Source organism: Mycobacterium sp. 852002-51613_SCH5001154 (assembly GCF_001667425.1).
Lineage (GTDB): Bacteria > Actinomycetota > Actinomycetes > Mycobacteriales > Mycobacteriaceae > Mycobacterium.
In genome coordinates this window covers 1-196,503 of sequence record NZ_LZII01000052.1, presented here as the reverse complement: position 1 = coordinate 196,503, position 196,503 = coordinate 1, and the positions used below count along the sequence as shown (strand labels likewise).

192 protein-coding genes, 6 pseudogenes and 1 riboswitch are annotated in these 196,503 nt (G+C 68.3%); of the genes and pseudogenes, 119 read left to right on the top strand and 79 right to left on the bottom strand.

Annotation, left to right across the window (positions count from 1 at the left end; genetic code table 11):
- From A5750_RS14075 to rplO, 13 genes are all read left to right on the top strand, one after another.
- Nucleotides 1-695, top strand: a 695-nt coding sequence (locus A5750_RS14075; RefSeq protein WP_156664336.1) for an HNH endonuclease signature motif containing protein, incomplete at its 5' end; no start/stop codon positions are given.
- Nucleotides 696-834: 139 nt separating this feature from the next.
- Entirely contained in the window at nucleotides 835-1,125 is a 291-nt protein-coding gene (locus A5750_RS14070; protein WP_066945900.1) for a hypothetical protein, read from the top strand.
- Between the two features lie 129 nt (nucleotides 1,126-1,254).
- Nucleotides 1,255-1,734, top strand: a complete 480-nt coding sequence (locus A5750_RS14065) for a DinB family protein (protein ID WP_231989196.1) — start codon at nucleotides 1,255-1,257, stop codon at nucleotides 1,732-1,734.
- Between the two features lie 200 nt (nucleotides 1,735-1,934).
- On the top strand, nucleotides 1,935-2,303 hold the full coding sequence (rplN, locus tag A5750_RS14060) for a 50S ribosomal protein L14 (protein WP_003403649.1): 369 nt from the start codon (nucleotides 1,935-1,937) through the stop codon (nucleotides 2,301-2,303).
- Nucleotides 2,303-2,620 (top strand): 50S ribosomal protein L24, encoded by a 318-nt coding sequence (rplX, locus tag A5750_RS14055; RefSeq protein WP_066945894.1) that lies wholly within the window; start codon nucleotides 2,303-2,305, stop codon nucleotides 2,618-2,620. The genes rplN and rplX overlap by 1 nt, the downstream gene beginning before the upstream one ends.
- Complete coding sequence (rplE, locus tag A5750_RS14050; RefSeq protein ID WP_066945885.1) at nucleotides 2,620-3,183, top strand: 50S ribosomal protein L5; 564 nt, start codon at nucleotides 2,620-2,622, stop codon at nucleotides 3,181-3,183. Before rplX ends, rplE begins: the two co-directional genes overlap by 1 nt.
- A gap of 4 nt (nucleotides 3,184-3,187) precedes the next feature.
- Nucleotides 3,188-3,373: a type Z 30S ribosomal protein S14 gene (locus A5750_RS14045; RefSeq protein ID WP_007167851.1), complete on the top strand. Its 186-nt coding sequence runs from the start codon at nucleotides 3,188-3,190 to the stop codon at nucleotides 3,371-3,373.
- Nucleotides 3,374-3,511: 138 nt separating this feature from the next.
- On the top strand, nucleotides 3,512-3,910 hold the full coding sequence (gene rpsH / locus A5750_RS14040; RefSeq protein WP_066945882.1) for a 30S ribosomal protein S8: 399 nt from the start codon (nucleotides 3,512-3,514) through the stop codon (nucleotides 3,908-3,910).
- 10 nt (nucleotides 3,911-3,920) lie between these two features.
- Nucleotides 3,921-4,460 (top strand): 50S ribosomal protein L6, encoded by a 540-nt coding sequence (rplF, locus tag A5750_RS14035; protein WP_067263506.1) that lies wholly within the window; start codon nucleotides 3,921-3,923, stop codon nucleotides 4,458-4,460.
- Between the two features lie 41 nt (nucleotides 4,461-4,501).
- Complete coding sequence (gene rplR / locus A5750_RS14030; RefSeq protein WP_082948339.1) at nucleotides 4,502-4,870, top strand: 50S ribosomal protein L18; 369 nt, start codon at nucleotides 4,502-4,504, stop codon at nucleotides 4,868-4,870.
- Nucleotides 4,871-4,908: 38 nt separating this feature from the next.
- Nucleotides 4,909-5,583 (top strand): 30S ribosomal protein S5, encoded by a 675-nt coding sequence (gene rpsE / locus A5750_RS14025; RefSeq protein WP_066945871.1) that lies wholly within the window; start codon nucleotides 4,909-4,911, stop codon nucleotides 5,581-5,583.
- Complete coding sequence (gene rpmD / locus A5750_RS14020) at nucleotides 5,580-5,795, top strand: 50S ribosomal protein L30 (protein WP_046185988.1); 216 nt, start codon at nucleotides 5,580-5,582, stop codon at nucleotides 5,793-5,795. Before rpsE ends, rpmD begins: the two co-directional genes overlap by 4 nt.
- Complete coding sequence (gene rplO / locus A5750_RS14015) at nucleotides 5,792-6,232, top strand: 50S ribosomal protein L15 (protein WP_067263503.1); 441 nt, start codon at nucleotides 5,792-5,794, stop codon at nucleotides 6,230-6,232. The genes rpmD and rplO overlap by 4 nt, the downstream gene beginning before the upstream one ends.
- On the opposite strand, the gene A5750_RS14010 is transcribed toward rplO, so the two are convergent.
- Entirely contained in the window at nucleotides 6,233-7,159 is a 927-nt protein-coding gene (locus tag A5750_RS14010; RefSeq protein WP_067263500.1) for an LLM class flavin-dependent oxidoreductase, read from the bottom strand.
- 39 nt (nucleotides 7,160-7,198) lie between these two features.
- Between A5750_RS14010 and sppA the strand changes: the two genes are divergently transcribed.
- Nucleotides 7,199-8,971 (top strand): signal peptide peptidase SppA, encoded by a 1,773-nt coding sequence (gene sppA, locus A5750_RS14005; protein ID WP_067263497.1) that lies wholly within the window; start codon nucleotides 7,199-7,201, stop codon nucleotides 8,969-8,971.
- A 4-nt stretch (nucleotides 8,972-8,975) separates the two neighbouring features.
- On the opposite strand, the gene A5750_RS14000 is transcribed toward sppA, so the two are convergent.
- The 5 genes from A5750_RS14000 to A5750_RS13980 all read right to left on the bottom strand — a co-directional run bounded on the left by A5750_RS14000 (nucleotide 8,976) and on the right by A5750_RS13980 (nucleotide 13,609).
- Entirely contained in the window at nucleotides 8,976-9,890 is a 915-nt protein-coding gene (locus tag A5750_RS14000; RefSeq protein WP_066945846.1) for a class I SAM-dependent methyltransferase, read from the bottom strand.
- A 22-nt stretch (nucleotides 9,891-9,912) separates the two neighbouring features.
- On the bottom strand, nucleotides 9,913-10,821 hold the full coding sequence (locus tag A5750_RS13995; protein WP_066945843.1) for a class I SAM-dependent methyltransferase: 909 nt from the start codon (nucleotides 10,819-10,821) through the stop codon (nucleotides 9,913-9,915).
- A gap of 16 nt (nucleotides 10,822-10,837) precedes the next feature.
- Nucleotides 10,838-11,788 carry a class I SAM-dependent methyltransferase gene (locus A5750_RS13990; protein ID WP_066945841.1) on the bottom strand — a complete coding sequence of 317 codons (951 nt, stop codon included), beginning with the start codon at nucleotides 11,786-11,788 and terminating at the stop codon, nucleotides 10,838-10,840.
- Between the two features lie 125 nt (nucleotides 11,789-11,913).
- Nucleotides 11,914-12,948, bottom strand: a complete 1,035-nt coding sequence (locus tag A5750_RS13985) for a dihydrodipicolinate reductase (RefSeq protein ID WP_066945838.1) — start codon at nucleotides 12,946-12,948, stop codon at nucleotides 11,914-11,916.
- A gap of 22 nt (nucleotides 12,949-12,970) precedes the next feature.
- Nucleotides 12,971-13,609, bottom strand: coding sequence for a class I SAM-dependent methyltransferase (locus tag A5750_RS13980; protein ID WP_369828582.1), 639 nt, complete (start codon nucleotides 13,607-13,609; stop codon nucleotides 12,971-12,973).
- Between the two features lie 74 nt (nucleotides 13,610-13,683).
- Between A5750_RS13980 and A5750_RS13975 the strand changes: the two genes are divergently transcribed.
- The 3 genes from A5750_RS13975 to A5750_RS13965 all read left to right on the top strand — a co-directional run bounded on the left by A5750_RS13975 (nucleotide 13,684) and on the right by A5750_RS13965 (nucleotide 16,457).
- Complete coding sequence (locus tag A5750_RS13975; protein WP_066945835.1) at nucleotides 13,684-14,532, top strand: AraC family transcriptional regulator; 849 nt, start codon at nucleotides 13,684-13,686, stop codon at nucleotides 14,530-14,532.
- A 123-nt stretch (nucleotides 14,533-14,655) separates the two neighbouring features.
- The gene (locus tag A5750_RS13970) at nucleotides 14,656-15,234 is read left to right on the top strand and encodes a TetR/AcrR family transcriptional regulator (RefSeq protein ID WP_231989195.1); all 579 of its coding nucleotides are present in this window, start codon (nucleotides 14,656-14,658) and stop codon (nucleotides 15,232-15,234) included.
- A complete protein-coding gene (locus A5750_RS13965) occupies nucleotides 15,231-16,457 on the top strand; it encodes a cytochrome P450 (protein ID WP_066945832.1) in 1,227 nt (408 codons plus the stop codon). The genes A5750_RS13970 and A5750_RS13965 overlap by 4 nt, the downstream gene beginning before the upstream one ends.
- On the opposite strand, the gene A5750_RS13960 is transcribed toward A5750_RS13965, so the two are convergent.
- From A5750_RS13960 to A5750_RS13950, 3 genes are read right to left on the bottom strand one after another with little or no spacing between them, the layout of a single operon-like run.
- Nucleotides 16,458-17,375, bottom strand: coding sequence for an MBL fold metallo-hydrolase (locus tag A5750_RS13960; protein ID WP_066945829.1), 918 nt, complete (start codon nucleotides 17,373-17,375; stop codon nucleotides 16,458-16,460).
- The gene (locus A5750_RS13955; protein WP_156622590.1) at nucleotides 17,375-18,037 is read right to left on the bottom strand and encodes an L-fuculose-phosphate aldolase; all 663 of its coding nucleotides are present in this window, start codon (nucleotides 18,035-18,037) and stop codon (nucleotides 17,375-17,377) included. Before A5750_RS13955 ends, A5750_RS13960 begins: the two co-directional genes overlap by 1 nt.
- On the bottom strand, nucleotides 18,034-19,014 hold the full coding sequence (locus A5750_RS13950) for an NAD(P)-dependent oxidoreductase (RefSeq protein WP_066945826.1): 981 nt from the start codon (nucleotides 19,012-19,014) through the stop codon (nucleotides 18,034-18,036). The genes A5750_RS13955 and A5750_RS13950 overlap by 4 nt, the downstream gene beginning before the upstream one ends.
- A 30-nt stretch (nucleotides 19,015-19,044) precedes the next feature.
- Between A5750_RS13950 and A5750_RS13945 the strand changes: the two genes are divergently transcribed.
- Both A5750_RS13945 and A5750_RS13940 read left to right on the top strand, forming a co-directional pair.
- Entirely contained in the window at nucleotides 19,045-20,406 is a 1,362-nt protein-coding gene (locus tag A5750_RS13945; RefSeq protein ID WP_066945988.1) for an FGGY-family carbohydrate kinase, read from the top strand.
- A gap of 9 nt (nucleotides 20,407-20,415) precedes the next feature.
- A complete protein-coding gene (locus A5750_RS13940; protein WP_066945823.1) occupies nucleotides 20,416-21,081 on the top strand; it encodes a GNAT family N-acetyltransferase in 666 nt (221 codons plus the stop codon).
- Between the two features lie 42 nt (nucleotides 21,082-21,123).
- Here A5750_RS13940 and A5750_RS13935 read toward each other — a convergent pair whose 3' ends face one another.
- Nucleotides 21,124-22,029, bottom strand: coding sequence for a class I SAM-dependent methyltransferase (locus tag A5750_RS13935; RefSeq protein WP_067263486.1), 906 nt, complete (start codon nucleotides 22,027-22,029; stop codon nucleotides 21,124-21,126).
- A 233-nt stretch (nucleotides 22,030-22,262) separates the two neighbouring features.
- Here A5750_RS13935 and secY point away from each other — a divergent pair, with 233 nt between their 5' ends.
- Genes secY through A5750_RS13895 form a run of 8 tightly spaced genes read left to right on the top strand, consistent with a single transcriptional unit; the run spans nucleotide 22,263 to nucleotide 28,728 of the window.
- Complete coding sequence (secY, locus tag A5750_RS13930; protein ID WP_066945817.1) at nucleotides 22,263-23,588, top strand: preprotein translocase subunit SecY; 1,326 nt, start codon at nucleotides 22,263-22,265, stop codon at nucleotides 23,586-23,588.
- Nucleotides 23,585-24,130 (top strand): adenylate kinase, encoded by a 546-nt coding sequence (locus A5750_RS13925; protein ID WP_066945814.1) that lies wholly within the window; start codon nucleotides 23,585-23,587, stop codon nucleotides 24,128-24,130. Before secY ends, A5750_RS13925 begins: the two co-directional genes overlap by 4 nt.
- Before the next feature lie 2 nt (nucleotides 24,131-24,132).
- Nucleotides 24,133-24,936 carry a type I methionyl aminopeptidase gene (gene map, locus A5750_RS13920; protein ID WP_067263481.1) on the top strand — a complete coding sequence of 268 codons (804 nt, stop codon included), beginning with the start codon at nucleotides 24,133-24,135 and terminating at the stop codon, nucleotides 24,934-24,936.
- 44 nt (nucleotides 24,937-24,980) lie between these two features.
- The gene (locus tag A5750_RS13915; protein WP_082948336.1) at nucleotides 24,981-25,526 is read left to right on the top strand and encodes a sigma-70 family RNA polymerase sigma factor; all 546 of its coding nucleotides are present in this window, start codon (nucleotides 24,981-24,983) and stop codon (nucleotides 25,524-25,526) included.
- 40 nt (nucleotides 25,527-25,566) lie between these two features.
- Nucleotides 25,567-26,295: an anti-sigma factor gene (locus A5750_RS13910; protein ID WP_156659135.1), complete on the top strand. Its 729-nt coding sequence runs from the start codon at nucleotides 25,567-25,569 to the stop codon at nucleotides 26,293-26,295.
- A gap of 15 nt (nucleotides 26,296-26,310) precedes the next feature.
- Entirely contained in the window at nucleotides 26,311-27,522 is a 1,212-nt protein-coding gene (locus A5750_RS13905) for an FAD-dependent monooxygenase (RefSeq protein WP_067263478.1), read from the top strand.
- A 17-nt stretch (nucleotides 27,523-27,539) separates the two neighbouring features.
- A complete protein-coding gene (locus A5750_RS13900) occupies nucleotides 27,540-28,115 on the top strand; it encodes a DUF4389 domain-containing protein (RefSeq protein WP_066945984.1) in 576 nt (191 codons plus the stop codon).
- A complete protein-coding gene (locus A5750_RS13895; RefSeq protein ID WP_066945799.1) occupies nucleotides 28,102-28,728 on the top strand; it encodes a class I SAM-dependent methyltransferase in 627 nt (208 codons plus the stop codon). Before A5750_RS13900 ends, A5750_RS13895 begins: the two co-directional genes overlap by 14 nt.
- Here A5750_RS13895 and A5750_RS13890 read toward each other — a convergent pair.
- The gene (locus A5750_RS13890) at nucleotides 28,715-31,114 is read right to left on the bottom strand and encodes an ABC transporter permease (RefSeq protein ID WP_231989194.1); all 2,400 of its coding nucleotides are present in this window, start codon (nucleotides 31,112-31,114) and stop codon (nucleotides 28,715-28,717) included. The genes A5750_RS13895 and A5750_RS13890 overlap by 14 nt on opposite strands.
- An 89-nt stretch (nucleotides 31,115-31,203) precedes the next feature.
- Complete coding sequence (locus A5750_RS13885) at nucleotides 31,204-31,899, bottom strand: ABC transporter ATP-binding protein (protein ID WP_066945793.1); 696 nt, start codon at nucleotides 31,897-31,899, stop codon at nucleotides 31,204-31,206.
- A gap of 78 nt (nucleotides 31,900-31,977) precedes the next feature.
- On the opposite strand from A5750_RS13885, the gene A5750_RS13880 reads away from it, so the two are divergent.
- From A5750_RS13880 to A5750_RS13860, 5 genes are read left to right on the top strand one after another with little or no spacing between them, the layout of a single operon-like run.
- Nucleotides 31,978-33,720 carry a thiamine pyrophosphate-binding protein gene (locus A5750_RS13880; protein WP_066945978.1) on the top strand — a complete coding sequence of 581 codons (1,743 nt, stop codon included), beginning with the start codon at nucleotides 31,978-31,980 and terminating at the stop codon, nucleotides 33,718-33,720.
- Entirely contained in the window at nucleotides 33,701-34,348 is a 648-nt protein-coding gene (locus tag A5750_RS13875; RefSeq protein ID WP_066945789.1) for a hypothetical protein, read from the top strand. Before A5750_RS13880 ends, A5750_RS13875 begins: the two co-directional genes overlap by 20 nt.
- A gap of 4 nt (nucleotides 34,349-34,352) precedes the next feature.
- Nucleotides 34,353-35,372 (top strand): 3-oxoacyl-ACP synthase III family protein, encoded by a 1,020-nt coding sequence (locus tag A5750_RS13870; RefSeq protein WP_066945786.1) that lies wholly within the window; start codon nucleotides 34,353-34,355, stop codon nucleotides 35,370-35,372.
- Entirely contained in the window at nucleotides 35,372-36,439 is a 1,068-nt protein-coding gene (locus A5750_RS13865) for a histidinol-phosphate transaminase (RefSeq protein ID WP_067263527.1), read from the top strand. Before A5750_RS13870 ends, A5750_RS13865 begins: the two co-directional genes overlap by 1 nt.
- A 6-nt stretch (nucleotides 36,440-36,445) precedes the next feature.
- On the top strand, nucleotides 36,446-36,958 hold the full coding sequence (locus A5750_RS13860) for a MarR family transcriptional regulator (protein WP_066945783.1): 513 nt from the start codon (nucleotides 36,446-36,448) through the stop codon (nucleotides 36,956-36,958).
- Nucleotides 36,959-37,056: 98 nt separating this feature from the next.
- Here A5750_RS13860 and mmsB read toward each other — a convergent pair whose 3' ends face one another.
- The 4 genes from mmsB to A5750_RS13840 form a co-directional block, all read right to left on the bottom strand.
- The gene (gene mmsB / locus A5750_RS13855) at nucleotides 37,057-37,941 is read right to left on the bottom strand and encodes a 3-hydroxyisobutyrate dehydrogenase (RefSeq protein WP_066945778.1); all 885 of its coding nucleotides are present in this window, start codon (nucleotides 37,939-37,941) and stop codon (nucleotides 37,057-37,059) included.
- 11 nt (nucleotides 37,942-37,952) lie between these two features.
- A complete protein-coding gene (locus A5750_RS13850; RefSeq protein WP_066945775.1) occupies nucleotides 37,953-39,113 on the bottom strand; it encodes an isobutyryl-CoA dehydrogenase in 1,161 nt (386 codons plus the stop codon).
- Between the two features lie 6 nt (nucleotides 39,114-39,119).
- Nucleotides 39,120-40,640 carry a CoA-acylating methylmalonate-semialdehyde dehydrogenase gene (locus A5750_RS13845; protein ID WP_067263474.1) on the bottom strand — a complete coding sequence of 507 codons (1,521 nt, stop codon included), beginning with the start codon at nucleotides 40,638-40,640 and terminating at the stop codon, nucleotides 39,120-39,122.
- An 84-nt stretch (nucleotides 40,641-40,724) separates the two neighbouring features.
- Nucleotides 40,725-41,603 carry an SDR family oxidoreductase gene (locus A5750_RS13840; protein ID WP_067263524.1) on the bottom strand — a complete coding sequence of 293 codons (879 nt, stop codon included), beginning with the start codon at nucleotides 41,601-41,603 and terminating at the stop codon, nucleotides 40,725-40,727.
- Between the two features lie 84 nt (nucleotides 41,604-41,687).
- Between A5750_RS13840 and A5750_RS13835 the strand changes: the two genes are divergently transcribed.
- Genes A5750_RS13835 through A5750_RS26350 form a run of 7 tightly spaced genes read left to right on the top strand, consistent with a single transcriptional unit; the run spans nucleotide 41,688 to nucleotide 46,729 of the window.
- Nucleotides 41,688-42,260, top strand: coding sequence for a TetR/AcrR family transcriptional regulator (locus tag A5750_RS13835; protein ID WP_067263522.1), 573 nt, complete (start codon nucleotides 41,688-41,690; stop codon nucleotides 42,258-42,260).
- A gap of 20 nt (nucleotides 42,261-42,280) precedes the next feature.
- Nucleotides 42,281-43,696 (top strand): NAD(P)-binding protein, encoded by a 1,416-nt coding sequence (locus A5750_RS13830; RefSeq protein WP_067263472.1) that lies wholly within the window; start codon nucleotides 42,281-42,283, stop codon nucleotides 43,694-43,696.
- A 45-nt stretch (nucleotides 43,697-43,741) separates the two neighbouring features.
- Nucleotides 43,742-44,290, top strand: a complete 549-nt coding sequence (locus A5750_RS13825; protein WP_066945763.1) for an RNA polymerase sigma factor — start codon at nucleotides 43,742-43,744, stop codon at nucleotides 44,288-44,290.
- Nucleotides 44,287-44,988: a Rieske (2Fe-2S) protein gene (locus A5750_RS13820; protein ID WP_067263469.1), complete on the top strand. Its 702-nt coding sequence runs from the start codon at nucleotides 44,287-44,289 to the stop codon at nucleotides 44,986-44,988. Before A5750_RS13825 ends, A5750_RS13820 begins: the two co-directional genes overlap by 4 nt.
- 30 nt (nucleotides 44,989-45,018) lie before the next feature.
- Nucleotides 45,019-45,405, top strand: a complete 387-nt coding sequence (locus tag A5750_RS13815) for a cupredoxin family copper-binding protein (RefSeq protein ID WP_067263466.1) — start codon at nucleotides 45,019-45,021, stop codon at nucleotides 45,403-45,405.
- Complete coding sequence (locus tag A5750_RS13810; protein WP_067263464.1) at nucleotides 45,402-46,322, top strand: metallophosphoesterase; 921 nt, start codon at nucleotides 45,402-45,404, stop codon at nucleotides 46,320-46,322. The genes A5750_RS13815 and A5750_RS13810 overlap by 4 nt, the downstream gene beginning before the upstream one ends.
- Nucleotides 46,319-46,729: a hypothetical protein gene (locus A5750_RS26350; RefSeq protein ID WP_156664334.1), complete on the top strand. Its 411-nt coding sequence runs from the start codon at nucleotides 46,319-46,321 to the stop codon at nucleotides 46,727-46,729. Before A5750_RS13810 ends, A5750_RS26350 begins: the two co-directional genes overlap by 4 nt.
- On the opposite strand, the gene A5750_RS13805 is transcribed toward A5750_RS26350, so the two are convergent.
- The 9 genes and pseudogenes from A5750_RS13805 to A5750_RS13770 all read right to left on the bottom strand — a co-directional run bounded on the left by A5750_RS13805 (nucleotide 46,614) and on the right by A5750_RS13770 (nucleotide 56,054).
- The gene (locus tag A5750_RS13805) at nucleotides 46,614-47,750 is read right to left on the bottom strand and encodes an acyltransferase (RefSeq protein WP_067263448.1); all 1,137 of its coding nucleotides are present in this window, start codon (nucleotides 47,748-47,750) and stop codon (nucleotides 46,614-46,616) included. The genes A5750_RS26350 and A5750_RS13805 overlap by 116 nt on opposite strands.
- Before the next feature lie 368 nt (nucleotides 47,751-48,118).
- Nucleotides 48,119-49,285, bottom strand: a pseudogene (locus A5750_RS13800) (acyltransferase family protein); the annotation flags it as partial.
- A gap of 198 nt (nucleotides 49,286-49,483) precedes the next feature.
- Nucleotides 49,484-50,092, bottom strand: coding sequence for a dTDP-4-dehydrorhamnose 3,5-epimerase (rfbC, locus tag A5750_RS13795; protein ID WP_067263443.1), 609 nt, complete (start codon nucleotides 50,090-50,092; stop codon nucleotides 49,484-49,486).
- The gene (rfbB, locus tag A5750_RS13790) at nucleotides 50,093-51,088 is read right to left on the bottom strand and encodes a dTDP-glucose 4,6-dehydratase (RefSeq protein ID WP_067263441.1); all 996 of its coding nucleotides are present in this window, start codon (nucleotides 51,086-51,088) and stop codon (nucleotides 50,093-50,095) included.
- A 26-nt stretch (nucleotides 51,089-51,114) separates the two neighbouring features.
- Entirely contained in the window at nucleotides 51,115-51,981 is an 867-nt protein-coding gene (locus A5750_RS13785; RefSeq protein WP_067263439.1) for an LLM class F420-dependent oxidoreductase, read from the bottom strand.
- Between the two features lie 25 nt (nucleotides 51,982-52,006).
- The gene (locus tag A5750_RS13780; protein WP_067263437.1) at nucleotides 52,007-52,849 is read right to left on the bottom strand and encodes an LLM class F420-dependent oxidoreductase; all 843 of its coding nucleotides are present in this window, start codon (nucleotides 52,847-52,849) and stop codon (nucleotides 52,007-52,009) included.
- A gap of 29 nt (nucleotides 52,850-52,878) precedes the next feature.
- Nucleotides 52,879-53,220: pseudogene (locus A5750_RS26610) on the bottom strand (sensor histidine kinase); the annotation flags it as partial.
- An 840-nt stretch (nucleotides 53,221-54,060) separates the two neighbouring features.
- Nucleotides 54,061-54,186: pseudogene (locus A5750_RS26605) on the bottom strand (hypothetical protein); the annotation flags it as partial.
- Between the two features lie 182 nt (nucleotides 54,187-54,368).
- Complete coding sequence (locus A5750_RS13770) at nucleotides 54,369-56,054, bottom strand: FAD-dependent oxidoreductase (protein ID WP_066945728.1); 1,686 nt, start codon at nucleotides 56,052-56,054, stop codon at nucleotides 54,369-54,371.
- A gap of 274 nt (nucleotides 56,055-56,328) precedes the next feature.
- On the opposite strand from A5750_RS13770, the gene infA reads away from it, so the two are divergent.
- The 8 genes from infA (at nucleotide 56,329) to truA (ending at nucleotide 60,939) form a co-directional block, all read left to right on the top strand.
- On the top strand, nucleotides 56,329-56,550 hold the full coding sequence (infA, locus tag A5750_RS13765; protein WP_046182346.1) for a translation initiation factor IF-1: 222 nt from the start codon (nucleotides 56,329-56,331) through the stop codon (nucleotides 56,548-56,550).
- A 40-nt stretch (nucleotides 56,551-56,590) separates the two neighbouring features.
- On the top strand, nucleotides 56,591-56,704 hold the full coding sequence (gene rpmJ / locus A5750_RS25340; protein ID WP_003879483.1) for a 50S ribosomal protein L36: 114 nt from the start codon (nucleotides 56,591-56,593) through the stop codon (nucleotides 56,702-56,704).
- A 167-nt stretch (nucleotides 56,705-56,871) separates the two neighbouring features.
- Nucleotides 56,872-57,246 carry a 30S ribosomal protein S13 gene (gene rpsM, locus A5750_RS13760; protein ID WP_007167900.1) on the top strand — a complete coding sequence of 125 codons (375 nt, stop codon included), beginning with the start codon at nucleotides 56,872-56,874 and terminating at the stop codon, nucleotides 57,244-57,246.
- 6 nt (nucleotides 57,247-57,252) lie between these two features.
- Nucleotides 57,253-57,669, top strand: coding sequence for a 30S ribosomal protein S11 (gene rpsK, locus A5750_RS13755; RefSeq protein ID WP_066945725.1), 417 nt, complete (start codon nucleotides 57,253-57,255; stop codon nucleotides 57,667-57,669).
- Between the two features lie 8 nt (nucleotides 57,670-57,677).
- Nucleotides 57,678-58,283, top strand: a complete 606-nt coding sequence (gene rpsD, locus A5750_RS13750) for a 30S ribosomal protein S4 (RefSeq protein WP_066945719.1) — start codon at nucleotides 57,678-57,680, stop codon at nucleotides 58,281-58,283.
- A 75-nt stretch (nucleotides 58,284-58,358) separates the two neighbouring features.
- Nucleotides 58,359-59,402, top strand: a complete 1,044-nt coding sequence (locus A5750_RS13745; protein ID WP_066945716.1) for a DNA-directed RNA polymerase subunit alpha — start codon at nucleotides 58,359-58,361, stop codon at nucleotides 59,400-59,402.
- A gap of 60 nt (nucleotides 59,403-59,462) precedes the next feature.
- The gene (gene rplQ, locus A5750_RS13740; protein WP_066945713.1) at nucleotides 59,463-60,101 is read left to right on the top strand and encodes a 50S ribosomal protein L17; all 639 of its coding nucleotides are present in this window, start codon (nucleotides 59,463-59,465) and stop codon (nucleotides 60,099-60,101) included.
- Nucleotides 60,088-60,939: a tRNA pseudouridine(38-40) synthase TruA gene (gene truA / locus A5750_RS13735; protein WP_231989197.1), complete on the top strand. Its 852-nt coding sequence runs from the start codon at nucleotides 60,088-60,090 to the stop codon at nucleotides 60,937-60,939. Before rplQ ends, truA begins: the two co-directional genes overlap by 14 nt.
- Here the strand turns inward: truA and A5750_RS13730 are convergent.
- Together A5750_RS13730 and A5750_RS13725 are read right to left on the bottom strand one after the other, a co-directional pair.
- Entirely contained in the window at nucleotides 60,936-61,556 is a 621-nt protein-coding gene (locus tag A5750_RS13730; protein ID WP_066945968.1) for a cutinase family protein, read from the bottom strand. The genes truA and A5750_RS13730 overlap by 4 nt on opposite strands.
- A 57-nt stretch (nucleotides 61,557-61,613) precedes the next feature.
- A complete protein-coding gene (locus A5750_RS13725; protein WP_066945710.1) occupies nucleotides 61,614-62,468 on the bottom strand; it encodes a cutinase family protein in 855 nt (284 codons plus the stop codon).
- Nucleotides 62,469-62,588: 120 nt separating this feature from the next.
- Here A5750_RS13725 and eccB point away from each other — a divergent pair, with 120 nt between their 5' ends.
- Nucleotides 62,589-63,962, top strand: coding sequence for a type VII secretion protein EccB (gene eccB, locus A5750_RS13720; protein ID WP_067263431.1), 1,374 nt, complete (start codon nucleotides 62,589-62,591; stop codon nucleotides 63,960-63,962).
- On the opposite strand, the gene mycP is transcribed toward eccB, so the two are convergent.
- Both mycP and eccD read right to left on the bottom strand, forming a co-directional pair.
- Complete coding sequence (gene mycP, locus A5750_RS13715) at nucleotides 63,927-65,219, bottom strand: type VII secretion-associated serine protease mycosin (protein ID WP_067263427.1); 1,293 nt, start codon at nucleotides 65,217-65,219, stop codon at nucleotides 63,927-63,929. The genes eccB and mycP overlap by 36 nt on opposite strands.
- A complete protein-coding gene (gene eccD / locus A5750_RS13710; protein WP_067263424.1) occupies nucleotides 65,216-66,610 on the bottom strand; it encodes a type VII secretion integral membrane protein EccD in 1,395 nt (464 codons plus the stop codon). Before eccD ends, mycP begins: the two co-directional genes overlap by 4 nt.
- Nucleotides 66,611-66,735: 125 nt before the next feature.
- Between eccD and eccCa the strand changes: the two genes are divergently transcribed.
- The 11 genes from eccCa to A5750_RS13655 all read left to right on the top strand — a co-directional run bounded on the left by eccCa (nucleotide 66,736) and on the right by A5750_RS13655 (nucleotide 80,298).
- Nucleotides 66,736-70,422 (top strand): type VII secretion protein EccCa, encoded by a 3,687-nt coding sequence (eccCa, locus tag A5750_RS13705; RefSeq protein ID WP_067263421.1) that lies wholly within the window; start codon nucleotides 66,736-66,738, stop codon nucleotides 70,420-70,422.
- Nucleotides 70,419-71,651 (top strand): type VII secretion-associated protein, encoded by a 1,233-nt coding sequence (locus A5750_RS13700; protein WP_066945958.1) that lies wholly within the window; start codon nucleotides 70,419-70,421, stop codon nucleotides 71,649-71,651. Before eccCa ends, A5750_RS13700 begins: the two co-directional genes overlap by 4 nt.
- 49 nt (nucleotides 71,652-71,700) lie before the next feature.
- The gene (locus A5750_RS13695) at nucleotides 71,701-72,018 is read left to right on the top strand and encodes a WXG100 family type VII secretion target (protein WP_066945961.1); all 318 of its coding nucleotides are present in this window, start codon (nucleotides 71,701-71,703) and stop codon (nucleotides 72,016-72,018) included.
- Nucleotides 72,019-72,033: 15 nt separating this feature from the next.
- The gene (locus A5750_RS13690; RefSeq protein WP_066945698.1) at nucleotides 72,034-72,330 is read left to right on the top strand and encodes a WXG100 family type VII secretion target; all 297 of its coding nucleotides are present in this window, start codon (nucleotides 72,034-72,036) and stop codon (nucleotides 72,328-72,330) included.
- A 219-nt stretch (nucleotides 72,331-72,549) separates the two neighbouring features.
- On the top strand, nucleotides 72,550-72,993 hold the full coding sequence (gene rplM, locus A5750_RS13685; protein WP_066945695.1) for a 50S ribosomal protein L13: 444 nt from the start codon (nucleotides 72,550-72,552) through the stop codon (nucleotides 72,991-72,993).
- Between the two features lie 17 nt (nucleotides 72,994-73,010).
- Complete coding sequence (rpsI, locus tag A5750_RS13680) at nucleotides 73,011-73,478, top strand: 30S ribosomal protein S9 (protein ID WP_369817388.1); 468 nt, start codon at nucleotides 73,011-73,013, stop codon at nucleotides 73,476-73,478.
- Between the two features lie 149 nt (nucleotides 73,479-73,627).
- The gene (glmM, locus tag A5750_RS13675; RefSeq protein WP_067263418.1) at nucleotides 73,628-74,965 is read left to right on the top strand and encodes a phosphoglucosamine mutase; all 1,338 of its coding nucleotides are present in this window, start codon (nucleotides 73,628-73,630) and stop codon (nucleotides 74,963-74,965) included.
- A gap of 206 nt (nucleotides 74,966-75,171) precedes the next feature.
- Nucleotides 75,172-77,511: a hypothetical protein gene (locus A5750_RS13670; protein WP_067263415.1), complete on the top strand. Its 2,340-nt coding sequence runs from the start codon at nucleotides 75,172-75,174 to the stop codon at nucleotides 77,509-77,511.
- 2 nt (nucleotides 77,512-77,513) lie between these two features.
- Nucleotides 77,514-78,341: a hypothetical protein gene (locus A5750_RS13665; RefSeq protein WP_369829487.1), complete on the top strand. Its 828-nt coding sequence runs from the start codon at nucleotides 77,514-77,516 to the stop codon at nucleotides 78,339-78,341.
- A 251-nt stretch (nucleotides 78,342-78,592) separates the two neighbouring features.
- A complete protein-coding gene (locus A5750_RS13660) occupies nucleotides 78,593-78,922 on the top strand; it encodes a type VII secretion target (protein WP_067263412.1) in 330 nt (109 codons plus the stop codon).
- Nucleotides 78,923-78,924: 2 nt separating this feature from the next.
- On the top strand, nucleotides 78,925-80,298 hold the full coding sequence (locus A5750_RS13655) for a hypothetical protein (protein WP_067263410.1): 1,374 nt from the start codon (nucleotides 78,925-78,927) through the stop codon (nucleotides 80,296-80,298).
- Between the two features lie 4 nt (nucleotides 80,299-80,302).
- Here the strand turns inward: A5750_RS13655 and A5750_RS13650 are convergent, their stop codons facing one another.
- The 3 genes from A5750_RS13650 to A5750_RS13640 form a co-directional block, all read right to left on the bottom strand.
- Nucleotides 80,303-81,346 (bottom strand): LLM class F420-dependent oxidoreductase, encoded by a 1,044-nt coding sequence (locus A5750_RS13650; RefSeq protein WP_066945950.1) that lies wholly within the window; start codon nucleotides 81,344-81,346, stop codon nucleotides 80,303-80,305.
- A gap of 78 nt (nucleotides 81,347-81,424) precedes the next feature.
- Nucleotides 81,425-82,264 carry an alpha/beta hydrolase gene (locus tag A5750_RS13645; protein WP_067263408.1) on the bottom strand — a complete coding sequence of 280 codons (840 nt, stop codon included), beginning with the start codon at nucleotides 82,262-82,264 and terminating at the stop codon, nucleotides 81,425-81,427.
- A gap of 23 nt (nucleotides 82,265-82,287) precedes the next feature.
- Complete coding sequence (locus tag A5750_RS13640; RefSeq protein WP_066945672.1) at nucleotides 82,288-82,503, bottom strand: Rv1535 family protein; 216 nt, start codon at nucleotides 82,501-82,503, stop codon at nucleotides 82,288-82,290.
- A gap of 634 nt (nucleotides 82,504-83,137) precedes the next feature.
- Here A5750_RS13640 and glmS point away from each other — a divergent pair.
- From glmS to A5750_RS13545, 19 genes are all read left to right on the top strand, one after another.
- Nucleotides 83,138-85,003 (top strand): glutamine--fructose-6-phosphate transaminase (isomerizing), encoded by a 1,866-nt coding sequence (gene glmS, locus A5750_RS13635; protein ID WP_067263405.1) that lies wholly within the window; start codon nucleotides 83,138-83,140, stop codon nucleotides 85,001-85,003.
- Nucleotides 85,004-85,093: 90 nt separating this feature from the next.
- Nucleotides 85,094-85,996 carry a DUF4436 domain-containing protein gene (locus tag A5750_RS13630; protein WP_066945666.1) on the top strand — a complete coding sequence of 301 codons (903 nt, stop codon included), beginning with the start codon at nucleotides 85,094-85,096 and terminating at the stop codon, nucleotides 85,994-85,996.
- A gap of 127 nt (nucleotides 85,997-86,123) precedes the next feature.
- On the top strand, nucleotides 86,124-86,972 hold the full coding sequence (locus tag A5750_RS13625) for a DUF4436 domain-containing protein (RefSeq protein WP_066945662.1): 849 nt from the start codon (nucleotides 86,124-86,126) through the stop codon (nucleotides 86,970-86,972).
- A gap of 38 nt (nucleotides 86,973-87,010) precedes the next feature.
- A complete protein-coding gene (locus A5750_RS13620; protein WP_066945659.1) occupies nucleotides 87,011-87,859 on the top strand; it encodes a DUF4436 domain-containing protein in 849 nt (282 codons plus the stop codon).
- 74 nt (nucleotides 87,860-87,933) lie between these two features.
- On the top strand, nucleotides 87,934-88,611 hold the full coding sequence (locus A5750_RS13615) for a rhomboid-like protein (protein ID WP_066945655.1): 678 nt from the start codon (nucleotides 87,934-87,936) through the stop codon (nucleotides 88,609-88,611).
- Between the two features lie 33 nt (nucleotides 88,612-88,644).
- The gene (locus tag A5750_RS13610) at nucleotides 88,645-90,066 is read left to right on the top strand and encodes a bifunctional ADP-dependent NAD(P)H-hydrate dehydratase/NAD(P)H-hydrate epimerase (protein WP_066945946.1); all 1,422 of its coding nucleotides are present in this window, start codon (nucleotides 88,645-88,647) and stop codon (nucleotides 90,064-90,066) included.
- A gap of 13 nt (nucleotides 90,067-90,079) precedes the next feature.
- Nucleotides 90,080-91,462 (top strand): glutamate decarboxylase, encoded by a 1,383-nt coding sequence (locus A5750_RS13605; protein WP_067263398.1) that lies wholly within the window; start codon nucleotides 90,080-90,082, stop codon nucleotides 91,460-91,462.
- A gap of 172 nt (nucleotides 91,463-91,634) precedes the next feature.
- Nucleotides 91,635-92,801 carry an alanine racemase gene (alr, locus tag A5750_RS13600; RefSeq protein ID WP_156659123.1) on the top strand — a complete coding sequence of 389 codons (1,167 nt, stop codon included), beginning with the start codon at nucleotides 91,635-91,637 and terminating at the stop codon, nucleotides 92,799-92,801.
- Between the two features lie 49 nt (nucleotides 92,802-92,850).
- Nucleotides 92,851-93,903 (top strand): alpha/beta fold hydrolase, encoded by a 1,053-nt coding sequence (locus A5750_RS13595; protein WP_197505421.1) that lies wholly within the window; start codon nucleotides 92,851-92,853, stop codon nucleotides 93,901-93,903.
- Nucleotides 93,896-94,354, top strand: coding sequence for a tRNA (adenosine(37)-N6)-threonylcarbamoyltransferase complex ATPase subunit type 1 TsaE (gene tsaE / locus A5750_RS13590; RefSeq protein ID WP_066945640.1), 459 nt, complete (start codon nucleotides 93,896-93,898; stop codon nucleotides 94,352-94,354). The genes A5750_RS13595 and tsaE overlap by 8 nt, the downstream gene beginning before the upstream one ends.
- Nucleotides 94,351-94,974, top strand: a complete 624-nt coding sequence (tsaB, locus tag A5750_RS13585) for a tRNA (adenosine(37)-N6)-threonylcarbamoyltransferase complex dimerization subunit type 1 TsaB (protein WP_066945943.1) — start codon at nucleotides 94,351-94,353, stop codon at nucleotides 94,972-94,974. The genes tsaE and tsaB overlap by 4 nt, the downstream gene beginning before the upstream one ends.
- On the top strand, nucleotides 94,971-95,438 hold the full coding sequence (gene rimI / locus A5750_RS13580; RefSeq protein WP_066945637.1) for a ribosomal protein S18-alanine N-acetyltransferase: 468 nt from the start codon (nucleotides 94,971-94,973) through the stop codon (nucleotides 95,436-95,438). Before tsaB ends, rimI begins: the two co-directional genes overlap by 4 nt.
- Entirely contained in the window at nucleotides 95,435-96,460 is a 1,026-nt protein-coding gene (gene tsaD / locus A5750_RS13575; protein ID WP_067263394.1) for a tRNA (adenosine(37)-N6)-threonylcarbamoyltransferase complex transferase subunit TsaD, read from the top strand. The genes rimI and tsaD overlap by 4 nt, the downstream gene beginning before the upstream one ends.
- A gap of 199 nt (nucleotides 96,461-96,659) precedes the next feature.
- Nucleotides 96,660-96,962 carry a co-chaperone GroES gene (groES, locus tag A5750_RS13570; RefSeq protein WP_007167930.1) on the top strand — a complete coding sequence of 101 codons (303 nt, stop codon included), beginning with the start codon at nucleotides 96,660-96,662 and terminating at the stop codon, nucleotides 96,960-96,962.
- A gap of 78 nt (nucleotides 96,963-97,040) precedes the next feature.
- On the top strand, nucleotides 97,041-98,663 hold the full coding sequence (groL, locus tag A5750_RS13565) for a chaperonin GroEL (protein ID WP_066945630.1): 1,623 nt from the start codon (nucleotides 97,041-97,043) through the stop codon (nucleotides 98,661-98,663).
- A 207-nt stretch (nucleotides 98,664-98,870) separates the two neighbouring features.
- Nucleotides 98,871-99,185: a hypothetical protein gene (locus A5750_RS13560; RefSeq protein ID WP_066945626.1), complete on the top strand. Its 315-nt coding sequence runs from the start codon at nucleotides 98,871-98,873 to the stop codon at nucleotides 99,183-99,185.
- Between the two features lie 75 nt (nucleotides 99,186-99,260).
- A complete protein-coding gene (locus A5750_RS13555) occupies nucleotides 99,261-100,001 on the top strand; it encodes a hypothetical protein (protein ID WP_231989192.1) in 741 nt (246 codons plus the stop codon).
- Nucleotides 100,002-100,148: 147 nt separating this feature from the next.
- Nucleotides 100,149-100,847 (top strand): nitroreductase, encoded by a 699-nt coding sequence (locus tag A5750_RS13550; protein WP_066945622.1) that lies wholly within the window; start codon nucleotides 100,149-100,151, stop codon nucleotides 100,845-100,847.
- Between the two features lie 36 nt (nucleotides 100,848-100,883).
- Nucleotides 100,884-101,363: a MarR family winged helix-turn-helix transcriptional regulator gene (locus A5750_RS13545; RefSeq protein WP_066945618.1), complete on the top strand. Its 480-nt coding sequence runs from the start codon at nucleotides 100,884-100,886 to the stop codon at nucleotides 101,361-101,363.
- Between the two features lie 96 nt (nucleotides 101,364-101,459).
- On the opposite strand, the gene A5750_RS13540 is transcribed toward A5750_RS13545, so the two are convergent.
- From A5750_RS13540 to A5750_RS13520, 5 genes are all read right to left on the bottom strand, one after another.
- Nucleotides 101,460-101,861 (bottom strand): hydrogenase, encoded by a 402-nt coding sequence (locus A5750_RS13540; protein ID WP_066945614.1) that lies wholly within the window; start codon nucleotides 101,859-101,861, stop codon nucleotides 101,460-101,462.
- Between the two features lie 64 nt (nucleotides 101,862-101,925).
- A complete protein-coding gene (locus A5750_RS13535) occupies nucleotides 101,926-102,660 on the bottom strand; it encodes a superoxide dismutase family protein (protein ID WP_066945937.1) in 735 nt (244 codons plus the stop codon).
- Between the two features lie 37 nt (nucleotides 102,661-102,697).
- The gene (locus tag A5750_RS13530) at nucleotides 102,698-103,177 is read right to left on the bottom strand and encodes a hemerythrin domain-containing protein (RefSeq protein WP_066945610.1); all 480 of its coding nucleotides are present in this window, start codon (nucleotides 103,175-103,177) and stop codon (nucleotides 102,698-102,700) included.
- Complete coding sequence (locus tag A5750_RS13525) at nucleotides 103,174-104,058, bottom strand: Rieske 2Fe-2S domain-containing protein (protein ID WP_066945607.1); 885 nt, start codon at nucleotides 104,056-104,058, stop codon at nucleotides 103,174-103,176. Before A5750_RS13525 ends, A5750_RS13530 begins: the two co-directional genes overlap by 4 nt.
- Before the next feature lie 175 nt (nucleotides 104,059-104,233).
- Nucleotides 104,234-104,542, bottom strand: a complete 309-nt coding sequence (locus A5750_RS13520; RefSeq protein ID WP_066945603.1) for a WhiB family transcriptional regulator — start codon at nucleotides 104,540-104,542, stop codon at nucleotides 104,234-104,236.
- A gap of 352 nt (nucleotides 104,543-104,894) precedes the next feature.
- Between A5750_RS13520 and A5750_RS13515 the strand changes: the two genes are divergently transcribed.
- The 3 genes from A5750_RS13515 (at nucleotide 104,895) to A5750_RS13505 (ending at nucleotide 107,130) form a co-directional block, all read left to right on the top strand.
- Complete coding sequence (locus tag A5750_RS13515; protein ID WP_066945599.1) at nucleotides 104,895-105,713, top strand: hypothetical protein; 819 nt, start codon at nucleotides 104,895-104,897, stop codon at nucleotides 105,711-105,713.
- A 90-nt stretch (nucleotides 105,714-105,803) separates the two neighbouring features.
- Nucleotides 105,804-106,379 (top strand): sigma-70 family RNA polymerase sigma factor, encoded by a 576-nt coding sequence (locus A5750_RS13510; protein WP_066945594.1) that lies wholly within the window; start codon nucleotides 105,804-105,806, stop codon nucleotides 106,377-106,379.
- Complete coding sequence (locus tag A5750_RS13505) at nucleotides 106,366-107,130, top strand: anti-sigma-D factor RsdA (protein ID WP_231989191.1); 765 nt, start codon at nucleotides 106,366-106,368, stop codon at nucleotides 107,128-107,130. The genes A5750_RS13510 and A5750_RS13505 overlap by 14 nt, the downstream gene beginning before the upstream one ends.
- 4 nt (nucleotides 107,131-107,134) lie before the next feature.
- Here A5750_RS13505 and A5750_RS13500 read toward each other — a convergent pair whose 3' ends face one another.
- Nucleotides 107,135-107,542: a DUF5319 domain-containing protein gene (locus tag A5750_RS13500; protein WP_046186907.1), complete on the bottom strand. Its 408-nt coding sequence runs from the start codon at nucleotides 107,540-107,542 to the stop codon at nucleotides 107,135-107,137.
- A gap of 204 nt (nucleotides 107,543-107,746) precedes the next feature.
- Between A5750_RS13500 and guaB the strand changes: the two genes are divergently transcribed.
- Genes guaB through A5750_RS13485 form a run of 3 tightly spaced genes read left to right on the top strand, consistent with a single transcriptional unit; the run spans nucleotide 107,747 to nucleotide 112,270 of the window.
- A complete protein-coding gene (guaB, locus tag A5750_RS13495) occupies nucleotides 107,747-109,345 on the top strand; it encodes an IMP dehydrogenase (protein ID WP_066945561.1) in 1,599 nt (532 codons plus the stop codon).
- A gap of 7 nt (nucleotides 109,346-109,352) precedes the next feature.
- Entirely contained in the window at nucleotides 109,353-110,480 is a 1,128-nt protein-coding gene (locus A5750_RS13490) for a GuaB3 family IMP dehydrogenase-related protein (protein WP_066945558.1), read from the top strand.
- 53 nt (nucleotides 110,481-110,533) lie between these two features.
- Nucleotides 110,534-112,270 carry a GMC oxidoreductase gene (locus tag A5750_RS13485; RefSeq protein ID WP_066945555.1) on the top strand — a complete coding sequence of 579 codons (1,737 nt, stop codon included), beginning with the start codon at nucleotides 110,534-110,536 and terminating at the stop codon, nucleotides 112,268-112,270.
- Between the two features lie 54 nt (nucleotides 112,271-112,324).
- Here the strand turns inward: A5750_RS13485 and A5750_RS13480 are convergent, their stop codons facing one another.
- Nucleotides 112,325-113,218, bottom strand: a complete 894-nt coding sequence (locus tag A5750_RS13480; protein WP_066945552.1) for a TauD/TfdA family dioxygenase — start codon at nucleotides 113,216-113,218, stop codon at nucleotides 112,325-112,327.
- Nucleotides 113,219-113,280: 62 nt separating this feature from the next.
- Between A5750_RS13480 and A5750_RS13475 the strand changes: the two genes are divergently transcribed.
- Nucleotides 113,281-113,847 (top strand): TetR/AcrR family transcriptional regulator, encoded by a 567-nt coding sequence (locus A5750_RS13475; protein ID WP_066945549.1) that lies wholly within the window; start codon nucleotides 113,281-113,283, stop codon nucleotides 113,845-113,847.
- A 3-nt stretch (nucleotides 113,848-113,850) separates the two neighbouring features.
- On the opposite strand, the gene A5750_RS13470 is transcribed toward A5750_RS13475, so the two are convergent.
- The 5 genes from A5750_RS13470 to A5750_RS13450 all read right to left on the bottom strand — a co-directional run bounded on the left by A5750_RS13470 (nucleotide 113,851) and on the right by A5750_RS13450 (nucleotide 120,278).
- On the bottom strand, nucleotides 113,851-116,217 hold the full coding sequence (locus A5750_RS13470) for a glycoside hydrolase family 65 protein (RefSeq protein WP_066945546.1): 2,367 nt from the start codon (nucleotides 116,215-116,217) through the stop codon (nucleotides 113,851-113,853).
- Nucleotides 116,214-116,954 carry a beta-phosphoglucomutase family hydrolase gene (locus tag A5750_RS13465; protein ID WP_066945543.1) on the bottom strand — a complete coding sequence of 247 codons (741 nt, stop codon included), beginning with the start codon at nucleotides 116,952-116,954 and terminating at the stop codon, nucleotides 116,214-116,216. Before A5750_RS13465 ends, A5750_RS13470 begins: the two co-directional genes overlap by 4 nt.
- A 191-nt stretch (nucleotides 116,955-117,145) precedes the next feature.
- A complete protein-coding gene (locus tag A5750_RS13460; RefSeq protein WP_067263391.1) occupies nucleotides 117,146-117,949 on the bottom strand; it encodes a class I SAM-dependent methyltransferase in 804 nt (267 codons plus the stop codon).
- A complete protein-coding gene (locus A5750_RS13455) occupies nucleotides 117,946-118,764 on the bottom strand; it encodes a methyltransferase domain-containing protein (protein WP_066945537.1) in 819 nt (272 codons plus the stop codon). The genes A5750_RS13460 and A5750_RS13455 overlap by 4 nt, the downstream gene beginning before the upstream one ends.
- Nucleotides 118,761-120,278 carry an MFS transporter gene (locus tag A5750_RS13450; protein ID WP_067263510.1) on the bottom strand — a complete coding sequence of 506 codons (1,518 nt, stop codon included), beginning with the start codon at nucleotides 120,276-120,278 and terminating at the stop codon, nucleotides 118,761-118,763. The genes A5750_RS13455 and A5750_RS13450 overlap by 4 nt, the downstream gene beginning before the upstream one ends.
- A 79-nt stretch (nucleotides 120,279-120,357) precedes the next feature.
- Here A5750_RS13450 and A5750_RS13445 point away from each other — a divergent pair, with 79 nt between their 5' ends.
- Nucleotides 120,358-120,999, top strand: coding sequence for a helix-turn-helix domain-containing protein (locus A5750_RS13445; RefSeq protein WP_066945535.1), 642 nt, complete (start codon nucleotides 120,358-120,360; stop codon nucleotides 120,997-120,999).
- Nucleotides 121,000-121,002: 3 nt separating this feature from the next.
- Here the strand turns inward: A5750_RS13445 and A5750_RS13440 are convergent, their stop codons facing one another.
- Nucleotides 121,003-121,656 (bottom strand): TetR/AcrR family transcriptional regulator, encoded by a 654-nt coding sequence (locus A5750_RS13440; RefSeq protein ID WP_067263388.1) that lies wholly within the window; start codon nucleotides 121,654-121,656, stop codon nucleotides 121,003-121,005.
- A gap of 62 nt (nucleotides 121,657-121,718) precedes the next feature.
- Between A5750_RS13440 and A5750_RS13435 the strand changes: the two genes are divergently transcribed.
- From A5750_RS13435 to cmaA1, 5 genes are all read left to right on the top strand, one after another.
- Nucleotides 121,719-122,924: an acyl-CoA dehydrogenase family protein gene (locus tag A5750_RS13435; RefSeq protein WP_067263385.1), complete on the top strand. Its 1,206-nt coding sequence runs from the start codon at nucleotides 121,719-121,721 to the stop codon at nucleotides 122,922-122,924.
- A gap of 25 nt (nucleotides 122,925-122,949) precedes the next feature.
- On the top strand, nucleotides 122,950-124,509 hold the full coding sequence (guaA, locus tag A5750_RS13430) for a glutamine-hydrolyzing GMP synthase (RefSeq protein WP_066945525.1): 1,560 nt from the start codon (nucleotides 122,950-122,952) through the stop codon (nucleotides 124,507-124,509).
- Nucleotides 124,510-124,679: 170 nt separating this feature from the next.
- Nucleotides 124,680-125,369, top strand: a complete 690-nt coding sequence (locus A5750_RS13425; protein ID WP_067263384.1) for a hypothetical protein — start codon at nucleotides 124,680-124,682, stop codon at nucleotides 125,367-125,369.
- A gap of 38 nt (nucleotides 125,370-125,407) precedes the next feature.
- Nucleotides 125,408-126,949, top strand: coding sequence for a DNA polymerase Y family protein (locus A5750_RS13420; protein ID WP_066945930.1), 1,542 nt, complete (start codon nucleotides 125,408-125,410; stop codon nucleotides 126,947-126,949).
- Between the two features lie 107 nt (nucleotides 126,950-127,056).
- Nucleotides 127,057-127,944: a cyclopropane mycolic acid synthase CmaA1 gene (gene cmaA1, locus A5750_RS13415; RefSeq protein ID WP_066945519.1), complete on the top strand. Its 888-nt coding sequence runs from the start codon at nucleotides 127,057-127,059 to the stop codon at nucleotides 127,942-127,944.
- 91 nt (nucleotides 127,945-128,035) lie between these two features.
- Here the strand turns inward: cmaA1 and A5750_RS13410 are convergent, their stop codons facing one another.
- From A5750_RS13410 to A5750_RS13390, 5 genes are read right to left on the bottom strand one after another with little or no spacing between them, the layout of a single operon-like run.
- Nucleotides 128,036-128,494 carry a hypothetical protein gene (locus A5750_RS13410; protein ID WP_066945516.1) on the bottom strand — a complete coding sequence of 153 codons (459 nt, stop codon included), beginning with the start codon at nucleotides 128,492-128,494 and terminating at the stop codon, nucleotides 128,036-128,038.
- Nucleotides 128,491-129,522 carry a nucleoside hydrolase gene (locus A5750_RS13405; RefSeq protein ID WP_082948041.1) on the bottom strand — a complete coding sequence of 344 codons (1,032 nt, stop codon included), beginning with the start codon at nucleotides 129,520-129,522 and terminating at the stop codon, nucleotides 128,491-128,493. Before A5750_RS13405 ends, A5750_RS13410 begins: the two co-directional genes overlap by 4 nt.
- Nucleotides 129,523-129,542: 20 nt before the next feature.
- Complete coding sequence (locus tag A5750_RS13400) at nucleotides 129,543-130,286, bottom strand: 2OG-Fe dioxygenase family protein (protein ID WP_066945513.1); 744 nt, start codon at nucleotides 130,284-130,286, stop codon at nucleotides 129,543-129,545.
- Nucleotides 130,287-130,329: 43 nt separating this feature from the next.
- Nucleotides 130,330-132,327: an SDR family oxidoreductase gene (locus A5750_RS13395; protein ID WP_066945510.1), complete on the bottom strand. Its 1,998-nt coding sequence runs from the start codon at nucleotides 132,325-132,327 to the stop codon at nucleotides 130,330-130,332.
- 49 nt (nucleotides 132,328-132,376) lie between these two features.
- On the bottom strand, nucleotides 132,377-133,090 hold the full coding sequence (locus A5750_RS13390) for a histidine phosphatase family protein (RefSeq protein ID WP_066945506.1): 714 nt from the start codon (nucleotides 133,088-133,090) through the stop codon (nucleotides 132,377-132,379).
- An 83-nt stretch (nucleotides 133,091-133,173) separates the two neighbouring features.
- On the opposite strand from A5750_RS13390, the gene A5750_RS13385 reads away from it, so the two are divergent.
- Nucleotides 133,174-134,046: a MaoC family dehydratase gene (locus tag A5750_RS13385; RefSeq protein WP_066945923.1), complete on the top strand. Its 873-nt coding sequence runs from the start codon at nucleotides 133,174-133,176 to the stop codon at nucleotides 134,044-134,046.
- Here the strand turns inward: A5750_RS13385 and otsB are convergent.
- Together otsB and A5750_RS13375 are read right to left on the bottom strand one after the other, a co-directional pair.
- Nucleotides 134,043-135,170 carry a trehalose-phosphatase gene (gene otsB / locus A5750_RS13380; protein ID WP_066945503.1) on the bottom strand — a complete coding sequence of 376 codons (1,128 nt, stop codon included), beginning with the start codon at nucleotides 135,168-135,170 and terminating at the stop codon, nucleotides 134,043-134,045. The two genes, A5750_RS13385 and otsB, sit on opposite strands and share 4 nt — an antisense overlap.
- A 41-nt stretch (nucleotides 135,171-135,211) precedes the next feature.
- A complete protein-coding gene (locus A5750_RS13375; RefSeq protein ID WP_066945500.1) occupies nucleotides 135,212-136,504 on the bottom strand; it encodes a wax ester/triacylglycerol synthase domain-containing protein in 1,293 nt (430 codons plus the stop codon).
- Nucleotides 136,505-136,679: 175 nt separating this feature from the next.
- Here A5750_RS13375 and A5750_RS13370 point away from each other — a divergent pair, with 175 nt between their 5' ends.
- A complete protein-coding gene (locus tag A5750_RS13370) occupies nucleotides 136,680-139,958 on the top strand; it encodes an error-prone DNA polymerase (RefSeq protein ID WP_066945497.1) in 3,279 nt (1,092 codons plus the stop codon).
- 18 nt (nucleotides 139,959-139,976) lie between these two features.
- Here the strand turns inward: A5750_RS13370 and A5750_RS25865 are convergent, their stop codons facing one another.
- On the bottom strand, nucleotides 139,977-140,390 hold the full coding sequence (locus A5750_RS25865; RefSeq protein WP_156659121.1) for a hypothetical protein: 414 nt from the start codon (nucleotides 140,388-140,390) through the stop codon (nucleotides 139,977-139,979).
- A gap of 9 nt (nucleotides 140,391-140,399) precedes the next feature.
- On the bottom strand, nucleotides 140,400-140,870 hold the full coding sequence (locus A5750_RS13360) for a hypothetical protein (protein ID WP_066945490.1): 471 nt from the start codon (nucleotides 140,868-140,870) through the stop codon (nucleotides 140,400-140,402).
- Between the two features lie 224 nt (nucleotides 140,871-141,094).
- Here A5750_RS13360 and A5750_RS13355 point away from each other — a divergent pair, with 224 nt between their 5' ends.
- A complete protein-coding gene (locus A5750_RS13355; RefSeq protein WP_066945487.1) occupies nucleotides 141,095-141,739 on the top strand; it encodes a nitroreductase family protein in 645 nt (214 codons plus the stop codon).
- On the opposite strand, the gene A5750_RS13350 is transcribed toward A5750_RS13355, so the two are convergent.
- Nucleotides 141,740-142,066, bottom strand: coding sequence for a YciI family protein (locus tag A5750_RS13350; protein WP_066945484.1), 327 nt, complete (start codon nucleotides 142,064-142,066; stop codon nucleotides 141,740-141,742).
- A 37-nt stretch (nucleotides 142,067-142,103) separates the two neighbouring features.
- The gene (locus A5750_RS13345; RefSeq protein WP_066945481.1) at nucleotides 142,104-142,568 is read right to left on the bottom strand and encodes a tRNA (cytidine(34)-2'-O)-methyltransferase; all 465 of its coding nucleotides are present in this window, start codon (nucleotides 142,566-142,568) and stop codon (nucleotides 142,104-142,106) included.
- Between the two features lie 17 nt (nucleotides 142,569-142,585).
- Here A5750_RS13345 and A5750_RS13340 point away from each other — a divergent pair, with 17 nt between their 5' ends.
- The 6 genes from A5750_RS13340 to A5750_RS13315 all read left to right on the top strand — a co-directional run bounded on the left by A5750_RS13340 (nucleotide 142,586) and on the right by A5750_RS13315 (nucleotide 148,066).
- Nucleotides 142,586-143,191: a bifunctional 2-polyprenyl-6-hydroxyphenol methylase/3-demethylubiquinol 3-O-methyltransferase UbiG gene (locus A5750_RS13340; protein ID WP_066945478.1), complete on the top strand. Its 606-nt coding sequence runs from the start codon at nucleotides 142,586-142,588 to the stop codon at nucleotides 143,189-143,191.
- Between the two features lie 241 nt (nucleotides 143,192-143,432).
- Entirely contained in the window at nucleotides 143,433-146,165 is a 2,733-nt protein-coding gene (locus A5750_RS13335; RefSeq protein WP_066945920.1) for an ATP-binding protein, read from the top strand.
- The gene (locus A5750_RS13330) at nucleotides 146,162-146,560 is read left to right on the top strand and encodes a serine protease inhibitor (RefSeq protein WP_066945476.1); all 399 of its coding nucleotides are present in this window, start codon (nucleotides 146,162-146,164) and stop codon (nucleotides 146,558-146,560) included. Before A5750_RS13335 ends, A5750_RS13330 begins: the two co-directional genes overlap by 4 nt.
- A gap of 6 nt (nucleotides 146,561-146,566) precedes the next feature.
- Nucleotides 146,567-146,941 (top strand): DUF742 domain-containing protein, encoded by a 375-nt coding sequence (locus tag A5750_RS13325; protein ID WP_066945473.1) that lies wholly within the window; start codon nucleotides 146,567-146,569, stop codon nucleotides 146,939-146,941.
- Nucleotides 146,922-147,518, top strand: coding sequence for an ATP/GTP-binding protein (locus A5750_RS13320; RefSeq protein ID WP_156659117.1), 597 nt, complete (start codon nucleotides 146,922-146,924; stop codon nucleotides 147,516-147,518). Before A5750_RS13325 ends, A5750_RS13320 begins: the two co-directional genes overlap by 20 nt.
- The gene (locus A5750_RS13315; RefSeq protein ID WP_066945467.1) at nucleotides 147,515-148,066 is read left to right on the top strand and encodes a pentapeptide repeat-containing protein; all 552 of its coding nucleotides are present in this window, start codon (nucleotides 147,515-147,517) and stop codon (nucleotides 148,064-148,066) included. The genes A5750_RS13320 and A5750_RS13315 overlap by 4 nt, the downstream gene beginning before the upstream one ends.
- A gap of 5 nt (nucleotides 148,067-148,071) precedes the next feature.
- Here A5750_RS13315 and A5750_RS13310 read toward each other — a convergent pair whose 3' ends face one another.
- The 3 genes from A5750_RS13310 to A5750_RS13300 all read right to left on the bottom strand — a co-directional run bounded on the left by A5750_RS13310 (nucleotide 148,072) and on the right by A5750_RS13300 (nucleotide 154,555).
- Complete coding sequence (locus tag A5750_RS13310; RefSeq protein ID WP_066945464.1) at nucleotides 148,072-150,627, bottom strand: ATP-binding cassette domain-containing protein; 2,556 nt, start codon at nucleotides 150,625-150,627, stop codon at nucleotides 148,072-148,074.
- A gap of 1 nt (nucleotide 150,628) precedes the next feature.
- Entirely contained in the window at nucleotides 150,629-153,277 is a 2,649-nt protein-coding gene (locus tag A5750_RS13305; protein ID WP_067263382.1) for an FHA domain-containing protein, read from the bottom strand.
- Nucleotides 153,278-153,346: 69 nt separating this feature from the next.
- Nucleotides 153,347-154,555, bottom strand: a complete 1,209-nt coding sequence (locus A5750_RS13300) for an NADH:flavin oxidoreductase (RefSeq protein ID WP_067263380.1) — start codon at nucleotides 154,553-154,555, stop codon at nucleotides 153,347-153,349.
- Between the two features lie 83 nt (nucleotides 154,556-154,638).
- Between A5750_RS13300 and A5750_RS13295 the strand changes: the two genes are divergently transcribed.
- Entirely contained in the window at nucleotides 154,639-155,484 is an 846-nt protein-coding gene (locus A5750_RS13295) for a bifunctional methylenetetrahydrofolate dehydrogenase/methenyltetrahydrofolate cyclohydrolase (RefSeq protein WP_066945453.1), read from the top strand.
- On the top strand, nucleotides 155,481-155,762 hold the full coding sequence (locus tag A5750_RS13290) for a DUF3017 domain-containing protein (protein WP_066945449.1): 282 nt from the start codon (nucleotides 155,481-155,483) through the stop codon (nucleotides 155,760-155,762). The genes A5750_RS13295 and A5750_RS13290 overlap by 4 nt, the downstream gene beginning before the upstream one ends.
- Here the strand turns inward: A5750_RS13290 and A5750_RS13285 are convergent.
- Complete coding sequence (locus tag A5750_RS13285; protein ID WP_066945446.1) at nucleotides 155,759-156,241, bottom strand: DUF732 domain-containing protein; 483 nt, start codon at nucleotides 156,239-156,241, stop codon at nucleotides 155,759-155,761. The genes A5750_RS13290 and A5750_RS13285 overlap by 4 nt on opposite strands.
- A 294-nt stretch (nucleotides 156,242-156,535) precedes the next feature.
- On the opposite strand from A5750_RS13285, the gene A5750_RS13280 reads away from it, so the two are divergent.
- A complete protein-coding gene (locus tag A5750_RS13280) occupies nucleotides 156,536-157,966 on the top strand; it encodes an FAD-binding oxidoreductase (RefSeq protein WP_066945917.1) in 1,431 nt (476 codons plus the stop codon).
- A 4-nt stretch (nucleotides 157,967-157,970) separates the two neighbouring features.
- Here A5750_RS13280 and A5750_RS13275 read toward each other — a convergent pair whose 3' ends face one another.
- Together A5750_RS13275 and A5750_RS13270 are read right to left on the bottom strand one after the other, a co-directional pair.
- The gene (locus tag A5750_RS13275; protein ID WP_066945443.1) at nucleotides 157,971-159,290 is read right to left on the bottom strand and encodes a PPE domain-containing protein; all 1,320 of its coding nucleotides are present in this window, start codon (nucleotides 159,288-159,290) and stop codon (nucleotides 157,971-157,973) included.
- Between the two features lie 282 nt (nucleotides 159,291-159,572).
- Nucleotides 159,573-161,282: pseudogene (locus A5750_RS13270) on the bottom strand (NAD-binding protein); the annotation flags it as partial.
- A 669-nt stretch (nucleotides 161,283-161,951) separates the two neighbouring features.
- Here A5750_RS13270 and A5750_RS13265 point away from each other — a divergent pair.
- Together A5750_RS13265 and A5750_RS13260 are read left to right on the top strand one after the other, a co-directional pair.
- Nucleotides 161,952-163,880 (top strand): annotated as a pseudogene (locus A5750_RS13265) (APC family permease); the annotation flags it as partial.
- A gap of 88 nt (nucleotides 163,881-163,968) precedes the next feature.
- Nucleotides 163,969-165,972 carry an APC family permease gene (locus A5750_RS13260; protein WP_082959101.1) on the top strand — a complete coding sequence of 668 codons (2,004 nt, stop codon included), beginning with the start codon at nucleotides 163,969-163,971 and terminating at the stop codon, nucleotides 165,970-165,972.
- A 110-nt stretch (nucleotides 165,973-166,082) separates the two neighbouring features.
- On the opposite strand, the gene A5750_RS13255 is transcribed toward A5750_RS13260, so the two are convergent.
- The 3 genes from A5750_RS13255 to A5750_RS13245 are packed head-to-tail and all read right to left on the bottom strand — an operon-like array spanning nucleotide 166,083 to nucleotide 169,341.
- The gene (locus A5750_RS13255; protein WP_066945914.1) at nucleotides 166,083-166,817 is read right to left on the bottom strand and encodes a class I SAM-dependent methyltransferase; all 735 of its coding nucleotides are present in this window, start codon (nucleotides 166,815-166,817) and stop codon (nucleotides 166,083-166,085) included.
- The gene (locus A5750_RS13250) at nucleotides 166,814-167,950 is read right to left on the bottom strand and encodes a homoserine O-acetyltransferase (RefSeq protein WP_066945441.1); all 1,137 of its coding nucleotides are present in this window, start codon (nucleotides 167,948-167,950) and stop codon (nucleotides 166,814-166,816) included. Before A5750_RS13250 ends, A5750_RS13255 begins: the two co-directional genes overlap by 4 nt.
- Nucleotides 167,951-167,961: 11 nt before the next feature.
- Nucleotides 167,962-169,341, bottom strand: coding sequence for a bifunctional o-acetylhomoserine/o-acetylserine sulfhydrylase (locus A5750_RS13245; RefSeq protein WP_066945437.1), 1,380 nt, complete (start codon nucleotides 169,339-169,341; stop codon nucleotides 167,962-167,964).
- Between the two features lie 148 nt (nucleotides 169,342-169,489).
- Nucleotides 169,490-169,606, bottom strand: a riboswitch (SAM riboswitch).
- Between the two features lie 147 nt (nucleotides 169,607-169,753).
- Here A5750_RS13245 and A5750_RS13240 point away from each other — a divergent pair.
- Together A5750_RS13240 and A5750_RS13235 are read left to right on the top strand one after the other, a co-directional pair.
- Nucleotides 169,754-171,991 carry an NADP-dependent isocitrate dehydrogenase gene (locus tag A5750_RS13240; protein ID WP_067263379.1) on the top strand — a complete coding sequence of 746 codons (2,238 nt, stop codon included), beginning with the start codon at nucleotides 169,754-169,756 and terminating at the stop codon, nucleotides 171,989-171,991.
- A gap of 35 nt (nucleotides 171,992-172,026) precedes the next feature.
- Nucleotides 172,027-173,256 carry an NADP-dependent isocitrate dehydrogenase gene (locus A5750_RS13235; RefSeq protein ID WP_066945430.1) on the top strand — a complete coding sequence of 410 codons (1,230 nt, stop codon included), beginning with the start codon at nucleotides 172,027-172,029 and terminating at the stop codon, nucleotides 173,254-173,256.
- Here A5750_RS13235 and A5750_RS13230 read toward each other — a convergent pair.
- On the bottom strand, nucleotides 173,249-174,046 hold the full coding sequence (locus A5750_RS13230) for an alpha/beta fold hydrolase (protein WP_066945912.1): 798 nt from the start codon (nucleotides 174,044-174,046) through the stop codon (nucleotides 173,249-173,251). The genes A5750_RS13235 and A5750_RS13230 overlap by 8 nt on opposite strands.
- Nucleotides 174,047-174,298: 252 nt before the next feature.
- Between A5750_RS13230 and trpS the strand changes: the two genes are divergently transcribed.
- Together trpS and yhjD are read left to right on the top strand one after the other, a co-directional pair.
- Entirely contained in the window at nucleotides 174,299-175,318 is a 1,020-nt protein-coding gene (gene trpS, locus A5750_RS13225; RefSeq protein ID WP_066945427.1) for a tryptophan--tRNA ligase, read from the top strand.
- 7 nt (nucleotides 175,319-175,325) lie between these two features.
- On the top strand, nucleotides 175,326-176,354 hold the full coding sequence (gene yhjD / locus A5750_RS13220; RefSeq protein ID WP_066945424.1) for an inner membrane protein YhjD: 1,029 nt from the start codon (nucleotides 175,326-175,328) through the stop codon (nucleotides 176,352-176,354).
- On the opposite strand, the gene A5750_RS13215 is transcribed toward yhjD, so the two are convergent.
- From A5750_RS13215 to A5750_RS13195, 5 genes are all read right to left on the bottom strand, one after another.
- Nucleotides 176,351-176,725, bottom strand: a complete 375-nt coding sequence (locus A5750_RS13215; protein ID WP_066945421.1) for a nuclear transport factor 2 family protein — start codon at nucleotides 176,723-176,725, stop codon at nucleotides 176,351-176,353. The genes yhjD and A5750_RS13215 overlap by 4 nt on opposite strands.
- Nucleotides 176,722-177,090: a DoxX family protein gene (locus tag A5750_RS13210; protein ID WP_066945909.1), complete on the bottom strand. Its 369-nt coding sequence runs from the start codon at nucleotides 177,088-177,090 to the stop codon at nucleotides 176,722-176,724. The genes A5750_RS13215 and A5750_RS13210 overlap by 4 nt, the downstream gene beginning before the upstream one ends.
- A 66-nt stretch (nucleotides 177,091-177,156) precedes the next feature.
- Entirely contained in the window at nucleotides 177,157-178,278 is a 1,122-nt protein-coding gene (nagA, locus tag A5750_RS13205) for an N-acetylglucosamine-6-phosphate deacetylase (protein WP_066945418.1), read from the bottom strand.
- On the bottom strand, nucleotides 178,272-179,618 hold the full coding sequence (locus A5750_RS13200; RefSeq protein WP_066945415.1) for a sugar porter family MFS transporter: 1,347 nt from the start codon (nucleotides 179,616-179,618) through the stop codon (nucleotides 178,272-178,274). The genes nagA and A5750_RS13200 overlap by 7 nt, the downstream gene beginning before the upstream one ends.
- Nucleotides 179,615-180,856, bottom strand: coding sequence for a D-alanyl-D-alanine carboxypeptidase family protein (locus tag A5750_RS13195; RefSeq protein ID WP_066945412.1), 1,242 nt, complete (start codon nucleotides 180,854-180,856; stop codon nucleotides 179,615-179,617). Before A5750_RS13195 ends, A5750_RS13200 begins: the two co-directional genes overlap by 4 nt.
- 228 nt (nucleotides 180,857-181,084) lie before the next feature.
- Between A5750_RS13195 and A5750_RS13190 the strand changes: the two genes are divergently transcribed.
- On the top strand, nucleotides 181,085-181,309 hold the full coding sequence (locus tag A5750_RS13190) for a hypothetical protein (protein ID WP_066945907.1): 225 nt from the start codon (nucleotides 181,085-181,087) through the stop codon (nucleotides 181,307-181,309).
- On the opposite strand, the gene A5750_RS13185 is transcribed toward A5750_RS13190, so the two are convergent.
- The gene (locus A5750_RS13185) at nucleotides 181,306-182,670 is read right to left on the bottom strand and encodes an aspartate aminotransferase family protein (protein WP_082959103.1); all 1,365 of its coding nucleotides are present in this window, start codon (nucleotides 182,668-182,670) and stop codon (nucleotides 181,306-181,308) included. The genes A5750_RS13190 and A5750_RS13185 overlap by 4 nt on opposite strands.
- A gap of 59 nt (nucleotides 182,671-182,729) precedes the next feature.
- Here A5750_RS13185 and A5750_RS13180 point away from each other — a divergent pair, with 59 nt between their 5' ends.
- Complete coding sequence (locus A5750_RS13180) at nucleotides 182,730-183,632, top strand: sigma-70 family RNA polymerase sigma factor (protein WP_067263375.1); 903 nt, start codon at nucleotides 182,730-182,732, stop codon at nucleotides 183,630-183,632.
- On the opposite strand, the pseudogene A5750_RS13175 reads toward A5750_RS13180, so the two are convergent.
- Nucleotides 183,604-184,237: pseudogene (locus tag A5750_RS13175) on the bottom strand (carboxymuconolactone decarboxylase family protein); the annotation flags it as partial. The gene A5750_RS13180 and the pseudogene A5750_RS13175 sit on opposite strands and share 29 nt — an antisense overlap.
- Before the next feature lie 101 nt (nucleotides 184,238-184,338).
- Between A5750_RS13175 and A5750_RS13170 the strand changes: the two are divergent.
- Together A5750_RS13170 and A5750_RS13165 are read left to right on the top strand one after the other, a co-directional pair.
- Nucleotides 184,339-184,617: a hypothetical protein gene (locus A5750_RS13170; RefSeq protein WP_066945401.1), complete on the top strand. Its 279-nt coding sequence runs from the start codon at nucleotides 184,339-184,341 to the stop codon at nucleotides 184,615-184,617.
- A 264-nt stretch (nucleotides 184,618-184,881) separates the two neighbouring features.
- Nucleotides 184,882-185,952 (top strand): diguanylate cyclase, encoded by a 1,071-nt coding sequence (locus tag A5750_RS13165; protein ID WP_066945399.1) that lies wholly within the window; start codon nucleotides 184,882-184,884, stop codon nucleotides 185,950-185,952.
- A 13-nt stretch (nucleotides 185,953-185,965) separates the two neighbouring features.
- Here A5750_RS13165 and A5750_RS13160 read toward each other — a convergent pair whose 3' ends face one another.
- The 4 genes from A5750_RS13160 to sdhC are packed head-to-tail and all read right to left on the bottom strand — an operon-like array spanning nucleotide 185,966 to nucleotide 189,335.
- Nucleotides 185,966-186,772: a succinate dehydrogenase iron-sulfur subunit gene (locus tag A5750_RS13160; RefSeq protein ID WP_067263373.1), complete on the bottom strand. Its 807-nt coding sequence runs from the start codon at nucleotides 186,770-186,772 to the stop codon at nucleotides 185,966-185,968.
- Nucleotides 186,772-188,526, bottom strand: coding sequence for a succinate dehydrogenase flavoprotein subunit (gene sdhA / locus A5750_RS13155; protein ID WP_067263371.1), 1,755 nt, complete (start codon nucleotides 188,524-188,526; stop codon nucleotides 186,772-186,774). Before sdhA ends, A5750_RS13160 begins: the two co-directional genes overlap by 1 nt.
- Nucleotides 188,527-188,529: 3 nt before the next feature.
- A complete protein-coding gene (locus tag A5750_RS13150; protein ID WP_066945393.1) occupies nucleotides 188,530-189,000 on the bottom strand; it encodes a succinate dehydrogenase hydrophobic membrane anchor subunit in 471 nt (156 codons plus the stop codon).
- The gene (gene sdhC / locus A5750_RS13145; RefSeq protein ID WP_067263368.1) at nucleotides 188,997-189,335 is read right to left on the bottom strand and encodes a succinate dehydrogenase, cytochrome b556 subunit; all 339 of its coding nucleotides are present in this window, start codon (nucleotides 189,333-189,335) and stop codon (nucleotides 188,997-188,999) included. The genes A5750_RS13150 and sdhC overlap by 4 nt, the downstream gene beginning before the upstream one ends.
- A gap of 239 nt (nucleotides 189,336-189,574) precedes the next feature.
- Here sdhC and A5750_RS13140 point away from each other — a divergent pair, with 239 nt between their 5' ends.
- From A5750_RS13140 to A5750_RS13125, 4 genes are read left to right on the top strand one after another with little or no spacing between them, the layout of a single operon-like run.
- Nucleotides 189,575-189,976, top strand: coding sequence for a cytidine deaminase (locus tag A5750_RS13140; RefSeq protein ID WP_066945386.1), 402 nt, complete (start codon nucleotides 189,575-189,577; stop codon nucleotides 189,974-189,976).
- Entirely contained in the window at nucleotides 189,973-191,094 is a 1,122-nt protein-coding gene (locus tag A5750_RS13135) for an alpha/beta fold hydrolase (RefSeq protein WP_067263365.1), read from the top strand. The genes A5750_RS13140 and A5750_RS13135 overlap by 4 nt, the downstream gene beginning before the upstream one ends.
- Before the next feature lie 16 nt (nucleotides 191,095-191,110).
- Nucleotides 191,111-192,397 (top strand): thymidine phosphorylase, encoded by a 1,287-nt coding sequence (locus A5750_RS13130; RefSeq protein WP_067263362.1) that lies wholly within the window; start codon nucleotides 191,111-191,113, stop codon nucleotides 192,395-192,397.
- On the top strand, nucleotides 192,394-193,485 hold the full coding sequence (locus tag A5750_RS13125) for an adenosine deaminase (protein ID WP_066945376.1): 1,092 nt from the start codon (nucleotides 192,394-192,396) through the stop codon (nucleotides 193,483-193,485). Before A5750_RS13130 ends, A5750_RS13125 begins: the two co-directional genes overlap by 4 nt.
- A 42-nt stretch (nucleotides 193,486-193,527) precedes the next feature.
- Here the strand turns inward: A5750_RS13125 and A5750_RS13120 are convergent, their stop codons facing one another.
- Both A5750_RS13120 and A5750_RS13115 read right to left on the bottom strand, forming a co-directional pair.
- The gene (locus A5750_RS13120; RefSeq protein ID WP_066945373.1) at nucleotides 193,528-193,812 is read right to left on the bottom strand and encodes a GlsB/YeaQ/YmgE family stress response membrane protein; all 285 of its coding nucleotides are present in this window, start codon (nucleotides 193,810-193,812) and stop codon (nucleotides 193,528-193,530) included.
- 93 nt (nucleotides 193,813-193,905) lie between these two features.
- Nucleotides 193,906-194,577, bottom strand: a complete 672-nt coding sequence (locus A5750_RS13115) for a GntR family transcriptional regulator (protein WP_066945370.1) — start codon at nucleotides 194,575-194,577, stop codon at nucleotides 193,906-193,908.
- 152 nt (nucleotides 194,578-194,729) lie between these two features.
- On the opposite strand from A5750_RS13115, the gene A5750_RS13110 reads away from it, so the two are divergent.
- On the top strand, nucleotides 194,730-195,758 hold the full coding sequence (locus A5750_RS13110; protein ID WP_066945367.1) for a cupin domain-containing protein: 1,029 nt from the start codon (nucleotides 194,730-194,732) through the stop codon (nucleotides 195,756-195,758).
- A gap of 48 nt (nucleotides 195,759-195,806) precedes the next feature.
- A partial coding sequence (locus tag A5750_RS13105; RefSeq protein WP_067263508.1) for a VWA domain-containing protein occupies nucleotides 195,807-196,503 on the top strand: 697 nt, incomplete at its 3' end.

The window sequence follows — 196,503 nt, the reverse complement described above, 5'->3', positions numbered from 1 at the left end:
CACCGGCGGGGCCGGTGGTGATTCACGTCATCGCCGAGCAAGCCACCATCGACGGCACTCGTGAGGCGCCGGGCTGCCAGCTGGGCGCCGAAGGACTGATCCCGCCCGAGCTGATCGCCGAGTTGGCCGCCGCGGCCAAGCTGGTGCCGCTGGTCCACCCCGGCGACGCACCTCCCGAGAAGGGCTACGTGCCCTCCCAAGCGTTGGCCGATTTCGTGCGGTGCCGGGATTTGACCTGCCGCTGGCCGGGCTGTGATTGCCCGGCGGTGGCCTGCGACATCGACCACACCATCCCCTACAGCGCCGGCGGGCCCACGCACGCCTCCAACCTCAAATGTTATTGCCGCACCCATCATTTGGTGAAAACCTTCTGGGGGTGGCAGGAAAAGCAGCTGCCCGACGCGACGCTGATCCTGACCTCCCCGGCCGGGCGCACCTACGTCACCACCCCGGGCAGCGCGCTGCTGTTCCCCAGCCTGTGCCGATCGGTCGGCGGTGCGCCTGCAGCCGAGGTCGACCCACCGTTCGACGACTACTGCGCCCAGCGCACCGCGATGATGCCCAAACGCCGCCGCACCCGCGCCCAAGACCGCGCCTCCCGGGTAGCCACCGAACGCCGCAACAACCACCAAGCCCGCCGAGCACAACGCGCCGGACCCGCACCGCCGCCCGACGACGAACCACCGCCGTTTTGACGGCCGGTCAAGGGGTTATACGACCGCGAACGGGCGCCACTCGCCTGGCACGCGAATCGAGACCTCAAAGGCAGCCAATGCCACTTACCCAAGCGGTAGCGTCAGTACTTGCCGGCTGGGCTGGTGACGGGAGGCAAGCATGAAGCGCGGCATCGTCGGAGGATTCGCGAGCCTGCTCCTGGCCGCGGAGCTGATCGCCTCGGCGCCGCCGGCCAGCGCGGGCTGCCAGTACGGAGGAAACGTCCTCAGTAAGTGCGACGGGCCGGTCCAGCCCGACGGCACCTGGCAACGTTGCGTGGCCGTTCCCCGCTTGATTCCCAACGGCGCCAGTTCCTACCTGGTGCCCGACGGGCACTGCGAGTCGATGGGGCCCGACCAGCACCCGTCGGATCCCGCCTTCGCCGACCCGCCGATGCACATCGACGGCTGAGTCCGGGGATGCGCTGCAGCCCGGCGGGTGGTCGCGAACCGGCCGCCACCGAGCTAGGGGGAGGATTTGGAGATGCCCGCGTCCCTGCCCCCACTGGCGGCCGAAGATCACGCCTGCGCTGATTGTGGAATGAGTTACGCGGACACTCGGACCGACGACGCGGTCGGTGTGATCGCCGGTCTGCCGGACGCGGTTCGGGAGGCGATCTCCGTGATCCCGCCCGGGGCGCGGCGGTCACGGCCCAGCCCCGAAGTGTGGTCGGTCGCCGAATACCTCTGTCATCTGCGCGACGTCTACGTCTCCTTCACCATCCGGCTGCACCGCGTCCGCACCGAGCACGAGCCCGCGTGCGAGCCCATGTTCAACGATCTGCGGGCCCGCCGCTTCCGGTACAACGATTGCGACATCGAGGCCACGCTCGTCGAGCTCGCCGCCGCCGTGGCGGGCTTCCGCGACGAGGTCGCGCGCGTCAAAGACCACGACTGGGACCGCACCGCGACCCGGTTGCCGGGCGAACAGCGCACCGCCCGCTGGTTCGTGCGCCAGGCGATGCACGAAGGCGTGCACCACCTCGCAGATATCCGGAGAATCGGGGGAACGGCTCCTTGAGCCCGCCCCAAAGCCGCCTCGGCCGCGAATTTGGCTCTGAGCTGGTCGTCACCTAGACTCTAGGGGTTGCCTTGGGCAGACCTCGGCCGGTGCGAATCGGCCCCGCGTGCCCTTCGGTGACAAAGACCGCGCATGTCAGGTTATTCGGTGGGCTGTGGCTTGCCTCCTGCCGTGCACACGCAACCAGGTCAGGAGATCGAGTGATTCAGCAGGAATCGCGGCTGAAGGTCGCCGACAACACCGGCGCCAAGGAGATCTTGTGCATCCGGGTGCTCGGCGGTTCGTCGCGACGCTACGCCGGCATCGGGGACGTCATCGTCGCCACCGTCAAGGACGCCATTCCCGGCGGCAATGTCAAGCGCGGGGATGTGGTCAAGGCCGTCGTGGTGCGCACCGTCAAGGAGCGCCGCCGCCCGGACGGCAGCTACATCAAGTTCGACGAGAACGCCGCGGTGATCATCAAGCCCGACAACGACCCGCGCGGCACGCGCATCTTCGGCCCTGTCGGCCGCGAGCTGCGTGAGAAGCGGTTCATGAAGATCATTTCGCTGGCCCCGGAGGTGTTGTAGTGAAAATCAAGAAGGACGACACCGTCCTGGTCATCGCCGGCAAGGACAAGGGCGCCAAAGGCAAGGTGCTCAAGGTTTACCCGGAGCGCAACCGGGTCCTGGTCCAGGGAGTCAACTCGATCAAGAAGCACACCGCGGTTTCGAGCAACCAGCGCGGAGCCCAGTCGGGTGGAATCGTCACCCAGGAGGCGCCGATCGATGCCTCCAACGTGATGGTGGTCGACTCCGACGGTAAGCCCACCCGCGTCGGCTACCGGGTCGACGAGGAGACCGGCAAGCGGGTTCGTATCTCCAAGCGCAACGGCAAGGACATCTGATGACCACCGCAGAGAAAGTTCAACCCCGCCTGAAAGAGCGCTACCGCAGCGAGATTCGCGATTCGCTTCAGCAGCAGTTCGGTTACGGGAACGTCATGCAGATCCCGACCGTGACGAAAGTTGTTGTCAACATGGGCGTTGGCGATGCGGCGCGGGACGCGAAGCTGATCAACGGCGCGGTCAACGACCTTGCGCTGATCACCGGGCAAAAGCCCGAGATTCGCAGGGCGCGCAAGTCCATCGCGCAGTTCAAGCTGCGCGAGGGCATGCCGATCGGCGCCCGCGTCACCCTGCGCGGAGACCGCATGTGGGAGTTCCTGGACCGCCTCACCTCGATCGCGTTGCCCCGTATCCGTGACTTCCGCGGGCTTTCGCCCAAGCAGTTCGACGGTGTGGGCAACTACACGTTCGGGCTGGCCGAGCAGTCGGTGTTCCACGAGATCGACGTGGACAAGATCGACCGGGTTCGCGGCATGGACATCAACGTCGTCACCTCGGCGACGACCGACGACGAAGGACGAGCGCTGTTGCGGGCCCTCGGCTTTCCCTTCAAGGAGAACTGAGTAGATGGCGAAGAAGGCACTGGTCAACAAGGCCGCACGCAAGCCGAAGTTCGCGGTGCGCGGCTACACGCGCTGCAACAGGTGCGGCCGCCCGCGCGCGGTCTTCCGCAAATTCGGCCTGTGCAGGATCTGCCTGCGCGAGATGGCGCACGCGGGCGAGCTGCCCGGCGTGCAAAAGAGCAGCTGGTAAGAGCCAGGACCCCTAGACCAACCCAGAACAGGCACGCGACAGGCCCTGACCGGGAACCACCGCGAGGAAGGTGACAGACACTGTCATGACTGCGACAACGACGATGCAGAGCGCAGCGATGAAGAGGAGTGGCGCTCGATGACGATGACGGATCCGATCGCAGACTTCTTGACACGTCTGCGCAACGCCAATTCGGCGTATCACGACGAGGTGGCGTTGCCGCACTCCAAGATCAAGGCCAACATCGCCCAGATCCTCAAGAGCGAGGGTTACATCAGCGATTACCGGACCGAAGACGCTCGGGTGGGCAAGTCGCTGATCGTCCAGCTCAAGTACGGACCGAGCCGGGAGCGCAGCATCGCCGGACTGCGGCGAGTGTCCAAGCCCGGTCTGCGGGTGTACGCGAAATCCACCAACCTGCCGCGCGTGCTCGGCGGCCTGGGTGTGGCGATCATCTCGACCTCCTCGGGCCTGCTGACCGATCGTCAGGCAGCCAGACAGGGCGTGGGCGGCGAAGTCCTCGCGTACGTGTGGTGAGGGAGTAGACATGTCGCGCATTGGTAAGCAGCCGGTTCCGGTTCCCACCGGAGTCGACGTAACGATCGAGGGCCAGAACGTCTCGGTGAAGGGGCCCAAGGGCAGCCTGAATCTGACCGTCGCCGAACCGATTACGGTGGCCCGCAACGACGACGGCGCCATCGTGGTCACCCGCCCCAACGACGAGCGGCGCAACCGCTCGCTGCACGGGCTGTCGCGCACCCTGGTGTCCAACCTGGTCACCGGCGTGACCGAGGGATACACCACCAAGATGGAGATCTTCGGGGTCGGTTACCGCGTGCAGCTCAAGGGCGCCAACCTCGAGTTCGCGCTGGGCTACAGCCATCCCGTGGTCATCGAGGCGCCCGAGGGCATCACGTTCGCGGTCCAGTCCCCGACGAAGTTCTCGATTACCGGCATCGACAAGCAAAAGGTCGGTCAGATCTCGGCGAACATCCGCCGCCTGCGCCGTCCCGACCCGTACAAGGGCAAGGGCGTGCGCTACGAGGGCGAGCAGATCCGCCGCAAGGTCGGAAAGACAGGTAAGTAGTCATGGCGCAAAAACAAGCTGACACCGCCGCGCGAAAGCCGGTGGGGCAGAGCGTATCCGCAACTCGTCGGGTCTCGCGGCTGCGTAGGCACGCCCGGCTTCGCAAGAAGATCGCCGGCACCCCGGAGCGCCCGCGGCTCGTCATCAACCGGTCCGCGCGGCACATTCACGTGCAGCTGGTCAATGACGAGAACGGCACCACGGTGGCCGCCGCGTCGTCCATCGAGGACGATGTGCGGGGCCTGCAGGGCGACAAGAAGGCCCGCAGCGTGCGGGTGGGCCAATTGATCGCCGAGCGCGCCAAGGCCGCCGGCATCGACACCGTGGTGTTCGACCGCGGCGGGTACACCTACGCCGGACGGATTGCGGCGCTGGCCGATGCCGCCCGCGAGAACGGATTGAGTTTCTAGATGATCGAGACCTCGAACAAGACTGGAAGGACCGCATAATGGCGGAACAGTCGGCCGGCGGGCAGGGCGCCCCGGACAGCCGTGACTCGCGCGGTGACCGCGACAGCCGCGGCCGGCGCGATGGCGGCGGCCGCGGTGGACGCGACCGCGACGGCGACAAGAGCAACTACCTGGAGCGGGTCGTCGCCATCAACCGTGTCTCCAAGGTGGTCAAGGGTGGTAGGCGCTTCAGCTTCACCGCATTGGTCATCGTGGGCGACGGCAACGGCATGGTCGGCGTCGGCTACGGCAAGGCCAAGGAAGTTCCGGCCGCCATCGCCAAGGGCGTCGAGGAGGCACGCAAGGGCTTCTTCCGTGTACCGCTGATCGGTGGCACCATCACGCACCCGGTGCAGGGTGAAGCCGCAGCCGGCGTGGTGCTGCTGCGTCCGGCCAGCCCGGGTACCGGTGTGATCGCCGGCGGTGCGGCGCGTGCGGTGCTGGAATGCGCTGGGGTGCGCGACATCCTGGCCAAGTCGTTGGGCAGCGACAACGCGATCAACGTGGTGCATGCCACCGTCACCGCGCTCAAGCTGCTGCAGCGTCCCGAGGAGGTGGCGGCCCGCCGCGGGCTGCCCATCGAGGACGTCGCCCCGGCCGGAATGCTCAAGGCGCGACGGGAAAGCGAAGCGCTGGCCGCCAGTGCCGCGCGTGAGGGAACGGCACCGCAATGAGCCAACTGAAGATCACCCAGGTGCGCAGCACCATCGGGGCCCGCTGGAAGCAGCGGGAGAGCCTGCGCACCCTGGGCCTGCGACGGATTCGCCATTCGGTGATCCGTGAGGACAACCCGCAGACCCGCGGCCTGATCGCGGTGGTCAACCACCTCGTCGAGGTGGAGCCGGCCGAGGCGCAAGCCGCAGGGACCGGAGGGAAGAAGAAATGACGATCAAGCTGCACGACCTGAAGCCCGCGCCCGGGTCGAAGACCGCCCGCACCCGCGTCGGTCGCGGTGAGGGCTCGAAGGGCAAGACCGCGGGCCGCGGCACCAAGGGCACCAAGGCCCGCAAGAACGTGCCGGCCACCTTCGAGGGCGGCCAGATGCCGATTCACATGCGGCTGCCCAAGCTCAAGGGCTTCCGCAACCGATTCCGCACCGAATACGAGGTCGTCAACGTCGGCGACCTCAATCGGCTGTTCCCCCAGGGCGGTTCCATCGGTGTCGACGAGCTGGTGGCCAAGGGCGCGGTCCGCAAAAACGCGTTGGTCAAGGTCCTCGGCGACGGCAAGCTGACCGTCAAGCTCGAGGTCTCCGCGCACAAGTTCAGCGGCAGCGCCCGCGAGAAGATCACCGCCGCGGGCGGCTCGGCGACCGAGCTGTAGTCAGCCCAGCAGCGGAATGACTTCCGCGGCAAGGCGTTCCATCTGCTCCCGGTTCTCTGGAACATCGACGCCGACGGGATTGAGCAGCAGGTATTCGGCCCCGGCGTCGATCACCTCGCGCAGCCCGCGGGCCACGTCGTCGGGCGTGCCCGACACCGGAACGTCTTCGACGCCGGGCATCTTGCCGTAAATCCGCCGCAGCCCGGCCAGCACGCGCTCGCGAGCGCGCGCCGCATCGTCGTCGACCATCAGGTAGACGCGCTTGCCGATCGTGAAATGCACTGGGTCCTTTCGCTGTTCGTCGAGTTCGCGACGCACCACCGTCACGGCCCCGGCGAAGGCCTGGGTGGTCGACGAACCGGCGCCCAGGAAGGAGTCGCCGTGCCGCACCGCCCTGGCCAGGGCCTTCGGGGCCAGGCCGCCGAACCAGATGGGCGGGTGCGGCCGCTGTACCGGCTTGGGCGCGATCGGCACGTCGTCGACGTCGCGGAACCGGCCATGGAAGGTAACCCGGGGTTCGTCGGACCAGGCGGCCTTCATCAGCTTGAGGCCCTCGGTGAAATACGAGATGTACGTATCCTTTTCGACGCCGAGCGCGGCGAACCTGCGGAAGCCGCCGCCCGTCCCGACGCCGACGTCCAGCCGGCCGTGGCTGAGCCGGTCGACCGCGGTGACGGAGGAGGCCAGCTGCAGCGGATCGTGCAATGACGTCACCAGCACGGCGACCCCCAGGCGCAGCCGCTCGGTGCAGGCCGCGCAGTAGGCCAGCAGCTCCAGCGGTGCCAGCAGCGGTGCGTCCCCGATGATCTGCTCGAGTACCCAACCCCCCTCGAACCCGAGCTCCTCGGCCCGAAGCAGGTAAGCGCGCAGCCCTTCGGCGTCGAACCGGTCGTAGTCGAGTTGGGGGATGGCGATCGAGAACCTCACCCCACCACCGTACGGCGGCGGTGTCGGTACGCTGCAAACATGTTCGCCTTCCTGCCCTCGATGCCCGGGGTCGACGACGTCCGCGCGTTGGCCGTACGAGTAGATACCGCCCGCCACCACGGCGTACCCAATGGCTGTGTCCTCGAGCTCGACCTGCGATCGGCGCCGCCGGAGGCCACGGGTTTCGACCCGCTCGCGATCTTCACCGGTGGCAGGCCGATGGCGCTGCGCGACGCCGTCGCCGCCATCCACCGCGCGGCCGAGGATCCGCGGGTCGCCGGGCTGATCGCCCGCGTGCAACTTACGGCCTCACCACCGGCGGCGGTGCAGGAGCTGCGCGAGGCGATCGCCGCGTTCACCGCCGCCAAGCCGTCGCTGGCCTGGGCGGAAACCTATCCGGGCACGCTGTCCTACTACCTGGCTTCGGCGTTCGGCGAGGTCTGGATGCAGCCGTCGGGAAGCGTCGGGCTGATCGGCTTCGCGAGCAACGCCACCTTCCTGCGCGACGCGTTCGACAAGGCGGGGATCGAACCCCAATTCGTCGCGCGCGGCCAATACAAGTCGGCGGCAAACCGTTTCACCGAACACGGCTTCACCACGGCCCACCGCGAGGCCGTCACCCGGATGCTGGAAAGCCTGCAGCAGCAGGCGTGGCAGGCGATCGCCGAATCGCGCAAGCTCGACCCCGGCGCGCTCGACGCGCTGGCCGATCGCGCGCCGCTGTTGCGTGACGACGCCGTGGCCGCCGGGCTGCTCGACCGGATCGGATTTCGCGACGAAGCCTACGCCCGCATAGCGGAACTGGTTGGGGTTGAGGATGTTTCGGATGACGCCGCCCCGCCGCGGCTGTACTTGACGCGCTATGCCGGTGCGGCCCGCTCCCGGCTGGCCCCACCCAAGCCACCGGTTCCCGGCCGCCGGCCCAAGCCGACCCTGGCCGTCATCACGGTCGACGGCATGATCGTCGACGGACGCGGTGGGCCGCAGTTCCTGCCGCTGGGCACGGCCACCGCCGGCGGCGACACCATCGGGGCGGCGCTACGGGAGGCCGGCGCCGACGACTCGGTGTCCGCGATCGTGCTGCGGGTGAACAGCCCCGGCGGCACGATCACCGCGTCGGAGAGCATCTGGCGCGAAGTGACCCGCGCCCGCAAGCGGGGCAAGCCGGTGGTCGCCTCGATGGGCGCGGTCGCCGCCTCCGGCGGTTACTACGTCTCGATGGGGGCCGACGCGATCATCGCCAGCCCGGCGACGGTCACCGGTTCGATCGGTGTGATCACCGGCAAGCTGGTGATCCGCGATCTGTTGGAACGGTTGGGCGTCGGGTCGGATACCGTGCGCACCAACGCCAATGCCGACGCCTGGTCGATCGACGCACCGTTCACGCCGGAGCAGCAGGCGCATCGCGAAGCCGAGGCGGACCTGTTCTACGCCGACTTCGTGCAGCGGGTCGCCGAAGCTCGCAACCTGACCGCCGAGGCGGTCGATCGTGTTGCGCAGGGACGGATTTGGACCGGCGCCGACGCGCTGGACCGCGGCCTGGTCGACGAACTCGGCGGGTTCCGCACCGCCGTGCGCCGGGCCAAAGTCCTGGCCGGCCTCGACGAGGACAGCGACGTCCGCATCGTCAGTTATCCGGGCTCGTCGCTGCTGGACATGGTGCGGCCGCGCGCCTCGTCGCAACCCGCCGCCGCATCGCTGCCGGACGCGCTGGCCGCCCTGCTGGGCCGCACGGTCACCGGCGTCCTCGACAACGTCGAGCAGACGCTGAGCGGCGCCAGCGTGCTGTGGCCGGGCCCGTCGCGGTTCTAGAAAGCTAGCCGGTGAGATTGCCGCTGATGAAGATGATCTCGCCGAGCGGGTCGTCGTTTTGCGGGGGCGGCGCTTCGATGCCCTGGCGGCGGAACAGTTCCGTGCGGGTGGTGCCCTCGACGTCCCACCGCTTGGACCGCAGATAGTCCAGGACGTGGTTGCGTTCGCCGGCGTAGACCAGCGACGCCATGTCGATGTCCACGCCGTGGTCGCGGAAGGAACCGGACATCTCCCGCACCCTGTCGGCATCGAAATCGATGATGCCGGGCACGAATTCGGTGGCGATCGTGCTCCCGGGCGCGCTGAGCGCGGTGATGTTGTCGAACAGCCGGTCCTGGGCTTCCGGCGGCAGGTAGATCAGCAAACCCTCGGCCAGCCAGGCGGTCGGCGCAGTCGGATCGAAGCCGGACGCCTTCAGGGCGGCCGGCCAGTCGGCGCGCAGGTCGATCGGCACGGCGCGCCGCGTCGCGGTCGGTTCGGCGCCGATACCGGCCAACGTGCCCGTCTTGAATTCGATGACGCGGGGCTGGTCGATCTCGTAGACCACCGTGCCGGCCGGCCACGGCAGCCGGTAGGCGCGCGCGTCCAAACCCGATGCGAGGATGACCACCTGCCGGATTCCGCCGCCGGTCGCGTTGACGAAGTAGTCGTCGAAATACTTGGTGCGCACGGCCATTCCGTCGACCATCGCCTGCATGCGCACCTGCGACGCATTCTCGATCGCGTCGAGGTCGAGCTCGCCGTCCATCATCTTGGTGAAGAAGTCGACCGCGACCGCGCGCACCAGCGGCTCGGCGAACGGGTCGTGGATCAGGCCGCGGGGATCCTTCGTCGCCATGGCGCGCCCGGCGGCCACCATGGTCGCGGTCGCGCCCACACTGGACGCCAGATCCCACTCGTCGTCGTGAGCGCGTGACATGGGGGAGACCTTAGCCAACCCGCTACGCCAGCGTCGCGGCGACGTAGCTCAACTCGCCGAACGTAGCCGACATCTCGTCCTCGGGAAATTCAAAGCCGTTCTGCGCGTACAACTCCCGGGCCGGGTGGGTCTCCACCCGCCAGCCGTGGGTTTTCAGGTAGTCGACGACGACGTTGCGTTCGCCGCGGTAGAACAGATCGGCCGCGTTGAGGTTGAAGCCGAAGCGCTGCCACCGTTCGCTGATGCGCTGCAATCGCTCGTCGGAGAAGACGTTGGGGTCGGGCACGTGTTCGGTGGCCACCCGGCTGCCCGGCGCGCTGAGCGCGGTGATGTTGTCGAACAACCGGTCCTGCGCCTCCGGCGGCAGGTACGGCAGCAGCCCTTCCGCGCTCCACGCGGTGGGCTGCGTCACGTCGAATCCGCCGTCGCGCAACGCCGCCGGCCAGTCGTCGCGCAGGTCGACGGCGATCGCGCGGCGCTCGGCTGTCGGGGCGGCGCCGAGCCCGGCCAGCGTGTCGGTCTTGAACGCGATGACCTGCGGCTGGTCGATCTCGTAGACGACGGTGCCCGCCGGCCACGGCAAGCGGTAAGCGCGGGTGTCCAGGCCGGACGCCAGGATCACCGCCTGCCGCACACCAGCTTTGGTGGCACCGGTGAAGAAGTCGTCGAAAAACCGGGTGCGAACCGTGATCTGCTCCGCCCGGGCCTTGCGATTGAACAGCGGATCGTCCTCGAAATCGACCTGTCCTTCGACGATGCGGATGAAGGGCTCCAGGCCGACGGCGCGGACCAGCGGTTCGGCCAGCGGATCGTCGAGTAACGCGTCGGGTCCCTGCGACGCCACCGCGCGGGAGGCGGCGACCATGGTGGCCGTCGCCCCCACGCTGGACCCGGGTCCCCAGCTGTCGCCTTCCGTACGTCCCGATTCCATAGTCATGCAAAGACTCCTATTTCTTGTCCAGCGTGCCGCTTACGTAAAGCATCTCGCCCATGCGGATGTCGTCGTCCTCGAGCGGTGGAAGCCCGTTGGCCGAGAACAGCTCCCGGATGCTGGCGCCGTTCAGCGACCAACCGCGCTCGCCGAGGTAGGGGGCGGCCTCGTTGCGGTCCCCGAAGTAGACGAGCCCCGCCATGTCCAGGTCGAAACCGTGCGCCCGCCAGCGTTCGGAGATGTGCTGCATGCGCTCCTTGAGTTTCTCCTCGTCCCCGGGCTCGGGGTTGGGCGCGCTTTCGACCGCCACTCGGCTGCCCCGGGCGCTGAGTTCGGTGATGGTGTCCAGCAGGCGGTCCTGCGCCTCCGGCGGCAGGTAGCCCAGCAGGCCCTCGGCGCTCCAGGCGGTCGGCTGGGCCGGGTCGAATCCGGCGGCGCGCAAGGCGGCTGGCCAGTCGTCGCGCAGGTCGACGGCCACCACGCGCCGGTCGGCGGTGGGCGCGGCGCCCAGCTCGGCCAGCGTGCGCGACTTGAAGTCGATCACCTGCGGCTGGTCTACCTCGTAGACGACGGTCCCGGCGGGCCACGCCAGCCGGTAGGCGCGGGCATCCAGCCCCGAGGCCAGGATCACCGCCTGCTTGATGCCCGCACGCGTCGCATCCAGAAAGAACTCGTCGAAGAACTTCGTGCGCACGGCCATGTTGTCGGCCATCCGGGACATCGCGCCGGTGGATCCGGTCGCGCCGTCGTGCGCGTCGTTCAGCTCGTCCGGGTTCACCTCGCCGGTCGCCAGCCGGGTGAGGAGGTCGACGCCCACGGCCCGCACCAACGGCTCGGCGAACGGGTCGTTGATCAGCGGACGGTCGGCGCGGGTGGCGACGGCGCGCGCGGCCGCGACCATCGTCGCGGTCACCCCGACGCTGGACGCCAGGTCCCAGGTGTCGCCCTCATACCTGGTGGATGTCATGTTCGCCTCTGTTCAGAAGTAGTTAGGCTAATATTTAGCCGATATAACAAGCTCCAACCACTGTACGCTTCCCCCGATTCGCGGCAACCCGGCGGCGGCGCCGCGAACGTCGCGTTCGACCAGCGCTAGAGCAGGGCGCCCCGGGATCCGGTGACGGGCAGATCGATCGGCGTGATGACCCCCGGCTGCGCGTCGCACAGGAACGGTATGGCGTTGACCGCCGCGACGGCCGTGCTGTCCATCAACACGGTCATCACGTCCTCGCCGGGTTTGCCGAACCGGATCGTCGCGTCCACGCGTGGCTCGCCTTCGATCACCACGCTGAATCCCTTGGGGTCCGTCCATTGTGGGTCCAGCGCGTCGTCGCTCATGGTCCAGCAGATGGCCAGCTCGACCACCGGGCGGCCCCCGCGATAGCCGCGATAGGTGCGGCGCTGGCCCCCGGCGGTCCCCGCGGCGTAGTTCACCCAGCCCAGATCCAGGTCCCGGGTCAGCACCGCGGGCTCGACGAATGCCTCCTTGGAGTCGAGCTCGGTGCCCAGCATGGCGGCGATCATGTCCAGCGTCTCGAAGTAGCCGAGCCCGTATCGTTGCGTCGCCGGGTCGAGGTGCGTCACCCGCTCACGGGGTGGCTTGCCGAATCCGAGCACCTTCCACACGTCCTGTATGGGATAGGTTGTGCAGTCCAACGTTTCGACGAGCTTGACGCTGTGCACCCGTCGGCACGCGCCGGTGAGGAACCCGGCGACGACGTTGATGAAGCCCGGCTCGAATCCCGTCCCCAGGAAGGTCGCGTTGCCCCGTCGGGCTGCTTCCTCGAGGGCCGGGAGTTCGGCCGGGTGGTGGGTGCCGGTCAGGAAGTCTCCGGTCGTGACCACGTTGATGCCGCGGCGCAGCATCCTTTCCACCAGTTCGTAGTCGATGGCCCGCGGCATGTAGTTCACGCAGTCCGGCGCCAGGTCGAGCAGCGCGTCGACGTCGTCCGTCGCGGTGACGCCGGTCGGGGGCCGGTCCGCGAGCTCCCCGGCGTCGCGCCCCACCTTCTCCGCCCCCAGGGCGTGCACGCCCACCACGTCGAAGTCGTCGCGGTCGAGCAGGATGCCGAGGGCTCGCTTTCCGATGTTGCCGGTGGACCACTGAACCACGCGGTAGGGCGCCATGGCATCAACCGTAACTGGCGGTCTAGGCGGGGCGGGTGGCGCGATAGTAGTTCAATCGCCCGAGAACGCGGTGCCGCTCCGAGGCGACCTCGGTGCACTCGAAACCGGCGCCGCGCAGCAGTCGCGGGATCGCGTCGCCGAGGTTGCCGGCCGCGTGGTGGTTGCGCCTGATGAGCCGCGCCAGCAGGCCGTGGTCATCGGTCATGTCGCCGCCGATGTCGACCAGGTGCAGCCGGCCGCCCGGGCGAAGGACGCGGAAAACCTCCGCCGCCGCAGCGGTTTTGGCGTCGTCGCCGATATGGTGCAGCATCAAAGACGACAGCACCCGGTCGAATTCGCCGTCGGCGTAGGGCAGCCGTTCTGCGTAGCCCTGCTCGAAGCGGATCCCCTCCGCCTTTCGCCTCGCCCGGTCAAGCGCCCGCGGGTCGGGATCGCATCCGACCACCTCCAGCTGGGGATGGGAGCGTTTCGCCCGAATGGTGAGATTGCCCGTGCCGCAGCCGATTTCCAGGATGCGGAGGCAGTTGTCGAGTTCGGCCTGCGCGAGGAGCGCGTCGTGGACCCTTTTCATGCCGAGCAGGCGTGACATCAGGTCGTAGGTGGGGAGCAACGCGTCGTGGCCGGCGGCCGGCAGGTAGTCATGTGGATGATGTTTTGTCACGCAATCCATGGTGAACCGATGCATCGGCGAAGAATTGGGTGATTCTCGGAGAAACTTGAACTATTTTTGGTGATATGGCGCAACCGGCTCGGATGGTTCGGCAGCGCGCGGGGGTGCCGGTCTACGCATACCGGACCGATCCCGACAACCCCCCGGTCACGGTGGTGCGGTCCGGCCCGGAGGATTTTGTCGACCGCGGTCGCCACATCCACGACTTCCCGGCGCTGTGGTACCTGCCCGCGGCCGGGCTTGTCTACGTGGCAGCCGCTGGGCGGGTGCTCGATCCCGCGCAGTTGGCCGATCGCGACGCCGGTGTCGCTGTCTTCTTCGACCCCGCGACCCTGGGCGAGGACGGGCGATCGCCCTGGCCGGCGTGGCGGGCGCACCCGCTGCTGTTCCCGTTCCTGCACGGGCACGCCGGTGGGATTTTGCGGCTGGAGGTGCCCGCGGCGCGACGGCCGGTCTGGGACGCGGCGATCGGGTCGATCGAAGCCGAGCTGCTCGCACGGCAGGACGGCTATCGGCAGGCCGCCTTGGCACATCTGACGCTGTTGCTGATCGACCTCGCGCGGCTGGCGGGCGCGGTGGTGGCCGAGCTGCGCCGCGCGGGCGAGCCGCTGCTGGCCGAGGTGTTCGAGGTGATCGACCGCCGGCACGCCGAGCCGTTGTCGCTGCGCGACGTCGCGGGCGAACTTGGCGTGACGCCCGGGCACCTGACCACCGTGGTGCGGCGCCGCACCGGGCGCACCGTCGGGGAGTGGATCACCGAACGCCGGATGGCCGAGGCCCGCGGGCTGCTGGCCGATACGGATCTGCCGGTCGCCGAGGTCGCCAGGCGGGTGGGGATCGCCGATCCCGGCTATTTCAGCCGGCTGTTCGGCCGGACCCACGGGCTCTCGCCCCGCGGGTGGCGACGGCGCTGACGAGGCGTCCCGGTCCTGTCGAGCGGTCACTGGCGGGCCCGAATCCCTTCGCCACCGTTGACGAGCGCGTCGAACGTTGTTCTAATCAGAACATTGTTCGAAACGGCCCGGATGGGAGAACGCGTGCAGACTGCATCAGGTGCGCCGGTGTTGCGGCACGGAGCGCTCGACCGGGCGCACTTGACCAAGCACCTGTTGCAATTGGCCAAGCGTGTCGGCGTCAACCGGGTCACGATGCGCGAGCTGGCCGCTGAGGCGGGCACGGCCGCCTCGTCGGTGTACTACCACGTCCGTGACAAGCGCGAATTGCTCGATCTGCTCATCGAATCCGTGCTCGCCCAGATCGAGGTGCCGCAGGAGGGCGACTGGGAGTCACGGTTGATCGCGCTCTACACGAATGCGTGGAAGGAGCTGGTCGAGGTGCCCGGGATCACCGTCCTGCTGCTGGAACATCCGCACACGGCGGCGGCCACCGAGATGGACCGCGCCTCTCGCGGAATCCTGCACGAATCCGGTTTGAGCGCGGAACATTTCGATGCGGCACACGCCACGCTCTACGTCCACCTGCTGGGGGCAGTGCAGCTCGAGCAAATCCGTCACGCCGGTGCCGGGGCACACGGTCCAAGTGACGAAGCGTTTGCGTACGGGTTGCGGTTGATATTGGGCGGTCTGCGAAGCGAAATCGGGGGTGGTGCATCATGAGCGACACGACGATCGACCTCGCCGAGCCGGCGATCTGGTCATCGCGCTTTCCCGACGATCTGTTCGCCGAACTGCGCGCCCGTACGCCGGTGTTTCATCAGCGGCTCACCGAGGAGGTGAGGTCGGCCGTCGGCCGCGAATTCTGGGTGTGTACCAAGCACGCCGACGTGGCACGGGTGCATCGCGACTACGAGACGTTCACCGCGACACGCGGACCGCTGATCCAGGACGTAGCACTGTTCGACGCTTACCCGGCGATCGTGAGTCTGGACCCGCCGGATCACACCGTCCGCCGCCGGCTCATCACGCGTGCCTTCACTCCGCGCGCGGTCGCCAAGTTGGAAGATGGAATTCGCAGTCGGGCCAAAGAGATGGCCGGGGCACTGCGGGAGTCCGGAGGTGGCGAGTTCGTCCACCTGGCCGCCGGATTGCCCATATCGGTGATCGGCGACATCGTGGGGATCCCCGAATCCGACCGCCCGCATGTTTTCGGTTTGATCGATCGAGTTCTGAAGACCGCTGGTGCACAGATGTCCCTCCCCGAAGGGGACGATCTGTTGCCCTTCGTGGAGCTGTTCGAATACGCAAGCTCGCTGACGGCGCACAAACGCGAACATCCCGTGGACGACATCTGGAGTGCGCTGTGCACCACGGAAGTCACGGAAGAATCCGGAAAGCGCTTCCTGCTGCCCTCCAACGAGTTGGAGATCTTTTTCTTCATCCTCGGGCTGGCGGGTGCCGATACGACACGAAACGCGTTGTGCGACGGGATTCGTGCTTTCGTCGACAACCCCGACCAGATGGCGATCTATCGTTGTGACCCCGGTGTGCGCGCCACGGCGGTCGAGGAGGTGATCCGCTACTCCACGCCCATCATGTTCTGGGTACGCGGAGCGACCAAGGACGTCCACCTCGGCGACGTTCTGATCCCGGCGGGTGCGCGCGTGGTGACGATGTTGCGATCGGCCAATCGCGACGAGGACGTCTTCGAGGATCCGTACAGGTTTGACATTCGCCGTAATCCCAATCCGCACCAGTCGTTTGGCGGTGGCGGCGCCCATCACTGCCTGGGGGCCATGCTGGCCCGAGCGGAAGTCCGGGCCGCCCTGGACGAGATCTTGTTGAACACCGACCTGATCGAGGTCGGCGAGCCGACCATGGTGCTTCCCGACCTGACGAACAACATGACGGTGTACGAATCGCTGCGGGTCCGCTTTAGCTAGTCAGAGGGATTCGATGTCCAGCCAGCGGTCGACGTCGAATCGGTCCTCGGCGGCGAGGATCGTCGCACCACCGCGTCCGGGGTAGTGCGCGGGAATCACGGCGGCCTTCGCCTGGACTGCCTCGGTGAAGATCCGGCGGCGGGTCACCGCGGCGGCGGGGCCGTCCACGTCGAAGGCGCAGGTGTCGGCGGGGCGACGCAACTGCAGCGGGCTGTGGGTGAGATCGCCGACGAAGACGACCGGCTGACCCGCATCCAGCCACAGCACCGAGGAGCCCGGCGTGTGCCCGGGGGCGGGCCGCAGCCGCAGCGACGGGCTGACCTGGTAATCGTCCGACCATTGGACGAGCTGTCCCGCCGCCGCGATCGGTGCGACGCTGTCCGCGAACACGAGCTGGTCGCCGCGCTGCTGAGCCGCTTCCTCCTCGCTGCGCGGCGATCGCCTCGCCGCGGGCCCATCGGGTGCGAAGTGCTGGTAGTCGGCAGCCGGCACCACGTATCGGGCGTTGGGAAACGTCGGCACCCAGGAATCGTTGTCCAGCATGGTGTTCCACCCGACATGGTCGGAGTGGACGTGGGTGTTGACTACCACGTCCACGGCGGCGCGGTCGACGCCCGCGTACCGCAGGGCGGCCAGGAATCCGGTGTTGAGGTGGTCCAGGGGTTGCATGTGCGGGCGTTGGCGGTCGTTACCGACACCGGTGTCCACGACGACGGTCAACCCGTCGACCTCGATGACCCAGCTTTGGATCGCGATGTGCCACTGATCGGTGGATGGGTCGAAGAAGTCCGGCACCAGCAGGTCGGCGTTGTCTTGCCAGCCGGACGGCGGTGTTTGCGCGAAAAGGCGTGTCGTCAGGTCGAATTGGAGTTCGAGGACCCGCGCCACGCGCGCGTGGCCGAACCGGACCGGGCGCATCAGGCGTTCGCGCGCAGGTAGCCGTATACGCCGGCGAAGTTGCGGTTGACGTCCTCGGGGATGGGCACCGGGCCGCCGAGCGCCCTTGCACCCCAAACGATTTGGGCGGTGCGCTCCACCAGGGCGGTGATGTGCAGCACCTTGTCCGGTCGTGGCCCCACGGCCACCAGGCCGTGGTTGGCGATCAACGCGGCGCCCCGGCCGTCGAGCGCCTTGACGGCGTTGGCGCCGACGTCGGGGGTGCCGGAGGCGGCGTACTCGGTGCAGCGGACGTCCCCGCCGCAGTACACCGCGAACTCGTCGATGCACGCCGGAATCGATTGGTGCGCAATGGCGAACATGGTCGCCCACACCGGGTGGCTGTGAATGACGCTGCCGATATCGTCGAACGCGCGGTAGCAGGCCAGGTGCAGCTGCATCTCCGAGGACGGCGAGCGGCCGTCCGCGGCGTGCAGCACGGCACCGTCCGGGTCTATGAGCACGAGGTCGTCGAGCTGCATGTCGCGGTAGTCAACCGACGACGGGGTGATGACGATGTTGCCGTCGGAGCGCCGCGCGGAGATGTTGCCCGCGGTTCCCTCGACCAGGCCCCGGCGCAGCATGTCCTTGGCCGCGTCGAGCACCGCCGTTTCGGGGTGGGCCACCGATTTCACGGACGTCATGGGCCGAGCACCTCCGGGTTGACGATGTGGGCGGGCATCCCGCCGGCCAGCAGCGCTTCCAGGTCGTCGGCCACCATCTGCGCCTGCCGAGCCTCAGTGTTCCACGTGGCGCCGCCGATGTGAGGCGTCAGCACGACATTGGGCATGCCGACCAGCGGGTGGTCGGTGGGCAGCCATTCGCCGACGAAGTGGTCCAGGCCGGCGGCGGACACCTTGCCGTCGCGCAGCGCGTCGACGAGCGCATCGGTGTCGTGCAGCTGGGCGCGGGCGGTGTTGAGGAAGACCACGCCGTCACGCATGGCGGCGAACTGCGGCGCCCCGATCATGCCGACCGTGTCGTCGGTGACGGGCGCGTGCAGGGAGACGACGTCGGCCTCGCCCAGCAGCTCGTCCAGGCCGTGCCGGGCGTCGTCGTTGTAGGGGTCGTGGGCGATGACCCGCAGGCCCAGCCCGGACAGCCGCCATGCGGTGGCGCGGCCGACGGCGCCGAGGCCCACCAGACCGGCGGTGCGCCCGGCGACCTCCCAGGCGCGGAACCGCTGATAGGGGATGCTGCCATCGCGAAAGATGTTGCCGCTGCGGACATCCGCGTCGGCGGGCAGGAGCTGGCGGGTGACGGCCAGCAGCAGCGCCACCGTCATCTCGGCGACCGCGTCGGCGTTGCGGCCCGGGGTGTTCAGCACCGGGACCCCGGCCGCGGTGGCCCCCGCGATGTCGACGTTGTTGGGGTCGCCGCGGGTCGAGGCGATCACCCGCAGGCCCAAGTCGAACACCGGCCCGCCGACCGAGTCGCTTTCCACCACAACGACATCGGCGGCCTCGGCGGTGATGCGTTCGGCCAGTTGTTCGGCACTGTAGATCCGCAGCGGGGTCTGCTCGATCCACGGGTCGTACACCACGTCGGCCAGCTGCTTCAGCTTGGCGAAGCCCGGTCCCCGCAGCGGGGCCGTCACCAACGCGCGCGGTCTTGACGTCACGAACCCCAATGCTGGCGTACGGTGACGCCCGTGTCACGTGAAGTCGTCACAATCGGCATCGACGTCGGCAGCACCGCGGTCAAAGCGGTCGCCGCGGACGCCGACGGCCGGGTGACCGCGCGGGCCCGGATCCCGCACCAGTTGCGGGTGCCGGCGCCCGGCCGGCTCGAGCACGACGCCGGCGAGGCGTGGCGGCGGGGGCCGGTGGCGGCGCTGAACCAGCTGAACCCCGGGCCGAACGTCCGCGCGGTGGCCGTATCGGCGATGGTGCCGTCGCTGACGGCCGTCGATGCCGCGGGCGTGCCGACGACGCCGGGACTGTTGTATGGCGACGAACGGGGCCGAACACCGGAGCAACCCGTGCAGCCGCTGCCGGCGTTGGGCGAGGCCGCCGAGTTCCTGCGCTGGACGGCGGCGCAGGCGCCGGGCGCGGCGGGGTACTGGCCGGCGCCGGCGGTGGCCAACCACGCCCTTGCGGGCGAAGCGGTGATCGACTTCGCCACCGCCGCGACCGCGTACCCGCTGTTCGACGGGACGGGCTGGAACCCCGAGGCGTGCGCCGAGCGCGGCGCGCGGCCCGAACAGATGCCGCGGGTGGAGAGCATGGGGGCCGCCGTCGGGCAGGTGCACGGCAGCGGCGCGGCGCTGGGAATCGGCGCCATCGACGCTTTGTGCGAGCAGATCGTGGCCGGCGCCGACCGCGACGGCGACGTGCTGGTGCTGTGCGGCACCACCTTGATCGTGTGGACCACCATCCCCGAGGCCCGGCAGGTGCCGGGCCTGTGGACCATCCCCCATACCGCCGCGGGCAAGAGCCAGATCGGCGGGGCGAGCAATGCCGGCGGGCTGTTCCTCGGCTGGGTGGACCGCGTGGTCGCATCCGGCGACCCGGCCGCCGCGCAGCCCGGGCGGGTGCCGGTGTGGTCGCCCTACCTTCGCGGGGAGCGCACTCCGTTCCATGACCCGGATCGCCGTGCCGTGCTCGAAGCGCTGGACCTCACTCACGACGCGGCAGCGCTGCGCCGGGCCGCCTACGAGGCGTCGGGCTTCGTGGTCCGTCAGCTCATCGAGCTGAGCGGGGCGCCGGTGGCAAGGATCGTCGCCACGGGCGGCGGCACTCGGGTCGGACCGTGGATGCAGGCCATCGCCGATGCCACCGGGCGGCCGGTGGAGGTGTCGGCGGTGCCCGAGGGGGCGGCGCTGGGCGCGGCGTTCCTCGGGCGCATGGCGGCCGGCCTGGAAACCTCGATCGCCGACGCTGCCCGCTGGGTCTCCACCGAGCGCGTCGTCGAACCCGACCCCGCCTGGGCCGCCGCGGTCGAGGACCGCTACCAACGGTTCCTGGAGCTGGGAACCCGGAGATGTAGCGCGCTCCCTCCGGCGGCGTTCTAGGCTGGTGCAATGACCGACCAGGATCGCAAAGCCGCCCGTCGCGAGATCGCCGATGCCCTGCTGAAAGCTCTTGAACGCCGGCATGAAATCGCCGACGTCGTGGTGGAGTCCGAGAACAAGGCGGCCGCGGTCGAGGCGATCGTCCGCCTGCTCGATACCTCCCACGTGGCCGCCGAAGCGGTGATGGGGATGTCGTTCGATCAGCTCACCATCGACTCGCGCCGCAAGATCCTGGCCGAACTCGAGGACCTGAACAAGCAGCTCAGCTTCACCCTCGGCGAGCGCCCGGCCAGCTCGGGGGAGACCCTGGAGCTGCGACCGTTCTCGGCGGAGAATGACCGCGACATCTTCGCTGCCCGCACCGAGGACATGGGCGCCGCCGGCGACGGGTCCGGCGGGCCGGCCGGCAACCTCGACGACGAAATCAGCGCGGCGCTGGGGCGCCTCGACGACGAGGAGGCGGCGTGGTTCGTGGCCGTCGATTCCGGCGAGAAGGTCGGGATGGTGTTCGGCGAGCTGCTCGGGGGCGAGGTCAACGTGCGCATCTGGATCCACCCGGAGCACCGCAAGAAGGGTTACGGCACCGCGGCCCTGCGCAAGTCGCGCACCGAGATGGCCTGGTGCTTCCCCGCCGTGCCGATGGTGGTGCGCGCGCCGTCCGCCAGGCCCGCCTGAGCTACGGCAAAGCCGTTGGCGGCGTGAGGCTTTCGCGGGTGGCTAGCTCAACGTCGCGGTGACGGCGACGATGTTGCGCAGCTGCGACGTCTCGTCGTCCGGGAAGACGAGGCCGTAGTCGGCGAAGTACTCGCGCCGCTCCCGGGTGCTCACCCGCCAACCGCGGCCGGTCAGGTAGTCCACGACGTTGCTGCGCTCCCCGTCGAAGAACAGCCCCGACAGGTCGATGTCGCAGCCCAGGTTTGCCCACCGCTCGTTGAACTGCTGCGCACGTTCGGTCATCGTCCGGCCGGAGTCGCCGTGGAATTCGGTGGCCAGCTTGCTTCCGGGCGCGCTGAGCTCGGTGATGTTGTCGAAGAGCCGGTCCTGGGCTTCGGGCGGCAGGTACATGAGCAGACCCTCGGCGCTCCACGACGTCGGTTGCGCCGGGTCGAAACCGCTGCGCCGCAACGCTTCCGGCCAGTCGTCGCGCAGATCGACGCTGACGGCGCGCCGCTCGGCGGTCGGGGAGGCGCCCAGCTCGGCCATGGCGGCGGTCTTGAACTCGACGACCTTGGGCTGATCCACCTCGTAGACCACGCTCCCGGGCGGCCAGCTCAGCCGGTACGCACGGGCGTCGAGGCCGGCGGCCAGGATCACCGACTGGCGGATCCCGTCGCGGGCGGCGCCCCGAAAGAAGTCGTCGAAGAAGCGCGTGCGCACCGCGATCGAATCCGTTTCCAGCTGCAGGTCCCGTTCGCCGTCCTCCGCGTCCGTGGACGCCACTTCGCCGTCGACCAGTTGGCGGAAGAATTCCAGGCCGACAGCTCGCACCAGGGGCGCCGCGAACGGATCGTGGATGATCGGCTCGGCGCCCTCGCTGGCCAGCGCGCGGGCCGCGGCGACCATCGTGGCCGTGGCACCGACGCTGGAGGCCAAGTCCCAACTGTCTTGGTCAGTGCGTGTCATGCTCTCCCCATTTAATTAGCAAATGCAACGAACCAAGAGCACTCTACGCCCCACGGCTTGCGGCTTCCTGTGGTTTTTATGGGTCCTCGGTGACGGCCCTGGACGGGCTTGCCCAGACCAGCTGTTAGTCTCGTACACGGTTTGACGCGCTGCAGAATAAGTCGGCCGTACGTCCTGGCCTGCGGGTGTTGGGCGCGTAATGCAGGAAACCCCCCGGCTGCGCAGGAGGAAGAGTGCTTTCGGCTTTCATCTCATCGCTGCGGACAGTCGACCTGAGACGGAAGATCCTCTTCACGCTGGGAATCGTCGTTCTCTATCGGCTGGGCGCTGCTTTGCCGTCCCCTGGCGTCAATTTCCCGAACGTCCAGCAGTGCATCAAGGAGGCCAGCGGCGGCGCGGCCGGACAGATCTATTCGCTGATCAACCTGTTTTCCGGCGGTGCGTTGCTGAAGCTGACGGTGTTCGCCGTCGGGGTGATGCCCTACATCACCGCGAGCATCATCGTGCAGCTGCTCACGGTGGTCATCCCGCGGTTCGAGGAACTGCGCAAGGAAGGCCAGTCCGGCCAGGCCAAGATGACGCAGTACACCCGCTATCTGGCCATCGCGCTGGCGATCCTGCAGGCGACCAGCATCGTGGCACTGGCGGCCAACGGCGGGTTGCTACAGGGCTGCTCGCTGGACATCATCGCCGACCAGAGCATCTTCACGCTGGTCGTCATCGTGATGGTGATGACCTCCGGCGCGGCGCTGGTGATGTGGATGGGCGAGCTGATCACCGAGCGGGGCATCGGTAACGGCATGTCGTTGCTGATCTTCGTCGGCATCGCGGCCCGCATCCCCTCCGAGGGCAAGACCATCCTGGACAGCCGCGGCGGGATGATCTTCGCCGCCGTCTGCGTCGCCGCCCTGGCCATCATCGTCGGCGTGGTGTTCGTCGAGCAGGGGCAGCGCCGCATCCCGGTGCAGTACGCCAAGCGCATGGTGGGCCGGCGCATGTACGGCGGAACGTCGACGTACCTGCCGCTCAAGGTCAACCAGGCCGGCGTCATTCCGGTCATCTTCGCATCGTCGCTCATCTACATCCCGCACCTGATCACGCAGCTGATCCGCAGCGGCAGCGGTGGAGTGGGCAACAGCTGGTGGGACAAGTTCGTCGGCAGTTACCTGTCCGACCCCAGCGATCCCATTTACATCAGCATCTACTTCGGGCTGATCATCTTCTTCACGTATTTCTACGTGTCCATCACGTTCAACCCCGACGAACGTGCCGACGAGATGAAGAAGTTCGGCGGGTTCATCCCGGGCATCCGGCCGGGCAAGCCCACCGCCGACTACCTGCGTTATGTGCTGAGCAGGATTACCCTGCCGGGCTCGATCTACCTCGGCGCCATCTCGGTGCTGCCCAACTTGTTCCTGCAAATCGGCAATGGCGGAGCGGTCCAGAATTTGCCGTTCGGCGGTACCGCGGTTTTGATCATGATTGGTGTCGGCTTGGATACGGTCAAGCAGATCGAGAGCCAGCTGATGCAGCGCAACTACGAGGGGTTCCTGAAGTGAGAGTCGTTTTGCTGGGCCCGCCGGGGGCGGGCAAGGGAACGCAGGCCCAGAAGCTCTCCGAAAAGCTCGGGATCCCGCACATCTCCACCGGCGAGCTGTTTCGTAGCAACATCGAGAACGGCACCAAACTCGGCCTGGAGGCCAAGCGCTATCTGGACGCCGGCGACCTGGTTCCCTCGGAGTTGACCAATCAGCTCGTGGACGACCGCCTCAGCGATGCCGACGCGGCCGCGGGCTTCGTCCTGGACGGGTATCCGCGGTCGACGGAGCAGGCCAAGGCGCTGCACGAAATGCTCGAGCGCCGAGGCACCGACATCGACTCGGTGCTGGAGTTCCGCGTTTCGGAGGACGAGCTGCTGCAACGGCTCAAAGCCCGCGGCCGCGCCGACGACACCGACGACATCATCCTGAACCGGATGAAGGTGTACCGCGACGAGACCGCGCCGCTGCTCGAGTACTACCGCGACGAACTCAAGACGGTCGACGCCATCGGCACCCTGGACGAAGTGTTCGCCCGCGCCCTGCAAGCGCTGGGCAAGTAACGATGAGCGCGCTGGCGCGACTGCGGAGACACAAAGTCGTGCCGCAGCGCACCGCCGGTGAGCTCGACGCGATGGCGGCGGCGGGGGCGGTGGTCGCGGCCGCGCTGCAGGCGGTGCGGGGGGCCGCGGTGCCCGGGGTGTCGACGCTGGGCCTCGACCAGATCGCCGAGTCGGTGATCCGGGAGGCGGGCGCGATACCGTCGTTCCTCGGCTATCACGGTTACCCCGCGTCGATCTGCGCGTCGGTCAACGAGCGGGTGGTGCATGGGATTCCGTCGGCCGCCGAGATCTTGGCCCCCGGCGACCTGGTGTCCATCGACTGCGGCGCGATCCTGGACGGCTGGCACGGTGACGCCGCGATCACGTTCGGCGTCGGCACCCTCGACGCGGCCGACCAGGCGCTGTGCGACGCCACCAGGGAATCGCTGGAGGCCGGGATCGCGGCGATGATCCCCGGCAACAGGCTGACCGACGTCTCACACGCCATCGAAACGGGCACGCGCGCGGCGGCCGACCGGCACGGGCGCGCGTTCGGGATCGTGGAGGGCTACGGCGGCCACGGCATCGGGCGGCAGATGCACATGGACCCCTTCCTGCCCAACGAGGGCTCACCCGGGCGCGGCCCGCTGCTGGCCCCCGGGTCGGTGCTGGCGATCGAACCGATGCTGACGCTCGGGACGGGCAAGACCGTGGTGCTCGACGACGCGTGGACCGTCACCACCTCCGACGGGTCCCGTGCGGCACACTGGGAGCACACCGTCGCCGTCACCGACGCGGGGCCGCGCATCCTGACCTGCCTTAGTTGAACTAATCACCGCCTCGCCTCGTTTCAGTAGTCGGAGGTGATGGAGTGGCCCGTGTTGCAGGCAATTGGAGGGCGTCCGGGACCGCCGAAGCCGCCCTGATGAAGGCGCTGTACGACGAGCACGCAGCGGTTTTGTGGCGTTACGCGCTCCGGCTCACGGGGGATGCGAGCCAGTCCGAGGACGTCGTGCAGGAGACGTTGCTGCGGGCCTGGCAGCATCCGGAGGTCGTCGGGGACACCGAGCGCTCGGCGCGGGCGTGGCTGTTCACCGTCGCGCGCAACATGATCATCGACGACCGGCGCAGCGCAAGATTCCGCAACGTCGTCGGGTCGACGGACGAGGCGGGGGCGCCCGAACGGTCGACGCCGGACGAGGTGAACGCGGCGCTGGACAAGCTGCTGATCGCCGACGCGATGGCGCAGCTGTCCGCCGAGCACCGGGCCGTGATCGACCGGTCGTACTACCGCGGATGGACCACCGCGCAGATTGCTGCCGACCTCGGGATCGCCGAAGGAACGGTGAAGTCGCGATTACACTACGCCGTGCGGGCGTTGCGACTCACTCTGCAGGAACTTGGAGTTACCCGCTGAGGGGCTCCGAAGCTTGAAGGGTGCTGAGGAAATGGATGAGATGAAGACGCCGCTGCGGGGCATCGGCCCGCCGGACGATCCCTACGTGATGTGGGATGCCGCATACGTGTTGGGTTCGTTGTCGGCCGCGGAGCGACGCGAATTCGAGGCGCACCTGGCGTACTGCCCGGCGTGCCGGGGGGCCGTCGCCGACCTGAGCGGCGTGCCGGCGCTGCTCTCGCAGCTCGGCCCGGACGAGGTGGCGGCGATCAACGACTCCGGTCCGGCCGCCGGATTGTCGGCGACACCGGAGATGTCGCCGGAGCTGTTGACGTCGTTGCTGGCCAAGGTGCACTGGCGCCGGCGCCGCACGCGGATAGTGACCTGGGTGGCCTCGTCGGCCGCGGCGGTGGTGCTGGCGATCGGCGTGTTCGTCGGGGTGCAGGGGTATTCCTCGTCCCCGTCGCAACAGGTGACCGCGTCCTCGGCGCCGATGGCGCAGGTGGGCACCACCCTGCTGGCGTCGACGGTCGAGCTGTCCAGCCAGCACTGGGGAACCGCCATCAACCTGCGGTGCGTGTGCCTGGCCCCGCTCAACGCGCACCACGACACGCTGGCGATGGTCGTGGTGGGTCGCGACGGCAGCCAGACCCGGCTGGCGACCTGGGTGGCCGTACCCGGCCACACCGCGACGCCCGCGGGCAGCATCTCGACGCCGGTCGACCAGATCGCGGCCGTACAGGTGGTGGCCGCCGATAGCGGCCAGGTTCTGTTGCAGCGTTCGCTCTAGGGGTCGGGGGCTGCGGTGTCTGGCCACGAGCGTCCACTGCGGGCGCTGGTGGTGGGCGCCGGTGTCGGCGGGATCGCGGTTGCCCGCGGATTGTCGCGGGACGGGCACGACGTGACCGTCTTCGAGCGTCGGCCGGATGTGCGGGCGGCCGGCGGTGCGGTGACGATCTGGTCCAACGGCGAGACGGTGCTTCGGCAGCTGGGCGTCGACATGGACCGGGCCGGTCAGCTGCTGTCGACCGTGCGGGCCGTGACGGCCACGGGCCATCCGCTTGCCACGCTCGACGTGTCCGCGATGGCGGATCGGCTCGGCGCGCCCGTCCGGATGGTTCCGCGCCGGGTCCTGCTGGAACGGTTGCTGGACGGCTTTCCGGCCGACCGCATTCGATGCGGGGCCCGTGCGATCGCATTGGCCGCTACGGGCGACGCCGTGCGGGTCGAGTTCGACGACGGCAGCTCCGCCCAGGGAGACCTCTTGATCGGCGCCGACGGCCTGCACTCGATGGTCCGGGACAGCGTCGGCGGGCGGCAGGCCAAACCCACCGGCTGGTGCAGTTGGCAGGGGCTCATCGCCCTGGCGGAGCTCTCGGACAAGGACACCGCACTGATGGTCATCGGCGACAACGGAAACCTCGGCCTGTGGCCGGCCGGGGGTTCCGAGGTGCAGTGGTGGTTCGACCTCCCGTGGTCCTACGACTTCGTGCGGCCGCAACGTCCGATCGAAACGATCCGGTCCCACTTCGCCGGATGGTCGGAAGCCGTCGACCGGGTGCTGGCGGCCCTGACCGACGATGATCTGGCGCACTCGCCGTATCCGCATTTCCGGCATCCGATACCCCCGGCGGGCCGGGGCCCGGTGACGTTGCTCGGCGACGCCGCCCACACGATGCCGCCCACCCTGGCGCAGGGGACCAACCAGGCGCTGCTCGACACCATGGTGCTGTGCAAGGCGCTGTCGGGTCTTCAGGGCAGCGCCTCCAAAGGCGACGTGCCGAGCGCACTGCGCTGGTATGAGAAGACCCGCCGGCACAAGGTGATGGCCGTGTCCAGGGCGGCGTCACTGCCGGTCTCGCACGGTGAGTTCGTGCTGCGGCCGGCCGCTTTGATCCCCGACCGGCTGCAGGCCCGCGCACTGACGATGTTTCTGCGCTGGACGAGTCACCCGCGGATGTCCGCGGAGATCAGCCGAGAACTGGGGGCCGCGACGACCAGCCGATCCAGCCCATGAGCGACGAATTCATCAGGGTGCGAGGTGAACTCGATGCGCCCTCACGCTGGCTCTGGCTGGTGAAGTGGTGCGTGCTGGCGTTCCCGCACTACCCGATCTTGATCGGGCTCTACCTACTATATCCGCTGTCGACCGTCGTGGCCGGCGTCGCCATCCTGTTCACCGGGCGGTATCCGCGGCCCATCTTCGACTTCAACGTCGGCGTGCTGCGCTGGTCGTGGCGCGTGATGAATTTCCGGTTCCCGATGAACAGCACGGACAGGTACCCGCCTTTCACGCTCGCGTCGCGGCCCGACTATCCCGGTGATCTGCAGGTCGACTACCCGGAGCGGCTGAGGAACTGGGCCGTGCTGGTGAAGTGGCTGTTGGCCATCCCTCAGGTGCTGCTCTGCTGGTCGATGGAGCCGCTCCTACAGGTGTTGTGCGTGATCGCCGCGGTGTCGTTGTTGTGCACGGGGACCACCCCCGCGGGCATGTTCGATCTTCTGCTGGGCATCGTCCGATGGCGATATCGGGTGGCCGTGTACGTGTCCCTTATGCGTGACGAATACCCGCCGTTCCGAATGGATTTGGGTATCAGTGACGCGCCGTAATCCCTACTTCCCGTACGTGTACAGATTCGGCCAGCCGGTCTTCGACCGGCTCTTTTATCACCGCTATCGCCGCGAGGCGCTCAGCCACGCGACGGGCCGGCTGCTGATGCTGGGCTTGGGTCCGGGCACTGACTTGAGGTTCCTGCCCGCCGCGGTGACGTCGGTCGCGGCCGTGGAGCCGGAGGCGCCGTTCCGGCGGATGGCTTCGCGGCTTGCCCGTCGCCACGGCGTCGCCGTCGACATCGTCGAGGGAACCGGCGAATCGATTCCCTTCCCGGACAACGCCTTCGACTCGGTACACATCGGGCTGGTGCTCTGCTCGGTCGACGACGTGGCCGCCACGCTCGGCGAGATCCGGCGCGTGCTCGCACCCGGGGGCAGGCTGGTGGTCCTCGAGCATGTGCGCGGGGACGGCGCGACCGGGCGGCTCCAGGACCTGGTCGCCAAACCGTGGTCGTGGTTGGCCGCCGGTTGTGAGCCGAACCGACGAACCCTGGAATCCATCGCCGCCGCCGGGTTCGACACGACGGCGCTGCGCACCATCCCGCGCACCCCGGTGCCGTTCCCGTGCAAACCCCATTTGCAGGGGTTCGCCATCCTCACTCCACGCTGACGGCCTCGATGATGTTCAGCCGCGCGGCCCGCCGGGCGGGTGGCAGCGAGCCGAGCAGGCAGATCGCCAGCGCGCCTGCGGTGAAGGCCAGGGACATCGGCCTCAGGCCGAAGCCGACCTGAAAATTCATGATCTCCCCGCTGATGAGGCTGAACAGCCACTGGTCGGTCAGGCCGAACAGCAGCCCCAAAACGCCGCCGACTAAACCGATCCCGGCCGCCTCGGCCAGCACCATCCGCAGGGTGAACCGGCGGCTGGACCCCATGGCCCGCAGCACGCCGATCTCGCGGCGGCGTTCCAGCACCGACAACGTCAGGGTGTTGAGCAGCGCGACGGCGGCCACGGCCACGACGATGACCCACACGGCGTTGGCGATGAACATGCTCTGATGCAGCGGGGCTTCCAGCCCCGCCAGTGCGGCGCGGCCGTCGTACACATGGTTGGGTTCGGGCACCACCCGGCGCACCTCGGTCAACAGGCGTTGCCGGTCTACCCCCGGGGCCGCGGTGATCTGCAGGGTCGTCGCCGCCGGGCGATCGAACCACGCCCGCATGTGCCCGAGATCGATTCCTACCGTTCCGATCACGGTCGAGAAGAAGGGCACCAGGGCGAGCACCGGTGTCTGCCGCGGGCCGTGTGGCGTCTGCAGCTGCAGCCGGTCGCCGGCGCGGACGTGCAGAGTGGCGCCCAGATTCTGCGTGAGGACCACGCCGCGGCCGGCCAGAACGTCGGCGCGCACGCGTTCGTCGACCGCGCGGAACAGCGAATCGTGGCTCCCGTCGGAGAAGCCGTCGAGCAGGACGCGGGTGCCGCCGACGACGGCGAACCCGAGCGCGCCCTCGGTCACCCGCGCCACCCCGGGCACCGCGGCCACCTTTTCCGAAAGGCCTTGCGGCAGCGCGTCGGTGGGATAGCTGTCGGGAGGGTTCGCACTCACCCACACGTCGACGGCGGCGGCGGGAGCGAACATGGCGCGGGCCGAGCGGATCATGTCGGCGTTGGTGCCGGTGATCACCACGGTGGTGACGACCCCGATGAGCACGGTCATCACGGTGGCCCACACCCGCCGCGGCGCGCGTTCGATGGTGGCCGCCGCGAGCGCCCCGAACGGCCCGAAGACGCGGGCCACCGCGGCTGTGACCTTGACGATCGGTGCGGTGAGCGCGAAGCCGAGTGCGATCTCGGCGCTCAGCAGAGCGGCCATCGCGGCGAACGCGAAGGTGCCGTGTTGGCCGAGGACCACCCAGATGGACACCGCGAACACCGCGAGGGCGCCAACCCCGACAACGACCCGCAGCCATCGGGGCACGACGTCCGCCGCCGACGCACCGACCGGCGCCAGCGCCTCGATCGGCGCGACCTTGTACACCTGGCGTGCGGCCATCACCGACGCGACCACGCAGGTGAGCGCCGTGGCCGCGAGGGCCAGCGGGATGGCATAGCCGGGCAGCCAGTACTGGACTCGGGCCTCGAGCCCCTGGGTCATCGCGGGAGGCAGGCGGCCAATTGCCATGCGGCCGGCCAGGATTCCGATGCCCGCTCCGATGGCACCGCCGAGGAGCCCGAGGACAGCCGCCTCCCCGATCATGTCGCCGACGATGGTGACGCGTCGGCCACCGATCGCGCGCAGCATGGAGATGACGGGCCGGCGCTGGGTGATCGCCATGGTCATCGTGGTGTAGATCAGAAACGCGCCGACCACCAACGCGACCGCCGCGCCCAGCAGGGCCATGTAGTTCATCAGCTTGACGCCGTCGCCGGCCCGGGCCGCCCGCAGGCTCGGGGCGGCGACGATGGCGCGGCCGTGCACCGCGGCGGTGACCGCGGCGCGGACGGTGTCCGCGTCGGCGCCCGGTCTGGTGGTGATCAGGATCGAGTCGAGCTGTCCGGGGCGGTCGGTGACGTTCTGCGCCAACGCCAGTGGGGCCAGGACGTAGTGCCCGCCGTTGAGGTCCGCGAACTGCTTGTCCGCGAGCACCTCGCTCACCGTGACCGAACCCGAGCCCAGTTGCAGCGACTGTCCTTTCGCATATCCCATCCGCGGCCCCACCTGGACGCCGTTGGGTGTCGAGGACAGCACCTGCACCGGTCGTGCGACCGCGTCCTTCAGTGCGCCGCCCAGTGCGGCGGCGCTCGCGTCGGTGCCGAGCAGCAACACCGGCCCCGTCGCGGTGGATGCGGAGGTCCGGATCATCGGCGCCGCGGTGGCGACGCCCGGTACCGCGGCGACGTCGGCCAGTATCGTTTCGGGGAACCCGGCGTCGGTGATGCCCGATACCTCGAGCGCGGCCACGCCGGCGATCCCGTCGGCCAGCCGGTTGACCGATCCGGTGATCGAGCCGAAGATGCCGAATATCGCGACCAGATACGTTGCGGAAACGGCCATTACGGCGATCGACGCTAGCGTGCGACGGCGATGCACTGCGAGCTCACGCAGGCTGAACACGCGCAGTCGGCTGGCCGCCGCCGTGATTTTCACGCAGGGACCGCCGGCATGTCCGAACCGACCCGACCGTCCTGCAGGGTGATCACCCGATCGGTCGCCGCGGCGGCCTCAGCGTTGTGGGTCACCATCACCACCAGCCGGCGGTGGCCGTCTTCGTGTGCCACCTCGGCAAGCAGCTGCAGGATCGCGGCGCCGGTCGCGGAGTCGAGGTTGCCGGTGGGCTCGTCGGCGAGGATGAGCGGCGGGTCCATCATCAACGCGCGCGCCACCGCGACGCGCTGCATCTGGCCGCCGGACAGTTCCGCCGGCCGGTGCTCGGTCCGGTTGCCGAGCCCGACGCGGTCCAGCAATCGAATCGCATCAGGTTTGGCCCTGCCCAGCCGGACACCGTCGAGCAGTTTGGGTACCGCGACGTTCTCCCACGCCGACAAGGTCGGCAACAGGTTGAAGAACTGGAAGATGAAACCCACCCGGTGATGGCGGAACTCCGATTGCTGCTCGTCGCCCAGGCGGCCGATCTCCTCGCCGTCGAACGTGATCGAGCCGGAATCGGGAGAGTCGAGCGCGCCGAGCAGGTGAAGCAGCGTGCTCTTACCCGCACCGGAGGGTCCGACCACCGACACGAACTGACCGCCCCCGAGGCGCAGGCTGATCCCGTCGAGCGCCCGGACCGTTTGACCGCCGACCCGATACTCGCGCACCACGTCGCGCAGTTCGATGGTCATCTAGACACCACGAATGCCGGCGGCACGTGGTTCACCGGCGGGGTGAACCGATCAAGTGCCGGGCTCGTGTCTGAAGACATGTTCGGCAAGCACCGGGTGGTCGATCACATCGTCGGGCAACTCGCGTCGCTCGGGATGGACCACGTCTTCGGTGTCGACGGCGCCAACATCGAGGATCTGTACGACGCCGCGCACTTCCGGCCGGAGGTCACCGCCGTCCTGGCCAAGCACGAGTTCTCGGCGGCCACCATGGCCGACGGATACAGCCGCAGCGGCGCCGGACTGGGCGTGGTGGCGGCGACGTCCGGTGGGGGAGCGCTGAACCTCGTCGCCGGCCTGGGCGAGTCGTTCGCGAGCCGGGTTCCGGTGCTGGCCCTGGTTGGCCAGCCCGCGACCACGATGGACGGCCGGGGCAGCTTCCAGGACACCAGCGGCCGCAATGGATCGCTGGATGCCCGGGCACTGTTCTCGGCGGTGTCGGTGTTTTGCGAGCGGCTGGTTTCGCCGGCGGACATCGTCTCGGCATTGCCCAGGGCGATCTGCGCTGCGCGTGCCGGTGGCCCGGCGGTGTTGTTGCTGCCCAAGGATATTCAGCAGGCATTCATCGCCGTCGACGGCGGCCCCGAGCATTTCGGTTTCAGCGCGTCGATCGGCAGCCCGCATCTCATCGCCCGGGAACTGCGCCAGACGACCGGTCAGGTCACGATCATCGCCGGCGAGCAGGTGGCCCGCGACGACGCCCGGGCCGAGCTCGAGGACTTGCGTGCGCTGCTGCGCGCGCGGGTGGCCACCGTCCCCGACGCCAAAGACGTCGCCGGCACACCGGGTTTCGGATCGTCGTCGGCGCTCGGCGTGACCGGCGTCATGGGCCACCCGAGCGTGGCCGAAACGCTTGCCGCGAGCGCCCTGTGCCTCATCGTTGGCACCCGGCTCACGGTGACCGCGCGCGGCGGCCTGGACGACGCGCTGGCGGCGGTGCGAACCGTATCGATCGGGTCGGCGCGGCCTTATTTGCACTGCACGCACGTGCACACCGACGACCTGCGTGGCTCGTTGCGCCTGCTGACCCAGGCGCTGCGCGGTCACGGACGTCCGAACGGCGTGCGGGTGCCCGACCAGGTGCGGCGCACCGAACTGACGCCCAAGGACTGCGACGGGCCGGGGGTGCGGTACCGCGAGGCCATGGCGGTGCTGGACCGTGCCCTGCCCGACGGGGCCGACATCGTCGTCGACGCCGGCAACACCGGCGCGGCCGCGATCCACTACCTGCCGGCGCGGCGCGGCGGCAGGTTCGTCGCCGCGCTCGGGATGGGCGGCATGGGCTACAGCTTCGGGGCCGGGATCGGGATGGCGTTCGGACGGGCGAACGGCGGCCGGCCGGGCGGTCGCACCGTGGTGATCGCCGGGGACGGCGCCTTTTTCATGCACGGGCTGGAGGTGCACACCGCAGTGCAGTACCGGCTTCCCGTGACCTTCGTGTTGTTCAACAACAACGCCCACGCGATGTGCGTGACCCGTGAGCAGCTGTTCTACGGGGACCGCTACAGCTACAACCGCTTCCGGCCCAGCGCGCTGGGAACCGGTCTGGCGGCGATGTTTCCCGGGCTGACATCGGTCGATGTCAGCGACCCCGCCCAACTTGCCGCGGCGCTTCGGGTGGCGCTGGAAATCGAGGGCCCGGCGGTGGTCAGCGTCGAATGCAACGCCGACGAAATCCCGCCGTTCGCTCCATTTCTCACCGCGCTCTCAGGCAGTGCGGCTGTCACAGAACAGGTTCCGACCGCGAAGGAGAACCAGGCCGATGTCGCTGCCAGCGCTTGAGGATATCCCCACTCCCATCGACGGGGTGGTCCGAATCGAAACCAGCCCGCGGGAGAAGGCAACCCCGATCATCATGGACATGATGCGGTCGGTCTACCCGCACGATGAGGTCTTCGGGGAGTACTGCACGGTCAACGATTACGTTGCGTGCCCGCCCGATGAGTTGTACGAGTACCTGGCCGACACCCGCAGCCTCGAGGAGTGGACGTACAGCCTGCGCGGTTTCACGCCGACCGACGAACCCGGCCTGTGGCTGGCCTACGATCGGCTCGGCTCGGAGACCGAGATCTATACCCGGACCATCGCCAACGCGGCGGCGCGGACCGTCGACTACCACTGCGCGTGGGATCAGGGCAAACACCTGTGGATGGTCTATCTGATGCGCGTCGTCGACGCACAGGTGGTCCTGGACAAGCCGGGATCGGTTGTGCTGTGGACGAACTGCCACCACCCGTTCTATGACAACAACCCGTACCCGGAGGCGGCGCCGACGCAGCGGCCGGTGTGGGTGGGCGACTTCTGGGACATGTTCGGCGCCGGCCACGCGCTGGAGCTGCAGAACCTCAAGGCGATCGCCGAATACCGGCACCGCAACGGCCTGCCGGTGACGCCGAAATGGATGAGGTAGCAACATGAGCCAACCGAACGTCAGCCTGATCGACGTCTCCACCTATCTGCCCGGCGAACCGATCGGCGCCGACTACTACGCGCAATTCGCCGAGTCCGACGACCTGCGCGAGCACGTGATGTTCCGCGCCCCGAAGTTTCGCCACCACGTCGGGCCTGACGAGAGTTCGATCGACATGATCGAGTGCGCCGCGCAGGGCCTGATCGAGCGGCACGGCCACGACGTGGTCGAGGGCGCCGACGTGCTCATCACCCACACCCAGGTGCCCGACATGGCCTTCTACGGGCAAGGCGGCGGCATCGCGCACCGCCTGGGCATGCGACCGTCCTGGGTGCTCGACCTCAACAATGGCGGCTGCGCGGCGTTCGTGTTGGCGCTCAACGTGGCTCGCAAACTGCTGTCCTCCGGCAACGGGCACACCGCGCTGATCGCCATCGCCCAAAACGCGGCCGGACAGTTCTTCGATCAGCCGACCATCCGCCGCAAGGCGCAGTCCGCGGTGCCCGGGGACGGTGCGGCCGTGGGTCTGGTCACGCTCAGCGACCAATCACCCATCCTCGACGTCGAGTGCCGCACCTACGGTGAATACGCCGGCGAGATGACGCTGTCCTACGACCCGCCCCGCAAGTGGTGGCAGGCCGGGGCCGGCGAGGGCAGCATCGGCTTCACCGAGAGCAAGATCACCAAGGTGCTGGCCCGCGGCAACCGGCAGGTCCCCGAGGTGGCGCTGGCGGTGTGCGACCGAATAGGCCTGCGCGCCAAGGACATCGATCTGCTCGTCACCAACCAGCCGAACCGGGTTTTCCTGCGCAACTGGCGCGAGGCGCTCGAGTTGCCGCCCGAACGCCATCGAGACACCTTTGACGAGTGTGGCAACCTGTTCGGCGCCGGGATTCCGATCAACCTGGATCGCGCGATCTCCGATGGGCAGGCCGAGGCCGGGGATGTCGTCATGATGGCCGCCTTCGCGCACGCCGGCGACTTCGCCGGTGCGGCTGCGGTGCGCTGGGGTGGGCGAGGGTGATGCAGCCCGCCCCGAGCCCGTTGGCCGGCGACGGCTTCGATGCGTTGCCCGACGCGGTGGATCCGTTTGCGTTGTCGCTCAACGAGAATCCCTTCCCGCCGCTGTCGGCGGTCCGGTCGGCGTTGATGCGGTCCGTCCACGCCGTGAACCGCTACCCCGAGTTTCTGCCCGAGCGGCTGCGCGGTGTGATCGCCGACCACATCGGGGTGCCGGCCGACCGGGTGGTGCCGGGCGCCGGCGCGACGGGTGTCGTGCTGCTGGCCCTGCAGGCGCTGACCGCTCCGGGCGACACGGTGGCGATGGCGACGCCCACCTTCGACGGTTACCCGATCCTCACGCGGATGGCGCGGCTTAAGACACGGACAGTTCCCCTGGATGCGCATGGTCACCACGACCTCGACGGGTTGGCCCGCGCCGCCGCCGATGCCCGGGTGGTCGTCCTGTGCCGGCCGCACAACCCCACCGGAACGCTGGAATCCGCTGCCGCCGTTTCGGCGTTCCTGCGCCGCGTGCCGCGTGACACAGTCGTCCTGCTCGACGAGGCGTACATCGAGTTCACCGCGCCCGAGCACCGCATCGCCGTGTCGGCATTGGTCTCTCGCTTCCCCAATGTGGTGGTGGTGCGGACCTTCTCCAAGGCGTACGGGCTGGCGGGGCTGCGGATCGGTTATGGGGTGGCCTCGAAGGAGCTGGCCTCAAAACTGTGGTCCCATCAGCTGCCGTTCGGCGCCCCGATCACCAGTCTGGTCGCGGTAGCCGCGTCGTACGCAGCGGAAGACCAACTGCTGCAGCGGGTCCGGTTGATCAACGCCGAACGCTGTTATCTGCGGATGCGCCTCAGCGCGCTGGGGATCTACACGACGGACGCGCACGCAAACTTCATGTACCTGCCCGCCAAAAAGGATGGGCGGGGTGCGCGGTGGCATGAGGTCTTTGCCGATGACGGGCTACGGGTGCGGTGCTACCCGGACGGCGGCGCGCGGATCACCGTGGGCAATCGTGCCTCGACACTGGCGGTGCTCTCGGCGCTGGGGAAAGCCCACGCCCGCGCGCCAAGTGCGGTATGAAGGGGCGTGGCTGCCTCACGACCGCCGAAGCGTGATCCGATCGCCGCGGCGCGCGACAACTGGGAGCGCTCCGGTTGGAGCGACGTGGCCCAGGGCATGGTCGCGGTGACGTCGGTGATGCGGGCGCACCAGATCCTGCTGGCCCGCGTCGAGACGGCATTGCGTCCCTACGACCTGAGTTTCTCCCGGTATGAGTTGCTGCGCCTGCTGGCGTTCAGCCGGACCGGCGCGCTGCCGATCACCAAGGCGTCCGACCGGTTGCAGGTCCACGTCACCAGCGTGACGCACGCGATTCGCCGGCTGGAAGCCGACGGGCTGGTGCAACGGGTACCGCACCCCACCGATGGGCGCACCACTCTGGTGCAGATCACCGACCTGGGCCGCTCGACGGTCGAGGACGCCACGGTAACGCTCAACGAGCAAGTGTTCGCCGATATCGGCATGTCCGAAACCGAAGCGCGGGCGCTGGTTTCATCGATCGAGACGCTGCGCCGCGACGCGGGCGACTTCGCGGATTGAACGAGAAGAAGGCCATCCTTCGCCGAACGTGCACTGAGTGCGATTTTTCCCGCGCTATTTCGCAGTGAGTACACGCTCGGCGCGCCGCTGTGCCCGATCTAGCTGTCGCGCAGCAATTCGATCACTGCGCTGAAGTCCTTGTCGGCGTGGTCGGCCGCGAATTTGGCGTAGATCTCGGCGGCGTGCCTGCCCAGCGGCGCCGCGGACCCGGTCGAGGTCACCGCGTCCATGGCGAGGCCGAGGTCCTTGTTCATCAGTGCGGTCGCGAAACCCGGCTTGAAGTCGTTGTTGGCCGGCGATGTCGGCACCGGTCCCGGCACCGGGCAGTTGGTGTGCACGGCCCAGCAGTTGCCGGTCGCGCCGGTGATGACGTCGAAGAGGGACTGCGCCGAAAGCCCGAGCTTCTCGGCCAGCACGAACGCCTCACCGACGGCGATCTGCTGCACCGCCAGCACCATGTTGTTGCACACCTTGGCCGCCTGGCCGGCCCCGGCCGCGCCGCAGTGAATCACCTTGCCCGCCATGGGTTCCAGCACGGGCCGGGCGCGCTCCAGGGCGGCCTCGTCACCGCCGACCATGAACGCCAGCGTCCCGGCGACGGCGCCCTTCACCCCGCCGGAGACGGGCGCATCCAGCTGCGCAACCCCCTGCGACTCCGCGAGCGCGTGCACCTCGCGGGCGTCGTTGACCGAGATCGTGGAGCTGTCGATGAACAGTGCGCCCGACCGGGCGGCCGGCAGCACATCGGCGTAGCAACGCTTGACCAGGTCGCCGTTGGGCAACATGGTGATCACGACGTCGGCCCCCGTCACCGCGTCGGCCGCGCTGTCGAACGTCGTGACCCCGTTGCCTGCCGCCGCGGCGATGGCGGCGGGCACGGGGTCGAACCCGCGCACCGCATGCTTGGCGGCAACAAGGTTCGCCGACATCGGCCCGCCCATATTGCCCAGACCCAGGAAAGCCACCGTCAGGTGCTCGGTCATCGCCGACCTTTCTACGCGCTCGCCCGCACGCGCGCGGCCTCGGCCCTGCCGATGACCACCCGCATGATTTCGTTGGTCCCTTCCAGGATTCGATGCACCCGCAGATCGCGGACGATCTTTTCCAGACCATACTCACGCAGATACCCGTAGCCGCCGTGCAGCTGCAGGGCCTTGTCGGCCACCTCGAAGCAGGCGTCGGTGACGTAGCGCTTGGCCATCGCGCACAGCTCGACCTTGTCGGGGTCGTCGTTGTCCAACGCATCCGCGGCCCGCCACAACATCATTCGCGACGTTTCCAGCCCGATGGCCATGTCGGCCAGGGTGAACCGGATGGTGGGCTCGTCGAGCAGTGCCTTGCCGAACGCCTGCCGGTCGCGGACGTAGGCGCCCGCCTTGTCGAAGGCGGACTGGGCGCCGCCCAGCGAGCACGCCGCGATGTTGAGCCGACCGCCGTTGAGGCCGTTCATCGCGATGCCGAATCCGGCGCCTTCGCCCTCTGGGCCGCCCAGCATGGCCTCGGCGGGTACCCGCACGCCCTCCAGGATCACCTGTGCGGTGGGCTGGGCATGCCAGCCCATCTTCTCTTCCAGCGCCCCGAAACTGAGCCCGGGAGCGCCCTTTTCGACGATGAAGGCCGAGATTCCGCGCGGACCCTCACCGCCGGTCCGAGCCATCACCACGTAGACGTCCGAGGCCCCGGCGCCGGAGATGAACTGCTTGACGCCGTCGAGCACGTAGTCGCCACCCTGGCGGATGGCTCGGGTGCTCAGGGCGCTGGCGTCCGAGCCCGCGCCCGGCTCGGTGAGGCAGTAGCTGGCGATGACGTCCATCGCGGCCAGCCGAGGCACCCATTCCTTGCGCTGTTCGGGGGTGCCGAACTTGTCGATCATCCACGCGCACATGTTGTGGATGGACAGGAACGCCGCGATGGTCGGGCACGCGATGGCCAACTGCTCGAAGATCCGGACCCCGTCGAGCCGGCGCAGGCCGCTGCCGCCGACGTCCTCGCGGCAGTAGATCGCGGCCATGCCGAGCTCGGCGGACTCCCGCAACACGTCCGTCGGAAAGTGTTTGGCGGCATCCCATTCCAGGGTGTGCGGGGCCAGGCGTTTGGCGGCGAACGCGGCCGCCGTCTCGGTGATGACCCGCTCGTCGTCGTTCAGGGTGAACATAGGGCCCTAATCCATTGTGGGGATGACGAATTCGGCGCCATCCTTGATGCCGGACGGCCACCGCGACGTCACCGTCTTCGTCTTCGTGTAGAAGATGATGGACGAAGGGCCATGCTGGTTGAGGTCGCCGAAACCGGAGCGCTTCCAACCGCCAAAGGTGTGGTAGGCAACCGGAACCGGGATCGGCACGTTCACGCCGACCATGCCCACCTGCACCCGGGAGACGAAGTCACGGGCCGCGTCGCCGTCGCGGGTGAAGACCGCCACACCGTTGCCGTACTCGTGCTCCGAAGGCAACCGCAGCGCCTCTTCGTAGTCGTGGGCGCGCACGATGCACAGCACCGGCCCGAAGATCTCGTCGGTGTAGATCGACATGTCGGCAGTGACGTGGTCGAACAGCGTTGGGCCGATGAAGAATCCGCCCTCGAGGCTGGCGTCGTCGAATGTCAGGTCGTCGCTGGCGCGCTCCCGGCCGTCGATCACCAATTCGGCGCCCGCCTCGACGCCCTGGCCGATGTAGTCGCGCACCCGCGCCAGCGCGGCTTCGGTGACCAGCGGGCCGTAGTCGGCCTTCGGGTCCAGGCTGTGCCCGACGCGCAGGTTGTTGATCCGGTCGACGAGCCTGGCGCGCAACCGCTCCGCGGTCCGCTCGCCGACGGGCACCGCGACGCTGATTGCCATGCACCGTTCGCCCGCGCTGCCGTACCCGGCCCCGATCAGCGCGTCGACGGCCTGGTCCAGGTCGGCATCGGGCATCACGATCATGTGGTTCTTGGCGCCGCCGAAGCACTGCGACCGCTTGCCGGTGGCCGCGGCCGTGGCGTAGATGTACTGGGCGATGTCGGAGCTGCCGACGAAACCCACCGCCTGTATGTCGGGGTGGTGCAGGATGGCGTCGACGGCCTCCTTGTCGCCGTGCACGACCTGGAACACACCGGGCGGCAGGCCCGCTTCCAGGAAGAGTTCGGCCAGTCGCACCGGAACCGACGGGTCGCGCTCGCTGGGCTTGAGCACGAAGGCGTTGCCGCATGCGAGGGCCGGCCCGGCCTTCCACAGCGGGATCATGGCCGGGAAGTTGAACGGGGTGATGCCGGCGACCACCCCCAGCGGCTGGCGCAGCGAGTAGACGTCGATGCCCGGACCGGCGCCTTCGCTGTACTCGCCCTTGAGCAGGTGGGGGATGCCGATGGCGAACTCGATGACCTCGATGCCGCGCTGGACGTCGCCGCGCGCGTCGGCCAGCGTCTTGCCGTGCTCGAGGGACAGCAGCTCGGCGAGCTCGTCCATGTGGTCGTTGACCAGTTCGACGAATCGCATCAGCACGCGCGCGCGCCGCTGCGGATTCCACGCCGCCCAACCCTTCTGCGCCTCGACGGCCGAGGCCACCGCGGCGTCGATTTCGGCCTTGCTGGCCATCGGCACCTGCGCCTGCACCTCGCCGGTGCTCGGGTTGAAGACGTCGGCGGTGCGGGTGGACTGGCCGGCGGTGCGCTGCCCATCGATGAAGTGGGGGATTTGTGTGGTCATGGTGTCCTCGAGTTGTACGCGCGTGAGAGGCGGATACTTGGATATCCTAGTAACCGCGGACGGGCGCCGCAAGGACACCGGTTTTCACGCCGGATAGCCGCCGGCCGCCAGGTCTTCGAGCAGGCTCGGATGGGTGGGTCGCCAACCGAATCGCCGGCGGGTCAACTCGCTCGAAGCCGGTTGGTCCGCCTCGAAGACGGCACCGAGGAAGCCGAAATGGTCGGCCGGGACCGGCGCCGGGGGCACGTTGAGTTCGCGCCCGATGGTCTCGGCGAGCGCGCGCATCGGATCCCCCTCATCGGCAACCGCGTGCGCCACCGTGCCTGCGGTGGCCTCCTCGAGAACCAAACGGAACAGCCGCGCGGCGTCGAGGACGTGCACGGCCGGCCAGCGCTGGCTGCCGTCGCCGACATAGCCCGACACCCCGGTGCGTCGAGCGGTCTCGATGAGCAGGGATGCGAACCCGCACGGGCCGGCCGCCCGGTGCACGGACCGGGGGAGGCGGACCACCGCCGACCGGACCCCCTTGTCGGCCAGGTCCAGGGCGGCCCGGGCGTTTCGGCCGCGTCCGCCGATGGGTCCGTCGGTCGGCATCGGGTCCTCCTCGGTGGACGCACGGCCGGGCACCACCGGTGTCCCCGAGGCCATGACGAACGGCTTGCCGGTTCCCTCGAGGGCGGCGCCGAACGCCTCGACCGCACCGGACTCCTGGGTGACCGCCTTGGCGAAGTCGTCGAAGTGCAGGAAGGCGAGGTGAATAACGGCATCGGACTCCGCGGCGCCCCGGCGCAGGCTGTCTGTGTCGTCGAGGTCGCCGCGCAGCACGTCGGCTCCCATCGACTGGGCGGCCTGTGCCGACGCGTCGGAGCGCGCCAGCGCGAGGACTTGGTGGCCTGCGCCGGTCAGCTCGGGCACGACGGCCGAGCCGATGCCGCCGGTGGCACCCGTGACGAAAACCCGCATGAGCAACTCCTCCGAGTGATGGGACTGATGTCGCATCACGCTAGCAGAGTGATGGGACAAAAGTCTCATCGCTACGATGACGGCATGCCCCGATGGGAACCGGATGCGCGAGCACGGCTGGTCGTCGCCGCGCTGCAGCTGTTTTCCGAGCAGGGCTACGACCGGACCACCGTCGCCGAGATCGCCGATCAGGCCGGCCTGACCAGGAGCACCTTTTTCCGGTATTTCCCTGATAAGCGGGAGGTCCTGGCGGCCGGTCAGGAGACGCTGGCGCAACTCCTGACGGACGGCATCGCCTCGGCGCCCGCGGGGGCGAGCCCACTCGCCGCGGTGGCCGCCGGGCTGGAGCGGGCTGCCGGGCCGATGACGCCGTTCAATCGCGAACTCGGTCCCCGGGTGCAAGCGGTCATCGCCACCAGCACCGAGTTGCAGGAGCGCGACGCGCTCAAACAGGTCGGCCTGGCCGCGGCGATGGCGGACGCGCTGCACGCGCGGGGGGTTCCGGCCCGGGCCGCGGCCCTGGCCGCCGAGCTGGGGGTGCTCGCGTTCAAGGAGGCCTACGCCGAATGGGTTGCCGCAGAGAATGAGCTAGACCTTGCCGAACTGGCTCGCAAAGCGTTGGATGACCTCCGCGCCGCGGCGGTCGACCTCGGCTGAGCAGGCTAGCCTTCAGGCGTATGCGCACCATCGAGGCCGATTACCTGGTGGTCGGCGCGGGCGCCATGGGCATGGCGTTCGTCGACACGCTGGTGTCCGAGACGGACGCCCGCGTGGTGTTGGTGGACCGCAACCACCAGCCGGGCGGGCACTGGAACATGGCCTACCCATTCGTGCGGCTGCACCAGCCCTCGGCGTTCTACGGCGTCAATTCGCTGCGCCTCGGCAGCGACTCCATCGACGAATTCGGTTGGAATCAAGGGCTTTACGAGTTGGCCACCGCGGGGGAGGTGTGCGCCTACTACGACCATGTGATGCGCCGGCAGCTGTTGGCGAGTGGCCGGGTCTCCTACTTCCCGATGAGCGAATACCGCGGTGATGGCCGCTTCACCACGCTCGCCGGCGCCGACCACACCGTCACCGTCGCGCGCCGCATCGTCGACGCCACCTACATGCACGTCACGGTGCCCGCCATGCGGCCGGCGCCCTACGCCGTCGCGCCCGGTAGCACCTGCGTGCCGCCCAACGACCTGCCGAAATTGGGTGCGCACGAGCGTTACGTGATCGTCGGCGCGGGCAAGACCGGCATCGACACCTGCCTGTGGCTGCTCGGGCAGGGCATCGCGCCGGACCGGCTGACCTGGATCATGCCCCGTGACTCCTGGCTGCTGGATCGCGCGACGATGCAGCCGGGACCGCTGTTCGCCGAGAAGATCAAAGCCGGCTTCATCGCGCAGCTGCGCGCGATCAACGATGCCGCGTCGGTTGATGATTTGTTCTCCCGCCTCGAGGAGGCCGGCAGCGTGTTGCGGATCGATCCGGCGATCCGGCCGACGATGTATCGCTGCGCGACCGTCACCCGGGCCGAACTCGAACAGCTGCGACGCATCGGCGATGTGGTGCGCAAGGGGCACCTGCTGCGCGTCGACGCGGACCGAATGATCCTCGAGGACGGCGCGGTGGCGCGCGAAGGCGACGCCCTGTTTATCGACTGCACCGCCGACGGTGCCGAAAAGCGCCCGGCAACACCCATTTTCGACGCCGGCCGGATCACGCTGCAAAGCGTGCGCGGATGCCAGCAGATTTTCAGCGCCGCGCTGATCGCCCACGTCGAAGCCGCGTATGCCGACGACCGGCTGAAGAACGGGCTGTGCGTGCCGTTGCCCCACCCGGACACCGATGTGGACTGGTTGCGGTTGGCGCTGGCCGATTACAGCAATCAGCTGCGCTGGCTCGACGATCCGGACCTGACCGCCTGGCTGTCCGCGGCGCGCCTGGACCTGTTCGGTCATCTGGTCGGTCATCTGCTGCCGCCGGCTTCGGCGAAGCCCCGCGTACGCGACCGGCTGCTGAGCATCGCCAAGTCGGTGTTCTCGGCCACCGCCACCAAACTCGACGAGCTGCTCAGTGAACAAACCTCGCTTGCGGCACCGTGATAACCGGTGTAACCCGGCTCGATATTCATCGGGTGGAGGAGGCACGTGGCGGCACAAAGCGAACCCGTCAAACGGCCGCTGCGGGCGGTGCCCGACAGCGGCTTTGACGATGGCTATCCGGACTGGGAAGCGGTGTACCAGGACAACGCGTCCTGGGTCTACCGCACGCTGTTCGCCCGGGTCGGCAACCGGGCCGACGCCGAGGACCTCACCGCCGAGGTCTTCCTCGCCGCGCTGCGGCCGCTGCGGCTGACCGCGAGCGTCGGCGAGGTGCGCGCGTACCTGCGGGTGACCGCGCGAACGGTGCTCGCCGCGCATTGGCGGGAGACCCTGGGCCGGGAGATAACCTCGATCGACGACATCGAACAACCACCGGAAAGCGAGGAAGCGATCAGCACCGCGCCGCAGCGTGTCGCCCGGGTTTTGGACAACCTGCCGGACCGCTACCGGCACATCCTGGAATTACGCTTCCTGCAAGGGCATTCGATCAAGGATTCCGCCGCGGAACTCGGTGTCAGCGTCGCCAACGCCAAGGTGCTCCAGCATCGCGCGCTGCGGTTGGCGGCGCAGGTCAACGATGGGGGCTCACCATGAACGCGCGAGGGCTGCGCCGCTACGTCGACGACCTGTTGCGGGGCCGGCGGCCCAGGCCGTTCGCCCCCGACGAGTTCGAGGCGGCGCAACTGCGCACGGCGATCGAACTGCGCGCGGCCGGGCGCCGGGGCGAGGCCCCGCGGCAGGAATTCCTCGACGAGCTGCATGGTCGCCTCGCCGAGCAGATGTCCGACGCGGGACCCCAACCGGCGCAGAAGCACAGCAGCACCCGCCGCCAGGTCATCGTCGGCACGTCGGCAGCGGCGGCCGCCGCGGTCACCGCGGTGTCCATCGACCGAGCCGTTGTTGTCGGCCACCCCGGCGGGGTTCCCGCCGCCGACAACGCGCCGCTCACGCCCAACGCCGGGACATGGCAGCGGGTGGCGGCCAGTTCGCAGGTACCCGACGGGATCATGCATCCGTTCGACCTGGGTTCGGTGAGCGGATTCGTCCGCCGAGTCGACGGTAAGCCGCAGGCCGTCTCCGGGGTATGCACTCACCAGGGGTGCCGGCTGTGGTTCGACGCGCCCGACGACACGCTGCGCTGCCCCTGCCACTCGACGTCGTTCTCGCCCGCCGGACAGGTGCTCACCCACCAACTGCCGATCGCCCCGAAGCCGTTGCCGGCGTTGCTGGTTCGTGAGATCGACGGCGTCATCGAGGTGTTCGCGCCGGCGCGTCCCGACCAGCCCGCCTGATTGGTGTAACCCGCCGCCCTATTCCTGGGCATGATGCTTCGAAAACATTCGGCGGTCGCCCTGGCCGCCGCAGTCCTCCTGGCGGGGTGCTCGGCCTCGCGGCCCGCCACCGGCTCCAGCACCAGCATGCCCATGGGCTCAGTGACGGCGCCCGCGGCTCCGGTGAGCGGCAATCAGGTCAACATCGACGGCTTCGCGTTCGCGCCGGCCACGCTGACGGTCCCTGTGGGCACCACCGTCACGTGGACCAACCGCGACGAAGAACCGCATACGGTGGCCGCATCCGACGGTTCTTTCCACTCACCCGGGATGGGGACAGGGGCCACTTTCACCCACACCTTCTCCGACGCCGGAACTTTCGACTACGTCTGCTCCATTCACCCGATGATGCGCGGGAGCGTGGTGGTGACGCGATGAACCCGAACATGAGTCGCCGCCAGCTGATGCGACACACGGCGTGGTTCGGGGCGGCGGTGGGCTTCGCCGTGGTTGGCGGCGAAGTGATTTCGCATGTTGCGGGTACCGCGGCGGCAGAGCACGCGCACGCCCGGCCCACCCTGCGTTTCGCCCAGATCAGCGACAGCCACATCGGATTCACCGGGGCGCCCAACCCGAACGTCGCCGGCACGTTCGGCCACGCGATCGGTCAGGTCAACAATCTCGGCTACACACCGGATTTCGTCGTGCACACCGGCGACCTGACGCACCTGTCCAGCCCCGAGCAGTTCGACCAGGTGAAGCAGATGATGACCGCCCTGAAGACGCCGCACGTGTTCACCGTGCCCGGGGAGCACGACTCGGTCGACGACGCGGGCCAGAAGTATCGAAGCGCCTTCGGTGCGGGATCCGTCGGCGACGGCTGGTACAGCTTCGACACCGCAGGCGTGCACGTGATCGCACTGGTCAACACGCTGAACCTGCACAAGCTGGGACATTTGGGGGCGGACCAATTGGAGTTCGTCGAGAAGGACGTCGCGCGGCTGTCGAGCGATACCCCCATCATCGTGTTCAGCCACATCCCGTTGTTCGCGATGTACCCCAACTGGGGCTGGGGCACCGACGACGCGGCCCAGGCGCTGAGCTACCTGCGCCGGTTTTCGTCCGTCACCTGCCTCAATGGGCATGTGCACCAATTGTTTTCCAAGACGGAAGGCAACGTGACGTTCTACAGCGGGACGACGACCGCGTACCCGCTGCCGCGTCCCGGTGACGGGCCGGCGCCCAAGCCGGTCACTCTGCCGTCCGGCAAGCTCCGCGATGCCCTCGGCATCCGCGAGGTCTCTTACACCCGGGGCGAGGCCGCCCTGGCGTTGAAAGAGCAGGCGTTGCAATGACTCTTCTGCTTCGCATCGGGCTGGCCGCGTCACTCGCGGTCAGCGCCCTCAGCCACGCCTACCTCTACGTGCACGGCTACCGACACATCCCGGATATCGGCGCCGCCTTCCTGATTCAGGCCAGTGCGTCGTTCGCCATAGCCCTGCTGATCCTCCTGGGCGGTCCCGGCTGGCTGCGTTGGGCTGGCGCGGCCGTGGCGGGCGGCTCGCTGATCGCGTTCGGCCTATCGAGAACGATTGGGATTATGGGCTTTTCGGAGCAGGGCTGGCAGCCCGCGCCCCATGCCGCGATCAGTGTGACCGCGGAGGTGTTGACGGTGCTGCTGTGGGCGGGGGATCTGGCGACTGCGCGGGGTCGGGGAGTTCGGCAACTTCAGCAAGGTCGCGGACAGACCACTTCCGCTTGAGACGAGACCTCAAGTTTTGCGCGGGCTTCTCGACCAAATACCAGCTCAACGCCGCCAGAGGCAGGGTGGCCAGCGCCGAAACGAGAAAAAACCCAATCGGATGCAGCCAGATAAGCCCACAGACCGCCAGCAACTGCTGCATTGGGTACGCGTATATGTAGACGCCGTAGGAGAGATCCGTGCGTAATCTCAGCCGTTGGTTGTGGATCAACGCACCCGACACGATCACGGCATACGCCAGCGGAAGGGCAGCCACCACACGGTAATCGGGCAATAGACCGGCCGCCACGACGATCACCACGCTCACCGCGACCAGTGACCACCGGGCGGGAATCACGTCTCGCCATTGATAGAGGACCGCGCCGGCGGCGAACATGATCGCCGATCGCACGGCCAACTGGGGGATGGTCCATACCCCGGGAAATGTCAGCGGCGGCAACAACAACGCCCCAAGCACCGCCAGGACCAAAATTGCAGGGGACACCCAACGGCGATTGGCGAGTCCGATGACACCGATGACAGCCACGACCAGGTAGCACATCAATTCCCAGACCAGGGACCACAGGGAAGCATTCCATTTCCCCGCATCCGGAATCCCGCTCGGGGTGGCGCCGACACCCTGATGAAGGTAGGCCACCGCAGCGTTCTTCCAGACGTACTCGACCGGGTCGCTGGACAGGAGCAGCTTGACGGCCGAGCCACCTTGAATCGCCACGCTTATCGGGGCGATGACGAACGCGGTCACGATCAAGCAGACGTAGAACCCGGGAAGGATGCGCAGGGCTCGAGCGACGAGATAGTCGCGGACTCGTGGGTCGTTGAGCCAGCTGGCGGTGATGAGAAATCCGGAGATCGCAAAGAACCCGTCAACACCTACCGAGAAGAACAGCTGGAGTATCGCCGCGGGCGGCATGCGACCCGTGATCGGCCAGGAGTGAAACAGCATCACCTCTGCCGCCAGCGCCAGCCGGAATGCGTTCAGCGCGTTGTTCCGCGGATCGAATACCAGTCCGAGCTTCATCCGCCTCTGCCTGTCGTCTTATACCCAGCGCCGTCGGCGCCATCGTATCGGCCGTGACTAGGCGGTGCCCCGGAATTCCGGAGGAAGAGCGGTACCTCGAACTTCCGTCGGTAGCACGAGCACCGTTTGCGTTGTCTGCTCTCGGGTCTGGCAACTGGGCGGCTGGAAGAGCCCGCCAGTCGGCGTGATTCATCGATCGAGTGCGTGCCCGAGTCTTATCCGAGTCCGCCAGTCGCCGTGCGATTCGGATGCAATCGTACGACGACGTTGTTGGGGATCGTCGGGATCTCCAACTGCTCAGGGCAGGGGCCGGAGCCATTGGTGGCTGGTGCATCCGCGAGTTGGGGGCTAAGCACCTCGTGCGTCAACTCGCGCGGCGTTAAAGCATCAGCCCGGGCGGCCGGCCGGTCTGTGACGACGACTGGGTCGCCACTGCTGCTACCTTCGGCGACGTCGGAGGCGGCCAACTCCTTTCGCTTAATTCGATGTTTCAACGCTTGTGCCGGCTTCTCCACCAGGAACCAGCTCAGCGCGGCCAGCGGCAACGTCGCCGCCGTCGACAGGGCGGCGAAGGCCAACGGAGTAAGCCAGATAAGCCCGTTCATGGCCAGCAGCTGCTGCATCGGGCTCGCGTAGATGTACACGCCATAGGACAGATCCGTACGCAATCGAAGGCGCCGGCTGTGGATCAGCGCCCCCGAAACGATGACCGCGTAGGCAAGCGGGATCGCGGCGACCATCCGGTAGTTAGGGAGGACGCTTGACGCTGCAACGATAACCACGCTCACGGCGACGAGTGACCACCGGGCGGGGATCACATCTCGCCACTGGTACAGGAATGCCCCAGCCGAGAACATGATCGCCGCCCTTGCGGCCAAATAGATTAGCGCGATGGCCGCGCCGCCTTGCTGGTGATCGGCCGTGCCGTCGGGGACCGTAATCGTCGGCAAGGATATGGTCCCGAGTAGAGCCGCTGCAAATATCGCCGGGGAAATCCAACGGCGGTTGGCGAGTCCGACCACGCCGATCGCGGCCACTACGACGTAGCACATCACTTCCCAGATGAGGGACCACAGCGACCCATTCCAGGCGCCCGCGGCCGGAATGCCGCGCGGCGTGCCGCCAATATCGAACTTGACCAGCGCCACCGCGCTGTTTTTCAAGACGAACTCCAACGACGCACCGGAGGTTATGAGCTTCGTACCGGAGCCACCTTGCGTTGCCACGCCGATCGGGGCGATGACGAAGGCTGTCACCAGCAGGCACACGTAAAACCCGGGAAGGATGCGAAGGGCCCGCGCGCCGAGAAACTCACGGAGTCGCGGGTTGCTGAGCCAACTCGCGGTGATGAGGAATCCCGAAATCGCAAAGAACCCGTCGACGCCTACGTTGAGAAGCAACTGGTATGCCGGCTTTAGCGACGGGACGCGGCCCGTCATTCCCCAGGAGTGGCACACGATCACTTCGGCCGCCAGCAGCAGCCGCCATGCGTTCAGCGCATTGCTCCGCGGATCGAATGCGCGCCCTAGTTTCATCAACCCCCATCCGCCGGCCATACCTCGTTACCAGGGCCATCGTAATCGTCACCGGCGGCGAATTGAGGGAATTCGCGTTTGCAGATCGTTCAACTACTCGCCACGAAGGTGATGTCGACCCAAAAGGCTCGATGGCCTAAGGGCAACACGCCCCCATTGCGGCTTGACCGCATTACGAAGCCCAAGTTCCCGTGCCGATTATTTGCTGCGCATCCCGTCGATGAACGTGCGCGTCTCGTTCCAGCTGGGCAAAAGGCCAGCGCCGCGGATTTCTTCCAAGCTGGGGGCCGCGGCATCGCGGTCGGACAGGTTCGGGGCCGCGCCATTCACCAGCGGCCAGTCGACCCCGATCGCGGGGTCGGTCGCGCAGATGGTGCGCTCGCGCTGCGGGTTGTATTCGGCGGAGCACAGATACATCACCGTCGAATCGTCCTCTAAGGCGAGGAAGCCGTGTCCGAGGCCTTCGGAAAGGTAGATCGTCCTGCGGTCCTGGTCGTCGAGCAACACCGAGTCCCACTGCCCGAACGTCGGCGAACCCTCGCGGATGTCCACCACGACGTCGAAAACCGAGCCGCGCACGCAGGTCACATATTTGGCCTGGCTTGGCGGCAGCTGGGCGAAGTGCAGGCCGCGCAATACGCCGGCCGACGAAACCGAACAGTTGGCTTGCCGAACATCCAAGCGGTGACCGGCGAACTCGGTGAACTCCCGGTCGGTGAGCCACTCGAAGAACAGTCCACGGGCATCACCGCGAATGGTGGGGGTGATCTCCCAGGCGCCGGGGATGTCGAGTTCGCGAACCTTCATCTACTGACCACGCTCTTCGTAACGGGCTTCCGCGGCGTCCTTCAAAGGGCGCCACCATGATTCGTTGGCACGATACCAGTCGATGGTGGCGCTCAATCCCTCTTCGAAATCGGTATGCTTTGGGGCCCAACATAGTTCGTCGTACAACATCGACGGGTCGATGGCGTAGCGCAGGTCGTGACCGACGCGGTCGGTCACGTGGTCGAAGTCATCGGGTTCGTGCCCCATCATCTTCAGCAGCGTGCGCAGCACACTCAGGTTGTCGCGCTCGCCCTCGGAGCTGATCAGGTACGTGCGGCCGATTTCGCCCTTTTCCAGGATCCGTCGCACGGCGCTGTTGTGGTCGTCGACGTGGATCCAGTCGCGGACGTTGGCGCCGCTGCCGTACAGCTTGCACCGCCGGCCGGTGAGCACGTTGGTGATCTGGCGCGGGATGAACTTCTCGACGTGCTGATAGGGCCCGTAATTGTTGGAGCAGTTCGAGATCGTCGCGCGCACTCCGTAGGAGCGCACCCAGGCCCGGACCAGCATGTCGGCGCCGGCCTTGGTGGCCGAGTACGGACTCGACGGGTTGTACGGCGTCGACTCGGTGAATCGGTTGGCGTCGTCGAGCTCGAGGTCGCCGTAGACCTCGTCTGTCGAAATGTGGTGCAGCCGCACGCCGTGGCGCCGCACCGCTTCCAGGATGGTGAACGTCCCGACGACGTTGGTGTGCAGGAAGGGCCCCGGGTCGTCCAGCGCGTTGTCCACGTGGCTCTCCGCGGCGAAGTGCACCACCGCGTCGGACTCGGCGACCAGCCGCGAGACCAGCTCGGCGTCGCAGATGTCGCCCACCACCAGCCGGATGGCGTCCTCGACGTCGGCCAGCGACTCCCGCCGGCCGGCGTAGGTCAAGGCGTCGAGCACCGTCACGGAATCCTCCGGATGCTCCCGGACCGTGCTATGCACGAAATTCGCGCCGATGAAGCCAGCGCCGCCGGTGACCAGTAACCGCATGCCCAAACCCTAACCGAGCGAGTCGGTCAGCTTGCGACAGTCAGCCCCAGCGGCCCGGCCAATTCGCTCAGCACGCGAATCACCTCGTCGTCGTCGGCCGCGTCGAGCACTTGGACCGCCACGTGGTCGGCGCCGGCGTCGATGTGTTCGTTGAGGCGTTGCGCGATGGCCTCGGGAGTGCCGTACGCCACCACCGCGTCGATGAGCTTGTCGCTGCCCGGCTTGCGGACGTCGGCCTCGCTGAAGCCTGTGCGCAGCCAGTTGTTCACATAGTTACTCAGGTCGAGGTAGAAGTCCGCATACCTGCGGCCGACCGCGCGGGCTTCGTCCGCGTCGGTGGTGAGCACCACCTTGTGTTCGGGCGCGAGGAACACGGAGTTCCCGATCAGTTCGCGCGCCTTGGCCGTGTGTTCCGGGGTGGTCAGGTAGGGGTGCGCACCGGCGCTGCGCTGCGCGGCCAGCCGCAATACGCGCGGCCCGAGCGCCGCGAGCACCCGGCGACTGGTGGGCACCATCGCCGCGTCGAGCTCGTCGAGATAGGACACCAGCGCGTCGTACGGCTTGACGTACTCCTGGGTGTGCTCGGGATGTCCCACCCCAACGGCGAGCAAAAACCTTCCGGGGTGGGCGTTTTCGATGCGCGTGAAGGACTTGGCGACGGCCGGGGCCGGCGCATTCCAGATGTTGACGATCCCAGTGGCCAGTTGCAGCGACGTCGTCCGCTCCAGGGCCGGTTCCACCCACGACAGCTCGGCATCCGGTGAACCGCCGATCCAGGCGGCGCCGTAACCCAGCGACTCGATCCGCGCCGCCAGTTCGGGGGTGATGGAGCGGGTGGGCAGCCACACGCCGAACCGGCCCAGGTCGGGTTTGAGTGCTACTGGCTCGGTCATCTACGTCCCCCTCGTGCGTCGTCTGCTAGCTCAGGCCGAGCGGCCCGGCCAATTCGGCCAGAGCCGGAACCAGGTTTTCATCCTTCGTCAGGACCTGCACGGGCACGTGGTCGGCGCCCGCATCGAGGTGCTCTTTCAGCCGGGCCGCGATCGCGTCGGGCGTGCCGTAGGCCACGACCGCGTCGACCAGGCGGTCGCTGCCCGGCTTGGTGACCTCCTCGTCGGTGAAACCGAGCCGCTTCCAGCTGTTGCGGTAGTTGGCGAGCTGGAAATAGATGTCGAGTGCCCTGCGGCCTACCGCACGGGCCTTCTCAGGGTCGGTGGTCAGGACCGCCTTGTGTTCGGGCGCCAGGAACGCCGACGGGCCGATCAACTGGCGCGCCTGAGCGGTGTGCTCGGGCGTGGTGAGGTACGGGTGCGCCCCGGCGGCGTGCTCGGCCGACAGCTTGAGGACGCGCGGGCCCAGGGCGGCCACCACCCGGCGGTTGGCGGGCACCCCGTAGTCGTCCAGCTGCTGCAGGTACTCGGCGAGCGCGTCGTAGGGCTTGCGGTACTCGGTGTGCGCCTCGGGATGGCCGACCCCGATGCCCAGCAGGAAGCGGCCGGGGTAGGCCTTGTCGATGCGGTGGAACGACTCCGCCACCGGCTTGGCCGCCGCCGTCCAGATGTTGACGATGCCGGTGGCCACCTGCAGGGTGGTCGTCGCTTCGAGGATGGGCTCCACCCAGGCCAGCTCGGCCGGCGGCGAACCGCCCACCCACACGGCCCCGTAGCCCAGGGATTCGATGTCTTTGGCTTGTTGTGGCGTCACGCCGCGTCCGAACGATCCGAACCGGCCGAGGTTGGGCTTGCTCGCTGCATCGGTCATGGTTGTTCCCAACCGGGGGCGTGGTGCGGCTATTCCGGAAGGTCTACCTCCGCGGGCGGCGGCGTCTCGAGCGGCAGCAGCACGATGAACCGGGTATCGCCGGGCGTCGATTCCACGCGCAGATCCCCGCGATGCTTCTTGACGACGATGTTGAAGGCCAGATCCAGTCCGAGGCCGGTGCCCTCGCCGAACGGTTTGGTGGTGAAGAACGGCTCGAAGATGTGCTCGCGCACGTCCTCGGGCACCCCGGGCCCGGTATCGCAGATCTCGACGCGGGCCATGTTCTCGCCCTCCCGGCAGGTGCGGATGGTCAGCGTGCCGCCGGTGTCGCGCATCGCGGCGATCGCGTTGTCGATGATGTTGGTCCACACCTGATTGAGATCGCCTGGGTAACAAGGGATTTCGGGAAGCGATTGGTCGAAGTCCTTGGCCACGGTGATCACGGGGTGCTTGCCGGCCTCCTTGCTCGCGTCCTTGGTCAACCGGTCGGCGAACATCACCAGCGTGCTGCGCAGCAACTCGTGCACATTGGCCACCTGGAACGGGGCCCGATCAAGCTGCGAGTACTGCTTGGCGTCGGCGACCAACGCCGAAATCCGTTTGCTCGCTTCCAAAACCTGGTTCATCAGCAGCTCGCTCTCGATGGTGTAGTTGATCCACCGGATCGCCTCCTCCAACGAGGTCGACGCGAGTTCCTCACTGACCGTGGAAATCCGCTCCAGCCAGTCGGTGTCGATGCCGCCTTCGACGAAGGTCGGCGCGATGTCCCACCCGCCCTCGACGCCGTGGTCTTCCAGCCAGTCGCCGACGGCGTCCTCGCGGTCGGCGGTTTCCATGGCGCTCAGGTGCTCCGACGCCGACTTGGCGACCTGCTCGGCCACCTCCTGCTGCAGGTGGACCAGCGCGCTGAGCGCCTCGGGACTGACCGTGCCGTCGGCGAGCATCGCCAGCTTGCCCCGCATGCCGGCGACCCGGCCGCGCAGGTCGGCCGCCGCACGGGCGATGGCCGCCGCGGGGTTGTTCAGCTGATGCGTCAGCCCGGCCGACAGCCGGCCCAGCGCCAGCAGCTTCTCGCGGTTGTCGATGATCCGGCGGGTCCGGTCGGTGCCGACGGCGATGCCGTCGAGCAGGTGGACCGCCATCGGGAACTGGTCCTTCATGAACCGGGCGAACACCGGCGCGTCCATCACGAAGAACCGCGACGGCTTGGTGACGTGCACCGAGGCGTCGTAGCTCTTCTGCTTGCCGCCGGTGAACGCCCGCCACGCCCCGCAATACACACCGCGCTGCGAGGTGCGGTTGGTTTCGATCTCCTGGCCGCCGGAGAGCTTGGACATCATCAGCTCGCCCTCTATGAGGACGTAGAAGCAGGTCGCCGGCTCGCCTTCGACGCAGATCGGGCCCGGTTCGTAGTTCTCGATGTGCCCGTTGGCACACAACACCGCCAGCTGCTCGTCGGTGAGCGCCTCGAACAGGAACAGGCTGCGCAGCTCGTCGGGCTCGCACGGCGTCTTGGCGGTCACGATTCCGCCAGGTAGCGGTGCACCAGCATCACGGCCATCGATCCCTCGCCGACGGCGGCCGCGACGCGCTTGGCGGACTCGGCCCGCACGTCGCCGGTGGCGAATACGCCCGGCACGCTCGTCTCGAGGTGGTGGGGCGGGCGGTCCAACGTCCAGCCACAGACGTTGCGCAGGTCCGGCCCGGTGAGGACGAAGCCGTGGTTGTCGCGGGCGAGCACCCCGTCCAACCACTCGGTGCGCGGCGCGGCGCCGATGAAGATGAACATCCGGGCGCAGGTGACGTCCTCGGTCTCCCCGGTCTGGTTGTCGACCAGCGTCAGCCGCTCCAGGTGGTCGTCCCCGACAGCGCGGCGCACCTCGGTGCAGGTGCGCACGGTGATGTTGGGTCGCTGCCGGATCTGCTGGATGAGGTAGTAGGACATCGAGGCGTCCAGCGACGGCGCCCGAACAACGATGGTCACCGACTTAGCCTCGCGGGACAGGTACATCGCGGCCTGGCCGGCGGAGTTGGCCCCGCCGACGACGTAGACCTCCTCGCCCGCGCATTCCGACGCGATGGAGACGGCGGCCCCGTAGTAGACGCCGCGCCCGGTCAGCTCGCCGCAGCCCTCCGCCGGGAGCTGGCGGTAGGCGACTCCGGTGGCCAGGATGACGGCGTGCGCGTCGACCGAACCGCCGTCGGCGAACCGCACGGTGCGCTTGGGACCGTTGACCTCGAGCGCCGTGGCGGTGCGGGCGGTGATGAGTTCGGCCCCGAACTTCTCGGCCTGCCTGCGGGCCCGGTCGGCCAACTGGCCGCCGGACACCCCGTCAGGGAAGCCCAGGTAGTTCTCGATGCGTGAGCTCTGGCCCGCCTGACCGCCCGTCGCGGTGCGTTCGATGAGCACCGTGCGCAGCCCCTCGGAGGCGCCGTACACGGCGGCGGCCAGACCCGCCGGCCCGCCGCCGATGACGATCAGGTCGTAGAACTCCTGCGACGGCGTGGTGGTCAGGCCGAGGGTGTCGGCCAGCTGCGCGTCGGTGGGCTCGATCAGGGTGTCGCCGCGTTCGGTGACGACGACGGGCAGCCGCAGGCCGTCCTCACCGGCGGCCTTCAGCAACCGCTCGCCGTCGGGGTCGTCGGCCATGAACCACGAGTAGTGCAGCCCGTTGCGGGCCAGAAAGTCGCGCACCTGCCAGGACCGCTCCGACCAGCGGTGCCCGATCACCTTGGTGTGCGGGATGGGGTGTTCGGGTGCCGCGCGCCAGGCGTCCAGCAGCGCGTCGACGACGGGGTAGAACTTCTCCTGTGGCGGGTCCCACGGCTTGAGCAGGTAGTGGTCCAGGTCGACGACGTTGATCGCGTCGATGGCGGCGTGGGTGTCCGCGTAGGCGGTCAGCAGCACGCGTCGCGCCGCCGGGTACAGGTCCATCGCCTGCTCGAGGAATTCGATGCCGCTCATCTGTGGCATCCGGTAGTCGGCGATCAGCACCGCGACCGTCTCGCCCCGCAGCTTGAGCTCCTTGAGCGTGTCCAGGGCGTCGGGACCCGACTCGGCGCGCACGATCCGGTGCCGGTCCCCGTATTGGCGACGCAGGTCGCGGGCGACCGCGCGGGAAACCGAGGGATCGTCGTCGACGGTCAACAGGACCGGCTTGCGAGGCTGAACTGAAAGGGTTGCGGGGCTCGCGGGACTCGTCATCGGGATTAAGTATGCCCTCGTCAGGGCGTTGGCGGCAGGTCAAGGAGGCGGTTTATCGGCCGGTCGGATTTCGCTGCCAGCGATTTTGGGTCAGGGCGCTGACCAGGTATCGTGGGACAACGGTGCGTCATCCGCGCCGGCTTTTTGCGTGCCCTGTCTTAGGAATTTCCTGGAATTTCCTGCCCTTGGCTCACGTTTCTAGTCGGGCGAATGCTGCGCCGGTATAGGCGCACACAAGGATACGAAACCAAAGACGAGGATTTGACGAGAAGTTATGGCCAAGAAGGAAGGCGCCATAGAGGTCGAGGGCCGCGTGGTCGAGCCCCTGCCCAATGCGATGTTCCGCATTGAGCTGGAGAACGGTCACAAAGTACTCGCCCACATCAGCGGCAAGATGCGGCAGCACTACATCCGCATCCTGCCCGAGGACCGGGTGGTGGTGGAGCTGTCTCCGTACGACTTGTCCCGGGGCCGCATCGTGTACCGGTACAAGTAAGCCCGAATCTGACAACGAGAAAGAACAGGATCGATCAGCCGTGAAGGTGAACCCGAGCGTCAAGCCAATCTGTGACAAGTGCAGGGTGATCCGTCGGCATGGGCGGGTCATGGTGATCTGCTCCGATCCGCGCCACAAGCAGCGCCAGGGCTAACCGCTAAGCGCTTGCTACACAACTGAATGCAGACCTCCCAGCACCACTGAACGGCTGGCATATCTAGATATGGGCCAGTTCACCCACGCCCGGACGGAGGCCGGGCCCCGCGAAGCGGGAACGGGCTGGGAAAAGACCTCCGCCGAGAAAAAGAGGAAACGCCACCTATGGCTCGACTAGTAGGCGTCGATCTGCCGCGCGACAAGCGGATGGAGATCGCGCTGACCTACATCTTCGGCGTCGGCCGCACCCGGTCGAACGAGATCCTGGCAGCTACGGGAATCGATAAGGACCTGCGCACCAGGGACCTGACCGACGACCAGCTGACCCACTTGCGTGACTACATCGAAGCGAACCTCAAGGTCGAGGGTGACCTGCGCCGCGAGGTGCAGGCCGACATTCGCCGCAAGATCGAGATCGGCTGCTACCAGGGCCTGCGACACCGCCGCGGCCTGCCGGTGCGCGGCCAGCGGACCAAGACCAATGCGCGCACCCGCAAGGGCCCCAAGCGCACCATCGCAGGCAAGAAGAAGGCCAGGTAATCGCCCATGCCACCAGCCAAGAAGGCATCCTCTGCGCCCAAGAAGGGGCAGAAGACCCGCAAGCGGGAAAAGAAGAACATCCCGCACGGTGCCGCGCACATCAAGAGCACGTTCAACAACACGATCGTGAGCATCACCGACCCGCAGGGCAACGTCATCGCCTGGGCATCGTCGGGTCACGTCGGCTTCAAGGGTTCGCGGAAGTCGACCCCGTTCGCCGCGCAGCTCGCCGCCGAGAACGCCGCACGCAAGGCGCAGGAGCACGGCGTGCGCAAGGTCGATGTGTTCGTGAAGGGCCCGGGCTCGGGCCGCGAGACGGCGATCCGGTCGCTGCAGGCGGCGGGCCTGGAGGTCGGCGCGATCTCCGACGTCACCCCGCAGCCGCACAACGGCTGCCGTCCGCCGAAGCGCAGAAGGGTCTAGGAGAAATCATGGCACGTTACACCGGACCCATCACCCGCAAATCGCGCCGGCTGCGCACCGACCTCGTCGGCGGCGACCAGGCGTTCGAGAAGCGCCCCTACCCGCCCGGCCAGCACGGCCGCGCGCGGATCAAGGAGAGCGAGTACCTGCAGCAGCTGCAGGAGAAGCAGAAGGCCCGCTTCACCTACGGCGTCATGGAGAAGCAGTTCCGCCGCTACTACGAAGAGGCCACCCGCCAGTCTGGCAAGACGGGTGAGGAGCTGCTCAAGATCCTGGAAAGCCGGCTGGACAACGTCGTGTACCGCGCCGGGCTGGCCCGCACGCGCCGGATGGCCCGCCAGCTGGTCAGCCACGGCCACTTCAGCGTCAACGGCGTGCACGTCAACGTCCCCAGCTACCGGGTGTCGCAGTACGACATCATCGACGTGCGGGACGGCTCGCTGAACACGGTGCCGTTCCAGATCGCGCGGGAGACGGCGGGCGACCGCCCGATTCCGAGCTGGCTTCAGGTGGTGGGGGAGCGTCAGCGCATCCTCATCCACCAGCTGCCCGAGCGGGCGCAGATCGACGTGCCGCTCGCCGAGCAGCTGATCGTCGAGTTCTACTCGAAGTAACGGACTTTCGAGCCGCCCGGCTCGGAAACCTAACGGCATCAAATAGCGGGTGCCGAGAAGGAGAAGAAGAAACAAATGCTGATTTCTCAGCGACCCACATTGTCGGAGGAAGTCCTCACCGACAGCCGCTCGCAGTTCGTCATCGAGCCCCTGGAGCCCGGATTCGGTTACACCCTGGGCAATTCGCTGCGCCGGACGCTGCTGTCGTCGATTCCCGGCGCGGCCGTCACCAGCATTCGCATCGATGGTGTGCTGCACGAATTCACCACCGTCGCCGGGGTGAAGGAAGACGTCACCGCGATCATCCTGAACCTCAAGGGACTGGTGGTGTCCTCCGAGGAGGACGAGCCGGTCACCATGTACCTACGCAAGCAGGGTCCGGGCGCGGTCACCGCGGGTGACATCGTCCCGCCGGCCGGTGTCACGGTGCACAACCCCGACATGCACATCGCGACGCTGAACGACAAGGGCAAGCTCGAGGTCGAGCTCGTCGTCGAGCGTGGCCGCGGTTACGTCCCGGCGGTGCAGAACCGGGCCTCCGGCGCCGAAATCGGCCGCATCCCGGTCGATTCCATCTACTCGCCGGTGCTCAAGGTGACCTACAAGGTCGACGCCACCCGTGTCGAGCAGCGCACCGACTTCGACAAGCTGATCCTCGACGTCGAGACCAAGAACTCGATCACCCCGCGCGACGCGCTGGCGTCGGCCGGTAAGACGCTGGTCGAATTGTTCGGCCTGGCACGCGAACTAAACGTCGAGGCCGAGGGCATCGAGATCGGGCCGTCGCCGGCCGAGGCCGACCACATCGCCTCGTTCGCGCTGCCGATCGACGACCTGGACCTGACGGTGCGGTCGTACAACTGCCTCAAGCGCGAGGGCGTGCACACCGTCGGCGAGCTGGTGAGTCGCACCGAGTCCGACCTGCTCGACATCCGCAACTTCGGTCAGAAGTCGATCGACGAGGTGAAGGTCAAGCTGCACCAGCTGGGCCTGTCGCTCAAGGACAGCCCGCCGAGCTTCGACCCGTCGCAGGTCGCCGGCTACGACGTGGCCACGGGCACCTGGTCCACCGAGGGCGCCTACGACGACCAGGACTACGCGGAAACCGAACAGCTGTAATAGAAGTCCGTCCCGGCCCTACCTGATACGGGGGTCGGCCCCCGATGAGGAGATAGTGCAATGCCCAAGCCCACCAAGGGCCCCCGCCTCGGCGGATCGTCTTCGCACCAGAAGGCCCTGCTGGCCAACCTGGCGACGTCGTTGTTCGAGCACAACCAGATCAAGACGACCGAGCCGAAGGCGCGCGCGCTGCGTCCGTACGCGGAGAAGCTGATCACGCACGCGAAAAAGGGCACGCTGCACAACCGTCGCGAGGTGCTCAAGAAGATCCGCGACAAGGACGTCGTGCACAAGCTGTTCGACGAGATCGGGCCGTTCTTCGCCGACCGCAACGGCGGCTACACCCGCATCATCAAGGTGGAGCCGCGCAAGGGCGACAACGCCCCGATGGCGGTGATCCAGCTGGTGCTGGAGAAGACGGTGACGTCGGAGGCCGACCGGGCACGCCGGGTGAAGGCGACCAAGAAGTCGGACGCGCCCGTGGCGGCAGCGGCGGCGCCTCAGGCGGCGGTCGAGCCTGAGGAGGCCGTCGGCCCGACGGCCGAAGAGGTGACCGAGCCGGCCGAGACCACCGAGTCCTCGGAGTCCGGCGAGACCACCGAAGCCCAGGCCAAGGCCGAGGAGAAGGCCGACAAGGCCGTTGCCGCGAGGGCCGAGGCCGAGAAGGCCGCCGAGGCCGACGAGGCTGACGAGAGTTAACGACGCCGTCCGTCTGCGGCTCGACATCGCCTACGACGGAACGGAATTCGCTGGCTGGGCACCGCAGTCCGGCCAGCGCACCGTCGCCGGAGTGCTCGACGAGGCGCTGACGACGGTCTTCCGTGCGCCCATGCGGCTGCGGGCGGCCGGGCGCACCGACACCGGGGTGCACGCCACCGGTCAGGTTGCGCACGTCGACGTGCCGCCGGCCGCGCTGCCGCACGCCTACCCGCGCTCGTCGCGCGTCGGGGAAACGGAATTCGAGCCCCTGGTGCGCCGGCTCGGGCGGTTCCTGCCCACCGATGTCCGGGTGCTCGACATCGCCCGCGCCCCAGCGGGTTTCGATGCCCGGTTCTCGGCGCTGCGACGCCATTACGTCTACCGGCTGTCGACGGCGCCCTACGGGGTGGAGCCGCAGCAGGCACGCTACATCACCGCGTGGCCGCGCCCCCTGGATGTGGACGCGATGACAGCCGCGTCGCGAGATCTGTTGGGGCTGCGCGACTTTGCCGGGTTCTGCCGTCATCGGCCCAACGCCACCACCATCCGCGATCTGCAGCGCCTGGACTGGTCGCGCGACGGTGACCTGATCACCGCGCACGTCAGCGCCGATGCGTTCTGCTGGCAGATGGTGCGCTCGTTGGTGGGGGCGTTGCTGGCCGTGGGCGAGCATCGCCGCCCGGTGTCGTGGTGTCGTGAATTGCTCACCGCTACAACTCGTTCCAGTGACTACGCGGCCGCGCCGGCGCACGGGCTGACGCTGGTCAGCGTCGACTATCCGCCCGATGACCAGCTGGAGGCGCGCAACCTGGTCACCCGGGACCTGCGCACCCGTTAAACCTTGGCCGCGACGAAACTGGCCGCCTGGTTGGTCAATCCGGGCACATAGCTCAGGTGGGACGCCCACCGGCTTCCGCCCGAGCAGATCGGGTCGCCGGGATTGCACAGGTCGATGGTCTTGCCGGCGAATTCCGGGGTCAGGGCGTTCATCAGCCCGCCCGCCCGGCTCGACGGATTCCCGAACAGGGCGACGGCGGCGACGTGATCGGCGGCCGCGGCCGGCAGCGGCTGGCGAAAGCCCAGGCCGGGCATCGGTGCGGCCGTGACGATGTCGACGACGGCGGCGCCCTGCGAGTAGCCACCGAGCACCAACTTGGTGTTGGGGCAGTTGCCCGCCATCTGCTGGATATGGTTGCTGGCGTCGTTGGCGCCGTCCGCGGCGGCCAGGAAGTCCTTGTTTGCCGGGTAGTTCACCCCATATGAGCCAACGCTTTTGCCGGTCTGCTGGCGCAGCGAGTTCACGAACGCCCCGCCGACCTTGCCGACGCCCGGTGGTTCGTCGGTTCCGCGGGCGAACACCACCTCAACGCCGGGGCACGAGGCGAAGGCCTGCGGAAGCAGTTGGGGAGCAACCACTATCGCGGCGCCGGCGAGCAGCCCGGCGCCCAGCGTCAATGGAATGAGCCGCACCCCACGATGTTAGGGGCGCGTTGATCTCGCGCCGGTAACGATTCAGACGAGAGGTGCTTGCGGAGTCACCGTGGTCGGCGCGGCCGGCGACGGCGTTGGACCGGTTCCGCCGTGGATCGAGGGCGGCGACCCGGGCGGGGTCTGCTGCCCGTAGACCGGCGACGGCGTGGCACCGGGCTGGTTCGGAACCGGGCCCAGCGGCGGCCCGAACGCGGGGTTCGACTGACCGGCGGCGGCCAACTTTTGGGCGACGAACGCCGCGGCCTGGGTGGTGTAGACGGGGACGTAGCCCTCGGTGTGCCCGCTCCACTCGTTACCGGGGCCGGCGTGGCAGATCGGGTCGTTGGGGTTGCAGTAGTCCTGCGCCTTGGAACCCAGCAGCGTGCTCTGCGTGGGCAGCGTGCCGCCGGCGCGGTCGGCCACGTCACCGAAGGTGACGACGGCGGCGATGTTGTCCGCGTATTGCGCCGGGAGCTTGTTGCCCCAGCTGATGCCGCCGATCGGGACGCCGGCGACGATGTCCATCACCGACGCGCCCTGCGAGTAGCCGCCCAGCACGATCTTGGTGTTGGGGCAGGTTTCCACGCTCTTCTTGACGCGGTCGATGGTGTCGTTAGCGCCGTCCCCGCCGTGTAGCTGCAGCTTGCTGGCCGCGTAGTTCACCCCGTAGGGCAGGATGTTCAGGCCGGTCTGCTGGCGCAGCGAGTCGACCAGGGCGTCACCGACGCGGCCCAGCCCGGCCGGCTCGTTGGTGCCGCGCGCGAAGATGACCTCGACGTCCGGACAGTCGAAAGCGGAGGCTGTCGGCGCCGCGGCGGGGGACAAGAGCAGGCCGGCGGAGGTAACCACTGCAGAAACCCCCGGACCCACCCAGCGACCTAACCGGTGGGAAAACACGCCGTAACTTTACCTACCCTAAGCACGGTTCGAAAGTTCGCTGACCTGTGGATCAATTAAGCGCCCCCGCTGACGGGCGATTTAGCGTATGCGCAACGACTACGCAGGTTGGGGGAATCAGTGCAGCGTGAGCCCACCACGTGGCTGCACGTCAGCGGCTACCGATTCCTGCTGCGTCGCGTCGAGTGCGCGTTGCTGGGCGGGAACATCCACACCCTCAGCGCCGGCTCGCGTACGCAGACGGCGGCGCTGACGATCGGGTGCGTGCTGGCGGCGGTCGCCGTCGCGGGGGCTGCGCTCCTTGCTTTGCTGCGGCCACGGGCGGCGCTCGACAGCGCCCAACTGGTGATGGGGCAAGAATCCGGGGCGCTGTACGTACGGGTGGGCGATACCTGGCACCCCGTCATGAACCTGGCGTCGGCGCGGTTGATCGCGGCAGTGGCGGCGAATCCCCGGCCGGTGCCCGAAGCGGACTTGGCCCGGGCCAAACGCGGCCCGCTGCTGGGTATCCCGGGTGCGCCGCATTCCATCGGTGATCCGTTGTCGGCGGACGAAGCGGCCTGGACGATCTGCGACGCCGACGCCGACGGCGCCGGCACGACGACGGTTGTTGTGGGCCGCACCGACGACGCGGCGGCCGGGCGACTGGGTTCCGGGCAGGCCGCACTGGTCGCGCCAGCCTCGGGTTCGCCGGCCTACCTGCTCTACGACGGGAAGCGGGCCGTGGTGGACGTCGCCGACGTCGGGGTCGTGCGCGCGCTTCGGCTGGAAGGCCGCAAACCGCGACGCGTCTCCGCGGCGTTGCTGAACGCCATCCCCGAGGCCCCATCGATCAGGACACCCCTTATCCGAGGCGCCGGCGACAAGGCGTCCGCGCTACCCGGTTTCGCGGTGGGCAGCGTGGTGCGCATCACACGGTCTGGGGGTGACGAGTATTACGCGGTGGTCGCTGCCGGGGTTCAGCGGATCGGACAGGTGGCCGCCGACCTCCTGCGCTCCAGCAATTCCGAGGGCACCGCTAACGCCGTCACGGTGGCGCCCGATGCGATTCGCGCCGCTCCGATCGTCGATGTGCTGCCGGTCGCCGGCTTCCCCGACCGGGCCCCCACCCTGTCGGACGGCAGCGCTTTGTGCGTCTCGTGGCAACCGGCGCCACCCGGCCGATCGGGCGTCACGTTTCTGACCGGCGCTCGGCTGCCGATACCGGCCGGTCAGGCACCCGTGACGTTGTCCCAGGCCGACGGCCCCGGCCCCGCACTGGACGCGGTGTACATGCCGCCCGGCCGAAACGCCTATGTGCGAGTCGGTACGCGGTACCTGGTCACCGACAGCGGGGTGCGGTTCGCGATCCACGACGACGACGCCGCACATGATCTCGGGCTACCGGCGGCTAACCCGGCGCCGTGGCCCGTACTGGGGGCCCTTCCGGCCGGGCCGGAACTGAGCAGAGAGAAGGCGTCAATCGGCCGTGACGTTGTCGCGGGGGTGCCGTAGTCGCCCCCTGGCCACACCGGCGGCCAGCGCAACCCCCAGCGCGGCGAGGCACAGCGCGACGCCGCGCAACGCGGTGTTCCGCGCGTGTGCGTTCTGCGGCGCGGGTGGCGGCGGCGCGGCGATCGTCGCGGGGGCAGGCCTCGATACGGTCCCGGGTGGACCGGCATCGGTGCTGATTGCCGCCAGCGCGTCGATCGCGCCGTTGCCCACGAGCGGGTCCCAACCGGAGGGCGGGTGATGGGCTGTGGACTCGATGCGCTGCATCACTTGCCGCGCGGTCAACACCGGGAACCGCGCCCGGATCAGCGCGGCCAGCCCACTGACCACTGGCGCGGCATAACTGGTGCCGGACACCGGTTCCGAGCCGAGCGGCGTCACCGCCTCGCCGGGCGCCGCTACGTCCACCCAGGGGCCTGCGACGGTGAAGTCCGACGGCGCCCCTTCAGGATCCACCGAACCGACGGTCAGCACGAAGTCGTCGTACCACGCCGGGCTGACCGCAACCGTGGCCGTCTCCCAGGTGGCATCTGAGCGCTGGGGAGGGCAATGCGCAGCTCCGCCGGCGTTGCCGGCCGCGGCCACGATGACGGCGTTTTTGACATCGACGGCGTAGGCCAGCGCGGCGCCCAGTGCGCGATCGTCGAGCGCCGACGCGACCGGAACGCAGGCCACCGAGGAGATGTTGATCACCGAGGCGCCGAGATCGGCGGCAGTGCGGACGGCCTTCGCCATGGTGTCGACGTCACCGACGCCCCCACGGGACCGGTCATCGGCGGGGGAGAACTTAGCGCTGGACTGGCGGATGCTGATCACGGTGGCTCCGGGGGCAACGCCAGCCGAACCCGAATCCGCTGTGGCAGCGATGATTCCGGCGACCAGAGTGCCGTGCGCATCACAATCCTGGGTCCCGTCGCCCCCGGACACATAATCCCCGCCCGGCACCACATCGGATAGCAGGGGATGCCGCGAGACACCGGTGTCGATGACCGCGACCCGTTGGCCGGTGCCGCGGGTGAGCTGCCAGACCCGCGACAGATCGAGGAGGTCAGCGAGCCGGTCAGGCGCCGATCCCGTCGTCAACTTCGCGCAAACCTCGCGTTGCACCGTCGGCCGCGTGGGTGCGGGCCGTGCGGGCTTCGGTAACCACCTGTCGTCGACCTGAGGCGGCGGAACCGCTTGGGCCACTGGCAGCCCCAGCACCGTCAGCCACGCCAGCGCAGACACCGGCAGGAGGCGGACGACGCGCGACGTCCTCACTTGAGGTTCAATTCCCGGACTGCGCCATAGAGTCCGCATATCCAGCACGCCAACGGGACCAACGCGACCAGTGCCAGCCACTCCAACGCATCGAAGCTGCGGCGAACGATCGGCGAAAACGACATCGTCGGAGCGGCAAAACCGAGGTAAAGCGCCGCGGCGCTCAGCGTCGCCGCAGCGGCGGCGACCCACGGCCCGTGGCCAGTTGTGCCCATGGCGGCCACACCGAAAGTCGTCCCCACCACCGCCATTCCCGCGATGGCGAACGTTTGCATCCTTATGCCGGCACCGGACCGCGCACGTAAGAGCAGCAAAGCGCCGGTGAGAGTGCCGAATGCCATGCAGGACAGGCGCGATGCGCCGGCCAGCACGGTCACGACCGCACCGACGGCCGCCGATGCCGAGAATCCGGCAAGCAGGCTCGACAACCGCGCATCGGCGCGGCGCGCCTGCACCGTCAGGCGAGCCACGCTTGCTTGGCCCTCGTCCATGTCCGATGGCGGCAACAGCTGGGGCGATAACCCCGCCAACACGATCGAAACCCGCGCCGAGGCCCCAAGCAGGCCGAGTGACACCAGCGCCGAGCCCGCGCCGAGGGCGCGCGGCGGGGCCGCGGTGATCAGCCCCACCAGTGCGGCCACGGCGACCACCGTCGTGACGCACGATACGGCGGTCAATGCGACCACTCCGCAACCCGATGCCCGCATCGCCAAAACGCAAGTCATGGTCGCCGCTGTCGCGGCCAGCAAGACATTGCAGACGCCAGGGCGGCCGGGTACCGCCAGAAAACCGGCGAGCGCCGCAAACGCGGTGGCCATCGCGTTCAGCGCCAGCCCGGCGACCGCATTCCGATAGGCCCGGTGCACAACCACAGCGGACAGCAGCGCAACCAGGCCCGTGCCCGCCGCCACGCCCACCGTCATGTTGATCGCGTGGTCGGGGTTGCCGCTGAGCGCATTTCGGATGAGCGCCAGCACGCCGATGGCGATCGAGCAGCTCGCCGCGACCGTACCGGTGCGCCGGGCCGCCGGTCGATTCCGGGCATCGGTCCCAGGTTCTGCAGCCGACGCCAGCGCCTCCGTCACGGCCTCCGCGATGTCGTGGTGACGAGTTACGGGTGGCGGGGCGGGCTGCTGGCTCAGTAGCAGAACTGCGCCATCTGCAATGTCGTTCTGCGCCAGCGTCTTCGACGGGTCCAGAGCAGAGTATCCAGGGAGTGAAAGGTGGTAGCGCTTGGCGGTCAGATCGTCGTCGCCGTCACGGACCCTCAGGAGGTCGACGATCGACGGGGTCAGTATGGCGATGGGAATCTCGGCCGGTAGGGACACGTCGGTGGCGGTGGCGCCGGAATGGATTGACACCCGGCGCAGCCCCGGATCGGTCGCAGGCAATGGTGCCCCCTTCAGTCGGATTGCCCCCAAAATAGCCAGGTTTCGGCCGCCGGGTATCTGACTGTCCACAGGTGACTTGTCGTGGCCCTCGGTGCTGCCTACGGTCGCGCGAGGGAGGGGACGAGATGACCCGAGTTTTCGTGCCCGTGGCGCGTTGCCAGCCACCGGCAGTAGCCACCGCTGACCTCCCTGTCGATCCGCCGCCCGCCCCGCCGTCTTCGCCGACACCGGGCCTGCTGCGCATGTTGCCGGCCCTCCTGGCCGTCGCCGGAATGAGTGCGATGGCGGCGGCATTCGGGTCGGGGCTGGGCGGCAACCGTACCCCCATGTTCCTGGGCTTCCCGATCATGATGATGGCCTCGTCGCTGGTGACAGCGATGGCTGTGCGCGGGCGCCGCCAGGGCGGCGGCATCGAAGGCGAACGCCTCCGCTACCTCGGATACCTCAGTCAGCTACGCGCAACCGTCACCGAAACCGCTGAAGCACAGCGTTCCTCGCTGGCATGGAGTCACCCCGACCCCGACACGCTGTGGACATTGATCGGCGGCCCCCGAATGTGGGAGCGCCGAGCGACCGACCCCGACTTCTGCCTAGTCCGAGTCGGCACCGGCACCCAGCCGCTGGCCACCCGGCTGGTAGCCCCGCCGACCAGCGAACCTGCCGACCCGGTCACCACCACCGCCCTGCAACGCTTCCTGCGCGCTCATTCCACGATCGTCGGACCGGTCGCGATCGGCTTGCGGGGAATCCCACGTGTGACGATCGACGGCGACGAGACCGCGGCGCGGGGAACGCTGCGGGCGATGATTTGCCAGCTTGCCGTCTTGCACCCTCCCGATCAGTTGCTGATCGTCGCCGCGATCAGCGACCGGAACCGTAGGCACTGGGAGTGGCTGAAATGGTTGCCGCACAACCAACACCCGAGCGCGGCCGATGGGTTGGGCGCCGTGCGGATGGTGTATCGGAATGCGCGGGATGCGCGAAGCGCGCTCACCGGTGTGCGGTCGACGCACGCGGTGGTGATCACCGACCTGGGTGACAGCGTCGCCGAAATCGCGGGTGCGACCGTCGTCGAAGTCGGTAGCGGCCGCGACGGCGCACCGGTGACGATAAGCCCGTTAGGTGAAGATCAGACGCTGACAGAGCCGGACGGGTTGGCCCCCTTGGAGGCGCTGGTGTGTGCCCGCCGGTTGGCGATGTACCGGGCCGGCAAGGCCTTTCGCGGCAACAACGCCGCGACTTGGCCGAGCCTGATCGGCATCGACGAGGTGTCCTGCTTCAATCCGGTCGCATTGTGGCACAACCAAGACCACCGCGATCGGCTCCGCGTCCCGATCGGAAGCCGGGCTGATGGCGCGCGGCTGGAGCTGGATATCAAAGAGGCCGCGGAAAACGGCATGGGTCCACACGGGCTCTGCATCGGCGCCACGGGGTCGGGCAAGTCTGAGCTACTGCGCACGATCGCACTGGGGATGATCGCGCGAAACCCGCCCGATGTGCTCAATCTGCTGCTTGTCGACTTCAAAGGCGGAGCAACGTTTCTCGATTACGCCCGGGCACCGCACGTGGCGGCGGTCATCACCAACCTTGCCGACGATGCGCCGCTGGTGGCCCGGATGCGTGACGCCTTGGCCGGTGAAATGAACCGTCGGCAAAGGCTTTTGCGCGCGTCGGGCGTGGCCAGCGCCGCGGCGTACGAACGTGCGCGCGGGGACGGCACCGCATCGACGACTCTGCCTACCTTGTTCATCATTGTCGACGAGTTTTCCGAGTTGCTGAGCCAGCATCCGGATTTCGCCGACCTTTTCGTGGCGATCGGACGGCTCGGCCGGTCCTTGGGCATGCATCTGTTGCTGGCTAGCCAACGACTCGACGAGGGTCGGCTGCGCGGGCTGGATGCCCACCTGTCCTATCGGCTCTGCCTGAAAACCCTGTCGGCCGGTGAATCACGCGCGGTGCTGGGAACACTCGATGCCCATCAACTGCCGAATATTCCTGGGGCGGGTTACCTGCGGACGAGCGACGGAGAGCTGACCCGATTCCACGCCGCATACGTTTCGGGACCGCTGCCGGCCGGTCCGCCGGCCGCGACGCCCGTGTCTGAGCCTTCCGTGCGCGCGTTCGGGACTCAGAGGGTCGGCGAGATCATCCACGCCATCGAGACCGGTGGGGCGTCAGAGCGAACGGCCGTGCACGCGGTCCTGGACCGGTTGTCCGGCCACGGGCCGCCCGCGCACCAAGTCTGGCTGCCACCGCTAGGCCCGGCGCCCGCGCTGCACACCGTGCTTCGCGATGCTCCTCGCGGGTCGGCAGCCCTGACGGTTCCGCTCGGCATCGTCGACCGGCCCTTCGAGCAGTCCCGAACACCGCTGATGGTCGATTTGCGAGGAGCCGCAGGCAATGTGGCGGTCGTCGGCGCGCCGCAGTCGGGCAAGTCGACGGCACTGCGCACGCTGATCACAGCGTTGGCAGCCACACACGACCCGCGGCAGGTGCAGTTCTACTGCCTGGACTTCGGCGGCGGGGCGCTGACGTCGACACGGACAATCCAGCATGTCGGTGCGGTCGCCGGAAGGGCCGAACAGCGACTCGTGGCGCGGATCGTTGCCGAATGTGAGTCGGTTATCCGTTCACGGGAGGCCATCTTCAGTGTCCACGGGATTGGGTCGATGGCGGAATACCGACAGCTGCAGGCGCAGCGCAAGGCGCCCGACACCGATCCTTTCGGGGACATCTTCCTTCTCGTCGACGGTTGGGCGACTCTACGTGAGCAATTCGCCATACTGGAGTCATCGGTCACCGCCATTGCGACACAGGGTCTTTCGTTCGGCGTGCACGTGGTGGTGTCGGCGTCGCGGTGGGCTGAGGTCAGGCCCGCATTGCGGGACCAAATCGGCACCCGCATCGAGCTGCGATTAGGTGATCCCGCCGATTCCGAGGTGGACCGAAAAGCGGCGCAACACGTGCCCCAGGGCAAACCGGGCCGCGGTCTTTCCAGCGACGGGTCGCACATGATGATGGCCTTACCCCTGGCCGAGATCGGTCCCACCGAATTTCGTGCGCCACCAATACCCGTGCTGCCCAAGGTAGTAGAGCGTGACACCGTCGTGACCCGAGTGGGCGACCGCATCGTCCTGGGCATCGACGAGCATCGGCTGCAGCCGGTGACATGCGAATTCGACCGGCACGCCCATCTTCTCGTGCTCGGCGACAAGGGGTGCGGCAAGACCGCGACATTACGCACACTGTGCCGTGAGTTAGTCCGGACGAAGACCCACGCGCAGGCGAACCTCGTGATCGTCGATTTCCGGCGCTCGCTGCTCGGCGTCGTCGAGACCGAGCATCTCGGGGCGTACGCCATCTCGCCGGGCTCCCTGGCCGGGATGCTGCCAGACCTGCTCGACCTGTTGCGGCGTCGAATGCCCCCGGTCGACGCCACCCCGACCCAGCCGCGAGCCGGGTCGGGGTGGTCTGGGCCCGATATCTACCTTGTCGTCGACGATTACGATCTGGTCGCCGGCCCAGCAGGCAATCCGCTTGCGCCGATTACCGAATATCTGCCGTATGCGACGGATCTGGGGCTGCACCTGCTCATAACGCGGCGCAGCGGTGGGGCGGAGCGCGCGTTATTCGAGCCCTTGCTCGCGGCCGTACGTGATTTCGGTTGCACGACACTGATGATGAGCGGATCTCCCGGCGAGCACGTGCCGTTCGGGTCCGGTCGCCCAGCGCTATTGCCGCCCGGACGCGGTGTTCTGCACACCGGCGCGGGCGACGAACAGCTCGTCCAGGTGGCTTGGAGTGCGCCTTGAACGCACATCGCATCGTCATCGAAGCAGGGCCAGGCACGGTCCGCCGATTATGTTGCGGGGCAAGCGCGGTCGCCGAGCACGAGAGGTCCGAGATCGTCGGGGCGGCGCTCGGTGCCATAGACGATCGGGTCACGGTGGTGGGCGAGCACCCGGTCGCCGTTGCTTCGCTGTGGCGTGACGCGCTGCGATCGGCGGCTTGTGCGCGCGGCAACGACGTCGTCGTGGTCTATCCATCTTGGTGGTCGTCGTCGCGTGTCGGGATGGTGAGCGCGGCAGCGGCGACCGTGTTCGATCGCGTGCTGGCGCGACCCCGGTCGTGGTTGCTGGCGCGGGCCGCCGGTGCCGATGCGGAATCGACGGTGGTCGTGGAGATCACCGAGCGGATGGTGGTGATCGGTGGCGCCGAAGTCGTGGCCATACCGCGTCGGCCGCAACCGCGTCCTGTCGCCGACGAGGTGGCGGCCACCGTCGCCGGCACGCCCGCGGTCACTGTCCTCATCGACACGCCTGGGGCCGTGGCCGGGGCGGCGACCCTTGCGGCGTCGATCGCTGGTGCCGCGCGCGGCAACGGGCAGACGGTGGTGTGCATCGACGACGCCCGGCTGGCCCGGCTGGCCCGATCGGTCGCGTCCCATCACGACGAGCCGACTGAGTCGCGCGGACCCGGCGATCGTGTCCGATCTCGCGCACGGACACTGAGCGGCCTCGGTGCGGCCGCCATGGTGCTGGCCGCTGCGGCCCCGGCGGTCGTCACCGTGGACCGGCACGCCCCGGTGATTCCGCCGCAGGCGGAAGCCGTGCCGACAAAATTCCTGGTGGAAGGCCGGGTCGCAGTTACGGTGCCCGCGGATTGGCCCACCCAGCGGGTGGTCGCCGGGCCGGGATCGGCGCGGGTGCAGGTCACCTCCCCGTCCGATCCCGAAGTGGCGTTGCACCTCACGCAGTCGCCGGTCGTCGGCGAGACGCTGAGTGGCACGGCCGAGCGGTTGAAACGCGCGATCGACGCCGAGCCCGCAGGTGTGTTTGTCGATTTCAATCCCTCCGGGACCAGCGCCGGCAGGACGGCGGTGACGTACCGCGAGGTCCGCGCCGGCCATCACGTGCGGTGGACGGTGCTGCTGGACGGCCCGGTCCGGATCAGCCTCGGATGCCAGAGCCCGCCCGGGATGGAAGACGCCGTCCGGGTGGCCTGTGAGCAGGCCGTGCGGTCCGCCCACGCCATCGGATGAATCGCGAATCGAGTGGAACCAAATGCGCGTCGTCAGGGTCGAACTCAATATGGCTGCAGCGAACACACTAAACGCCGATTTCGACCTGATGCGGTCCGTTGCGGGCATGACGGACGCCCGCAACGAGGAAATCCGGGCCATGCTGCAAGCGTTCATCGGCCGCGTGAGCGGAGTGCCGCCATCGGTCTGGGGCGGGGCCGCGGCTGGGCGGTTCAAAGACGTGGTGGATCGCTGGAACGCCGAGTCGTTGCGGCTCTATCACGTCCTGCACGCGATCGCCGAGACCATTCGGCACAACGCGGCCAGTCTGCAGGCGGCCGGCCACGACCACGCAAGCCACATCACCGCCGCCGGCGGACAACTCTGACCGAAAGGACCATCCGTGGAATCGGCGCTCTCCTACGACTTCGGCGAAATCGAGTATTCGGTTCGCCAGGAGATCCACACCACATCGGCCCGCTTCAACGCGGCGCTGGATGAACTGAGGTCGCAGATCGCCCCGTTGCAGCAGCTCTGGACCCGTGAGGCTGCGGCCGCCTACCAGGTTGAGCAGCAGAAGTGGCACCAGGCCGCGACCGCCCTCAACGAGATATTGGTAGATCTCGGAAACGCGGTGCGCGATGGCGCGGACCAGGTGGCGGACGCCGATCGGCGGGCGGGCCACGTCTGGGGAGGGTAGCCGCGCCCATAGTCGTCTGTGTGGTCCCGGTGGGGGAGAGCCGTCGGGACCACACAGTCGTTTTGACCTGCGGGGACACCCGTCGGTAAGCTGCTCGGTTGGCGTGCGGTACGCCGGGGCCTCGGGTCAATGTCGGTCGCCGAGATATCCCCACCGCAAACGCCTGACCGGCACCCGGCTCGACCCGGGATCCACCTCGAGAAAGAAAAGGTAAGCGCTGTGCCCACCTACGCGCCAAAGGCGGGTGACACCACGCGGTCGTGGTACGTCATCGACGCCACGGACGTGGTGCTTGGCCGCCTTGCCGTCGCGGCAGCCACCCTGTTGCGCGGCAAGCACAAGCCGACGTTCGCCCCCAATGTCGATGGCGGTGACTTCGTCATCGTCATCAACGCCGACAAGGTCGCCCTGTCCGGCGACAAACTGCAGAACAAGCTGGCTTACCGCCACTCGGGGTATCCCGGCGGCCTGCACTCGCGCACCACTGGCGAGCTGATGGAAAAGCACCCCGACCGCGTCGTCGAGAAGGCGATCGTCGGCATGCTGCCCAAGAACAAGCTCAGCCGTCAGATCCAGCGCAAACTCCACGTCTACGCCGGCCCGGAGCACCCGCACGCCGCTCAGAAGCCGGTTCCGTACGAGATCAAGCAGGTGGCCCAGTGACCGAAACGACCGAGGCCCTGGAAACCACGGCCACCCCGGAAACCCCGGACGTTCCGGCCGAGGCGCCCGCCCCCGCGGCCGCCGAGTCCTTCGTCTTCGACCGGCCCATCCAGACCGTCGGCCGCCGCAAGGAGGCCGTGGTGCGGGTGCGCATGGTCCCCGGCACCGGCAAGTTCGACCTCAACGGCCGCAGCCTGGAGGACTACTTCCCCAACAAGGTGCACCAGCAGCTCATCAAGGCCCCGCTGGTCACGGTCGACCGGGCGGAGAGCTTCGACATCTTCGCCCTGCTGCACGGCGGCGGACCCTCGGGCCAGGCCGGTGCGCTGCGTCTGGGCATCGCCCGGGCGCTGATCGTGGCGCAGCCGGAGGACCGGCCCGCGCTGAAGAAGGCCGGGTTCCTCACCCGTGACCCGCGCGCAACCGAGCGCAAGAAGTACGGCCTGAAGAAGGCCCGCAAGGCGCCTCAGTACAGCAAGCGCTGATCAACCATCACTTTCTGGCCGCAACGGGGCCTCAAACGGGGAAGGCACGCGCTTTCTTCGGCGTGTCTGCGCGCAAACGCGCCCCGTTTCGGTCAGAAAAGAACGGGCACGTTAGGTGCTAAACCGTCGATTGTGAGAGGTTTGTCCGCATGGGCCGACTATTCGGCACCGATGGTGTCCGCGGGGTCGCCAATCGGGAGTTGACCGCCGAGCTGGCGCTGGCGCTGGGCGCCGCCGCCGCTCGGCACCTGGCGAGCTCGGGCGGACCGGGCCGGCGCGTCGCCGTGATCGGGCGCGACCCCCGGGCCAGCGGCGAGATGCTGGAGGCCGCGGTGATCGCCGGGCTGACCAGCCAGGGTGTCGACGCGCTGCGGGTAGGGGTGCTGCCCACCCCGGCGGTGGCCTACCTGACCGGCGCGTATGACGCCGACTTCGGGGTGATGATCTCGGCGTCGCACAACCCGATGCCCGACAACGGCATCAAGATCTTCGGCCCCGGCGGCCGCAAGCTCGACGACGACACCGAGGACCGGATCGAGGCGCTCGTGACGGCGGAACCCGGGCTGCGCCCGGTCGGCGCCGGCATCGGCCGCGTCATCGACGCCGAGGACGCCGCCGACCGCTACCTGCGCCACCTGAGCAAGGCCAGCACGCTGCGGCTCGACGGCCTGACCGTGGTGGTCGACTGCGCGCACGGCGCGGCCTCGTCGGTGGCGCCGCGGGCGTACCGCGCCGCCGGCGCCCGGGTGATCGCGATCAACGCCGACCCCAACGGGCTGAACATCAACGACAACTGCGGCTCCACCCACCTGGACTCGCTGCGCTCGGCGGTCATCGCGCACCGGGCCGACCTCGGCCTGGCCCACGACGGGGACGCCGACCGCTGCCTGGCCATCGACGCCAACGGCGACCTCGTCGACGGCGACGCGATCATGGTCGTGCTCGCGCTGGCGATGCGGGACGCCGGCGAGCTGGCCTCGGACACGCTGGTGGCCACCGTGATGAGCAACCTCGGGCTGCACCTTGCCATGCGCTCCGCCGGGATCACCGTGCGCACCACCGGCGTCGGTGACCGCTACGTCCTCGAGGAACTGCGGGCCGGCGAGTACAGCCTCGGCGGCGAGCAGTCCGGCCACATCGTGATGCCCGCGCTGGGCTCCACCGGGGACGGCATCGTCACCGGGCTGCGCCTGATGAACCGGATGGTGCAGACCGGCTCGTCACTGACCACGCTCGCCGCGCCGATGAAGACGCTGCCGCAGGTGCTGATCAACGTGCGCGTCGCCGACAAGGACGTCGCCGCCGCGGCGCCCGCGGTGCGCCCCGCGGTCGGCGACGCCGAGGCCGAACTCGGCGACACCGGCCGAATCCTGTTGCGGCCGTCGGGGACCGAGCCCCTGATCCGGGTCATGGTGGAAGCCCCCGAGGCGGACGTCGCGCAGCGCGTCGCGAATCGGGTGGCCGAGGCGGTCAGCTCCGCGCGCTGACTTGCGGCCGGACTCCGGGTGCATTACCACGCCACCGGCGATCTCGACTGAATTGATCCCCAGGCCTGGGGCAGTAATCTTGTCGCCAGCGCGGAAGGGGTGGGGATGCTCGTCGGTAGCGGTGCGCGGCGAATCGGGGTTCGCTTCGCTGGTCGGCGTGCGCAGAAAGCGGTCGGCCGGCGATCGCGGCGCGGCGTGGAGGTGCGGTGCAGCTGAAGTATCTCACCAAAGGGGAGCTGGTGGCCGGGGCCGGCGGTGATCCGTGGGAGATCAACCGGACCCTGCAGGCGGGCCAGCCGGGGCAGATCTCCAACCTGGCCAACGCCTTTCATGGCGGCGGGCGCTCTACTGCCGAGGCCGACCATGCCTTCGAGCAAGCCCGCAAGCGATTCGAGGCGGCCTGGAATCGCCAGAACGGGGATCACCCGATCAACGCCTCCGCCGAAGTCCAGCGCACGACCCAGGCGCTGGGAGCCCAGTCCGAACAGTTGCCCAAGATCGGCGCCGACCTGGAAAACATCGCCGCCGCGCTGGCCGAGGCGCAGAAAAGCGGCGCCGCAGAGATCGCCACCTTGGAAGGCCAGTTGGAGCACCTCGATCAACTGATCGACCTGGCGATGAAAGATCTCCAGGACCACCCGGACGCGGCGAGCCAGCAGGAGCTGCACACGATCATCAAGATGCTCAAAGCCTCCGCGGTGAGCGACACCAAAGACGCGCTCGACCAGCTGCAGGCAACACGGCACAACTACTCCGACTCGCTACACCAGGCGCAGACCAACCTGGCGAACGACGGGTACGACCCCGGCCACGTCCTCGGTGTCGACGGTCACGAGGCCGAGACGCCCGAGCAAGCCGAACAAGACGTCAAGGGAGCGCTCGGGGGTGATAAAGGGGCCGCCGCCCGCGTGAACGGGGTGCTGAACTCGATCACGCCCGACCAGCGTGCCGGGAAGGTGCCGTTGACCGCCGAGCAGGCGTCGGTGTTGAGCCAGCTGCAAGCTCAAGAGCACGGGATGTCGATCGATGCGCTCAACACCGCCGAGCAACGGCTCGGCGACGAAAAGGGCATGATCGGCAACTCCTGGCAGTTGATGAGCAACCCCAACCTCACGTTCCCCAAGACGCCACTCCAGGTCGGTGCGAAACAGGGGACGGACACGGTCAAAGGCGGGGCCGCGCAGCTGCCGGAAAGTGTTCAGCAGGCGCTGAATTCGTCTGGCCTGGAATACATGCGCCAAACTAACGACATCGCCATCATCGTCAAGGACGGCGACAAGTCCTTCCAGACGAACACCGATCTGGATCGGGCGATGGTCCGCAAGGCCGGGGCCATGATGGACACCCCGCTCTGGCAGCACGACCCGGCCAGCCAGGGCCAAAACGTCGAGCGCGATCCCGCCATGGACCCCACGGTGTCCAACGTGTTATCCGCGATGTCGCCCGATCACCAGGTCGTCCACGACACCATGACCGGCAGCGATCACGACAAGTTCCTGCAGAACCTGACCCATCACGCCTGGAAGGACAACGGCCAGGCGGTCGGTTCGCTGTTCTCCTGGACCGGCGACGCCGCGCAGGGGCCGGAAGCCAAAATCGCCGGTGAAACCGCCCGCGCGTACGCGGATTACGTCGGCCACCATGCGTCCACGGACTTGCTGCATCTCCCGGGCAACCACACCTTGGGGCAAGTGAACCCCAACCTCGTCCAAGCGATGGGCCACGGCCTCGACCCGTACGTCAACAACATCGCCGGAACATCCAATGGACTGCCGGAATTCGGTAAACCGCTCGACAGCACCGGTGACGTCCATTCCGGCGCACTGCCTCTCGCCAAGGGCATCTTCTCGGTGATGGACAGCGACCCCACCGCGGCGCGGGACTTCAACAAGAACGCGTACACCCAGGCGTTGCTGCACGACTCTTCGTTCGCGCTGAATCCGCATCATGACGGTTACAGCGACCAGCTCTACGACGCCGCCACGTTGCGGGGGCTGGTCGATGTCGGGACTCACAATGCCTACGAAGCGAACGAACAAAACGGTTACCACCAACAACTCTCGGAATACGACTCGAAGAAGCTGGCCTACGAAGACAGCGTCCAGGCCGCCAGCACGGTCGGCGGTTGGGTCCCGGGGGTGGGCAAAGTCGCCGGACCCACGATCGGAATGGTCGGGCATAACCTCGAAAACGACATGTTGGGGCCGGCGCCCACAGCGCCGGGCCAAACGCCGATCCAACCCATGGACATCGGGAACGCCGACGAACACATGCTCGATGCGCTGCTCGGGGCAAACCAGCACATCTCGGGATTGCCGCCCGAATATCTTGTCTACGACCATGATCACCCCAATGGGCGAATCGCGACGCTCGACGAGATGCAGGCCAAACATCCCGATCTCACCGCCGGTCAATACAACAATGTGCTCGGCCCCGTCTTGTCTCAGACACTTGAGCTGCCGCCGAATGAGAAGATGTCGCCGGATCAATACATGATCGATCGCTACAACAACGTCATCGGGGTACCGCAACCCCCTGGGAAGTAATGATGAGCATCCGGCGCGGACTGCGCACTTTCACGGCACTGTCGACGGTAACCCTCTCGTTGGTCACCGGCTGCGCCTCGGGCAATCATCCCGGCCCGGCCGCGTCGCCCACGTCCACGACGCCCGCCGGCTGGCCACCGACGCTGACCGACTTCAGCGTGGTGTGGAGCGCGGAGCAGGGTATCGACCTCACCACCGCGCCCGCCGCGGTGGTCCGCGCCTACACCGAGTCCTACCTGCTGGCCTCCGTGACGGGTGACGAGAAATTCCTGTACCCGGGATTCAAGCAGGCGGTAGACCCCAACAAGTCGATCGACAACCCGACCGGCAGCCGGTTCCGGTGGCCGAAGACCGACCGCAGGCCGGAAAATCCCTGGGTGGGAACCGAACAGGCCCATATCCTTTCCATCGGGACATCTGGCCGTGACGTGACGGTGGTGGTCTGTGAATATCTGTTCGGCACCGCGCAGGCACAGGGGCACGGATACACCCCGAACATTGCCCAGCCACCCCCCGATTCGGGCATCGACCCGATGCGAATCACGATGACGGCGCCCGCCACCGGCCCGCAAATGCCCGCCCAACAGGGACCGGCTCGCGCCCCGTCGGCCGATGTGTTCGGCGGTTGGAGGATCACCGGCCATCAGGGTGGTTACTTCGCCGAATCCGGGCTCGCATCCGAATGGCCTGGTATCGCTCAGGACACTGATGCCTGTCGTTCCAAAGCGCCCCCACACCCCGAACTCATCCGCGGCGGTGAATATCCCCGCATCGACTTTCCCACCCTGCCGCCGTCTCCCGGCTGGCCGGCTCCCAGCCCGAACTCGTGAGGAGGGCAGTCAATCCTGCTCAGCCTCAACCAATTTCGATATCGCGCTGGTATCGTCCGGCCGGCGCGCGGGTGATAGGCGCCAAAGCCGACCCAGTCACCGAATCCTGCTGCGCCCGTTGAAAATCAAGCCCCTCATCGCTTCACGGTGGAAGCTACCGAGGCCGCGTCGCCCACCGCATCTGGGAGGTGGTCAGCGCGTGCGTTGATTGCGGCCGGAACCACCGGGCGTTCCCGGGCGTCGGAGTAGGCATGAGATTCGACAGGGGAGTACGACCCGCCACCGTGGCGCGTACCGAGATCGACGTCCCGGCGACGCACCGCATCGCCGACCAGTTCAGCACCGCCGCCGACATCATCGACCGCGCCCTCAGCGATCAGCTGGGCCGATTGGCTTTCGGCGGGCCCAGCGCGGGGCGGGCGCACACCGCGCGCGGCGAGGCGCTGCGGGTCGAGCTGGAGCGCCTGGCCACCGAGGTAGCGCAGTGGTCGCGCGCGTCGGTCGAGATCGCCGCTGCCCTGCGGGCCAGCGCCGACCGCTACGCCGACGCCGAACGGTATGCCGCGGCGCGGATCGCCTGATCATGGCCGACCGGCTGGACGTCGCGGAACGCCTCGCCGAGGGTTTGCCCGCCGTCGAGCACACCCAGAGTTATGTGCAGGCCTGCCACGTCGTGGGCTACCACCATCCCGACCTGACGGCGCACCTCGCCCAGGTCCGCGACTGGTACGACACCGAAGACGGCCTGGACCTGCGCGCCCTCGACCGCGACTGCGCCGAACTGCGGGCGGCGGGCGAGGCGGTCATGGAAGCCCTGCGGATACAGCGCGCCCAGGCGGCCGAGCTGGCCGCGGCGTGGACCGGGCCGGGCGGGGACGCCGCGGCGCGGTTCCTGGAGCGCCACTGCGATACGGCCAGCGCCCTGGCCACGGAACTGCGTGCGGCGGCCCAACGGTGTGAATCCCTGCGTGACAACCTGTGGTACCTGGTCGACACGAAGGTTGCGACCACCATCGCCGTCGACGACCGCACGCAGGTGCAGCGGCCGGCGTGGTTGGCGGCCTCCGCCGCGGTCACGGCCGGGGTGGGCGATCGCCAAGCCGCCGAAGAGGTTGTGCGCGGGCAGGTAATGCCCTACGTGGACAATGAGATTCGCGACGACTGGCTGACCACGATGCGCTCGACGCGCGACGGTGTGGCGACCTCCTACGACATGGTCACCGACAGAATGGCCACCGCGCGGGCGGCGCGCTTCGAAGCCCCCGGTGATCTCGGGCCCGGCTATCAACCGTTGCGGCCGTCCGTGTCCAGCGCACCGCCCGTCGCGGTCACGCCGGCGGCCGTGGCGGTCCCGAGCCCGCCGGCGGATCCGGCTCCGAGCCCGCCGGCGGATCCGGCACCGACCGCGGCGACGCTCGCGCCGGCTCCGGTCCCGGCCGCGCCGCAGCCGGACTGGGGCACCGCGCTGGGGGACGGCGCCGGCATGCCGGCGGGCGATCTGGGCGGTGGGCTCGGCGGCGGTGGTGCCGGTCTCCTCGGGTTGGCCAGCAGGATCGTCGACGCGGTCGGCGGTCTGCTCGGCTCGGCCGGCGACGAGGCGGGCGCCGCCGATCCCTTCGGCGACGGAACCACGTTCGACGAGGACCCCTTCGAGGCCGACGAAACGGACGGCACCGACGACAAGGACGACGAGCCCGCGAAAACGGAAGATGTCGAGGAGGCCGAGGAAGCCAAGCCCGACGCGGCGGTTCAACCGGTCGACGCGCCGATGCCGGTCGATGCGTCGGCACCCGCGGATCCGCCACCACCGGCTGCCCCGCCGGTCGACGCACCCGCGCCGGTCGACGCACCCGCACCGGTGGCCGCTCCAGCGACGGGCGAGCCGGCGCCTCCGGCCACCGAGGGCAAGACGCCCTGCGAGATCGCCGCGGACCAGCTGCCGCAGGCGGGGCAGTGACGGCTCAGGCCGGGCGCAGCCGCAGCACGTCCTCGACGAAGCGCAAGGATTCGGCGCGATCGGTGGCCAGCGGGCTGAGCAACAGCGTCGTCACCCCGGCCTCGGCGAAGGCGGCCAGGCGTTCGGCGACGTATCCGCGAGGGCCGACCAGCGACATGCCGCGCACCAATTCGTCGGGCACCGTATCGATGGCCTCTCGCTTACGGCCGGACAGGTACAGCTCCTGGATGCGGTCGGCGACCTCGCCGAACCCGTAACGCGTCGCCAGGGCGTGATAGAAATTGCGGCCCTTGGCGCCCATACCGCCGAGGTACAGGCCGAGCTGCGGCTTGACCCACGCCAGCCGCTCGTCGACGTCGTCGCCGATGGCCACCGACGCGTGCACCATGACGTCCAGCGGCCCCAGCGCCGGATCCCGCTTGGCCGCACCGGCCGCCAGCGCATCGCCCCACACCGATGCGGCCTTGTCCGGGAGATAGAAGACGGGCTGCCAGCCTTCGGCGATCTCGGCGGTGAGCTCGACATTCTTCGGGCCCAGCGCGGCGATCGTGATGGGAATGCGTTCGCGCACAGGATGATTGATTAGCTGAAGGGCCTTGCCCAGCCCCGTTCCGCGGTCGGGCGGCAACGGAATCTGGTAGTGCTTGCCGTTGTGCTGCAGCCGTTCCCGGCGCCACACCTTCCGGCAGATCTCCACGATCTCGCGGGTGCGGCCCAGCGGCGCGTCGAACTCGACGCCGTGGAAGCCCTCGATCACCTGCGGCCCGGACGTGCCGATTCCCAGCCGGAAGCGCCCGTCGGACACGAAGTCCAGCCCCGCGGCCGTCATCGCCAGCAGCGAGGGCGTGCGGATGTAGATGGGCAGCACCCCCGAGGCCAACTCGACGGTGTTCGTCTTGGCCGCCAGGTACCCGAGCTGGCTCACCGCGTCGAAGGCGTACGCCTCGGCCACCACGGCGATGTCGATGCCGGCCTTCTCGAGTTCGACGACGCGGTCCACGGCCTGGTGAAAGCCGCCCGAATAATCCAGAGCGATCCCGATGCGCATCCACGACAGATACCACGGCGGCACCCGCGCGCCGCGCGGGCTCGGGAACTTCAGCCGCCGAGGTGCCCGGTTACCGCATCACTTCAACAGCGCGACGATCTTCTCTTCCAGGGCGACCGGCGGGGCCTCGGGATCCAGCGGATCCGTCTTGGGCAGGTGGGCGTCGGGATCGGCGAAGTCGCGGTAGGTCTTGTCGCCGCCCAGCGTGTAGAGCAGGTAGCCGGTGAGCAGTGCGCGGACCGTGCGCTGCGTGCGCCGGTGCGGGCAGGCCAGGCCGAACACCTTGGTCAACCGCCGGCCCTCCGCGAGTCCGCCCGGTTGGGCCTTGCTGACGATGCGCAGCGTGGCAGCGTCCCATGCGCGCGACAGCGACAGGGCGTTGGACGTCAGCGACTGCGGATCCCCCGGAGCGGTCAAGATCAGCCCGGGGAGCTTCAGCGTCGTCGCCGGGGCCTCGGCCGGGGGGCTGGTGACGGCGGGAAACAGCGCCGCCGCCGCGGCCAGTTTGTTCGGCATGCCGGCCGCCGCGAACACCGCGGCCGAACCGCCGAAACCGTGCCCGGCCACGCCGAGCTTCGCCGGATGCACGCTGATCTTGCCCGGCCCGAGCCGCACACCGGACACGATGTCGAGCGCGGTGCCGAGGTCGAAGGCGAAGTTCAGGACGGACGGGGCCAGCCCGCGCTCGGTGTCGGGAGCGCCGGCCACGATGCCCCACGAAGCGAGATGCTCGAGCAGACCCGAATAGTTGCCGGCCTTGGTGAGCCAGTCGTGACCGAAAGCGATCCCGGGCAGATTCAGCCCTTCCTCCGGCGTGTACACCACCCCCGGCAAACCGGCAAACGCCAGGTCACCGCGCAAAACGCGATGCGGGCCACGGCGGCTGAGGGCTGCGACGAGCTTGCGGGTGCGGGCCACTCGTCGACGTTAGCGCATCGCGCTCAGGCCCTGACCTCGATCACGCCCACCCGCCAGAGCACCGCATACACCTGGCGTAGGGGGATGCTCAGCAACCGGGCGGCCGCGTCCACCATTGGGTCGCCACCACCGATCGGCTCGCGCCGGCGCCGCTTGGCTGCCGGTCTCGGTGCCGGCGCCAGCGTCAAGCTGGCCGCAGGCGAAGTAGTCACCACATCGTCGAACAGAACCGCGGTCATGATTCTCCCCTTGAAGAAGGCTACAAAAATTTCGGATTAACACTTATGAACGTTTATCTATCCGGCGGTTTACTTGCCTGTTCACAATCGAATTAACGGCAGGGTTTGAAACTTGCTTACCGGGTAGCTGGACTATCGGCTTTGATGTCAGTCATAAACAATTATTCTTGAAAAGATTTGGTCGCGCTGCGCGCATGAGCACCGGCAAATCCTGCGATTTACCAGGTAGCGAGGATCAAGCGGGCGTCAACAAGCTGTCCTTTCTGCTGGCTTCGGCGGTTGCCAGTCATGGCCGATAAGCAGAATTCTAGGTAGCTGGCTTGCTGGATCGATGGCGCAGACGAAAACGCCACAAATACATCAGGTGAAAACGTTTCTACCGTTTATGAAGACGGCATGAAGTGGACCGTCAGCGTCCTTGCGATGGAAATCCGGGCGGATTGGTCCACGGCGTCCACCCGCCCCCGTCCCAGTAATGGTGCTCGGGTCCCGCCGTACCACCCACCGGATAGCGCTCCGATCGGAGCTCAGCGGCGGTAAGGCGCGGTCAATGTGGGCCTTTCGCGCAGGTGGGCGCCCTAACGCTCGCGTCGGCATGCCGTGGCGGGCCGACGGCTGCACTACCCTGGTGTGAATGTGCGGAATCGTCGGCTATGTCGGGCAGCAGCCCGCCTGCAAGGTCGTGATGGATGCGCTGCGCCGGATGGAGTACCGGGGCTACGACTCGTCGGGCATCGCACTGGTCAATGGCGCCGGGACGCTCACCGTGTGCCGCCGCGCCGGGCGGCTGGCGAACCTGGAGGAAGCGGTCGCACAAATGCCGCCGGAGTCGCTGGGCGGCACGACCGGCCTCGGCCACACTCGCTGGGCCACCCACGGGCGGCCCACCGACCGCAACGCCCACCCGCACCGCGATGCCGCCGGCAAGATCGCCGTCGTCCACAACGGCATCATCGAGAACTACCCGAGCCTGCGCCACGAGCTGGAGGCCCTGGGCGTGGAATTCGCCAGCGACACCGACACCGAGGTGGCGGTGCACCTGGTGGCGCGGGCCTACCTGCACGGCGAGACCGCGGGTGACTTCGCCGCCTCGGTGCTATCGGTGCTGCGGCGGCTGGAGGGCCACTTCACCCTGGTGTTCACCAACGCCGACGAGCCCGGCACCATCGTGGCCGCCCGCCGGTCCACGCCGCTGGTGATCGGGATCGGCGACGGCGAGATGTTCGTCGGCTCCGACGTGGCCGCGTTCATCCCGCACACCCGCGACGCCATCGAACTCGGCCAGGACCAGGCCGTGGTGATCACCGCGGACGGCTACCGGATCACCGACTTCGACGGCAACCCCGACGTCGAGTACCGCGAGTTTCACATCGACTGGGACCTGGCCGCCGCGGAAAAGGGCGGCTACGAGTACTTCATGCTCAAGGAGATCGCCGAGCAGCCCGCCGCCGTGGCCGACACCTTGCTCGGGCATTTCGTCGACGGCCGGATCGTGCTCGACGAGCAGCGGCTCTCCGACCAGGAACTGCGCGAGATCGACAAGGTGTTCATCGTCGCCTGCGGCACCGCGTACCACTCCGGGCTGCTGGCCAAGTACGCCATCGAGCACTGGACGCGGTTGCCCGTCGAGGTGGAGCTGGCGAGCGAATTCCGCTACCGTGACCCGGTTCTGGACCGCAGCACGCTCGTCATCGCCATTTCGCAATCGGGGGAGACCGCCGACACCCTGGAAGCCGTCCGGCACGCCAAGGAGCAGAAGGCCAAGGTGCTGGCGATCTGCAACACCAACGGCTCGCAGATTCCCCGCGAATGCGACGCGGTGCTCTACACCCGCGCCGGTCCCGAGATCGGCGTCGCGTCGACCAAGACGTTCCTGGCGCAGATCGCCGCCAACTATCTGGTCGGGCTGGCGCTGGCGCAGGCGCGCGGCACCAAGTACCCCGACGAGGTCGAGCGGGAGTACCAGGAGCTGGAAGCCATGCCGGACCTGGTCGCGCGGGTGCTCGCGATGATCGAGCCGGTGGCCGCCCTGGCGTACCGGTTCGCGCAGTCCTCGACCGTGTTGTTCCTCGGGCGCCACGTCGGCTACCCGGTGGCGCTGGAAGGCGCGCTGAAGCTCAAGGAACTGGCCTACATGCACGCCGAGGGATTCGCCGCCGGCGAGCTCAAGCACGGGCCCATCGCGCTGATCGAGGACGACCTGCCCGTCATCGTCGTCATGCCCTCGCCCAAGGGGCAGGCCACGTTGCATTCCAAGCTGCTGTCCAACATCCGCGAGATCCAGGCCCGCGGCGCGGTCACCATCGTGATCGCCGAAGAAGGCGACGACACGGTGCGGCCCTATGCTGACCACCTGATCGAAATCCCATCGGTATCAACCCTTTTGCAGCCGCTGCTGTCGACCATCCCGCTTCAGGTGTTCGCCGCGTCGGTTGCCCAGGCCCGCGGTTACGACGTCGACAAGCCGCGAAACCTGGCCAAGTCCGTCACCGTCGAATAGTCAGTCGCTTCGGCTGTATCGCCGCCAGACCCGCCGCGGTTCCGTTAGATTGCCCTGGGGAAACAAGCCTTCCATAGCGGTAGGAGAAGCATGCGGTCGGCGGCCAGAAGATTCGCCGCGGTGGGCATCGTCGTGCTCATCGTCGGGACCTACGTCGCGTTGGTCGGGCTCTACCAGAACACGGTGGAAGCGGTTTCGGCCGGCACACTGAGCGACAACGCGGAGACGGCCGCCCAGACCATGGCGACTTTGACCGCGGAGGAGATGCAGTCGAACTTCAGCGCGGTGGTTGTCAACGTGGCTGTGGCACCCGGACCCGCGATGTTGGATCCGGTCACCCACCGTCTAAATGAAGACCTCATGGTGCGCGTCAGGTCGTCGGCCCAGCCCAGCCGACGCGACTACACGAAAGGCATGCTTCCCGGCGTCTTTCCGCTCCCGCTGACCATTGCGGGCCACGTCGAGCGTTGGCCGTTCGACAACTACACCTCGGGACCGATCGAGGTGCAGTTGTTCCATGGTGGCGATACGACGAAACCGCCGGAACTCATTCCGGTGCGGCTCATCGACCACTTGCCCGGATTCAAGGTTTCCGCCACCAAGTTCGCCGGCCACGAGGGGTACCGACTGAGCGTGCGCCGCGCGCCGAGTACCGCGGTGTTCGGGATCGTGATTTGCGGCGTGCTCATCGCCATCGCCGCCCTGGGCCTGATCGTGGCCATTCAGACGATGCGTGACCGGCGAAAGTTCCAGCCGCCGATGACGACGTGGTATGCGGCGATGCTCTTCGCGGTGGTACCCCTGCGCAATGCGCTTCCCGGCTCGCCCCCATTCGGGGCGTGGATCGATGTGACCATCGTGCTGTGGGTGATCGTCGCGCTCGTGGTAGCGATGCTGCTCTACATCGCCTGCTGGTGGCGGCATCTCAGGCCTGAGGTCCCTGAGGTCGCCGCCGCCCCGCCGCCGGAGCCGGTCCCGGCGCCGACGGGCTGACCTTCGGTACTTGAATCGACTTCCTTCCGTTTCAAGACGTTTCCGCCAGCCGTTCAACTACATTGCCCCGTGGGCAAGCGATTCATCCGTTAGATGGCCTCGGGGGCCAGTTCGGGCAGGGGGCGTCGTGAGATACGGAATCATCGCTTTGATCGTGGGCGTCGTTGGGGCGTACGTCGCGTCGGTCGCGCTATACGCCAACAGCGGAGGTCACCACCACCCGAACATCCCGGCCGGCGGTGACCGGAGCACGGCCACGTTGGTCATCGAAGACATTCAGTCGAACTACAGCGTGCTGATGGCCAACCTATCCATCTCGCCGGGATCGGCGCTGCTGGACCCGCAGACGCAGCACCTCAACGAGGACCTCAGCCTTCGAGTGCGATCCGTGGCAACACCGACCCGTCGCACGTGGACCAAGGGCATGCTGCCCGGTGTCTTCCCCGTCCCGCTCACCATCGCGGGTGAGATCGAGAATTGGCCCTTCGACCACTACGGTTCCGGGCCGGTCGAGATCGAGCTCATGCACGGCCCCGGGAACGTGCCCGAACGTGTGCCGGTGACCATCGTGAACCACCTCTCCGGTTGGCGGGTGACCACCGAGGGGTCCGGCCCCTATCAGGTGAGCGTGCACCGTTCGCTCAGCGCGGCGGGGTTCGGCATCGTCATCTGCGGTGTGCTCGTCGCCATCGCCGCCCTGGGCCTCTTCGTCGCCGTTCAGACGGTGCGTGACCGGCGGAAGTTCCAGCCGCCGATGACGACGTGGTATGCGGCGATGCTCTTTGCGGTGGTGCCGTTGCGGAACGCGCTTCCGGGTTCGCCGCCATTCGGCGGGTGGATCGACATCACGCTCGTGTTGTGGGTGCTCGTCGTCCTGGTGGTGTCCATGCTGCTCTACATCATGTGCTGGTGGCGGCATCTACGGCCCGAGGTTGTTGGTGCGCCGCCGAATCCGGCGCCGTCGCCATCGAGTTGAACTTAGCCGCTCATGGGCAGGTCAGTGGGGGAGTAGTCATGAGGTTCGCCGTGGTAGGTCTCATCGTGTCGATCGTTGCGGCATACGTCGCGTCGGTGGCGCTGTACGCCCAAAGCCGTACGGTGCATCACCGGGCGGAGGTTCCCGCTGGAGGCGATACCAGTACGGCGACCTTTTCGGTCGAAGACATTCAGTCGAATTACAGCGTCCTTGTTATCAACTTGGCGATTTCACCCGGATCGGCGCTGCTGGATCCGCAGACCCAGCACCTCAACGAAGACCTCAGCCTCTGGGTCAGATCCGCGGCGACACCCACCCGCCGGACCTGGACCAAGGGCATGCTCCCCGGCGTGTTCCCCGTCCCGGTGACCATCGCGGGTGAAATCGAACGATGGCCCTTCGATCACTACGATTCGGGGCCGATCGAGGTGGAACTTCTGCACGGCGGCGAAGGTGGCGTTCCCGAGCGCTTGCCCGCCACGTTCGTGAACCACCTACCCGGCTGGCAGGTCACCGCCAGTAACGGCGGCGGGCTCGGTCCGTACCGAGTGACTCTGCAGCGGTCCCTGAGCGCAGCGGCGTTCGGCATCGTCATCTGCGGTGTGCTCATCGCCATTGCCGCGCTCGGTCTATTCGTTGCGGTCCAGACGCTGCGTGACCGGCGAAAGTTTCAGCCGCCGATGACAACCTGGTACGCGGCAATGCTTTTCGCGGTGGTGCCGTTGCGCAACGCACTTCCGGGTTCGCCGCCATTTGGCGGTTGGATCGACATCACCATCGTTCTCTGGGTGCTGGTCGTGTTGGTGATCTCGATGCTGCTCTACATCGCCTGCTGGTGGCGGCATTTGCGACCAGATGCCCCTCAGCCCGGCGCGCCCGCCGCTTAGGTGAAGCAGCGTGACGGTCCGCGTGCGAAGGTAATGACGTGACGAAAGCACCGGTGCGGTCCCGACTGCGCAGCATGGGGCTCGCGGTCTGGCACTACGTCAGCCACGCGCCGCTGACGTACGGGTGGCTGCTCGTGCTGCTGGTCACGACGCTCGCCCAGCACTGGCTGCCCCGGCGGCAACTGCACTCGATGCTGATGCACCATTCCACCAACATCCACGGGTTGGCGCGGGACCCGCTCGATGTCCTGTTTTCCAGCCTGCTGTGGATCGACGGCGACAACCTGGCGCCGTATCTGATCCTGTTCTCGTTGTTCCTGGCCCCGGCCGAACACTGGCTGGGCCAATTGCGCTGGCTCACAGTGGGATTGAGCGCCCACATCCTGTCCACATATTTCAGTGAGGGGCTGCTCTACCTCGCGATCGAGCAACACGACGCGTCGGAACGGCTGGTGCACGCCCGCGACATCGGCGTGAGCTACTTCCTGGTCGGGGTGATGGCCGTGCTCGCTTATCACATCGCTCGCCCGTGGCGCTGGGGTTACCTGGGCGTCCTGTTCATCATCTTCGGCTTCCCGTTGATCGCGATGGACCGGATTGAGCTGAACTTCACCGCGATCGGGCACTTCACCTCGATCCTCGTCGGGCTCTGCTTCTACCCGATGACGCGGCACATGGACCCGCGGCAGCTGAGCCCGGCACGCCTGCGGGCCATGGGGCGACGCCGCCGCTCGCCCGAGGCATCGGCCTGAGCCAAGCGGCCGCTGACCCGTAATGTGGCACTCGTGCGGCACTACTACTCCGTAGACGCGATCCGCCAGGCCGAGGCGCCGCTGCTGGCCAGCCTGCCCGACGGAGCCTTGATGCGGCGCGCGGCCTTCGGGCTGGCCGCCGAGATCCTCGCCGAATTGCGGGCCCGCACCGGCGGGGTGGCCGGGCGCCGGGTGTGCGCGGTCGTCGGCTCGGGCGACAACGGCGGTGACGCCCTGTGGGCCGCCACCTTCGTGCGCCGGCGCGGCGCGGCCGCCGACGCGGTGCTGCTCAACCCGGAACGCACCCACCGCAAGGGGCTGGCGGCGTTCACGAAGGCCGGTGGGCGCATCGTCGAAAGTGTCTCACCGACAACCGATCTCGTCATCGATGGGGTGGTGGGCATCTCCGGATCCGGGCCGCTGCGCCCGGCCGCGGCCGAGGTTTTCGCCGCGGTGGATGAGGCGGGCATCCCGGTGGTCGCCGTCGACATCCCCAGCGGCATCGATGTGGCGACCGGGGCGATCACCGGTCCGGCGGTGCACGCGGCGCTGACGGTCACCTTCGGCGGGCTCAAACCTGTGCACGCGCTCGCCGATTGCGGCCGGGTGAAGCTGATCGACATCGGGCTCGATTTACCGCATACCGACTTGCTGGGTTTCGAGGCCGCCGACGTGGCCGCGCGCTGGCCGGTGCCCGGGCCGCACGACGACAAGTACACCCAGGGCGTGACCGGGGTGATGGCCGGCTCGTCGACGTATCCGGGCGCGGCCGTGCTGTGCACCGGCGCCGCCGTCGCGGCGACGTCCGGCATGGTCCGCTACGCCGGCAGCGCGCACCGGGAGGTGCTCGCGCAGTGGCCCGAGGTGATCGCGTCGCCCACCCCCGCATCGGCCGGCAAGGTCCAATCCTGGGTCGTGGGGCCAGGATTGGGCACCGACGACACGGGGGCCGCCGCGTTGTGGTTCGCGCTGGAAACCGACTTGCCGGTGATCGTGGACGCCGACGGGCTGACCATCCTGGCCGCCCACCCCGAGCTGGTCGCCAACCGCGGCGCGCCGACGGTGCTGACCCCGCACGCCGGTGAATTCGCCCGCCTGGCGGGTAGCCCCCCGGGGGACGACCGGGTCGGGGCGTGCCAAAAGCTGGCCGACACCTTCGGGGCCACCGTGCTGCTCAAGGGGAACGTCACCGTCGTCGCCGATCCGGGCGGTCCGGTGTACCTCAACCCCGCCGGGCAATCCTGGGCGGCCACCGCCGGTTCCGGGGACGTGCTGTCCGGCATGATCGGCGCGCTGCTCGCCGCGGGCCTGCCGGCGGCCGAGGCGGCCGCGGCGGCCGCTTACATCCACGCGCGGGCGGCGGCGTTGTCGGCCGCCGACCCGGGCCCCGGTGACGCGCCGACGTCATCGTCCCGCATGGTTCCGCACATCAGGGCGGCGCTGGCCACCCTCTAGGAAGGATCTCCCCGTGCCCCAACACCCGTCCCTGCCCGCCCACGCCATCGCCCCCGCCTACACCGGCCGCCTGTTCACCGCCCCGGTGCCCGCGCTGCGGCTGCCCGACGAATCGATGGACCCCGAGGCCGCCTACCGCTTCATCCACGACGAGCTGATGCTCGACGGCAGTTCGCGGCTGAACCTGGCCACGTTCGTCACCACGTGGATGGACCCGGAGGCGGGCCGGCTGATGGCCGAGACGTTCGACAAGAACATGATCGACAAGGACGAGTACCCGGCGACCGCGGCCATCGAGCAGCGCTGTGTGTCGATGGTGGCCGACCTGTTCCACGCCGAAGGCCTGAACGACGCCGACCCCTACAGCGCGTGCGGGGTGTCCACGATCGGCTCCAGCGAGGCGGTCATGCTCGGCGGGCTGGCCATGAAGTGGCGGTGGCGGCAGAAGGTCGGCAAGGATTGGAAGGGCCGCACCCCCAACATGGTGATGGGCTCCAACGTCCAGGTGGTGTGGGAGAAGTTCTGCCGCTACTTCGACGTCGAACCCCGCTACCTGCCCATGGAGGAGGGGCGCTACGTCATCACCCCGGAGCAGGTCGTCGACGCCGTCGACGAGGACACCATCGGCGTGGTGGCGATCCTGGGCACCACCTACACCGGTGAGCTGGAACCCGTCGCCGAGATCTGCGGCGCGCTGGACAAGCTGGCGGAGGGAGGCGGGGTGGACGTACCCGTGCACGTCGACGCCGCCAGCGGCGGGTTCGTGGTGCCCTTCCTGCACCCCGAACTGAAGTGGGACTTCCGGCTGCCCCGGGTGGTGTCGATCAACGTCAGCGGCCACAAGTACGGGCTCACGTACCCGGGTGTGGGCTTCGTGGTGTGGCGCAGCAAGGAATACCTGCCCGAGGAGCTGGTGTTCCGGGTGAACTACCTCGGCGGCGACATGCCGACCTTCACGCTGAACTTCTCCCGCCCCGGAAACCAAGTGGTCGGCCAGTACTACAACTTCCTGCGGCTGGGCCGCGACGGCTACACCAAGGTGATGCAGACGCTGTCGGGGACGGCGCGGTGGCTGGGCGAGCAGCTGCGCGTCAGCGACCATTGCGAGCTCATCTCGGACGGCTCGGCGATCCCGGTGGTCGCCTTCCGGCTCGCCGGGGACCGCGGCTACACCGAGTTCGACGTCTCGCACGAGCTGCGCACCTACGGCTGGCAGGTGCCCGCGTACACCATGCCCGACAACGCCACCAACGTCTCGGTGCTGCGCATCGTGGTGCGAGAAGGGCTCTCGGCCGACCTCGCCCGCGCGCTGCACGACGACGCCGTCTCGGCGCTGTCCTCGCTGGACAAGATCAAGCCCGGCGGCCACTACGACGCCCAGCACTTCGCGCACTAGGCCGGTTTCGCGGCCTTACCGCCGGGTAAGCGCAGTCGCATGACGACCGATGCAGGCGCGGGCGGCAAAAGGTGTGTCGGCCACCACAGCGTCTGAGGTGACGGCCTGGGCGGATGTGAGTTTCGTGGCTCAACGGTCGGCTTGCCCGACCGGTTCTGGGACAATGGCGGCCGTGGCTGTTACGCCGATATCGCTGACGCCCGGCCTCCTCGCGGAGGCCGTGGTGGACCTGCGCGCCATTGAGCACAACGTGCGGTTGCTGTGCGAGCACGCCGGCCGCGCACAGGTGATGGCCGTCGTCAAGGCCGACGGCTACGGCCACGGGGCCACCCCGTCCGCGCGGGCGGCGCTGGCCGGCGGTGCGAGCGAGCTGGGCGTCGCCACCGTCGCCGAAGCGCTGGCCCTGCGCGCCGATGGGATCACCGCGCCGGTGCTGGCCTGGTTGCACCCGCCCGGCATCGACTTCGGGCCCGCGCTGCTGGCCGACGTGGAGATCGCCATCTCTTCGGAACGTCAGCTGGACGAGCTGCTGGACGCGGCGCGCCGGACGGGCCGGACCGCGACCGTCACGCTCAAGGTCGACACCGGCCTGAACCGCAACGGCGTCCACCCCGCCCGATACCCCTCGATGCTGGCCGCGCTGCGCCGGGCCGTCGCCGAGGAGGCCGTCCGGCTGCGCGGCCTGATGTCGCATATGGTGTTCGCCGATCAACCGGGCAACCCCATCAACGACGTTCAGGCCCAACGCTTTAGCGACATGCTGACCCAGGCGAGCGATCAGGGGGTGCGGTTCGAGGTCGCGCACCTGGCGAACTCGTCGGCCACCATGTCGCGTCCCGATCTGGCCTTCGACCTGGTGCGGCCCGGCGTGGCGGTGTACGGCCTGAGCCCCGTGCCCGAGCTCGGGGACATGGGGCTGGTGCCGGCGATGACGGTGAAATGCCCTGTGGCGCTAGTAAAATCGATTCGTGCGGGCGAGAGCGTGTCGTATGGGCACACCTGGACCGCGGAGCGCGACACGAATTTGGCCCTGCTGCCGATCGGCTACGCCGACGGCGTCTTCCGGTCGCTGGGAGGACGATTGGACGTGCTGATCAACGGCAAGCGGCGCCCCGGGGTCGGGCGGATCTGCATGGACCAGTTCGTCGTCGACCTGGGCCCCGGCCCGATCGACGTGGCCGAGGGCGACGAGGCGATCCTGTTCGGCCCGGGCAGCAGCGGGGAACCCACCGCGCAGGACTGGGCCGACCTGCTCGACACCATCCACTACGAAGTGGTGACCAGCCCCCGCGGGCGCATCACCAGAACCTATCGCGAGGCGCGAACCATTGAGCCCTGAGAGAGCCCGCAGGCGCCAGAGAGGGGCTTGGCTTGCGGGAGGGGCGGGGGTGACCGCCCTGGCCACCATCGTCGGAGCGTCGGCCCGCCGCTCGATGATCCAGCGCACCCGCGGCATCGAAGATCCTTACGCCGACGAGGATTTCGACAGGATCGACGACGATCGCCGCTCCGTGGTAACCACCCCCGACGGCGTGTCGTTGGCGATCCGGGAAGCCGGTCCGGCGGACGCCCCGCTGACCATGGTGTTCGTTCACGGGTTCTGTCTGCGTATGGGTGCCTTTCATTTTCAGCGGACGCGGCTGCCCGAGCAGGTGGGCCCGAGCGTCCGGATGGTCTTCTACGACCAGCGCGGGCACGGGCAGTCCGGCGAGGCCGCGCCCGAAACGTACACGCTGACTCAGCTCGGTCAGGACCTGGAGAGTGTGCTTCAGGTGGTCGCGCCGCGCGGGATGGTGGTGCTGGTCGGCCACTCCATGGGCGGCATGACGGTGTTGTCGCATGCTCGCCAGTTCCCCGGCCAGTATGGGCGCCGAATCGTCGGCGCCGCGTTGATTTCCTCTGCGGCGGAAGGCGTCGCCAGGTCGCCGCTGGGCGAAATCCTGAAAAACCCTGCGCTGGAAGCGTTCCGGTTCACCGCGCGGTCGGCGCCGAAGTTGATGCACCGCGGCCGCAACGTGTCGCGCTCGCTGATCGGCCCCGTCCTGCGGGCGGCCTCCTTCAGTGACTTGCAGGTCAGCCGGAGCCTGGACGCCTTCTCGCAGCGAATGATGAACGGCACCCCGATCCCGACCATGGTGGAGTTCCTTGATGCCTTGGAGCACCACGACGAGACCGCCGGGCTGTGGACCCTGCTGCGCATCCCCACCCTGATCGCCTGCGGCGACCACGACCTGCTGACCCCCGACGAGTACTCCCGCAAGATGGCGGCGTCGCTGCCGCAGTCCGAGCTGGTCATCGTTCGGGGCGCCAGCCACCTTGCGCTGCTGGACAAGCCGGAGGCGATCAACGACGGGCTGGTCCGGCTGGTCAAACGGGCCACTCCGGGTCGCGCCGCGCTGGCAACCCGGTGGATGCGGGAACGGCTGCGGCACCGTGGATGAGGGGACTGCCACGCTGCAACGCGTCGAGGACACCATCGCACTGGGCTCGCGGCTCGGTGAGGGGCTGCGGGCCGGCGACGTGGTGGTGCTCACCGGTCCGCTCGGCGCGGGAAAGACCGTGCTGGCCAAGGGTATTGCCGCGGCGATGGACGTCGATGGCCCGGTCACGTCACCGTCGTACGTGCTGGCGCGCGTGCACCCCTCGCGGCGGGCAGGCGCACCGGCGATGATCCACGTCGACATGTATCGGCTTTTGGACCAGAACGGCGCCGACCTGCTGGGCGAGCTCGACTCGCTGGACCTCGACACGGATCTCGATGGCGCGGTGGTGGTCGTGGAGTGGGGCGAGGGCCTCGTCGAACGCCTCGCCGAGCGGCACCTCGACATTCGTCTGGAACGCCTCAGCGGATCCGACGTGCGGATCGCGTCGTGGCAGTGGGTGCGTTCATGAGTGTCCTGCTTGCCCTCGACACCTCCACCCCGGCGGTCACCGCCGGGATCGTGCGCCGCGACGATCTGATCGTGCTGGCCGAACGGGTCACCGTCGACGCCCGTGCGCACGCCGAACGGCTCACCCCGAACGTGCTGGACGCCCTCGCCGACGCCGGGCTGACGATGGGCGACCTCGATGCCGTCGTGGTGGGTTGTGGACCCGGCCCGTTCACCGGCCTGCGGGCCGGAATGGCCACCGCGGCCGCCTATGGGCATGCGCTGGGCATCCCGGTGCACGGGGTGTGCAGCCTGGACGCCATCGGTGTGCGCACCACCGGTGAGACGTTGGTGGTCACCGACGCGCGCCGGCGCGAAATCTATTGGGCCCGTTACCGTGACGGGTTTCGGATGGACGGGCCGGGCGTCAATGCCCCCGCCGACGTCGACCCGGGTGCAGCACAGGCCGTGGCCGGCTCGAAGGAGCATGCCGCGTTGTTCGACCTGCCCCACCGCGGGCCGACCTATCCCACAGCGGCCGGGCTTGTCGCCGCGGTGCCCGATTGGTCGCAGCGCCCGTTGCCCTTGGTGGCGCTGTATCTGCGCCGCCCCGACGCCAAACCGATGGCGGCGCGCGGATGACCGCCCTGGGCGAGCCCGTGACGCTCGGCGACTTGGTCCCCGCCGACGCGGCGCGCTGCGCCGAGCTCGAACGCCAACTGTTCGACGGCGACGACCCCTGGCCCGCCGCGGCGTTCAACCGGGAATTGGCCAGCCCGCACAACCATTACGTCGGCGCTCGGGCGGGCGGCACGCTCGTCGGCTATGCCGGTATCTCGCGGCTGGGCCGCACCCCGCCGTTCGAGTACGAGGTCCACACCATCGGCGTGGACACCGCCTATCAGGGCAAGGGGATCGGCCGCCGGTTGCTCGACGAGCTGCTGGTCTTCGCCGACGGCGGCGCCGTCTTCTTGGAGGTGCGCACCGACAACGAGGCGGCCATCGCGCTGTACCGCAGCGTGGGATTCGAGCAGATCGGCCTGCGCCGGCGCTACTACCGCGCAAGCGGCGCCGACGCCTACACCATGCGGCGGTCAGCACGATGACGATCATCCTGGCCATCGAAACCTCCTGCGACGAAACGGGAGTCGGCATCGCGCGGCTCGACGCCGACGGCAACGTGACGCTGTTGGCGGACGAGGTGGCGTCCAGCGTCGACGAACACGTCCGCTTCGGCGGCGTGGTCCCCGAGATCGCGTCGCGGGCGCACCTGGAGGCGCTCGGCCCCACGATGCGCCGCGCGCTGACGACGGCGGGGCTGCAGAAGCCCGACATCGTCGCGGCCACGATCGGGCCGGGTCTGGCCGGCGCCCTGCTGGTGGGAGTGGCTGCGGCCAAAGCATATTCGGCCGCGTGGGGGGTGCCGTTCTACGCCGTCAACCACCTGGGCGGGCACTTGGCCGCCGACGTCTACGAACACGGACCGCTCCCCGAGTGCGTGGCGCTGCTGGTGTCGGGCGGCCACACCCACCTGTTGCATGTGCGCACCCTTGGCGAACCGATCGTCGAGCTGGGCAGCACCGTCGACGACGCCGCCGGCGAGGCCTACGACAAGGTGGCGCGGCTGCTGGGGCTGGGCTACCCCGGCGGCAAGGTGCTCGACGACCTGGCCCGCACCGGTGAGAGCGACGCCATCGCCTTCCCGCGCGGCATGACCGGCCCCGCCGATGACCCGTACGCCTTCAGCTTCTCCGGCCTGAAGACGGCCGTGGCGCGCTATCTGGAGAGCCACCCGGACGCGGTAAACGCCGATGTCGCCGCTGGCTTTCAGGAGGCCGTCGCCGACGTGCTGACCATGAAGGCGGTGCGCGCGGCGACCGGACTCGGCGTCTCGACCTTGCTGATCGCCGGGGGAGTGGCCGCCAATTCGCGGCTGCGGGAGCTCGCGGAGCAGCGGTGCGCGGCGGCCGGGCTGACGCTGCGGGTCCCCAAGCCCCGGCTTTGCACCGACAACGGGGCGATGATCGCTTCCTTCGCCGCGCACCTGGTGGCCGCCGGGGCGCCGCAGTCTCCGCTGGACGCGCCCACCGACCCCGGGCTCCCGGTGGTAAAAGCCCAGGTGAGGTGATCGCCCGTAGCGAACATCGCGGACGCACCGGGGCGCCCTTGAGTGCTAGCACTCTCGTGTATAGAGTGCTAGGTGGCAATCGGCCAAACCCTGTGCCGGCACCCGCGACGACGGCGCTCGGGCTCGGACGACTGCCGAATCCCTTGATAATTCCGGGGCACCCGCCCCGGACCCGATCTAACTAGTGGAGGCTCCAATCGTGGCGAAGGTGAACATCAAGCCACTCGAGGACAAGATTCTCGTGCAGGCCAACGAGGCCGAGACCACGACCGCGTCCGGTCTGGTCATTCCTGACACCGCCAAGGAGAAGCCGCAGGAAGGCACCGTCGTCGCCGTCGGTCCCGGCCGCTGGGACGAGGACGGCGAGAAGCGAATCCCGCTCGACGTCTCGGAGGGTGACACCGTCATCTACAGCAAGTACGGCGGCACCGAGATCAAGTACAACGGCGAGGAGTACCTGATCCTGTCGGCGCGTGACGTGCTGGCCGTCGTATCGAAGTAAGCACCGTGTCCCGCCCCGGCGATCCCCGCGCATGGCCGCGGGTGATTTCCGGGGCGGCATGCGTTAGTGAGGAGCCTGATGAGCAAGGTTATTGAGTACGACGAGACCGCGCGCCGCGCGATCGAGGCCGGTGTCAACGCGCTGGCCGACGCGGTCCGGGTGACGCTGGGGCCGCGCGGCCGGCATGTGGTGCTGGCCAAGGCATTTGGTGGGCCCGCGGTCACCAACGACGGCGTGACCGTCGCGCGCGAGATCGACCTGGAAGACCCGTTCGAGAATTTGGGTGCGCAACTGGTGAAGTCGGTGGCCACCAAGACCAACGACGTGGCGGGTGACGGCACCACGACCGCGACCGTGCTGGCGCAGGCGCTGGTCAAGGGTGGCCTGCGCCTGGTTGCGGCCGGCGCCAACCCCATTGAACTCGGCGTGGGAATCTCCAAGGCGGCCGACGCGGCGTCCGAGGCGCTGCTGGCGGCGGCCACCCCGGTGTCCGGCAAGGAAGCTATCGCTCAGGTGGCGACGGTGTCGTCGCGCGACCAACAGCTCGGCGAGCTGGTCGGCGAGGCGATGACCAAGGTCGGCACCGACGGCGTGGTCAGCGTCGAAGAATCCTCCACGCTGAGCACCGAGCTGGAGTTCACCGAGGGCGTCGGTTTCGACAAGGGTTTCCTGTCGGCGTATTTCGTCACCGATTTCGATTCGCAGGAAGCCGTGCTGGACGACCCGGTCATCCTGCTGCACCAGGAGAAGATCAGCTCGCTGCCCGACCTGCTGCCCATGCTGGAGAAGGTCGCCGAGTCGGGGAAGCCGCTGCTGATCATCGCCGAGGACGTCGAGGGCGAGGCCCTGGCGACGCTGGTGGTCAACTCGATTCGCAAGACTCTCAGAGCGGTTGCGGTGAAGGCGCCGTTCTTCGGCGACCGGCGCAAGGCGTTCCTTGAGGACCTGGCGGTGGTTACCGGCGGCCAGGTGATCAACCCCGACGCGGGCCTGCTGCTGCGGGAGGTCGGCACCGATGTGCTGGGCTCGGCCCGCCGCGTGGTGGTCAGCAAGGACGACACCATCATCGTCGACGGGGGCGGCTCGAAGGATGCGGTTGCCGACCGGATCAAGCAGCTGCGCGCCGAGATTGAGAAGAGCGATTCCGACTGGGACCGCGAGAAGCTGCAGGAGCGGCTGGCCAAGCTGGCCGGGGGCGTGGCGGTGCTCAAGGTCGGTGCCGCCACCGAGACCGCGCTCAAGGAACGCAAGGAAAGCGTCGAGGACGCTGTCGCGGCCGCCAAGGCCGCCGTTGAGGAGGGCATCGTCGCGGGCGGCGGGTCGGCGCTCATCGGGGCGCGCAGCGCGCTGAAAGAGTTGCGCGGGTCGCTGTCCGGCGACCAGGCGACGGGCGTCGACGTGTTCGCCGAGGCGCTTGCGGCACCGCTGTACTGGATCGCCACCAACGCCGGCTTGGACGGTGCGGTCGCGGTCAACAAGGTCGGCGAGTTGCCGGCCGGGCACGGCCTGAACGCCGCGACGCTGGAGTACGGCGACCTGATTGCCGACGGCGTCATCGACCCGGTCAAGGTCACGCGGTCCGCGGTGCTCAACGCGGCGTCGGTGGCACGGATGGTGCTGACCACGGAGACCGCCATCGTGGACAAGCCGGCCGAGGAAGACGCCCACGCCGGCCACGGCCATCACGGCCACGCGCACTAAGTAGTTGCGACGAGAACACCCCCGGTCCACATGGGCCGGGGGTGTTCTCGTCGAGCGGAGTTGCGTCCGGTTTCGTCGGTTGCAGCACTTCTCGATGGGCTGTTGATTCCTTTAGATTCGGTTTGTTGGGATCGGTAGCGACGTGAGGCTCGTGCACTGGTTGCCACGAACGCACCGGAGAGGACGACCATCATGCCGCCTGCCCACATGACGAAGAGGCTTGTCGCGGCCGCACTGCTGGCGGGTGGCACCGCGCTAAGCGGGTGGGCCGTGGGCATCGCTCACGCGGACACGATGGAACCGCACCGCTGGTGCCCGGGCAACCCGAAGCAGATGCCCTACGTCGTGAACCAGTACATCGACTGGGACTGGAACGTCTGCCACACCTGGTATCCGACCCAATACGGGATGGGCAACGTCACCATGCAGGGCCGGCCGACCTCGATCTGGGACGGCGACAACCCGCCGATCGAGGCGATCACCATCAGGCATTGCCCGCCGATCAGCTTCATGTGCCCCTAGCCTGCCGATCGGCTGGGAGTCCGGGGTCGGCGCCGATTGCTAAGCTGGCCGCACCATGACGTGGGGGGCACGAGCGTGAGTTATCCGCAGCAGTGGCCACCGCAACTACCGCAGCACCCCCAGCAATGGCCCCCGCCGTACCCGCCGCCCGGGTCTTATCCGCCGCCGGCGCCCGCGTTGCGCAAGACCAATATCGGGCTGATCATCGTGCTTGCCCTGGCGGCGATCGTCGTCCTCATCCCGGTGGCGCTGGTCGGGTTCTATCTCGTCCAGGGCATGGCCCGCGAGGGCCTGGACGGGCGCGGTGGCGCCAAGAAGGCCACCTCCCTCTCGGAATTCGACGTGGTGTGCGATCGCGGGTCGATCATTAACGCCGCCTGGTACCAGAAGCCGGACAAGATCGTTGCGTTCGCCCCGTACGACGAGCCCGACCCGATGCGCGAAGTGGCATCGACGCACTGGAGCCAGGTCACGCTCGATTCCCGCGCCGACTACCGGGCGAACCCCGACGACTTCCGGTCGACGAATGTCGTTGCCTGCCTTACCCGCAAACCCGGAACCGAGGTGAAGTCACGCACCTGCGACTTCCACACTGACGCGGGCGAACACGTCGCCGTCGACTACTACGCGGTGCAGTACAACATCGAACTGCGCGAGGCGAGGACCGGCAAGCACATCGACCAACTCGGAGCGGTGGACGGTCCCGCGACCAGCTGCCCGTTCTTCTCCTGGGTCAAGAAGCGCGATCCGAAGATGTACGCGGGACCCGACCCTGCGGCGGTCGATGCCAAGCTCGCGGAATTCGCGCACAGGTAACTGATGAGCGGGCCGGGGCGTGAGGAAAGCCGGTTCCCGCCCGTCGGGCTGCCGCCATGCGCAGCTTGAAACTTCGCCGACCCAGAAATAGTATCAATTGATACAGTGTTATTTGAAACAGATATACTGACCCTTAGGTAGGCGATCATGGACGTATACGAGGCGGTCACAACCCGGCGTGCAGTGCGCGGATTCACCGACCAGGCGGTGCCGAGAGAGGTGTTGGAGCGGGTGCTCTCCGCCGCGGCGTGGTCGCCGTCCGGATCGAACATCCAGCCGTGGAACACCTACGTCGTGACTGGCGCGCTGCTCGACGAGCTCAAGACGCGCGCCGTCGAGCGCGTGGCCCACGGTGACCCCTGGGACGCGCGGGAGTACGAGATGTACCCGCCGGGATTGAAGTCGCCGTACGGCGACCGACGATCCGCCTTCGGCAAGGAGCGTTACAGCGCACTCGGTATTGCGCGCGAGGACTGGGAGGCGCGTCAGCGGGCGGCCATCGCGAACTGGAATTGTTTTGGTGCGCCCGTCGCGCTGTTCTGCTACATCGACCGCGACCTCGGCGTGGCACAGTGGGCCGACGTTGGGATGTATCTACAGACCGTCATGCTGCTACTCCGAGCCGAAGGGCTAGACAGCTGCCCTCAGATGGCGTGGTCGCAGGTTCGCCAAACGGTTGCGGACGTCTTGTCACCACCTGACGGACTAATCCTCTTCTGCGGCATGTCAATTGGGTACGAGGACCCCACGGTGAAGTACGCTCGCACAGGTCGGGCACCGCTCGAGGAGACGGTCACGTTCGTCGACGACGAGTCGGCCCGGCTGGAACATGCCATCCGGTCTTAGTCCGGTGTTCAAGCCGGATGAAAAGGTGCCAGTTCGATGACCCGCGACGCGTCCAGCGATGCCACCGCCCGGCGTGCGACCGACCGCCCTGGAGATCCCTCGCCTTTCGCTCTCGGTTTGTTGCTGCGCAAGGCGCATTGGCGCGCCGCCGCGGTGATGTCGGAAGCGCTTCGGCCGTTGGGCATCGAATTGCGGCATTTCGCCGTGCTGCTTGTCCTCGTCAACCGCGGGCCCACGGAGCAGCGGGCCTTAGTCGAGGCGACCGGTTCGGACAAGGCGGGAATCATGCGTGTCGTGGACGATTTGGAGCGCAACGGGCTCGCCGTCCGTAAACCTGTTCCGGGGGACCGGCGCGTGCGGGCGGTGGAGATCACTCCCAAGGGACTAAAGGTTTTCGACGCGGCTCACGTCGCCGCGGAGCCACTGGCGGACCGCCTTGTCGCGGCGATGAAGCCCGGGGAGGCCGAATACTTGACGGATCTGCTCACGCGATTCACCGCTTCTGCCGACGGGTGAGCACATGAATCGCGATGGCGCCCAAGAATTTCGCGAAGGTGTGGGACCTCGTCGACATGGATGCGCTGATGAAGCAGATCGGTTGAGGCGTTCACGTTAGAGCCCGACGATGACGATGATCACGCCCGCTATGACCGCAACGGCCAGCGACAGCAACAGGAAGCTGACTACCCACTCCTTGGCCGCCGAGGCCTCATGGTCGGCCGCCGCGATCGGCGCGAGCCTGCGGCCGGCGCCCCACGCCGCCGCGAGCAGAGTCGCGAGCCAGTTCGCGTAGGCGGCGTACACGATCAGCGCGACGGCCGTAACCCCCCAGGCGTGAGTCAGGTGGAGGTAAGGCCAGAGCAGACCGATCAGCACGAGGAACATCCCGTTGAGGACGGCCTCGAGATGGCTCGACAGCGCCATGCGCGGGTTCTTCAGCGCTGCGACGGCGAATCCGGTGAGCAGGCCGATCAGGAAAAGCACCAGCCCGAGCGTGAAAAGCACCTTCTGCATGTCAGCACACTAGGGCGCGGGGCGACGCGCGTCTGCCGTCATCGTGATCCGCGCCGACGGCGCGTCAGCGGGTTCCGGGCGGAAGGCTCGGCGGAGTCGTCGTCACAGTCGTAATCGGCGTGGAAGTGTACGTCGGGCTGCTGGTGACGGTGACGGTGCTCGTGCTGGTCGACGGCGGTGGCACCTCGGTCGTCGTCGTGATCGTCGTGACGCTGGTCGTCGTCGAGGTGGATGACGTCGTCGTCGCGGACGCCGCGGCGAGCACACCGCAGGCTACCCGCTTGCCCGACTCACCGGTGGAACCCCCGCTCAGGTTGTCCGCGTTCTGATGGACGATCAGCGCGGTCCCAGAGCTGCTTCTCAGGTCCGAGGCGGTGAGCAAGCTGGTGGTGGTGACGAGCTTCGCCGAGCCGTCGTTGCGCACCTGCAACGCGGTCAGGTCGCCGCTGGCCGGAAAACCGGTGTGATTCGGTGCCTGATAGACGCTTCCGGCCGAATCGAAGTCCCCCTCGCATTTGCCCACAGCGTGGATCATCAGCGCGTGGAAACCCGGGCTCAGGACTTGGTTGGGTCCAGCCTCCACGGTCACGGTCGCGTACCCGTTCGCGAAATCAATGGTGGCGGTGCCGACCTGGTTTCCGTCGGCGCTCTTCAACTGCGTGGTCATCCGCTCCGTGCCGGGGGGCGCGCTGGAGGACGTTGAGGTGGCGGATTGGCCACCCTGCTGGTTTGCGCATGCTGCCAACGGTGCGATGGTGGCGGCAAGCGCCACGGCCGCGAACGATACGCCCTTATTCATGGGCGGGTCGTACCCCGATTGGTCGCGGTCCAAACGACTAAAGCGAACTCAATAGGGCGGCGCGGCCTCGGACGCGAAGCCTGTTGATGGTGGATCGGCGCAGACGGGTGATCCGCACGAGCATTCGATCTCCGAGTGCATCGAGCATCTCGGCGCTCAAATCTATTGGCGCCGGGCATAAGTCGCGCTCCTCTTCGCTGGCGTGTGCATCCAGGACCGTGACGAACGAGCGCCACTCGCCCTCGTATTGCGGCGCAGTCGGGGAGGTCCGAAGTAGCACCGCCAGCTGATCCCAGACTTGCCGGTGCTCCGCGTGGGCGATCGCTACGAGCGTGCTTGCCTCCGAGACCGCCGGATAGAACAGGTCGTCCTCGATCCGCATATGAATGTCGAGTTCGATCAACAATTCATCGAGGGCGTCTTGCCGCTCGCCGGTATCCGCGGGTAGCGCGGTGATTTTCTCGCAAAGCCTGCGTAAGACCCTGTGGTGTTCAAAGAGCACATCGTAGGCGTTCATTTCGCGTCTCCGCGCACCTCGACGTATCCATGGCGGACGCGTGCCGGGTAGTGCGGCAGCGCGGCCGTCGCCGGTCCGCGCAGCACGTCCCCCGATTCGCAGGCGAACCGGGAGCCATGCCACGGACAAACGATGCGACCGCGATCGATCCAGCCGTCGTCCATCGGCGCACCGAGGTGGGGGCAGCGCGCGCCGACGGCCAAGACCCGGTCGTCGGTGCGGTAGAGAACCACGCCGACGCCGTCCACCTCGACCCGCCGCGGTTGCCCGTCCAAGGCCGTTACCGGCAACACCGGCGTCCAGTGGGCGCCACGGAGCCGAGCGCCCGAGCGGTCCACCCCTGCTCCCGATCCGTATACCAGAGCGCCGCCCAGATAGCCGCTACTCAGGGTGATGGCGTAGCCAAGCGCACTGCAGGCCATCCCGCGCCGCTGCCGACCGTTGCGGCGGTCCCGCCACGACAACACGTACAGGCTCGTCGCGACCCCGTTCAGCAAGCCATGGACAACGCCGACCCGTCGCGATTCCTCATGTGTGTGTTGCCAGTCCGTTAGACCGGTAGCGGCCGCGCCGACGCTCCCGGCGAGTCCGACACCCAACGCGAACCTCGACGCGTCGCGCCATTGCGCGCCGCTTCCCGAGAGCATGGACGCCGCATCCATCGCGACCGTCGTCGTGACCGCTCCCGTCGGCACCGACGTCAACGCGGGATGCAGCGGATGGCCGAGCCAGGTGCCGTGCAGCGCATTGCTGACCCGGTCCCGATATCGGCCCATGGCCGCGAAGAGGAATGTCAGGCCGTGCTCGAGGCGGTAGCTCGGCCGGTCCAGCCATTCCTGCCTTCCCAGGGTGGTCACTACTGCAAGTGGTCGTTGCTTCACGGCACCTCCTGTGCGCGTGAGCGAACCGACGCGGGCTCCTCTGCACGACGGAACGCCCGAAACTGGATTCAGCCGGCCGCGGCCGAGCCCATGACGGATACACGGACCGAGACGGCGAATCGTTCAACCGCGTCGTGCGAAAAAAGTGCCGCCCTTGCGGACGATCGATGAACCGCTAGGCCGAGCGGCGGATGCCGCGGTTACGGCCGATGTCGCCCTTCAGCAACATGTCGCGCTCCGATTCGGACAAGCCGCCCCAAACCCCATAGGGCTCACCGACTTCGAGCGCGTGGGAACGGCACTCCTGAATTACCGGGCACTGCCGGCACATTTCCTTGGCGCGTTGCTCGCGCTGCATGCGGGCGCGGCCGCGCTCACCGTCGGGGTGAAAGAACATCGACGAGTCAACGCCGCGGCACAAGCCCTGCAATTGCCAGTTCCAGATGTCGGCGTTGGGTCCGGGTAGCTGCTCCGGCTGTGGCATTGGTGTCTCCCTCTCTGCACGGCACGCCCAGTAAGGTCAGGTTCGACGAAGCGATGGTGCACTGAATTGAAGCGGCGTCACCGATGACTACCCGTGATGCGTACGTTAGGGCGGGCGGTGAATTTGCGTCAATAGCCACTTAGCCCGACAAAGTATGTAATGGTTATAAAAGAATTAACGTCGCGTTCATCTGCCGCCCAATGGCGAAACACGCACCGTGCTACCAGGCACTTGACCGAATCGAGATTTCCCAGCTCAGGGGCCGGGGGAGGGGCGACCGGGATTAGTACAGGATCTATTGTGATTAACAGTTCGGTAACGCGAACAGCACAAACTGTTTACTACCATCGCCGTGATTGAAACTCGTCACACTTCTGTGATTGGCGCGGAGTTGGCTGCCGCCGCTTTCGGCGACCGGGCCGGTAGCTGGCCGCTGCCGACGGCGGTCACGCCGGAGGACTTGTGGCTGCGCGCCGTCGCAGCGGGCGGGCAGGGCCGCTACGGCAGCGCCTACCGCGATCTGGCCGCGCTGCGGCGCGACGCCCCCGCCGGTCGGTGGGCGTCCCTGGCTCACAGCACGCAGGGATCCTTTCTGCGCCAACTCGGTTGGCACACGCTGGCGCGGGGGTGGGACGGGCGCGCCCTCGCGCTGGCCGGTGTGGACCGCGAGTCGCGTGCCGACGCCTTGATCGGGCTGGCGGCCGACGCGCTGGGTGTCGGCCGCTTCGCAGCGGCGGCGACGTTGTTGGCCCGCGCGGACTCCGAGCTGGGTGCGGGGCCGGTGCCCGAGCGGCAGCCGGTGCGCCGAGGGTGGGTGGCCGCCGAATTGGCGATGGCCCGTGGCGACGGCGAAACCGCCGTCCGCCATGCGAACGAAGCGGTGGAGCTGGCGGGCGCCATGGCCGTCCCGTCGGCGCGGCACGCGGTCAAGAGCGAGGTGGTGCTGGCGGCCGCCCTGTGCAGCGCCGGGGCCGTCGAGCGCGCGCGGGCGGTGGCGGAGGCGGCGCTGGACGCCACCGGCCGGCTCGGACTGGTCCCGCTTCGGTGGGCGTTGGCGTGCTTGCTGATTGATCTCGGCAGCGTCACCGTTTCGACACAAAAGCTACGCGAAATTCGCGATGTCTCCGCAGGCCAAGTGCGGCGCGCCGGTGCGACGTGGCGTTCCGCTTGAAATGGCCTCCGGGCCGTTATTGTCAATTCGTTAGTTAGCCCGGTTAGCCCGCGATGTGTCCGGTTCGTAACGTTGGAGATACCGCCGTCGATGACAATTCAAGGGGATCGTCTCGACGCTGTCGTGGCCAAGGCCGTGGCGGGGGACAGTAACGCACTACGGGAGGTGCTGGAGACGATCCGTCCGATTGTCGTGCGATATTGCCGCGCGCGAGTCGGGACAGTCGAGCGGGGTGGGCTGTCAGCGGATGACGTGGCACAGGAGGTGTGCTTGGCGACTATCACGGCGCTGCCGCGCTACCGGGACCGAGGGCGTCCCTTTCTCGCCTTCCTGTACGGCATCGCGGCGCACAAGGTCGCGGACGCCCATCGGGCCGCCGGCCGTGATCTCTCCTATCCGACCGAGGTCATCCCCGAGCGTTGGTCGTCCGACGCGGGCCCCGAACAGCGGGCCATCGAAGCCGACTCGGTCAGCCGGATGAGCGAACTGCTCGAAATCCTGCCCGCCAAGCAGCGCGAGATCCTGATCCTGCGTGTCGTCGTCGGCTTGTCCGCCGAGGAGACCGCATCCGCCGTCGGCAGCACCACGGGAGCGGTCCGGGTGGCCCAGCACCGTGCGCTGTCCCGGCTGAAGTCCGAAATGATCGCGGCAGGTGACTGTGCCTGAATCCCTGGACGAATTCGCCCAAAGCGACCTGCTTCTCGACGCGCTCGCCGAGCGGCGGCCGGTGCACGTCGGTGACCCCGACATGGACGCGATGGCCACGCTGCTGGAGGACTGGCGCGACAACCTGCGGTGGCCACCGGCGAGTGCGCTGGTCTCGGCCGAGGAAGCCGTCGCCGCCCTGCGCACCGGCCTGGCCGACCGTCGCAGCGGCCGGCGCGGGCTGGCGACGATCGGATCGGTCGCCGCGGCGCTGTTGGTGATGAGCGGCTTCGGCGCGATGGTGGTCGAGGCGCGTCCCGGGACCCCGCTGCACGGGCTGCACGCGATGTTCTTCGACCAGCCGCGCGTCAACGAGAAGAATCAGGTCATGCTGTCGGCCAGAGCCGACCTGGCCAAGGTGCAGGAATCGATCGACCGGGGTCAATGGGACCAGGCCCAGAACCAGCTCACCGAGGTGAGCAGCCTGGTCCAGTCGATCGACGACCCGGCCAGCAAACAGGAGCTGACGAACCAGCTGAAGCTGTTGAATCTCAGGGTTCAATCGCGCAACCCGAATGCGACGCTGCCGCCCCCGGCGAACACGCCGTCGGCATGGTCGACTCCGACCACCGCCGCGCCGACCGCGGCCACCACGCCCTCGGAAGCTTCGCCAAGTCCGTCGGCAACGCCATCGCCGAGTCAATCGTGGAGCAAGCACCGGCACCACGGGCAGACTTCGACGCCGCCGACGGTGGCCCCGAACAACCCCTAGCGGTCTAGCGCCGGTATCCGTCGGCGTCCGAGGTGGCCTCGTTGAGTGAGGCGTCGGCATATCCCCGGCAGTAATCCCACGTGACGTAGGCGTCCGGCTCGGGGTCGTAGGCAGGCTCGTGCGGGCGGACGGTGCCGTCGATCAGCAGCTGCAACAGGTTCGCGCGCAGCATGTCCCAGTCGTGGTAGTGATCCTGCTGACATTCGTCGCAGCACACCACCAGCCCGCGAATGCCCTTGTGCGCCAACAGTGCCTCGTAAACCGCCAGGTCGGCAAGGTCCGCCTCGACCGCCATCCGCTCTTGGGCGTCCAGGGGTTGCCCCGGCTCTACGGCTTCCAGCGCAGCCGACGGATCGCAGGGGTCGTCGGCGAAGGGGTCGGGCGGCAAACCCGGTGGGAGGTGATCGCGCACGCACACTAGCCTACGCAGCCGGGCCGGGATAACGCCAGCAGCCAGGCCGCCCGTCGTTTCCGGGCCGGGATAACGCCAGCAGCCAGGCCGCCCGTCGTTTCCGGGCCCTTTGCCGTTCGCGGCGCGCCCCGACAAGCGGGTCGGGGCGACGGGCGAGCCGATAGGATGGGAGTCTCGCGCCGCATCGTATGGAGGGCCCCACCGATGACCCGTGGCATGTCCCACCTGGAAGACAGCTCCGACCTCGTCGGCAGCCCCTACGTGCGTGACCCCCATATTGGAGGACTGATCGACGACCCCGTGCCGACCGGGGGTGACAACCCGCACAAGATCGCGATGCTCGGCCTCACGTTCGACGACGTCCTGCTGCTGCCCGCCGCTTCCGATGTGGTTCCCGCCACGGCGGACACGTCCAGCCAGCTCACCAAGAAGATCAGGCTCAAAGTGCCGCTCGTCAGTTCGGCGATGGACACGGTCACCGAGTCGCGGATGGCCATCGCCATGGCCCGGGCCGGCGGCATGGGTGTGCTGCACCGCAACCTGCCCGTCGCCGAGCAGGCCGGCCAGGTCGAGATGGTCAAGCGCTCGGAGGCCGGCATGGTCACCGACCCGGTCACCTGCCGCCCGGACAACACCCTGGCGCAGGTGGACGCGTTGTGCGCCCGGTTCCGGATCTCGGGCCTGCCGGTGGTCGACGACGTCGGCGCGCTGGTCGGCATCATCACCAACCGCGACATGCGGTTCGAGGTGGACCAGACCCGCAAGGTCGCCGAGGTGATGACCAAGGCCCCGCTGATCACCGCCCAGGAGGGCGTCAGCGCCGATGCGGCGCTGGGCCTGTTGCGCCGCAACAAGATCGAGAAGCTGCCCGTCGTCGACGGCCACGGCCGGCTCACCGGGCTGATCACCGTCAAGGACTTCGTCAAGACCGAACAGCACCCGCTGGCCACCAAGGACAGCGACGGCCGGCTGCTGGTGGGCGCCGCCGTGGGCGTCGGCGGCGACGCGTGGGTGCGCGCGATGATGCTGGTCGACGCCGGGGCCGACGTTCTGATCGTCGACACCGCGCACGCGCACAACCGGCTGGTGCTCGACATGGTCGGCAAGCTGAAGGCCGAGGTGGGCGACAAGGTCGAGGTGATCGGCGGGAACGTCGCCACCCGGTCCGCGGCCCTGGCGCTGGTCGACGCCGGAGCCGACGCGGTCAAGGTCGGCGTTGGACCGGGCTCGATCTGCACCACCCGGGTGGTGGCCGGGGTCGGCGCGCCACAAATCACGGCGATCCTGGAGGCCGTCGCGGTCTGCGGACCGGTGGGCGTGCCGGTGATCGCGGACGGCGGACTGCAGTATTCCGGCGACATCGCCAAGGCCCTGGCCGCGGGCGCCTCGACGGCCATGCTGGGCTCGCTGCTGGCCGGCACCGCCGAGGCCCCCGGCGAGCTGATCTTCGTCAACGGGAAGCAGTTCAAGAGCTACCGCGGCATGGGGTCGCTGGGCGCCATGCAGGGCCGGGGAGGCGCGAAGTCGTACTCCAAGGACCGCTACTTCGCCGACGACGCGTTGAGCGAGGACAAGCTGGTCCCCGAGGGAATCGAGGGCCGAGTGCCGTTCCGCGGACCGCTGTCGTCGGTGATCCACCAGCTGACCGGCGGTCTGCGCGCCGCGATGGGCTACACCGGATCGCCCACCATCGAGGCGCTGCAGCAGGCGCAGTTCGTCCGGATCACTTCGGCCGGGCTGCGCGAAAGCCATCCGCACGACGTCGCCATGACCGTCGAAGCGCCCAACTACTTTGCGCGCTGAGGCCGGGATGGTCGAAATCGGGATGGGCCGCAACGCCCGTCGCACCTATGAACTGAGCGAAGTCAGCATCGTGCCGTCGCGGCGCACCCGGTCGTCGCAGGACGTGTCGACCACCTGGCAGCTGGACGCCTACCGCTTCGAGATCCCGGTGGTGGCCCATCCGACCGACGCACTGGTGTCGCCCGAGTTCGCGATCGAGCTCGGCCGCCTCGGCGGGCTGGGGGTGCTCAACGGCGAAGGCCTGATCGGCAGGCACGCCGACGTGCAGGGCAAGATCGCCGAGCTCGTCGAGGCCGCCACCAAGGAGCCCGAACCGTCGGCGTCGATCCGGTTGCTGCAGGAATTGCACGCCGCCCCGCTGAACCCCGACCTGCTGGGAGCCGCGGTGGCGCGCATCCGGGAGGCCGGGGTCACCACGGCCGTGCGGGTCAGCCCACAGAACGCCCAGGCCCTGACCCCGGTGCTGCTGCAGGCCGGCATCGACCTGCTGGTCATCCAGGGCACCATCGTGTCCGCCGAGCGGGTGGCCAGCGACGGGGAACCGCTGAACCTCAAGACCTTCATCGCCGAACTCGACGTCCCGGTGGTGGCCGGCGGGGTGCTCGACCACCGCACCGCGCTGCACCTGATGCGCACCGGCGCCGCCGGCGTGATCGTCGGCTACGGCTCTACCCGGGGCGTGACGACCAGCGACGAGGTGTTGGGCATCAGCGTGCCGATGGCCACCGCCATCGCCGACGCCGCCGCCGCGCGGCGCGAATACCTCGACGAGACCGGCGGCCGTTACGTGCACGTGCTGGCCGACGGCGACATCCACACCTCCGGCGAGCTGGCCAAGGCGATCGCCTGTGGCGCCGACGCGGTGGTGCTCGGCACCCCGCTCGCCGAATCCGCCGAAGCGCTCGGCGAGGGCTGGTTCTGGCCGGCCGCGGCCGCGCACCCCTCGTTGCCCCGCGGGGCATTGCTGCAGATCGCGCTGGGCGAGCGCCCGCCGCTGGAGCGGGTGCTCAACGGGCCTTCCGACGACCCGTTCGGGTCCCTGAATCTGGTCGGCGGCCTGCGCCGGTCGATGGCCAAGGCCGGCTATTGCGATCTCAAGGAGTTCCAGAAGGTCGGGCTGACCGTCGGGAGCTGACGGCACCCCGGGGCCACTGGCTCGTTACCCGTGAGTAAGGCCATACTGGTGCGATGAGGCCGGATTACGACGTTCTGATTATCGGTTCGGGTTTCGGAGGCAGCGTCAGCGCGCTGCGGCTGACCGAAAAGGGCTATCGCGTCGGCGTATTGGAGGCCGGGCGGCGCTTCGCCGACGAGGACTTCGCCGAGACCTCCTGGGACCTGCGCAAGTTCTTGTGGGCGCCCGGGCTGGGTTGCTATGGCATTCAGCGGATCCACCCGCTGAAGAACGTGCTGATCCTGGCCGGCGCCGGGGTGGGCGGGGGCTCGCTGAACTACGCCAACACGCTCTACGTGCCGCCGGAGCCGTTCTTCAAAGACCGGCAGTGGTCGCACATCACCGACTGGCGCGACGAGTTGATGCCGCATTACGAGCAGGCGAAACGGATGCTCGGGGTGGTGACGAACCCGACCTTCACCGACGCCGACCGCGTCCTCAAGGAAGTCGCCGACGAGATGGGCTGCGGCGATACCTTCGTGCCCACCCCGGTCGGTGTGTTCTTCGGCCCCGACGGCGCCAAGACCCCCGGCAAGACCGTGCCGGACCCGTATTTCGGCGGCGCGGGACCCGAGCGCACCGGCTGCCTGGAATGCGGCTGCTGCATGACGGGCTGTCGCTACGGCGCCAAAAACACGCTGCTGAAGAACTACCTCGGCCTCGCCGAATCGGCTGGGGCGCAAGTCATTCCGATGACGACGGTCAAGGGCTTCCAGCAGCGCTCCGACGGGGTTTGGGAGGTCCGCACGGTGCGCACGGGCAGCCTGCTGCGCAGGGACCGGCGCACCTACACCGCGACGCACCTGATCCTGGCCGCGGGCACCTGGGGAACCCAGCATCTGCTGTTCAAGATGCGCGACAAGGGGAAGCTGCCGCGCCTCTCCGAGCGGCTCGGCGTGCTGACCCGCACCAACTCCGAGTCCATCGTCGGGGCCGGGAAGCTCGAGGTCGACCCCAAACTGGATCTGACCCATGGGGTGGCCATCACGTCGTCGATCCACCCCACCGCCGACACCCACGTCGAACCCTGCCGCTACGGCAAGGGGTCCAACGCGATGGGGCTCCTGCAGACACTGATGACCGACGGCACCGGTCCGGAGGGCACCGACGTGCCGCGCTGGAAGCAGCTGCTGGACCAGGCCCGCGAGGATCCGCGTCGCATGATGCGGATGCTCAACGTCCGCCAGTGGAGCGAGCGCACACTGATCGCCCTGGTCATGCAGCACCTGGACAACTCGATCACCACCTACACGAAACGCGGGAAGTTGGGCATCCGCTGGTACACCAGCAAGCAGGGGCACGGAGATCCCAACCCGGCCTGGAACCCCGTCGGGAACAAGGTCACCCGGCGCATCGCCGAAAAGGTCGACGGCGTGGCCGGCGGCACCTGGGGTGAGTTGTTCAACATCCCGCTGACCGCCCACTTCCTCGGCGGCGCGGCGATCGGCGACAGCGCCGAACACGGCGTGATCGACCCGTATCACCGGGTTTACGGCTATCCCACGATGTTCGTGGTGGACGGCGCCGCGATCTCGGCGAACCTGGGCGTCAACCCGTCGCTGTCCATCACCGCACAGGCCGAACGGGCCGCCTCGCTGTGGCCGAACAAGGGCGAGAACGATCAGCGCCCGGCGCAGGGCGAGGCTTACCGCCGGCTGGACCCGATCGCCCCGGGGCATCCGGTGGTGCCGGCCACCGCGCCGGGTGCGCTGCGCTGGTTGCCGATCACCCCGGTGCCCTCGGCCGGCTAGCTCGCGATCGCCTCGCTGGTTGGTCGGTCGGCGACCCGCAGCGCTCGGCTGCGCCTAGCTCGCGATCGCCTCGAGCGGGGCGCCGCTGACCACCCGGCTGCGTTGCCGGTGCACGTTGAAGGGCACGTCGCCCATCAGGGTGACGCGGTGCATCAGCCGAGGCTGGTCGTCGTAGTCGTCGATGGCGCGGTGCTGGGTGGCCCGATTGTCCCAGATTGCCACGTCACCCGGCGCCCAGTTCCAACGAATGGTGTTCTCGGGGACGGTGATTCGCCGTTGCAGCAAATCGAAGAGCACCGTCGATTCGTAATTGTCCAGGCCAACGAACCCGCGCACGAAATCCCCCAGTAGCAGCGTGCGTTCACCGGTCTCCGGGTGCACCCGCACGACGGGATGCTCGGTGCGGAAATCCGGCTTCTCGAAGGCCTGCCGGAACGCGCGCTGCGCGTCGGTCATTGCTTCAGGGGTGATGTAGTCGTACCGGTTGGTGTGCACCGCCCACAGATCGTCGACGAGCCAGGCGAGCGGTTCCGGCAGGTACTCGTACGCGGCGGCGGTGTTGGCCCACAGCGTCGAGCCGCCATACCGGGGCAGGGTGACCGCCCGCAGGATCGACGCGGCCGGGTAGTTCGCCACGAACGTGACGTCGGTGTGCCAGCGGGTCGCCTTGCCGTATTCGGAGTTGATCGGCGTGATGACCGGCGCGTTCTTGGCTGCGAGCACCTCGGCGGCCGGATGGCCGACGGGCGTGCCCAGCTGTGCGGCGAACGCGAGTTGCTCCTGGTCATCGAGGTGGTGCTGGTGGCGAAAGAAGATCACCTTGTGGGCCAGCAGCGCCTGGCGGATCTTCTCGATCGCGTCCGGGTCGAGGTCGCCCCCGAGGCGCACCCCGTCGACCCGCGCGCCGATGCGGCTACCCAGCTTGGTGACGGTTATCTGACCGATCATTTTCATCAATCCTCGTGTGAAAAGGGGTGTAGTCAACTGACTACATCGAGTACTGTAGTCACATGACTACACGTTCCGCAAGTGGCCGCGCGAACATGCCCACCGGGCGGGCCGAGGTCGCCGCGGCGATCCTGGAGGCCGCCACCGACCTGTTCGCCGAACGGGGTCCGGCCGCGACGTCGATCCGCGACATCGCCGCGCGATCCAACGTCAACCACGGGCTGGTGTTTCGCCACTTCGGCACCAAGGAGAATCTGGTCGGCGCCGTGCTCGATCACCTGGGCGCCAACTTGAGCGCCCTGCTCACTGAGGAGGCGCCGGCCGACGTCCTGGACCGGGCACTCGACCGGCAGATGCGGGTCATGGCCCGCACTGTGCTCGACGGGTATCCGGCGGGGCAGCTGCAGAAGCGCTTTCCCAACATCGCGACGCTACTCGGCTGGGTGCGGCCCCTTCACGACAACGAGGTCGAAGCGCGCCTGGCCGTCGCCAATGCCCTTGCGCTGCAATTCGGTTGGCGGCTGTTTGCGCCGATCCTGCGCTCGGCGACCGGGATCGACGAGCTGGCGGACGACGAGATACGGCAGGCGGTGGGCGCAGAGGTGGGGCGGATCCTCAAATCCGGCTGACGCTCACTTGTTCCGCGCCAGCGCCCGCCGGTGCAGTGGCTCGCGGCCTGGAGGCTGCTGCGGTGGCGGCATCAGCGGCTTGCGGGCGTGCACCGCAACGGTTTTCGGCGCATCGGTGCTCAGGGTGATCTCCTCGCCCGCATGCCGGATGGTGAGTTGGCCGCCGGGCCCGTCGCGCACCGTGTAGGTGACGTCTGAATGGTTCACGTCGACGGTGAGCCGGAAATCGCGCCACCGCAGTCTGAACCTTAGTCGCGAAATACCGTCGGGCAGAGCGGGATTCAGCGACAGAATGCCCTCGTCGTCGCGCAAGCCGCCGAAGCCGCCAACCAGCGCCGTCCAGGCGCCGGCAAGCGACGCCATGTGCAAGCCGTCGCGGGTGTTGTGGTGCAGGTCGCGCAGGTCGATCAGCCCGGCCTCGTAGGCGTAGTCGTGCGCCAATTCCAGGTGCCCGACCTCGGCGCACAGCACCGCCTGGGTGCAGGCGGACAGCGACGAGTCGCGCACCATGCGTCGCTCGTAGTAATCGACGTTGCGCGCCTTTTCTTCCGGCGTGAAGAAGTGGCTCCGCCACTGCATCGCCAGCACCAGGTCGGCCTGCTTGATCACCTGCGCCGGATAGAGCCGCACGTACGGGTCGTGCAGCAGCAACGGATAGGCGTGGTTCTCCTGGAAGTCCCACTCCGCCAGGGTGGTGAACCCCTCGCACTGCTGGTGCACCCCCAGGCCGGCGTCGTAGGGAATGTTCGCGGCATCGGCGGCGTCGCGCCAGGAAGCCGTCTCCTCGGTGGTGACGCCCATCGCCTCCGCCGCCTCGGGGTGGCGGAGGCAGGCCTCCGCAGCGGTGCGCAGGTTGTGCGCGGCCATCAGGTTGGTGAAGACGTTGTCGCGCACGATCGCGGTGTATTCGTCGGGGCCGGTGACGCCATCGAGGTGCCAGACGCCGTGCCGGTCGTGGTGGCCGAGGGAGAGCCAGAGCCGGGCGGTCTCGACGAGCACGCCGAGGCCGCAATTCTTCTCCAGTTCCTCGTCGCCGGTGACGATGCGGTACCGCTCGAAGGCCATGGCGATGTCGGCGTTGATGTGCCAGGCCGCCGTGCCGGCCGGCCAGTAGGCCGAGCACTCCTGCCCGCGAATGGTCCGCCAGGGGAAAGCGGCGCCCTGCAGGCCCAGCTCGGATGCCCGCTCCTTGGCGAGGTCCAGGGTCGACGCCCGCCACCGCAGGGCGTCGGCCACCGCGCGCGGTGCGGTGTAGGTGAGCACCGGCAGCACGTAACTTTCGGTGTCCCAGAAGGCGTGGCCGTCGTAGCCGGTTCCGGTGAGCCCCTTGGCCGGAATCGCGCGGCGCTCGGCGCGCACGCTGGCCTGCAGCAGATGGAAAAGCCCGAACCGCACCGCTTGCTGGGATTCCGGGTCGCCCTCGACCTCGACGTCCGCGCTGTCCCAAAAGTCGTCCAGGTAGGCCCGCTGCGAATCCAGCAGCCCCTGCCACCCGGTGTAGCGGGCGCTGTGGATGGCGGCGGCGGCCTGGTCGCGCAGGGCCGGGCGCGAGCGCATGCTCGACCAGCCATACGCCAGGTACTTGACGATGCGCAGCTTCTGCCCGGCGCGCAGCCCACAGATCACGGTGGTCCGCGCCAGATCGTCGCGCGCGTCGGTGCTGAACTCGACGCGGCCGGGAACGTCGATCTCATGGTCCATCGCGGCCGACATCATCAGGGCGCTGCTGCGGGTGCGGTGCATGAGAAGCGCCCCGGTCTCGGTGTTTTCGTGATCGACGGCCACCAGGGGGTTCTCCAGAATGGCCGACACCCGCGGGTCACCCGAGGTCTGGGGTTGGTCCTCGTTGGTGACCAGTTCGGACTGCACCGTCACGCGAACGAAATCGCCGACCGCTTCCACGACGTATTCGACGGCGGCGACGCCGCGCTGGGCCAGCGACACCAGCCGGGTGGACACCAGCTTGATCTCCTTGCCCGCGGGGGAGCGCCAATGCGCGCCCCGGGTCATCGTCCCGGCGCGCATATCGAGAACCCGCTCGTGCGAAAGCAATTCGCCATAGCGGACGTCGAACGGCTCGTCCTCGACCAGCAGTCGGATGATCTTGCCGTTGGTGACGTCGACGATGGTCTGGCCGGCCTCCGGATAGCCGTAGCCGGCCTCGGCGTAGGGCAGCGGCCGGATTTCGTAGAAGGAGTTCAGGTAGGTGCCGGGCAGCCCGTAGGGTTCACCCTCGTCGAGGTTGCCGCGCAGCCCGATGTGCCCGTTGGACAGGGTGAACAGGGATTCGGACTGGGCCAGCAGGTTCAGGTCGAGCTTCGTTTCGCAGACGTGCCATGGATCAACGGGAAATGCTTCGTCGTCGATCATGACTGCAGCAGCTCGGCGAGGTCGGTGACCACCACATCGGCGCCGTTGCGTCGTAGATCGTCGGCCTGGCCCACTCGGTCGACTCCCACCACGTAGCCGAAGTTACCGGCATGGCCGGCCTGCACACCCGAAATCGCGTCCTCGAACACGGCCGCGGCCCCGGCCTCGACGCCGAGCAACTCCGCCCCACGCAGATAGGAGTCTGGCGCCGGCTTACCGGCGATGTGCTCGTCGCGCAGCGTGACGCCGTCCACCCGCTTCTGGATGAACTGGTCCAGGCCGGTGATCTCGAGGACGTCACGGGTGTTGGCGCTCGAAGACACCACGGCAATTCCCAGGCCGGCCGCCGAGACCGCCTCCAGATATCGCCGCGAGCCCTCGAAGACCTCGACGCCGTCCTCGCGCAGCACCCGTTGGAACATGTCGTTCTTGCGGTTGCCAAGGCCGTACACCGTCTCGGCGTCTCCCGCGTCGTCGGGGCTGCCGTCGGGCAGCTCGATACCGCGGCTCTCCAAGAAGGACCGGACCCCGTCCTCACGCTTCTTGCCGTCCACGTATTTCCGGTAGTCGTCGGCCGCATCGAACGGCACGAATTCTTCGCCGGTGCGTTCGGCCCGTTCGGACAGGTAGTCGTCGAACATGGCCTTCCAGGCCTTGGTGTGCACGCTCGCGGTATCGGTGAGCACACCGTCGAGGTCGAACAGACAGGCATGCACCTTTTCGGGCAGACCGAGCACGGGTGGACCTCGCTTCCTGGCCTTGGGAGGACTAGCTAAGCGATACCCACTCCACCATGCGGAGCAATCCGAGCGCTACCTCGGCCCACCAGGCGCTGGTGCTCGTTACCTACGCCGACGGCTTTCCCGGATGACCCGGACCATTTCCTTTGGGCGCTCGAGGGCCGAGAAGCGGCCCGCGCCCAGGGCCTTCACCTTCTACACACTGCTTGGATGGTCCGAAGCCGTCCGTCGGCCAGCGCGCGGGTCAGATTGCCGACCTTCAGCTCGAAGTCGTCGACGAAGGCGTGCAAACCCAGCGGGGTCGGGGGCTGGGCTAGCAGCGCGTTCATGAACTCGGTCGCCTGCCCGGTCAGGTCGTTCCAGTGCTCGACGGCGAACCCGGCGGACTCGACGACGGCGCGTAACTCGTCGGGGGTGACCAGGTGGCTGCGGTCGGGTTCATCGGCCCACGGCAGCGGATACTCCAGCTTGCCGTGGTTTCCAATCGTGATGTCCCACAGAATAATCCGGCCCCCGGTTGCCAGTACCCGGTGCGCTTCGGAGTAGAGGCTCGCCTTGTCGGCGACGTTCATCTGAACGTGCTGGCTGATGACGACGTCAAAACTGCCGTCGGCAAAGAGAAGGTCGGTGACGTCCGCCTGCCGGACGGATATCCGGTCGTCGAGACCGACCAGGCGATTGAGCCAACGGCTCGTTTCGCAGTACTCGTCGGTGAGATCCACGGCCGCCACCGTGCAACCGCACCGATCGGCTACGTAGCGGGCGGTGCCGCCGATCCCGCTGCCCGCGTCGAGCACCCGACTTTGGCTGGTGATGCTCGCGAGATCCACCAGTTGAGTGGTGGCGAAGCGGCCCATCGTGTGAAAGTCCTCCAGCATGCCCAGGTCGGCGGGTTCGAGCCGGTCGAGGTCTTTGCCGGCGGACATCAGCGCGCGCTCGATGTTGGGTCGGGACAGGCCGGTCGAGTACTGGCTCTGGACTGTCTCGTTCATCTGTGGACCTCCGTCCAGGCCGTGATGAGCGGGGGCATCATGACCAGCGCGCCGGCCGCGAGCACCTCCCGGCGAAATAGCGGCACAAAGTCCTCGACGTCGGCGAGCTCGTCGATGGCGAAGCCGCCCTGCTCCGCGATCGGGGAGACCAACCGCCAGACTTCGGCGGCGTAGGCCAGGATGTCGGCGTCGGCGGCGGTTCCGATGGGCGTCCCCTGGGTCAGGCGCGGGGCGCCCAAGCCGGCCTCGGCGAAGACGGTGTGCAGCGTGGTGCCGAACCGCGCGGACAGGCCCATCGCCTCGAAGGCGCGGACGATGCCCGCCGTGACCTGTCCGAACAGCGGCAGGTCCGGGATGCTGCGCGTCGCGGTGATGTCGTTCTCGGAGAAGGCGACAACGCCGCCGGGGCGCACGAAGGAGCCCAGCCGCCGCAGTGTGCCGGCCGGGTCGGGCAGGTGCATCAGGATCAGCCGGCCGATGACCGCGTCCACCGGTTCGTCCAGCACGATCGCATCGACGGCGGTCTGCGTGAATTGCACTGTGCGCAGACCCTGTTCGGCGGCGCGGTTGCGTGCGAGCTCGACCATCGCGGGTGCGGCGTCCACGCCGAGGACACTTCCCGTCGGACCCACCAGCCGAGCCGCGACAAACGACACGTCGCCGGGCCCGCAACCGATGTCGAGCACCCGCATGCCGGGGCGCAGTCCTGCGAGCCGCAGCGCATGCTCGGTGTGGTCGTTGTACAGCCGGCCCTGCAGGATGAGCCGCCGCACCTCCACGTCGGCGTGGCCGAGGACATATGTGCTCGCGTTCATGGGATTGTCCTTTCGGTTTGACGTGCCGGCAATAACCAGCCCACGACGATCGCGGCGCCGAGCGCGATGCCCGCGCAGACCAGCGAGCTCACCTGCAGGCCGTCCAGGAACGCGCGGTCGACCGCGGCGCGGACGCCACCGGCCCGCTGCGCCGGCAACTGCTCGATCACCCTGTGCGCGAGTGCCATTGAGTGGCGCATGGCGTCCGCGGGCAGCCCGGTCAGCGCCTCCGTCCCGAGATGTCCCGAGTACACCGACGCGAAGATGCTGCCGGCGATGGCGACGCCGAGCGTGCCCCCGAGTTCGCGCGTGGTGTCGTTCACGGCCGAGCCCACCCCGGCCTTGTCGGCGGACAACGACCCCATGATCGCCTCGGTGGCCGGCGAAACGGTCAGGCCGAGGCCGCTGCCGAGCAGCAGCATCTGCATGGCGATCTGGGTGTACGGCGTGGCGGCGTCGGCGGTGGACGCCCACGCCAGCCCGGTCGCGAAGACGGTGAGGCCGGTGGCGACGACGGCGGTGGTGCCCGCCCGTTCCACCAGCCGGGGTCCCGCGATGCTGGCCAGCGCGATGGAGGCGGCGACCGGTAGCAGCCGCACCCCGCTCTGAAATGCGGTGTAGTCCTTGATGAATTGGAAGTACTGGGTGATGACGAAGATGAAGCCGAACAACGTGAGGAAGCCGGCGGTCACGGCCAGGCTACCGCCGGAGAACCGGCGGTCGACGAACACCGACACGTCCAGCATGGGGTGGTCGCTGCGCCACTCCCACAGCGCGAACCCGGCCAGAACCGCTGCGGCCGAGGCGAACCCGATCGCGGTCCGGCCGTTGGTCCATCCCCAGGTGGGCGCCTCGATGACCGTATAGACCAACGCGGTGATCCCGGCCGCCGACAAGAGCAGGCCACCGACGTCGACGCGCGGTGCGGCCGGGTCGCGCGAGGTCGGCACGAACAGGATGCCGCCGGCGATGGCCAGCGCCGCGATCGGGATGTTGACCATGAAGATCGAGCCCCACCAGAAGTGTTCGAGCAGCCAGCCGCCGCTGATCGGCCCCACGGCCACCCCGACGCCGACCATCGCCGCCCACAGGCCGATCGCCTTGGCCCGAGCCGCCGCATCCGTGAAGATGTTGGTGATCAGGCCCAGGGTGGTCGGGAAGATCACCGCCGCTCCCATCCCCATGGCGGCGCGCGCCGCTATCAACTGGGTAGCCGAATCGGTATGCGCCGCAACGGCGGAGGTTACGGCGAACAGCGCCAGCCCGGAGTTCAGCCAACCCCGTCGGCCGAAGCGGTCACTGAGGCTGCCCGCGGAGAGCAGCAGTCCGGACATCACCAGGGTGTAGGCGTCGACGATCCATTGCAGCTGGGCGGTGTCGGCGCCAAGTTCGCGAGACAGGGTCGGCAGCGCGACGTTGACGATGGTGGCGTCGACGCTGATGACGAAGACCCCGAGGCAGATGACGGCCAGCGCCGGGATGGGGCGGTTCCGTAGGAGGGGTTCGGTTCGCATGAACAAGACGCTAAAGCTAATAGACAAAGAAATCAAGTAACTGATAGAAAATCACGTCTACCGCTGGTAGTCTGGCCTGGTGGCGACCCGCAGGACCTACAACCAGAACTGCCCGATAGCCCTCGGGCTCGACGTGTTGGGCGAGCGCTGGACGCTGCTGATCCTGCGCGAGCTGGTCGGCGGCCCCCGACGCTACGGGGACCTGCGCGCCGAGTTGCCCGGCATCGCAACGAATCTGCTGGCCGAGCGGCTCAAAGAATTGCAGGACGCGGGAGTCGTCGACCGCGCCGACCTGCCGGCCCCGATCGGCCGGACCGTCTACACCCTCAGTGACATGGGCTGGCAGCGGGCGTTGCCCGTCTTGAGAAGCGTCGCGTTGTTCGGCCTGGACCGGTTGGACCCGGTTGGCGGCGGCGCGGTGTCACCGCTCAACGGGTTTTTGGCCGGCATCCTGCTCGGCTTCGACTCGGGCAAGGCGGCGGGGTTGGAGGCGACGTGCCGGGCCGAGATCGACGGCCGGCGATTCGACTTCGCGGTGACCCAAGGCCGCCTAGCCGGTGGTCACGGTGAACCTTCGGTGACGATCACCGCCGGTGCGGCGGATCTGGTGACCGCCCGCCTGGGCGCGAGCGAGGCCAAGCGCGCGGCGGCGCTGCGGCGAATCACCGTGACGGGCGACCCGGCATCCGTCGACGCGGTGCGGGCGGCCTTCTCGCTGTAGGCCTCAACCCGGGCGGTCGAGCAGGGCGTCGGTCAGCGCCTGGGCGATGAACTTGCCGTAGCGGGTTGCCGACCAGCCGCGTTCGAGGACGAGGAGCTCGTACAGCTCGGGTGCGTGGTACGTCCACAGAACATCGCGCGCCTCTCTCGGGCTGACCCGCAGCTGTCCGGTCCGGGTGAGATCGGAGGCGAACATCGTCATGCCGGTCAGGGTCTCGCCCCTGATCTGCTTCCACACCTCCGCGGCGTCCGGGGACGAGGCGGCGCCGTCGCGCGCGAGCAGCTGGACCGGTGCGCTGCGCGGCATGCTGGAGGCCAGGTGCTTGGCGTAGAGCCTCAGCTTGTCGGCGGCCTCGGCCGCGTTGGCCACGTTCTGGATGACGTCTCGCTCGACCATCGGAATCGGTTGGTCGTCGCCGGCCACGGACACATCGAAAAGCGCCTTCAGTAGGCCGGCCTTGGTCGTGAACGCCTTGTACACCGTTTCGACCGATACGCCGGCGTCCCGCGCGATCTCGGCGATGGTCGTCACCGCATAGCCCTGGGCGAGAAACCGCCGCCGGGCGGCCACGAGCACCGCATGGCGGTTGTGCTGGGCCTGTTGGCGGCGACGGGTCGAGTCGTAGCGGCGCGGAGATTGATCCTTGACAGCTGCCATGATTTGAATACATGCTCCTATATCTATTACAGTCAACTGTATCAAAAGAAAGGGAGCGTGGCATGACATCCGCAACACGCCCCGCCGCCGCCCTGTCGGCCGGCGACCATCCGGCGGCCGTAGCACAGGCTTTGGCACCCGAGATCAGTCGGCGCGCCGACGACGCCGAGGCGCTCGGCACCTTGCCGCTCGATCTGGTCGAACGGCTGCGCGAGGCCGGCATCTTCCGTGCCCTTCAACCGCGCTCGCTCGGCGGATTCGAACTGCCCCCGATCGACTTCATTCGCATGATCGAGGAACTGGCGCGTGCCGACGGTTCGACGGGCTGGGTCGCGGCCATCGGTGCCGGCGCGCCCGCGTTCACCGCATGGCTCGAACCCGCCGTCGCCACAGCGCTTTTCGGCTCGGAATCCGACTTCTTGGCGGCCACGGTCTTCGCCCCCACCGGGCGTGCCGTCCCGGATGGCCGCGGGCGGTTCGGCGTCGACGGCCGGTGGCCCTTTGCCAGCGGTTGTCGCCACGCCGAATGGATGCTGGCCGGGATGTTCGTCTTCGAGGGTGCGGACGGTCGGGCCCCGCGCATGATCGCCGACCAGGGCCCGGACTGGCGGCTCGGTTTCTTTCCGCGCGCCGACGCCGAGATCGTCGACAACTGGGACGTCCTGGGGCTGCGCGCCACCGGCAGCAACGACGTGGTCGCGCGGGATCTGCACATTGCCGAAGAGCACACCATCAGTCCGTTCTTCGCCTCGGCGCGCCAGGACGGGCCGTTGTGGAGACTGCCCTTCTTCACGCTGGTGGGAGTGGGCCTGGTCGGCGTTCCGCTCGGGATCGCGCGACGCGCACTCGACGAATTCACCGACCTCGCGACGACCAAGACGCGGGCCGGCACCTTCGAGCCGCTCGCTGGGGACCCCGCCGCCCAAGTCGAGTTCGCCCGTGCCGAAGCCGGTTTAAGGTCGGCGCGGGCGTTCGTTCTCGACGAGGCGGGTGGCTTGTGGGAAACCGCCCTTGCCGGTGACCCGCCGTCGCTGCAGCAGCGCGCCGGCTTCCAGCTGGCCGCCCAACAGGCGATGCGTGCGGCTCGTCAAGTGGTCGACGCGACGTTCGGCCTGACCGGAGCGGGCGCGGTGCACGCGAGCCATCCGCTGCAACGCTGCTTCCGGGATCTACACACCGCCGGTCAGCACGTGTACTTCAGCCCGTCCGCCCTGAAGCGGTACGCCGGGACCCGCTTCGGCATTACCCAGCCGACTCATCTGATGTGAGGGCGCGGCCACTAAGCTGGCTGCCGTGGAAGCACCCTCGCCGCGGCCCGTGTTGGTCGTCGATTTCGGCGCACAGTATGCGCAGTTGATCGCCCGGCGCGTCCGGGAGGCGCGGGTCTTCTCCGAGGTCATCCCGCACACCGCCTCGATCGACGAGATCAAGGCCCGCCAGCCCGCGGCGCTGGTGCTCTCCGGGGGGCCGTCCAGCGTTTACGAGCCGGGCGCCCCGCAACTCGATCCCGCGGTGTTCGACCTCGGCGTGCCCGTGTTCGGCATCTGCTACGGATTCCAGGCCATGGCGCAGGCCCTGGGCGGGACGGTCGCCCACACCGGCACCAGCGAGTACGGCCGTACCGAGCTGAAAGTGGTTGGCGGCGAACTTCATTCGGGATTGCCGAACTCCCAGCCTGTCTGGATGAGCCACGGTGATGCGGTCACCGCCGCACCGGACGGATTCGACGTGGTCGCCAGCAGCGCGGGCGCGGCGGTGGCGGCCTTCGAGAACCGGGCGCGCCGCCTGGCCGGTGTGCAATATCACCCCGAGGTCATGCACACCCCGCACGGCCAGCAGGTGCTCAGTCGCTTCCTGCACGACTTCGCCGGGCTCGGCGCCGAGTGGACGCCGGCCAACATCGCCAGCGCGCTGGTGGAGCAGGTGCGCGAACAGATCGGTGACGGCCACGCGATATGCGGACTCTCCGGCGGCGTGGACTCGGCGGTGGCCGCCGCACTGGTGCAACGCGCCATCGGTGACCGGCTGACGTGCGTCTTCGTTGACCACGGGCTGTTGCGCGCCGGCGAACGCGCGCAGGTGCAGCGCGATTTCGTCGCCGCCACCGGCGCCAACCTGGTCACCGTCGACGCGGCCGACACCTTCCTGCAGGCGCTGTCGGGAGTGACCAGCCCCGAGGGCAAGCGCAAGATCATCGGTCGCCAGTTCATTCGCGCCTTCGAGGGCGCGGTGCGGGATATCTTGAGCGACACCGGGTCTGAGGTTGATTTCCTGGTGCAGGGCACGCTGTATCCGGACGTGGTGGAATCCGGCGGGGGGAGCGGGACCGCCAACATCAAGAGCCACCACAACGTCGGCGGATTGCCCGACGACCTGAAGTTCAAGCTCGTCGAGCCGCTGCGGCTGCTGTTCAAGGACGAGGTGCGCGCGGTCGGGCGTGAGCTTGGCCTGCCGGAGGAAATCGTTGCGCGCCAACCCTTCCCGGGGCCCGGTCTGGGCATCCGGATCGTCGGCGAGGTCACCGCGAAGCGGTTGGAGACGCTGCGCCGCGCCGACTCCATCGCGCGCGAGGAACTCACCGCCGCCGGCCTGGACAACCTGATCTGGCAGTGCCCGGTGGTGCTGCTGGCCGACGTCCGCTCGGTCGGCGTGCAGGGCGACAACCGCACCTACGGGCACCCGATCGTGCTGCGGCCGGTGTCCAGCGAGGACGCCATGACCGCCGACTGGACCCGGGTGCCCTACGAGGTGCTCGAGCGCATCTCGACCCGCATCACCAACGAGGTGGCCGAGGTCAACCGCGTGGTGCTGGACATCACCAGCAAACCCCCCGGCACGATCGAGTGGGAGTGACCGGTGGGCGGGTAAGCGCCGCCACATCACACCCATCCGCCCCACCGGTATCGATCGCATAAAGCCGCCCCTCCCGTTTCTTGACGGTTGTCGGAAGGCGGGTGTTTACTCTCAATCAGTCGAACATACTTTCGAAAATAGTCGTGCGGGAGTGGTGGTAGGAGGCGGTCATGACTGCGGCTTTCGCCCCCGATCGCCCTCAGGAAAACCGGGCTGAGCAGCTCGAATCGTTGCGCCGGCGGATGGCCGTGATCACCGGGAAGGCGCCGGGGACCGCACCCGGCCACGCCTCTTGTGCCGACGACCTGCTGCCGGAATCGGAATCCCGGCTGGCGTTGCCGCCGTGGCTGGCGGAGTCGCTGCCGGCGCCCCTGCCGCGCGGGACGGTGGCGGTGCTCTCGGGCGCCCGGTCGCTGCTGCTTGCCATGGTGGCCGCGGTGACGGCGGCGGGCGGCAACGTGGCAATCGTCGGCCAGCCGGACATCGGGCTGCTGGCCGCCGCGGAGATGGGGGCGGATCTGAGCCGGGTTGCGGTGATACCGGATCCCGGAACCGATCCGGTGGAGGTGGCCGCGGTGCTCGTCGACGGTATGGATCTGGTGGTCCTCGGCCTGGGCGGGCGCCGGGTGCCGCAGACCCGGGCACGGGCGGTGGTGGCGCGGGCCCGCAGCAAGGGGTGCACGGTGTTGGTCACCGACGGCGACTGGCAGGGCGCGCCCACGCGGCTGGAGGCCCGGGTCTGCGGCTACGAGCTCACTTCGGGAAGTCGCCCTGGATTCGGGCGGATCAGCCGGGTGCGGCTGCAGGTCAGCGGGGTGTGTGCGGGACGACGGGTGACCGCCCGAGCGCGAGCCGGGTGAGTTTTAAAGTGGCTTCCCGGGTGCTGGCCATCTGGTGCATGGACTGGCCCGCGGTCGCGGCGGCCGCGGCCGTGGGTCTGCCCGCGACCGCCCCGGTGGCGGTCACACTGGCCAACCGGGTGATCGCCTGCTCGGCGGCCGCCCGTGCGGCGGGAGTGCGCCGGGGGCTGCGGCGCCGGGAGGCGGCGGCCCGGTGCCCGCAGCTGCACGTTGGCGCCGCCGACGCGGACCGCGACGCCCGCTTCTTCGAGGGGGTCGTTGCGGCGGTGGACGACCTGGTGCCGCGCGCCGAGGTGCTGCGGCCCGGGCTCTTGGTGTTGCCGGTACGCGGGGCGGCCCGCTATTTCGGCTCCGAGGCTGATGCCGCCGAGCGGCTGATCGACGCGGTGGCTGTGAGTTCAGCGGCCGGCGCCGAGTGCCAGGTCGGGATCGCCGACCAGTTGTCCACCGCGGTCTTCGCCGCGCGGGCGGGCCGGATTGTCCCGCCGGGCGGCGACGCGAAGTTTCTGTCGGTGCTCTCGATCCGCCAGCTCGCCACCGAGCCCAGCCTGTGCGGCCCGGGGCGGGAAGAGTTGACGGACCTGTTGTGGCGGATGGGAATTCGCACCGTCGGGCAGTTCGCCGCGCTGTCGGCCACCGACGTGGCGTCCCGGTTCGGCGCCGACGGGGTGACCGCGCACCGGTTGGCCCGCGGCGAACCCGAACGGGGGCCGTCCGGCCGGGAGCCGCCGGAGGAGCTGGAGGCCGTGCTGGACTGCGACCCGCCGATCGACCGGGTCGACGCCGCAGCCTTCGCCGGGCGCTCGCTGGCCGCCGCGCTGCACCGGACGCTGATGGCCGCCGGGGTGGGCTGCACCCGGCTGGCCATTCACGCCGTCACCGCCAACGGCGAAGAACTGCAACGGGTGTGGCGGTGCGCCGAGCCGTTGACCGAGGACGCCACCGCCGACCGGGTGCGTTGGCAACTGGACGGCTGGTTGAGCAGCCGGACCGCGCGCAACCCCCGCCCGACGGCCGCGGTGACGCTGTTGCGGCTGCAGGCCGTCGAGGTGGTGTCGGCGGGGGCGCTGCAGTTGCCGCTGTGGGGCGGGCTGGGCGAGGAGGACCGGCTGCGGGCCCGCCGGGCCCTGGTGCGGGTGCAGGGCCTGCTCGGCCCGGAGGCGGTGCGGGTGCCGGTGCTGTCCGGCGGGCGCGGGCCGGCCGAACGCATCACGTTGACCCCGCTGGGTGACGAACCGGTTCCGCGGGCGGACCCGGGTCTGCCGTGGCCCGGCCGGCTGCCCGAGCCGGCACCGGCGGTACTGCTCGACGATCCGGTGGAAATGCTTGACGCCCAAGGGAACCCGGTACGGGTGACGAGTCGGGGGCTGTTCTCCGCCGACCCGGCGCGGCTGACCGTGCACGGCCGGGACGAGCGGCTGGACTGGTGGGCCGGGCCGTGGCCGGTCGACGAGCGGTGGTGGGATCCCGACGTCGGAAAGGGCCGAACCGCCCGCGCGCAGGTCCTGCTGGAGGGCGAGCGGGCGTTTCTGCTGTGCTATCGCCAGCGGCGCTGGTACCTCGAGGGCAGCTACGAGTAATGATGCTTATCCCTAGTCACTGCATCGTCCTCGCCGGTATCGATGCCGAAGCAAACGGGAGACTTCACTGTTTCCGGGATGCTCAAATCGGCGACTAGGCTGTCACAATGCCTACGACGTCGGAGCCCCCCGAGGGTACTGATTTAACGCCGCACTTCGACGATGTGCAGGCCCACTACGATTTGTCGGACGAATTCTTCAGGCTTTTCCTCGACCCGACCCAGACGTACAGCTGCGCCTACTTCGAGCGCGACGACATGACGCTGGAAGAGGCGCAGATCGCCAAGATCGACCTCGCCCTCGGCAAACTTGGGTTGCAACCGGGCATGACGTTGCTCGACGTCGGCTGCGGTTGGGGCGCCACCATGATGCGCGCCCTCGAAAAGTACGACGTCAACGTCGTCGGCCTCACCCTGAGCCGCAACCAGGCCAATCACGTCGAGCAGCTGATCGCCCAATCCGATAGCCCACGTTCCGCGAGGATTCTGCTGCGAGGCTGGGAGCAGTTCGACGAGCCCGTCGACCGGATTGTCAGCATCGGCGCCTTTGAACACTTCGGGCACGACCGCTACGACGCGTTCTTCACCCTGGCGCATGACCTGCTGCCCGCAGACGGGATCATGCTGCTGCACACCATCACCGGGCTGCATCCGACGGAGATGGTCGAACGCGGCATGCCCATGTCGTTCGCATTCGCCCGATTCGTCAAATTTATTGTCACCGAGATCTTCCCGGGCGGGCGGCTTCCCTCGATACCGATGGTGCAAGAACGCGCCACCGCGAATGGCTTCACGGTAAGTCGCGTCCAGTCGCTGCAACCGCACTACGCGAAGACGCTCGACATCTGGTCTGCCGCACTGCAAGCCCACAAGGACCAGGCCATCGCGCTGCAATCCGAGGAAGTCTACGAGCGGTACATGAAATACCTGACCGGCTGCGCCGAGATGTTCCGTATCGGATACATCGACGTCAATCAGTTCACGTTGCAGAAATGACGTTCATGCACGGCGGGCGCCCAGGCGGACCGGCCGCCGGTGCCATGACCGTGGCCGTCACCCACACCCACCGGTGCGAACGACTCGCGCCCTAGGACGGCTCGGCGCGGACCGCCTGCGCCTGCGCCATCAGCGGGCCACCGCCGGGCAGCGCACCCACGACCGTGCGGGCCAACCGATCGCGCCCGCGAACGCCGTCCGTCCTGGCCTTGCCCGCCCGCAGGTGGCGCCAGCCCAGGCCCGCCCACGACGCCGCGACGGCGGCGTCGGTCACCCCGCCGCGCGCCCGGCGCCGATCGACCACCGCCAGGCCGAGAGCGGTGATCGAGTGCACCGTGTCGACCCAGACGCCGGCGGCCAGCACCTCCGGGCCGGGGTTGATGCCCGACAGCAGCGCCTGGGCGAGGTGACGCGCGCCCAGGATCCGGGTGACGACGAGCGCCTTGCCGTCGACCTGCACCCCGTGGATGTGGTTCAGCACCTCCGACGGGGCGGCCAGCAGCACGGTGCCCCATCCCGCGCGCAGAACCTCGATGAAACGAATCTTCATGGCGTACAGGGTAACCGGCGCGCAAACGGTCCAACCCGCTCGATGAAACGGTCGAAGAAGGCCGCCGCGTCCACGTCGATCCCGATCAGCGCATTCGGTTCCCGCCGCCCCGACCAGTCGGTCACCGTCATGGCGCGGGTCAGGGTCCCCGTCAGCTCGATGTCGACCGTCGCGGGCCGGGTGGTGACCAGCCCGGGGTCCAGCGCCACGGCGGCGGCCAGCGGATCGTGCAGATGTGCCTGGTATCCGTGGCCGATGTCGTGGTAGGCCTCCAGGTAGAACCGCATCGCGTCCTCGATCACCCGGATCAACGGGTTGGACGCCGTCGACCGGGTGCCGGGCTCGTCGTCCGCGCTCATCGGCGTGGCCGTCGACCCCGCGGCATCCGCCAACCTGGCGAGGTGATCGGGCGTCATCGCCACCTTGCGGGTCAGGTCCAGGCCGCATAGGACCGGAAGACGCTCTTGGCCAACGGTTTCGGGGTCCCAGGCCGCCAGTACCTCGGCCGCGGCCTCGGGGTCCACGCTGATGTTCCATTCGGCCACCGCGGTGGTATTGCCTCGGTGATCGTAGGAACCGCCCATGATGACCAGGCGGCGCAGCAGCGTCGGCAATGCCGGTTCGGCGCGCAGCGCCAGCGCCAGATTGGTCAGCGGGCCGGTCGCCACGCCGATGAGCTCACCGGGAAAGGCGCGCGCGGCGCGCACCCAGGCGGTCGCCGAGTCGTGGTCGGTGAGGCGACGATCCGTGGACGGCAGGTCGGCATAACCCAATCCCCTGGGGCCGTGGACCTTTGACGGCAGGCGCATCGGCCCGGTCAGGGTCTCCTTGGAGCCCTTGGAGACCGGCACGCCGGTGACGCCGCACAGCTCGAGCAGGCCCAGGTTGTTCTGGCAAACCTGCTGCACCCCAACGTTTCCCCCGGTGGAGGCGATGCCGACCACATCAGCGTCCGGGCTGGCGAACAGATACATCAACGCAAGCGCGTCGTCGACGCCGGTGTCGACGTCGACGAAAACTGGGGCCACCGCCGCAACGATACCGACGCTTACCGCCAGCCCGAGGCGAAGGTGATCACCAGGACGTCGCGCTGCGCCGGGCCCGAGCCGTCGATGGGCCGGATCGGGGAGACGCCGTGCAGGGTGCGGCGGTCGTCGCCCAGCATCAGCGTGCCGGGTTCGGCCAGCGTCGTCGCCAGCAGCTGCCTGCCGTCCAGGTCGCACACCGTGCTTTCGCCGCCGATGGCGTTGCGCCGTCCGACCAGCAGCGAGGTGACCAGCGTGACGCCGTCGCGGTGCATGCCCTCTGGCGTCGGATGCGCGCCCTCGTCCGTCGACGACCGGGTGCGGAACGGATGCACCTTGACGTTCCAGTCCGCCACATCGTCGAGCGCCGAGGCGACCCGGGCCAGCAGTCCTATCACCTTGTGCAACAAAGGGTCCCGGGCGAACGCGTCGGTCAGCGGCTCGAAGTCGCGGCCCCTGCCGATGTAGAGCGGGTTGGAGTCCTCCGGCTGCACGAACGCGCGCCTAGGCATCGGGCGCAGCCGGCCATCGCGAAACGAGTACTGCCCGTAGCGGCGCAGCCGCTGCACGCCAAGCTCCGCCGCGTAGGGGTCGGGGGCCAGATGCGGCCAGTGCCGGGCGAACCGGGTCCATTCTTCGCGGCCCGCGCCCAGGCTTCGGGTCATGTCGAACGAGGACACCACCGCGGCGCCCGTCGTGGCGACCTGGCGGGCCGCGGCGGCCACCGGATCGGCGTCGGCCCGCTTCCCCGAAAGAGTCCGCGTCATCGCGCCGGAATACCGCAATCGGACGCGCCCGAAACGCGCTGACCTACCAGTGCACCCCGGGCACCAGGCGCACCAAGCGCTTGACCGGTCGCGGTGTCCGGATGCCGCGGGTGACGCCCCGCGCCGGGCGCCTCGGTTTGCGCGGTGGAGCCGCCGCCGGTTCAGTGGCCAAGCCGCGGGCGGCGGCCGAGTCGGGATAACCCAGATAGAGCTGGTGCAGGATGCGCCGCGACGTCCGCGGCGCGAAGTAATTGCCGACTTCGGCCAGCGTGCCCAGCGGGGTGTCGATGCGCGTCGGCTTCTCCACCAGGCCGCGCACCACCATGGCGGCCGCGCGTTCCGGGCTGATCGCGGGCACCGGGTTGAGCCGGTGCGACGGCGCGATCATCGGCGTACGAACCAGTGGCATATGGATATTGGTGAAGGTGATGTGGTCGGACAGCGTCTCCGAGCCGACCACGTCGGCGAACGCGTCCAGCGCCGCCTTGGTGGGCAGGTACGAGCTGTACTTGGGGTTGCGTGCCTGCACGCCGGCGCTGGAGACGTTGACCACGTGACCGAAGCGGCGCTCGCGCCAGTGCGGCAGCAGCGCCAGCACCATCCGCACCGCGCCGAAGTAGTTGACCGCCATCACCCGTTCGTAGTCGTGCAGCCGGTCGGTCGAGTTCACCACCGAGCGGCGGATCGACCGGCCGGCGTTGTTGACCAGGTAGTCGACGTGGTCGAACCGTCCCAGGATGTCCTTGATGGTGTGCTCGACCGAGGTGGAGTCGGTGACGTCGCAGCTGAAAGCGTGGGCGTCACCGCCGCTGGCGCGGATCTCGGCGACCAGCTCGTCCAGCGCTTCGGCGTTGCGGGCCAGGGCGAACACCGTCGCCCCGCGCTCCGCGACCGCGATCGCCGCCGCCCGGCCGATGCCGCTGGACGCGCCGGTGATGATGACGTGCCGGCCGCGCAGCGGTCCCTTCGGATCGTCGCGGCGCGCCCGGTCCGGGTCGAGGTGCTCGGCCCAGTACCGCCACAGCTGGGGCGCGTAGCTGGAGAATTCGGGCACGTCGATGCCGGTGCCGCGCAACGCTTTCCGGGTCTGGTCGCTGACGAAGGTGGGTTTGAGGTCGACGAGGTCGAAAACCTCGGCCGGGATCCCCAGCTGGGTGGCCGCCATGTTGCGCAGCACCCGGGCCCGCCCGCGCACCTTGAGCACCGGGGCGGCGACCGAGCCGGGCAGCGACCCGCGCGCCGGCGGGAGCCCGGCCGCCTTGGCGACGCCGCGGTAGATGCCGCGCAGCCCAACGGTTTTCGGGGCGGTCAGGTGGAAGGTGCGGCCGTCGGAACCCTCGGAGTGCATCAGCGCGACGAGCGAGTCGACGACGTAGTCGACCGGCACGATGTTGGTGCGCCCGGTGTCGGGCAGCAGGATGGGCGTCAACGACGGCAACAGCGCCAGCTTGGCCAGGACGCCGAAGAAGTAGTACGGCCCGTCGACCTTGTCCATCTCGCCGGTGCGCGAGTCGCCCACCACCACCGCCGGGCGGTAGATCCGATAGCGCAGTCCGGGTGCCGACCGCACCAGCAGCTCGGCCTCGAACTTGGTCTGGTGATACGGGGTCGAGAGTTGCTGGCCGACGTCGAAGTCGTCCTCGGTGTACTCGCCGCGGAAGTCGCCGGCCACGGCGATCGAGGACACGTGGTGCAGCGTCGCCCCCAGCCGCTGCGCCAGCTCGATGACAGCGCGGGTGCCTTCGACGTTGGTGGCCCGCTGCTCGGCTTCGCCCGCGGTGATGTCGTAGATGGCCGCGCAGTGCACCACGTGATCGATGCGGCCCAGCTCGGCGAGGGTCTCGTCGGTCAGCTCCAGCTCCGGTAGCACCCCGACCAGTGGTTTCGCCCGCTCACCCCACTCGGCGGCGAGCCGTTCGAAGCGGCCCAGCGACTGCCGCCGGACCAGCACCCACACCTGCGCATCGGGCCGCGTCTCCAGCAGACGGTCGACGACGCGGCGACCAATAAACCCGGTACCGCCGGTAACGACATAACGCATGGAGCCATCGTGGCGGCTGGCGACCGCCCACGTCAACCCACTGATCCAGTCAGCTGTGGAAGTCCCGGATGCCGTCCCACTCCACCAGGGTCCAGCCGGTCATCGGGTTCCCCGTGATAACCACGCGCCCGGTGTTGGGCAGCGGGTGGCTGGTCAGCAGGGTGTCCTTGGCGTTCTTCGTGTTCATCAGCGTCCAGTACTCGATGGCGAATTTGTGCGAGAACACCACCGGATTGTGTTGGCCGCTGTTGTAGACCTTCTGCATGGCGGCGGTGAAACCCTCGTTGAACTGCTTACCGCTGACCGACCCCGGGATGCTGTCTTGCATGTCACCCCTGAGCCAGTCCGCCGGCGCCAACAGGTACGTCGCGTTCTCTTGCGCGATCGGCTTGCCCTCGAACCAACCGGCGTTGATCTCCTGGATGCCTTGCAGCACCTCGACTTGCTTGCCCAGCTCGGAGGCCAGCGGCGCTGCGGTCTGCTGGGTTCTGACCATGGTGGAGGCGTAGATGCCGTCGTAGTCCTTGCGGCCCGCTTGGTGCGCGATCTGTTGGGCCTGCCCCTGCCCCTCGGGCGTCAGGCCGGGGCCCGGCACCGAGGTGTCGATGATCCCGCTGGCGTTGGATTCCGACTGGGCGTGCCGGATGAACGTCACCGTGATGCTGCGCGCCTGGGGCGATCCGCCGCAGGCACCGACGATGAGGACTGCGGTCAGCGCCGCGACCGCCTTCGAGACATTCCGGACCAAGCTGCGCTTCGGCATGTCGATAGCCTGCCCTGCCGACGGCATCGGTGGGAAGGGTTTGCGATGGTTAGGTGGAGAAAATAGAGGCGAAGGAGACTCAGATGGCGATTGACCCGAGTGCCGTCGGCGCGGTGACCGAACCGATGCTGTTCGAATGGACCGACCGGGACACCCTGCTGTACGCGCTCGGCGTCGGCGCCGGCCTCGACGACCTGTCGTTCACCACCGAGAACAGCCACGGCATCGACCAGCAGGTGCTGCCCACCTATGCGGTGATCTGCTGCCCGGCGTTCGGGGCGGCCGGCAAGGTCGGAACGTTCAACTGGGCCATGCTGTTACACGGCTCGCAGGAAATCCGGCTGCACGCGCCGCTGCCACCCACGGGGAAGCTGTCGGTGGTCACCGAGGTCGCCGACATCCAGGACAAGGGCGAGGGCAAGAACGCGATCCTGGTGTTGCGCGGCCGGGGCACGGACCCCGACTCGGAGAAGCTGATCGCCGAGACGCTCACCACCCTGGTGATCCGGGGCGAGGGCGGGTTCGGTGGCATGCCGGGTCAGCGGCCGGTGGCCCCGGAGATCCCCGACCGCGAGCCCGACGCCCGGGTCGCGCTGCCCACCCGGGAGGACCAGGCGCTGATCTACCGGCTCTCGGGTGACCGCAACCCGCTGCACAGCGACCCGTGGTTCGCTCGCGAGATGGCCGGCTTCCCCAAGCCGATCCTGCACGGGCTGTGCAGTTACGGGGTGACGGGTCGCGCGCTGCTCGCCGAGCTGGGTGGCGGGGTCGCAGCCAACATCACCTCGATTGCGGCGCGATTCACCTCGCCGGTGTTTCCCGGCGAGACGCTGACCACGCTGATCTGGCGCACCGAGCCGGGCAAGGCGGTGTTCCGCACCGAGGCGTCCGGCGCCGAGGGCGTCGGGACGCGGGTGGTGCTCGACGACGGTGCGGTGGAGTACGTGCAGGCCTAACGGGACAGCTCGCGCGCCAGCCGGGCGGTGAACTCGCTGGCGCGCGCGGGGCTGTCCAGCGCGAACTCTGCCGCGGTGGCGCGGTCGCCGTCGTCGTCGTGCCGCACCAGGATGGGCACGCCGCCGTCGTGGATCGCGTCGAACGCGTCCTCGTCGGTGATGTCGTCGCCTAGATAGACGGGCGTGAGCGGACCCGACTCCGCCCCGGTCAGGTGGTCGAGCACCCAGCGCAGCGTTTTCCCCTTATCCCAGTCCAGGTCCGGCCGCAGCTCGATGACCTCGCGGCCGGTGGTCACCCGCAGCTCGTCGCGCCGGCCCGCCGCGCGCACCGCGGCCGCCACCTCGCCGACGCGGTCGCGCCCGGCGTTGCGGTAGTGCACCGCGACCCCAAATCGCTTGTGCTCCACCATCACACCCGGGATGGAGCCCAGTCGCTCGCGCAATTCGCCGGCCGCACGCTCCAGCACCGGTATGGCCGCGGCGGCGGCGTCGTTCTGGTGGTGCGTGCCGTCGGGTGCGGTCAGCTCGAATCCGTGGCTGCCGGCATACCAAATGCCTTGCACGCCAACCCGTCTCGACACATCGGCCAGATCGCGGCCGGACAGCACCGCGACCGGGCACTGTTCGGCCAGCTGCCGCAGCGCCTCGGTGGCGCCGTCGACCGGGATGGCCGCATCCGGATCGTTGACGATCTCGGACAGCGTGCCGTCGAAGTCGAAGAACACCGCCGGCCGCCGCGCGGCCAGGTCGTCGAGGGCCGTCAGCGCGTCGGGCAGCTGTGACATCCGGCGGTCCCCGGTGCGCACGGTCACCTCGCGGAGGTCGGCGACGACCGCGTCGGCGCCGGCGTCCCGCAGCGCGCCGCCCTGCCCTCGGTCGACACCGATGACCAGCGCGAATCCGCCGGCGCGCGCCGCCTCGACGCCCGCTTCGTCGGCGGTGACGACCACGCACCGGCCGGGAAGCACCCGCAGCCGGCGGGCCGCTTCCACCGGGTCGTCGGTAAAGATCGCGGTGCCGACCCCGATCCCGCGCAGTTGCCCGTCCAGGGTGGGGTCGAGCGCGTCGAACAGCACCGCGTCATGGCGGCGCGGGTCGATGACGACCGACCCCGACTCTGGCATGACCCAACCTTCTCACGGTGGTCAGCCCGGCCGGGAGCGGGTCAGTGCCGCGCGTGCCCCGGCGCGGGTGGGCGCGCGCCCGGCGCGCGACCGGGAAACGCGCGCGGCGACCGCTTGCGGCGGCGATCGCCGAACAGCAGCACCGAGTCCTGGCTGAGCGCCACGAGCCGCGCCATGCCCAGTTCGATGCCGGCGGCCAACTGCTTGACGTCAAACGTGGCACCGGGCTCGGCGGTGATGCCGAATACGAGTTCGTCGCCGTAGCTCAGCACCGCGACCCCGGTGCTCAACTGGACGTCGGTCGGGGGAATGGGGAGCAAGCGCTCCATGGTCTGGCCCATGAGGCGCAGCCGATGGCGGGGCCCGGGCGCATGGGTCACCAGCGTGACGATGGCGCGCTGCGGCAGCCGCGTCACCAACTGGATGACGCTGTCCCGCAGCACCGTTGGCAAGGAATTGAGCACCCACCCGACGATGCCCCCGGATGGCGGAGGGCCCGTTTCCTTGTCGTTCCACCTGGTCTGCACGGTCCGCAAGCGCTGCACCGGGTCGTCGCCTTCGACCGGCAGATACGGCGAACGGATCGGCGTCGGCACCAGGGCACGCAGCGAGTCCGCCCGCGGCTCCTCGCCGCGCCCGAGCAGCACCATCCGGAAGCCGTCGCTGGTGGCGGCCAGCGCGACGTCGTTGACGGCCACAGCGAACTTGCGGCAGACGCGGTCGACGTCGGCGATCGGGACCCGCACTGTGGCATAACGCCGCCCAGTGGCGACCCGGTCGTGCGCCTGCAGCACGGGCCATACCGCGCCGAGGGCGGCGCCGGTTGCAGTCCAGGACGCCCGCCACAGCACATCGGACCAGCCCTGTCGCCGCACCGGCTGCCGCGGGACCTGTTGGGATGCGGGGTCATTGGCAAAGGTAGCGACATCGGCGTCGTCGCACAGCCTGGTGAGCAGCTGGGCGGGCGAGTCGCCGTCCAGGAGGCGGTGATGCGTTTTCATCAGGATCGCCCACCGGTTGCCCTTGAGGCCCTCGATCACCCAGCATTCCCATGGCGGACGATCCGAGCCCAGGGGGCGCTCGAGGGCGTGCGCGATGGCCCGGGACAGCTCGGCGTCGTCGCCCGGTCGGGGAATCGCCATTCGGCGCACGTGGCGGGCGAGGTCGAATTCCGGGCAGTCGACCCGAATGCGTTCCGCCAGAATACTTTTGAGGCGCTGAAAGTCGGGTGCGCCGCCGTCGACGATGGCCACCGCGCCGGTTGCGAGGCCGGCGTGCTGATCGGGGTCTTGAGCCGTCAGGAACGCCGCATCCAGTGCCCTCACCTGCGCCATGCTCGCCCCCGCGGTCGACTTTTTGCCCTGGTACCAGTGTCTGCCCGGGTTGGTGCCGGGGCTAGGCCCTCGGCGTTAAGACCTTGTTTAGGAGTTGAAGATCGGTTTAACAACGGTTGTCCTGGGTCGGAGGCAATTCGAACAAACATTCGATAGACTGCGGTTGTGGGCTGGTATGGGTTGGTTTAACGGCCCGCCGAGCTGGGCGGAAATGGAGCGGGTGCTCGACGGCAAGCCGCGCCATGCCGGCGTGCCGGTGGTACCCGGGGAGGACGCCCCCCTGTCGCCTAAGCGCGGAACCTACCGACCGCCGGACGACACCCGGGGGGCCCGCTCGTCCGTTCCCTATGCCGAGCTGCACGCGCATTCGGCGTTCAGCTTCCTCGACGGGGCCAGCACGCCGGAGGAGCTGGTCGAGGAGGCCGCCCGGCTGGGGTTGCGTGCGCTGGCGCTGACCGACCACGACGGCCTGTACGGGGCGGTGCGATTCGCCGAAGCGGCCGCCGAACTCGAGCTGCGTACCGTGTTCGGCGCCGAGCTGTCCCTGGGGCCGGGGGCCCGCACCGAGACGCCGGACCCGCCCGGCCCTCACCTGCTGGTGCTGGCCCGCGGCCCGGAGGGCTACCGGCGGCTGTCGCGGCAGCTGGCCGCGGCGCACCTGGCCGGCGGGGAGAAAGGCAAGCCGCGCTACGACTTGGACGCGCTGACCGAGGCCGCCGGCGGGCACTGGCACATCCTGACCGGCTGCCGGAAAGGCCATGTGCGCCAAGCCCTGTCACAAGGTCCGGACGCGGCGGGGCGGGCGCTGGCCGACCTGGTGGACCGGTTCGGTGCGGACCGGGTCAGCATCGAGTTGACCCACCACGGCCACCCGCTCGACGACGAACGCAACGCGGCGCTGGCCGCGCTGGCACCACGCTTCGGCGTCGGCGTCGTCGCCACCACCGGGGCGCATTTCGCGGGGCCGTCGCGGCGGCGGCTGGCCATGGCGATGGGCGCGATCCGGGCGCGGCAGTCCCTGGACGCCGCCGCCGGGTGGCTGGCCCCGCTGGGCGGCTCGCACCTGCGATCCGGCGAGGAGATGGCCCGGCTGTTCGGGCAGCGGCCCGAAGCGGTGACCGCCGCCGCCGAGCTCGGCGAACAGTGCGCGTTCGGGCTGGCGTTGATCGCGCCGCAGCTGCCGCCGTTCGACGTGCCCGCCGGGCACACCGAGGACAGCTGGCTGCGGCAGCTGACCATGGCCGGGGCGCGGGACCGCTACGGACCGGCCGATGCCGCGCCGCGCGCCTACTCCCAGATCGAGCACGAACTGAAAGTTATTGCGCAGCTGACATTTCCGGGTTACTTCCTGGTGGTGCACGACATCGCCCGGTTCTGCCGGGAGAACAACATCCTGTGTCAGGGCAGGGGATCGGCGGCCAATTCCGCGGTCTGTTATGCCTTGGGCGTCACCGCGGTGGATCCGGTGGCCAACGAGCTGTTGTTCGAGCGGTTTCTGTCGCCCGCCCGGGACGGGCCGCCCGACATCGACATGGACATCGAGTCGGACGAGCGCGAAAAGGTCATCCAGTACGTCTACGACAAATACGGCCGCGACTACGCCGCCCAGGTCGCCAACGTCATCACCTACCGGGGCCGGATCGCCGTGCGCGACATGGCCCGCGCCCTCGGCTTCTCGCAGGGGCAGCAGGACGCGTGGAGCAAGCAGATCAGCCACTGGAACGGCCTGGCGGACTCGCCCGACATAGAAGGCATCCCCGAGCAGGTGGTCGATCTGGCGAACCAGATCCGGAACCTGCCGCGGCACATGGGCATTCATTCCGGCGGCATGGTGATCTGCGACCGCCCGATCGCCGACGTGTGCCCGGTGGAGTGGGCGCGCATGGAGAACCGCAGCGTTCTGCAGTGGGACAAAGACGACTGTGCGGCAATCGGTTTGGTGAAGTTCGACCTGCTCGGGCTGGGCATGCTCTCGGCGCTGCACTACGCCATCGACCTGGTGGCAGAGCACAAGGGGATCGAGGTGGACCTGGCCAAACTCGACCTCTCCGAGCCGGCGGTTTACGAGATGCTGGCCCGCGCCGATTCCGTCGGTGTGTTTCAGGTGGAGTCCCGGGCGCAGATGGCCACCCTGCCCCGGCTGCGGCCGCGGATCTTCTACGACCTGGTGGTGGAGGTGGCGCTGATCCGCCCAGGACCCATCCAAGGCGGGTCGGTGCACCCCTACATCCGGCGGCGCAACGGCCTCGACCCGGTCACCTACGACCACCCGTCCATGGAGGCGGCGCTGCGAAAGACGCTGGGGGTGCCGCTGTTTCAGGAGCAGCTGATGCAACTGGCGGTCGACTGCGCCGGCTTTTCCGCCGCCGAGGCCGACCAGCTGCGCCGCGCGATGGGTTCCAAGCGTTCGACCGAACGCATGCGACGGCTGCGCGGCCGGTTCTACGACGGCATGCGCGCGCTGCACGGCGCCCCCGACGATGTCATCGACCGGACCTACGAAAAGCTGGAGGCCTTCGCCAATTTCGGCTTCCCGGAAAGCCACGCGCTGTCCTTCGCGTCGCTGGTGTTCTACTCGTCGTGGTTCAAGCTGCATCACCCGGCGGCGTTCTGCGCGGCGCTGTTGCGCGCCCAGCCGATGGGCTTCTATTCGCCGCAGTCGCTGGTGGCCGACGCCCGCCGGCACGGCGTGACGGTGCACGGGCCCGACGTCAACGCCAGCCTGGCGCACGCCACGCTCGAGAACGAAGGGGCGGAGGTCCGCCTCGGCCTGGGCGCCGTCCGCCACATCGGTGACGACCTCGCCGAGCGGCTGGTGCAGGAGCGAAAGGCCAACGGCCCCTTCGTATCCCTGCTGGACCTGACCACCCGGCTGCAGCTCTCGGTGCCGCAGACCGAGGCGCTGGCGACGGCCGGGGCGCTGGGCTGCTTTTCCATGTCACGGCGGGAGGCGCTGTGGGCGGCCGGGGCGGCCGCCACGCAACGGCCGGACCGCTTACCGGGTGTGGGCTCGTCGTCGCACGTCCCGGCGTTGCCCGGGATGAGTGAGCTGGAACTGGCCGCCGCGGACGTGTGGGCCACCGGCGTCTCCCCGGACAGCTATCCGACGCAGTTCCTGCGGGCGGACCTGGACGCGCTGGGCGTGGTTCCCGCCGCGCAGCTGCTCAGCGTGCCCGACGGCGACCGGGTGCTGATCGCCGGCGCGGTGACCCACCGGCAGCGGCCCGGGACGGCCCAGGGGGTGACGTTCCTCAACCTCGAGGACGAGACGGGCATGGTCAACGTGCTCTGTACGCCGGCGGTGTGGGCGCGGCACCGCAAGCTGGCCAACGCCGCGCCGGCGATGCTGGTGCGCGGTCAGGTCCAAAACGCCAGCGGGGCAGTCACCGTCGTCGCCGAGCGGCTGGGCAGCATCACCCTGGCCGTCGGCTCGAAGTCCCGCGACTTCCGGTGAGGCTCTTGCGTTCGCGCCTCAGAACGAATAGATCCCGTGAACGCTCACGAACATGCCGTGGCCGGTGCGGTCGTTGGTGAACCGGGTGCCATGATCCGTTGGCAGCACCGTCCAGCCCTGCAGGTGATACGTCTCGCCGTAATGCAGCACGATATCGCGATCAGGGTCGCCGACCATACCCACGCCCAGGTATTGCAACTTGCCCGTGTCATCGACCTGTGCCGCGTTGTTGCCGAATCCTACTGGCAATTCCAGGGTTTGGCTCACGCATAGAACGTCGTGCGTTCCGATGGAACACCGCGTCCTTCCGGTCTGGGTATGCACATACAGATAGTCTTCGGCACTGGCACGCACCCCGGATGTCATACCGAGTCCTACCGTCACCACTGCGGCCCAAATTGCCGCACGACCAAGAATTTTCATCTGCTTCATCCTTCCCAGCTAGTTGGCGGGCTGTGCCGGTACGGGCATGGGTTCGCCGGTCTGCTTGACCAGCCGCCCGTGGATCCATTTGTCCACGCCGCCCCACTGTTGGTCCCAGTTGTATTGCAGCGTCCAGTCATTGGTACGGCTGTAGAAATAGGTTCCGGCGAACACATTGCCCTGCAGACTGCCGTCCGGATTCACACTGCCCCAGAGGTATTCATCGTGATACTGTTCGCAAAAGCCCCACGGTGAGTAGCTCATCTTGCCGTGGAACTCGTTGAAGACGACGCTGGTGACCTCCAGGGCCGCGGTGCCCTTGGAGCCGTCGTAGCACTGCGCATCTCCGAGCCACTTCCCGGGCAGGCCCTTGTCGCCGGTGGGCATCGCGTGGCTCGGCGTCCTGGACGCCCATCCCACGGCCACCACGATGAACACGGCGAGCGCGAGGACACCGATGCGCTCAACGGCAGTAACGTTGCGGCCCAATCGGTTCCGTGGCGAACTCCCGGAATGCGCGGGAACGCGAGCATCCACGGATTGGTGGCCTGCCGGCATCGCCAATCGCCCCCTCATGTCTGTCATGCAGAAACTGCTGTTCGGGACGACTATCGCCGCATATCCGCGGCCCGACGTAGGGCCGTTGGTCACAGACGCTTCGGCCATCGGTCCCGAAACGACACCCCTGATTGCGGCATCGGTAGTCTCCAAGCATGACCCTCAACTTGTCCGTCGACGAAGTCCTCACCACCACCCGCTCGGTCCGCAAACGTCTCGACTTCGACAAGCCGGTCGGCCGCGAGGTGCTGGTGGAATGCCTCGACCTGGCGTTGCAGGCGCCCACAGGGTCCAATTCACAGGGCTGGCAATGGGTGTTCGTCGAGGACGCGGAGAAGAAGAAGGCGATCGGCGACGTCTATCTGTCCAACGCCCGCGGCTACCTCAGCGCGCCGGCGCCGCAATACGGCGAGGGGGACACCCGCGGCGAGCGGATGGACAAGGTCCGCGATTCCGCGACCTACCTCGCCGAGCACATGCACGAGGCGCCGGTGTTGTTGATCCCCTGTATCGAAGGCCGCGAGGACAAGACGCCACTGGGCGGCGTGTCGTTCTGGGCCTCGCTGTTCCCGGCGGTCTGGAGCTTCTGCCTGGCGCTGCGCTCCCGCGGGCTGGGCTCGTGCTGGACGACGCTGCACCTACTGCGCGACGGCGAGCAGCAGGTGGCCGACGTGCTGGGCATTCCCTACGACAAATACAGCCAGGGCGGGCTGTTCCCGATCGCCTACACCAAGGGCACCGACTTCCGCCCCGCCAAGCGGTTGCCCGCCGAGCAGGTCACCCATTGGGACGCTTGGTAATCAGGTCTGAAGCGGCCACACCTCGACCACCCCGTGCGCGACCGCGCAGGGCGTCTGACTCACCCGCTCGATCGCCGCGTCGAGATCGTCGGCCTCCAACACCGCGAACCCCGCGATCGGCATCGCCGATCGGAGGAAGGGGCCCTGCTCGATCCGCACCCCCGTGCCGTCCGGGTTGCGCACCTGCACGGGGTCTCCGGCTCGGGCGACGAGCGCGCCGGACGCGCTGAGTTCGTCGTCGCGGGCGTGTGCGGCCTGTCTGCGGTCGTCGCTCAACTGGTGGTATCCGGCCTCGTCGCCGTAACCGATCGTGATGAAGGTTGCCATGTCACTGCTGACTCGCGCCGCGCCCGGAACTCATCGCTCAGAGCGCCCCGTGATAGCCGTGCTGCCGCCAGGCCTCATACACGGCGACGGCCGCCGCGTTGGACAGGTTCAGCGAGCGGCGGCCGGCCAGCATCGGGATCCGCACCTGCTCGGTGATGTGCGCGTCGGCCAGCGTCGCCGCGTCCAGCCCGGTGGGTTCGGGCCCGAACATCAACACGTCGCCCGCCCGGTAGCGGACATCGGCGAACGAGGTGGGCGCGTGCGAGGTGAACGCGATCACCCGGGCCGGCGCGAGCGCCTCCCAGGCGGCCTCGAGTGAGGCATGGACGGTCACCGACGCGAGGTCGTGATAGTCCAGCCCGGCCCGCCGCACCTTCGGTTCGGACAGGTCGAAGCCCATCGGCTCGACGAGATGCAATTCGCAGCCCGTCGCCGCCGCCGTCCGGATCGCGTTGCCCGTGTTGGGGGCGATGCGCGGGGAGTAGAACATCAGCTTGAACACAACGCGATAATGGTCGCATGGTCGAGCAGAGCATCTGGATGCAGAAAGTCACTGCCGATCCCGGACATTCGCAGTGGTACATCGAGCGGTTCCGCGCGATGGCCCGCGCCGGTGATGACCTTGCCGGCGAGGCCCGCTTCGTGGACGCGATGGCGCCCCGGGGCGCCCGGATCCTCGACGCGGGTTGCGGCCCCGGCCGGCTGGGCGGGTACCTGGCCGCCGCCGGTCACGACGTCGTTGGCGTCGACGTCGACCCGGCGCTCATCGAAGCGGCCGAGCAGGATCATCCCGGCCCGCGCTGGCTCGTCGGCGACCTCGCCGAACTGGACCTGCCCGCCCGCGGCATCGCCGAGCCGTTCGACGTGATCGTGTCCGCCGGGAACGTCATGACTTTCCTCGCCCCCAGCACGCGGGGGCGGGTGCTGGGCCGGCTGCGCGCCCACCTCAAGGGCGACGGCCGGGCGGCGATCGGCTTCGGCGCCGGCCGCGATTACGCGTTCGCCGCTTTCCTCGACGACGCGGCGGCGGCCGGCTTCGCGCCGGATCTGCTGCTCTCCACCTGGGACCTGCGACCGTTCGCCGATGGCTCGGATTTCCTCGTCGCGGTCCTCCGGCCGGTGTAGGAACCGTTTGCCAGAATCGTCCGCCCGTGCGCGGGTCCACCTTGGAGGGACCTGTCTGCTCAGTAACGATTCTGGTGACCTGGGCCGCGGGCTGTCATACTCGTCGGATTGCCACGTTGACGCGCTCGCGCCCATCTGGCGTGGTACGGGTGGATAAAGCAGGAAGTCTCATGAGCCTCTCGATTTCTCGAGCGCTGACCATCAGCGCGGCGGCCGGTCGCACGGCCGTGGCGACGTGACCATGTTCGCCCGCCCGGCCAACCCGGCCGAGGCGGCCGCCTCCGAATCCCCACAGCCGCACGCCACCGACCCGGCGCCGGACAAACGCCCGCCGACCTGGTCGCTGAGCAACTGGCCGGTTCGGTGGAAAGTGCTGGCGATTGTGCTGGTCCCGCTGGTGTTGGCGACGGTGTTCGGGGTGCTGCGCATCGAGGGCGCGATGGCGAACGCGGGCGGTCTGCGGCTCGCGGCCGCCCGCGCCGACGTGGTCCCGGTGGTCACCAAATACATGTCCGCCCTGGACGTCGCCCTGATGGCGGGCAGCACCGGGCGCGACGTGGAGGGGGCCAAGAAGAACTTCGAGGCGCGCAAGTACGAGTTGGACACGCGGCTGCACGACACCGACGTGAGCGCCGAAGTGCGCTCGGGCGTGAACAACCTGCTGGACGGCGGTCAGATGCTGGTGAACAAGGCGTCCGACAACGGCCTCGGTTTGCGGGAGCGGGTGACCCTGTATGCCCCGATCCTGCTGACCGCGGAGGACGTCATCAATGCGTCGGTGCGCGTCGACGACGAGAAGATTCGCGCGCAGACGGAGGGGCTGAGCCGGGCGGTCGGGGCGCGCGGGCAGATGACGATGCAGAAGATCCTCGTCACCCGCGGCGCCGAGCTGCCCGAGCCGCAACTGCGGACCTCGATGATCACCCTGGCCGGGACCGAGCCGTCGACCCTGTTCGGGATGAGCGAAGTGCTCGGCGCCGGATCGCCGGAAGCCAAGACACTGCAGCAGCAGCTGGTGGCCCGGATGGCGATCATGTCCGATCCGGCCAGCGTGCTCGTCGACAACCCCGACCTGCTGCGCTCGATACAGACCACCGACGACATCGCCGAACAGGTCATCAAGGACGCCACCGCGTCGGTGACCAAGTCGGTGCACGCGCAGGCCGCGGACAAGCGCAACGCCGCGATCCTGGACACCATCCTGGTGCTGGGCGCCATCGTCATCGCGCTGGTCGTCGTGTTGCTGGTGGCGCGCGCGCTGGTGCGGCCGCTGCGCATCCTGCGTGACGGCGCCCTCAAGGTGGCCCACACCGACCTCGAGGAGGAGATCGCCCGGGTCAAGGCGGGCGGCGCCGAGCCGACGCCGCAACCGCTGCCGGTGTACACCACCGAGGAGATCGGCCAGGTCGCCCACGCGGTGGACGAACTGCACACCCAGGCCCTGCTGCTGGCCGGCGACGAGGCGCGGTTGCGACTGCTGGTCAACGACATGTTCGAGACCATGTCGCGCCGCAGCCGGTCGCTGGTCGACCAACAGCTGTCGCTCATCGATCGGCTGGAGCGCAACGAGGAGGACCCCGAACGCCTGGACAGCCTGTTCCGGCTGGATCACCTCGCCGCCCGGCTGCGCCGCAACAGCGCCAACCTGCTGGTGCTCGCCGGCGCGCAGCTGGCCCGCGACCAGCGTGACCCGGTGCCGCTGTCGACGGTGCTCAACGCAGCGGTGTCCGAGGTCGAGGATTACCGCCGCGTCGAAATCGCCGGACTGCCCGACAACAGCACGCTGATCGGCGCGGCCGCCGGCGGCGCCATTCACCTGTTCGCCGAGCTGATCGACAACGCCCTGCGTTACTCACCGCCGTCGACTCCCGTGCGGGTCTCGGCGGGCCGCGGCGGGGACGGGGGAGTCGTGGTGCGGATCGCCGACTCCGGCCTGGGCATGAACGACACCGATCGCCGCATGGCGAACATGCGGCTGCAGGCCGGGGGCGAGGTCAGCCCCGACAACGCGCGCCACATGGGGCTTTTCGTGGTCGGCCGGATCGCGGCGGGGCACGGCATCCGGGTGGGGCTGCGCGGCCCGGCGGCGAACGAGACGGGCTCCGGCACCACCGCGGAGATCTACCTGCCGCCGACCATCCTCGAGGGCGCGGCCCGGCCCGTCCGAGCCACGCGGATCCGGGCCGTTTCGTCCCCCAGCGCACAACTCGCCGCGCCGGCCGAGGAACGCAGGCCCGAGCCGGCGCTCCCGCACGCCGAGGCTCCCGTACCGCCGGTCACGCTGCTGCCGCGGCGCAACCCCGGTTCCAGCGGCATCACCGAGGTGCCCGCCGAAGAGCGGCAGCCCCAGCGGCACCGGCGCGAACTCCCCACCCCGTGGTGGGAGAGCGGCACCCCGGCGGAGCCGGACCCCAAACCCGCGCCGGCGCGGACGGCGTCGGACACGTCGGCGTTCTTCGCCGCGCGGTCGCGGGAGGCCGACAAGCCTGCGGCCCCCGCCCCGAGCGCGCCCGGCCCGTCGATTCCGGCCGTCCCCAAGAGCGACAGCGCCCCGGCCGACGACGACGTGATCTACCGGCGGATGCTGTCGGAGATGCTCGGCGACCCGCACGACCTGGTCAACAGCCCCGACCTGGACTGGCAGTCGGTGTGGGACCGCGGTTGGACGCTGGCGGCGGCGGCGGAGGAGAAGCCCGTCGAATCACGCACCGCCGAGCACGGCCTTCCGGTGCGCACGCCCGGCGCCCGGCTGGTGCCGGGGACGGCCAACGGGACGGGCCTGCCCGAGGAGGACCAGCCGGCCGAGGAAGACCAGGGAACCAACGGTGGCAGCCACTCCGCCCGCGAGCCGCAGCACGCCGCGGCGGCGCGCGATCCCGAGGCGGTTCGCGCCTCCTTCAGTAATCACTTCGGCGGCGTGCGCACCGGCCGGTCGCACGCCCGCGACACGACTCAAGGGCCCGATCAGGAATGAATTCACCTGACAATTCACTGGACTGGCTGGTGACGCGGTTCGCCCGCGAGGTTCCCGGCGTGGCGCACGCCTTGCTGGTCTCCGTCGACGGACTGCCCCTCGCCGCCAGCGAGCATCTCCCACGTGAGCGCGCCGACCAGTTGGCCGCGGTGGCCTCCGGTCTGGCCAGCCTCGCGACCGGCGCCGCGCAGCTGTTCGAGGGCGGCCAGGTGCTGCAGTCGGTGGTCGAGATGCAACACGGCTACCTGCTGTTGATGCGCGTCGGTGACGGCTCGCATCTGGCCACGCTCGCCGCCACGTCGTGTGACATCGGTCAAATCGGCTACGAGATGGCCATCCTGGTCGAGCGGGTCGGGGGCGTGGTGCAGTCCACCCGCCGGTCTGGCGTCTCGTGAGCCGCGATGGACGAACGCGAACCCCGGCCGGGCGCAGGTAGAGGGAATCTGGTCCGCCCGTACACCCTGACCTCCGGACGGACCGGCACCGACGTCGACCTTCCGGTGGAAGCGCCGATACAGACGTTGCAGGCCGGCCTGGCTTACCGGTGGCCAGCCGACGACGCGAAAGGCAAGATCATCCAACTCTGCGTGGGCAGTCCGTCGGTCGCGGAGATCTCCGCCCGGCTGGATTTGCCGCTCGGTGTCACGCGCGTCCTGGTCGGCGATCTGGTTTTGTCCGGCTACCTTCGGGTGCATAGGACGTTGTCCGAGCGTTCGACCTCCGATGAGCGCCACGAACTGATAGGAAGGACGCTGCGTGGCCTTAAGGCACTCTGAGGCGCACTCCGAGATGTACTCCGACTCCGCCCACGCTTCCACGAAGATCGTCATCGCGGGCGGGTTCGGTGCCGGCAAGACGACGTTCGTCGGGGCGGTGTCGGAGATCATGCCGTTGCGCACCGAGGCGATGCTCACCGACGCCTCGACGGCCGTCGACGCGCTGGAGGCCACCCCGGATAAGCGGACCACCACCGTCGCGATGGACTTCGGCCGGATCACGCTGGACGAGGACCTCGTGCTCTACCTGTTCGGCACGCCGGGGCAGCGCCGGTTCTGGTTCATGTGGGACGACCTGGTTCGGGGCGCCATCGGGGCGATCGTGCTGGTGGACTGCCGGCGCCTGGAGGACAGCTTCGCCGCGGTCGACTTCTTCGAGCACCGCAACCTGCCGTTCCTGGTCGCGGTCAACGAGTTCGATGGCGCGCCGCGCTATCCCGTTGCGGAGGTGCGCGAGGCGCTCACCTTGCCCGCGCACATCCCGATGATCTCGGTCGACGCCCGGGATCGCCGGTCGGCGACCGATGCGCTGATCGCGGTCAGCGAATACGCTCTGGCCAGCCTGACTGCCAGTTGAGCACCCGGTGGGTTGATCGTCACTTCGACGGCCACGACTTCACCGACGAGGACCTCAGCCGGTGGCAGACCGAACGGGTCGTGTTCGACGAGTGCAACTTCAGCGGCGCCAACCTGGCCGAGTCGCAGCACCGCGGGTCGGCGTTCCGCAATTGCACGTTCAAGCGAACTTCGTTGTGGCACAGCGATTTCGCGCAGTGCAGTATGCTGGGCTCGGTCTTCGTGCAGTGCCGGATGCGGCCGATCGCCTTCGACGAGGTCGACTTCACGCTCGCGGTGCTCGGTGGTAACGACCTGCGCGGCGTCGACCTGAGCGGCTGCCGGCTGCGCGAGGCCAGCCTGGTGGAAGCGGACCTGCGCAAGGCGGTGTTGCGCGGCGCCGACCTGTCCGGCGCGCGGACGACGGGCGCCCGGCTGGACGACGCCGACCTGCGCGGCGCGACCGTGGATCCCTCGTTGTGGAGAACCGCGTCGCTGGCGGGCGCCCGCGTCGACGTCGGCCAGGCGGTGGCCTTCGCGGCGGCTCAGGGGCTGCGCCTCGACGGCTGATCGGCTCAGTGCTTGAGCCGGATGCGCCACCGCACCAGAACGGCGTAGCCGACCGATAACGCCGCCAGCATGCCCATGTCGAACAGCCAGGCGCCCGGCGTGTGCTGGAAGTGGCTGTCCCGCGGGCTTTGCGGGCCGGGCGACACGGTCCACAGGTCGACCGTCGACGCCTGCGCGGCGTACCCCCACCGCGAGGGCACAGCCCAGGACAACTGGTCGAGGAAGATCCGGTTGGTGACCGGCACCATCCCGCCGGACAGCACCATCTGCCCCATGAGCGACACCACCAGCAGCGGCATGATCTGCTCGTTGGAGCGCGCCAGCGCCGACAGCAGCAGGCCCAGCATCGCGGCGGCCACACACGTCGCCGCGACGGCGACGAACAGCTCGAGGGTGGCGTTGCCGAGCAGCACGGCCGGCCGCTTCGGGGTGCCCTTGCCGGCCACCACGATGGCGGTCGCGATGGCCGCCTGGATGACGGCGAACACGCAGAACACCGCGATCTTCGCCAGCAGGTAGGCCGTCGTCGACAGCCCGACCGCCTGCTCCCGCCGGAAGATCGGGCGCTCGCCGATGAGGTCGCGGATCGTTAGCGCTGTGCCCATGAACGCCGCCGCCATGGTGAGCAGCGTCAGGATGGTGCCGGCCTCGCCGGCCGAATCACTCGTCGGGTCGGCGTAGCCGAAACCGGTGTGGCCGGGAACGGTCAGCGACAGCGCACCCATCACGAACGGCAGCAGCGCCAGGAACACGAAATAGGCGCGGTCGGAGACGACCAGGCGAACCTGGCGGCGGGCAACGGTGGAGAACTGGCGCCGCATGCTGGTGCTAGGCACGACGCCCAGATCGGCCGGTGCCTCCGCCTCAACCGGCGGCGGGGGTTTGTTCTGCGCCAGGAAGCGGCGGTTGGCCTCGTCCGGGTCGGCGCCCACCTTGGCGAAGATCTGCGCCCAGTTGGTGGTCCCCATGACCGTCCCGATCTGGTCGGGCGCCCCCAAGAAGGCGGTCTTGCCGCCGGGCGCCATCAGCAGCACCTGGTCGCAGACGTCGAGGTAGGTCAGCGAGTGGGTGACGACCAACACCACCCGGCCGGCGTCGGCCAACTGGCGCAGCATCGTCATGACCTGCAGGTCCAGCGCCGGGTCCAGGCCGGAGGTCGGCTCGTCGAGGATCAGCAGCGACGGCCCGGTGAGCAGTTCGAGGGCCACCGAGGCACGCTTTCGCTGCCCGCCGGAGAGCTTGTCGACCCGGGTGTCGCCGTGCTGGGTGAGCCCCAGTTCGTCGAGCACCTGCGCGACGACCTCTTCCCGGTCGGCCTTGGTGGTGTCGGGCGGCAGCCGCAGCTCGGCGGCGTAGCCCAGGGCCTGGTTGACCGTGAGCTGGCGGTGCACCACGTCGTCCTGGGGGACCATCCCGATCCTGGTCCGCAACGACGCGTACTCGGTGTGGATGTTGTGGCCCTCGAACGTGACCAGCCCGGAGGTCGGGGTGGCGTACCCGGCGATCAGCCGCGACAGCGTGGTCTTGCCCGCGCCGGACCCGCCGATGAGCGCGGTCAGCGTGCCCGGCCGGGCCGTCAGGGAGATCTTTTCGAGCAGGTTCTTGCCGCTGACGCTGAAGTCGACGCCCCGCACCTCCAGGCCGCCGGTGCGCGCGGCCGCCTCCTGGCGGCGGACCAGGATGCCGCCGGAGAACACCAGGTCGACGTTGCCGATGGTCACCACGTCGCCCTCGGACAGCACCGCCGACGCGGCCTTGACCCCGTTGACGAAGGTGCCGTTGCTGCTGTTGGCGTCGCGGATCTCGGGGCCCGCCGGCGTCGGGGTCAAAAACGCGTGATGGCGGGACGCCAGCACGTCGTGGATGACGATGTCGTTGTCAAGGGCGCGGCCGATCCAGGCCGCGCGTCCGGGCCGGTCGGTCGCCCGCTCGGAACCGGGACCCAGGTTCTTCACCCGCGTGGTCGGGAACTCCGCGACCTGGCCGCTCACGCCGATCTGGGTCGGCTGATTGAGCTCCGGCAGCCCGCCCGTCTGCGATACCGAGCGGGTTGCGGCGTCCGGCCGGACGATCGGTACGGCGGTGGTGCGGTGCGGACCCTCCCACGGGCGCGGCGGCTGCGCCGGTGGTTGCCGCGGCGGCGCCGGCGGACGCTGACCGGCAGGCTGCGCACGCGCGGGCTGGGCGTCGCTGGGCGGCGAGATGACCGGGATCGACTCCGTGGTCGGCGGGAGCATGCCCACGGCCCCGGTGTGGTGGCCGATTTCGAAAGTGATCCGGGGGCCGTCGGGCTTGCCGATGTTGACGGTCTGGCCGTCCTCGATGTCGACCAGCGGCGCCCGCTGGCCGTTCACGTACACCCCGTTCAGCGAATTGTTGTCCAGCGCAATCCACTTGCCGCGATCGAAGCGCAGCAGCAGGTGCGAGCGGGCGACCAGTGGGTGCGCCACCCGCAGGTCCGCGCGCAGGTCGCTTCCGACGACGACGTCGCGGCCAGCCGAGAAGCTGCCCTTCGATCGGTCGGATCGAACAGTCAGGACGGGCGCCGCGCCTTGAGTCATCTCAGCGTTTCAGCCGGATGTGCCATCGGACGAAGCCGGTGTAGGCGATGGACAGGAACGCGAGCATCGCCATGTCGAACACGAAGATGTGTTTCGAGTGCTGCCAGATCGGGTCGTTGGTCGGGATCTGTTTGACCTTCACCAGCGACGGAAAGTCGATCGACGACGCGCCCGCGGCGTAGCCCCAGCGGGCCGGTGTCAGCCACGCGAGCTCCTCGAGGCCGAAGCGCTGATAGACCGGGATCATGCCGCTGGAGAACACCAGCTGCGACATGATCGACACCACCAGCAGCGGCATGATCTGTTCGTTGGACTGCGCCACGGCCGACAGCAGCAGGCCGAGCATCGCCGACGCCACACAGGTGCCGGCGACGGTGACGAACAGCGAGAAGGTGGAGTTGCCGAAGAACGGCGGGTGGGCCGTCGGCGCACCCTTGCCCAGCCGCACGATCATCGTCGCGACGGCCGCCTGCATCGTCGCGAAGATGCAGAACACCGCGATCTTTGCCAGCAGGTAGGCGGTCGTGGACAGCCCGACGGCCTGCTCCCGCCGGAAGATGGCGCGCTCGCCGATCAGGTCGCGGATGGTCAGCGCGGTGCCCATGAAGACGGCGCCGATGTTCAGCAGCACCATGATGTACTGCGGCTGCGTGGGGGCGACGCCCAGCGGATCGGCCGGGCCGAGGCCGGGGTGGGGGCCTTTCACCGTCAGCGACAGCGCGCCGATGAGGAACGGCAGGATCGCCAGGAAGATCGTGTAACCGCGGTCGGACACGACGAGGCGCACCTGGCGGCGGGCGATCGTGGACAGCTGCCGCCATAGGTCCGACTTCGGGGGTTCGCCCAGGTCGGCCGGGCTCTGCGGGGACGGCGCCTGGGACTGCTGCTGATTGCGCTCCTTGAACCGGCGGTTGGCCTCGTCGGGGTCGGCGCCCACCTTGGCGAAGATGTCGGCCCAGTTGCGGGTGCCCATGGCCGCCTCGACCTGGTCGGGTGGCCCGCAGAACGCGGTCTTGCCGCCCGGCGCGACCAGCAGGATCTGATCGCAGACGTCCAGGTAGGACACCGAGTGGGTCACCACCAACACCGTGCGGCCGGCGTCGGCGAGCTGGCGCAGCATCAGCATGACCTGACGGTCCAGCGCGGGGTCCAGGCCGGAGGTCGGCTCGTCGAGCAGCAGCAGGGAGGGCTGGGTGAGCAGCTCGAGGGCCACCGAGGCGCGCTTGCGCTGGCCGCCCGACAGCTTGTCGACCCGGGTTTCGGCGTGCTTGGTCATGTCGAGTTCTTCGAGCACCTGGGCGACGATCTGAGCCCGCTCGGCTTTGCTGGTGTCGGGGGGCAGCCGCAACTCGGCGGCGTAGTTCAGGGCCTGGTTGACGGTCAGCTGGCGGTGCACGACGTCGTCCTGCGGGACCATCCCGATCCTGCTGCGCATCGACGCGTACTCGGCGTGGATGTCATGACCCTCGAAGGTCACGGTGCCCGAAGTGGGGCTGGTGTAGCCCACGATCAGCCGCGACAGCGTGGTCTTGCCGGCACCCGAACCACCGATGATGGCCGTCAGCGTGCCGGGCCGGGCGGTCAGCGAGATGTGGTCGAGCAGCTGCTTTCCGTGGTCGACGGTGTAGCACACGGAGTTCACTTCCAGGCCGCCGCTGCGCGTCGCCGCCTCGGTGCGGCGGAGCAGCTCACCGCGGGTGAAGACCAGGTCGACGTTTCCGATGGTGACCACGTCGCCCTCGGTCAGCACCGCGGACCCCACCCGCACACCGTTGACGAAGGTCCCGTTGACGCTGTGGGCGTCGCGGATCTCGGTGCCCAGCGGCGTCTGGGTCAGAAACGCGTGGTGGCGGGACGCGAGGACGTCCTGGATGACGACGTCGTTGTCGGTGGCACGGCCGATGGTCAGCGCGCCGGAAGGCTTCTGGATGGCTCCGGATCGCGAGGGCCTGAGCGCCTGGAACATCTTCGTCGCCAGGTTCGCCACCTCGGGCGGCTTGGCGTTGGTGGGTGACATCCGGGTTTCTGGCGCCGGCATCTGCGGGTGCGGCTGGAAGGTGGAAGGTGGCGCTGGTACGACGGGCGGAGGAGCCGGCGCGCGGCCGCCGCCCGGATACATCGGTTGCCCCGGCGGGGCGGGGCGCTGCCCGGCCGCGCCCGGGTGCGGGCGCCGCGGCGGCGACGCCCAGTTGGGCGGGCGGCCCGCCGGTCCGGGTGGGGGACCGGGTGGCGCGGCGACGGGCGGGCCACCCGGCGCGGCGGACCAGGCCGTCCCGCCGGGGTGAGCGGCGGCCGGAATGCCCATCGATTCGGTTTGCGGTGGGCGCCCGGCCATTCCCTGGTGCCGCCCAACCTCGAACAGCAGCTGAGGCCCGTCCGGGTTTCCGATGTTGAGGCACTGACCGTCGTGGATCTCGACCACCGGCACCCGCCGACCGTTCACGAAAGTGCCGTTGAGCGAACCGTTGTCGATCGCCAGCCACCGGCCCTGGTCGAAGCGCAGCAACAGATGCGCGCGCGAGATCAACGGGTGCGTGATGCGCATGTCGGCGCGCAGATCGCGCCCCACCACCACGTCGTGACCGGCGGCAAAGGTGCGTTCTGACCCGTCAAAACGAACCGTCAAGACGGGCGGGGCTGCTGAGCTCATCGCACCAACTGTAACTCGTGGACCCGAGGCCAACCTGAGGCCCAAATGTGCGTTGGCGGCCCGCGATCGTCAGCGGGCTAGCAGATCGGGCGCGCCTGTGACCACGCACTGGGTGCGGGTGTAGATGGTGGCCATGCACTTGTTGCAGTGCGTGCAGGCCGAACGCACGCTGTGCGCGGCGCCGTCTGCCGCGATCCGATTGATCAGGTCCGGCTCGGCCAGCAGCGCCCGGCCCATCGCGACGAATTGGAATCCCTCGGCCATCGCCAGGTCCATCGTCTCCCGATTGGTGATGCCGCCGAGCAGGATCAGCGGCATGGTCAGCTCGGCGCGGAACAGCTTCGCGTGCCGCAACAAATAGGCCTCGCGGTAGGGGTATTCGCGAAGGAACTTCTTGCCCGTCATGCGCATGCCCCAGCTCAGCGGCGGCTTGAACGCCCCGGCGAATTCCTTGAGCGGCGCGTCACCGTGGAACAGGTACATCGGGTTGACCAGCGAGCTGCCCGCGGTGAGTTCGATCGCGTCCAGCCCGCCGTCGTCCTGCAGCCACTTGGCGGTGGTCAGCGATTCCTCGATGGAGATGCCGCCGCGGACGCCGTCGGTCATGTTGAGCTTGGCGGTGACCGCGATCGGCGTGCCCTCCTTTTCCACCGCCCGGCGCACGGCCATGACCATGCCGCGGGCCACCTTCGCCCGGTTTTCCAGCGATCCGCCGAACTCGTCGTCGCGGCGGTTGATCAGCGGGGACAGGAACGAGCTGGCGAAGTAGTTGTGGCCCAAGTGGATTTCGACCGCGTCGAAGCCGGCTTCGATGGCCAGCCGGACCGCGTTGGCGTGCCCCTCGATGACATCGTTGATGTCGTCGCGGGTCGCCTTCTTGGCGAACCGCATCCCGATCGGATTGAAGAACCGCACCGGCGCCAGCGCCCTGGCCTTGTTGGATTTGGCGTTGGCGACCGGACCGGCGTGGCCGATCTGCGCGCTGACCGCCGCGCCCTCGGCGTGGATCGCGTCGGTGAGCCGCCGGAATCCAGGCACCGCCTCCGGGCACATCCAGATGCCGTTGCCCTCGGTGCGGCCGCCGGGGGAGACGGCGCAGTAGGCGACGGTCGTCATGCCGACGCCGCCCGCCGCGGGCAGGCGGTGGTATTCGATCAGGTCGTCGGTCACCAAGGTGTCGGGCGTGCGGGCCTCGAAGGTCGCCGATTTGATGGTGCGGTTGCGCAGCGTGATCGGGCCGAGCTTGGCCGGGCTGAACACGTCCGGAGGGGTTGACATATCGGGAGCTTAATGGTGGTCGCAAGCGCGGCGAAGCCGGGCGTGGCGGGTCGCCATCCCCGCTGTCTGCCAGACTGTCAGGCGTGGGCGCAATCACACTGGACGGCAAGGCCACCCGCGACGAGATCTTCGTCGACCTCAAACAACGGGTGGCCGCGCTGACCGCGTCGGGTCGCACCCCCGGCCTGGGCACCATCCTGGTCGGTGACGATCCCGGCTCGCAGGCCTACGTGCGCGGCAAGCACGCGGATTGCGCCAAGGTCGGCATCACGTCGATCCGCCGCGACCTGCCCGCCGACATCAGCACCGCGACGCTGGAAGACACCATCGACGAGCTGAACGCCAACCCCGACTGCACCGGCTACATCGTGCAGTTGCCGCTGCCCAAGCAGCTGGACGAGAACGCGGCGCTGGAGCGTGTCGACCCGAACAAGGACGCGGACGGACTGCACCCGACGAACCTGGGCCGGCTGGTGCTCAGCGTTCCGGCACCGCTGCCGTGTACCGCGCGGGGGATCGTGCACCTGCTGCGGCGCTACGACGTCGAGATCGCGGGGGCGCATGTGGTCATCATCGGCCGCGGGGTGACGGTCGGCCGCCCGTTGGGGCTGCTGCTCACCCGCCGTTCCGAGAACGCCACGGTGACGTTGTGCCACACCGGAACTCGCGATCTGGCCGCGCACACCCGGCAGGCGGACATCGTCGTGGCCGCCGTCGGGGTGCCGCACATGCTGACCGCCGACATGGTGCGTCCGGGCGCCGCGGTCGTCGACGTGGGCGTCAGCCGGACCGACAACGGGTTGGTCGGCGACGTGCACCCCGACGTGTGGGAGGTCGCCGGCCACGTGTCGCCGAATCCCGGCGGAGTCGGTCCCTTGACCCGGGCGTTCCTGCTGAGCAACGTCGTCGAGCTGGCCGAGCGGCAATGAACGCGAGGTCCGTCGTCAGGGCCCAGTGGCCGATCCTGCTGGTCGGCTTGACCTTCGCCACGGCGCTCGCGCTGGTGGGGGCCAGCTTCTGGCGTCGCGGTTCGCTGCTGATCGGTATCGGGGTCGGTCTGGCGGCGGCGTTGCGATTGGTGCTGTCCGATGATCGGTCCGGTCTTTTGGCGGTGCGCAGCAAGGGAATTGACTTCATCACCACCGCGACGGTCGCGGGAGCGATGGTCTACATCGCGTGGACCATCGATCCGCTCGGCACCCGTTAGATACCCGGGATCTGCCCCGCCATTCCGGGGATCTGCCCCGCCATCCCGGGCATGCCGGGGATCTGCCCGGCCATGCCGGGCATCTGCGGCACCGCGCCGGACAGATTGCCGCTGGCCAGGTTTGCCATCTGTTCGGGACAGTAAGTCTGTATCGCGATGGTGGTGAACATGCGCGCCATCATGGGGGACATGCCCCGGCCGGACACGCTGGACGCGGCCGCGGCGAAGTTGCCGCCCGGCTGGGCGAGCATCGGGCAGATGGACTGACCGACCGACATCGCGTTCCCGGGTTCGCCGAAGTCGATGCCGGCGTGGTTGAGCGCGTCGATGAAATTGTCGTCGGGGTTGTCCGCGCCGGCTGGAGCCGCGAACGCCGACGCCGCGGTGAGCAGGCCGGCGGCCACCGCCAGCAGGCGAACGGTCAGGGGCTGGTTCCGAAACACCCAGATCCAGTGTTGCGTTCGTGAACGTGCCTTCATGCAGCCTCCCCCTCATTCGTGGAGTGCGCCGGAAGCACTCGAATCACGTTACGAACTCTGAGCTATCACTGTCACGTTTGCGACACGGTGGGATAAAGCTTCGCACAATAAGCGTTTTGCGCGGTCACCGCGGCCGCAGCGTCGATTATTAGGGCGCCGTGTGGCGTCAAGACCCGCGGCGGATCGAGGCCACACTGTGATCTGACACGGCCGTAAGCTCCGGGCTTTTCGGTGAGAAATGTTTAAGAATCTCCGCACATGACGACGAATCGCAGCCGTCCGCTGGACCCCTGGTTGCAGAGGGACATCTCGCGCCAGGCCTTTCTCCGCGGCGCCGTCGGAATGCTGGCAACCGGTGCGGTTCTGGGCACCGCGCGGGCCGCGGCGGATCCCGTCGCCGGATGGGGCGGTCTGGCCTCCTCCATCGGCGGCACTGTTGTCCTGCCGACCAATGCCGCTCAATTCTCCACCAGCAAAAAGGTTTTCAACTCGTTCTATGACAACTCCAGTCCCGCTGCGGTCGTGACGGTTTCGTCGCAGGCCGACGTGCAGAAGGCGGTCGCATTCGCGGCGGCGAACAACCTCAAGGTCGCGCCGCGCGGCGGTGGGCATTCGTACGTCGGTGCCTCGAGCGCCAACGGCACGTTGGTCCTGGACCTGCGTGGGCTTCCGGGCGGCGCCAACTTCGACGGCAACAACGTCACCGTCACCCCGGCGACCACCCTGTACGCGATCCACCAGGCTTTGACCGGCGCCGGTCGCGCGATACCCAGCGGTACGTGCCCGACCGTCGGCGTCGCCGGTCTCGCGCTCGGCGGTGGGATCGGGCCCGACACCCGGCGCGCGGGCCTGACCTGTGACGCGCTGCAGTCGGCGACGGTCGTGCTGCCCAGCGGCGACGTGGTGACCGCCTCCGCCAACGACAACCCCGATCTGTTCTGGGCGCTTCGCGGCGGTGGCGGCGGCAATTTCGGGGTGACGACGTCGATGACGTTCTCCACCCTCGCGACGGCCGACAGCGACGTCGTGCGGCTCGACTTCCCGCCCGCGTCGGCCACCCAGGTGCTCGTCGGCTGGCAGTCCTGGCTCAACGCCGCCGACCGAAACACCTGGGGCATCGTCGATCTCATGGTCGGCTCCGCCCCGAATTGCCATGTGCTCGCAACGTGCCCGGCCGGCACGGGGTCGGGAGTGGTCGATGCGATCAAGTCCGCGGTCGGGGTGGCGCCCACCTCTGTTTCGAACAAGACGATGAACCGCACGGATCTGGTGATGTTCCTGGCCGGCGGCAGCGCCGACCCTCCGGCGCGCTCCTTCGTGGCCGGATCCGACGTCGTCGGGCGGGTGGATTCCGCTGCGGCCCATGCCATTGCCACCGCGATAGGGCAATGGCCGGCAGGCGCCGGACAGGCGTCGGTCCTCGTCGATCCGCTCGGTGGCGCCGTCGCGGACGTGGCCGCGGGTGACACCGCCTTTCCGTGGCGCAATCAGGCCGCCGTCCTGCAGTGGTACGTCGAACCCTCCAGTAGCCAGGTCAGCGCCGCGAACAGCTGGCTGAGCTCAGCGCACCAAGCGGTGCAACAGATTTCGGTCGGCGGATATGTGAACTACCTGGAGGCCAATGGCGCGCCGGCGCGCTACTTCGGCTCGAACCTGTCGCGGCTGACGACCGTGCGGCAGAAGTACGACCCGAATCGAGTCATGTTCTCCGGGCTGAACTTCTGAGTTCTCAGCGGCCGAGCAGACGATTCCGTTGTTCGACGTATTCCTCGTCGGATATCAGTCCCTCGTCGCGCAACCGGGCGAACTCGCGTATCTCGGCGGCGATCCCCGTCACCACGGTGCGCGGCTCGCTCTCCGCGGGCACGTCCTCATCCGCATCGGAAGGCCGTTCGCTGATCGCCTGCCTGCCAACGGGTTTCGCGATCCGCTGATTATGGTCACGCCGGCCGACGGCGTCGCGAATGGCGCGTCCGGCCGTGCCGGCCAGGGCCATCTCGCCGAACGTGCTCTCGAAACCGGGTACCACCGCCGTGGCGGCGGCACCGGCGGGCGCGGCGGGCAACGCGAGCGCGATCGGGCGTACCGCCGGCGTGCCTGCCGCCCAGGTCGGCGGCACCGAGAGCCGCCCGATCGAGTCCGCCTCGCCCAGCCCCGCCGACGTCGTCGTTGACAACACGTTCGGGGTTGTCGCCGGAACGGCCGGCGTCACCCCCCGCACTATCGAGACGGGCGCGCCATTCGCATCCCAATCACTGACGATGTCATCGGTGTGCAAACCGGTTTCAGCACCGACCAGGTCGATGGGCATGGATACCGCCCCCAGCGGGGCCAATGGGGCGTCGACTCCGTACGCAATGGCGTCGGCGCCGACGTTGATCAGGTCCAACGGCGAGTTCACGCCGAGCGCGGACGCCGCCCCAGTCGCCGAGCTCACCGACCCCGCGGCGCTCGAGACCACGCTCTGGGTGGACCCGGCGGGCAGCTGGGCGGCTTGGCTGAGCGCATTGGCCTGTGCCCCCGAATCGGTGTTCTGCTGCGGTGGCGTGAACGGCGTCATCTGCGTGGCCGCGGCCGAGGATCCCGCGTAGCCGTACATCGCGACGGCGTCTTGCGCCCACATCTCGCCGTACTGAGCCTCGGTCGCGGCGATCGCAGGCGTGTTCTGCCCCAACAGATTCGTGGCGACCAACATCGCAAGCTGGCTCCGGTTGGCCGCGACCTCCGGCGGCGGCACGGTTGCCGCGAACGCTGCCTCATAGGCCGCGGCGGCCGAAATGGCCTGCGTAGCGGTCTGCTCCGCCTGCGCGGCGGTCGCGTTCAACCACGACACGTAGGAGTTGGCGGCGGCGGCCATCATGGCCGATGAGGGACCCAGCCATGGTCCGGCGATGAGAGCGGAGACCACCGATTCGTACGAGCCGGCGGCGGTATACAGCTCTGCTGCAACCGATTCCCATGCCTGGGCGGCGGCAAGCATTGGTCCCGAACCCGGACCGGCATACATCAGGCCCGAGTTGACTTCCGGCGGAAGCGTCGCGAAATCCATTGCACCGCCGGCCTATTTGAACGAGTCCGGGTTGACCGGGTAAGCGGCAATCCCCCCAGCGATGGACGACAAAGGTCTCCCCCTCAATGAATTTTTGGCACGGCGCGGCTCAGCCTGCGCCGCGACGTTTCGGATCAGTGGGTTTTGCGGTCAATGGCTCGCTACGCCGCGCCCCTCTCTGACCGGCTGGAGGCGTCGAACGTTGTCTTCATTCGACACATCGGCGTCCATTTCAGTTTCGGCGCAACGACAATCACCTTCGGTGCTTGATCCGTCGGCGGCCGGCCGCCGCAGGGGCTGCCCCTTGCGCAGGGTGGCGATGAGTTCTCGGTATGGACCGACCAGGTAAACGGTGTCACCGGCGCTGAGCCGGGAGTCGCGACGCGGGTGCAGCCGAACCGGGGCGTCCTCCCGAGTGATTGCGATAACACGCGTTTGGGTGGAAACTTCGAACATCTGCAGCCCGTCGAGTTCGCTGCCGGCCTGCACGTACATTCCGCCTATCAGGAACGATCGGTTGCCGACCGAAAACGTGCCCAGCACCTCCAGGCCCATCGCTGCGCCGATGAACCACGGTGCGGCCAGTTCGACTGTCGACCGGACGTTTTCGAAGCCGAACCGCTGGGCGACCGCGGATCCCAGGTCATGGTCGTACACCCGCAGGACCAGCGGGACCTTGCTCCATCGATTGCCCAGTGGGGCCGGCGCGGAGCCCAACATTTCGCGAACCACGATCCCGGTCTCGATGTTGACCATGTCGTCTCGGGTCAGCACCGCGACCGCGCGGGCACTGTCGACCCGGGCCGCTTCCAGGGTCGGGCGTAATGTCGCGTCCCCGAAGATGACCGGCACGTCGAGCTCGGCCGTCGTCGACAGGAAGGGATTGCCCTGGTCGCGCTCGATCACCGCCACGTCGTAACCGGCCTCGGTCAGGTCGGTGACGACCCGGACCCCGAGCGCGCTCAACCCGACCACGATGATGTGGTTGCGCAGGTGGCGTGCCCGTGGGCGTGCGGACAACGTGAGAAAGCGTCGCGATAGCAGCACGTCGGCGATAAACGCGACAAGCAGGGCGGTGGTGGTCACGCCGGCCAGCATCAGCACGGCGGCGTAGAGCCGCAGCCAGGTGGGCTGTTTGGCGAAGCTGAAGTCGCCGTAGCCCGTCGTCGTGATCGTCTCGTTGGTGAAGTAGAACGCGTCGGTCCAGGACATCCCCGGGTGGGTGTAGGAGTAATGCAGCAGCGTCGTCGAGCCGACGACCAGAAACATGAGCGCGACGATCACGGGATAGAACGCGGGGTTGACCTCGTCGGGCAGGGCGCGCGCGGCGTACAAGATTCGGCGCAAGCGTGACTGGCGTGCGCGCCTTCGCGCCTGACGTGGAACCTTGATTCCGCAGGCGGCGACCTCCTCGGTGGTGCCGATCATCGCCGTCCAGTCGCCGGCGCCCACCCGCAGATCCCGTCCCGGGCATACGACGACCTCACCGGCGTTGGCGGCGTCTTCGTTGTGGACCATCGCCACCGGGGCCAGGTCGCCGTAGATCTCCCGCAGCGACGCATCGAACGGAGCCTCGGCGCCGAAGGCGACGAAGTCGATCCCTGCCACCTCGAACGGGTGCGTGGTGCGCGCCAGGCAAGCCTCGACCACCGCGGCGCCGGCGAGGTCGGCAACGCCGAGGATCGCGCTCGGGCCCTCGTCCGCGGCGACGGCCTCGCGCAGTACGTCATTGGCCACCCGGGCCACCACGCGGATGTTCGGGTTGGCCTTCCGCGCCAGCAGCGCAATCTCCAAATTCGTCGCGTCGTCATCTCCGGCGCACACCACAGCCGACGCCGTGGCGACTCCCGCCCTGGCGAGTTCGGTCTTGACGCGGGCGCCGGCGAGTTCCGAATCGAGGAGCCGCGCGACGCTCGCGCCAGCCCTCTTCAACTCGTCGACGATGGTCGACGCCAGCGCGTCATCACCGCTGACGATGATGCACTGGGTCATGACGTTCCACTCCTCCGCGAATCACGGCTACCCCTCATTCGACATTGATCACGAGCAGTGGCGCGAAACCCATGTGGCACAAGCACTTACTTTGCTGAGGCGGGTATCGCGCGCTACTCCAAGGAAATGAAGATCGAATTCGATGCTAACAGACAGATTCAGGATGCGGCGGGCGCGAACGCGTCTGTCCTCCAATCAAGCGCACCGCGCCGCTGGCGATTCGCGCTCTGAATAGCCTGGAGCGCAGTAAAAGTCAATTTTTACAAGTGCGGATTGTGTCAAATGATATAAAGGAAGCGTCGCGATGGCGTCCAGAAGGGCTGCTGTACAACACCTTTAACCTGCCTGTGCGTTTACTGTCCATATCGGACGACGCGTGCGAAATCTGTTTTGAGACGAAGTGCGTTACCTCACAACACCCTTGGCGCGGCACACCAATCAACGCGAAGTATGAGCGTTTATTACCAATGGCGCCGTCTTTGTTACATCCAAGTCACGCGCTGAGAGTGTGCTGGCAATTCTTCTGACAATTTCCTGTGTTTATCGTTGCTGGCCGATAGAGGTAGGGCGACAAAAACAATTGCGGCAGATACGCTTTCGGCGAGCATCATGGCTCGGGGAAGACGTTTCAAACAGGTGGGGGAAGGAATATGCGCGGTGCCAACATCTTTGGCTGACGGGCGGCCCGGCGAGCACAGGGCATGGTCATCGCTGTCCGACGTGTGCAAGCGGGGCCTTCTCGGCAGGCCCCTGATCAACTCGCAGCTCGAACACGAAAAGTTGTCGAACCCGGTCGCGCTCGGGGTGCTGTCGCCCGACGCAATCTCCTCGACCGCTTACGGCTCCGAGCAGATCATGATCGAACTGCTGCCTGCGGCCGGGATGGCGGCGTTCGCCCTGCTGCTTCCCATCACCGGCGTCATTCTCCTGATCCTGGTGCTGGTGGCGGCGTCGTATCGCCAAGTTGTCATGGTCTATACGCGGTCCGGCGGATCGTACGTGGTCGCGCGGGAGAATTTTGGCCCTCGGGTGGCGCAGGTCGCCGCGGCGGCACTGCTGATCGACTACGTGGTCACGGTCGCCGTGCAATGCGCCGCGGGGACCGTCGCGGTGGCTTCGGCGTTACCGGTGCTGGGCCCCTACAGCCTTGAGATCACCGTCGGCATGGTGTTGTTGATGTGCTTTGCGAACCTGCGCGGTCTGCGCGAAGCGGGAGCCCGTTTCGCGTTGCCTACCTACGCGTTCGTGGCCATGGTGTCGCTGACCATCGTTGTCGGAGTCATTCGCGAGCTGAGCGGAAGCCTGCCGACATACGATCCCCAGCACATCACCGGAGCGGTGCCGGTCCACCAGGGCAGCGGATTGGTGATGGGCGCGACCGTTCTGATTGTGTTGCGCGCGTTCGCCAACGGTGGCTCATCACTGACCGGAGTCGAAGCCATATCGAACACGGTCACCACTTTCCGCAAGCCGGAGGGCATCAACGCCCGGCGAGTCATGACGATCATGGCCTGCATCCTCGCGTTCCTGCTGGCAGGCGTGGCGTGGCTGACGCACGTGACCCACGCCGTCCCTTACACGGACGGCTACCCGTCCATGTTGTCCGAGATCGCCCGGGCCGTCTTCGGTCACGGCGCAATCGGCAGTGTCCTCTACATCTTGGTGCAGGCGTCGACCGCGGCGATCCTCTACACCGGCGGCAACACCAGCTTCAACGGCTTTCCCGCGCTGGCGAGTTTCGTTGCCGGGGACCGGTTTTTGCCGCGTCCGCTGATGAAACGCGGCCATCGCCTGGTCTTCTCCAACGGCATCATCGCCCTGACCGCCCTGTCGATCGCGTTGCTCCTCATCACCGGGGGCTCGGTTGATGCGCTGGTGCCCTTCTACGCGATCGGTGTGTTCACCGGATTCTCCATGGCCGGCTATGGGATGACGAAGCACTACCTGAGCAAGCGCGGCCCAGGCTGGCGGCGCAAGGCGGTGGTCAATTTCTCCGCGGGGATCCTGTCGACCGTCGTAGTGGGGATTTTCGCGGTCGCCAAATTCAGCGAGGGCGCCTGGCTCATCGTCGTTGTCTTCCCGCTGCTGGTGCTCGCGCTGATGCGACTGAACCGGCAGTACCGCGCGGAGGCGTCCGTGCTGGAGATGTCACGCACGGAAAAGCCGGTCCTGGCCCGCTACACCCGGCACCGGGTCTTCGTCTTCGTGGATTCCATCGACCTCGCGGAGGTGGAAGCGCTGCGATATGGCAACGGTCTGCACGCCGACGAGCTGACCGTGGTGCATTTCGTGATCGACGCCGATCATGCCGCCCGGCTGCAGAAGCGTTGGGAGATATTCGAACACGACACCTCCCTTCGTTTGGTGGACTGTGCCGATCGGCACCTGGGGCGCGCCGCCCACGAGTTGGTGCTGCAGGTGCTCAAGGACCATCCGGACACCAAGGCGACCGTGTTGCTGCCGCGCCGAACCTATTCGCCGCTCGTCGGCCGGCTGTTGCACGACCGCACGGCGGACAAGATCGCCCGCGCCGTCAGCCGCATTCCCGGTGCGGTCGCGCAGATCGTGCCGTATGACATCGAGTCCCGCATCGCCGAGGTCACCCGCGCGGGATGACGTCATCCGGCCACGAGTCGGGCCGGCACTGGATCTAAATCGTTTGGAAAGCCTTCGAGGAAGGGATGCTGTGACGCAACCGAGTGGCGGGATACCGCTCTCCTTTACCGATAAGTGCAAGCGGCTTTTCCTCGGCCAGCCGTTGACCACCGACCAGCTGGACGGCGAGAGATTGTCGAATCCCGTTGCACTCGGCGCACTGTCACCCGACGCGATCTCCTCGACCGCGTACGGCACCGAGCAGATCATGATCGAACTGCTGCCGGCCGCCGGGATGGCGGCTTTCGCGTTGGTGCTTCCGATTACCGGAGTCATTCTGGTGGTCCTCGCGTTGGTGGCCGCGTCGTACCGGCAGGTGGTCATGGTCTACACGCGGGCCGGCGGGTCCTACACGGTCGCACGGGAGAACTTCGGACCGCGGGTGGCGCAGGTCGCGGCGGCCGCGCTGCTCATCGATTACGTGGTCACCGTGGCGGTGCAGCCCGCGGCCGCGACGGTGGCGGTGGTGTCGGCGATCCCGCAGCTACGGCCCTACCACCTGGAGATTACGCTCGCGGCGGTGGTCCTGATCTGCCTGGCCAACCTGCGCGGGCTACGACGATCGGGGCGCACGTTCGCGATGACGACCTATGCCTTCGTCGGCATGATCACGGTGACGATCCTGACCGGCTTTGTTCGTGAAATATTCTGGGGATTACCGAGATACGATCCGCAGCACATCGTGGGCGCAGTGCCGGTTCATCAGGGTGGCGGCCTGGTCATGGGGGCGAGTCTCCTGATCGTGTTGCGCGCCTTCGCCAACGGCGGTACCTCACTGACCGGCGTCGAGGCGGTGTCGAACACCGTCAACGTCTTTCAGAAACCCCAGGGCGTCAACGCCCGTCGGGTGCTGACGTGGATGGCCTGCATCCTCGGCTTCCTGCTCGCGGGCGTGGCGTGGCTGACGCACGTCACCCACGCCGCACCCTATCGCGATGAATACCCGTCGATGTTGTCCGAGATCGCCCGGGCGGTCTTCGGCCACGGCGTGATCGGGAATGTGCTCTACTTCCTGGTGCAGGCGTCGACCGCGGCGATCCTGTTCACGGGTTGCAACACCAGCTTCAACGGCTTTCCCGCGCTGGCGAGTTTCGTTGCCGAGGACCGCTTCTTGCCTCGCCCCTTGACCAAACGCGGCCATCGCCTGGTGTTCTCGAACGGCATCTTCGTGCTGACCGCGCTGGCGATGGTGTTGCTCATCGTCACCGAAGCCAAGGTGAGTGCGTTGGTGCCGTTCTTCGCGATCGGCGTATTCACCGCATTCGCGATGGCCGGCTACGGCATGGCCAAGCACCATCTGACCCGGCGCGGGCAGGGGCGGCGATTCAAGTTGGTGGTGAATCTGTCGGCGGGAATCATGTCGACGCTCGTGGTGGGAATCTTCGTGGTGGCCAAATTCACCGAGGGCGCGTGGCTCATCGTCGTCATCTTCCCGTTGCTGGTGCTGGCCTTGATGCGGCTGAACCGGAAATACCGCGACGAGGCGTCCGTGCTGGAGATGTCGCGCACGGAAGACCTTGACCTCGGGCGGCACCCGCGGCTGCAGGTGCTGGTGTTCGTGGACACGATCGACCTGGCCGAGATCGAGGCGGTGCGTCTCGGCTATGGGCTGCATGCCGACGAGCTCACCGCGGTGCACTTCGTGATCGACGTCGACCATGCCGTGCGGCTGCGCGAGCGTTGGGATCGCTTTGAGCACCACACCCCGCTGTGGCTGATCAACTGTCCGGATCGCCATCTGAGCCGCGCCGCACACGAATTGGTGGTGCGCGTCCTCAAGGACCATCCGGACACCAGGGTGACGGTGCTGTTGCCGCGGCGCACCTATTCGCCGCTCTTGGGCCGGCTACTGCACGACCGCACGGCGGACAAAATGGCGCGTGTTGTCAGCCGCGTCCGCGGTGCGACGGCAATCATCGTGCCCTACGACATCGAGTCACGGATCGCGCGGGTCGCACCCGCCGGCGTTGACGCTCGCGCCCCCGAAGTGGTTGGTCCCGTGCCGGCGCCGATACTCAGCCTGGTCGACGACTGATCCGAAATCATTTGCGCGAGTGTGCATCTATGGCGATTTCTGAGGGTGGACTTCACCACCCCGAGAAGCTGCTACGGGATGAGGATGATGACGATGGGCCTTAGTTCGGCCTACTCGGACAGCCTCGCCCTGATGCAGACGGTGACGTAGGGCAGCGCCAGCCCGGTCGAATTCGCCAGCGCCGGATGGGTGGCGAGCAACTCGCGCACCTGCTCCAGTGTCCTGGTGCGGACCTCGGTCGGCGAGGTGATGCAGTAGCTGCGCGATGCGACCAGGTCGATCAAGGCTTGCGGCGTAAGGTAATTCGTCCACTCGACCTGGTGACGCTCCGGCTCGGTGAACGACTCGGACAGCGTGACGTCGAAGCGGCCCCGGTCGCCGTCGGAACCGATGATGTCGCCCAACTCCCGCACCCAGCCCAGCCGCTCGTCGCGGGTGTTCCACACCAGGCCCAGCCGACCGCCCGGGCGCAGCACGCGGGCGATCTCGGGAATGGCGCGCTCGGGGTCCACCCAATGCCACGCCTGCGCGACCAGCACGACGTCGACGCTGTTGTCCGGCAACGGGATTCCCTCCGCGGTGCCCAACAGCGCCCGGGTCTCCGGCAGGGAGGTGCGCAGCACTTCCAGCATGTCGGGAATCGGGTCGACGGCCACCACGTCCAGCCCGCGCTCCACCAGCCGGGTGGTCAGCTTGCCGGTACCCGCACCCAGGTCGAGCACCTGGCGCGCGCCGCGTGGCAACAGCCAGTCGATGGCCTCCGGGGGATAGGACGGGCGGCCCCGCTCGTAGGCCGCGGCCGCCGAACCGAACGACAGGGAGCGGTCGTGGCGAGAGCGGGTCACCGCCGGCACGCGCCTTCGCCGTCCTCCGCGTCGGCCAAATCCAACGTCTTGCGGATCAGCTCGCCGACCGCATCGGATTCCACCAGGAAACCGTCGTGCCCGCAGATGGATTCGACAACATGCAGGCCGCTGCAACCCGGCAGCAGCTCGGCGAGCTCCTCCTGCAATCGCAGCGGGTAGAGCCGGTCGGAGGTAATGCCGCCGACCACGGCCGGCACCGGGCAACCGCTCAGGGCCTTGCGCACACCGCCGCGGCCGCGACCGACGTCGTGGCTATTGAGCGCCTCGGTCAGCGTCACGTAGCTGCCCGCGTCAAAGCGGGCCAGCAGCTTGTCGCCCTGATGCTCCAGGTAGCTCTGCACGGCATACCGGCTGTCTTCGACGCTCTGCTTGTCGTTGCTGAACCGGGTGTCGAGCTCAGCTTCCCCGCGGTAGGTCAGGTGGGCGAAGCGGCGGGCGATGGTCAGGCCGGTGTCCGGTGTGCGGCCGGTGCCGTGGTAGTCGCCGCCCTGCCAATTCGGGTCGGCCTTGATGGCCGCGATCTGCGTGGTCTGTGTGCCGATCTGGTCCGCGGTCGCCCGCGCACCGACCGCCAGCAGCAGGCCGGCCCGGACGCGGCTGGGGTGACCGACCATCCACTCCAAAGCCCTTGCGCCGCCCATGGATCCGCCGACCACGGCGGCCACCTCGTCGATCCCGAGTGCTGCCAGCGAGGCGATGTCGGCCTCCACCTGGTCGCGCACCGAGATCATCGGAAACCGTGAGCCCCAAGGCTTTCCGTCGCGGGCTAGCGAGCTCGGTCCGGTCGAACCGCGGCAACCGCCCAGCACGTTGGTGGCCACGGCGCACCAGCGGTCCGTGTCTATCGGCGCGCCAGGGCCGGCCACGCCGTCCCACCAACCGCCGGTGGGATGCCCGGGTCCGGCGGGGCCGGTGATGTGCGAGTCGCCGGTCAGCGCGTGCAGCACGACCACCACGTTGTCGCGGTTGGGCGACAGCTCACCCCAGCGCTGAACGGCGATGCAGACATCCTCGATCACCGCGCCGCTCTCGGTGGTCAGCGAGCCGATGTGCACCAGGCCGATCTCGCCTTCGGCGGGCAGCGTCTGGGTGGGGACGTCGGAGATCGTCATCGCCGGGGCCCTTAGAACGCCGCCACGGCTTGCGGGTCGGCGCCCGAGGTTTGCGCGTCCGCACCGTACTTGCGCGCCGCGGCGAACCCGAGCTCCAGGTCGGCCAGGATGTCGTCGATGCCCTCGATGCCGACGGCCAGCCGCACCAGTCCCGGGCTGACCCCGGTGCTCAGCTGCTCGGCCGGGCTCAGCTGCGCGTGGGTGGTGGACGCCGGGTGGATCACCAGCGAGCGCACATCGCCGATGTTGGCGACGTGGCTGTGCAGCTTCAGGGCGTTCACGAACGCCTTGCCGGCCTCGACCCCGCCGGCCAGCTCGAACGCCAGCACCGCACCGGTTCCCTTGGGCGCCAGCTTCTTTGCGCGCTCGTGCCACGGCGAGGCGGGCAGGCCGGCGTAGTTGACCGACAACACGCCGTCGTGGCCGGCCAGGTACTCGGCCACGCGCTGCGCGTTGGCGACGTGGCGCTCCATGCGCAAGCTCAGCGTTTCGATGCCCTGGGCCACCAGGAACGCGTTGAACGGCGAAGCGGCGGAGCCAAGGTCACGCAGCAGTTGCACGCGCGCCTTAAGCGCATACGCCGGCGGGCCGAGCTCGGCGAACACCACGCCGTGGTAGCTCGGATCGGGCGTGGTGAATCCGGGGAAGCGGCCCTGCGTCCAGTCGAAGGTGCCGCCGTCGACGATGACACCGGCGATCGCCGAGCCGTGCCCGCCGAGGTACTTGGTGGCCGAGTGCACCACGATGTCGGCGCCGTGCGAAAACGGCTGGATCAGGTAGGGCGTGGCGATGGTGTTGTCGACGATCAGCGGTATCCCGTTTGCGTGGGCGACGCCGGCCACCCCGGGGATGTCCAGCACGTCGATCTGCGGATTCGAGATGGTCTCGCCGAAGAACGCCTTGGTGTTCGGTCGCACGGCGGCCTGCCAGGAGTCCAGGTCGTCGGGGTCGTCGACGAAGCTGACCTCGATGCCGAGCTTGGCCAGCGAATAGTGGAACAGGTTGTACGTGCCGCCGTAGAGCCGCGGGCTGGAGACGATGTGATCCCCGGCACACGCGAGGTTCAGTATGGCGAAGGTCTCAGCGGCCTGCCCCGAGCTCAGGAAGAGCGCGGCCACACCGCCCTCGAGCGCGGCGATGCGTTGCTCGACGACGTCGGTGGTCGGGTTGCCGATCCGGGTGTAGATGTTGCCCGGAACCTCCAGCCCGAACAGCGCGGCGGCGTGGGTGGTGTCATCGAACGTGTAGGACGTGGTCTGGTAGATCGGCAGGGCGCGGGCGTTGGTCGCCGGGTCCGGTTGCTGACCGGCGTGCACCTGCTTGGTCTCGAACGACCAGCGGGCGGTCGGGTCGGTGTCGTCGTTGCTGGTGCTGCTGTTGTCGGGGCTCACGTGGGTTTGCTTTCTGCTTCGAGATTGGCGAATCGGGTATCGGGGTTGCGGGTTAGCAGCGCGACACGATTCGACACACCGGCCGATCCGAAGGAGTTGGATATGTGCACATCACGTCTTCCCCTCTAGTCAGGGGTCCGTTATGGCGGACCCGCGCTTGCCGCGCAGCCTGTGGCTACTAGACCTGGTCATCACCCGGGGCACCCCACCGCGGTTGGAGGGTTGCCGGCCAGCAAGCCGGGGCTTGATGCTGGCACTCATGACCAATACGAAGATTAGCTTACTGTGCCGACTTCGTGCCAATGGCGGGTCGACACCTGGCCAAACGCCCTTGATAACGTGGCGGGAAGAACGCTGAGCCCCCCAGAGATCTGACCGATATTCGAAGATTTGCCACGCCGGGAGAGGGACCGTGAGCGCCGAACAGCCGACCGTCATCTACACACTGACCGACGAGGCGCCGTTGCTGGCGACCTACGCGTTCCTCCCGATCGTGCGCGCCTTCGCCGAGCCGGCGGGCATCCAGATCAAGACCAGCGACATCTCCGTCGCCGCCCGGATCCTTGCCGAGTTCGGAGAAGACCTGACCGAAGAGCAGCGGGTTCCGGACAACCTGGGCGAGCTGGGCAAGCTGACCAAGCTCGCCGACACCAACATCATCAAGCTGCCGAACATCAGCGCCTCGGTGCCCCAGCTGATCGCCGCCGTCAAGGAGCTGCAGGGCAAAGGCTTCAAGATTCCGGACTTCCCGCAGAGTCCGAAGACCGACGAGGAGAGGGAAATCCGCGCCCGCTACGGCAAATGCCTGGGCAGCGCGGTCAACCCGGTTCTGCGAGAAGGCAACTCGGACCGGCGCGCGCCAAAGGCTGTCAAGGAGTACGCGCGCAAGCACCCGCACAGCATGGGGGAGTGGTCGCCTGCCTCGCGCACCCACGTCGCGACCATGCGCAAGGGCGACTTCTACCACGGCGAGAAGTCGATGACGCTGGACCGCGCGCGCAACGTGAAGATGGTGCTTCAGACCAAGGCCGGCAAGACCCTCGAGCTCAAGCCGAAGGTCGAGCTGCGCGAGGGCGACGTCATCGACAGCATGTTCATGAGCAAGAAGGCCCTGGTCGAGTTCTACGAAGAGCAGATGGAGGACGCCTACGAGACCGGCGTGATGTTCTCGCTGCACGTCAAGGCGACCATGATGAAGGTGTCGCATCCCATCGTCTTCGGCCACGCCGTCAAGGTCTTCTATAAGGACGCCTTCGCCAAGCACCAGGAGCTGTTCGACGAGCTCGGCGTCGACGTCAACAACGGACTGGTCGACCTCTACAACAAGATCGAGTCGCTGCCCGCCTCGCTGCACGAGGAGATCATCCGCGACCTGCACGCCTGCCACGAACACCGCCCCGAGCTGGCCATGGTCGATTCGGCCAAGGGCATCACCAACTTTCATTCGCCCAGCGACGTGATCGTGGACGCGTCGATGCCGGCGATGATCCGCGCGGGCGGCAAGATGTGGGGCGCCGACGGTCGGCAGAAGGACACCAAGGCCGTCAACCCCGAGTCGACCTTTTCGCGGATCTACCAGGAGATCATCAACTTCTGCAAAACCCACGGGCAGTTCGACCCGACGACGATGGGCACCGTGCCCAACGTCGGCCTGATGGCGCAGCAGGCCGAGGAGTATGGCTCGCACGACAAGACGTTCGAAATCCCCGAGGACGGTGTCGCCGACATCGTCGACCTCGACACCGGGGAAGTCCTGCTCACCCAGAACGTGGAAGAGGGCGACATCTGGCGGATGCCCATCGTCACCGACGAGGCGATCCGCGACTGGGTCAAGCTGGCCGTCACCCGGGCGCGGAACTCGGGCATGACGGTGGTGTTCTGGCTGGACACCGAACGGCCGCACGAGGTCGAGCTGCGCAAGAAGGTCAAGGCCTACCTGAAGGAACACGACACCGAGGGCCTGGACATCAACATCATGCCGCAGGTGTGGGCCATGCGGTACACGCTGGAGCGCGCGATGCGCGGCCAGGACACCATCGCCGCGACCGGAAACATCCTGCGCGACTACCTCACCGACCTGTTCCCGATCCTCGAGCTGGGCACCAGCGCCAAGATGCTGTCTATCGTGCCACTGATGTCCGGCGGCGGGATGTACGAAACCGGGGCGGGCGGTTCGGCGCCCAAGCACGTGCACCAGCTCCTCGAGGAGAACCATCTGCGCTGGGATTCCCTCGGTGAATTCCTCGCGCTCGGAGCGTGTTTCGAAGACATCGGGATCAAGACCGACAACGAGCGCGCCAAGATACTGGGCAAGACGCTGGACGCGGCGATCGGCAAGCTGCTGGAGAACAACAAGAGTCCGTCGCGCAAGGCCGGCGAACTCGACAACCGTGGCAGCCAGTTCTATTTGGCGCTGTACTGGGCCGCCGAACTCGCGCAATCCGACGACGAAGAGCTGCGCGAGCATTTCGCCGCGCTGGCCAAGTCGTTGGGCGACAACGAGGACACCATCGTGGCCGAGCTCGCCGAGGCGCAGGGCGAGTCGGTCGACATCGGTGGCTATTACTACCCGGACAGCGAGAAGACGACTGCGGTGATGCGGCCGAGCAAGACGTTCAATGAGGCGCTAGCCGCTTCGCAAGGCTCGTAAGGTCAAGGGGCCGCCAAGAGAAAGTCGGGCTCGATATGTCAGGCGAACACAAGATCAAAGTCAAGGGGCCCATAGTCGAGCTCGACGGTGACGAGATGACCCGCGTCATCTGGAAGTTCATCAAGGACATGCTGATCCTGCCGCATCTCGACATCCACCTGGACTACTACGACCTCGGCATCGAAAACCGCGACCGCACCAACGACCAGGTGACGATCGACGCCGCGTACGCCATCAAGAAGCACGGGGTGGGCGTCAAGTGCGCCACCATCACACCCGACGAGGCCCGCGTCTCCGAATTCAACCTGAAGAAGATGTGGCTGTCGCCTAACGGCACGATCCGGAACATCCTGGGCGGCACCATCTTCCGCGAGCCGATCGTGATCTCCAACGTGCCGCGCCTGGTGCCGGGCTGGACCAAGCCGATCGTCATCGGCCGGCACGCCTTCGGTGACCAGTACCGGGCGACGAATTTCAAGGTCGACAAGCCGGGCACCGTCTCGATCACGTTCACACCGTCGGACGGCAGCAAGCCGATGGTGCACGAAGTGGTGTCCATCCCCGACGACGGCGGTGTCGTGATGGGGATGTACAACTTCAAGGAATCCGTCCGGGATTTCGCGCGCGCCTCGCTGGCCTACGGCCTGAACGCCAAGTGGCCGGTGTACCTGTCCACCAAGAACACCATCCTCAAGGCCTACGACGGCATGTTCAAGGACGAGTTCCAGCGCATCTACGACGAGGAGTTCAAGGACAAGTTCGAGGCCGAGGGGCTGACCTACGAGCACCGGCTGATCGACGACATGGTGGCCGCCTGCCTCAAGTGGGAGGGCGGCTACGTGTGGGCCTGCAAGAACTACGACGGCGACGTCCAGTCCGACCTGGTCGCGCAGGGCTACGGATCGTTGGGTCTGATGACGTCGGTGCTGATGACCGCCGACGGCAAGACGGTCGAGGCCGAGGCCGCGCACGGCACCGTCACCCGGCACTTCCGGCAGTATCAGGCCGGCAAGCCGACGTCGACGAACCCGATCGCCTCGATCTTCGCCTGGACGCGTGGGCTGCAGCACCGCGGCAAGCTCGACGACACCCCGGAGGTGATCGAGTTCGCCCAGACGCTGGAAAACGTGGTGGTCGAGACGGTGGAGAGCGGCAAGATGACCAAGGACCTGGCCATCCTCATCGGCCCCGACCAGGAATGGCAGCAGAGCGAGGAGTTCCTCAACTCGATCGCCGAGAACCTGGAAAAGACGCTGACTAACTAGCCGACGGGTTGGCGCCCCGGCTGGCGGTGGTGCACTCGTCGAGGAATTCGGTGATCAGTTCGGCCACGCGCTCGGGCGCCTCGAACATCGGGATGTGCCCCACGCCGTCGAGCTCGGTGACCTGGTGGTCGTCGGGCAAATGGGTGGTGAAATGCCGGCTGAACCTGGGTGCGGGCACAATCCGGTCCTTCTCGCAGATCACCAGGTGCGCCGGGACGGCGTTTTCGGCCAGCTCCTGCAGGCCGTGCAGCAGCAGCGACTTGACCAGCAGCTGGAAGTACGCCGGGCAGTGGGCGACGTCGTCGATGCAGCCGAGCAGTTGAGAGTCGCTGACCCCCTCGGGCGTTGCGCTGATCGCGTAGGTGGCCAGCCGGTGGCTGAACGGCAGTCGCATCACCTTCGGGCCGAACAGCCAGGCCAGCACCAGCAGCGGAATGCCCAGGATGAACTTGGCGATCACCTCGAACTTGGCCGGGCTCCAGCGCGTCCACCCGCCGGCCGGGGCGATGCCCATCACGCTGCGCGCCCGCCCGCGCCGCTCGAGTTCGAACGCGACCCAGCCGCCCAGCGAGTTGCCGACGATGTGGGCGGTATCCCAGCCCAGCTCGTCCATCTGGTGCTCCACGTGGTCGGCCAGCACCGCCGAGGACAGGAACCAGGTCCCCGCGGGCGGCCCGCCGTTGTGGCCGGCCATCGTCGGGGCGAAGACCTCGTACCGCCCGGTGTCGGCCAACCGCCGGGCGACGTCCTCCCAGACCGCCTGGGACAGCAGGAACGGGTGCAGCAACAGAACCGGCTCTCCCGAACCGAGGTGGATCGGTGGCCGCGTCCCCGTGTTGCTGTTCGTCCTCTTGCTCCCCATACCGCCGACATTAAAGGCGGTACCGCCGGTACCGCAAGCGAGCGGAGCTCCGCGAGGTCGGGGCACCGCCCGGCTCGCGAGCGTGAAGCTGTCCGCACACTCGGCGGCGAGTGTGAAGCTAGCCGCACACTCGGCGGTGGCGGGTCCCCGGAAAGGCCCGCGTGAAAAGATCGGTGCATCATGAGCACCGCTACCGGATCCCGCCGGATTTTCTCCGGCGTGCAGCCCACCTCCGATTCGCTTCACCTGGGGAACGCCTTGGGTGCCATCACCCAGTGGGTCACGCTGCAGGACGATCACGAGCCGTTCTTTTGCGTGGTCGACCTGCACGCCATCACCATCCCCCAGGATCCCGACGCGCTGCGCCGCCGGACCTTGGCCACGGCCGCCCAATACCTGGCGCTCGGCATCGACCCCGCCCGCAGCACGATCTTCGTGCAGAGCCACGTGCCCGCGCACTCCCAGCTGGCTTGGGTGCTGGGCTGCTTCACCGGCTTCGGGCAGGCCTCGCGGATGACGCAGTTCAAAGACAAGTCGGCCCGCCAGGGCGGCGACTCCACCACCGTGGGCCTGTTCACCTATCCGGTGTTGCAGGCCGCCGACGTCCTGGCCTACGACGCCGAGCTGGTGCCCGTGGGCGAGGACCAGCGCCAGCACCTCGAGCTGGCGCGCGACGTGGCGCAGCGGCTCAACAGCCGGTTCCCCGACACGTTCGTGGTTCCCGACCTGCTGATCCCCAAGGCCACCGCCAAGATCTATGACCTGCAGGACCCGACATCGAAGATGAGCAAGTCGGCGGCCACCGATGCCGGCTTGATCAACCTGCTCGACGATCCCGCCGCGTCCGCGAAGAAGATTCGCTCGGCGGTCACCGACAGCGAGCGCGAGATCCGCTTCGACACCGACGCCAAGCCGGGCGTGTCCAACCTGCTGACCATCCAGTCCGCGGTCACCGGCGTCGGCATCGACAAGCTCGTGGAAGGTTACGCCGGACGGGGTTACGGCGACCTGAAGAAGGAGACCGCCGAAGCGGTCGTCGAGTTCGTCAGCCCGATCAAGGCCCGCGTCGACGAATTGCTGGCTGACCCAGCCGAATTGGAGGGGATCCTGGCGGCCGGGGCCCAGCGGGCCGAGGATGTGGCCGGCCAAACCGTTCGGCGGGTCTACGATCGGTTAGGTTTCCTTCCGCAGCGAGGATGAGTTCACCATGAGCGAGCCGGCCAAGGCGGGTGCCCTCGACCGGCTGCGGGCCCGGTACGGCTGGCTCGACCACGTCCTGCGTGCCTACCAGCGCTTCGACGACCGCAACGGCGGGTTCTTCGCGGCCGGCCTCACCTATTACACGATCTTCGCGCTATTCCCTTTGTTGATGGTCGGTTTCGCGGCCTTCGGGTTCATCCTGGCCAGGCGGCCCGAACTGCTGAAAACGATCGACGACCACATCCGGTCCCAGGTGACCGGCGCCCTGGGCGATCAGCTGCTCGACTTGATGAACTCGGCGATCAATGCGCGGGCGTCGGTGGGTGTCATCGGCCTGGCCACCGCGGTGTGGGCGGGTCTGGGCTGGATATCGCATCTGCGCCAGGCGTTGACGGAGATGTGGTGGGACGAGCGCATCGAGTCGCCGGGCTTCGTGCGCAACAAGCTTTCCGATCTGTTGGCCATGCTGGGAACATTCGCGGTGATCGTGGCCACCGTCGGGCTGACCACCGTGGGCCATGACGCGCCCCTTGCTGCACTGTTGAAATGGCTTGGGGTGCCGCAGCTTTCGGTGTTGGATTGGCTGTTTTGGCTGTTGTCGATCGTGATCTCCACGGCCATCTCGTGGATGCTGTTCACCTGGATGATCGCCCGGCTGCCGCGCGAGAAGGTCAGCCTGGCCGACTCGGCGCGCGGCGCGCTGATGGCGGCCGTCGGGTTCGAAGCGTTCAAGCAGGTGGGTTCCATCTATCTGCGGGTGGTATTGCGCAGCCCCGCGGGCGCCACGTTCGGCCCGGTGCTGGGTCTGATGGTGTTCGCATATATCACCTCGTATCTCGTGCTCTTCTGCACGGCGTGGGCGGCGACGGCATCCGATCACCCGCGCACCCGCCACGTCGCACCGCCCGCCCCGGCGATCATCGCCCCGCGCGTGCAACCCGATGAGGGGATCAGCACGCGGCAGACGCTGACCGCGATGGCGATGGGAGCCGTTGGGGCGCTGGCCCTCTCCCGCGTCACCCGGCGGCTGCGCTAGCCGCCCAGGGCCGTGCGCATCCGTTCGGCGAACACCGTCGCCGCCCTCAGCGGGCGGACCATCACGGTGATCTCGTCGATGAGGCCGTCCGCGCGCGTGTGCACGAAGTCGCAGCCCTGGATTTCCAGGTCCGCAACGGCGGCCCTGAACATGAGCGCGTGATCGCCGGTGCCCACACCGGAGAGCTCCTTTTCGAAGCGAAAGCCCGTCAGCACGTGGGCGACAGCGGAGACGATGGTTGCGATCACGTCCGGCCCCCGATAGGGCCGGTGCGCGATGGGGCTGTGCAGCACCGCGTCGGGCGCGAATAGGCTTCCGATGCGGTTGAATTCGCCGGCTTCCACGGCGCGACGGAACGGGTGGCCGCTCACAGGCCGAGCGCCCTGCCGACGGCCACCGTGACGGCGGCGGCGAAGATCGTGACGGTCGCGGCGACGTTGCGTGGTTCGCGAAGGTATGCGTGCGAGCCGATGGCGCCCACCATGACGATCGCGAACCCGAAAGCCGCCAGCGGGGTGAGGAACGCCGCGATACCGACCAGCCGGGGCAACACAATGCCGATGGCGCCCAGCAGTTCACAGAACGCGGTGACACGGATCACCGGTAAGGGGAACGGCGTGACGCCCGTTTGTCCGCTGGCGATCAGCCGATCTTTCGGTTGACTGATCTTGGCCAGGCCCGACGCGGCAAAGAGCGCGGCGAGCGCCACCTGCAACGTCCATAGCAACAAATTCATCATGACCTCCCACGTCGATGGCTGTTCACCTCTATGACGCGGCAGGGCCGCATGACGTGACACCGATTAGGCAGTCACCCGCCAGTCGCCCCGAATCATGACCGCGCTGACCCGCAGATCGCGGTCCAGCACAACGAGATCGGCGTCGTAGCCGGCGCGCAGGCTGCCCACCCGCTCGAGGCCGAGCGCCCCCGCCGGCGTCGCCGAAGTCGTCTGCGCCGCGACGGCCAGTCCCGCATCGGCATGCACGGCGCGGAACAGCCGGTCCATGGTGGCGGTGCTGCCCGCGATCGTCGACGTCCCGCGCACCCGCGCCACACCGGACACCACGTCGACGGCCACCGCGCCGAGGCGGAACGCCCCGTCGTCGCGGCCGGCCGCGGCGATGGCGTCGGTGACGACGGCGACCCGTTCGGGCCCCGCCGCCCCGATCACCGCGCGCACGACGGCCGGATGCACGTGCACGCCGTCGGCGATCAGTTCGACCGTGACTCCCGGGTTGCGCAGCAGGGCGAGTACCGGCCCCGGCTCGCGATGGTGCAGCGGCGGCATCGCGTTGCACAGGTGGGTGCCCACCGTGGCACCCAGCGCGATGGCGTGTTCGGTCTGCTCGTAGGTGGCGTCCGTATGCCCAACCGCCACAATCACTCCGGCGCCGAGAAAGCGCCGGATCGCCTCGTCGGCCCCCGGCAACTCGGGCGCCAGGGTGACCATCCGGATCGCGCCGCCGCCCGCGTCGAGCACGGCGTCGATCTCGGCCGGGTCCGGGTCGCGCAGCTGGGCCGGGTCGTGCGCCCCACAGCGGGCCCGGGAGAGCCACGGCCCCTCGAGGTGGATGCCCGCGACCGTGCCGTGCCGGGCGGCTTCGGCCAGCGCACGCACGCCGGCGAGCAACTCCGCGGGCGAGGCGGTCACCAGGCTGGCGAGCGTCGTCGTGGTGCCGTGCCGCAGATGGAATTCCGCCGCCCCGGTGATACCGTCGCGCTCGGTGTAGGAGGCGCCGCCGCCGCCGTGCACGTGCATGTCGATGAACCCGGGCACCACGGTGGCGTCGGGGAAGTGCGCGTCGGCCGGGCTGGGCGGGACGCCCGCGCCGCAGGCCACGATTCGCCCGCCGTCCGTCTGCAGCCAGCCCGGCCGGCGGACCTGCCCGTCGAGCACCATGGTGCCCGCGGCGATCACTACCATCGGCCGCCGTTCTCCCAGAAGTGCCGGATTTCCTCCAGCTGGCGGCCCTTGGTCTCGGGCGCAAACCGGTAGACGACGACGAACGCGACCACCGCCAGGCCGGCGAATACCGCGAAAGTGCCTGCGCCACCGAGGGAATGCAGCATGGTGAGGAAGACGGCGGCGATGATCGCGTTGGCCACCAGGTTGGAGGTGAGCATCGTGCTCGACCCGATGGACCGCAACCGGGACGGGAAGCTCTCGCTGGCGTACACCCAGCCCAGGGAGCCGAACCCCATGGTGTAGCCGATGATGAACAGCAGTATGCCGGCGAACCCGAGTGCCGCGCCGCCGATGCCCCGCCCGAACACGCCCATCAGCACGACGTCGGCGGCGATCATCATGGCGATGCCGGACAACAGGATTGGGCGCCGGCCCACCCTGTCGACGAGCAGCAGCGACGCCCCCACCGCGGCCAACCCGGCGACCTGGACCACGGCCGGCAGCGCCAGCAGCGCGAAGTTGCCGGTGAAGCCCATCGCCTGGAATATCCGTGGGCTGTAATAGATGATCGCGTTGATACCGGTGATCTGGATCAGGAAACCGAGCGTGACCACGAAGGCGGTGGCCCGCGAATACGGCGGGCGCAGCATCTCGGACCAGCCGCCGCTCCCTTCGCTCAGCGCGCGGCCGATCTCGGCGAGCTCCTCGTCGACCCGGGCGTCGGGTTCCACGCGCAGCAACGCCGCGCGGGCCTCGTCGGGCCGGCCCTTCAGCACGTACCACCGGGCCGTGTCGGGCGCGCGAATGAGCAACGGCAGCAACAACATTGCCGGCACCGTGGCCAGCCCCAGCATCCAGCGCCAGCTGTGGGTCCCGGCCAGCAGATATCCGGTCAGGTAGCCGATGATGAGCCCGCTGACGATGGCCAGCTGATAGGCGGTCAGCAGCGACCCGCGCACCGCCGTCGGGGCCGATTCCGCGACGTAGACCGGCACGACCACCACCGCCACGCCGAGGGTCAGGCCCAGCAGGACCCGCGCCGCCAACAGCATCGGCAGCGAGACCGAGAGCGCACCGAGCAGCGCGAACGCCGCGTAGGCGACCAGCAGCAGCACCACCGATTTCTTGCGCCCGATCGCGTTGGCCAGCACACCCGCCCCGAGCGCCCCGGCGATCTGGCCGATCACCACCATGGTCGTCAGCAGCTCCTGTTGCCGGGTGGACAGGCCGAAGTCCTCGGTGACGTACAGCTGCGCGCCGGCGATGATGGACAGGTCGTAGCCGTAGATGATGCCGATGCTGGCGGCGGTCAGCCCGACCAGCAATCCCCGCGGCGATCGGGTGGGCCGCGATCTCACCGGTGTTGCGGTCGGCGGTTCATCGAGCGTGCGACCATGATCAAACTAAACACGATGATGGTTCCGATGACGGCGACGCCCACCCGGATCGGCAGCGCGTCCGCCGACGGGATGAGCCCCGCGGCCTGCGCGCCGTTGCCTTGCCGGTCGGCCGCGCTGTCGCGTTTGGCGGGTGCCAGCGAGGGGTCGGGTTCGATCAGGTTGCCGACCTGGGTGCCCTGCGGCGTGCTGAATCCGTAGTCCAGCAGGTGCGCCGCCTGCTCCCACGGGGCGATCGGCTGCCGCGTCCCGTGCAGCAGGACGGCCATCAGGCGGCGCCCGTTGTGGTTCGCCGCGCCAACGAAGGTCTGGCCGGCGTCGTCGGTGTAGCCGGTCTTGCCGCCCAGCGCGCCCGGGTACTTGTAGAGCAGCTGGTTGTCGTTTTCCAGCTCGTAGCCGGGGTGGTCGCCGTGACCGGGGAAGTCGAACGTCCGCGTCGCGACGATGTCGGCGAACGTCGGGTTCTGCCAGGCGTAGCGGTAGAACAGGCCGATGTCGTAGGCCGACGTGCTCATGCCGGGGCCGTCCAGCCCGGACGGTGTCGCCACCCGGGTGTCCTTGCCGCCGAGCTTGGCGGCCAGCACGTTGATCTTCTCCACGGCCTGCTGCATGCCGCCGAGCTGCATGGCCAGCGCGTGCGCGGCGTCGTTGCCGGAGTGCATCAGCAGGCCGTGCAGCAGCTGGTTGACGGTGAACACCCCGCCCTCTTCGACGCCGACCTTGGTGCCCTCGGCGGCCGCGTCGTCGGCGGTGCCGGGCACCGACTTGTTCAGGTTGAGCGCATTGATGGATGCCATCGCGACCAGCACCTTGATGATGCTGGCGGGGCGGTGCCGCCCGTGCGGGTCCCTGGCCGCGATCACCGCGCCGCTGTCCAGGTCCGCCACCAGCCAGGCGTCGGCGGAGACGTCGGTGGGCAGCGCCGGTGTATCGGGGGCGGCGACGATGCCGCAGCCGGCCAGCGCCTCGCCGCCGACCGGCTTGGGGGGCACCGCCAGCGGGATCGGCGCGTCACCGGCCTGCGGAACCTCCGACGAATCCACTGCGGGTGGGGTGTTCACCTTGAAGGGGCAGTTCGCGGGTGCGGCGTTGGGTCCGGCGCCGGGCTCGGCATGGGCGGCGGGGGCGGCCAGCGTCACCGGGGCAGCGATCAGGAAAACGGCCGCTGCCAGGCACGATGCGGGGCGTAGGAAGTTCATTGCTTGTGCAGACTAGGCGATCACAGGCTCGATTCGAGGGAGCCGCGCTGTGACTGGTGGTACGGAAGTTGCGAAGCCGCCGGATCGCGCGGGAACGCCGCCGAGCCATTACGCTGGGCATGCCGTCAGCGTGACAGCAACGAATCTTCCCGCCGAGACCGAGGGCCCGCCATTCACACCGATCGTCTCTGGTCCCGGTTGCGGCGGAACCGCGATGCTCCGCGGTCGCTGCAACAGCTGGTCAAGGAAGTCGAGAAGGCGACGCAGGTACGGCGCTCCGGCCTGGAAGGCGTGCTGACCGAACTGCAGCAACATCGTGACGCCACGTCCGACGCCGGCCTGCGGGAAGCGCTCACCTGGCTGTGCAACGCGGTGACCCGGATGGTGAGCAACCCGACGGCGGCGCATTCCCGGGAGGTTCTGGTTGCGGCCGACGCGGTGAAGCGCCGCTAAATCTTGTTGGACGCCTCCGCGAGCACGCCGCGCAATACCGATTCGATGGTGTCGAACTCGGCCTGGCCGCTGATGAGCGGCGGCGCCACCTGGACGACGGGATCGCCGCGGTCGTCGGCGCGGCAATACAGGCCCGCTTCGAAGAGTGCTGGCGACACATACCCGTGCAGCACGCGCTCGCATTCTTCCGCGCTGAACGTTTCCTTGGTCGCCTTGTCCTTGACCAGCTCGATGCCGTAGAAGTAGCCCTCGCCGCGCACGTCGCCGACGATGGGCAGGTCGTACAGCTTCTCCAGGATGGCGCGGAAACCGGACGCGTGTTGCTTGACGCGGTCGTTGAGGCCCTCGCGCTCGAAGATGTCGAGGTTGGCCAGCCCCACGGCCGTCGAAACCGGGTGTCCGCCAAAGGTATAGCCGTGCGGGAACGTGGTCTTGCCGTCGTTGAACGGCTCGAACAGTCGCTCGCTGGCGATCATCGCGCCCAGGGGAGAGTAGCCGGACGTCAGCCCCTTGGCACAGGTGATCATGTCGGGCACGTAGCCGAAGTCGTCACAGGCGAACATCGACCCGATGCGGCCGAACGCGCAGATCACCTCGTCGGAGACCAGCAGCACGTCGTACTCGTCGCAGATCCGCCGCACCCTTTCGAAATAGCCCGGGGGAGGGGGAATGGCGCCGCCCGCGTTCTGCACCGGTTCCAGGAACACCGCGGCGACGGTCGCCGGGCCCTCGAACTCGATCGCCTCGGCGATCCGGTCGGCGGCCCATTGCCCAAACGCCTTGGGGTCGTTGGCGAACGGGTCGGGCGCGCGGTAGAAGTTCGTGTTGGGCACCCGGAATCCGCCGGGCGTCACCGGTTCGAACGGCGCCTTGTAGGAAGGCAGGCCGGTGATCGCGAGGGCGCCCTGGGTGGTGCCGTGGTAGGCGATCGACCGCGAAATCACCTTGTGCTTACCGGGTTTTCCGGTCAGCTTGAAGTACTGCTTGGCCAGCTTCCACGCGGTCTCGACGGCCTCGGTGCCGCCGGTGGTGAAGAACACCCGGTTCAAATCACCCGGGGCGTAGTGGGCAAGGCGCTCGGCGAGCTCGATAGCGGTCGGGTGGGCGTAACCCCACAGCGGGAAGTACGCCAGCGTGCTCGCCTGTCGCGCGGCGACCTCGGCGAGTTCGGTGCGCCCGTGGCCGACCTGCACGGTGAACAGCCCGGACAGCGCGTCGAGGTAGCTCTTGCCGCGGTCGTCGAAGATGGTCACGCCGTCGCCGCGGACGATGACCGGCGGCGCGATGCCGGCGCCGTGCCGGGCGAAGTGCAGCCACAAGTGTTCTGTCATGGTGACCGTGAGCGTAGCGCTCGGCTTTATGGCGCGGTTCGTTACTCGCGCCGTTCCGGCGCTCGCCGTCTTCACGCTAGGCTCGGGATATGACCGGGACCGAACAGGTCTCACTCTTCGAAGCGCTGCGGCCGCACCTCATGGCAGTCGCCTACCGGCTCACCGGCACGGTGGCCGACGCCGAGGACATCGTTCAGGAAGCCTGGCTGCGCTTCGACGGGCGGGAAGCCACCATTACCGATCCGCGGGCGTGGCTGACCACGGTGGTGAGCCGGCTGGGCCTGGACAAGCTGCGCTCGGCCGCACACCGGCGCGAGACCTATACCGGCAACTGGCTGCCGGAGCCGGTGGTGACCGGGCTCGACCCCGCTGATCCGCTGGCCGCCGTGGTGGCCCGCGAGGACGCCCGGTTCGCGGCGATGGTGGTGCTCGAACGCCTGTCGCCCGACCAGCGGGTCGCCTTCGTGCTGCACGACGGGTTCGCGGTGCCCTTCGCTGAAGTGGCCGACGTGCTGGGCACCAGCGAGGCCGGCGCCCGGCAGCTGGCGTCGCGGGCCCGCAAGGCCGTCACGGCGGAACCGCCGCCAAAGCCCGACCCGTCGCACGACGAGGTCGTCGGCCGGTTGCTGGCCGCCATGGCCGCCGGCGACCTGGACACTGTGGTCTCGTTGCTGCATCCCGACGTCACCTTTACCGGCGATTCGAATGGCAAGGCCCCCACGGCCGTTCAGACCATCCGCGGCCCGGACAAGGTGGTCCGGTTCATGCTGGGCCTCGCGCAGCGCTACGGATCGGCGATGTTCAGCTCGTATGAGCTGGGGCTGGTCAACGGCGAACTGGGCGTCTACACGGCCGGCTGCCCCGCGTCGGACGGCTACCGGGAGATGCTGCCGCGGATCATGGTGTTCTCGGTGCGTGACGGAAAGGTCTGCGCGCTTTGGGATATCGCCAACCCGGACAAGTTCACCGGCTCTCCGCTGCGGTCTCGCTAGCCCAGGGCACGCGGCAGGCATCCCCGGAGTTGAAGCCCTGCTCGGTGATGCCCAGCGCGGTGTTCATCCGGGCCCGCATGTTCTCCACGCCGATCTGATAGGTCAATTCGATGACGCCGGCATCGCCGAACCGGGCCCTCAGGTCGGCGACCTGCTCGTCGGTGACGGTGTGCGGATCGGTCGTCATCGCGTCGGCGTAGCGAATCGCGGCGCGCTCGTCGTCGGTGAACGCCGTTGAGGTGGCGTAATTGTCGATCTCTTTGAGCCGCTCGATGTCGAGGCCGTCCAGGCGCTGCAGCATCGACCCGAAGTCGACGCACCAGGAACAACCGACGCTGCGCGCGGTCCACAGGACGGCGAGCTCGCGCACGCTGACCGGCAGCACCTTGGACGCCCGGTCGATCATCGTCTCGTGCACGGCGCCGGCGATCATCAGCTTGCGATGGTGGGCGGTCACGGTGAAGGGCTCGGGTACCTGGCCGTAGCGCCGTTTGGCGATCCGGTACATGGCGCGGGTCAGCAGCCCGGCGCGCTTGGGGGACAGGGGCTCGATGCGGGTTTTCTGTGTCATACCCCTGAAGACGAGACGGGTCGGACAAGTGTGACGGGCGCGCCCGCGAGCGTTTCCCCATGGTCGCCTCGGGTAACCCGTCTCCCATCGGCGCCGCGATCTGGTGCGGCGCGATGAGAGGGTGAGGAGACTGAGATGACCTCTCAAAACGATCAGCAGTCCGAGAATCCGCGGCTGGAACACTTCGATGATCCCGAGGTTGGCGGCGGCGCGCGCGACACCGGTTCGGACACGCCCGAGCCGGGCCGCGCGGACCGTCCCGTCGGAACGGTCGACGAAGACGCCAATCCGCCCATGAGCGATTCGACGGCGTCGGACACCTACGGCGGAACGGGCGAGTTGCCTCCGCAGGACACGGGAAGCGCGGTGCCGCCATACGAGGGACGCCAACAGGGTGCAGCCGGCGGCGCGTAAGGCACGGGCGGCGCGACCGGCCCCCAGACGGACACCGGCTTCAGGTCGCCCAGCCCGTCGAGCACGCCCGGCGGTGCCAGCCAGTCCCCGGCCGACGAGCAACCCGCGACCGAGATGCCCGAAACCGACCGCGATGACGAAGGCCACCGCGCGGTAGGCGTCCCCGCTAAGAGGCGGCAATCCGCCTCGTCGACCGCGCGAGCGTCGTAGCATGCCGCTAGCCACTCGACATCGAGGATCAGTGGTAGCGATGGGGAGCCGACGATGACCGCGCTGTTCACCCCATGGTGGCGGGCCGACCAGTATGACTGGCTCTCGGGTTATCTCGCTTCGCGGCGCCTCAGCGGAGCAACCCGGGCCGTGATGGCGTCCATCGCCGCGTCGATGGTGCTGTGCCTGCTCGCGCTGCTGGCCGGCTCGGATGGCCCGCGCGGGCAGGTCCCGGTGGCGATGATGTGGGTTGCCGTCGCCGGCGGGGTCGCGGGAGTGCTGTTGTGGGTGTGGCGCTGGCCCACCCGCCGGCAGTCGGTCGCCTTCGCCGTCACGTGCAACATCGCGGTCGCCCTGGCGTGTCTGGCGCACCCGAACCCGCTGGCCGCCCTGATTGGGTGCATCGCTTTCGCGACCTTCGGCGCCTACATGGCCTTCTTCCACACGACGGGATTCGTGCTGTACAACTTCGCGGTCGCCGCCGCCGTTGGATCCTGGGAGGCGTTGTCGCTGGCGCGATCCGGGCACCCGAGCCTGGCCGGGGTGGATTTGTGGCTGGTGATCGAGGTCAACATCGCGCTGCCGTTGGCGATCCGAGTCCTGGTGCGCGCCCTGTCGGGAGACTTGCTGACCGCGGACCGCGATCCGTTGACGGGCCTGCTCAACAGGCGTGCATTCCAGCACGAGGCGCTCGGGATGATCCTGGCGCGCCGGGGCATCGACTCGCACCTCGTGGTCATGCTGATCGATCTCGACAGTTTCAAAGCCCTCAACGACAGGTGTGGCCACGCCGCCGGCGACCACGCTCTGGTCCAAGTCGCCCAGGCGCTGTTGGCCGCCGCCGACGATCAGGCGGTGGCGGCGCGCAGCGGCGGTGAGGAATTCCTGTTGGCCGGCACTTCGGCCGGCTGCAACGCCGAGTCGTTGTCCGCGCGGATGTGCCGGGCGATCGCGGCCTCGACCGCGGGAGTCACCGCCAGCATCGGCACCGCGTGCGCCCGCCTCGACGACACCGCGGTCGAACCGCAAGCTCTTCTAAGCGAGCTGATCACCGCCGCCGATGCGGCGATGTATCAGGCAAAACGGTTGGGGGGCAACCGAACTAGTCATCACGAACTTTGTTGACCCGCCGGGCTGGTCAGCGGGTGAACATCAGCGCGCGCTTGACCTCCTGGATCGCCTTGGTGATCTGGATCCCGCGCGGGCAGGCCTCGGTGCAGTTGAAGGTGGTGCGGCACCGCCATACCCCGTCCACCTCGTTGAGGATGTCGAGGCGTTCGGCCGCCGCCTCGTCGCGGCTGTCGAAGATGAAGCGGTGCGCGTTGACGATCGCGGCGGGGCCGTAGTAGCTGCCCTCGTGCCAGAAGATCGGGCAGCTGGTGGTGCAGGCCGCGCACAGGATGCACTTGGTGGTGTCGTCGTAGCGGGCGCGGTCGGTGGGGCTTTGAATGCGTTCCCGCGTCGGCGGATTCCCGCTGGTGACCAGGTACGGCTTGACCGCGCGGTAGGCGTCGAAGAACGGCTCCATGTCGACGATCAGGTCCTTCTCCACCGGCAGGCCGCGGATCGGTTCGACCGTGATGGTCAGCCCACCTTTCTTGGCCTTGCGCCGCTCTCCTGGCAGCAGGTCGCGCATCAGCACCTTGCAGGCCAGCCGATTCACGCCGTTGATGCGCATGGCGTCCGAGCCGCACACCCCATGGGCGCAGGAGCGCCGGAAGGTCAGCGTGCCGTCCAGGTAGCTCTTGATGTAGATCAGCAGGTTGAGCAGCCGGTCGCTCGGCAGGCACGGCACCCGAAAGCTTTGCCAGCCACCGGTTTCCGCGAAGGCGTCGGGATTGTCGGGGTTGAATCGCGCGATCTTCAACGTCACCATCACCGCCCCCTCGGGGATGGGCGGAAGTGGCGGCTCCACGCGGGGTTCGGCGGACTCGCCTGCAGTCATCAGTACTTCCGTTCCTTCGGTTCGTAGCGGGTCTGCACGACGGGTTTGAAGTCCAGCGCGATGTCGCTCAGCAGATCGGTGCCCTGCTTGTAGGCCATGGTGTGGCGCATGTAGTTGACGTCGTCGCGGTTCGGGTAGTCCTCCCGGGCATGCCCGCCCCGGGATTCCTTGCGGTTCAGCGCGCCCACCACGGTGACCTCGGCGAGCTCCAGCAGGAAGCCCAGTTCGATGGCCTCCAGCAGGTCGCTGTTGAAGCGCTTTCCCTTGTCGTGCACGGTGATTCGGGAGTAGCGCTCCTTGAGTGCGTGGATGTCGGTCAGCGCCTGTTTCAGCGTCTCCTCGGTGCGGAACACGGCGGCGTTGTTGTCCATCGACTGCTGCAGCGCGGCGCGGATGTCGGCCACCCGTTCGTTGCCGTGCTCGTTCAGGATGTCGCCGACCCAGCCGACCACCATCGCCTCCGGATTGGGCGGCATGTCGACGAAGTCGTGCCCATCGGCGTAGTCAGCGGCGGCGATGCCGGCGCGGCGGCCAAAGACGTTGATGTCCAGCAGCGAGTTGGTGCCCAGCCGGTTGGCCCCGTGCACCGACACGCACGCGCATTCGCCGGCCGCATACAGGCCCGGCACCGTAGAAGTGTTGTCCCGCAACACCTGTCCGGTGACAGTGGTGGGGATGCCGCCCATCACGTAGTGACAGGTTGGGTAGACCGGGACCAGCTCGTGCACGGGGTCTACGCCCAGATAGGTGCGGGCGAACTCGGTGATGTCGGGCAGCTTGGCCTCGAGCACGTCCTCGCCGAGGTGGCGGACGTCGATGTAGACGTAGTCCTTGTGCGGGCCGGCGCCGCGGCCCTCCAGTACCTCCAACACCATCGAGCGGGCGACGATGTCGCGCGGCGCCAGGTCGACGATCGTCGGCGCGTAGCGTTCCATGAACCGCTCGCCCTCGCCGTTGAGTAGCCGGCCGCCCTCGCCGCGCACCGCTTCGGAGATCAGGATGCCCAGCCCCGCTAGACCGGTCGGGTGGAACTGGTGAAACTCCATGTCCTCCAACGGGAGTCCCTTGCGGAACACGATCCCGATGCCGTCACCGGTGAGCGTGTGTGCGTTGGAGGTGGTCTTGTACATCCGGCCCGACCCGCCGGTCGCGAGGACCACGGCCTTGGCGTGAAAGACGTGGATCTCGCCGGTGGCCAACTCGTAGGCCACCACGCCGGTGGCCACAGGGCCCCTCGGCGTCTCCGTCAAAACCAGGTCCAGCGCATAGAACTCGTTGAAGAACTGCACGTCGTGCTTGACGCAGTTCTGGTAGAGGGTCTGCAGGATCATGTGTCCGGTGCGGTCGGCTGCGTAACACGCCCGGCGCACCGGGGCCTTACCGTGTTCGCGGGTGTGCCCGCCGAACCGGCGCTGGTCGATGCGGCCCTCGGGGGTGCGGTTGAACGGCATCCCCATCTTCTCGAGGTCTAGCACCGCGTCGATGGCTTCCTTGCACATGATCTCCACCGCGTCCTGGTCGGCGAGGTAGTCGCCGCCCTTGACGGTGTCGAAGGTGTGCCATTCCCAGTTGTCGTCCTCGACGTTGGCCAGCGCCGCGCACATCCCGCCCTGGGCGGCGCCGGTGTGGCTGCGGGTGGGGTAGAGCTTGGTCAGCACCGCGGTCCGCACGCGTGGGCCGGCTTCCACCGCCGCGCGCATGCCCGCGCCGCCGGCGCCGACGATCACCACGTCGTAGCGGTGTTGCTGGATCACCGGTCAGCCTCCGATATTCGGGTCGAATGTCACCAGCACATAGGTGCCGAGCACCAACGTGAATCCCATCGACAGCAGCAGCAGGCTGTTGAGCCAGAACCGGGTGCTGTCCTTGCGGCTGTAGTCGTCGATGATGGTGCGCAGGCCGTTGCCGCCGTGCAGTTGCGCCAGCCACAACAGCGCCAGATCCCAGAATTGCCAGAACGGCGAGGCCCAGCGCTGCGCCACGTAGTTGAAGTCGATGCGGTAAACGCCGTTGTCCCACATCAGCATGATGAACAGGTGGCCGACGGCCAGGATGATCAGCGCGACGCCGGAGAACCGCATGAACAGCCACGCGAACTTCTCGAAGTTCGGGATGCCCGCCCGGCGGCGCGGCGAACGCGGGTTGTCGAGGCTGGCCGGCCGGTCGTGGCTGCGCTGGTGCACCGGGGCCACCTGGCCCCGGCCCAGCTGCAGGTCGGGGGCGCTCATCGGAGGTGCTCCCAGATATGGATGCCGGTGACGACCCCGGCCGGAACCATGAGCAGCAGGAACACGACGCCGACGATCCAGAACATCAGCTTCTGGTAGCGGGTGCCCTCGGACCAGAAGTCGATGAGGATGACGCGGATGCCGTTCAGCCCGTGGAAGAGCACCGCGGCCACCAGCCCGTACTCCATCAGGCCGACCACCGGGGTCTGATAGTCGTGGATCACCGCGTTGTAGGTGTGCGGGCTGACCCGCAGCATCGCGGCGTCCAGCACGTGGACGAACAGGAAGAAGAAGATGGTCGCGCCGCTGATGCGATGCAACACCCACGACCACATGCCCGGGTCGCCCCGATACAGGGTCCGGGGTGGACGCCGCCTGCGCGAGGGTGCAGATTCTTTTGCCGGATCCGCGGTTGTCGCCTGTGTGGTCACCCAGTCCTCACCACCTTCTGACATCGACGCAGTTCAGCCTAACCCGGCGCGGCGACGCCCCGTGCCGAGCAGTCCGCCAAGCGAAGTCGCGTGTCAGGGTTAGGGTGGCAGTCTCACGTGGCATGAGCGAAGCGGGGTCAGGTATGCCGGATGTCGATTGGAACACGCTGCGCCACAAGGCAATCGGCGCCGCGGCGGCGGCATACGCGCCCTACTCGCGGTTCCCGGTGGGGGCGGCCGCCCTGGTCGACGACGGTCGCGTGGTCACCGGCTGCAATGTGGAGAACGTCTCATATGGCCTTGGTCTCTGTGCCGAATGCGGCGTGGTGTGCGCCCTGCACACGACCGGCGGCGGCCGGCTGATCGCACTGGCCTGCGTCGACGGGCGGGGGTTCCCGCTGACGCCGTGCGGGCGGTGCCGCCAGGTACTTCTCGAGCACGGCGGCCCCGAGTTGCTGATCGATGATCCGGCCGGGCCCCGCCGCCTTGGCGAGCTGCTGCCCGACGCCTTCGGCGCCGCCGACGTGGAGCGGGGGCGCCGATGATCGGCCTCAGCACGGGGCGCCGCATCGCGCCCGTGGTGCTGGGCGCCGCGCTTATCGCGGCCGGCCCGTGTTTGGCGGGCTGCGCGTCGGAACCGCCCGCCGCGAGGCCGCCGTCGCCGACTGCTTCGGCGGGGCAGGCGGGGTGGGTGGACGACGCGGTGTCGTTCTCGGTGGCGGACATGACGGTGTACGGCACGTTCCGTCACCCGGCGGGGCGGGCCACGGTGCCGGCGGCGCTGTTGATCGCCGGCAGCGGGCCGACGGACCGCAACGGCGACTCGGCTTTGATGCCGGGTCAGGTCGACACGCTGCGCAACCTGGCGCAGGCGCTCTCGGACGACGGCGTCGCCACGTTGCGCTACGACAAGCTCGGCACCGGTCAGACCGGCCTGGGCCCCTACGCGGCGGACCCGGGGAAGGTCAACATCGGCGCGTTCCAGGGCGAGGCGACCGCGGCGCTGCAGTTTCTCGCCGGGCAACCCGGCATCGACCGGTCGCGCCTGATGGTGGTTGGGCACAGCGAGGGCGCCCTGTACGCGTTGACGTTGGCCACCGCCGCGCTCGGGATCGTCCCCCCGGTGCGCGCCCTCGGTTTGGTGGAACCGGCGAGCCGGCGCCTGCTTGACCTCGTATCCGAGCAGGCCCACGCCCAGGCCGACGCGGCGGTGCAGGCCGGGCGCCTCACCGCCGCGCAGGCCGCCGAAAGCACCGCGGCGGTCGATGGCGCCATCCAAGAATTTCGCGACACCGGGCAGGTCCCGCCGAACGAGCCCCCGGGGCTGCGGCCGATCATCAACGCCGCCAACGCGCGGGCCCTGTTGGAGGAGGACGCGCTCGACCCGGTGGCCCTTGCGGCCAAGCTGCCCCGGGGCATGCCGGTCTTGCTCACCTGCAGCGACGCTGACCGCCAGATCACCTGCCAGGACGTCGACCACCTGGCCTCCGGGCTGGCCGGGGCGGCCACCAAGACCGACTACGTCCACCTGACCGGCGTCAATCATGTCCTCAAGGAGGACCCGAGCGGAGCCGCGACCGGCTATACGAAGCCGCTGCCGTTCTCCGGCCAGCTGGTCGGCGCGCTGGCGTCGTTCGTCAAAGAGAACGTGACCGCGCCCTGAGACCGCAGGCGACCCCGTGACTCGGCCGGCATACGACGCGCCGACGGTGATCCGAACCAAGCGCGACGGCGGCCGGTTGTCCGACGCCGCCATCGAATGGGTCGTCGACGCCTACACCCGCGGCCGGGTGGCCGAGGAACAGATGTCGGCGCTGCTGATGGCGATCTTCCTGCGCGGCATGGACCGCGGCGAGACCGCCAGCTGGACCGCGGCGATGCTGGCGTCCGGCGAACGGCTTGACTTCCACGACCTGGGTAAGCCCACCGTGGACAAGCACTCCACGGGTGGCGTGGGGGACAAGATCACCCTGCCCCTGGTGGCCGTCGTGGCCGCCTGTGGCGCCGCGGTGCCGCAGGCGTCGGGGCGGGGCCTGGGGCACACCGGCGGCACCCTGGACAAGCTCGAGTCCATCGCCGGGTTCACCGCCGCCCTGTCCAACCGGCGGGTGCGCGACCAACTCCGCGATGTGGGCGCCGCCATCTTCGCGGCCGGAGAGCTGGCGCCGGCCGACGCCAAGCTGTACGCCCTGCGCGACGTCACCGCCACCGTCGAGTCGCTGCCGCTGATCGCCAGCTCGGTGATGAGCAAGAAGCTGGCCGAGGGGACCGGCGCGCTGGTGCTCGACGTGAAGGTCGGTGCGGGGGCGCTGCTGCGCTCCGCGGACCGGTGCCGCGAGCTGGCCCACACCATGGTCGAGCTGGGTGCGGCGCACGGGGTGCCCACCCGCGCGCTGTTGACCGACATGAACGGCCCGCTGGGCGCGACCGTGGGCAACGCCGTCGAGGTCGCCGAGTCGCTGGATGTGCTGGCCGGCGGCGGCCCGCCCGACGTGGTCGAGCTGACGTTGCGGCTGGCCGCCGAGATGCTCGAGCTGGCCGGAGTCGACGGTCGCGACCCCGCCGAGACGCTGCGCGACGGCACCGCGATGGACCGGTTCCGCCGGCTCATCGCCGCGCAGGGCGGCGATTTGTCGGTTCCGTTGCCGATCGGTGCGCATTCCGACACCGTGACCGCCGCCCGGGGCGGCACAATGGGCGATATCGACGCGATGGCAGTGGGGCTGGCGGCTTGGCGGCTCGGCGCGGGCAGGTCCCGTCCGGGCGAACGGGTGCAGGCCGGCGCCGGCATCCGGATCCACCGCCGCCCCGGCGAACCGGTCGCGGCGGGCGCGCCGCTGTTCACCCTCTACACCGACACCCCGGAGCGCTTCGCCGCGGCGCTGGCCGAACTGGACGGCGGCTACAGCATCGGCGACACGCCACCGGTCTCGCGGCCGCTGATCATCGATCGGATCGTCAAGTGACCACACCCCTGGGACTCGAGCAGATCAAGAAGGCGCCCAAGGCGCTGCTGCACGATCACCTCGACGGGGGGCTTCGCCCGTCGACCGTGGTCGAGATCGCCGGCCAGACCGGCTACGACGGGCTGCCCACCACCGACGTCGACGAGCTGGCCACCTGGTTTCGCACCCAGTCGCACAGCGGCTCGCTGGAGCGCTACCTGGAGCCGTTCTCGCACACCGTTGCGGTGATGCAGACGTCCGACGCTCTGCATCGCGTCGCCTACGAATGCGTGGAGGACCTGGCCGCCGACTCGGTCGTCTACGCCGAGATCCGATTCGCGCCCGAGCTGCACATCGACCGTGGGCTGTCCTTCGACGCGATCGTCGACGCCGTGCTGGCCGGCTTCGCCGACGGCGAGAAGGCCTGCGCCGCCGCGGGCCGGCCGATCGTGGTGCGGCTGCTGGTCACGGCCATGCGGCACGCAGCAGTGTCCCGGGAGATCGCCGCGCTGGCAATCCGGTTCCGGGACAAGGGGGTTGTCGGATTCGACATCGCCGGCGCCGAGGCGGGGAACCCGCCGACGCGGCACTTGGACGCCTTCGAGTACATGCGAGACCACAACGCGCGCTTCACCATTCACGCGGGGGAGGCGTTCGGTCTGCCGTCCATCCACGAGGCGATCGCGTTCTGCGGCGCCGACCGCTTGGGCCACGGCGTGCGCATCGTCGACGATATCGAAGTCCTCGGCGACGGCCGGGTTCGGCTCGGCCGGCTGGCATCGATTTTGCGGGACAAGCGAATTCCGTTGGAGCTGTGCCCGAGCTCCAACGTGCAGACCGGCGCGGTGAAGAGCATTGCGGACCACCCATTCGACCTGTTGGCCCGCACCCGGTTCCGGGTCACCGTGAACACCGACAACCGGCTGATGAGCGATACCACGATGAGCCTTGAAATGTGCCGACTGGTCGAGGCTTTCGGTTACGGCTGGAGCGACCTCGAGCGGTTCACCATCAATGCGATGAAGTCGGCGTTCCTCCCGTTCGACGAGCGGCTGGCGATCATCGACGATGTGATCAAACCGCGTTACGCCGTGCTCATCGCAGGCTGACACCGCTCGCCCGAAAAGCGGGCGAGCGGCGCAGCTTTCGGCTCAGCGGGTGAGGCGCGTGCCGGTGCGACGTCCCGTCAGCGCTTCGTAGAGCGCGATCAGGACGATCGCGGCGCCGACTCCGATGAAGAACGGAACCCACGCGATGCCACCGTTGGCGTTGTGGTATCCGAACTGGCTGGCGACCGCCGAGCCGATCAAACCGCCTACGGCGCCGATCACGACGGTCATGATCATGCCGACGTTCTGCTTCCCCGGCATCACCAGGCGAGCGACCACACCGACGATCGCGCCCACGATGATGGCGAGGATGATGGATCCGACCATTTCAGCTCCTGTCGTAACGGCACCCGGGGTGGGCGCCATCTGCGAGAAGGATTTCCCCGAAAATACGGACTTCTAACACAATTCGTGTGGAAGTCAGTTCAGGTCGGCCGCGAGCCCGATCGCGCGCACCGTGCCGGCCAGGTGCGTCTGCACCGCGCGCAGCGCGCGCTGGGCGTCGCCGTCGCGCAGCGCCTCGGCGATTTCGCGGTGCTCGTCGAGGATCGTCGTCACCCGGTCGGGCTCGCGCAGCGCCGATTCGCCGATCATCCTCATCTGCCGATCCCGCAGGGACCCATAGAAACCCGACAAGATGGCGTTCCCCGACTCGGCCAGCGTGACGGCGTGGAAGGCACGGTCGGCGTCGAGAAACTCGGCCCAGTCGGACCGGTCGACGGCGGCACCCTGCCGTAGCAGCTCGCCCGACAGTCGCTCGAAAACCGCGGCGCACGCCGCGGGCCCGCGGCCCACCACCTTGGTGGCGGCGAACTGCTCCAGCAGCAGCCGCGCCTCCATCACCGAGCGAACCTCGTCGGGCGAAACGGGGACCACCAGGGCGCCGCGCTGCGGGTACAGACGCAGCAACCCCTCGGCCTCCAGCCGCAGGAACGCCTCGCGCACGGGGGTGCGCGACATCCCAAGGGCGGTGGCCACGTCACCCTCGCTGATCAGCTCCCCGCCCGGGAACGCGCCGGTGAGGACCTGCGTCTTGACGTAATCCAGCGCGCGGTCCTTGGCCGTGCCCGGCCGCGGGTCACTCGTTGCCATCCAGCCTTCCGGTAGCTAAGTCGTATCCCAGCAGTGTCGTGACCGTACACCACCGCCACCCTTGACAGGGCGACAACTGAGATACAAGATAGATACGAAAGAAACATGAGATGCAGCGACGAAGCCCGCGAGCAGTCCGAAGGAGACGCGAAATGTCCGTCACCGAAACCGCCCTGACCCCGAACCTGGATCCGACAATTCCCGCGCCGATGATCAACGTGGCCGAGTACGGCTTCGAAGGTCGCTTCCAGGACTGGGCCTCCGACGCCGAGTATTTCGAATACTCCAAGGCCGCCAACCCCATCGGCTCGGGACACGTCCCGCAGGTTCCGGTTACCCGGTTCGATGCGGATGTCTACACCGACCAGCCCACCGGGGTGATTCCGCTGGATCTGTCCAAGGAACTGCAGATCGAGACCGGCGCGGCGACCAGCCCCGCGCTGCTGGCCAACTTCGTGCGCATCCGGCCGGGCGAGCAGGTCGACACCAGCCCCAACGCCACCTCGCAGCTGTACTACGTGCTCTACGGGCGCGGCTTCGCCGCGGTCGACGGCCACCTGGTGCAGTGGGAGAAGGGCGACTTCCTCACCCTTCCCGCGGGCACCCGCTCGGTCTTCTACGCCGCTGCCGACACCGCCATGTACTGGGTGCACGACGAGCCGCTGATGCGATACCTCGGCGCCGAAGCGACGCAGCCGCGGTTCCGGGCGACCAAGTTCCGCCGCTCGGATGCGGTGGCCAAGCTGGAGGAGATCGCGTCGCGCCCTGGCGCCAACGAGAAGAGCCGGGTCAGCGTGCTGCTGGCCAACGCCAACCAGGAACAGACGCTGACCATCACCCACGTCCTGTGGGCCATGTTCGGCGTGCTGCCCCCGAACCAGGTGCAGCGCCCGCACCGGCACCAGTCGGTGGCCCTCGACCTCATCCTCGACGCGCCGGCCAGCGGCTGCTACACGTTGCTGGGCACCCGCCTCGACGAGCACGGCGACATCGTCGACCCGACCCGGGTGGACTGGCGGGCCGGCTGCGCGTTCACCACCCCGCCGGGCATGTGGCACGCCCACTACAACGAGACCGACCAGCCCGCACACCTGATCCCGATCCAGGACGCCGGGCTGCAGACCCACCTGCGCAGCCTCGACATCAAGTTCACGCAGCGCCGCGACCTCGTCGCCGGCTGACCCGGCGGGCCGTGCGCGGTCCACAGTTCGCGCATAGTGTGGCTGCACATGAAGCTGCCCCTGCTGGGCCCCGTCTCGGTCACCGGCTTCCAGAACGCGTGGTTCTTCCTGTTCCTGCTGCTCGTTCTGTTGGTCCTCGGCCTCTACGTCGTGCTGCAGTTCGCCCGCCGCCGGAGGGTGCTGCGGTTCGCGAACATGGAGGTGCTCGAGCGGGTCGCACCGGCGCACCCCAGCCGGTGGCGGCACGTGCCGACCATCCTGCTGGCCGTGTCGCTGGTGCTGCTGACCACCGCGATGGCCGGGCCGACCTCCGACGTCCGGATCCCGCTCAACCGCGCGGTCGTCATGCTGGTCATCGACGTGTCGGAGTCCATGGCCTCCACCGACGTCCCGCCCGACCGGCTGACCGCCGCCAAGGAGGCCGGCAAGCAATTCGCCGACGAGCTGACGCCGGCCATCAACCTGGGGCTGGTGGAGTTCGCGGCCAACGCCTCGCTGCTGGTCTCCCCGACCACCAACCGTGCGGCCGTGAAGGCGGCGATCGACAACCTGAAACCGGCCCCCAAGACCGCGACGGGTGAAGGCCTCTTCACCGCGCTGCAGGCCATCGCGACGGTCGGGTCGGTGATGGGGGGCGGCGACGGCCCGCCGCCGGCGCGCATCGTGCTGGAGTCCGATGGCAAGGAGAACAAGCCGTCCAACCCCAACGCCCCGCAGGGGGCTTCACCGCCGCCCGGCTGGCCCG

What these genes read in the sequence shown, in the direction of transcription:
- A5750_RS14070 (WP_066945900.1), top strand. Translation starts at nt 835, where the DNA reads ATGAAGCGCGGCATCGTCGGAGGATTCGCGAGCCTGCTCCTGGCCGCG.
- A5750_RS14065 (WP_231989196.1), top strand. Translation starts at nt 1,255, where the DNA reads ATGAGTTACGCGGACACTCGGACCGACGACGCGGTCGGTGTGATCGCC.
- rplE (WP_066945885.1), top strand. Translation starts at nt 2,620, where the DNA reads ATGACCACCGCAGAGAAAGTTCAACCCCGCCTGAAAGAGCGCTACCGC.
- A5750_RS14045 (WP_007167851.1), top strand. Translation starts at nt 3,188, where the DNA reads ATGGCGAAGAAGGCACTGGTCAACAAGGCCGCACGCAAGCCGAAGTTC.
- rpsH (WP_066945882.1), top strand. Translation starts at nt 3,512, where the DNA reads ATGACGATGACGGATCCGATCGCAGACTTCTTGACACGTCTGCGCAAC.
- rplF (WP_067263506.1), top strand. Translation starts at nt 3,921, where the DNA reads ATGTCGCGCATTGGTAAGCAGCCGGTTCCGGTTCCCACCGGAGTCGAC.
- rpsE (WP_066945871.1), top strand. Translation starts at nt 4,909, where the DNA reads ATGGCGGAACAGTCGGCCGGCGGGCAGGGCGCCCCGGACAGCCGTGAC.
- rpmD (WP_046185988.1), top strand. Translation starts at nt 5,580, where the DNA reads ATGAGCCAACTGAAGATCACCCAGGTGCGCAGCACCATCGGGGCCCGC.
- rplO (WP_067263503.1), top strand. Translation starts at nt 5,792, where the DNA reads ATGACGATCAAGCTGCACGACCTGAAGCCCGCGCCCGGGTCGAAGACC.
- sppA (WP_067263497.1), top strand. Translation starts at nt 7,199, where the DNA reads ATGTTCGCCTTCCTGCCCTCGATGCCCGGGGTCGACGACGTCCGCGCG.
- A5750_RS14000 (WP_066945846.1), bottom strand. Translation starts at nt 9,890, where the DNA reads ATGTCACGCGCTCACGACGACGAGTGGGATCTGGCGTCCAGTGTGGGC.
- A5750_RS13995 (WP_066945843.1), bottom strand. Translation starts at nt 10,821, where the DNA reads ATGGAATCGGGACGTACGGAAGGCGACAGCTGGGGACCCGGGTCCAGC.
- A5750_RS13990 (WP_066945841.1), bottom strand. Translation starts at nt 11,788, where the DNA reads ATGACATCCACCAGGTATGAGGGCGACACCTGGGACCTGGCGTCCAGC.
- A5750_RS13985 (WP_066945838.1), bottom strand. Translation starts at nt 12,948, where the DNA reads ATGGCGCCCTACCGCGTGGTTCAGTGGTCCACCGGCAACATCGGAAAG.
- A5750_RS13975 (WP_066945835.1), top strand. Translation starts at nt 13,684, where the DNA reads ATGGCGCAACCGGCTCGGATGGTTCGGCAGCGCGCGGGGGTGCCGGTC.
- A5750_RS13965 (WP_066945832.1), top strand. Translation starts at nt 15,231, where the DNA reads ATGAGCGACACGACGATCGACCTCGCCGAGCCGGCGATCTGGTCATCG.
- A5750_RS13960 (WP_066945829.1), bottom strand. Translation starts at nt 17,375, where the DNA reads ATGCGCCCGGTCCGGTTCGGCCACGCGCGCGTGGCGCGGGTCCTCGAA.
- A5750_RS13955 (WP_156622590.1), bottom strand. Translation starts at nt 18,037, where the DNA reads ATGACGTCCGTGAAATCGGTGGCCCACCCCGAAACGGCGGTGCTCGAC.
- A5750_RS13940 (WP_066945823.1), top strand. Translation starts at nt 20,416, where the DNA reads ATGACCGACCAGGATCGCAAAGCCGCCCGTCGCGAGATCGCCGATGCC.
- A5750_RS13935 (WP_067263486.1), bottom strand. Translation starts at nt 22,029, where the DNA reads ATGACACGCACTGACCAAGACAGTTGGGACTTGGCCTCCAGCGTCGGT.
- map (WP_067263481.1), top strand. Translation starts at nt 24,133, where the DNA reads ATGAGCGCGCTGGCGCGACTGCGGAGACACAAAGTCGTGCCGCAGCGC.
- A5750_RS13910 (WP_156659135.1), top strand. Translation starts at nt 25,567, where the DNA reads ATGAAGACGCCGCTGCGGGGCATCGGCCCGCCGGACGATCCCTACGTG.
- A5750_RS13890 (WP_231989194.1), bottom strand. Translation starts at nt 31,114, where the DNA reads ATGGCCGTTTCCGCAACGTATCTGGTCGCGATATTCGGCATCTTCGGC.
- A5750_RS13885 (WP_066945793.1), bottom strand. Translation starts at nt 31,899, where the DNA reads ATGACCATCGAACTGCGCGACGTGGTGCGCGAGTATCGGGTCGGCGGT.
- A5750_RS13880 (WP_066945978.1), top strand. Translation starts at nt 31,978, where the DNA reads ATGTTCGGCAAGCACCGGGTGGTCGATCACATCGTCGGGCAACTCGCG.
- A5750_RS13875 (WP_066945789.1), top strand. Translation starts at nt 33,701, where the DNA reads ATGTCGCTGCCAGCGCTTGAGGATATCCCCACTCCCATCGACGGGGTG.
- A5750_RS13870 (WP_066945786.1), top strand. Translation starts at nt 34,353, where the DNA reads ATGAGCCAACCGAACGTCAGCCTGATCGACGTCTCCACCTATCTGCCC.
- A5750_RS13865 (WP_067263527.1), top strand. Translation starts at nt 35,372, where the DNA reads ATGCAGCCCGCCCCGAGCCCGTTGGCCGGCGACGGCTTCGATGCGTTG.
- mmsB (WP_066945778.1), bottom strand. Translation starts at nt 37,941, where the DNA reads ATGACCGAGCACCTGACGGTGGCTTTCCTGGGTCTGGGCAATATGGGC.
- A5750_RS13850 (WP_066945775.1), bottom strand. Translation starts at nt 39,113, where the DNA reads ATGTTCACCCTGAACGACGACGAGCGGGTCATCACCGAGACGGCGGCC.
- A5750_RS13845 (WP_067263474.1), bottom strand. Translation starts at nt 40,640, where the DNA reads ATGACCACACAAATCCCCCACTTCATCGATGGGCAGCGCACCGCCGGC.
- A5750_RS13840 (WP_067263524.1), bottom strand. Translation starts at nt 41,603, where the DNA reads ATGCGGGTTTTCGTCACGGGTGCCACCGGCGGCATCGGCTCGGCCGTC.
- A5750_RS13835 (WP_067263522.1), top strand. Translation starts at nt 41,688, where the DNA reads ATGCCCCGATGGGAACCGGATGCGCGAGCACGGCTGGTCGTCGCCGCG.
- A5750_RS13830 (WP_067263472.1), top strand. Translation starts at nt 42,281, where the DNA reads ATGCGCACCATCGAGGCCGATTACCTGGTGGTCGGCGCGGGCGCCATG.
- A5750_RS13820 (WP_067263469.1), top strand. Translation starts at nt 44,287, where the DNA reads ATGAACGCGCGAGGGCTGCGCCGCTACGTCGACGACCTGTTGCGGGGC.
- A5750_RS13815 (WP_067263466.1), top strand. Translation starts at nt 45,019, where the DNA reads ATGATGCTTCGAAAACATTCGGCGGTCGCCCTGGCCGCCGCAGTCCTC.
- A5750_RS13810 (WP_067263464.1), top strand. Translation starts at nt 45,402, where the DNA reads ATGAACCCGAACATGAGTCGCCGCCAGCTGATGCGACACACGGCGTGG.
- A5750_RS26350 (WP_156664334.1), top strand. Translation starts at nt 46,319, where the DNA reads ATGACTCTTCTGCTTCGCATCGGGCTGGCCGCGTCACTCGCGGTCAGC.
- A5750_RS13805 (WP_067263448.1), bottom strand. Translation starts at nt 47,750, where the DNA reads ATGAAGCTCGGACTGGTATTCGATCCGCGGAACAACGCGCTGAACGCA.
- rfbC (WP_067263443.1), bottom strand. Translation starts at nt 50,092, where the DNA reads ATGAAGGTTCGCGAACTCGACATCCCCGGCGCCTGGGAGATCACCCCC.
- rfbB (WP_067263441.1), bottom strand. Translation starts at nt 51,088, where the DNA reads ATGCGGTTACTGGTCACCGGCGGCGCTGGCTTCATCGGCGCGAATTTC.
- A5750_RS13785 (WP_067263439.1), bottom strand. Translation starts at nt 51,981, where the DNA reads ATGACCGAGCCAGTAGCACTCAAACCCGACCTGGGCCGGTTCGGCGTG.
- A5750_RS13780 (WP_067263437.1), bottom strand. Translation starts at nt 52,849, where the DNA reads ATGACCGATGCAGCGAGCAAGCCCAACCTCGGCCGGTTCGGATCGTTC.
- A5750_RS13770 (WP_066945728.1), bottom strand. Translation starts at nt 56,054, where the DNA reads ATGACGAGTCCCGCGAGCCCCGCAACCCTTTCAGTTCAGCCTCGCAAG.
- infA (WP_046182346.1), top strand. Translation starts at nt 56,329, where the DNA reads ATGGCCAAGAAGGAAGGCGCCATAGAGGTCGAGGGCCGCGTGGTCGAG.
- rpsM (WP_007167900.1), top strand. Translation starts at nt 56,872, where the DNA reads ATGGCTCGACTAGTAGGCGTCGATCTGCCGCGCGACAAGCGGATGGAG.
- rpsK (WP_066945725.1), top strand. Translation starts at nt 57,253, where the DNA reads ATGCCACCAGCCAAGAAGGCATCCTCTGCGCCCAAGAAGGGGCAGAAG.
- rpsD (WP_066945719.1), top strand. Translation starts at nt 57,678, where the DNA reads ATGGCACGTTACACCGGACCCATCACCCGCAAATCGCGCCGGCTGCGC.
- A5750_RS13745 (WP_066945716.1), top strand. Translation starts at nt 58,359, where the DNA reads ATGCTGATTTCTCAGCGACCCACATTGTCGGAGGAAGTCCTCACCGAC.
- rplQ (WP_066945713.1), top strand. Translation starts at nt 59,463, where the DNA reads ATGCCCAAGCCCACCAAGGGCCCCCGCCTCGGCGGATCGTCTTCGCAC.
- eccCa (WP_067263421.1), top strand. Translation starts at nt 66,736, where the DNA reads ATGACCCGAGTTTTCGTGCCCGTGGCGCGTTGCCAGCCACCGGCAGTA.
- A5750_RS13695 (WP_066945961.1), top strand. Translation starts at nt 71,701, where the DNA reads ATGGCTGCAGCGAACACACTAAACGCCGATTTCGACCTGATGCGGTCC.
- glmM (WP_067263418.1), top strand. Translation starts at nt 73,628, where the DNA reads ATGGGCCGACTATTCGGCACCGATGGTGTCCGCGGGGTCGCCAATCGG.
- A5750_RS13665 (WP_369829487.1), top strand. Translation starts at nt 77,514, where the DNA reads ATGAGCATCCGGCGCGGACTGCGCACTTTCACGGCACTGTCGACGGTA.
- A5750_RS13660 (WP_067263412.1), top strand. Translation starts at nt 78,593, where the DNA reads ATGAGATTCGACAGGGGAGTACGACCCGCCACCGTGGCGCGTACCGAG.
- A5750_RS13655 (WP_067263410.1), top strand. Translation starts at nt 78,925, where the DNA reads ATGGCCGACCGGCTGGACGTCGCGGAACGCCTCGCCGAGGGTTTGCCC.
- A5750_RS13650 (WP_066945950.1), bottom strand. Translation starts at nt 81,346, where the DNA reads ATGCGCATCGGGATCGCTCTGGATTATTCGGGCGGCTTTCACCAGGCC.
- A5750_RS13640 (WP_066945672.1), bottom strand. Translation starts at nt 82,503, where the DNA reads ATGACCGCGGTTCTGTTCGACGATGTGGTGACTACTTCGCCTGCGGCC.
- glmS (WP_067263405.1), top strand. Translation starts at nt 83,138, where the DNA reads ATGTGCGGAATCGTCGGCTATGTCGGGCAGCAGCCCGCCTGCAAGGTC.
- A5750_RS13630 (WP_066945666.1), top strand. Translation starts at nt 85,094, where the DNA reads ATGCGGTCGGCGGCCAGAAGATTCGCCGCGGTGGGCATCGTCGTGCTC.
- A5750_RS13620 (WP_066945659.1), top strand. Translation starts at nt 87,011, where the DNA reads ATGAGGTTCGCCGTGGTAGGTCTCATCGTGTCGATCGTTGCGGCATAC.
- A5750_RS13615 (WP_066945655.1), top strand. Translation starts at nt 87,934, where the DNA reads ATGGGGCTCGCGGTCTGGCACTACGTCAGCCACGCGCCGCTGACGTAC.
- tsaB (WP_066945943.1), top strand. Translation starts at nt 94,351, where the DNA reads ATGAGTGTCCTGCTTGCCCTCGACACCTCCACCCCGGCGGTCACCGCC.
- rimI (WP_066945637.1), top strand. Translation starts at nt 94,971, where the DNA reads ATGACCGCCCTGGGCGAGCCCGTGACGCTCGGCGACTTGGTCCCCGCC.
- tsaD (WP_067263394.1), top strand. Translation starts at nt 95,435, where the DNA reads ATGACGATCATCCTGGCCATCGAAACCTCCTGCGACGAAACGGGAGTC.
- groL (WP_066945630.1), top strand. Translation starts at nt 97,041, where the DNA reads ATGAGCAAGGTTATTGAGTACGACGAGACCGCGCGCCGCGCGATCGAG.
- A5750_RS13560 (WP_066945626.1), top strand. Translation starts at nt 98,871, where the DNA reads ATGACGAAGAGGCTTGTCGCGGCCGCACTGCTGGCGGGTGGCACCGCG.
- A5750_RS13550 (WP_066945622.1), top strand. Translation starts at nt 100,149, where the DNA reads ATGGACGTATACGAGGCGGTCACAACCCGGCGTGCAGTGCGCGGATTC.
- A5750_RS13545 (WP_066945618.1), top strand. Translation starts at nt 100,884, where the DNA reads ATGACCCGCGACGCGTCCAGCGATGCCACCGCCCGGCGTGCGACCGAC.
- A5750_RS13540 (WP_066945614.1), bottom strand. Translation starts at nt 101,861, where the DNA reads ATGCAGAAGGTGCTTTTCACGCTCGGGCTGGTGCTTTTCCTGATCGGC.
- A5750_RS13535 (WP_066945937.1), bottom strand. Translation starts at nt 102,660, where the DNA reads ATGAATAAGGGCGTATCGTTCGCGGCCGTGGCGCTTGCCGCCACCATC.
- A5750_RS13530 (WP_066945610.1), bottom strand. Translation starts at nt 103,177, where the DNA reads ATGAACGCCTACGATGTGCTCTTTGAACACCACAGGGTCTTACGCAGG.
- A5750_RS13520 (WP_066945603.1), bottom strand. Translation starts at nt 104,542, where the DNA reads ATGCCACAGCCGGAGCAGCTACCCGGACCCAACGCCGACATCTGGAAC.
- A5750_RS13510 (WP_066945594.1), top strand. Translation starts at nt 105,804, where the DNA reads ATGACAATTCAAGGGGATCGTCTCGACGCTGTCGTGGCCAAGGCCGTG.
- guaB (WP_066945561.1), top strand. Translation starts at nt 107,747, where the DNA reads ATGACCCGTGGCATGTCCCACCTGGAAGACAGCTCCGACCTCGTCGGC.
- A5750_RS13490 (WP_066945558.1), top strand. Translation starts at nt 109,353, where the DNA reads ATGGTCGAAATCGGGATGGGCCGCAACGCCCGTCGCACCTATGAACTG.
- A5750_RS13485 (WP_066945555.1), top strand. Translation starts at nt 110,534, where the DNA reads ATGAGGCCGGATTACGACGTTCTGATTATCGGTTCGGGTTTCGGAGGC.
- A5750_RS13480 (WP_066945552.1), bottom strand. Translation starts at nt 113,218, where the DNA reads ATGATCGGTCAGATAACCGTCACCAAGCTGGGTAGCCGCATCGGCGCG.
- A5750_RS13475 (WP_066945549.1), top strand. Translation starts at nt 113,281, where the DNA reads ATGACTACACGTTCCGCAAGTGGCCGCGCGAACATGCCCACCGGGCGG.
- A5750_RS13470 (WP_066945546.1), bottom strand. Translation starts at nt 116,217, where the DNA reads ATGATCGACGACGAAGCATTTCCCGTTGATCCATGGCACGTCTGCGAA.
- A5750_RS13460 (WP_067263391.1), bottom strand. Translation starts at nt 117,949, where the DNA reads ATGAACGAGACAGTCCAGAGCCAGTACTCGACCGGCCTGTCCCGACCC.
- A5750_RS13455 (WP_066945537.1), bottom strand. Translation starts at nt 118,764, where the DNA reads ATGAACGCGAGCACATATGTCCTCGGCCACGCCGACGTGGAGGTGCGG.
- A5750_RS13450 (WP_067263510.1), bottom strand. Translation starts at nt 120,278, where the DNA reads ATGCGAACCGAACCCCTCCTACGGAACCGCCCCATCCCGGCGCTGGCC.
- A5750_RS13440 (WP_067263388.1), bottom strand. Translation starts at nt 121,656, where the DNA reads ATGGCAGCTGTCAAGGATCAATCTCCGCGCCGCTACGACTCGACCCGT.
- A5750_RS13435 (WP_067263385.1), top strand. Translation starts at nt 121,719, where the DNA reads ATGACATCCGCAACACGCCCCGCCGCCGCCCTGTCGGCCGGCGACCAT.
- A5750_RS13425 (WP_067263384.1), top strand. Translation starts at nt 124,680, where the DNA reads ATGACTGCGGCTTTCGCCCCCGATCGCCCTCAGGAAAACCGGGCTGAG.
- A5750_RS13420 (WP_066945930.1), top strand. Translation starts at nt 125,408, where the DNA reads ATGGACTGGCCCGCGGTCGCGGCGGCCGCGGCCGTGGGTCTGCCCGCG.
- cmaA1 (WP_066945519.1), top strand. Translation starts at nt 127,057, where the DNA reads ATGCCTACGACGTCGGAGCCCCCCGAGGGTACTGATTTAACGCCGCAC.
- A5750_RS13410 (WP_066945516.1), bottom strand. Translation starts at nt 128,494, where the DNA reads ATGAAGATTCGTTTCATCGAGGTTCTGCGCGCGGGATGGGGCACCGTG.
- A5750_RS13400 (WP_066945513.1), bottom strand. Translation starts at nt 130,286, where the DNA reads ATGACGCGGACTCTTTCGGGGAAGCGGGCCGACGCCGATCCGGTGGCC.
- A5750_RS13395 (WP_066945510.1), bottom strand. Translation starts at nt 132,327, where the DNA reads ATGCGTTATGTCGTTACCGGCGGTACCGGGTTTATTGGTCGCCGCGTC.
- A5750_RS13390 (WP_066945506.1), bottom strand. Translation starts at nt 133,090, where the DNA reads ATGCCGAAGCGCAGCTTGGTCCGGAATGTCTCGAAGGCGGTCGCGGCG.
- A5750_RS13385 (WP_066945923.1), top strand. Translation starts at nt 133,174, where the DNA reads ATGGCGATTGACCCGAGTGCCGTCGGCGCGGTGACCGAACCGATGCTG.
- otsB (WP_066945503.1), bottom strand. Translation starts at nt 135,170, where the DNA reads ATGCCAGAGTCGGGGTCGGTCGTCATCGACCCGCGCCGCCATGACGCG.
- A5750_RS13375 (WP_066945500.1), bottom strand. Translation starts at nt 136,504, where the DNA reads ATGGCGCAGGTGAGGGCACTGGATGCGGCGTTCCTGACGGCTCAAGAC.
- A5750_RS13370 (WP_066945497.1), top strand. Translation starts at nt 136,680, where the DNA reads ATGGGTTGGTTTAACGGCCCGCCGAGCTGGGCGGAAATGGAGCGGGTG.
- A5750_RS25865 (WP_156659121.1), bottom strand. Translation starts at nt 140,390, where the DNA reads ATGAAGCAGATGAAAATTCTTGGTCGTGCGGCAATTTGGGCCGCAGTG.
- A5750_RS13355 (WP_066945487.1), top strand. Translation starts at nt 141,095, where the DNA reads ATGACCCTCAACTTGTCCGTCGACGAAGTCCTCACCACCACCCGCTCG.
- A5750_RS13350 (WP_066945484.1), bottom strand. Translation starts at nt 142,066, where the DNA reads ATGGCAACCTTCATCACGATCGGTTACGGCGACGAGGCCGGATACCAC.
- A5750_RS13340 (WP_066945478.1), top strand. Translation starts at nt 142,586, where the DNA reads ATGGTCGAGCAGAGCATCTGGATGCAGAAAGTCACTGCCGATCCCGGA.
- A5750_RS13335 (WP_066945920.1), top strand. Translation starts at nt 143,433, where the DNA reads ATGTTCGCCCGCCCGGCCAACCCGGCCGAGGCGGCCGCCTCCGAATCC.
- A5750_RS13330 (WP_066945476.1), top strand. Translation starts at nt 146,162, where the DNA reads ATGAATTCACCTGACAATTCACTGGACTGGCTGGTGACGCGGTTCGCC.
- A5750_RS13325 (WP_066945473.1), top strand. Translation starts at nt 146,567, where the DNA reads ATGGACGAACGCGAACCCCGGCCGGGCGCAGGTAGAGGGAATCTGGTC.
- A5750_RS13310 (WP_066945464.1), bottom strand. Translation starts at nt 150,627, where the DNA reads ATGACTCAAGGCGCGGCGCCCGTCCTGACTGTTCGATCCGACCGATCG.
- A5750_RS13305 (WP_067263382.1), bottom strand. Translation starts at nt 153,277, where the DNA reads ATGAGCTCAGCAGCCCCGCCCGTCTTGACGGTTCGTTTTGACGGGTCA.
- A5750_RS13300 (WP_067263380.1), bottom strand. Translation starts at nt 154,555, where the DNA reads ATGTCAACCCCTCCGGACGTGTTCAGCCCGGCCAAGCTCGGCCCGATC.
- A5750_RS13290 (WP_066945449.1), top strand. Translation starts at nt 155,481, where the DNA reads ATGAACGCGAGGTCCGTCGTCAGGGCCCAGTGGCCGATCCTGCTGGTC.
- A5750_RS13285 (WP_066945446.1), bottom strand. Translation starts at nt 156,241, where the DNA reads ATGAAGGCACGTTCACGAACGCAACACTGGATCTGGGTGTTTCGGAAC.
- A5750_RS13275 (WP_066945443.1), bottom strand. Translation starts at nt 159,290, where the DNA reads ATGGATTTCGCGACGCTTCCGCCGGAAGTCAACTCGGGCCTGATGTAT.
- A5750_RS13250 (WP_066945441.1), bottom strand. Translation starts at nt 167,950, where the DNA reads ATGACGATCTCCGACGTCCCCACCCAGACGCTGCCCGCCGAAGGCGAG.
- A5750_RS13235 (WP_066945430.1), top strand. Translation starts at nt 172,027, where the DNA reads ATGTCAGGCGAACACAAGATCAAAGTCAAGGGGCCCATAGTCGAGCTC.
- trpS (WP_066945427.1), top strand. Translation starts at nt 174,299, where the DNA reads ATGAGCACCGCTACCGGATCCCGCCGGATTTTCTCCGGCGTGCAGCCC.
- yhjD (WP_066945424.1), top strand. Translation starts at nt 175,326, where the DNA reads ATGAGCGAGCCGGCCAAGGCGGGTGCCCTCGACCGGCTGCGGGCCCGG.
- A5750_RS13210 (WP_066945909.1), bottom strand. Translation starts at nt 177,090, where the DNA reads ATGAATTTGTTGCTATGGACGTTGCAGGTGGCGCTCGCCGCGCTCTTT.
- nagA (WP_066945418.1), bottom strand. Translation starts at nt 178,278, where the DNA reads ATGGTAGTGATCGCCGCGGGCACCATGGTGCTCGACGGGCAGGTCCGC.
- A5750_RS13195 (WP_066945412.1), bottom strand. Translation starts at nt 180,856, where the DNA reads ATGAACTTCCTACGCCCCGCATCGTGCCTGGCAGCGGCCGTTTTCCTG.
- A5750_RS13180 (WP_067263375.1), top strand. Translation starts at nt 182,730, where the DNA reads ATGACCGGGACCGAACAGGTCTCACTCTTCGAAGCGCTGCGGCCGCAC.
- A5750_RS13170 (WP_066945401.1), top strand. Translation starts at nt 184,339, where the DNA reads ATGACCTCTCAAAACGATCAGCAGTCCGAGAATCCGCGGCTGGAACAC.
- A5750_RS13165 (WP_066945399.1), top strand. Translation starts at nt 184,882, where the DNA reads ATGACCGCGCTGTTCACCCCATGGTGGCGGGCCGACCAGTATGACTGG.
- A5750_RS13160 (WP_067263373.1), bottom strand. Translation starts at nt 186,772, where the DNA reads ATGACTGCAGGCGAGTCCGCCGAACCCCGCGTGGAGCCGCCACTTCCG.
- A5750_RS13150 (WP_066945393.1), bottom strand. Translation starts at nt 189,000, where the DNA reads ATGAGCGCCCCCGACCTGCAGCTGGGCCGGGGCCAGGTGGCCCCGGTG.
- sdhC (WP_067263368.1), bottom strand. Translation starts at nt 189,335, where the DNA reads ATGTGGTCGTGGGTGTTGCATCGCATCAGCGGCGCGACCATCTTCTTC.
- A5750_RS13140 (WP_066945386.1), top strand. Translation starts at nt 189,575, where the DNA reads ATGCCGGATGTCGATTGGAACACGCTGCGCCACAAGGCAATCGGCGCC.
- A5750_RS13135 (WP_067263365.1), top strand. Translation starts at nt 189,973, where the DNA reads ATGATCGGCCTCAGCACGGGGCGCCGCATCGCGCCCGTGGTGCTGGGC.
- A5750_RS13120 (WP_066945373.1), bottom strand. Translation starts at nt 193,812, where the DNA reads ATGGTCGGATCCATCATCCTCGCCATCATCGTGGGCGCGATCGTCGGT.
- A5750_RS13115 (WP_066945370.1), bottom strand. Translation starts at nt 194,577, where the DNA reads ATGGCAACGAGTGACCCGCGGCCGGGCACGGCCAAGGACCGCGCGCTG.
- A5750_RS13110 (WP_066945367.1), top strand. Translation starts at nt 194,730, where the DNA reads ATGTCCGTCACCGAAACCGCCCTGACCCCGAACCTGGATCCGACAATT.